This window comes from Olsenella phocaeensis (assembly GCF_048189965.1).
Classification (GTDB): domain Bacteria; phylum Actinomycetota; class Coriobacteriia; order Coriobacteriales; family Atopobiaceae; genus Olsenella_I; species Olsenella_I phocaeensis.
In genome coordinates, this window is record NZ_DBEZHV010000004.1 from 1 (window position 1) to 204251 (window position 204251).

186 protein-coding genes, 2 tRNA genes, 2 pseudogenes and 2 riboswitches are annotated in these 204251 nt (G+C 66.3%); of the genes and pseudogenes, 51 read left to right on the plus strand and 139 right to left on the minus strand.

The window, feature by feature from the left end; genetic code table 11:
* The 15 genes from ACMPH2_RS00585 to ACMPH2_RS00655 all read right to left on the minus strand — a co-directional run.
* A partial coding sequence (locus ACMPH2_RS00585) for a response regulator transcription factor (RefSeq protein ID WP_417118337.1) occupies positions 1 to 787 on the minus strand: 787 nt, incomplete at its 3' end.
* A gap of 75 nt (positions 788 to 862) precedes the next feature.
* Positions 863 to 1840 (minus strand): DUF975 family protein, encoded by a 978-nt coding sequence (locus tag ACMPH2_RS00590; RefSeq protein ID WP_417118338.1) that lies wholly within the window; start codon positions 1838 to 1840, stop codon positions 863 to 865.
* Between the two features lie 157 nt (positions 1841 to 1997).
* Positions 1998 to 2912: an ROK family protein gene (locus tag ACMPH2_RS00595; protein ID WP_062531750.1), complete on the minus strand. Its 915-nt coding sequence runs from the start codon at positions 2910 to 2912 to the stop codon at positions 1998 to 2000.
* A gap of 2 nt (positions 2913 to 2914) precedes the next feature.
* Positions 2915 to 3370: a PTS sugar transporter subunit IIA gene (locus tag ACMPH2_RS00600; protein ID WP_417118339.1), complete on the minus strand. Its 456-nt coding sequence runs from the start codon at positions 3368 to 3370 to the stop codon at positions 2915 to 2917.
* Between the two features lie 79 nt (positions 3371 to 3449).
* Positions 3450 to 4352, minus strand: coding sequence for a ketose-bisphosphate aldolase (locus ACMPH2_RS00605; RefSeq protein WP_062531749.1), 903 nt, complete (start codon positions 4350 to 4352; stop codon positions 3450 to 3452).
* An 84-nt stretch (positions 4353 to 4436) separates the two neighbouring features.
* Positions 4437 to 5291, minus strand: a complete 855-nt coding sequence (locus ACMPH2_RS00610; protein WP_417118340.1) for a class II fructose-bisphosphate aldolase — start codon at positions 5289 to 5291, stop codon at positions 4437 to 4439.
* A gap of 84 nt (positions 5292 to 5375) precedes the next feature.
* The gene (locus ACMPH2_RS00615) at positions 5376 to 6497 is read right to left on the minus strand and encodes a PTS fructose transporter subunit IIC (protein WP_197414996.1); all 1122 of its coding nucleotides are present in this window, start codon (positions 6495 to 6497) and stop codon (positions 5376 to 5378) included.
* A gap of 63 nt (positions 6498 to 6560) precedes the next feature.
* Entirely contained in the window at positions 6561 to 6878 is a 318-nt protein-coding gene (locus ACMPH2_RS00620; protein WP_062531747.1) for a PTS fructose transporter subunit IIB, read from the minus strand.
* Positions 6879 to 7086: 208 nt separating this feature from the next.
* Positions 7087 to 7962, minus strand: coding sequence for a MurR/RpiR family transcriptional regulator (locus tag ACMPH2_RS00625; RefSeq protein WP_417118341.1), 876 nt, complete (start codon positions 7960 to 7962; stop codon positions 7087 to 7089).
* A 284-nt stretch (positions 7963 to 8246) separates the two neighbouring features.
* Positions 8247 to 9626 carry a 4-alpha-glucanotransferase gene (gene malQ / locus ACMPH2_RS00630; RefSeq protein WP_417118423.1) on the minus strand — a complete coding sequence of 460 codons (1380 nt, stop codon included), beginning with the start codon at positions 9624 to 9626 and terminating at the stop codon, positions 8247 to 8249.
* Positions 9627 to 9755, minus strand: coding sequence for a 4-alpha-glucanotransferase (locus ACMPH2_RS00635; RefSeq protein ID WP_303132529.1), 129 nt, complete (start codon positions 9753 to 9755; stop codon positions 9627 to 9629). It abuts the gene before it with no gap.
* A 137-nt stretch (positions 9756 to 9892) separates the two neighbouring features.
* Positions 9893 to 11092: an ABC transporter ATP-binding protein gene (locus ACMPH2_RS00640; protein ID WP_417118342.1), complete on the minus strand. Its 1200-nt coding sequence runs from the start codon at positions 11090 to 11092 to the stop codon at positions 9893 to 9895.
* 55 nt (positions 11093 to 11147) lie between these two features.
* Positions 11148 to 11987 carry a carbohydrate ABC transporter permease gene (locus ACMPH2_RS00645; RefSeq protein WP_009278589.1) on the minus strand — a complete coding sequence of 280 codons (840 nt, stop codon included), beginning with the start codon at positions 11985 to 11987 and terminating at the stop codon, positions 11148 to 11150.
* On the minus strand, positions 11987 to 12841 hold the full coding sequence (locus ACMPH2_RS00650; protein ID WP_072500234.1) for a carbohydrate ABC transporter permease: 855 nt from the start codon (positions 12839 to 12841) through the stop codon (positions 11987 to 11989). Before ACMPH2_RS00650 ends, ACMPH2_RS00645 begins: the two co-directional genes overlap by 1 nt.
* Before the next feature lie 86 nt (positions 12842 to 12927).
* On the minus strand, positions 12928 to 14247 hold the full coding sequence (locus ACMPH2_RS00655) for an ABC transporter substrate-binding protein (RefSeq protein ID WP_303132525.1): 1320 nt from the start codon (positions 14245 to 14247) through the stop codon (positions 12928 to 12930).
* Positions 14248 to 14593: 346 nt separating this feature from the next.
* Between ACMPH2_RS00655 and ACMPH2_RS00660 the strand changes: the two genes are divergently transcribed.
* Positions 14594 to 15313: a GntR family transcriptional regulator gene (locus ACMPH2_RS00660; RefSeq protein WP_009278586.1), complete on the plus strand. Its 720-nt coding sequence runs from the start codon at positions 14594 to 14596 to the stop codon at positions 15311 to 15313.
* A 259-nt stretch (positions 15314 to 15572) separates the two neighbouring features.
* On the opposite strand, the gene ACMPH2_RS00665 is transcribed toward ACMPH2_RS00660, so the two are convergent.
* Together ACMPH2_RS00665 and ACMPH2_RS00670 are read right to left on the minus strand one after the other, a co-directional pair.
* A complete protein-coding gene (locus ACMPH2_RS00665; protein ID WP_417118424.1) occupies positions 15573 to 16133 on the minus strand; it encodes a glucose PTS transporter subunit EIIB in 561 nt (186 codons plus the stop codon).
* 42 nt (positions 16134 to 16175) lie between these two features.
* Positions 16176 to 17149 (minus strand): annotated as a pseudogene (locus tag ACMPH2_RS00670) (PTS sugar transporter subunit IIC); the annotation flags it as partial.
* Positions 17150 to 17414: 265 nt separating this feature from the next.
* On the opposite strand from ACMPH2_RS00670, the gene ACMPH2_RS00675 reads away from it, so the two are divergent.
* Both ACMPH2_RS00675 and ACMPH2_RS00680 read left to right on the plus strand, forming a co-directional pair.
* Positions 17415 to 17489 (plus strand) — tRNA-Gln (locus ACMPH2_RS00675).
* Between the two features lie 148 nt (positions 17490 to 17637).
* Complete coding sequence (locus ACMPH2_RS00680; RefSeq protein ID WP_417118343.1) at positions 17638 to 18708, plus strand: threonine aldolase family protein; 1071 nt, start codon at positions 17638 to 17640, stop codon at positions 18706 to 18708.
* 449 nt (positions 18709 to 19157) lie between these two features.
* Here ACMPH2_RS00680 and ACMPH2_RS00685 read toward each other — a convergent pair whose 3' ends face one another.
* The 4 genes from ACMPH2_RS00685 to cysK all read right to left on the minus strand — a co-directional run bounded on the left by ACMPH2_RS00685 (position 19158) and on the right by cysK (position 22835).
* Positions 19158 to 19790: a DUF47 domain-containing protein gene (locus ACMPH2_RS00685; protein WP_417118344.1), complete on the minus strand. Its 633-nt coding sequence runs from the start codon at positions 19788 to 19790 to the stop codon at positions 19158 to 19160.
* 78 nt (positions 19791 to 19868) lie between these two features.
* The gene (locus ACMPH2_RS00690; protein WP_417118345.1) at positions 19869 to 20918 is read right to left on the minus strand and encodes an inorganic phosphate transporter; all 1050 of its coding nucleotides are present in this window, start codon (positions 20916 to 20918) and stop codon (positions 19869 to 19871) included.
* A gap of 171 nt (positions 20919 to 21089) precedes the next feature.
* Entirely contained in the window at positions 21090 to 21782 is a 693-nt protein-coding gene (cysE, locus tag ACMPH2_RS00695; protein ID WP_417118346.1) for a serine O-acetyltransferase, read from the minus strand.
* Between the two features lie 141 nt (positions 21783 to 21923).
* Positions 21924 to 22835, minus strand: a complete 912-nt coding sequence (gene cysK / locus ACMPH2_RS00700) for a cysteine synthase A (protein ID WP_417118347.1) — start codon at positions 22833 to 22835, stop codon at positions 21924 to 21926.
* 741 nt (positions 22836 to 23576) lie between these two features.
* On the opposite strand from cysK, the gene ACMPH2_RS00705 reads away from it, so the two are divergent.
* Both ACMPH2_RS00705 and ACMPH2_RS00710 read left to right on the plus strand, forming a co-directional pair.
* Positions 23577 to 24398: an HAD-IIB family hydrolase gene (locus tag ACMPH2_RS00705; RefSeq protein ID WP_303132506.1), complete on the plus strand. Its 822-nt coding sequence runs from the start codon at positions 23577 to 23579 to the stop codon at positions 24396 to 24398.
* Between the two features lie 211 nt (positions 24399 to 24609).
* Entirely contained in the window at positions 24610 to 25245 is a 636-nt protein-coding gene (locus tag ACMPH2_RS00710; protein WP_303132505.1) for a class I SAM-dependent methyltransferase, read from the plus strand.
* Positions 25246 to 25286: 41 nt separating this feature from the next.
* Here the strand turns inward: ACMPH2_RS00710 and ACMPH2_RS00715 are convergent, their stop codons facing one another.
* The 15 genes from ACMPH2_RS00715 to ACMPH2_RS00785 all read right to left on the minus strand — a co-directional run bounded on the left by ACMPH2_RS00715 (position 25287) and on the right by ACMPH2_RS00785 (position 42784).
* Positions 25287 to 27098, minus strand: a complete 1812-nt coding sequence (locus tag ACMPH2_RS00715; protein ID WP_314639052.1) for an ABC transporter ATP-binding protein — start codon at positions 27096 to 27098, stop codon at positions 25287 to 25289.
* Positions 27099 to 27512: 414 nt separating this feature from the next.
* Positions 27513 to 27588 (minus strand) — tRNA-Thr (locus tag ACMPH2_RS00720).
* Positions 27589 to 27724: 136 nt separating this feature from the next.
* Positions 27725 to 28948 (minus strand): purine-nucleoside phosphorylase, encoded by a 1224-nt coding sequence (locus tag ACMPH2_RS00725; RefSeq protein ID WP_417118348.1) that lies wholly within the window; start codon positions 28946 to 28948, stop codon positions 27725 to 27727.
* Between the two features lie 111 nt (positions 28949 to 29059).
* Positions 29060 to 30013, minus strand: coding sequence for a hypothetical protein (locus ACMPH2_RS00730; RefSeq protein WP_417118349.1), 954 nt, complete (start codon positions 30011 to 30013; stop codon positions 29060 to 29062).
* Between the two features lie 69 nt (positions 30014 to 30082).
* Entirely contained in the window at positions 30083 to 30664 is a 582-nt protein-coding gene (locus ACMPH2_RS00735) for a hypothetical protein (protein WP_009278564.1), read from the minus strand.
* A gap of 16 nt (positions 30665 to 30680) precedes the next feature.
* Entirely contained in the window at positions 30681 to 31457 is a 777-nt protein-coding gene (locus tag ACMPH2_RS00740) for an NYN domain-containing protein (RefSeq protein WP_303132497.1), read from the minus strand.
* Positions 31458 to 31664: 207 nt separating this feature from the next.
* Positions 31665 to 32705, minus strand: coding sequence for an NAD(P)-dependent oxidoreductase (locus ACMPH2_RS00745; RefSeq protein WP_303132495.1), 1041 nt, complete (start codon positions 32703 to 32705; stop codon positions 31665 to 31667).
* A 78-nt stretch (positions 32706 to 32783) separates the two neighbouring features.
* Positions 32784 to 33830: a DegV family protein gene (locus ACMPH2_RS00750; RefSeq protein ID WP_009278561.1), complete on the minus strand. Its 1047-nt coding sequence runs from the start codon at positions 33828 to 33830 to the stop codon at positions 32784 to 32786.
* 10 nt (positions 33831 to 33840) lie between these two features.
* Positions 33841 to 34428, minus strand: a complete 588-nt coding sequence (gene hpf, locus ACMPH2_RS00755; protein ID WP_072500250.1) for a ribosome hibernation-promoting factor, HPF/YfiA family — start codon at positions 34426 to 34428, stop codon at positions 33841 to 33843.
* Between the two features lie 141 nt (positions 34429 to 34569).
* Complete coding sequence (locus ACMPH2_RS00760) at positions 34570 to 35562, minus strand: substrate-binding periplasmic protein (RefSeq protein WP_303132494.1); 993 nt, start codon at positions 35560 to 35562, stop codon at positions 34570 to 34572.
* Between the two features lie 521 nt (positions 35563 to 36083).
* On the minus strand, positions 36084 to 36866 hold the full coding sequence (locus ACMPH2_RS00765; protein WP_303132493.1) for a ComF family protein: 783 nt from the start codon (positions 36864 to 36866) through the stop codon (positions 36084 to 36086).
* Positions 36867 to 36964: 98 nt separating this feature from the next.
* Positions 36965 to 37993 (minus strand): TatD family hydrolase, encoded by a 1029-nt coding sequence (locus ACMPH2_RS00770; RefSeq protein ID WP_303132491.1) that lies wholly within the window; start codon positions 37991 to 37993, stop codon positions 36965 to 36967.
* A gap of 218 nt (positions 37994 to 38211) precedes the next feature.
* Positions 38212 to 39273: a 16S rRNA (adenine(1518)-N(6)/adenine(1519)-N(6))-dimethyltransferase RsmA gene (gene rsmA / locus ACMPH2_RS00775; RefSeq protein WP_303132490.1), complete on the minus strand. Its 1062-nt coding sequence runs from the start codon at positions 39271 to 39273 to the stop codon at positions 38212 to 38214.
* A 9-nt stretch (positions 39274 to 39282) separates the two neighbouring features.
* Complete coding sequence (gene metG / locus ACMPH2_RS00780; RefSeq protein ID WP_072500255.1) at positions 39283 to 40887, minus strand: methionine--tRNA ligase; 1605 nt, start codon at positions 40885 to 40887, stop codon at positions 39283 to 39285.
* Between the two features lie 238 nt (positions 40888 to 41125).
* Positions 41126 to 42784, minus strand: coding sequence for a helicase HerA-like domain-containing protein (locus ACMPH2_RS00785; protein ID WP_303132489.1), 1659 nt, complete (start codon positions 42782 to 42784; stop codon positions 41126 to 41128).
* 433 nt (positions 42785 to 43217) lie between these two features.
* Between ACMPH2_RS00785 and ACMPH2_RS00790 the strand changes: the two genes are divergently transcribed.
* Positions 43218 to 44345 (plus strand): 5-methyltetrahydropteroyltriglutamate--homocysteine S-methyltransferase, encoded by a 1128-nt coding sequence (locus ACMPH2_RS00790; RefSeq protein WP_303132487.1) that lies wholly within the window; start codon positions 43218 to 43220, stop codon positions 44343 to 44345.
* Between the two features lie 61 nt (positions 44346 to 44406).
* Here the strand turns inward: ACMPH2_RS00790 and rsmI are convergent, their stop codons facing one another.
* Positions 44407 to 45405 carry a 16S rRNA (cytidine(1402)-2'-O)-methyltransferase gene (gene rsmI / locus ACMPH2_RS00795; RefSeq protein WP_303132486.1) on the minus strand — a complete coding sequence of 333 codons (999 nt, stop codon included), beginning with the start codon at positions 45403 to 45405 and terminating at the stop codon, positions 44407 to 44409.
* A complete protein-coding gene (locus tag ACMPH2_RS00800) occupies positions 45405 to 46448 on the minus strand; it encodes a glycoside hydrolase family 5 protein (RefSeq protein WP_009278551.1) in 1044 nt (347 codons plus the stop codon). The genes rsmI and ACMPH2_RS00800 overlap by 1 nt, the downstream gene beginning before the upstream one ends.
* A 518-nt stretch (positions 46449 to 46966) precedes the next feature.
* Here ACMPH2_RS00800 and ACMPH2_RS00805 point away from each other — a divergent pair.
* Positions 46967 to 48379: a glycoside hydrolase family 25 protein gene (locus ACMPH2_RS00805; RefSeq protein ID WP_417118350.1), complete on the plus strand. Its 1413-nt coding sequence runs from the start codon at positions 46967 to 46969 to the stop codon at positions 48377 to 48379.
* A 537-nt stretch (positions 48380 to 48916) separates the two neighbouring features.
* A complete protein-coding gene (locus ACMPH2_RS00810; protein WP_417118351.1) occupies positions 48917 to 50803 on the plus strand; it encodes a heavy metal translocating P-type ATPase in 1887 nt (628 codons plus the stop codon).
* Between the two features lie 469 nt (positions 50804 to 51272).
* On the opposite strand, the gene ACMPH2_RS00815 is transcribed toward ACMPH2_RS00810, so the two are convergent.
* The 10 genes and pseudogenes from ACMPH2_RS00815 to ACMPH2_RS00860 form a co-directional block, all read right to left on the minus strand.
* The gene (locus tag ACMPH2_RS00815) at positions 51273 to 52016 is read right to left on the minus strand and encodes a hypothetical protein (RefSeq protein WP_303132481.1); all 744 of its coding nucleotides are present in this window, start codon (positions 52014 to 52016) and stop codon (positions 51273 to 51275) included.
* On the minus strand, positions 52013 to 52945 hold the full coding sequence (gene srtB, locus ACMPH2_RS00820; RefSeq protein ID WP_303132479.1) for a class B sortase: 933 nt from the start codon (positions 52943 to 52945) through the stop codon (positions 52013 to 52015). Before srtB ends, ACMPH2_RS00815 begins: the two co-directional genes overlap by 4 nt.
* Entirely contained in the window at positions 52946 to 54043 is a 1098-nt protein-coding gene (locus ACMPH2_RS00825; protein WP_303132477.1) for a DUF7601 domain-containing protein, read from the minus strand.
* 61 nt (positions 54044 to 54104) lie between these two features.
* The gene (lepB, locus tag ACMPH2_RS00830) at positions 54105 to 54749 is read right to left on the minus strand and encodes a signal peptidase I (RefSeq protein WP_303132475.1); all 645 of its coding nucleotides are present in this window, start codon (positions 54747 to 54749) and stop codon (positions 54105 to 54107) included.
* A complete protein-coding gene (locus ACMPH2_RS00835; protein ID WP_417118425.1) occupies positions 54749 to 57364 on the minus strand; it encodes an InlB B-repeat-containing protein in 2616 nt (871 codons plus the stop codon). The genes lepB (ACMPH2_RS00830) and ACMPH2_RS00835 overlap by 1 nt, the downstream gene beginning before the upstream one ends.
* Positions 57365 to 57457: 93 nt before the next feature.
* Positions 57458 to 57640 (minus strand): annotated as a pseudogene (locus ACMPH2_RS00840) (InlB B-repeat-containing protein); the annotation flags it as partial.
* Positions 57641 to 57664: 24 nt separating this feature from the next.
* Positions 57665 to 58942: a hypothetical protein gene (locus tag ACMPH2_RS00845; protein ID WP_417118352.1), complete on the minus strand. Its 1278-nt coding sequence runs from the start codon at positions 58940 to 58942 to the stop codon at positions 57665 to 57667.
* 655 nt (positions 58943 to 59597) lie between these two features.
* Positions 59598 to 60335, minus strand: coding sequence for a copper homeostasis protein CutC (locus ACMPH2_RS00850; RefSeq protein ID WP_062531714.1), 738 nt, complete (start codon positions 60333 to 60335; stop codon positions 59598 to 59600).
* 21 nt (positions 60336 to 60356) lie between these two features.
* Complete coding sequence (gene ettA / locus ACMPH2_RS00855; protein WP_062531713.1) at positions 60357 to 62036, minus strand: energy-dependent translational throttle protein EttA; 1680 nt, start codon at positions 62034 to 62036, stop codon at positions 60357 to 60359.
* A gap of 309 nt (positions 62037 to 62345) precedes the next feature.
* Entirely contained in the window at positions 62346 to 63224 is an 879-nt protein-coding gene (locus tag ACMPH2_RS00860; protein ID WP_062531712.1) for a LysR family transcriptional regulator, read from the minus strand.
* Between the two features lie 140 nt (positions 63225 to 63364).
* Between ACMPH2_RS00860 and ACMPH2_RS00865 the strand changes: the two genes are divergently transcribed.
* The 4 genes from ACMPH2_RS00865 (at position 63365) to ACMPH2_RS00880 (ending at position 69965) form a co-directional block, all read left to right on the plus strand.
* Positions 63365 to 64369 carry a DMT family transporter gene (locus ACMPH2_RS00865; protein ID WP_062531711.1) on the plus strand — a complete coding sequence of 335 codons (1005 nt, stop codon included), beginning with the start codon at positions 63365 to 63367 and terminating at the stop codon, positions 64367 to 64369.
* A gap of 100 nt (positions 64370 to 64469) precedes the next feature.
* Complete coding sequence (locus ACMPH2_RS00870) at positions 64470 to 65576, plus strand: asparaginase (protein WP_303132469.1); 1107 nt, start codon at positions 64470 to 64472, stop codon at positions 65574 to 65576.
* Positions 65577 to 65825: 249 nt separating this feature from the next.
* Positions 65826 to 67991, plus strand: a complete 2166-nt coding sequence (locus ACMPH2_RS00875; RefSeq protein ID WP_303132467.1) for a phage tail family protein — start codon at positions 65826 to 65828, stop codon at positions 67989 to 67991.
* A gap of 312 nt (positions 67992 to 68303) precedes the next feature.
* The gene (locus tag ACMPH2_RS00880) at positions 68304 to 69965 is read left to right on the plus strand and encodes a putative manganese-dependent inorganic diphosphatase (protein WP_303132465.1); all 1662 of its coding nucleotides are present in this window, start codon (positions 68304 to 68306) and stop codon (positions 69963 to 69965) included.
* Between the two features lie 468 nt (positions 69966 to 70433).
* Here the strand turns inward: ACMPH2_RS00880 and yfbR are convergent, their stop codons facing one another.
* On the minus strand, positions 70434 to 71048 hold the full coding sequence (gene yfbR / locus ACMPH2_RS00885; RefSeq protein ID WP_009278535.1) for a 5'-deoxynucleotidase: 615 nt from the start codon (positions 71046 to 71048) through the stop codon (positions 70434 to 70436).
* Between the two features lie 347 nt (positions 71049 to 71395).
* Here yfbR and trmB point away from each other — a divergent pair, with 347 nt between their 5' ends.
* Positions 71396 to 72211 carry a tRNA (guanine(46)-N(7))-methyltransferase TrmB gene (trmB, locus tag ACMPH2_RS00890; protein ID WP_303132463.1) on the plus strand — a complete coding sequence of 272 codons (816 nt, stop codon included), beginning with the start codon at positions 71396 to 71398 and terminating at the stop codon, positions 72209 to 72211.
* A gap of 435 nt (positions 72212 to 72646) precedes the next feature.
* Positions 72647 to 73663, plus strand: coding sequence for an alpha/beta hydrolase (locus ACMPH2_RS00895; RefSeq protein WP_072499772.1), 1017 nt, complete (start codon positions 72647 to 72649; stop codon positions 73661 to 73663).
* 47 nt (positions 73664 to 73710) lie between these two features.
* Here the strand turns inward: ACMPH2_RS00895 and pfkB are convergent, their stop codons facing one another.
* Both pfkB and ACMPH2_RS00905 read right to left on the minus strand, forming a co-directional pair.
* Positions 73711 to 74643 carry a 1-phosphofructokinase gene (gene pfkB / locus ACMPH2_RS00900; RefSeq protein ID WP_303132460.1) on the minus strand — a complete coding sequence of 311 codons (933 nt, stop codon included), beginning with the start codon at positions 74641 to 74643 and terminating at the stop codon, positions 73711 to 73713.
* Positions 74644 to 74771: 128 nt separating this feature from the next.
* Positions 74772 to 76475: a RecQ family ATP-dependent DNA helicase gene (locus ACMPH2_RS00905; protein ID WP_303132458.1), complete on the minus strand. Its 1704-nt coding sequence runs from the start codon at positions 76473 to 76475 to the stop codon at positions 74772 to 74774.
* 342 nt (positions 76476 to 76817) lie between these two features.
* On the opposite strand from ACMPH2_RS00905, the gene ACMPH2_RS00910 reads away from it, so the two are divergent.
* Positions 76818 to 77141 (plus strand): DUF1292 domain-containing protein, encoded by a 324-nt coding sequence (locus tag ACMPH2_RS00910; protein ID WP_062531703.1) that lies wholly within the window; start codon positions 76818 to 76820, stop codon positions 77139 to 77141.
* Between the two features lie 289 nt (positions 77142 to 77430).
* Positions 77431 to 79659: a DUF3825 domain-containing protein gene (locus tag ACMPH2_RS00915; protein ID WP_417118353.1), complete on the plus strand. Its 2229-nt coding sequence runs from the start codon at positions 77431 to 77433 to the stop codon at positions 79657 to 79659.
* 136 nt (positions 79660 to 79795) lie between these two features.
* Here ACMPH2_RS00915 and ACMPH2_RS00920 read toward each other — a convergent pair whose 3' ends face one another.
* The 6 genes from ACMPH2_RS00920 to ACMPH2_RS00945 all read right to left on the minus strand — a co-directional run bounded on the left by ACMPH2_RS00920 (position 79796) and on the right by ACMPH2_RS00945 (position 84790).
* Positions 79796 to 80365 carry an ATP-binding protein gene (locus tag ACMPH2_RS00920; protein WP_417118354.1) on the minus strand — a complete coding sequence of 190 codons (570 nt, stop codon included), beginning with the start codon at positions 80363 to 80365 and terminating at the stop codon, positions 79796 to 79798.
* A gap of 69 nt (positions 80366 to 80434) precedes the next feature.
* Entirely contained in the window at positions 80435 to 80926 is a 492-nt protein-coding gene (locus ACMPH2_RS00925; protein ID WP_417118355.1) for a hypothetical protein, read from the minus strand.
* A 70-nt stretch (positions 80927 to 80996) separates the two neighbouring features.
* Positions 80997 to 81236, minus strand: coding sequence for an AlbA family DNA-binding domain-containing protein (locus ACMPH2_RS00930; protein WP_417118356.1), 240 nt, complete (start codon positions 81234 to 81236; stop codon positions 80997 to 80999).
* Between the two features lie 82 nt (positions 81237 to 81318).
* Positions 81319 to 82389: a pyridoxal phosphate-dependent aminotransferase gene (locus tag ACMPH2_RS00935; protein ID WP_417118357.1), complete on the minus strand. Its 1071-nt coding sequence runs from the start codon at positions 82387 to 82389 to the stop codon at positions 81319 to 81321.
* A 121-nt stretch (positions 82390 to 82510) separates the two neighbouring features.
* Positions 82511 to 83641 (minus strand): aminotransferase, encoded by a 1131-nt coding sequence (locus ACMPH2_RS00940; RefSeq protein WP_417118358.1) that lies wholly within the window; start codon positions 83639 to 83641, stop codon positions 82511 to 82513.
* 126 nt (positions 83642 to 83767) lie between these two features.
* Positions 83768 to 84790, minus strand: a complete 1023-nt coding sequence (locus ACMPH2_RS00945) for an ornithine cyclodeaminase family protein (protein WP_417118359.1) — start codon at positions 84788 to 84790, stop codon at positions 83768 to 83770.
* 213 nt (positions 84791 to 85003) lie between these two features.
* Between ACMPH2_RS00945 and ACMPH2_RS00950 the strand changes: the two genes are divergently transcribed.
* Complete coding sequence (locus ACMPH2_RS00950; protein ID WP_417118360.1) at positions 85004 to 86281, plus strand: PucR family transcriptional regulator; 1278 nt, start codon at positions 85004 to 85006, stop codon at positions 86279 to 86281.
* Between the two features lie 577 nt (positions 86282 to 86858).
* Positions 86859 to 88061, plus strand: coding sequence for an NADP-dependent isocitrate dehydrogenase (locus ACMPH2_RS00955; protein WP_417118361.1), 1203 nt, complete (start codon positions 86859 to 86861; stop codon positions 88059 to 88061).
* A gap of 69 nt (positions 88062 to 88130) precedes the next feature.
* Here ACMPH2_RS00955 and ACMPH2_RS00960 read toward each other — a convergent pair whose 3' ends face one another.
* From ACMPH2_RS00960 to ACMPH2_RS00975, 4 genes are all read right to left on the minus strand, one after another.
* A complete protein-coding gene (locus ACMPH2_RS00960) occupies positions 88131 to 89597 on the minus strand; it encodes an ATP-binding cassette domain-containing protein (RefSeq protein ID WP_417118362.1) in 1467 nt (488 codons plus the stop codon).
* Positions 89591 to 90421, minus strand: a complete 831-nt coding sequence (locus ACMPH2_RS00965) for a hypothetical protein (protein WP_417118363.1) — start codon at positions 90419 to 90421, stop codon at positions 89591 to 89593. Before ACMPH2_RS00965 ends, ACMPH2_RS00960 begins: the two co-directional genes overlap by 7 nt.
* Before the next feature lie 529 nt (positions 90422 to 90950).
* Positions 90951 to 92690, minus strand: a complete 1740-nt coding sequence (locus ACMPH2_RS00970; RefSeq protein ID WP_417118364.1) for an ABC transporter ATP-binding protein — start codon at positions 92688 to 92690, stop codon at positions 90951 to 90953.
* Between the two features lie 3 nt (positions 92691 to 92693).
* On the minus strand, positions 92694 to 94610 hold the full coding sequence (locus ACMPH2_RS00975; RefSeq protein WP_417118365.1) for an ABC transporter ATP-binding protein: 1917 nt from the start codon (positions 94608 to 94610) through the stop codon (positions 92694 to 92696).
* Between the two features lie 259 nt (positions 94611 to 94869).
* Between ACMPH2_RS00975 and ACMPH2_RS00980 the strand changes: the two genes are divergently transcribed.
* Positions 94870 to 95820, plus strand: coding sequence for a helix-turn-helix domain-containing protein (locus tag ACMPH2_RS00980; protein ID WP_417118366.1), 951 nt, complete (start codon positions 94870 to 94872; stop codon positions 95818 to 95820).
* A 161-nt stretch (positions 95821 to 95981) separates the two neighbouring features.
* On the opposite strand, the gene ACMPH2_RS00985 is transcribed toward ACMPH2_RS00980, so the two are convergent.
* Complete coding sequence (locus tag ACMPH2_RS00985) at positions 95982 to 96380, minus strand: DUF1304 domain-containing protein (protein WP_417118367.1); 399 nt, start codon at positions 96378 to 96380, stop codon at positions 95982 to 95984.
* Positions 96381 to 96582: 202 nt separating this feature from the next.
* Between ACMPH2_RS00985 and ACMPH2_RS00990 the strand changes: the two genes are divergently transcribed.
* Positions 96583 to 97521: a 3-hydroxyacyl-CoA dehydrogenase gene (locus tag ACMPH2_RS00990; protein ID WP_417118368.1), complete on the plus strand. Its 939-nt coding sequence runs from the start codon at positions 96583 to 96585 to the stop codon at positions 97519 to 97521.
* A gap of 195 nt (positions 97522 to 97716) precedes the next feature.
* Here ACMPH2_RS00990 and ACMPH2_RS00995 read toward each other — a convergent pair whose 3' ends face one another.
* Together ACMPH2_RS00995 and ACMPH2_RS01000 are read right to left on the minus strand one after the other, a co-directional pair.
* Complete coding sequence (locus tag ACMPH2_RS00995) at positions 97717 to 98016, minus strand: GNAT family N-acetyltransferase (RefSeq protein WP_062531689.1); 300 nt, start codon at positions 98014 to 98016, stop codon at positions 97717 to 97719.
* Between the two features lie 458 nt (positions 98017 to 98474).
* Positions 98475 to 98639 (minus strand): hypothetical protein, encoded by a 165-nt coding sequence (locus ACMPH2_RS01000; RefSeq protein ID WP_417118369.1) that lies wholly within the window; start codon positions 98637 to 98639, stop codon positions 98475 to 98477.
* 174 nt (positions 98640 to 98813) lie between these two features.
* On the opposite strand from ACMPH2_RS01000, the gene ACMPH2_RS01005 reads away from it, so the two are divergent.
* Together ACMPH2_RS01005 and ACMPH2_RS01010 are read left to right on the plus strand one after the other, a co-directional pair.
* Complete coding sequence (locus tag ACMPH2_RS01005) at positions 98814 to 99344, plus strand: HD domain-containing protein (RefSeq protein WP_009278510.1); 531 nt, start codon at positions 98814 to 98816, stop codon at positions 99342 to 99344.
* Positions 99345 to 99354: 10 nt separating this feature from the next.
* Positions 99355 to 100275 carry a putative ABC transporter permease gene (locus tag ACMPH2_RS01010; RefSeq protein WP_417118370.1) on the plus strand — a complete coding sequence of 307 codons (921 nt, stop codon included), beginning with the start codon at positions 99355 to 99357 and terminating at the stop codon, positions 100273 to 100275.
* A 90-nt stretch (positions 100276 to 100365) separates the two neighbouring features.
* Here ACMPH2_RS01010 and ACMPH2_RS01015 read toward each other — a convergent pair whose 3' ends face one another.
* A complete protein-coding gene (locus ACMPH2_RS01015) occupies positions 100366 to 101742 on the minus strand; it encodes a glutamate-5-semialdehyde dehydrogenase (protein WP_417118371.1) in 1377 nt (458 codons plus the stop codon).
* A gap of 177 nt (positions 101743 to 101919) precedes the next feature.
* Between ACMPH2_RS01015 and ACMPH2_RS01020 the strand changes: the two genes are divergently transcribed.
* From ACMPH2_RS01020 to ACMPH2_RS01045, 6 genes are all read left to right on the plus strand, one after another.
* Positions 101920 to 103071, plus strand: coding sequence for a hypothetical protein (locus ACMPH2_RS01020; protein ID WP_417118372.1), 1152 nt, complete (start codon positions 101920 to 101922; stop codon positions 103069 to 103071).
* 234 nt (positions 103072 to 103305) lie between these two features.
* Positions 103306 to 103860 (plus strand): UBA domain-containing protein, encoded by a 555-nt coding sequence (locus ACMPH2_RS01025; RefSeq protein ID WP_009278506.1) that lies wholly within the window; start codon positions 103306 to 103308, stop codon positions 103858 to 103860.
* Positions 103861 to 103923: 63 nt separating this feature from the next.
* Complete coding sequence (locus tag ACMPH2_RS01030) at positions 103924 to 104703, plus strand: response regulator transcription factor (protein ID WP_303132026.1); 780 nt, start codon at positions 103924 to 103926, stop codon at positions 104701 to 104703.
* 79 nt (positions 104704 to 104782) lie between these two features.
* Entirely contained in the window at positions 104783 to 106000 is a 1218-nt protein-coding gene (locus ACMPH2_RS01035; protein ID WP_417118373.1) for a sensor histidine kinase, read from the plus strand.
* A gap of 116 nt (positions 106001 to 106116) precedes the next feature.
* The gene (locus ACMPH2_RS01040; RefSeq protein WP_417118374.1) at positions 106117 to 107043 is read left to right on the plus strand and encodes a carbon-nitrogen hydrolase family protein; all 927 of its coding nucleotides are present in this window, start codon (positions 106117 to 106119) and stop codon (positions 107041 to 107043) included.
* A gap of 137 nt (positions 107044 to 107180) precedes the next feature.
* Positions 107181 to 108578: an MATE family efflux transporter gene (locus ACMPH2_RS01045; RefSeq protein WP_417118375.1), complete on the plus strand. Its 1398-nt coding sequence runs from the start codon at positions 107181 to 107183 to the stop codon at positions 108576 to 108578.
* Between the two features lie 49 nt (positions 108579 to 108627).
* Here ACMPH2_RS01045 and ACMPH2_RS01050 read toward each other — a convergent pair whose 3' ends face one another.
* Complete coding sequence (locus ACMPH2_RS01050; protein WP_417118376.1) at positions 108628 to 109935, minus strand: alpha/beta hydrolase-fold protein; 1308 nt, start codon at positions 109933 to 109935, stop codon at positions 108628 to 108630.
* 233 nt (positions 109936 to 110168) lie between these two features.
* Positions 110169 to 110801 carry a DUF1801 domain-containing protein gene (locus ACMPH2_RS01055; protein WP_417118377.1) on the minus strand — a complete coding sequence of 211 codons (633 nt, stop codon included), beginning with the start codon at positions 110799 to 110801 and terminating at the stop codon, positions 110169 to 110171.
* Between the two features lie 268 nt (positions 110802 to 111069).
* On the opposite strand from ACMPH2_RS01055, the gene ACMPH2_RS01060 reads away from it, so the two are divergent.
* On the plus strand, positions 111070 to 113892 hold the full coding sequence (locus ACMPH2_RS01060) for a Cna B-type domain-containing protein (RefSeq protein WP_417118378.1): 2823 nt from the start codon (positions 111070 to 111072) through the stop codon (positions 113890 to 113892).
* 143 nt (positions 113893 to 114035) lie between these two features.
* Here ACMPH2_RS01060 and pdxR read toward each other — a convergent pair whose 3' ends face one another.
* A complete protein-coding gene (pdxR, locus tag ACMPH2_RS01065; protein ID WP_417118379.1) occupies positions 114036 to 115484 on the minus strand; it encodes a MocR-like pyridoxine biosynthesis transcription factor PdxR in 1449 nt (482 codons plus the stop codon).
* Positions 115485 to 115631: 147 nt separating this feature from the next.
* Between pdxR and pdxS the strand changes: the two genes are divergently transcribed.
* Both pdxS and ACMPH2_RS01075 read left to right on the plus strand, forming a co-directional pair.
* Complete coding sequence (pdxS, locus tag ACMPH2_RS01070; RefSeq protein ID WP_417118380.1) at positions 115632 to 116522, plus strand: pyridoxal 5'-phosphate synthase lyase subunit PdxS; 891 nt, start codon at positions 115632 to 115634, stop codon at positions 116520 to 116522.
* A 288-nt stretch (positions 116523 to 116810) separates the two neighbouring features.
* A complete protein-coding gene (locus ACMPH2_RS01075; protein WP_072499755.1) occupies positions 116811 to 117131 on the plus strand; it encodes a type 1 glutamine amidotransferase family protein in 321 nt (106 codons plus the stop codon).
* 49 nt (positions 117132 to 117180) lie between these two features.
* Here ACMPH2_RS01075 and ACMPH2_RS01080 read toward each other — a convergent pair whose 3' ends face one another.
* On the minus strand, positions 117181 to 117975 hold the full coding sequence (locus tag ACMPH2_RS01080; RefSeq protein ID WP_417118381.1) for a protein-ADP-ribose hydrolase: 795 nt from the start codon (positions 117973 to 117975) through the stop codon (positions 117181 to 117183).
* 370 nt (positions 117976 to 118345) lie between these two features.
* Between ACMPH2_RS01080 and ACMPH2_RS01085 the strand changes: the two genes are divergently transcribed.
* Entirely contained in the window at positions 118346 to 119092 is a 747-nt protein-coding gene (locus ACMPH2_RS01085; protein WP_314639976.1) for a DeoR/GlpR family DNA-binding transcription regulator, read from the plus strand.
* Positions 119093 to 119195: 103 nt separating this feature from the next.
* Here the strand turns inward: ACMPH2_RS01085 and ACMPH2_RS01090 are convergent, their stop codons facing one another.
* On the minus strand, positions 119196 to 120104 hold the full coding sequence (locus ACMPH2_RS01090; protein WP_314639977.1) for a glycyl-radical enzyme activating protein: 909 nt from the start codon (positions 120102 to 120104) through the stop codon (positions 119196 to 119198).
* Between the two features lie 108 nt (positions 120105 to 120212).
* Here ACMPH2_RS01090 and ACMPH2_RS01095 point away from each other — a divergent pair, with 108 nt between their 5' ends.
* The gene (locus ACMPH2_RS01095; RefSeq protein ID WP_417118382.1) at positions 120213 to 122627 is read left to right on the plus strand and encodes a glycyl radical protein; all 2415 of its coding nucleotides are present in this window, start codon (positions 120213 to 120215) and stop codon (positions 122625 to 122627) included.
* Between the two features lie 45 nt (positions 122628 to 122672).
* Positions 122673 to 123344, plus strand: coding sequence for a transaldolase family protein (locus tag ACMPH2_RS01100; protein ID WP_062531671.1), 672 nt, complete (start codon positions 122673 to 122675; stop codon positions 123342 to 123344).
* A 182-nt stretch (positions 123345 to 123526) separates the two neighbouring features.
* Here the strand turns inward: ACMPH2_RS01100 and ACMPH2_RS01105 are convergent, their stop codons facing one another.
* The 3 genes from ACMPH2_RS01105 to ACMPH2_RS01115 form a co-directional block, all read right to left on the minus strand.
* Positions 123527 to 124006 carry a flavodoxin gene (locus tag ACMPH2_RS01105; RefSeq protein ID WP_062531670.1) on the minus strand — a complete coding sequence of 160 codons (480 nt, stop codon included), beginning with the start codon at positions 124004 to 124006 and terminating at the stop codon, positions 123527 to 123529.
* 314 nt (positions 124007 to 124320) lie between these two features.
* A complete protein-coding gene (locus ACMPH2_RS01110) occupies positions 124321 to 124896 on the minus strand; it encodes a hypothetical protein (protein WP_417118383.1) in 576 nt (191 codons plus the stop codon).
* Positions 124897 to 124907: 11 nt separating this feature from the next.
* Entirely contained in the window at positions 124908 to 125585 is a 678-nt protein-coding gene (locus ACMPH2_RS01115; protein WP_417118384.1) for a TetR/AcrR family transcriptional regulator, read from the minus strand.
* 207 nt (positions 125586 to 125792) lie between these two features.
* On the opposite strand from ACMPH2_RS01115, the gene ACMPH2_RS01120 reads away from it, so the two are divergent.
* The 3 genes from ACMPH2_RS01120 (at position 125793) to ACMPH2_RS01130 (ending at position 127609) form a co-directional block, all read left to right on the plus strand.
* Entirely contained in the window at positions 125793 to 126227 is a 435-nt protein-coding gene (locus tag ACMPH2_RS01120) for a cupin domain-containing protein (RefSeq protein WP_417118385.1), read from the plus strand.
* A 121-nt stretch (positions 126228 to 126348) separates the two neighbouring features.
* The gene (locus ACMPH2_RS01125) at positions 126349 to 127200 is read left to right on the plus strand and encodes an aldo/keto reductase (RefSeq protein ID WP_417118386.1); all 852 of its coding nucleotides are present in this window, start codon (positions 126349 to 126351) and stop codon (positions 127198 to 127200) included.
* 88 nt (positions 127201 to 127288) lie between these two features.
* Positions 127289 to 127609 (plus strand): carboxymuconolactone decarboxylase family protein, encoded by a 321-nt coding sequence (locus tag ACMPH2_RS01130; protein ID WP_009278484.1) that lies wholly within the window; start codon positions 127289 to 127291, stop codon positions 127607 to 127609.
* A gap of 375 nt (positions 127610 to 127984) precedes the next feature.
* Here the strand turns inward: ACMPH2_RS01130 and ACMPH2_RS01135 are convergent, their stop codons facing one another.
* Positions 127985 to 129187, minus strand: a complete 1203-nt coding sequence (locus tag ACMPH2_RS01135) for a branched-chain amino acid aminotransferase (RefSeq protein WP_314639991.1) — start codon at positions 129185 to 129187, stop codon at positions 127985 to 127987.
* Positions 129188 to 129695: 508 nt separating this feature from the next.
* A complete protein-coding gene (locus ACMPH2_RS01140; protein WP_417118387.1) occupies positions 129696 to 132500 on the minus strand; it encodes a magnesium-translocating P-type ATPase in 2805 nt (934 codons plus the stop codon).
* Between the two features lie 918 nt (positions 132501 to 133418).
* Here ACMPH2_RS01140 and glmU point away from each other — a divergent pair.
* Positions 133419 to 134816, plus strand: a complete 1398-nt coding sequence (gene glmU / locus ACMPH2_RS01145) for a bifunctional UDP-N-acetylglucosamine diphosphorylase/glucosamine-1-phosphate N-acetyltransferase GlmU (protein ID WP_009278481.1) — start codon at positions 133419 to 133421, stop codon at positions 134814 to 134816.
* Positions 134817 to 135812, plus strand: a complete 996-nt coding sequence (locus ACMPH2_RS01150; protein ID WP_417118388.1) for a ribose-phosphate diphosphokinase — start codon at positions 134817 to 134819, stop codon at positions 135810 to 135812. It abuts the gene before it with no gap.
* A gap of 196 nt (positions 135813 to 136008) precedes the next feature.
* Here the strand turns inward: ACMPH2_RS01150 and ACMPH2_RS01155 are convergent, their stop codons facing one another.
* Positions 136009 to 137016 (minus strand): serine hydrolase, encoded by a 1008-nt coding sequence (locus ACMPH2_RS01155; protein ID WP_417118389.1) that lies wholly within the window; start codon positions 137014 to 137016, stop codon positions 136009 to 136011.
* A gap of 127 nt (positions 137017 to 137143) precedes the next feature.
* On the opposite strand from ACMPH2_RS01155, the gene ACMPH2_RS01160 reads away from it, so the two are divergent.
* Positions 137144 to 138166 carry a zinc ribbon domain-containing protein gene (locus ACMPH2_RS01160; RefSeq protein WP_417118390.1) on the plus strand — a complete coding sequence of 341 codons (1023 nt, stop codon included), beginning with the start codon at positions 137144 to 137146 and terminating at the stop codon, positions 138164 to 138166.
* A 290-nt stretch (positions 138167 to 138456) separates the two neighbouring features.
* Here the strand turns inward: ACMPH2_RS01160 and pcp are convergent, their stop codons facing one another.
* Positions 138457 to 139068, minus strand: a complete 612-nt coding sequence (pcp, locus tag ACMPH2_RS01165) for a pyroglutamyl-peptidase I (protein ID WP_417118391.1) — start codon at positions 139066 to 139068, stop codon at positions 138457 to 138459.
* 118 nt (positions 139069 to 139186) lie between these two features.
* On the opposite strand from pcp, the gene pth reads away from it, so the two are divergent.
* From pth to gltA, 4 genes are all read left to right on the plus strand, one after another.
* On the plus strand, positions 139187 to 139771 hold the full coding sequence (gene pth, locus ACMPH2_RS01170; RefSeq protein WP_009278476.1) for an aminoacyl-tRNA hydrolase: 585 nt from the start codon (positions 139187 to 139189) through the stop codon (positions 139769 to 139771).
* Positions 139772 to 139858: 87 nt separating this feature from the next.
* Positions 139859 to 140233, plus strand: a complete 375-nt coding sequence (locus ACMPH2_RS01175) for a TMEM175 family protein (protein WP_417118392.1) — start codon at positions 139859 to 139861, stop codon at positions 140231 to 140233.
* Between the two features lie 184 nt (positions 140234 to 140417).
* Positions 140418 to 141260 carry a sulfide/dihydroorotate dehydrogenase-like FAD/NAD-binding protein gene (locus ACMPH2_RS01180; protein ID WP_417118393.1) on the plus strand — a complete coding sequence of 281 codons (843 nt, stop codon included), beginning with the start codon at positions 140418 to 140420 and terminating at the stop codon, positions 141258 to 141260.
* Positions 141248 to 142660, plus strand: a complete 1413-nt coding sequence (gene gltA / locus ACMPH2_RS01185) for an NADPH-dependent glutamate synthase (RefSeq protein ID WP_417118394.1) — start codon at positions 141248 to 141250, stop codon at positions 142658 to 142660. The genes ACMPH2_RS01180 and gltA overlap by 13 nt, the downstream gene beginning before the upstream one ends.
* 573 nt (positions 142661 to 143233) lie before the next feature.
* Here the strand turns inward: gltA and ACMPH2_RS01190 are convergent.
* The 29 genes from ACMPH2_RS01190 to ACMPH2_RS01330 form a co-directional block, all read right to left on the minus strand.
* Positions 143234 to 144217 (minus strand): C39 family peptidase, encoded by a 984-nt coding sequence (locus tag ACMPH2_RS01190; RefSeq protein WP_417118395.1) that lies wholly within the window; start codon positions 144215 to 144217, stop codon positions 143234 to 143236.
* Positions 144218 to 144370: 153 nt separating this feature from the next.
* Entirely contained in the window at positions 144371 to 145009 is a 639-nt protein-coding gene (gene pyrE, locus ACMPH2_RS01195) for an orotate phosphoribosyltransferase (protein WP_417118396.1), read from the minus strand.
* Between the two features lie 99 nt (positions 145010 to 145108).
* The gene (locus tag ACMPH2_RS01200) at positions 145109 to 146095 is read right to left on the minus strand and encodes a zinc ribbon domain-containing protein (RefSeq protein WP_417118397.1); all 987 of its coding nucleotides are present in this window, start codon (positions 146093 to 146095) and stop codon (positions 145109 to 145111) included.
* 133 nt (positions 146096 to 146228) lie between these two features.
* A complete protein-coding gene (locus ACMPH2_RS01205; protein ID WP_417118398.1) occupies positions 146229 to 147299 on the minus strand; it encodes a glycosyltransferase family 2 protein in 1071 nt (356 codons plus the stop codon).
* Between the two features lie 523 nt (positions 147300 to 147822).
* Positions 147823 to 148590 carry a hypothetical protein gene (locus tag ACMPH2_RS01210; RefSeq protein WP_040656718.1) on the minus strand — a complete coding sequence of 256 codons (768 nt, stop codon included), beginning with the start codon at positions 148588 to 148590 and terminating at the stop codon, positions 147823 to 147825.
* Positions 148591 to 148726: 136 nt separating this feature from the next.
* The gene (truA, locus tag ACMPH2_RS01215; RefSeq protein WP_417118399.1) at positions 148727 to 149584 is read right to left on the minus strand and encodes a tRNA pseudouridine(38-40) synthase TruA; all 858 of its coding nucleotides are present in this window, start codon (positions 149582 to 149584) and stop codon (positions 148727 to 148729) included.
* 37 nt (positions 149585 to 149621) lie between these two features.
* Positions 149622 to 150425 (minus strand): energy-coupling factor transporter transmembrane component T family protein, encoded by an 804-nt coding sequence (locus ACMPH2_RS01220; RefSeq protein WP_417118400.1) that lies wholly within the window; start codon positions 150423 to 150425, stop codon positions 149622 to 149624.
* Positions 150418 to 152094, minus strand: a complete 1677-nt coding sequence (locus ACMPH2_RS01225) for an ABC transporter ATP-binding protein (protein WP_417118401.1) — start codon at positions 152092 to 152094, stop codon at positions 150418 to 150420. Before ACMPH2_RS01225 ends, ACMPH2_RS01220 begins: the two co-directional genes overlap by 8 nt.
* Positions 152095 to 152170: 76 nt before the next feature.
* Positions 152171 to 152656 carry a 50S ribosomal protein L17 gene (gene rplQ / locus ACMPH2_RS01230; protein WP_072499738.1) on the minus strand — a complete coding sequence of 162 codons (486 nt, stop codon included), beginning with the start codon at positions 152654 to 152656 and terminating at the stop codon, positions 152171 to 152173.
* 28 nt (positions 152657 to 152684) lie between these two features.
* Complete coding sequence (locus ACMPH2_RS01235; RefSeq protein WP_072499737.1) at positions 152685 to 153626, minus strand: DNA-directed RNA polymerase subunit alpha; 942 nt, start codon at positions 153624 to 153626, stop codon at positions 152685 to 152687.
* Between the two features lie 23 nt (positions 153627 to 153649).
* Complete coding sequence (rpsD, locus tag ACMPH2_RS01240; RefSeq protein WP_062531652.1) at positions 153650 to 154243, minus strand: 30S ribosomal protein S4; 594 nt, start codon at positions 154241 to 154243, stop codon at positions 153650 to 153652.
* A gap of 18 nt (positions 154244 to 154261) precedes the next feature.
* Positions 154262 to 154663, minus strand: coding sequence for a 30S ribosomal protein S11 (rpsK, locus tag ACMPH2_RS01245; RefSeq protein WP_009278461.1), 402 nt, complete (start codon positions 154661 to 154663; stop codon positions 154262 to 154264).
* A 10-nt stretch (positions 154664 to 154673) separates the two neighbouring features.
* A complete protein-coding gene (gene rpsM / locus ACMPH2_RS01250; RefSeq protein WP_009278460.1) occupies positions 154674 to 155045 on the minus strand; it encodes a 30S ribosomal protein S13 in 372 nt (123 codons plus the stop codon).
* Positions 155046 to 155060: 15 nt separating this feature from the next.
* Positions 155061 to 155174 carry a 50S ribosomal protein L36 gene (gene rpmJ, locus ACMPH2_RS01255; protein ID WP_009278459.1) on the minus strand — a complete coding sequence of 38 codons (114 nt, stop codon included), beginning with the start codon at positions 155172 to 155174 and terminating at the stop codon, positions 155061 to 155063.
* Positions 155175 to 155291: 117 nt separating this feature from the next.
* Positions 155292 to 155510 carry a translation initiation factor IF-1 gene (gene infA / locus ACMPH2_RS01260; protein ID WP_009278458.1) on the minus strand — a complete coding sequence of 73 codons (219 nt, stop codon included), beginning with the start codon at positions 155508 to 155510 and terminating at the stop codon, positions 155292 to 155294.
* A gap of 176 nt (positions 155511 to 155686) precedes the next feature.
* The gene (map, locus tag ACMPH2_RS01265; protein ID WP_009278457.1) at positions 155687 to 156472 is read right to left on the minus strand and encodes a type I methionyl aminopeptidase; all 786 of its coding nucleotides are present in this window, start codon (positions 156470 to 156472) and stop codon (positions 155687 to 155689) included.
* The gene (locus tag ACMPH2_RS01270; protein ID WP_009278456.1) at positions 156469 to 157095 is read right to left on the minus strand and encodes an adenylate kinase; all 627 of its coding nucleotides are present in this window, start codon (positions 157093 to 157095) and stop codon (positions 156469 to 156471) included. Before ACMPH2_RS01270 ends, map begins: the two co-directional genes overlap by 4 nt.
* A gap of 215 nt (positions 157096 to 157310) precedes the next feature.
* Positions 157311 to 158591, minus strand: a complete 1281-nt coding sequence (gene secY / locus ACMPH2_RS01275; RefSeq protein WP_417118402.1) for a preprotein translocase subunit SecY — start codon at positions 158589 to 158591, stop codon at positions 157311 to 157313.
* Positions 158585 to 159034, minus strand: a complete 450-nt coding sequence (gene rplO / locus ACMPH2_RS01280) for a 50S ribosomal protein L15 (RefSeq protein ID WP_009278454.1) — start codon at positions 159032 to 159034, stop codon at positions 158585 to 158587. The genes secY and rplO overlap by 7 nt, the downstream gene beginning before the upstream one ends.
* A gap of 10 nt (positions 159035 to 159044) precedes the next feature.
* Complete coding sequence (gene rpmD, locus ACMPH2_RS01285; protein WP_009278453.1) at positions 159045 to 159233, minus strand: 50S ribosomal protein L30; 189 nt, start codon at positions 159231 to 159233, stop codon at positions 159045 to 159047.
* A 2-nt stretch (positions 159234 to 159235) separates the two neighbouring features.
* Complete coding sequence (gene rpsE / locus ACMPH2_RS01290) at positions 159236 to 159757, minus strand: 30S ribosomal protein S5 (protein WP_009278452.1); 522 nt, start codon at positions 159755 to 159757, stop codon at positions 159236 to 159238.
* An 11-nt stretch (positions 159758 to 159768) separates the two neighbouring features.
* The gene (gene rplR, locus ACMPH2_RS01295) at positions 159769 to 160137 is read right to left on the minus strand and encodes a 50S ribosomal protein L18 (protein ID WP_062531648.1); all 369 of its coding nucleotides are present in this window, start codon (positions 160135 to 160137) and stop codon (positions 159769 to 159771) included.
* Between the two features lie 64 nt (positions 160138 to 160201).
* Entirely contained in the window at positions 160202 to 160738 is a 537-nt protein-coding gene (gene rplF, locus ACMPH2_RS01300; protein ID WP_417118403.1) for a 50S ribosomal protein L6, read from the minus strand.
* A 29-nt stretch (positions 160739 to 160767) separates the two neighbouring features.
* Positions 160768 to 161166 (minus strand): 30S ribosomal protein S8, encoded by a 399-nt coding sequence (rpsH, locus tag ACMPH2_RS01305; RefSeq protein WP_009278449.1) that lies wholly within the window; start codon positions 161164 to 161166, stop codon positions 160768 to 160770.
* A gap of 87 nt (positions 161167 to 161253) precedes the next feature.
* Positions 161254 to 161439, minus strand: a complete 186-nt coding sequence (locus tag ACMPH2_RS01310; protein ID WP_009278448.1) for a type Z 30S ribosomal protein S14 — start codon at positions 161437 to 161439, stop codon at positions 161254 to 161256.
* 59 nt (positions 161440 to 161498) lie between these two features.
* Complete coding sequence (gene rplE, locus ACMPH2_RS01315; RefSeq protein ID WP_072499733.1) at positions 161499 to 162056, minus strand: 50S ribosomal protein L5; 558 nt, start codon at positions 162054 to 162056, stop codon at positions 161499 to 161501.
* 367 nt (positions 162057 to 162423) lie between these two features.
* Entirely contained in the window at positions 162424 to 162843 is a 420-nt protein-coding gene (locus ACMPH2_RS01320) for a peptide deformylase (protein WP_314639209.1), read from the minus strand.
* Between the two features lie 153 nt (positions 162844 to 162996).
* Positions 162997 to 164196, minus strand: a complete 1200-nt coding sequence (locus ACMPH2_RS01325) for a CobW family GTP-binding protein (RefSeq protein ID WP_231782282.1) — start codon at positions 164194 to 164196, stop codon at positions 162997 to 162999.
* A 59-nt stretch (positions 164197 to 164255) separates the two neighbouring features.
* Positions 164256 to 164975, minus strand: coding sequence for a metal-dependent hydrolase (locus ACMPH2_RS01330; protein WP_417118404.1), 720 nt, complete (start codon positions 164973 to 164975; stop codon positions 164256 to 164258).
* A gap of 162 nt (positions 164976 to 165137) precedes the next feature.
* A riboswitch (ZMP/ZTP riboswitch) is annotated at positions 165138 to 165223 on the plus strand.
* An 80-nt stretch (positions 165224 to 165303) separates the two neighbouring features.
* On the opposite strand from ACMPH2_RS01330, the gene ACMPH2_RS01335 reads away from it, so the two are divergent.
* Together ACMPH2_RS01335 and ACMPH2_RS01340 are read left to right on the plus strand one after the other, a co-directional pair.
* Complete coding sequence (locus tag ACMPH2_RS01335) at positions 165304 to 165948, plus strand: IMP cyclohydrolase (RefSeq protein ID WP_062531644.1); 645 nt, start codon at positions 165304 to 165306, stop codon at positions 165946 to 165948.
* Between the two features lie 102 nt (positions 165949 to 166050).
* Positions 166051 to 167229 carry a phosphoribosylaminoimidazolecarboxamide formyltransferase gene (locus ACMPH2_RS01340; protein WP_417118405.1) on the plus strand — a complete coding sequence of 393 codons (1179 nt, stop codon included), beginning with the start codon at positions 166051 to 166053 and terminating at the stop codon, positions 167227 to 167229.
* 157 nt (positions 167230 to 167386) lie between these two features.
* On the opposite strand, the gene ACMPH2_RS01345 is transcribed toward ACMPH2_RS01340, so the two are convergent.
* The 3 genes from ACMPH2_RS01345 to ACMPH2_RS01355 all read right to left on the minus strand — a co-directional run bounded on the left by ACMPH2_RS01345 (position 167387) and on the right by ACMPH2_RS01355 (position 169148).
* Positions 167387 to 168577 (minus strand): DUF389 domain-containing protein, encoded by a 1191-nt coding sequence (locus tag ACMPH2_RS01345; RefSeq protein WP_417118406.1) that lies wholly within the window; start codon positions 168575 to 168577, stop codon positions 167387 to 167389.
* Between the two features lie 161 nt (positions 168578 to 168738).
* The gene (locus ACMPH2_RS01350) at positions 168739 to 168924 is read right to left on the minus strand and encodes a hypothetical protein (protein ID WP_417118407.1); all 186 of its coding nucleotides are present in this window, start codon (positions 168922 to 168924) and stop codon (positions 168739 to 168741) included.
* Positions 168921 to 169148, minus strand: a complete 228-nt coding sequence (locus ACMPH2_RS01355; protein WP_471752463.1) for a hypothetical protein — start codon at positions 169146 to 169148, stop codon at positions 168921 to 168923. The genes ACMPH2_RS01350 and ACMPH2_RS01355 overlap by 4 nt, the downstream gene beginning before the upstream one ends.
* Between ACMPH2_RS01355 and ACMPH2_RS01360 the strand changes: the two genes are divergently transcribed.
* On the plus strand, positions 169125 to 169655 hold the full coding sequence (locus ACMPH2_RS01360) for a class I SAM-dependent methyltransferase (protein WP_417118426.1): 531 nt from the start codon (positions 169125 to 169127) through the stop codon (positions 169653 to 169655). The two genes, ACMPH2_RS01355 and ACMPH2_RS01360, sit on opposite strands and share 24 nt — an antisense overlap.
* Before the next feature lie 257 nt (positions 169656 to 169912).
* Here ACMPH2_RS01360 and feoB read toward each other — a convergent pair whose 3' ends face one another.
* From feoB to ACMPH2_RS01375, 3 genes are all read right to left on the minus strand, one after another.
* The gene (feoB, locus tag ACMPH2_RS01365; RefSeq protein WP_417118408.1) at positions 169913 to 171904 is read right to left on the minus strand and encodes a ferrous iron transport protein B; all 1992 of its coding nucleotides are present in this window, start codon (positions 171902 to 171904) and stop codon (positions 169913 to 169915) included.
* Entirely contained in the window at positions 171901 to 172128 is a 228-nt protein-coding gene (locus ACMPH2_RS01370) for a FeoA family protein (protein ID WP_417118409.1), read from the minus strand. The genes feoB and ACMPH2_RS01370 overlap by 4 nt, the downstream gene beginning before the upstream one ends.
* 622 nt (positions 172129 to 172750) lie before the next feature.
* Positions 172751 to 173659: an EamA family transporter gene (locus ACMPH2_RS01375; protein WP_417118410.1), complete on the minus strand. Its 909-nt coding sequence runs from the start codon at positions 173657 to 173659 to the stop codon at positions 172751 to 172753.
* 100 nt (positions 173660 to 173759) lie between these two features.
* Between ACMPH2_RS01375 and ACMPH2_RS01380 the strand changes: the two genes are divergently transcribed.
* On the plus strand, positions 173760 to 174386 hold the full coding sequence (locus tag ACMPH2_RS01380) for a uracil-DNA glycosylase family protein (RefSeq protein WP_417118411.1): 627 nt from the start codon (positions 173760 to 173762) through the stop codon (positions 174384 to 174386).
* A 41-nt stretch (positions 174387 to 174427) separates the two neighbouring features.
* Here the strand turns inward: ACMPH2_RS01380 and ACMPH2_RS01385 are convergent, their stop codons facing one another.
* From ACMPH2_RS01385 to ACMPH2_RS01420, 8 genes are all read right to left on the minus strand, one after another.
* Complete coding sequence (locus ACMPH2_RS01385; RefSeq protein ID WP_417118412.1) at positions 174428 to 174955, minus strand: GNAT family N-acetyltransferase; 528 nt, start codon at positions 174953 to 174955, stop codon at positions 174428 to 174430.
* A 215-nt stretch (positions 174956 to 175170) separates the two neighbouring features.
* Positions 175171 to 175365 carry a helix-turn-helix transcriptional regulator gene (locus ACMPH2_RS01390; RefSeq protein ID WP_062531635.1) on the minus strand — a complete coding sequence of 65 codons (195 nt, stop codon included), beginning with the start codon at positions 175363 to 175365 and terminating at the stop codon, positions 175171 to 175173.
* A complete protein-coding gene (locus ACMPH2_RS01395; RefSeq protein WP_417118413.1) occupies positions 175362 to 175877 on the minus strand; it encodes a hypothetical protein in 516 nt (171 codons plus the stop codon). Before ACMPH2_RS01395 ends, ACMPH2_RS01390 begins: the two co-directional genes overlap by 4 nt.
* A 141-nt stretch (positions 175878 to 176018) precedes the next feature.
* Positions 176019 to 177002, minus strand: coding sequence for an ABC transporter ATP-binding protein (locus ACMPH2_RS01400; RefSeq protein ID WP_062531633.1), 984 nt, complete (start codon positions 177000 to 177002; stop codon positions 176019 to 176021).
* Positions 176995 to 178101 carry an ABC transporter ATP-binding protein gene (locus ACMPH2_RS01405; RefSeq protein WP_062531632.1) on the minus strand — a complete coding sequence of 369 codons (1107 nt, stop codon included), beginning with the start codon at positions 178099 to 178101 and terminating at the stop codon, positions 176995 to 176997. The genes ACMPH2_RS01400 and ACMPH2_RS01405 overlap by 8 nt, the downstream gene beginning before the upstream one ends.
* Before the next feature lie 9 nt (positions 178102 to 178110).
* Positions 178111 to 179058 (minus strand): ABC transporter permease, encoded by a 948-nt coding sequence (locus ACMPH2_RS01410; protein ID WP_129583136.1) that lies wholly within the window; start codon positions 179056 to 179058, stop codon positions 178111 to 178113.
* A gap of 13 nt (positions 179059 to 179071) precedes the next feature.
* Positions 179072 to 179992: an ABC transporter permease gene (locus tag ACMPH2_RS01415; protein ID WP_009278426.1), complete on the minus strand. Its 921-nt coding sequence runs from the start codon at positions 179990 to 179992 to the stop codon at positions 179072 to 179074.
* A 108-nt stretch (positions 179993 to 180100) separates the two neighbouring features.
* Entirely contained in the window at positions 180101 to 181798 is a 1698-nt protein-coding gene (locus ACMPH2_RS01420) for an ABC transporter substrate-binding protein (protein ID WP_072499720.1), read from the minus strand.
* A 304-nt stretch (positions 181799 to 182102) separates the two neighbouring features.
* Between ACMPH2_RS01420 and ACMPH2_RS01425 the strand changes: the two genes are divergently transcribed.
* The 3 genes from ACMPH2_RS01425 to ACMPH2_RS01435 all read left to right on the plus strand — a co-directional run bounded on the left by ACMPH2_RS01425 (position 182103) and on the right by ACMPH2_RS01435 (position 187269).
* Positions 182103 to 183425 carry an alpha-L-fucosidase gene (locus tag ACMPH2_RS01425; RefSeq protein WP_417118414.1) on the plus strand — a complete coding sequence of 441 codons (1323 nt, stop codon included), beginning with the start codon at positions 182103 to 182105 and terminating at the stop codon, positions 183423 to 183425.
* Positions 183426 to 183536: 111 nt separating this feature from the next.
* Positions 183537 to 186389, plus strand: coding sequence for a transglutaminase domain-containing protein (locus ACMPH2_RS01430; RefSeq protein WP_417118415.1), 2853 nt, complete (start codon positions 183537 to 183539; stop codon positions 186387 to 186389).
* Between the two features lie 49 nt (positions 186390 to 186438).
* Complete coding sequence (locus ACMPH2_RS01435) at positions 186439 to 187269, plus strand: class I SAM-dependent methyltransferase (RefSeq protein WP_417118416.1); 831 nt, start codon at positions 186439 to 186441, stop codon at positions 187267 to 187269.
* Between the two features lie 342 nt (positions 187270 to 187611).
* Here the strand turns inward: ACMPH2_RS01435 and rplX are convergent, their stop codons facing one another.
* From rplX to ACMPH2_RS01530, 19 genes are all read right to left on the minus strand, one after another.
* Positions 187612 to 187929, minus strand: a complete 318-nt coding sequence (gene rplX, locus ACMPH2_RS01440; protein WP_399543647.1) for a 50S ribosomal protein L24 — start codon at positions 187927 to 187929, stop codon at positions 187612 to 187614.
* A gap of 14 nt (positions 187930 to 187943) precedes the next feature.
* Complete coding sequence (gene rplN, locus ACMPH2_RS01445) at positions 187944 to 188312, minus strand: 50S ribosomal protein L14 (protein WP_009278420.1); 369 nt, start codon at positions 188310 to 188312, stop codon at positions 187944 to 187946.
* 84 nt (positions 188313 to 188396) lie between these two features.
* The gene (gene rpsQ, locus ACMPH2_RS01450; protein WP_062531629.1) at positions 188397 to 188663 is read right to left on the minus strand and encodes a 30S ribosomal protein S17; all 267 of its coding nucleotides are present in this window, start codon (positions 188661 to 188663) and stop codon (positions 188397 to 188399) included.
* Positions 188664 to 188682: 19 nt separating this feature from the next.
* Entirely contained in the window at positions 188683 to 188898 is a 216-nt protein-coding gene (rpmC, locus tag ACMPH2_RS01455; protein ID WP_009278418.1) for a 50S ribosomal protein L29, read from the minus strand.
* Positions 188899 to 189327 (minus strand): 50S ribosomal protein L16, encoded by a 429-nt coding sequence (gene rplP, locus ACMPH2_RS01460; protein ID WP_062531628.1) that lies wholly within the window; start codon positions 189325 to 189327, stop codon positions 188899 to 188901.
* On the minus strand, positions 189327 to 190040 hold the full coding sequence (rpsC, locus tag ACMPH2_RS01465; protein WP_062531627.1) for a 30S ribosomal protein S3: 714 nt from the start codon (positions 190038 to 190040) through the stop codon (positions 189327 to 189329). The genes rplP and rpsC overlap by 1 nt, the downstream gene beginning before the upstream one ends.
* Positions 190041 to 190047: 7 nt before the next feature.
* Positions 190048 to 190410 (minus strand): 50S ribosomal protein L22, encoded by a 363-nt coding sequence (gene rplV, locus ACMPH2_RS01470; protein ID WP_303132138.1) that lies wholly within the window; start codon positions 190408 to 190410, stop codon positions 190048 to 190050.
* An 18-nt stretch (positions 190411 to 190428) separates the two neighbouring features.
* Positions 190429 to 190686 (minus strand): 30S ribosomal protein S19, encoded by a 258-nt coding sequence (gene rpsS / locus ACMPH2_RS01475; protein ID WP_009278414.1) that lies wholly within the window; start codon positions 190684 to 190686, stop codon positions 190429 to 190431.
* Between the two features lie 30 nt (positions 190687 to 190716).
* Positions 190717 to 191553, minus strand: a complete 837-nt coding sequence (rplB, locus tag ACMPH2_RS01480; protein ID WP_417118417.1) for a 50S ribosomal protein L2 — start codon at positions 191551 to 191553, stop codon at positions 190717 to 190719.
* A gap of 132 nt (positions 191554 to 191685) precedes the next feature.
* Positions 191686 to 191991: a 50S ribosomal protein L23 gene (gene rplW, locus ACMPH2_RS01485; RefSeq protein WP_009278412.1), complete on the minus strand. Its 306-nt coding sequence runs from the start codon at positions 191989 to 191991 to the stop codon at positions 191686 to 191688.
* Positions 191991 to 192614 carry a 50S ribosomal protein L4 gene (gene rplD, locus ACMPH2_RS01490; protein ID WP_417118418.1) on the minus strand — a complete coding sequence of 208 codons (624 nt, stop codon included), beginning with the start codon at positions 192612 to 192614 and terminating at the stop codon, positions 191991 to 191993. The genes rplW and rplD overlap by 1 nt, the downstream gene beginning before the upstream one ends.
* 43 nt (positions 192615 to 192657) lie before the next feature.
* The gene (gene rplC, locus ACMPH2_RS01495) at positions 192658 to 193278 is read right to left on the minus strand and encodes a 50S ribosomal protein L3 (RefSeq protein WP_417118419.1); all 621 of its coding nucleotides are present in this window, start codon (positions 193276 to 193278) and stop codon (positions 192658 to 192660) included.
* 379 nt (positions 193279 to 193657) lie between these two features.
* Positions 193658 to 198508 (minus strand): SpaA isopeptide-forming pilin-related protein, encoded by a 4851-nt coding sequence (locus ACMPH2_RS01500; RefSeq protein ID WP_417118420.1) that lies wholly within the window; start codon positions 198506 to 198508, stop codon positions 193658 to 193660.
* A gap of 61 nt (positions 198509 to 198569) precedes the next feature.
* On the minus strand, positions 198570 to 199073 hold the full coding sequence (locus ACMPH2_RS01505; RefSeq protein ID WP_417118421.1) for a hypothetical protein: 504 nt from the start codon (positions 199071 to 199073) through the stop codon (positions 198570 to 198572).
* An 82-nt stretch (positions 199074 to 199155) separates the two neighbouring features.
* Positions 199156 to 200160: a Cna B-type domain-containing protein gene (locus ACMPH2_RS01510; protein ID WP_062531622.1), complete on the minus strand. Its 1005-nt coding sequence runs from the start codon at positions 200158 to 200160 to the stop codon at positions 199156 to 199158.
* Positions 200157 to 201017, minus strand: a complete 861-nt coding sequence (locus tag ACMPH2_RS01515; RefSeq protein ID WP_062531621.1) for a class C sortase — start codon at positions 201015 to 201017, stop codon at positions 200157 to 200159. Before ACMPH2_RS01515 ends, ACMPH2_RS01510 begins: the two co-directional genes overlap by 4 nt.
* 113 nt (positions 201018 to 201130) lie before the next feature.
* Positions 201131 to 202660, minus strand: coding sequence for an isopeptide-forming domain-containing fimbrial protein (locus tag ACMPH2_RS01520; protein ID WP_417118422.1), 1530 nt, complete (start codon positions 202658 to 202660; stop codon positions 201131 to 201133).
* 204 nt (positions 202661 to 202864) lie between these two features.
* Positions 202865 to 203527, minus strand: a complete 663-nt coding sequence (gene lepB, locus ACMPH2_RS01525; RefSeq protein WP_314639245.1) for a signal peptidase I — start codon at positions 203525 to 203527, stop codon at positions 202865 to 202867.
* Positions 203524 to 203976, minus strand: coding sequence for a hypothetical protein (locus ACMPH2_RS01530; RefSeq protein ID WP_062531619.1), 453 nt, complete (start codon positions 203974 to 203976; stop codon positions 203524 to 203526). Before ACMPH2_RS01530 ends, lepB (ACMPH2_RS01525) begins: the two co-directional genes overlap by 4 nt.
* A gap of 200 nt (positions 203977 to 204176) precedes the next feature.
* Positions 204177 to 204250, minus strand: a riboswitch (cyclic di-GMP riboswitch).
* Position 204251: the final 1 nt, after the last annotated feature.

The following is a 204251-nucleotide window of genomic DNA, read 5'->3' on the forward strand; positions in this document are numbered from 1 at the left end:
CCCCCGCCCCCGCGACGCGCGTCACTCTCGCCTTGGACCATGGCGTCCCCGACCCCTCGAGCCTGTATCCCAGGCCGCGCACCGTGCTGATGTAGGCGCCCGGCTCGTCCGAGAGCTTGGCGCGCAGCTTGCTGATGCAGACCATCACGTTGTTCTCTGCCGCGAGGTAGCGCTCCTCCCACCCGGCCTCGTAAATCTGCCTCTTGGTGAAGACCCTGCCGGGGTGGGACATCATGAGCTCCATGATCCGGTACTCGACCGGTGTGAGCTCCACCGCCTCCCCCGCCCGGGTGAGACGGCAGGCGTCGAGATCCAGCTCCAGGTCGCGCACCACAAGCCTCGGCGAGACGGGCAGGGACGACGTCGTCCGCACGGCCCCTCCGCCCGAGGGCAGCGGTCGGGCGTCGATGTCGTACACGCGGCGCATGAGCGAGTTGACCCGCGCCACCGCTTCGAGCGGGCTGAAGGGCTTCACCAGGTAGTCGTCGGCACCCAGGTCGAGGCCGATGACCTTCTCGGCATCCTGGCCCTTGGCGGAGATGAGCACCACGGGCGTGGGTCGCTCCGCGCGCAGCTGCCTCAGCACCTCGTAGCCGTCGAGCTGCGGCATCATGATGTCCAGGAGGCAGATGTCGACGGGCTCCTCGCGTAGGAGGCGCAGGGCCTCCCTGCCGTCGGCCGCCTCGGCGACGCGGTAGCCCGCGTTCTGGAGGTAGAGGCGCAGCACCTCGCGTATCTCGTCCTCGTCGTCGGCGACGAGGACCGTGTGGAGTCCGTCCCCGGCCATCCCTGCTCCCTTCGCGCGCGCCGCCCGGACCTCGAGTCCGGGCGGCCTTGGACATTCGATGGTAGCGCTGGCAGGCTAGCCCTGCAGCCCCTCAGGCGCGACGGGTGAAGACTGGTCGGGTGCGACGGGCGCGGCCTCGTCGGACGCCACCGGCAGCACGCGGGAGTCGCTCCCGTAGCGCAGCGCCTCGTAGAGGGCGGCGTAGGTCATCTGCCTGTAGGGCGCCACATAGAAGACGTCCAGAATGCCCAGGGTCGCGAGCGAGAGCAGGTCCCAGCCCAAGAACGAGAGGTCGAGCACGAAGGCCTTCCACTTGTTGCCGTCCATGAGGGCCTTGCTCTGGGCGAAGGCCTCCTCGCGGGTCAGCTTGGGGTCGTCGGCGAGCAGGTACGGGATCATGCGGTACTCGTAGCTCTTGACGATGCCGGGGACCACGAGCAGGAGGCTCCACAGGAAGACGTAGAGCTCGCGGAAGAAGAGGGTCTTCACGTTCTCCGCGTAGTTGCGGTCGAAGCCCCGCCCGCACTCGCCCACCTCGGCGCGCTGGTTGAGGTTCCTCAGGAAGAAGCGAGACGTGCCCACCAGCAGGGGCTGAAGGACCAGGATGTCCAGGGCGATTATGGCCACGACCACCAGCAGCATGAAGAGGCAGAACAGGATCACCAGGGGCAGGAACACCGCCGCCATCTGCGCGGAGCCGAGCTCCTCGCCCGCGTCCTGGCGCTCTGCCACCGGGGTGGAGGAGGCGATGCCGGAGTCCCTTCCGGCGGACGCCGATGCGTCGTTCCTGCCCGCGGAGGAATCCGTGCCTTCCTCGTGTCCGTGCTCGGCCTCGGTGCTCTCCTCCAGCTCATAGTGCTGCTCCGAGGTCGAGGCGGCGGGCCCGAGCCCCATGAGGGCGGCCATGCCGCTCGCCGCCGAGCTGAACGCGCTGGCTCCCCCGGCGCCGCCGCCGATCACGAAGGTGACCACGAGCGCCACCAGGACGGTCTTCCAGTAGTTGGCCCTGAGGCTGGCCTTGCCCTTCTCCTTGAGCTCGCTGCGTTCCCACATGACGTCTCCTTAGACGGGGTCCTTCGGTTGCAAGCCCATGATGGGCCACGACCCTGAGGGAAACGTGAGCCAAACCATAACGTTGCCTTAAGACACGAGCCCCAAGCGACTACGTAGACGCTTGGGGCTCGCTGATGACACTTCAAGGCAGCCGCCACTACGATCGACAAAGTACCCTTCTGCCCAGTTCCAGACAACCAAGGATTCCCTGGTTGCCACCGCAGCCTGCCTCTATGATGTAGGACTCCATGCTTCCCAGGTCATTCGTCGAGATGTAACCGTTTAAGTTCTTGAGCGCTTTTGCACGGACCAGAGGGAAGAGCTGGGACTGCTTCATTACCCCACCACCCAGCACGATACGCTGGGGAGAGTAGCAAAGCACATAGTTGGCAATTGCTTGGGCAAGATAGTCACTCTCGAGCTCCCATACTTCAACTCTATCTGCAAGTGCGTTGGCGGGCTCCCCCCACCGCGCTTCGATGGCAGGACCAGATGCCAGCCCCTCCAGGCAACTCAAATGGTAGGGGCAGACACTTTGTAACTCATCTTCGGGCTGGCGCGCCACTAACATGTGACCAGCCTCGGGATGCAATAAACCATGCAGGAGCTTTCCGTCGACGAGCACTCCCGCGCCGATTCCCGTGCCAACTGTTATGTAGACCACATGGGTTAGTCCTTGGGCTGCTCCAAACCTAGCCTCACCCAAGCAGGCAACGTTCACGTCAGTATCATAGCCAATGGGAACGTCTAGGCCTTTCTTGAGCTCTCCGTAGAAGTCGTAGCCCTTCCAACCAGGCTTGGGGGTATCCAGCACGTAACCAAAGTCTGCCGCTTCAGGATTTACACGTGTTGGGCCAAAAGCGCCGACTCCCAGTGCATCCACTTTGCGCGCATGGAACCAACCGATCATATGCGGCACGCACTCCTCGGGAAGGGTCGTTGGAATCTCCGCCCTTTCCATGATTTCCCCGTCGGCAGTTCCCACGGCAAGAACCATTTTCGTGCCGCCCGCTTCAAGTGCCCCAATGCGAGGCGCGGAGGCAGACTCTATTCCGCTCTGGATGAGCGCCATATTTAGCCTTCCAATCCCTCATTGATGAGCATGGCAATTGCAGCGGGATCCGCAGGCCGCCTCACGGCCTCTCGGAACTCCTCCTTCATCAGTAGAACGGCAGTCTGGGAAAGAAGCTTGAGGTGTGTCGTTCCGGCCTCAATCTCGGGCACGTATAGAGCGATGCAAATATCAACAGGCTGATCATCAAAGGAGGGCCAGTCCATCGGTTCCTTGGTGCAAGCAACAACGACGCCGGCACTTTTGATGACCTTGTCCTTGGCATGGGGAATTGCAAAGCCGTTTGTAAGTCCGGTTGTACCCTCCTCCTCGCGGAACTTGAAGGCTGACAGAGTTTCCTTCACGGAATCCGCCAGACCCAGCTCAACAGCCTTGCGCGAGAGGAACTCAAGCATTTCCTCCCTGCTTTTTATATCCAAATCAAGGAAGACGTTTGCCGCGCTCATGAACTTACTCATGGTCACATCACTCGCTTTCTCTATATAAAAATGGAGCCCCGACGCGCAGGCGAGGAGGCCCCATCAAGCATATGGGAAGCTAGTTCAGCTTCTGCCTCCACTGAGCAATACCCGCCTCACGGTAGAGCGCAGCCTTACCCACGCTGTCAAAAAGCTCCATCTTGTGCTTGAGCACCTGCTTGCCCGCCTCAATGCACTCGGGGAAGAGGTTGTTGGGATCCCAACCTGAATTAGGCTGAGAAAGAATCTCACGCGCCTTGGCAAAGAACGCATGCTTGTAGTCAGAGGAGATGTTGACCTTCTGGATGCCTACGCGCACCGCCTCGGCAATCTCGGCGTCAGGGTTGCTGGAACCGCCATGCAGCACCAGAGGGATGTCAACTACCTCCTTGATCTGCTCGAGGACGTCGATGCGAATCTTTGGAGTAACCCCCTCGGGATAGATGCCATGGCAGGTGCCAATGGCAACAGCCAGTGTGTCGACGCCCGTCTCCGCGATAAAACGCTTCGCATCAGCGGGATCCGTGTATTGCACCTCGGTGACACCGCCCTCGATGGTCACGCCAGTGTTTCCGATGGTGCCCAGCTCACCCTCCACTGACACATCAACCATATGGCAGTAGCGAACTACCTCTGCGGTCTTCGTGATGTTCTCCTCGAGGGGAAGCAGAGAAGCATCAATCATCACGGAGCTGAAGCCCACATGAACAGCACGCATGATGCTCTCGATCGAGTCGCCGTGATCCATATGAATCACGAATGGCACAGGGCTGTTGGAGACGCGGGCGACCATGTACTTCACGAAGTCATCCTTGCAATAGGCAAGCTCCGTAGGATGCACCGCAATGATCGCCGGCGAATCATTCTCCTCGGCTGCCTCCACAACGGTACGGAAGAGGTTGGATTCGGAGACGTTATAGGCCCCCACCGCAAAGTGATTCTGCTTGGCAACCTCAAGCATTTGGCTCATATTCAACAGCATGTGCGTCTTCTTTCTCTTAATTATGTCTAACGTGCCGTCTTTGCGTTCCACAAGCAGGAGCGTCTATACATGACTTGCAACGGCCTAGGCCTTGTTGGCAGATCCCGCAAGCTCGATATATCGCTTGAGAACCTCCCCGCCCGCCTCTGCAGCTCGCGTAGCAAGGCTCGGATAGTCCAATTCGGGGTCTGCAGCAAGGGCTTGGCGTACGAACTCACGCTGGGCATTCATGTAGTCGGTACCGACGTTGATCTTGTTGATGCCCACCTCAAGCGAGCGCTTTATGTTCTCAGCACCAGCGCCAGAGCCGCCGTGCAGTACCAGCGGGCAACCCGTGGCCTCCTTAATCCTCTCCACTATGTCAAAGTGGAAGGTTGGCACATAACCCTCTGGATAGTTACCGTGCGTCGAACCATACGAGACGGCAAGCGCATCGACACCCGTCTCTTTGATAAAGCTGATGGCAGCTTCTGGTTCGGTATACATGTCCGCGTCGGTAAATCCAGAGCCCTCGCCCACTAAACCCATGTTGCCAACTTCTGCTTCGACGCTTGCCCCATAGGGCTCCGCGAAGCTCACCACATCACGCGTCACGCGGACGTTATCCTCAAAGGGAAGTGCCGAAGCGTCAACCATGACACTGGAAAACCCCTCGTGCACGCAACGCTTGAGATGCCGCACATCGCTTCCGTGATCAAGATTGAGGGCAACGGGAACAGGTGAATCCTGTGCCATACGGATGATGGGATTCGTGATGAGGTTGCAATCGACAATGCTCTTCAGATGATCTTGCAGCAGGTCAATGATGATGGGAGACCTCATTGCCTCTGCAGCCTGGATGATGCCATGAGTGCTCTCGATGTTGAAGGCGTTAATTGCCATCACCGCATATGAGCCTTCATTTGCCTTTCGGAGCATTTCGCGCATGGAAACGTACATGAATTTGATGTCCTCTCTATGCTCAATATGCGGACGGTCGGTCTAGTGAGGGCGTGAGGCCACTTACCTCACGCCCCATTGCCGCTACTCGAAGCTCAGGCTAGAAAGATCGACTTCCTCTTCCTCCACCAGCTTCTCCTTCTCGGGATCGACACGCTTCTTGAGGAGGATCAGGAGGACGGCGGTTACAGCAGAGCCTGCCGCCAGGGCAACCAGGGCCCAGCCGGGATTAGTCATTGCGGGCACCACGAACATGCCGCCGGAGGGAACGCGGGACTCCACTCCCATGGAGAAGGCAATGGCACCACACGTTGCATCACCAAGAGCGGTAGCAATAACGGTGCGAACCAGATCATTCATGGCGATGGGAATGACGCCTTCGGTAATCATGCAGATTCCCATGGGGAAGGCAACCTTGATGTTCTCTTCTTCCTCCTTGTAAAAGATGGGCTTCTTAATGGCCTTGGAGAGCACGAGCGCGAGTGCCACGCCAAAAGGAGGAACCATGGAGCCAAGGACCTTGACTGCCTCGGGGCCATAAATTCCATCTGCCATCATGCCGTCACAGATGAGGTTGGGAACCTTGGAAATTGCACCGCCGTAGTCAAGGTGCTGAATAAGGCCTAGAATGAAACCGTAGGCAAGCTTCTGGCTCTGGTCAAGCCCCTTGATGAAGGAGGTGAGAGCTGCAGTCAGGGCAGAAATGGGACCTCCCAGCAGGAAGATCATCAACAGGCCCGCGCAGATTGCCGTAAGGGTGGGAACGATCATCATGGGCATGAGTGCCTGGGCCCATTTGGGAGGCTTAATGTAGGTCTCACAGATGAGCGCAATATAACCGGCAAGGATGCCGCCAATCAAACCACCCAGGAAACCGGCGCCCAGAACATTGGCAACCATACCCATGATGAAGCCAGGGGCAATACCGGGGCGGTCCGCAATGGCAAAAGCGGTATAACCCGAGATGAAAGCGGGCAGCAGCCCCATGCCTAGGACGCCCATGGTGGTCAGTGCGCTAGGAACGGTCATCGCTGCCAAGAGGTCAGAGACCGTCTTGATGTTCTCGCCATCAATGGTGAGGTTCTGCCCACCCGCAAGGTTACCAATGGCGATGAGCAGGCCAGAAGCGACGACCAACGGAAGCAGGTATCCAATGGCAGTAAGTATTGCCGCCTTTATGTCGACTTTCTTCAATTCCGAAGCCATTACATATCCTTCCTCTATGTATGAGCAATGCCTGTGAACGACTTCTTTTACATGCGCAGACGTCTAAGCTTGCTTAGAGAGCTCCTCATGAAGCTTCTGGATAATCTGCTTTGGCGCCTTAATCGCGAGGTCCGTTGGAATCTTCATGACCTTCTTGCTGCTGAAGCGCTCCGTGCCCTCAACGTGCACGTCGACACACAGAAGCACGCAATCTGCCTCGGCAATTTGCTCCGCAGTCAGCTCGTTTTCAACGCCAATAGTGCCCTGGGTCTCCATGTGAATCTCGTCGCCAGCTGCCTGCGCGGCACTCACAATTGCCTCTCTCGCCATGTAGGTGTGTGCGATACCACTGCAGCACGCACAGATGCCAACGATCTTCATAATCGTCTCCTCTCCCCTGTACAAAATTACCCTCTGAAGCTGAGTGCACGTCGACTATGCAACCCCTGCAAATGGGTTTGTGAAACTGTGTTTCACTATATTTTATTTTTTGGAATATTGTACCATCACGAATATGGGAGATGTCAGCGGTCAACTTTTCCCGACGAGCGGTTTCCGTTGGCAACAGGAACTATGAGAGGCGTGCCAGCTAGCCAATGGTCACCGGCAAATCCTTGTCGAAACCTAAGCTCTTGTGCTCGATCTGCGTGCGTTCGGAGGCAAACTGTACGCTCGAAAGCGTCAGAGCAAAGATAGTCTCTGCAAGAAAGTCGAAGGGAACATGAGAGGAGAACTGAACGCCAGAGAGCATTTGATCCCCAGACACAGCCTGCAAAACAACGGTGCTTCGCTCCGCAAGCGACGAAGTGGGGTTCGAAGTGATGAAAATGACTGGAGCATTGGCATCCTCTGCATTGTCCACCATAACCTCCAGGCGCTTCGAATAGCCCGAGGAGGAGATTAGGATGAGCACGTCGTCATGCCTTAGTGCCATCGAAGAAAGAATCATCGACTCCGATGTAGCCCCACAGAAGGATCGAATGCCTATCTGCCCAAACTTGAAGGAGAGATTCTCACAGATGGGTATTGAATTTCCTACAGCCCCGAACACCACGTTGTTTGCGTTGAGAATGAGCTGAATTGCTCTCTTCATTTCATCCTCATTGATGGCTGCCACAGTCGAGCGAAGCTCTTGGACTTTTGTCGCAAGGATGAACTCCACCGACCCGCGAATGTCATCTGCGTCGACTTCCTTTGCGACATCTGCAGCAGGGGCCTCCGAAGCGCGAGATGCCTCCGCAGCAAGCGCAAGCCTGAGATCGGCAAAGCTATCGAAACCGAGGCTCTTGACAAAGCGTGACACTGTTGCAGGGGATGACATGCTCTCTCTTGCGATCTCTCGCACAGAGAGGTAAGTGGTCTCGACCAGATGTCGCACGATGTAATCGGCCACACGCTGCTCAGTCTCCGTTAGGGCGCCATACATTCCATAGATCTGATCGACGATACCCAGGTTTCTATTCATAAGAAGGCTTTCCCGCAGAGACTTCTGACGGGATAACCTTATCCCCTTGGCAATAAATTAGTTTGTACGAATAGGATACGCGGGTGGTTTCCTTGGTTGAATCGCAGTAATCCGACATACGGCATTAGGAATGAGCGTCAGACAACAGTAGCCGATTCCATGTCTGCCTTCGAAAGAGCAGTAACGTATTGAATTCGATGCGCCGTATGACACAACGTTGGTCACTCAGTCCGAACCTGTCAGTCGCTTTCCAATAATACTTGCACGCCGCCAGCCCAAGCGTCCTACTGCGGCAGGGGCGGGTCCCCCGCGCCGGGAACGCGACAGTAGGTCCGGGTGAGCTCGAGGAGCCGCTCCTCCAGCTCCCGCGTCAGGGCCCCCTCTCGCATGCGCCAGCTCCAGTTGCCGCCCAGGGTCGACGGCACGTTGATGCGTGCCTCGTTGCCCAGGTCGAGGAGGTCCTGCATGGAATAGATGCAGGTGTCGCTCACGGATGCGGCGATGCCGCGGTTCATCGCCGCAGACAGCGGCTCGCCGGGCGCCTGGTGCAGGTAGCGCCGCGCCTGGGCGAGCTGCTCGGCGCTGGCCGCGTCCCGTTCCCAGCCGCGCGCGGTCATGTTGTCATGCGTTCCCACGTAGGCGACGGTGTTGGGCAGGTAGTGGTGGGGCAGGTAGTACGAGTCGTTTCGGCCGTCGAAGCCAAACTGCAGGATCTTCATGCCCGGGTAGCCCGTCGCGTCGCGCAGGGCAAGGACCTCCGGGGTCATGAAGCCCAGGTCCTCGGCGATGATGGGAAGCTCGCCCAGCTCCTGCCTGACGCGCTCGAAGAGGCAGATGCCCGGCCCCTGGCGCCAGGACCCGGCGGCCGAGCTCGCCGCCCCGAAGGGCACGCCCCAGTACGACTCGAAGCCGCGGAAATGGTCGATCCTGACCAGGTCATAGAGCTCGAGGCTCGACCTCAGGCGCTCGACCCACCAAGAGTAGCCATCGGCCCCCATGCGCTTCCAGTCGTAGATGGGATTGCCCCAGTACTGGCCCGTGGCCGAGAACTGGTCGGGCGGCGTCCCCGCGACCAGCGCGGGCGCGCCCGTCTCGTCCGTCATGAAGAGCTCGGGGGCAGACCACATCTCGGCCGAGTCGCGCGGGACGTAGATGGGGATGTCGCCTATGACACGCACGCCGCGCCCGTTGGCGTAGCCCTTGAGGCGGGACCACTGGCCGAAGAAGAGGTACTGGGTCATCTGGTGGTAGAGGTAGCGCTCGCGCCGCTCTGCACAGAGGGCGTCGACCGCAGGGCCGGGGCGGCGGAACTCCTCCGGCCACTCCCAGAAGGGCCCGAGGCCGAACTCCTCCTTGCAGACCATGAACTGGCAGTAGGGCGCGAGCCAGGGGTCACTCGCGCGGACGAAGGCGTCCAGGTCCTCGGGCGGGGCGGCCAGGAAGCGGGGCAGCGCGCGCTCCAGCAAGATCCTGCGTCCGCGGAAGACGGCCCCGTAGTCGATGCGACAGGGGTCGTCCCCCAGCTCCGCCGATTCGAGCTCGCCCTCCTCGAGCCAGCCCTCGCGCACGAGCCCCTCGAGGTCGACGAGGTTGGGGTTTCCCGCATGCGCCGAGAACGACTGGTAGGGGGAGTCCCCGTAGCTCGTGGTGGTCAGGGGGAGCAGCTACCAGTAGCGCTGGCGGCTCCGGGCGAGAAAGTCCACGAACTCTCTCGCCGTGCGCCCGAAGCCGCCGATGCCCCCCGGCCCGGGCAGCGAGAACGCCGGCAGCAGGATTCCGCTCGCACGCTCCATGTCCCAGCTCCTCTCGCCGCCATGTCTCCCACGATAGCTTGGCGCGGGCGACGTCGTCGTGTCGTTTTCCCAGGCCGTGGCCCCGGCCCGAGCAGGCAGGCCGGGGTCCTTAAGCCGAGCCGCAGAGAGAGTCGCGGCTACGGCCTGACGAGGTTGTTGCCGCTCTGCTTGTCGAAGAGGTGGATGGCGTTCTGGTCGAACTTGAAGGAGATGCGCTCGCCGTCGGCGAAGCTGCCGCCCTCGCGTTCGAAGTCGACCGTGGGGATGACCAGGACGAGCTCGCTGCCCTCGACCGTCACATGCACGTGGACCGTGGAGCCCATGAGCTCGGACACCTCGACCGTGCCCCAGATGGCGTCCGGGTCGTCCGCGCGCGCGAGCGAGATCTGCTCGGGGCGCACGCCGGCGACGACCTCGGAGGTACCATCGACCCAAGACTCGGAGAGGCGGTTGCAGGTCTGGGGGGCGAGCGCTATGTCGTGGTCGCTCGTCTCGAGGTGGTACTCGTTGCCCACGTGCACCAGATGGGCGTCGAAGAAGTTCATCTGGGGCATGCCGATGAAGCCGGCCACAAAGAGGTTGGCGGGATGGTTGAAGACCTCCTGCGGAGTGCCGATCTGCTGGACGTAGCCGTCCTTCATGATCACGATGCGGTCGCCCAGGGTCATGGCCTCGGTCTGATCGTGCGTGACGTAGATGAAGGTCCCGCTCACCTTGTGGCGCAGCTTGATGAGCTCGGCACGCATCTGGTTGCGCAGCTTCGCGTCGAGGTTGGAGAGGGGCTCGTCCATGAGGAAGACCTTGGGGTCGCGCACGATGGCACGGCCGATGGCCACGCGCTGGCGCTGCCCGCCCGATAGCGCCTTGGGCTTGCGGTCGAGGTAGGGGGTGATGCCCAGGGTCTCGGCGGCGTCGCGGACCTTGCGGTCTATCTCGGCGGGGTCGACCTTCTTGAGCTTGAGGGTGAAGGCCATGTTCTCGTACACCGTCATGTTTGGGTACAGGGCGTAGCTCTGGAAGACCATGGCGATGTCGCGGTCCTTGGGGGCCACGTCGTTCACGCGACGGCCGTCGATGAGCAGGTCACCGGAGCTGATGTCCTCCAGGCCGGCGATCATGCGCAGGGTGGTGGACTTGCCGCAGCCCGAGGGCCCCACCAGCACCACGAACTCGCCGTCGCCCACCGTGAGATCGAAGTCCTGCACGGCCACGACGCCCTCGGAGGTGACCTCCAGGTTGCTCTTGCGCTCCTCCTCGCGGCGGCGTCCGAAGAGGCCACGGCGGCCCCGCTCGTTGGGATAGACCTTCTTGATGTTCTTGAGGACGATCTGTGCCATCTTCCTTGCCTTTCATGCCCTGCGCCCGGTGCGGGCGCCCGTGGTAGTTGCGAGACTAGCCCTTGACCGCGCCCGAGACCACGCCACTTATGATGTAGCGCTGGCAGACCAGGTACACCACGACGATGGGGACGATGACCATCATGATGCAGGCCATCATGGGCCCCAGCTCCACGTGGCCGTAGCCGCCGCGGAAGTACTGGATCAGGATGGGTATGGTCTTGTACTTGGTGCTGTCCAGGACCAGGTAGGGCAGGAGGTAGTCGTTCCACACCCACATGGTCTCGAGGATTCCGACCGAGATGTAGGTGGGCTTCATGATGGGGAGCACCACGTGAAAGAAGGTCTGCACGGGGTTGCAGCCGTCGATGGTGGCGGCCTCCTCTATCTCGAGCGGGATCGTCTTGACGAAGCCCGCGAACATGAAGACCGCCAGGCCCGCGCCGAAGCCCAGGTAGATGAAGCAGATGTTGAACGGCGTGTTGAGGCCCATGGAGTCGGCCACGTTGGAGAGGGTGAACATGAGCATCTGGAAGGGCACGACCATCGAAAAGACGAAGAGGTAGTACAGGCCCTTGCAGAGTCGGCTGTTCACGCGCACAACGTACCAGGCGCACATGGAGCAGCACACGAGTATCAGCGCGACCGAGGTCACGGTGATGACGAGCGAGTAGGCGAAGGCAGAGGCGAAGCCCTGCTTCGAGAGGGCGCTCACGTAGTTCGCAAGCCCCGCCGCGTTCTGGGGCCCCACCAGCTCGAAGGCCGTGCTGGTCCCGATGCTCGACTCGTCCTTGAGCGAGTTCATGAGGATCATGAACATGGGGTACACCCACGCCAGGCTCAGCACGGTGAAGAAGGCCGAGAGCACGCGGTTGATGGTTCTCTCCCTTTGCATTACTGCTGCACCTCCTTGGACTTGGTGAGCCTGAGCTGGACGAGCGAGATGGCGATGACCAGAAGGCAGAAGATGACGGCCTTGGCCTGCCCGATGCCCATCCACTTGGCTCCTGCCCTCGAGTAGAAGGTGCTGTAGATGTTCAGGGCGAGGAGCTCGCTCGAGTGGCTCGGCTCTCCGCCCGTGAGCGCGAGGTTCTGGTCGAAGAGCTTGAAGCCGTTGGTGATGGTGAGGAAGAGGCAGATGGTGATGGTGGGCATGAGGTTGGGGATCTTGACCTTCCACAGCGTCTGCCAGGCGTTGGCCCCATCCACCTTGGCCGCCTCGAGGTAGTCGCTGGGGATGGACTGCAGACCGGCGATGTAGATGATCATCATGTAGCCGATCTGCTGCCAGAGGGTGAGGACCACCAGGCCCCAGAAGCCCGCGTGGGTGTTGAGGGCCAGGAGCTGCTGGCCGACGTTAGCCAGGACGCAGTTGATGAGAATCTGCCAGATGTAGCCCAGCACGATGCCGCCGATGAGGTTGGGCATGAAGAAGACCGTGCGGAAGGCGTTGGTGCCCCAGAGACGGCTGCGAGTAAAGGCTAGCGCGATGGCCAGGGCTATGACGTTGACCAGCACAGTGACCGTCACGGTGAAGAGCGCCGTGAGCCAGAAGGCGTGCGCGAACTGCGGGTCAGAGAGAGCGGCCGCATAGTTGCTCAGGCCGACGAAGGTCGGGTTGGAGATGCTGATGAACTGGCAGAACGAGAGGTAGGCGCCCTCGGCGAACGGGATGACGAAGCCGAAGACGAACGAGAGCGCCGTGGGCAGCACGAAGAGCGGCCACCACTTCCTGAGTGACTTAACCATGCACGCGTTCCCTTCTCAGGTCGCAGGGGCGGGCGGCGCGCGAGCCGACCGCCCCGGGATGACGTCATCGCGGAGGAGGGATGCGCCTAGGCGGTCGCGGCCTTCTCCTTCGCCCAGCCGTCCACGAAGGCTGCCTGGACGCCGTCCCAGCCGGCGGTTCCGGCGGCATAGGCGGTCAGCGCGCTGGAGAGGCCCTTCTTCCATTCCTCGGAGGGAATGTGGACGAAGGCCCAGGTGACGGGCTCCTTGCCGTCCTCGACGGCCTTCTTGGCGATCTTGGCGAAGGGGTTGGCGGTCTCCTTGGCGGAATTGAAGGGGCAGGTGAAGCCCATGCCGTCGGCGAGGGCGGTGGTGCCCTTGTCGGAGGTGACGACCCAGTAGAGGAAGTCGAGGGTAGCCTGCTGGTCGTCGGCGGAGGCCTGGCTGTTCACGCACCAGTAGTTCTCGCCGCCGGAGCACATGCCCTGCTTCTCCTCGCCCGCAGCGCCGATGTAGAGGGGCAGCATGCCCAGCTTGTCGTCGCCCAGGGACTTGACGTCCTTGTAGGACCAGGTGCCGTTCTGGTAGAAGACGGCCTCGCCGTTCACGAACTCGTTGACCGCGTCGTCGCCGGTCTTGGAGGCGAGCTGAGCGGGGTCGACGGTGCTGTCGGTAATATAGAGGTCGAAGATGTCCTTGTAGTTGGGCAGGTAGGTGCCCTTGATGGCGTCGGTGTCCTCCTCGCCGTCGGCCTTGAGCTCGTAGTAGATGGGCATGTTGGCGAGGTGGGTTGTGTAGCGCCAGTTGGAGCTGGAGTCCATGCCCGCGCTGGTGAAGGCGCCCTTGACACCCAGCTCGTCCTTGCGGGCCTGGATGTCGTCGGCGACCTTCTTGAGGCTCGCGAAGCTGGTGATGTCAGACTCGGAGTAGCCCGCCTTCTGGAGCAGCTCCTTGTTGTAGATGATGCCGTAGTCCTCCTCGACGTAGTCGATGCCGTAGACCTTGCCGTCCGCCTTGAGCGCGAGGGCCGGGTTGCTCAGCTCGCCGTAGACCTGGCTGCCGCTGAGGTCGAGACAGTAGTCCTTCCAATTCTGCAGTCCCACGGGGCCGTTGACCTGGAAGAGGGTGGGGGCGGAGCTCTTGGACATCTCGCTCTGGAGCTTCTCCTCGTAGGTGTCGGACGCGGCGGTCACGACGGACACGGGAATGCCCGTCTCTTCCGTGTATGCCTTGGCCAGGGCCTGCCACTGCTCGTCCGCCTCGGGCTTGAAGTTGAGGTAGTAGACCGAGCCCTTCTTGGCGTCGCCACTGCCGGAGCTTGCGCTGCCGGCGTCGCCCGACTTGCCACAGCCCACGAGCGCGAGGCCAAGGAGCCCCGTCGCGCCCATGCCGATGAAGCCACGCCTGCTGATGTCGTTCGCCTTCATGTCTCTCTCCTCTTCAGCACCCGCACCGGCACGCCCTGGCACCGGCATCCGCACGTCCTGGGACGCCTTGCGTCCCTCTTGCCTAAGGACGCCTCGCGTCCCTCTTGACTGCAAATATAGCTAGCCTGTACTACTTGTTTGAACAACTTAGACCTGAACGGTCGATTCTGCCGATAAACGGACTAAACGAGCTTTAGTGGACGTCTAGCCTAGGCGGGGGCGGACCCTGTCGCGCTACCATCTTCTGCAGTTTTGGAAGCCCTGGGTTGGATGTGCGCGGCGTCCGTCGCCGCAGAGTTAGGCTAGGGTGCGCGACGCGGACGGCGAGACGAGCAGGGAGAGTGGCATGCCAAGGGCGATCTTCGAGGGGATCTACCGTGACCTCAAGGGCAAGATCCAGGAGGGGAGCTATGCCTACCAGGAGTTTCTTCCCCCCGAGAGCACCCTCACCGAGGAGTACGGCTGCTCCCGCAACGCCCTGAGGCGCGCCCTCTCGATGCTCGCGGACGACGCCTACGTGCAGCCCATGCACGGCCGTGGCGTGCGCGTCATCTGGCAGCGCAAGGACCACAGCACCCAGGGCGTGCTCGAGGGCGTGGAGTCCTTCGGCGAGTACGCACGACGCAACGGTCTCGAGCCCAGCACCTCGGTCAAGTCATTTGAACATGTTGTCTGCAGCGCGGGGCTCGCGCATCGCACGGGCTTCGCCGAAGGCACGGAGCTCCTGCGCGTCGTCCGCGTGAGGTCGCTCGACGGGGTGGCACGACAGGTGGACCACGACTACTTCCTGGCCTCCGCCGCCCCCGGCCTCACCGCAGAGGTGGCCGAGGAATCGGTCTACTCCTTCCTGGAGGAGCGACTGGGCATGCGCATCCTCACCAGCAGACGCAGCATCACGGTGCAGCTCGCCACGGACGAGGACTGCAGCTACCTCGAGCTCGGCCCCTACAACTGCGTGGCGGTGGTGGAGAGCCAGTCGTACAACTCCGACGGCGTGATGTTCGAGTACACGCAGGTCAGGCACCATCCGGACGCCTTCTGCTTCAACACGGTCTCGAGGCGCTAGGGGCAGGTCCGAGGGCGCGGGGGCGGAATCGGCGAAATCGGCGAAACTCCCCGCGCGGGAGGGTGGCGGCGTCCCCGCGAAACTTCCCGCGCGAGAGGACCGAAGTGGGTGGCTTGCGGAGGAGAGAAGCGCCCACAACGGGCTTGCGGCGGTTACTCTCACCCACATCGCCCCTGTGGCGGCAGGGAGGTCCACCCACATCGTGTCTCCCGCGGCATGGCACATGAGCGAGAGGCGCGCGCAACCCCCCGTATCGACGTCAGCCCTCGATGAGGTCGCAGAGGCGTTCGAGCACCGTTGCCACGGAGAGTCCCACCACGACCTGCAGGGCCTGTCCGCGGCGCATGACGCCGACGGCCCCGGCACACACGAACTCATCGTCCGCGGCGACGAGCGCAGGGTCTGCCACGCTCACGCGCAGGCGGGTGGCGCAGCAGCTCACGTCCTCCACGTTCTGCGGCCCTCCCAGGAGCTCGAGGAGGCGCGCCGCCAGCTCGTCTCGGTCGTCAGAGGGGACCGCCGGCTGCTCCATGCCGTGGAGCGAGCGGAAGGCGCCCTTGCTTCCAAGCTCGAACTCGGGCCCCACTCCCCTGCCGGGAGTCAGGAAGTCGAAGTGCAGGATGAGCGCACGGAACGTGACGAAGTACAGCAGGGCGAAGCAGACACCCACGCCAAGGGCCGCGAGGTAGGAGCCTCCGTGGGTGGCGGCGAGGGGGACGAAGTTGAAGGACGACATCTCTATCAGGCCACCCGAGAAGACTCCGACGACCCCCAACAGGTTGATCGCCATCGAGAGCAGGGCCGCGAGGGCGGCGTGCATCACGAAGAGCGGCGGGGCCACGAAGAGGAAGGTGAACTCGAGCGGCTCCTTCACGCCGCAGAGCACGGCCGTGAGCGTGGCAGGCACGAGGAGCGCCAGGAGGCGTCGGCGGTTCTGGGGCCGGGCGGTGACGTACATGGCGGCGGCGATGCCCGGCGTCCCGAAGAGCTTGGACCAGCCCGTGGCCGTGATGGCGGCCCAGGGCGCGAGCTCCTTGAGCGGGGCCGTGCTGGCCGCGAGCTGGGGAAGGGCGTTGGCCCAGGCGGCATAGATGCCCCCGCTCACCACTACGTTGTCGTAGTATGCCGGCGCATAGAGGAGATGGTGCAGCCCAAAGGGATGAGCACCCTCTCGAGGAAGACGAAGGCCCCCACCCCCAGCGTGCCCACGCCAACGATGGCCGCCTGCAGCAGGCACATTCCTGCCTGGATGCGCGGCCAGACGAGCACCGCCACGCCGGCCAGGGGCAGCATGGCGCAGAACGAGAGCATGTACACGAAGGTCGAGCCCGAGAAGACGCCCAGCCACTCCGGCAGACGGGTGTCGAAGAAGCGGTCGTGCAGGGCTATGACGATGCCCGAGACCACGAGGGCACCCACCATGCCCATGTCGAGGGTCTTGATTCCCGCCACGAGCGCGAGGCCGGAGGCGCCACCCGGCTCGGCGGCGAAGTCGACGCCGAGCTCCGGACCCTAGGCGCCTAGAATCGCACCGACGAAGTAGTTGAAGCTGAGGTAGCCGACGAGTGCCTCCATGCAGCAGCGACTCGCCTGCTTGCGGGCGAGCCCAATGGGCAGCGATGCCGCAAAGAGCAGGGGGAGCTGGTTGAAGACGGTCCAGCCGCCGGCGAGGACGACCCGCCAGAACTGTCCCCAGGCACTGGACTCCGCGGCGAGGGGACCCATGAGGCTGGACGTGGTGAAGAGCGTGCCAAGGCCTATGACCACCCCCGCGAAGGTGAAGAGCATCACGGGAACGAACATGGCGCCGCCGAAGCGCTGGATCGCCTTCATCATGAGCCGCCGGCCCCCTGCCCCTAGCGCGTCCGACCCCTGCGCCCGGACGTCCACACCTCGAACATAGCATGGGGAGAGGCCCGTCGGCACGAACTCGTGAATCGCAACGACGACGCGCGGCGAGCGGACCGGTCGGCACGTCCAGGCACGTCCTGGCAGGAGCGCCCATGCCCGTCTGGCGGACCGTCTGCCCAGCTGCTACAATCTGCCTGCTACACCTTGCTTGCGTGACTGGGGCGAAGCAAGCCCAGCGCGGCGAGCGCACTGGGGTATCGTCCAACGGTTAGGACACGGGTTTTTGGTGCCTGGAATGTGGGTTCGAATCCTACTACCCCAGCCAACGCGGCATCGGCGGCGGAGGGAAGGCCTCTCTCTCCGCCGCCTTTTTTGTTTCCTTTTGCCCCCCGCCCGTCCGCACGATGTGCCCCTGCCCGCACGCACGGTGCCACCATGGACGGGACGAAACGGCAAGGCGAGAGGAGCGCGGCATGCGCATGTTCAAGAACGACTACTCCGAGGGCGCGGCACCCCAGATCCTGGACGCCCTCGTTCGCAGCAACGACGAGCAGTGCGTGGGATACACCGAGGGAGACCCTCACTGCGAGCGGGCCCGCGAGCTCATTCGCGCCGAGGTGGGCCGCGACGACGTGAATGTGGAGTTCTGCATCGGCGGCACCTCGGCTAACGTTGTGGGCGTGACCGGCATGCTGCACGACTGGGAGGGCGTCATCTGCACCAAGGACGCCCACATCAACGTGCACGAAACCGGCGCCATCGCCGCCTGTGGACGCACCGTGCTACCCACCCAGGACGCAGACGGCTTCCTCTCGGTAGAGCAGGCCGAGCAGGTGTACGCGCGACAGACCCTCACCGGGCGGCACATGACCCTTCCCAAGTTGGTCTACATCACCAACTCGACCGAGTTCGGGGGCGTGTGGAGTCGCGAGCGCTTCGACGCCATCTGCGACTGGGCCCAGGGGCACGAGCTCAAGGTCTTCGTCGACGGGGCGCGGCTGGGCAGCGCCCTCACCAGCGAGGGCAACGACCTCAGCCTGACGCACATCGCCGAGCGCGCGAGTGCCTTCTACATCGGCGGAACCAAGAACGGCATGCTCTTCGGCGAGGCGATGGTCATCGCCGACCCCGAGCTCAAGCGGAGCTTCCCCTATCTGGTGAAGGAGAGGGGCGGCCTCATGGCCAAGGGGCGCCTCCTGGGCGTTCAGTTCGAGGCCGCCTTCGAGCGCGACGACGGCGAGGGGAACGGCGACCGCGACGGCGAGGCGCTCTATTGGAGGCTGGCGCGGCAGGCCAACGTCTGCGCCGCGCACCTGAGGGAGGGTATGGTGACCCTGGGCTTCAGGAGCTACCTGGACTCTCCTACCAACCAGCAGTTCTTCGTGGTGTCCCCGGAGCAGGCACGAGCCTTCGACGCGGCCGTCGGCTCCGAGACCTTCGCCGTCCTGCCCACGGGCGAAGAGGTCATCCGCTTCGTCTGCTCCTGGGCCACGCGACAGGAGAACGTGGACGAGCTGTTGGGGTTTGCTGCGACCCTGGCGTAGCTGTTGGGCGCAGCGGCCGCGAGGGCGTGCTCTTCTCCGCAGCGATGGCGTCTCGCACGTGCGAGGCTCGCAGCGATAGCGCCCGGCGCGCGTCTCTCCGCATCGAGAGCGTCCAACGCGCGCGATGGCGCTTCGGCAACGTCGAACACGCCCCTCCCCGCATCGAGAGCGCCAAGCGCGCCTCCGTTTGTGCCGAAAGCGTCCAACGCGCGCGGAGGCGGCGCGTCAACTGGGGCGATGCGAGGCAGCGAGACGTGTCGGACGCTTTCGAGTGAATCAGAGACGCATTGGACGCTTTCGAGTGGATCAGAGGCGCGTTCGGCGTAGTCGGGCAGGTGAGAGACGCGTCGGGGGCGTTTTCGAGTGAATCAGAGACGCATCGGGCGTTGTCGAGCGGGCGAGAGGCGCGTTTGGCGTAGTCGAACGCTAACGAGGGACCCGCCGGCCGGCTACGCGCTCTTCATGATGACGGCACGGACCACGCCGGCAGCGCTGTCGCAGGCGTCCAGGCAGCCCTCCATGCGGTCGAAGACGCGCATCCAGCCCACCACGTGGCCGCGACGCGCCTCGTCCAGGGTGTCGTCGTGGAAGAGGTTGCGCAGGCCCTGCTCGTAGACGTTGTCGCCCTCGTCCTCGATGTTGCCCACGGCGATGGCTTTCTCCATGACCACGTGGTCGCTCTTGTAGTCGGACAGGTGGTCGAACATCACGCAGAGCTCCTTGACGGCCTGCAGGGTGAGCTCGGCCATCTGCCGCGCCTCGACGCGGGTGCCGCTCATGTTGAAGAGGTCCAGGCCCGTGCAGACGCCCTCGATGTAGTCCACGATGTCATCCATCTTGAGGGCCAGGTCAGAGATGTCGTTGCGGTCGAAGGGGGTGATGAAGGAGGCATAGAGCTCCTTCATGATCTTGCGCACGTGCTCGTCCGAGCGCCCCTCGTGGAGCTTCATGGCGGGGATCATGGTGATGGAGTCGGGGTAGCCCTCGACGAACTTCACGTAGTCCTCGGCGGTGGCAAGGATCTCGGTCGAGAAGTCTCTCAGCAGGGTGTAGAACGGGTCTTCCTTCTTGATGCGAGCCATGTCCCTCTCTTTTCTGCGCGTGGTCCGTTGGTCGTTGGAGGCCCGGCTGCCGCTCGGGCCACCGGTCAATGCGTGCCCCTAGAAGAGCACGAGGAAGAGCCGGGCGAGGAGGTACCCGATGAGCCCGCAGCCCGGGAAGGTGAATACCCAGGTCAGGACCATGTCCTTGGCGATCGCCCAGTTGACGGAGCGGACGTTCTCGGCCGCTCCGGCACCCATGATGGCCGCCGTCTTGGTGTGCGTGGTCGAGACGGGAAGGCCTGTGAGCGTGGCGACGAGCAGTGACGCCGTGGCGCTGATGGACGCGGCGAAGCCCTGGTACTTGTCCAGCTGCACCATGCTCATGCCCACGGTCTTGATGATCTTCTTGCCACCCACGGCGGTGCCCAGGGCCATGACGCCGGCGCAGAGCACCTCGATCCACAGGGGGAAGCCGCCCACGTCCGAGACGCCCATGTTCGCGGCGAGCGCGATCGCCACCATGGCGGTGGACATGAACTTCTGGCCGTCCTGGGCACCGTGCATGAGGGCCACGCCCGCGGCGCCGACCACCTGCATGCGGCCGAAGAAGTCGTTGGCGCGACGGCGGTCGGCGTTCCTGCAGGCAGCGGGGATCAACTTGGCTATGCCCCAGCCTGCCAGGTAGCCCAGGACGGTGGAGAGGACCAGGCCATAGACGACCTTGACCCACTCTCCCATGTTGACGCCGCCCAGGCCGCCGTGCACGGCGAGCGCGGCGCCGGTGAGGCCGGCGATGAGGGCATGGCTCTCTGAGGTGGGGATGCCAAAGACCCAGGCCCCCACGCCCCAGGCCACGATCCCCACCGTGGCGGCGGCGAGCGCGATGAGGGCGGCGTGCGTGTCCCCGCCGAAGTCGACCATGCCGCTCATGGTGTCGGCCACGGCGGTGGAGATGAACGACATCGCCACCAGACCCACGAAGTTGCAGACGACGCTCATCGCGATGGCCTCGTTGACGCCGATGGAACGCGTGCCCACCGGCTCGGCGATGGCGTTTGCGGCGTCCGTCGACCCGTTGACGAAGATGGTGCCCAGGATGAGCACCATCACGACCGCCAGGAAGGGGTTCGAGGCGAGTATCTGCAGGAATTGGGGGAAGCTGATCATGGGTCACCCTTCTGTCGGGTCAGGCAGACGCAGGCGGCGCAAGGCGGCCAGCTCAACCGCCCTGGTGACCTGGAGGTGTAACCATGCCCCAGCGGCACCAGGTCAGATTATATAGCCTTGGGCGGGGCGTCGCGCCAAGGACCGCAAATGCAGGGACGTCCCCGAGGACGGCTAGAGTGAGCAGGACCAACGCAGGTTCTCGTCGTCCGCCTGGGCCACCACGTCGGGGACGAGCGAGAGGCGCCCGGCCTCCCAGCAGCGGTGCTCGCGCACGACGGAGGCGGGGACGCCGGCCACGGTCACGTCGTCGGGCACGTCGTGGAGCACCACGGCGCCGGCCCCGACCTTGGAGCCGTTGCCTATGCGAATGTCGCCCAGGATGGTGGCGCGCGCTCCGACCATGACGTTGTTGCCCAGGGTGGGATGCCGCTTGCCCGCATGCTTGCCCGTCATGCCCAGGGTGACGCCCTGGTAGAGCATCACGTCGTCGCCTATCACCGCCGTGGCGCCGATAACCACGCCCGTGCCGTGGTCTATGACGAAGCGACGGCCTATTGTCGCAGCGGGGTGGATCTCGACCCCGAGGCGACGGCGCGTGCGCTGCGAGAGGTAGGTGGCAAGCCTGCGCGCACCGTGCTCCCAGAGCCAGTGGTTGCGCCGGTACGACCACACAGCATGCAGGCCCGTGGCAAAGAGGACGACGTCGCGGGCGGAGGTCGCACTGGGGTCGCGGTCGAGCACCGCCTGGACGTCCTCGCGCAGACGCTCGCGCAGGGTCAGGCGCGGCCGGTCCTGCGCGGCGGCACCGGATGCCACGGACCCGCGGGTACCGGCGAGCTGGTGGCCTGCCTCTATAAGTTCCATGATGTCCCTCTCCCCCGACCTTGCCTTGCGCGCTCCCACGTGCCTCGGTCCCCGTCGCGCTGGGCCTCCCCCGAGGCCCGTTCACGTGCCTGGTAGGACGCCAGGCGCCGGAGTCGCAGGCGCGGCTCCGGCAACCACCCCCTAGAGCTCCATCGAGAGGTAGCGCTCGCCCGTGTCGGGCAGGATGGCGACGATGACCTTGCCCGCGTACTCGGCGCGACCGGCGAGCTCGACTGCCGCCGCGACCGCCGCGCCGGACGAGATGCCCACCAGGAGCCCCAGCTCGTCCGCAAGGCGCTTCTTTGTCTGGATGGCGTCCTCGGAGCTCACGGGAAGGACCTCGTCCACCACGGAGGCGTCGTAGTTCTTGGGGACGAAGCCCGCCCCGATCCCCTGGATGCGATGACCGCCGGCCGGCTTGCCCGCCAGGACCTGCGACTCCTCGGGCTCGACGGCGACGGCGCGGACGTCGGCCCTCCGCTCCTTCAGGTAGCGCGCGGTGCCCGAGATGGTCCCGCCGGTGCCCACGCCCGCGACGATGGCGTCCACCTTTCCGTCGGTGTCGGCCCAGACCTCGGGGCCGGTGGTCTGGTAGTGGGCACGGGGGTTTGCCGGATTCTCGAACTGACCGGCGATGATGGAGCCGGGGATGCTGGCGCGCAGCTCCTCGGCACGGGCGATGGCGCCCCTCATGCCCAGTTTGCCGGGGGTGAGCTCGATGCGCGCGCCGTAGCTCGCGGCGAGCTTACGGCGCTCGACGGACATGGTCTCGGGCATGACCAGGATCATGTGGTAGCCGCGCGCGGCGCTGAGCATGGCCAGGCCGACGCCGGTGTTGCCGCTGGTGGGCTCGATCACGGTGCCGCCGGGGCGCAGGCTGCCGTCGGCCTCGGCCGCGTCGAGCATGGCGCGGGCGACACGGTCCTTCACGGAGCCGCCGGGGTTGGTGGCCTCGTACTTGCCTAGGATGGTGGCCTTGCCGTCGGCGAGGGCCGACAGGTCGACGAGCGGGGTGCTGCCGATGAGGGCATCAATCTTCTCTGCGTAGTTCATGGTGGGTTCCTCTCGGATTGAAGGGGGTGCTTCTTGGGGTGGTTCCGGGGTTGTGGCGGGAATGGCGAGACAGGGGGTGACGCTTCCGCCCCCGCATACAAAAAGGCGGAGACGCACTGCGCCTCCGCCTCATGTCGTTCTGTCTTCTGCTGCCGGAGCTTGTCCGGCGCGGGGTCTTCCCGGCCTATGCGCGGGCGACCCGACATCGACGTCGAGGGAGGCGGGGGAAGGAGCGACAACAGGCGCAGGTAATGTTGCGAAGCTGCTGGCTCACGTCTTCTTCCTTCCCGCCCGTGTGGGCTCGTCGGAGCGACGCCATAGGAGCGACGCCCTAATTCCTAGCGTTACAGTAGGTATTAAAGGCCGCAGCCGGTCTTGCGTCAAGCGAGAACGGCGTTCCGGCATCCCGCGCAACGCATTCGTAACAGTCGGGGTGGGCACACGGCGGACGGGCGGCGGGCGCGTGGCAGGACGGGCGTCGAACACGCGGCGGGACCCTGGGCCCTGGGACGGGTGCGCGGCGCGGGCCTTCTCCCCGCGACCTCCCCCGATGGCCAGGTCCTCAGAATTTGAAATTCTGTTGACTGGATTTCTCCTACCAGAGGTTATGCAAAGCAGGTCAACAAGATTATATTTTCTGCTGACTTCATCCAACTTCGCTCGCATGCAAACGCCATCGCTCGAACCATCCGACCCATCCAGTAGACTCAGGCGAGAAGGGAAGCGACCTCGGGAGGGAAGATGCGCGCCAAGCCCCGGCTCCTCGCGCTCGACATGGACGGCACCCTGCTCGACTCGCGGAAGCAGGTCTCGCCCCGCACGCTCTCTGCCGTGCGAGAACTGACAGGCCGCGGCGTCGTGGTGGCGCTCTCGACCGGGCGCGGCCTTGCCGAGATCGCCGACTACTCCCGCGAGCTCGCCTTCCTCACCCACGCCTCGCTCGACAGCGGCGGCCTCGTGTACGACCTGCGCGCCCGACGCGCGATCCACCGCTCGTCCATCCCCCGGGAGGAGCTCGTGGCCTGCCTCGACGCCGCGGAGGCGGAGGGCGCCATGACGCATCTGGCCACCTGCAGCCTCTCCGTCGTTCAGCGCGGGCTCATCAGACGCTGCGCGGAGTTCAACGTGGGCGTGTACCGCTCCATGTTCGAACGAAACTACACGGAGGTCGACGACCTGCGCTCCTATGCGCTCGAGCACGCGGACGAGGTCGTGAAGGTGGACATCCACCACCACGATGCAGCTGGGCGCGACCGCAGCCGGAAGGCACTCGAGGCGAAGACGGAGCTCGTCCTTGCCGATGCCGAGGTCGGGTCCCTCGAGTGCACGCCGCAGGGCGTGAGCAAGGCGTCGGGCCTCCAGCGCCTCTGCGAGCTCCTGGACGTTCCCATCGAGCTCGCCGTCGCCGTGGGGGACGACGACAACGACCTGGCCGTGCTTCACGCCGCCGGGACGGCGGTCGCCATGGGCAATGCCAACGAGCGCGTGCGCGCCGCCTGCGACCTGGTCGTGGCAGACTGCGACCACGATGGAATCGTCGAGGTCATCGAGCGGCTCTTCTAGGTGCTCCCCATCATGCCCCGCAGGTGCTAAGGCGCGGGGCGATCGTCCGGGCGAGAGGGGCGAGCGACAGCATCCTGTGAGACTGTGAGAAATGCCGTCGAAGGAAGCCAACCACTACGAGCAACCACCAGCACCTCTCGCTTCCGCTAAAGTTATCCAAGACTTATCCATTGAGCGCCGCCCCTGGGAGGGCAATGAGGGGAGCCGAGGCATGGGCATCTTGAAGACAATCTTCAACAACACGGCTGAACCCCGGGGCTTCTGGGGACGGCTGATGGCGCGGGGGATGAACAGCGGCCACGCCAGGCAGGCCATCTGGGGCATTGGTCTCATGGACATCCCCGCAGGGGCTCGCATCCTCGACGTGGGCTGCGGCGGGGGCGGCAACATCGCGCGACTCCTCGAGCGCGATGCGAGCTGTCACGTCACGGGGCTCGACCACTCCTCCGTGAGCGTCGCGGAGTCCCGGGCGCTCAACGCAAACGCAGTCGAGTCCGGATCCTGCGACGTCGTCCAGGGTGGGGTCCAGGACCTGGCGAGCCTCTTCCCTCCCGCATCCTTTGACGTGGTCACGGCCTTCGAGACCATCTACTTCTGGCCCGACGTCCAGGGGTGCTTCCGCAGGGTCCATGACGTCCTCGCGCCGGGCGGAAGCCTCTACGTAGTGAACGAGGAGGCGGTGGACACCTCCTCCGCCCACAGGTGGGAGGGCCTGATCGACGGCATGAGCGTCTACGAGCCGGAAGACATCGTCCGGATGCTCAGGGACGCGGGCTTCGAGGACGTGAGCCGCACCGACGAGACCAGGCGCAACTGGCTCTGCGTCCGCGCGAGGAGGCTGCGCTAGCCCCTCCGGTCGAGGCTGCCGGGCGAGAGGGGCGTCCCCCCCTACTCCGCACCCTCCAGGAAGCCGCCGGTCTGGCGGTTCCAGAGGCCAGCGTACTCGCCGCCCGCCTCGACCAGTTCGTGGTGGGTGCCGTCCTCCACGATCCTGCCGTCCGAGAGCACGACGATGCGGTCCAGCGACGCCACGGTCGAGAGGCGATGCGCGACGACGATGGCGGTGCGTCCGCGCATCAGGTTCTCGAGCGCGCCCTGGACCAGCGCCTCCGACTCGGAGTCGAGCGCACTCGTCGCCTCGTCCAGGACCAGGATGGGCGCGTCCACCAAGATGGCGCGGGCTATGGCCACGCGCTGGCGCTGTCCGCCGCTGAGCTTGACGCCCCTCTCGCCCACCATGGTGTCCATGCCCTGTGGCAGGCGGTCTATGAACTCGAGGGCGTTCGCCTCGGCGGCCGCGGCGCGAATCTGCCCCTCGGTGGCGTCAGGCCGGCCGTAGGCGATGTTCTCCCTGATGCTGCGGTGGAAGAGCAGGGCCTCCTGGGGCACGTATGCGACCTGCTGGCGCAGGGACTGCTGGGTGCAGCGGCTCACGTCCTGGCCGTCCACGAGCACGCGGCCCTCCTGCACGTCGTCCAGGCGCAGGAGGAGCTTGGTCAGCGTGGTCTTGCCGGAGCCCGAGCGACCGACCAGCCCGACGCGCTGGCCCGCGGGGATGTGCAGGTTGAGGTCTCGGAAGACCTTGTCGTCCTCCTGGGCGTCGGCGTAGCGGAAGCCGATGTGCTCGAAGTCGATGCGGCCCTCCCCCACCCTGAGCGCCTCGGCGCCCTCGTCGTCGGCCACGAGCGTGGGCTCGTCCAGGACGCGCGTCATCTCGGCCGCGTCGCCTAGGGAGCGGTTGATGCGCTGCATCATGGAGTTGAAGTAGTTGAAGCGCATGGTCAGGTTGTAGGTGTAGGTGAACATCATGACCAGCGTGCCCGCGCTGATGCCGAACCAGGCGTTGCCGCCCGACACGAAGACCGAGACCACGAACATGATCGCCGTGATGAGCGCCGAGGTGGTGAAGCCGCGACGCATGGTGGCGCGCATGTTGGCGTTCTCGGCCGCCATGGCCTCGCGGTCGGCGGCGGTGAAGGTCTGGCGCTCGAAGTCCTCGCGCCCGTAGGTCTTGACGGCCAGGATGTTGGTCACGGCGTCCGAGAGCACGCCCGAGAGGCGGTTCTGGGCGGTCGACGCCTGCGCAGCGAGGGGAAGGATGCGCTTGTACATGCGGTAGGCCAGGACCACGTAGACCACGAGCATGACCATGAGGATGGCCACGAAGCTGGGGGCAACCGGCGCGAGCATGCCCACGGTGAGCACGATGGAGGCCAGCGTGGGGTACAGGCTGTAGGTGACCACGTCGACGAGGCCCGAGTAGCCCGAGACGAAGCGCGAGGTCTGGCTCACCAGGCTGCCGCCGAAGCGGCTGTTGTGGAAGGTCATCGACTGGTTGGAGAGCGTGTCGAAGCAGAGGCGCGAGAGCTGGTAGTTGCCGTTGATCTCGAGCTGGTAGACCGAGAGGTCCTGCAGCTTGGAGAGGGTCTGGCCCAGGGCGTTTACCAGGAGGAGGGCCAGGACGTAGGGGCCGAAGTCCGCGAGGACCTGGTCTGCGGCGACGGGCGAGGCCTGAACGCGGTCCACTATGAGGCCCATCACGTAGGTGTTCGCGAAGGTGAGAAGGGCGGTGTAGCCCACGGAGCTGACCACCGAGAGCGCGAAGGCCCCGGGCCGCTGGCGGGTGACCCACCAGAAGTAGTGGAGGGTGCGGCGGATGGTGTTGCGGTCGTTGGAGTTGGTGGTGCTGCGAAGGCTCATGTGCTGCTCCTGCTGGCATCGGTCGGGGAGGCTCGCGCGCGGGCCTCTTCGCAGGATGCCCGTTGGGGGCGGGCCTTAAGCAGGGATGCCAAAATGCATACGCGGAGGCGAGGAGGTCAGCGAGGCAGGGACGCCAGCTCGCGCACGCGGCCGTCCGCTGGAATTGTATGCGGTTTTCTCGCCTGAAAACTCGTTATCTTTGTGTACGGACTTGCATTTGCGCAGGTAAAAGGGTCGCACGGATTTTGTGTTGTATGCGAGAACCGCATACGACTTCGGGTCGAGCCCAAAACCGCATACAACTTCGGGCCGGACTCCGGATCCGGGGAACGCACCGGGGAACACGTCGGGAAACGGCCCGCAAAAGGAAAGCAGGTCGAAGAGGAAACGACCCCTCCGACCTGCGACTCTGCATGGAGCCAGCTATCAGACTCGAACTGATGACCCCCGCTTTACGAGAGCGGTGCTCTACCAACTGAGCTAAGCTGGCAACCCTATGGCTGCCTTGCAGCAGATAGATACTACACGGAACCCCTCGACCTTTTCAAGCGCGAATCCGGCATTCGCGAATCCGGCCGTGCGCTGGACGCGCGGCCCAACCCACACGCGCCTGCCTGGGCCGCGCCCTACAGCAGGTGCAGCACGCCACGCACCAGGCGCTCGAAGTCGTCGGCGTGCCTCTCCGCCGCCTCGAGCACGCTCTGGTGGGACATCTTGGGGTCGCCGCTCTCATTGGACGCAAGGGTCATGCCCAGGACGTTCATGCCGAGCGCATGGGCCAGGATCACCTCGAGCGCCGTGGAGAAGCCGGTGTACGAGACGCCCATCCCCCGCAGCATGGCCACCTCGGCCGGGGTCTCGAAGCAGGGTCCCATGACGCCGGCGAAGACGCCCTCCTCCACGGTGATGCCCAGGTCGTCCGCCACGCCGCGGGCGAGCGTGCGCAGGTAGGGGGTGTAGGCGTCGGTCATGCCCACGAAGGGGGTCTCGACGTCGCGCAGGTTGGAGCCCGCCAGGGGGTTCTGTCCCGTGAGATTGACCTGGTCGGTCAGGATACCCAGGCCCACGTGGGCGTTGCCGGGCACGGCCCCCGTCGCGCAGGCGAAGAAGACGTCGCGGCAGCCCAGGTGATGGGCGTGTCGCACCAGCGCGGTGACCTCCTCGGCGCTGTAGCCCTGGTACAGGTGGATGCGTCCGGGATACACGACCACGGGCACCCCGTCTATGGTGCCGATGGTGGCCTCGAAGCTGTGCCCCCTCACGGGCCGGGCGTCCCTGGGGAAGCCCTCGATGTCGTGGTAGTCGATCCTGCGCACGGGCTTCACCAGCGCGGCGAGGTGGCCCAGGCCGGTGCCCAGGACGATCGCGACGGGATGCTCCACGGAGGGCTTGCAGCTCTCCACAATGTCCTCGCTAACCACGCAGACTCCCTCCCTCCGGAGGAGACGGGCAAACACGCCGTCGCCCTCGACCAACGTATGGGTGTGGGTTCCATCGTAGATTACGCCGGAGCCGCAGGAGGGGCTCTTTGCCTTCAGGATGGCGAGCGGCGGCAAACCCCCGCAGGCGTCCGAGGCCTGCGACCCGGCCTCGCGCGCGGCGGCGAGGCTGGCGGCGGCCCCGCGCCCGAACTCCTCCGTCACGTCGGTGCCGTCCGAGAGGAGCACGCGCTCCCCCCTGCGCTCTGCGGGCGGGCGCGGCACGGGGAGCCCCGCCGCGAGCTCGGGGCACACGCCGACGGGCTCGACCCCCGGCTTGGCGCAGAGCTCGCACACGGCGGCGCAGGGCTTGGACCCTCCGTCGAAGCGGCAGCTCACGCCCCTCAGGCACTCGCTCACGACCACGCGCATGTGGGCCCCTCTCGCCTGGAAGGGACGGGCGGGACCCGAAGGCCCCGCCCGCCAGTGGAAGTCGATGTAGACCGCACGTCCCCCGCACCTGCGCCGGGCGTGCGTCCGTCCCTACGCGTTGAGCGCGGAGATGCTGATGGTCGCCTTGCTGAGCAGGCCGTTCACGAAGTCGGTCCACTGGGTGGCGGCCGCAGAGGCTGCGGTGGAGTACTTCTGGTAGGCCACGTAGTAGGCTGCCTGGGCGGCCTCGTAGGTGGCGGAGTCGTTGGTCACGGTGTAGTCGGCGAGCGCGGTGGCATAGTCACCGTCGGAGGACTTCCAGGCGTTTGCGGAGCTGTCCCACTCGTCGCCGGCGAGGCCGATGATGTACTGGGCGTAGGCCTCGGTGGCCTCGTCCTCCTTGCCCGACTCGGGCTTTTCGGGGGCGGTGGGCTGGGTGCCCGCATCGGTAGTCACGACCTGGCTGCGGAGCTTGGCGAGGGCAGCGGACTGCGAGACCATCTTCTTCACGGTGTCGGCGTCCATGCCGTAGCTCGACGCGACGCTGTCGTAGTCGGTGGTGCCGATGTACTGCGTGGCGAAGGCGTCGCGGTCCTCGTCGCTGACCTCGATGTTGCGGCTCTCTACCTCATCCTCGAGGATCTGCGAGCGCGCGGCAGCCAGGACCTTGTCGGCGGTGGGCAGCGCGTAGCTGCCGTCGTCCTTCTTGGAGGAGTCGAGCGAGGACTGCGACGTGATGACGTCACGGGCGCTCAGGCTGTGGCTCTTGCCGTTGTAGACGTACGTCGCGATGGTGGTGTCCAGCTCGGACTCCTGGAGGGTCGTCTTGCCCAGGGCGCTCCCCGAGCCCCCGCCCAGCAGGAACCTGCCCACCAGGATGCCCAGGACGGCGCAGACCACGGCGATGCCGATCCAGGCGGGCGCGCCGAGCCTCGCCAGCGCCGCGGCGGGACCTGCATGCCCCTCCGCGGCACCCGACGCGACCTTGGCGTCCTTGGCGTCCTTGGCGTCCTTGGCGTTCTTGCCCTGCGTCTCGACGTCCTTCTCCTCGTTCTTGTTCGCCATACGCGAACCTCCTTGAATCCTGCGGCCGCCCTCGGGGCTGCCGTCCGTTTGCACGTCGCCCGACGCCGCCTACCTGGCCAGCGCCGCCGCGATCTGCTCCGAGAAGCTCCTGATGTAGCCCCTGCCGTTCTCCGCGTCGAAGCCCACGCGGGCGGCGAGCGCGTGGCTGGTGGCCTCCGAGAGCTCGCCGTGCGCGAAGTCCAGGAGGCAGGCCAGCATGTCACGGTACTCGGGGTCGCCGTGGTAGCACTGCACCGCCTCGTCCAGGAGCGGCCACGCCTCGTCGGACATGCGCGCGCCGGTGGCCCCGAGGCGCGCGAGGAAGCGGAAGGCCGCAAGACGTACGGTAGCCGAACCCTCGTCGAAGAGGGACGACTCCGCCCCCTCGAAGGCGTCCGTCACCGCATTGGCATCTACCTGCACCATCTCTGAGAGTGCCGAGAGCACCTCCCAGCGCGTCTGCGCCTCGGGACGCCCAAGAGCCTCGATGAGCTTGCCCACATGGGGTGTCAGGCGCTCGGGGCTCACCCTGGCAATGGACTCGATGTCGTGGGCCGCGTCCTGTCGGCTGCGACGGCTCGCCGCCGACAGCTGGTCGACGAGAACCGCCAGGGCCGCCGCAGCCTTCTCTTCCTCAGTGGATTCGGACATGCGCACTTCCCTTCTGCTACTCGGCAAAGCCGTCCACCATGACGGTGCCGCTCTTCGTATCCTGGTGAATCTCGATGAACCCCAGCTTGGAGGCCTCGCGCAGGAGGTTGCTGAACGAACGGTAGCCGTAACTGCGCTCGCTGAACTGGGGGCGCTTGCGCTTCATGGTGTCCTTGAGGCGCGAGGCGAGGACAGCGCTGTCGCTCTCGCCCTGGAGGGCGTCGATGGTCTCGAAGAGGAGCTGGTAGGCCTCGTGCTTCTCCTTGGGGACCTTCTGCGAGTAGTCGGGGACGCCTCCCTGGCTCACGATGTCCTCGTAGAAGATGAACTCGTCGCAGACCTCGGCCAGGAGGCTGCTCGTGGACTCCTTCATGCCCACGCCGATCACCGTCTTGCCGAACTCCTTGAGCTTCGAGACCAGGGGCGAGAAGTCGGAGTCGCCCGAGAGGATGGCAAAGGTGTCGATGTGGTCCTTGGTGAGGCACATCTCGACCGCGTCCACGGCCAGACGGATGTCCGCCGAGTTCTTGCCGGTGTAGGCGCGGTCGGGGATCTCTATGAGCTCGATGCCCAGCTCGTGCAGGGGCGTGATGGCGTCGTCGAAGCGCTGCCAGTCGCAGTAGGCGCGCTTGGCCGTGATGCGGCCCTTGTCCACCAGGCGCTCGAGGATGCGCTTGACGTCGGGACGGGGGCCGGGATCCTGGTGGCCGTTGCGACGCCTCTTGCCCGTGCCAAGGGCAAGGTTCTCGTAGTCGATGAGGACCGCCATCGACCTCTGGGTCAGTTCGTTCATGTGGGGGACCTGTTCCTTTCTGCGCGATGCGGGCAGGTCTTGGGCCCGGCACGCGTGCGTGTTGGCACTAGGGGTGGGAATGCTACGCCGTCGAACGGCGCGACCCGGCCCCAACTGCCCTTTTATACCCAAAAGTCAGGCGAGAGTAACCCGGAGCGTGGCTGGCGCCCCGTCCCAGTCGCGGGCAGGGCCTTCTCCCGGACTCCCCTACTCGTGGTGATGGTGCCCGTGGCCGTCGCCGTGACCGCAGCCGCACTCCCCGTCGCCATGGTCGTGGCCGCAGGAGCACCCGACGTCCTCGCAGTCGCAGCCGTCCTCGTCGTGGGCGGGCTGCGCCCGGGACCAGTCGAGGCCCGCCGCCGCGCCCGCCTCCTCCTCGGCATAGAGGAGCGAGAGCGCCTGGGTGCCCAGACGCGAGCCGTCCACCTGGCAGAGGAGGTCGAAGAGGTTGAAGGCGGTGTCGGTCGAGGGAAGCGAGATGCCCATCTGCTCGGCCTCGTAGAGGGACAGCCTGAGGTCCTTGAGCAGGTGCTCGGCCATGAAGCCGGGCTTCCAGTCGCCCGCGAGGGCCTTGGGCGCCAGCATGTCCATGGCAACCGAGCCGCCCATGCCCGAGCCCACGGCCTCCAGCATGGTCCGCTCGTCCAGGCCTGCCGCCTCGGCGAGGGCCATGGCCTCGGCATAGCCCATCATGCAGGACGCGAGCGAGACCTGGTTGCAGTGCTTCGCCGTCTGGCCCATGCCGGCCCGGCCGAAGTAGAAGACCTTGTCAGAGAAGCACTGGAGGAGCGGCAGCACGGGAGCCGCGGTCCCCTCGTCCGCGCCCACGAAGAGCGTGAGCGTGCCGGCCTCGGCCCCCGCCTGGCCTCCCGTGACGGGGCAGTCGAAGGCGTGCTTGTCCTCGACCTCGGAGGCGTCGTGGATGTCGCGGGCGAGCTCGGCCGCGCTGGTGCTGAGGTCGATCAGGTAGGCGCCCTTCCTGCTGGCGCGGATGATGCCGTCGCTTGCCAGGTAGACGTCCTCCACGTCGGAGGGATAGCCCACCATGGTCAGGACCACGTCGGCGTCCCTTGCGGCCTCGGCGGGGCTCGAAGCCCAGTGGGCGCCCCTCTCAACCAGCGCCCTCGCCTTCTCGGGCGTGCGGTTGTGGACGGTGAGGTCAAAGCCCGCGTCCAGGACGTGCCCCGCGATGGGAGCCCCCATGATGCCGGTGCCGATGAGGGCGACCCTCTTGATCTTGTTCGTCATGCGTTCGTGCCTTTCTGGCATGGGCATGCCACCAGGCACCTCGGGCACCCGGTGGCATGCGAACCCTGCGATCGTGCGCTAGCCCTCCTCGGGGCCGCGCGCACCCTTCTTCACCTTGCGGGCGATGCGGTCGGTGAGGGAGATCTTTTCCCTCCGGTCCTTGCCCCAGAAGACCAGCGCCACCATGCCGGGCCCCACGTGCGCGCCCAAGATGGGCGACACCGTGCTGTGGATGATGGTCAGGTCCTCGCAGCCCTTCTCCTTGCGAATCTGGGCCTCGAGCCAGTCGGCGTCCTTCTGGGCGTCGGTCGACACGATGCCCACCGGGAGCGACGTGTCGTGGGCGTAGTTCTCCCTGAAGTCCTGGACTATGGCGCGCAGGGCCTTCTTGCGGCCGCGGCACATGCCGCGCAGGGAGAGGGCGCCGTTGAGGTCGTACGAGAGCTCCGGCTTGATGTCCAGCTTGCCACCCACGTTGGCCGCCGCGGGCGGGATGCGCCCACCTGCGGCAAGCGTGTCGAAGCTGTCCAGCGTGAAGTAGCCATGGATGAAGTAGCGCGCGTCCCGGGCCCACTCGTAGAGCTCCTCCGCCGTGAGGCCCAGGGACGCCTGGCGCACCACCTCGATGGCCAGAAGCTGGCCTGCCGCGGAGTCGCAGCGCCTGTCCAGCACGTAGAGCTCGAAGTCGGGATACCTCTCGCGGATCATCTGAGCCGCCTGGCGGGCGGAGTCGATGGAGCTCGAGAGCCCGGCCGGAAGCCCCATGTAGATGGTGGGCAGCCCCTCCTGTGCGGCGCGCTCGAAGACCTCGAAGTAGCGTCCCGGCGTGACCGCCGCAGTGTGGAAGCGCGCGTCCGGGTTCTTGCGCATGTGCTCGTAGAACTCGTGCGGGTCCTGCTCCTGCCAGCGGTCGTCCTGGTGCTCGACGCCGTCGGCGTCCACGTAGCTGAAGGGGATCACCTCGACGCCCAGCCGCTCGGCGACGCCGGTGGCGAAGTCCGCGGTGGAGTCCATGATGATCTTGACGTTGCGCTTCTGATGGTAGGCCCTGCCCACGTTCCTCACGTCGGCCGGCGCCTCCGCCGTCTTCCCGTCCTTGGGTGAGCTCTGATCGCCCTGGCTCATGCGAACCTCGCTATGCCTCGCCGTCTTCGGTCTCGATCTTCGGCTTGATGATGCCGTACCCACCATTATGGCGGTGGTAGATGACGTTCACGAGGCCGGTCGTGGCATTCTCGAAAACATAGAAGTCGTGGCCCAGGAGGTCAGTCTGGACGAGCGCCTCCTCCTCGGTCATGGGCGTGAGGTCGACGTACTTCTCGCGCACCAGCTGGTCGTCGAGCTCCTCCCCCTCGATGAGGTCGTCCAGGTCGCCCAGGGGCGCACCCTCGCGGATGGTCTGCTGCGAGCGCTGCTTGCGGTCGATGACGCGCGTCTTGTACTTGCGCAGCTGGCGGGTGACCTTGTCCGCCGCGTCGTCGATGGCGGCGTACATGTCCTGGTTGCTGGCCTCCACGCGCACCACGTTGTCACGGACGAACACCGTGATCTCGCAGGTGCGGCGGTCGGGGTTGGAGGGGTTCTTGTCGACGCGCAGGACCACGTCGCAGCTCATCGGCTGGATGTCAAACACCTTGAGGGACTCGCCCACCTTGTCAAGAACGTGGTCGCGCATGCCATCAGAAACGGAGACCTTGCGTCCCGAGATCTTGATGTCGACCATCAGTACCTCCTCGCTTCGCGTGACTTGCGTGGGCCCTCTCCGAGAGCCCACCGTGACTCATAGATACCCCAGGAGGGGGCTCTTTGGCAGTCGCTTTCGCCAAGCGGCGGGCGCAGGCCGCGACGCCTGCGGCATCCGTCCCTACACGCTGGCCGCGTTGGAGCCGGCCTCGGCGGGAGCGGCCTCCTCGGCCGGCTCCTCCTGGACGGGGGCGGGGACGTCCCTCACCTGGCTGGTGTCACCCAGCTGGGGCATGCCGCCCAGCCAGCGCGAGCGGATGCCGTCCTCGATGCCGTTGGACTGCAGCGTGTCGAGGGCGGACTTGATGCCGCCCTGCAGCTCCGTGTTGGTGGGGAGCACGCCGATCCCCTGTGTGACGGGCGCGTCCAGCGTGCCCGCGAAGGCGATGTCCTTGCAGCCCATGGAGAGGAAGGCTCCCGAATAGGCGTCGCAGAGCACGTAGTCGACGCCTCCCGCGTCGAGCGCGGCAAAGGCCTCGTTGAGGTTGGCGAAGGTCTTCTCCTCCATCACCAGGCCCGTCGAGCGGAGCGCCTTCTGCGACACGGAGCCGTTCTGCAGGCCCACCGTCTTGGACGAGAGGTCCTCGACCTTTGCCACGCCCGTCTGGCCCTTGTGGAAGAAGGCCGTGGCGGATTGCGCGTAACCGCCCACCGCGGCTGCGGAGCTCGAGTCGCCGGCACGGGTGTCCATGACCACGTCGCAGCTCTTGCCCAAGGCACCGCTCGCGCTGGGGACGCTCACGAAGCTCACCTTGAGACCGAGCTCGTCGGCTACGGCGGAGGCGAGGTCGACGTCAAGCCCGACGAACTCCCCGCCCTCGAGTTGCGCACAGAAGGGGATGCCCACCGACGAGGACTTGAGGCCCACGGTGAGGGTGCCGGGCGTCACGAGCGCCGCGTCCGAGACCTGGGGCGACTTGGTGGCCCGGGCGGCGAGCGCCTCCTCCACGCCGGTCTTCGCCAAGGGGTCGGGAATGCCCTGGGCGAGCCCCGCCAGGCGGTCGGGCACGGAGGCGAGCTGAGACACGTCAGGCGCGTCGCAGCCCCCCAGGGCAAGCGAGAGAAGCAGCCCGGCCATAATTGGAGCGACCACCTTTGACGTCTGGGACCTCATCTTGCACCTCTCGCCTTCTTCGAGCCCCTGCCTGAACTTGCCGACGCACGCTGCCGAGACCTCGTCCCTTGTCCCGGTCCTGGTGACGCAGCTCCGCCTTACCCAGCTGACCTGGTATTTGACCCCACACTCGCGCACTGGGGCTTTTGCCGTGACCGCCGCGGCGGCCCTGACTGGAGGCCCTCTCGCCCGCGAGGCCGTATGCCTCTGAGTATGACGGGCGGTGCGACTTACCTCTAGGACGAGCCATGCTCGCCCGGACGCGCACGCCCGGACTTACGTGGATCCCTTTGGCCTCGTCTGCCATGGACTAGGGCGCTGGCGCCCGCAACCACAGACCTGGGTAAGGCTTCGCACAGTATACCAGCATGTTTGCCCGCTTAAGGCCAGCTGGGCGACGGTTCAGCTGGCGGACGGGGATGCGCCGCCAGCGTGACGGGCGGGCGGGGCCTGACGGCCTTCCGCCCCATCGGGCGGCGCGTCGGGCGTCGCTACGTCGGACGCGACGGCGCTGACGCCCCTCACCAGACGCGGGCGACGGAGCAGGCGGTGACGCTCCTCGCGCCCCGCCCGAGGAGGGCCCGGGCGCACTCGCGCACGCTCGCCCCCGTGGTGATCACGTCGTCGGCGAGCAGGAACGAGAGGCCGTCCACCCTCTCCAGCACGTCAATGCTCCCCGCCAGGTTGGAGGCGCGCGCCTCTCGCCCGAGGCCTCTCTGGTCGCTTGACGAGCTGCGGCTGAGGACGTCAGCCAGCGGAAGCCCCAGCTGCGCCGCAAGCGAGCGCGACACCAGCTCCATGTGGTCGAAGCCGCGCCGGAGGTAGGCCTGCGGCGTGGCGGGGACGAAGCAGACGGCGTCCAGGTCGGCGCGGTCGAAGCGGGGACGTCCGTCCGCCGCGGGCCAGGACGCGGCCTCGTCGAGCGAGCAGAGCATGAGCGCCGCGAGCACGGGGGCAAGCCGCAGCTCGTGGGCGTCCTTGAGGCCCGTGATGAGACGAGAGGCGACGCCGCCAAAGGGCAGCGAGCTCACGCAGGCGCGGGTCTCCCACGCCTCGTCGCACTCGGTGCAGGTCATGAAGCCATGGGGCGCCCCGCAGTTGGGGCAGGCCCAGGCCTGATCGACCCAGGGAAGGGACGCCCGGCAGTCGGGACAGAGGAGCTCTCCGCCCAGGTCGCAGCCCAGGCAGCGGGTGGGCCAGAGGAGCTCCTGGGCGCCCTCCGCAAGGACGTGCGCGGCATAGGAGAGGAGCGGGCCATCGGCCCTGACGGTCGGGATGACGTGCGGGAGGCGGTCGATGCGCATGGCAAGCCTTACGCCGGGGCGCACGAGGGGTCGTTGGCTTGTGGGGCGATGGTAGCACGCCTGGGATGGGACGCGGGTGCGGAGGGTGCCGCCCTCCGTCAGGCGCGGTACCGCGCGGATGGCACGAGGAGCCCGAAGGCGTTGCGGAGCATCGCTTCGTAGCTGCGGGCGCGCGGGGCGACGCCGGCCTCCTCGCGCACGCGGGCCACGCAGTCGGCGCTGAAGGCGACCATCGCAGGTTCGCAGCGAAGGCCGCGCAGGGGGACCGGTGCCATGTAGGGGGCGTCCGTCTCGCTGAGCAGGAGCCCCTCGGGACAGGACGTCGCGGCGGTGCGGATGTCGTCCGAGCGGCCGAAGGTCACCGCCCCGCCGAAGGCGACGTGGCAGCCCAGCTCCACGAAGGGAGCCATGACCTCGGGACCCTGCGTGAAGCAGTGGAGGTCGCAGCCAGCGGCGGGAAGGCCGCGCTCGGCCAGGACGCGTGCGGCGAGCTCGTGGGCGAGCGTGTCCTGGGCACCGTCCCGGATGTGGAGCTCCACGGGCAGCTCGCGCTCGCGGGCAAGTTCGAGCTGGAGGCGGAAGGCGCGCTCCTGGACGTCGACGGGCAGCTCGTTGTAGGGACCAAGGTCGAGGCCGATCTCTCCCACGCCCACGGCACGCGGGCTCGCAAGGAGCTCGTCCAGGCGCGCGAGGGCCGCGCCGTCCAGCTCCGCCGCGCCATAGGGATGTGCCCCGGCGACGATGCGCAGGTTGTCGAGGAGGGACGGGAGCCCCTCGTAGCCCAAGGCGCCGGGCGGCAGGATGCCGCGCGCCGCGCAGGCGTCGAGCAGCTCGCGCGCCTCGTCCACCTGGGCGTCGATCCAGCCCAGCAGCTCGCCGGCACTCCCCCACCTGCGGGGGATCTCGTCCACCGGGTCGACGGGAACCACGAGCAGGCGCAGGCCCGCAAGCGCGGCCCGCACGAGGACGGCAGGCGCGTCATGGCCGAGGAAGCCGGTCAGGTGTCCGTGGCTGTCCGCGAGGGGCGCGGGCGCGGAGGGAAGTGCCACGGGACGGCCCTTCTTGTCGTGGAAGAGGGCCCCGTCCTCGTCGACGCCCAGCCTCTGGAGCAACTCGTCTACCGCCATGCGCGTGTCTCTCTCTTGTGGTCGTTCACGGTCGTTGCGGCCGTCCGCAAGGTGCTCGGCCACCTATGCGAAAGACAGCATTCTGTGCGAAATGCTGTCGAATTTGACGTTTTCCCAGTTGAGGTGAGAAAAAGTCAGCAAATCTCACAGAATGCCGTCTCGGCGTTGCCACCGCAGCATCGCCAGAGCCGTGGAGCCTGCCGCTGCGACCCCCAACGCTACCAGCCCAGCGCCTCCGCCAGGCGCACGAAGTCGGCGGTCGCAAGCCGCTCCGCGCGTGTGGTGGGGGCGGTGCCCGTGGCGGAGAAGGCGGCGTCCAGGCGCTCCCGGTCGAAGCCCGAGGCGCCCATGGAGTTGCGTATGGTCTTCCGACGCTGCGCGAAGGCGGCGTCAATCACGCCCGCGCACGCCGCGACGTGCTCGGGCGAGAGAGGCGTGCCGTCCGGCCCCAGGCAGGGACGGCGGTCGATGCGCACGACGGCGCTCTGGACGTGGGGCGGCGGCATGAAGTTGCCGGGACCCACCTCGAAGCGCCCCGTGACCTGGGCATAGAGTCCCAGCTTGGCCGTGTACGCCCCGTAGTCCCTGCCGCCCGGCGTGGCCGCGATGCGGTCGGCGACCTCGGCCTGGACCATCACGACCTCGCGGCGGACGCGGGGCATGTGCTCGAGCGTGCGCAGGATCACGGTGGCCGCGACCTGGTAAGGCAGGTTGCTCACCAGGAGGCGCGGCTCGGGGTCGATGCCCGCAAGGCCAAGCGCGGCGACGGCGGACGAGAGGCCCTCCGCGTCCACGCGCAGGGCGTCCCCCATCACCAGGGCGAAGCGCTCGGAGTCCCTCTCGCAGGTCTGGGCGAGCACGGGCTCGAGCGCGCGGTCGGCCTCGACCGAGACCACGGCCCCCGCCTGCCGCAGGAGCGCCACGGTGAGCGTCCCGATGCCGGGTCCGACCTCGAAGACGACGTCATCGGGACCCAGCTCGGCAAGCTCGAGGATCCTCGCGATGACCCCGTCGCTCACCAGGAAGTTCTGTCCCAGGCGATGCTTGGCGAAGAGGCCGAAGGCGTCCAGGACCTCGCGGGTCGAGCGGGGATTGGCCAGCCAGGAGCTGGGCGTGGGATCAGGCACGGCACCAGGCGTCGCGCGGCACGACCCGGCCGCCTGGCTCGAACAGGAACCGCTGTCGCACGGCACGACCGCCCGGCCCGCGTCGGGCGCGCCTCCGTCCGGCAAGGCGCCACCGGAAAGGCCGACGCCCCTCTCGCCTGGCTCGATGCCCACGTCGCCCCCCTACTTCTTCGCGGCGAGGCGCGGGAAGAGGGCGTCGCCCTTGGTTACCTCGACGCCACCGACGAGCCCTCCCCAGGCGCAGGCGGCCGCGAGGTCGTCGCAGGAGGCCTCGTCTCCCAGCGCCATGCGACGCAGGACCTCGGCCGAGGTCTGGGGCATGAAGGGCGCCAGCAGGTGGGCGCAGATTCGGATGGACTCGAGAAGGTTGGTGATGATGTCGGCGAGCTCCTGGGCGCGGGCGGGGTCCTTCGCAACCGTCCAGGGGGCGGAATCCTCGACGTAGTGGTTGGCGGCGTGGACGAGCTCCATCACGACGTCCTTGGCCCCCACGTAGTCCAGGCGGTCCATGCGCTCGGAGTAGCGCCCCTCGATGCCCAGGGCGATGTCGCGCAGGGGGTTCTGGCGCTCGGCCCAGCCGTCAGCGAGCTCCGGCGTCCTGCCGTCGAAGTACTTGGCACTCATGTTGAGCGCGCGGCTCACCAGGTTGCCCCAGCTGTTGGCCAGGTCGGCGTTGTAGACCTGCTCCATGCGGCTGAAGCTGATGGCGCCGTCCTCGCCGGGGTTCACGTCGGTCATGAAGTAGTAGCGGTAGCCCTCCACGCCCAGCATGTCGATGACGTCCTGGGGCGCGATGGCGTTACCGCGGCTCTTGGACATCTTCTCTCCCTTGCCGGTCTCCTCGTTGCGCACCATGAGGAAGCCGTGGGCGAAGACGTGCTCGGGCAGGGCCTCGCCGATGGCCATGAGCATGGCGGGCCAGATGACGCAGTGGAAGCGGATGATGTCCTTGCCCACCACGTGGAACTGGGCGGGCCAGCGACGCGCCAGCTCGGCGGCCGCCTCGTCACCACCCTGGCCGTAGCCCACGGCGGTCATGTAGTTGAGGAGGGCGTCGAACCACACGTAGGTGACGTGCCTCTCGTCGAAGGGCAGGCGGATGCCCCAGTCGAAGCTCGTGCGGCTCACGGAGAGGTCCTGGAGCCCGCCCTCGACGAAGGTCCTCACCTCGCGCATGCGGAAGTCGGGCTCGACGAAGTCGGGATGCTCGTCGTACAGCCTGAGCAGGCGGTCCTGGAAGGCACTGAGCTTGAAGAACCAGGACTCCTCCTGGACGCGCTGCAGGGGACGGCCGCAGTCGGGGCAGAGGTGCTGGCCCTCGGTGTGGTTGGCCTCGTCGGACTTGCTCACCTGGGTCTCGGTGAAGTAGGTCTCCTCCGGCACGCAGTACCAGCCGTCGTAGGAGCCCTTGTAGATGTAGCCAGACTCGCGCATGCGCTCCCACAGGTACTGCACGGCCTTGACCTGGCGCGGCTCGGTGGTGCGGATGAAGTCGTCGTTGGAGATCTCGAGGGTCTTCCACAGTCCCTCGAAGAGGGGGGCCTGGGAGTCGCACCACTCCTGGGGGCTCACGCCGTGCTCGGACGCCGCCTCCTCGACCTTCTGACCGTGCTCGTCCATGCCCGTGAGGAACTTCACGTCATAGCCCTTTGAGCGGCGATAGCGCGCCTGGACGTCGCAGAGGACAGTGGAGTATGCGGTGCCCAGGTGGGGAGCGGCGTTGACGTAGTAGATGGGCGTGGTGATGAAGAAGGACGGCTTGTCCATGCGATCTCTCCTGACGACGGTCCTGATGGCGGACGCCCATCTCGGTGGCGAATGCCAAAATGAGCAACTAGGCATTGTACATCAGGCGAGAGGGGCGCCCTTCGCGGCCGGGCGCGACGACCGGGTCGAGGCCCGGTGGCGGCCGGGACTAGGCGGCAGCAGCGGGACAACCGCGACAGCTGCCCCCCGACGGACAGGCGCGCGGCATACGGGCGCGACGGCCTCGCGGCCCACCTCCCTAGCGGCGCTTCAGCGAGTTGAAGAGACCGCGGGTGAGCTGACGCGTCGCCTCGCGGCCGAAGGTGCCCAGGATGGAGTTGGCGAAGCGACCCACCTGCTTGGCCATCTGCTCCTGCTTCCTCTGGGCCTCCCGCTCGGCGCGCGCCTGCTCCGCCACCTCGCGCTTTGCGGCGGCCTCCGCCTCGCGCTCGAGCTGCCTCTGCTGACGTTCCTGCTCCCTCTGTGCGGCCTGGGCGGCCTTCTCCTCCGCCTTCTGGCGCTCCCTCTCCGCCTTCTGCGCCTCCTTCTGTCGCTGGGCCTCGAACTCGGCCTTCTCCTTCTCGAAGGCGGCGCGCTCCGCGGCGAGCTTGGCATTGGCCTCTGCCTCCGCGTTCTGGCCCTCGATGGTCTCGTAGGCGCTCAGGCGGTCCACCGCGGTGCCGTACTTGTCCATCAGGTCGCCCTGACCGGCAAGGACGGACTGCATCACGTCGGCGTCCGCCGCGGCCATGCGGCACTGGGGGAAGAGCACCTTGGCGCGCTGCACCACGCTGGGCTTTCCCTCCTCGTCAAGGAGCGAGACCAGCGCCTCGCCGGTCCCCAGGTCCTGCAGGGCCTGGGCGGAGTCGAAGGCGGGGTTGGCGCGGAAGGAGTCCGCGGCGGCGCGCACGGCCTTCTGCTCCGCGGGGGTGTAGGCGCGCAGGCCGTGCTGGATGCGGTTGGAAAGCTGGGCCAGGACCTCGTCGGGAATGTCCGACGGGGACTGGGTGATGAAGTACACGCCCACGCCCTTGGAGCGGATGAGCTTCACGACCTGCACGATCTTGTCGCGCAGCCCCTTGGGCATGCCATCGAAGAGCAGGTGCGCCTCGTCGAAGAAGAAGACGAAGCGGGGCTTGTCGGGATCGCCCACCTCGGGCAGCCCCTCGAAGAGGGACGAGAGCATCCACAGCAGGAACATGGCATAGACCTGCGGACTTTGGATGAGGCGGGAGGCATTGAGCAGGTTGACGTAGCCGCGGCCGTCGGGCGCGCAGGCAAACCAGTCATCGAGCTCCAGGCTGGGCTCGCCGAAGAAGACGTCGCCTCCCTGGTCCTCGACGGCGATGAGCGAGCGCTGTATGGCGCCCACCGACTGGGCGGACACGTTGCCGTACGTCGACTGGTACTCCTTGGCGTGCTCCAGGACGTAGGCGAGCATCGCGCGCAGGTCCTTGAGGTCGATGAGGAGGAGGCCCTGGTCGTCGGCCACGCGGAAGACGATGTTGAGCACGCCCTCCTGCACGTCCGAGAGGCCCAGGAGGCGGCTGAGCAGGGTGGGGCCCATGTCAGAGACGGTGATGCGCACGGGGACGCCGTCGCCGCCGAGCATGTCCCAGACGCGCATGGGGCAGCCTTGGAAGGAGAACTCGTCCTCCTTGATGCCGAAGAAGTCCATGCGCTGGCGCAGGTTGTCAGAGATGGCACCGCCCTGGGCCATGCCCGTGACGTCACCCTTCACGTCTGCCATGAACACGGGGACGCCCGCGTTGGAGAAGCCCTCGGCCAGGACCTTGAGGGTCACCGTCTTGCCCGTGCCCGACGCGCCGGCGATGAGCCCGTGGCGGTTGGCCTGGTTGAGGAGCAGGCAGCAGGGCACGTCCCCCTGGGCGACCCAGATCTTGTCGTTCACGAGCATGGGCATCCTCCGATCGGTGCGGGCTGGTCATGGGCCAATTGTACGACGGGGGTGGGACGCGGGTCCGGCCGGGGTCGCTGGCGTAGCTGCGGCGGGTGGGATGGATGAGGCGTCTGGGCAGCCGCGACTCTCGCAAAAAACTTTGTTCGTGCGAGAAGAGCCCATCCCCAACTGGACAAACGTCGGCAATGCTCACATCTTTGCGGGGATGTGCGAACGGCGCGGCTGGGGGCACGGCTGGGGGGGGCACGAAACGGCCGCACCTCTCGCCTGGCCGCCCACCCGTCGCACCGAGTCGTTATTGCTCCAATCGATAACCAGGTGCCCCAAAAGCGACGTGCCACCATGTCTCTTGAGCTACCACAATGTGCAGTCGAGAAGAACCGTGCGCCTGCGCGGCAGGCCCGGGCGCAAAGACGAGGAGGCACGAGCGATGGCAATTCCGTATGACAAGAGGACCCCACACCGCTTCGACGTGGTGGGCAGCTTCCTGAGGCCGGCGGAGCTCCGCCAGGCACGTGCTGCCTTCGAGGAGGGCCACCTGGGGCAAGATGAGCTCACCCACATCGAGGACGCGGCGATCCGCGAGCTGGTGGCCAAGGAGCAGGCGGCGGGCCTCGGCACCATCACCGACGGGGAGTTCAGGCGCCTGACCTGGCACCTCGACTTCATGTGGGGCTTTGCGGGCATCGGCCACAGCAAGACCAAGGACGGCCTGCCCTTCCATGGCGAGGCAGCCAAGATCGACGACACCTACCTCACCGGCAGCCTCGCCTACAAGGGGCACCACCCCTTCGTGGACCACTTCCGCTTCGTGCAGGACCTGGAGGACGCCAACACGGTGTCCAAGCTCACCATCCCCGCGCCCGCCCAGTTCCTGGAGCAGCTGGCCATGCCCTTCGCGCTCCAGAACACCCGCCGCTACTACGCCGACGACCAGCGCCTCGAGGACGACCTCGTGGCCTGCTACCAGGCCTTCATCCAGGACGTATACGACGCCGGCTGCCGCAACCTCCAGTTCGACGACTGCTCGTGGGGCCTGTTGGTCGACCCCCACGCGGAGCAGTTCTTCGGCACCGACGCGACGGGAATCGAGCGCACCAAGGAGCGCTTCCTGCAGGTCAACAACCGCGTGCTGGACGCCCGCCCCGAGGGCCTCACCATCAACACCCATGTCTGCCGCGGCAACTTCCACTCCACCTGGGCCTGCGAGGGTGGTTACGACGACGTGGCGGGCACGCTCTTCGCCCGCGAGCACGTGGACAACTTCTTCCTGGAGTTCGACGACGACCGCTCCGGAGGCTTCGAGCCCCTGGCGCAGGTCGCAGATGGCAAGAAGGTCGTCCTGGGCCTCGTCACCACGAAGTCGGCGCAGCTCGAGGACCGCGGGCAGGTCGTGGCGCGCATCCACGAGGCGGAGCGCTACCTCTCGCTCGAAAGGCTCTGCCTGTCCCCGCAGTGCGGATTCGCCTCGTGCGAGATTGGCAACAAGCTGAGCGAGGAGCAGCAGTGGGCCAAGGTCGCCCTGGTGAGGAGCATCGCCGAGGAGGTCTGGGGCTAGGCGAGACCAACGACAGGGTCGCGCGGCACCTCGTCGACGCGGGCGAGAGAGGCGGGCTCCGCTATTGTTCGGCCGTCCTCAGCACCAGGTCGTAGACCTCGGAGCGGGGGCGACCGAACTCCTTGGCGAGCCGCTTGGCAAGGCCGCTCTTGGGCTCGTCGGCCGCAAGCGCCGCCGCGATGGCGTCCTCCAGCGTCGCCGACCCGGAGCCCGCCGCGTGAGCGCGCTCGAGGAGCTCGTCCTCGCTGGGGGCGCCTATGACCACCACGCACTCCCCCCTCAGGCCCTCGCGGTCGGCGACCTCCTCCGCGACCTGGGCAGCTGGCCCGCGCACGACCTCCTCGTGCAGCTTGGTGAGCTCGCGCACCAGCGCCACCTGCCGCGTCGGAAGGACCCGGGCCACCACGGCGAGCGTGGATGCAACGCGATGCGGCGACTCATACACCACGAGCGCGCCCGGCACCTGTGCCAAGGCCTCGAGACGCGCCGCCATGGCCCCCTCCCGCCGAGGCAGGAAGCCCTCGAAGAAGAAGTGCTCCATGGGAAGTCCCGAGGCCACCAGGGCACAGGTCACGGCAGAGGGACCGGGGATGACCTCGACGCGCAACCCACGGTCGAGCGCCGCGTCCACCAGCTGCTGGCCGGGGTCCGACACGCCGGGCATGCCCGCGTCGGACACGAAGGCCACGCGTTCGCCTCCCTCGACGCGCGTGAGGATGCCCTCGACGCGCTGGGCGAGGACGTTCTGGTCGGCCCTCTGCAGGGGGACGCGTATGCCAAAGTGGGCCAGGAGCTTGCTGGTCACGCGGGTGTCCTCGCAGAGCAGGAGGTCAGCCTCGGCCAGGGTGCGCACGACGCGCGGCGAGGCGTCCTCGAGGTTGCCGATGGGCATTCCCACGACGGAGAGAAGCCCCTCTCCCCCGCCCTCGCAGCCTGTCGTGCCCGCACTCGTGCCCGCACCTGCCCCCACGCCGGGACGCGCGCCCCTGGGCGATCGGTCAGTTGCCCGGTCGTTTGGTTGGCCACCCGACCGGCGGGACGGCCGCAAATCGAAATCCATCACACGAGCATCCTTCGCTCGAAGGTTGCCAGGGACACGCGGGCATCCCAGCCCGAGAGGCGACCCTCCGTCTTCCAGGTCTGGAAGAACCAGGCTGGGCAGCCCTTGAACGCCGCGATCTGCTCGGACACGAAGACGCGCTCTAGGGCGATTCGGCCTTCGGGCGTGGTAGCGGAGTCCGAGAAGGGCAGCGACCCCGACCACTTGCCCACCATGACGGGAAGCCCGCTCCTGCCCGCGAGCTCCAGCGCCTTCTGCGAGCTCAGGGCGAGCTTGCGGATGCCGGAGGGCCCGGCACTCTCCACCTTGTCGAAGTAGTGGTAGAGGTGGCAGTCGAGCCAGACGTTGTGGTAGCGGCGCGGGGCCATGAAGCGACTCCAGGCGCCGTGACGACCTGCGTCCGGCACGATCACGGCGACGTCGTCGCCCGCGTTCTGACGCACGGCCTCGTATGCCTCGCGGTAGTAGTTGCGCAGGGTGTGCAGGGGGACGCCGTCCGTGAGGCTGAGGCCATGGCGCTGCTGCGCCACCGGGTCGTCCGCCACCTCGATGCCGGCGAAGGCGACGCGCAGGGCATAGCGACGGGAGAGCGCGGCCACGACGCGCAGCATGTCGTCCTTGTAGCGCGAGAAGTCGCCCCGGTTGCGCAGCATGTCCGCCTCGGCGCTGGGCACGCCGGGAGAGATGGCCAGCGCGAGGACGATCTTGAGGTCAATCTCCTCCGCCCACTCGAAGGCCTTGTCCACGTAGTCGACGCACGAGACGAAGGGCCCCGGCTCGGGGCCGGCGTGCCCGAAGGCGTACCAGGGCACGGGCAGGCGCACGGCGTTGAAGCCGCGTGCGGCGATCTGGACGAAGTCGGCCTGCGACATGAAGCCCTCGCGGTGACGGAGCACCAGCTCCCGGTAGCGCTCGCGGCCGAGGGACGAGACGAGCCGCTCCTCCTCGAAGACACCAGAGTCGGCGAAGAGGGACGGCGTGACCCAGGGCTCGAGGACGAGCCAGCCGGTGAGGTTCACACCGTGTAGGGCACGCTCTGCCATGGGACGCTCCGATTCGCAGGTAAAGGGGGCAAAATCACTTGCTGGTCACTTGCTGGTTCGAGTATAGCCCGAGGATGGGACACATTTGCCAGCGTCGTAACCACCCACTTCTCGCCTGGCGCGCGAAAGGGGCGATGTGGGTCGTTGCAAGCGCCCCTCTCGCCCAAGGGCCACCCACTTCGGACGCCTCGTGACGTCATAACCGCCCACTTCTCGCCTGCCGCGCGCGAGGCGAGAAGTGGGCGTACCAGCCCTGCGGCGCAAGCAGCCCAGCACGCCAACCCCGCGGCGCAGCTTCGCCTGCGCGTCACATGGCGTGGTCGGACGAGAGATAACAGCTCTTCTCCACTCCCCGTCTTCGATTACATGGGATACTCTCCACATACGAAGCGGTGACGGTGGCATATGCCGGCCGACCCAAGAAACCACGCCAGCCAGGGGGGAGGGCGCATGACGCGGCACGGATGCACGCGTGGGTTCGTCCCGCGTCCAGGCTCCATGGGCGGGCAGGTGGCCCGATGAGCCCCCGCAGGCCCACCAGGCGCGATGGTGGCAGGTCCGGCTCCCGCCCGTCCAACTCCAAGCAGCCCGCCAGGCGCGGCGCGAGCGGGCGGGACGGTGGGTCTCGCCGCCGGGGTTCCGGCAGTCCTAGCTCCGCCAGCGGATCTCCGCGCCAGGTCCGCGGCACCACCTCGACGCGCCATGGCTCCGCCCGCACGGAGGCCGCCCGCACGGGACTTTCCTCCCGCCGCGGCGCCACGACCCGGACCGCAAGCTCGCGGGGCATCACCACCCGCACCGCAGGCAACCACGGACAGGTTGGCCGCGGGGGCACCAACGTCGGCCGCGGGGGCACCAGCCGAACCGACGGCCCTTCCATCACGCGCACCGGCTCCCCGCGTCGCGGCATGCCGCCCGTGGCACCGCCCACGCCCTCCGACCCGTCGGACTCCCGCCGAAGGATCAACAAGGCACGCCGGGACGCCCAGGCGAAGCGGCGCGAGGCGTCGGGGAAGAAGGAACGGCGCAAGCCGCCCAAGGAGAAGCTCATGACCGCCTCGGCCATCGTCGTGGTGGCCGCCGCGCTCGTGGCGTCAATCGCCTACTACGTGACGCACCCCACAAATTCGGCAAGCCCCACCGAGAGCTACGCCGAGCCCAAGGTCGAGGTCGTGAACCACGCGCCAAACGCCGTGGACACTTCCGCGGGAGACGCCTCGCTCGCGCGCGACAACAGCGTCTTCGACTGGTCAAGGCTCGACAGCTCCGACCCCAACCACTACGCCTACAAGTTGGACGGGACCACGGTGTCCAAGCTGGGCGTAGACGTATCCGAACACCAAGAGGAGATCGATTGGGAGAAGGTCAGGGCAGACGGGGTCTCGTTTGCCTACCTGCGCCTGGGCTATCGCGGGACCGTGGCGGGCAACATCGTGGTGGACTCTCTCTTCCGCAAGAACCTGCGCGGCGCAAAGGCCGCCGGGCTCAAGGTGGGAGCCTACTTCTACTCCCAGGCAACGACCGCCGCAGAGGCCGAGGAGGAGGCCGACTTCGTCCTCAAGCGGCTGGACGGCAACGAGCTGGACTATCCCGTGGCGTTTGACCTGGAGCCGTCCGACGTCATGGCCGGGCGCTCCTCTCAGCTGAGCGCCCAGGAGCTTGCCCAGGTTGCGCTGGCGTTCTGCAAGCGCATCGAGCAGGGCGGATACACGGCGATCGTCTATGGCAACCAGGTCGACCTAGGCTATTACGACCTGGAGGAGCTCGCGTCCTACGGCTACTGGTACGCGGAGTATGGCTCCACGCCCAGCATGAGGCTGCGCTTCGCGCTGTGGCAGTACAGCAACGCGGGCACCATCGACGGCATCGACGGGCCGGTGGACGTCGACCTGGACCTCACGTCACTGCTGCACGACGGGGCGGAGGGATAGGACCGGGCCGGCGCGCAACGGGCGGCCGCGGCGGGTCGAGGACGAGCGCCTCTCTCTCGCCTGGCACACGCACCGTCACGCATACGTCCGCTCACGCGCGTGCTCGCACTCGCCGCGCACGCTCCCGGTCGCCGCGCACGCCGTTGTGCGCGTGATATTCATCGCGCACGCCATTACGCACAAGACATTCATCGCGCACGCCGTTGCGCACAACGACGAGGCTTGCCAACTGGGCAAACGTCGAACGCCCTGTGCGTTATGACGTGCAAGGCGAGAGGGGCGTGCGTTCATGCGTGGAGGACGTGCCGCTCCGGACGGCAGCACGTCGGCCGTGCCCCAGTCGCCCCGCATCCCCATGCGCCCCAGCCGCCCGCAGCCGCCGCCATGCACCACCCATCCCGCAGCCGCACTCACCATGCGTTCCGGCCTCTCCATGCATCCGACGCAATTCACCCTTGACTCCCCTTTCCAAGCTCCCTACAATCCAACTCAAGTTATGAGTGATTGCTCATATACGCATCATCTAGGGGGCGCACCATGGAAGAGAAGGAAAACAGGGTCAAGCTCGCACGCATCCTGACGTCTGCGGGGCTCCTCGTGGCAGCGGCGATAGCCAGCCGCCTCGCGAGCCTCGGCCTCTGGCAGCAGCTGCTCCTATACCTGCCTGCCTACCTCGTGGCGGGCTACGACGTGGTGCTCGAGGCGCTGGAGTGCGTCGCGCACGGCGAGCCCTTCGACGAGGACCTGCTCATGACCATCGCCACCGTGGGCGCCCTCCTCATCGGCTTCCTCCCCAACGGAGAGCCCGAGTTCGCCGAGGCAGTCTTCGTGATGCTCTTCTTCCAGGTAGGCGAGCTCTTCGAAGACCTGGCCGAGGACCGTGCACGAGACTCCATCAGCGAGCTCATGGACATCCGACCCGACGTGGCAAACCTCGAGCGCGACGGCGAGCTCGTCTCGCTCGACCCCACGGAGGTGCACGTGGGCGACGTGGTGCTGGTTCGCCCGGGCGAGAAGGTCCCCCTGGACGGCATCGTCCTGGACGGCCGCTCGAGCCTCAACACCGTGGCCCTGACCGGCGAGAGCCTGCCCCGCGACGTGGCGCCCGGCGACGGCGTGGCCAGCGGCGTGGTCAACGTGAGCGGCGCCCTGCGCGTGCGCGTGAGCAAGGAGTTCGACGAGTCCACCGCCTCGCGGATCCTGGACCTGGTGCAGAACGCAAGCGAGGGCAAGTCACGGAGCGAGAGCTTCATCAGCCGTTTCGCCCGCGTGTACACCCCCATCGTGGTCTTTGCCGCCATCGCGCTGGCCATCGTCCCACCCCTACTGTCGGGCGACTTCGCGGCGAGCCTCTCGGTCTGGCTGCTGCGCGCGCTCACCTTCCTGGTGGTCTCGTGCCCCTGCGCGCTGGTGATCAGCATCCCGCTGACCTTCTTCGGCGGCATCGGCGGGGCGGGCCGGCGCGGCATCCTGATCAAGGGCTCCAACTACATGGAGGCGCTGGCCAAGGCCCAGGCCGTGGCGTTTGACAAGACAGGCACCCTGACCCAGGGCAGCTTCGAGGTGGAGGCCGTGCACCCCGACGCCATCGACGCCAACAGCCTGCTGCACCTCGCGGCCCACGTGGAGCGCTACTCCATGCATCCCGTCGCCGTGACGCTGCGCAACGCCTACCCCAACGAGCATGATGACTGCGACGTGAGCGACGTGGAGGAGGTTCCCGGCCAGGGCGTGCGTGCCATGGTGAACGGCAGGCAGGTCGTGGCGGGCAGCTCTCGCCTCATGGAGAGCGTCGGCGCCCAGTGGAGGCCCTGCGACCATAAGGGCGCCATCATCCACGTGGCCGTGGACGGCGTCTATGTGGGTCACATCGTGGTGGCCGACCAGGTCAAGGCAGGTGCGAGGGAGTCGTTGACCCGCATGAGGGCCGAGGGGGTCCAGCGCCTGGTGATGCTCACGGGGGATGGTGGCGAGGTGGCCGAGCAGATCGGCGGCTCGCTGGGCATCGACGACGTGAGGGCAAACCTCCTGCCAGGCGACAAGGTGGCCGCCGTCGAAGGGCTCATCGCAAGCAAGCCCGAGGGCACGACCGTGGCCTTCGTGGGCGACGGCATCAACGACGCACCGGTCCTGGCGCGCGCGGACGTGGGCATCGCCATGGGAGCCATGGGTTCCGACGCTGCCATCGAGGCTGCGGACGTGGTGCTCATGGACGACGGCCTGGACAAGATAGCCGAGGCCATTCGCATCGCCCGGAAGACCCTGGCGATCGCGCGGCAGAACATCGCCTTCGCCATCGGCGTGAAGCTAGCGATCCTGGTGCTGGCAGCGCTGGGGCTGGCCCCCATGTGGCTCGCGGTGTTTGGTGATGTGGGCGTCATGGTGCTGGCGGTACTCAACGCAAGTCGGACGCTTCGGATCTGAGGGGCGATGACGCACTCGCGCGTGAGTCCAACAGAAGGGGCCAACTGACAGGAACCGCAGGTGAACCGGATGGGTTGCCTGCGGTTTTCTCACTTATGCCGCGGCAGCCGCCCTCGCTTGTCTACCCTTGTCTGTCCCCGCTATCGTTCTCTATGCCGATTCCTGATTCCGGCATCGGTGACGACCATTCTCTATGCCATCTCCTGACCCTAGTCGCATTCTCTATGCATTTCCCTGAAGCCGTCCGACAAAAGCCCAGGTAGATTTCCGTCGGGTTCAGGAATCGGCATAGAGAAGAGGATGGAATCAGAGAGATGCATAGAGAACAAACGAACGGGGGGAGAAAGGGACGGGAGAACGCAAGGGGACGGGGGGCGCGGGGGGACGGGGGACGGGGGGCGCGGGGGGGGACGGGGGCGCGGGGGGATGACTCCGGAAAGGCGAGAGATGCCAGCGGAGAGAAGCCTCCCTACCGGCGCCTGTCGCGCCGTCCGCGCAAGCCCACGACCAGCGCGACCACGCCCACGACGCAGATGGCAGCGCTCAGCTTGATCATGCCCCAGCTGGCGTCGCCGGTCTTGGGCAGCCTGAGCCCCAGGACGGTCGGACCCTCGGGCTCCTTCTCCCCCGACCGGCCCGGCTGGCCTGGCTCCACCGCCCCCGCAAAGCTGTGACGATAGGCGATGGCGTCGGTCTTCTCTCCCTTGGAGTCCTTGACCTCGACCCAGCCGATGCGCAGACCCGAGGCGGAACCGGGGTCGCTCTGGACGCTCACGCGGATGTCGTACGTGCCATTGTCCACGCTCAGGCCCTCGGCGGGACTGGAACCGGCGACGCCCAGACAGCTCAGCCTGTAGGAGTACTCGCCCACGTGGTCGAAGGCAATCCTTCCCGGAGCGGCGGAGCCCGTGGCAGAAAGCGCGATCGACTGGGTCGCGTCGCCCGTGAGCGCGAAGCCGTACCTTCCGCCGTCCGCATCCGCGGGCAGGGGCGCGCCGTCGACGGCAGCCAGCTCGTACTCGAACGTCCCGTCGACGCCTTCGGGTACCCGTCCCGTCACCACGAAGCTCTGCGCCACGTCAATCGAAAGCGGCCCCTTGGCCAAGGCCACACGCACGGGCAGCAGGGAGACCACGAGCGCCAGCAGGCAGGAGGCAAGCGCAGGCATGGAGCGAGAGAGGCCCCGCGTCGGGTCCGTAGCGTTCTTCCTCACGAGCGATCACCCTTCCTTGCGCCTCGGCTCCCCTTGCGTCCCCGCGAGGGAGCGCCAACCACCCAGGCCAGCAGCAGGAACACCAAAAGTCCCAGGCCGATCTTCGCCCAGAGCGCGAGCCCCTTGCCCACCGTGCCCGCGAGCGTGCGGTCGACGGACTCCTCCGTGAAGTCGTTCTGGAAGGTCTGGTCGACGACCTTCGCCACCACGATGTGCCGGTCGTTGGTACCAGACCCGCAGGTGGAGAGGACGAGCATGTGGTCGTCCGGAGTCAGCGCCCCATCCACCCACTGACCCGCATGGGACTTGAGGTAGGCAAGGAACTCCTCCGTCGAGGGAGAGCTCCCCACCGATGTGCTGTACACGACCTCGTCGTACGCGTCTACGAGCAGGTAGGCGCATACCTCGACGCCGTGGTTGGCACCCCCGTAGTAGATGTTGCCACGGCGGTGCCGGTTGAAGTACTCGCCGTCCCCGAAGCGGTCCAGGTCGCCAAACATGAGGGAGTTCTCCATGTGGTGGCCAAAGACGATGGTGCTGGGCGCGGAGAAGTCCTTTGGGCTGCGATAGTCCAGGAAGAGCGAGCCTGAGAGGGCAAACTCCCCCATGGGGTTGACGTTGAGGTACTGGTCGTTGTCCTTGCCCTGCACCAGGGGGTAGTCGATCCCCGTGCCATAGAGCGTGAGCCAGCCCAGCACGTCGGGGTTCCTGGCTTCGAGCTCCTCGAAGCTGGAATCGTCGTTGGAGCTGGGGCGGTAGGACTCGAACTGCTCGCGGTCCGCCTGCTCGACCACGCGGTTGTTGTCGAGCACCGCGTAGGCCGTGAAGCAGACGATGAGCATCAGTACGGAGAGAACCACCCCGTCGACCAGCCAGTTTGTGAGTCGGATGGCACCAAGGGCCAGCCGACGGGGCAGTTGGCGATTCATCTAGCGCTCGAGCTTCCTCTTGGCTGCGCCATAGAGCACGACGCCGGCCACGGCCACGCCGCCCATCAGGACGAAGGGCAGGTTGTTGAGGACGATGCCCGTGGGGGTGACGGACTCCTTGTTGTTGGTGACGGTGGCGCCGTTGGCAGCGTCATCGGCAACAGCCTTCGCCTCTGCGAAGACGCCCGTGGTAGTGTAGCCGTCCTTGTTGGCCTCGGACTCCTCCACGCTGTACTTGGTGCCGATGACCACGTTGTCAAAGGTGACGGTCTGGCCATGCTTCAGCTTGAAGGTGACGGTGCCGTCGGCGTTCTGGATGCCCTCGACGCCACTGGCGGTGATCTGACCCACGCTCCAGCCGGCAGGAACGTTCGTGGGCGCGGTGAACTTGACCGTGAAGTTCCAATCCTTGTTGTGGTCGCCAGAGCCGCCCGTGACGTTCTTGGTGACCTTTACGGCATTCTTGGAAGGTTGGCCCGGAGTGTCTGGGGTGGTCTTCTCAGTGAAGGTGTTTTCGAACTTGACATCGCCCTGGACAACCTTCGTGCCAACCGCGCTGGTGGTGGGATTCTTCTCGAAGGTCACGCTCTTGACGGCGACACCAGAGCCCCCGTTCTCCACGTAGACGCGCATGAGGTACTTGTCGGTGCTGTCCACCATCGTGCCACTGGCGCCGTCGGTGTTGGTGATGTCTTCCGCCTTGGTGGCGTTCTCGCTGATCAGGTAGGCATAGACGCCAGCGTGGGTGTAAGTCGGAAGGGTGACGGCCTGCGCCTGGGACTTGTCTGCGCCATCACCAGTGGCCTCGAGCGTGATGTCGCCGATCGTGGGGATGAGCCCGTCGGTCGACTCCGAGCTGCCGCCGTTGCCCGTGTCCACCGTAACGCCCTCGACCTTGAAGGTGAACTTGGCCTTGACGTGCGACCCCTCGTTGGTCTTCAGCACCTTGGTGATAGAGACGTTCCCGCCGCTGATGACCTTGCCCGCCGCATCCCCGCCGACGCCATAGCCAGGCTCCGCCGCCAGCGCGGGCGTGATCCCTCCGAGCGCGAGAGCGGCCGTCAGGGCCACTGCCGCAAGCTTGCTCTGCATCCTCATGTTCAAATCCCTTCTGTTCGCGCCTGCTAGACGCATCCTACCCTTGCTATGTACGCGGCCGCTAGAAGTTCCTCCTCCTGACGACCGTCATTACCTCGCCCTCGGTGCCCGTGTCGATGTCCACCAGGCCGTAGATCCTGCTGTCCTTCGACTCGGGGCGGTTGTCTCCCATGACGAAGACCTGTCCCTCGCCCACCGTCACCGGGTACGTGATTCCGACCGAGAACGGCAGCGTCTGGGTGTAGATGCCGTCCTCCGCCTGGCGGTACCCGTTGAGGACCAGCCCGTCCTCAGAGAACTCGACCTTGTCACCAGCCACGGCTATGACACGGCGGACCTCCTTCTTGCCCTCGTCGTTGACCACTATGAGGTCGCCTGCGGAGTAGTCCTTCTGCAGGCGGTAGTACACGATCAGGTCGCCCTCCTTGAGGGCTGGGCTCATGCTCTGGTCCGGGGCCTGGAACAGGCCAAAGAGGAAGAGGAACACCATGGCCACGAAGCCCAGGACGAAGGCCAGCTTGAGCACCAGGAGGACGAGCTCTGCGATCAGGGGCGCCTGAGGCTCGGACCCGGCGTCGGACGTGGAGGCATCGGCATCTTCCGCAAGCTGCGCGGCAACAGTGGCAGCCGCGCCCTGCGTCGTGGGCTCGCGTCGCAGGTGCGCCTCCTCGCCTGGGAGGGGACTCTGTGCGTAGTGCCTCGGCATCACGCACCCCACCCGGCATTCCTGCGACGGGTGACGATCACTCCGGCAATGGCGATCGCCCCGCCAACGCCAAGTGCCAGGGGGAGAGAGGCCCGGCCCAGCGTCGCCGCAGCGATGCCGGTGACGGGAATCGGATTCTTGGTGTTGGTGAAAGTGACCTTCGAGGTAATTGTGTTATCCGAAGTGTTGTTCACCGTTACATTAGATTCCGTCAACTTGTAACTGCAGATTATTCCGTCTCCAGCAGTGACATCCTGGATAGTCCACCTAGCCGTATAGCCAGGCGCCTCCGCTTCCTTAACAGTCACCTCGTCTCCGTAATGGAGGTCATAGGTAAGCCCATTCGAATCAGCAAGCTTTGCGAACTTGCCGGCTTCGCCATTGCTCAGTTGTGCATTGGCAGAATATGTCTTGCCGTCGTGGGTAACGCTGACCACAAAGTCGAACTTCTTGGTGAGGTCAGCCTGCTTGCCCTCAATCTCCTTTTGAACAATTAACTCGACCGGCCTTGGCTCCCACACTGCATAGAGAACGTTGGCATCCTGCCCCGCGTCCCACGCCAGACCAGAGAGATTATCAGCGGCATAGCCCTTTTCGGATGCGAGCTTGGAATCGGACGCAACCGCGAAAGCAGTCGAATCGGCAGAGGCGCCCCAGCCTACGAAGTCGTAGCCCGTACGCGTCGGGGCGGCGGGGACGGTAATTCTGTCGTTGAGGTTGGTCACACCCTTGATTTTGGTTCCCTCGCTGAAGCTTCCGCCGTTGGCGTCAAAGATGGTCTTTACCGTCGAAGGACTGCCCTTGTCGCCGTACTCAGCACGCAGCTGCACGGTATAGGTGTAGCTGGGATGCTCTGGGGTGTTGTCATCGTTTTCAGTGACTCTCGCGTTGTCCTTGAGCACCGTGAACGTGTCGCCGGGGAACACCGTCTGCTTTGTGCCAGACACGTCCGTCACGTCGACATACCTACCCTGGCCCTCGTCCCACGTCTGGATGACCCAGTACATGAACAGCTTGCCGGCGGGTGCCGTCGACGCTGCACCGGCGACGGCCATGGAATTATCGAGGTAGAGCATGGTGTCGCTGGGAGCATTCTCGCCGCCGTTGCTGTCGTATGTGACCCCGATGCCGTTGGCGCCCGTCAAAGTCTTGCGCCACTTGGCATACAGGTCGAGCTTGCGCATGACCCAGGGACTGTCGACGTCCTCGTTGGTCGTCGCGCCATTGCCCCACTTGTCCATGGGGTCGGTCATGTCGACGTTCTTGTCGTAGGGGATGGTCACGGCATCGCTGAGCAACGTATCCGCACTGAACACCTGGGTGCAGCCGGGGTCCGTATACCAGCCCACGAAGTCGTAGCCCTCGCGGATGCCCGTAGGCAGCGACACCTTTTCACCGTATGTGATGAGCGAGGTCATGGGGACGTCAGAACCCCAGTCGAGCGTGTTGTCCGTTCCCGCGTTGGGATGAAGGAAGACACGATAGCGGTTCCTGACCCACTTGGCATAGACGGTAACGCCGTTCTCAGGCATCGTGCTGAAGGTGTAGGGGCGCGTGCACCGCTCGTCCAGGTACCACCCAGCAAACGAGTAGCCCGCATGGGCAGGAGTGGGCTGGTAATAGTTGCTTCCACCCGCGTTGTAGGAGCTGAGGTCGTCACCGTAAGACATGGAGTCCGTGACTCTCAGCAACGTGTGACTGATGTTCTCGAGCACGATGTTGTTACTATCCACGTACACGCCATCCATGTACTGGACGTTGTAGGTGTCACGGGAGTAGTAGAAGCGTATCGAGTAGCCGTTCGACACGTTGAGGGACACTTTATTGCTGCTGCCGAAGGACGGGTCGGACGTGAGTTGGGTGAATCCAGCAATGTCGTGGAAATCCTCCGACTTTGTGGAGCTCAAGGTCACTCGGCTCGCAATCTGCAGGTGCAGGTGCTGGTTGTACTGCTTGCCCCGATAGGTAACGTCGCCCGTCTCGCCGGGAGCCACCTCGGTGTAGTAGTACAGGTGATTCATGTGGCCCGCACCGTAGCCACGGAGCCTTAAGGTCGTGTTCTCGGCCGGCATGATTTCGAGCGAGTGAACGTCGCCCGTCGTGAACACCTGACTGTTCCGTGGCGTCCAAACGTATCCGTCATAGCTCGTCCCGTCATTCCCAACAATGGGGAAGTTCTGCGAGATGTCCTGCCCGTACAGGGCCGTGATGGTCTTGACCGTCTGGATGCTCTTCTGGCGGACATAGCGCTGGCCGGTGTAGCGGTAGGTGTTGCCACCTTCCGTGTATGTCCAGATATAGCCGTAGTAGGGGTAATAATCGTAGGTCAGAGGGACATAGCTGCCGTTCACATAGCCGTACTGCTCGCCGTAGGCGCCGAAGGTCGGACTGTAGGTGTCGACGGGAGCTTGGAACGACAGGGTGTACTCCGTGCGGTCGTAGTACACGTTGAGAACCGCGGTGCCCTCGGGCGTTATCCTGACGCCCTGGTCGAAGTGGTCCAAATGAAAGCCGGCATAGGTTTCGGGGTTGCCATCGATTGTCGCGTATGCCGCGTTGCCGCTACCCCTCTGCACGACTGTGTCGATGACACTGCCCACGCTTCCGTTGAGCATGACGTACTTACTGAAGTCATAGCCATTTCCCGCCACGTTCTGCTTCCACACGACCACGGTGTAGTCGGCCGTGTCGCTGTGGTCCCACTTGGCATAGATGGTCGTGTTGTCCTCGATGGAGCTACCGAAGTGGAACTCGTTTCCGGGAGTGCAGTCCTTGTCCGTGTACCAACCGGAAAAGGTGTAGCCGGCACGCTTGGGTGCGATGCCCGGTTCCTGGGTTGGCTCGCCGCTCTTCACGAACTGGGGTGCGTTGTAGGTGGCATCCTTGCCGTTCTCGTCAAAGACGAGCCAGTGACCTTAGGGGGCATTGACAGAGAACACCACATCGCCGGTCAACGTGAGCGGCGAACCGTTTGGATAGCAGGCACCCGGCGTATAGTCCGCGATGTACGTACTTCCGGAGCTCACGTCCCAGCCTTCGAAGTTCTGAGAGGAGCTTGCCGGCGTGTACGCCATGTTGACGGTATAAGAGAGGGAGTCCTCATTGCGGTCGAGGTAGGTCGTCGTGGAGCCAAGCGACACGTTGTGCTCGTCGAGGTACGAGACGCTGATGGACTTGAGGACGATGGGATACAAATCTAAGGTGTCACCGTCTTTGAAGGTCTCGCTCGCGAGTGCACTGGTCGCAAGCGAACGCACGTCAGCGATGGTCTGGGGCGCCGTGTCCTTCGTGTAGTTGGCATCCGTCGTCCAGCCGCGGAAGCTCTTGCCCTGCGGCACCGTGCCCGCGCCCGGATCGTACACGACGGAGTCCACGTCATCGGTCTTCTTGACCAGAATGGACGTGACGTCATCGGAATCCGCCTTATGGAACCTCACCTCGAGACGCGCGACGTCGCCCGTGTCCACAATCGCATAGATCGAGAAGTGGTTCGCCTCGAAGACCTGCTCGTCAGCGTCGGCCTTGATGGTCTTGACCTCCTCGACCTTTAGGGGTGCCTCGGCCGTGAGTCCAACAGTCGAACCCGTGGGAGCGGGATCCTCGGTGCTCTCGCGCTGCTGGCCCTCGCTCTGCGGACTCGCGGGCGCGGTACTCTCGCCTCGGTCATTTCCTTGGTCCGTGGCAGCCGTATCGGCTGCACTGGTCGCGTCAATCGCACCGGCCGAGGCTGTCGTGTCGTTCACATCTGTCGCGTCAATCGCATTGGCCGAACCGGCCGCGTCGGTCACGTGGTACACCAGGACGCCATCGTTCTGCATGCCAGTCTTCGAGAAGGTCACCTTCACGCTTCCGTTGGGCTGGACCTCGTTGCCATTGGAATCGCGCAGGGTGACGTCGATCGCCTTGATGGACGTGGCGCTGTTGCCGCCGTCCTGGAGCTTGCCGTTCACGGCGTCGATGACCTTCTGGTCGTCAACAAGCCGCGCCTCGACGGTGGTTCCCTGCGGCAGCACGTCTGCCTGGGCCTCGATGGTGACGACGGTCCCGTCGTCCATGGTGGTGCCAAGCGTGTGTGTGCCGGTCTCCTCCGCACTTGCGAGCGTCGAGACATGGCGGCCGAAGCCCAGCGCCGCCACGAGGCAGGCGATGATGACCGCGGCAAGAAGCCCGGGAGCCCTCTTGTTCGAAACCATATCCACCGTCCAAGCGTCTGCGTATATGCTGTGGCAGACGGTATACGATCATTACAATATGCTCTACGCGAACCCTTTAAGGGACTTTATAGACACTCCCATATTAGCCATACGAACCGCGGTTTTACTGCATTTTTTCTCAAACTCATAGTAAGAGTCACTTAAATAGTAGCATTTACACTGCTTACCTTTGACAAAATATTATAAGAATAATATTCATTGACTTCGCAACGCGAGTCAGGACTTGGCCGTATGACTGGCCCAGAAAGTCGTCTGCGCACCTGCGTCATGCGCAAACGACGCATGAACTGCACGCCACGTCACAAGAGGCCAGGTCAAGCGAGAGTGGCGCGCATGCCACGGATCGTTTGCGCGCCGCATGCCGGACCCGAACACGGCCCCGCGCCCCCGTCCCAGCAAGCGTTCTCTATGCCGATCCCTGACCCAGCGTCGTTGGCGGCCGTTCTCTATGCCTTCTCCTGAACCTGCCTGCGTTCTCTATGCCTTCTCCTGAACTCGGCAGAAATCTACCTGGGCTTTTGTCAGAAAAAGTCAGAGAAATGCATAGAGAACGCAGGGTGAGAGGGGTGAGGCAAAGAGGCAGAGGAGCGAAGCAGCGGAGAGGCGAGGAAGCCGACGTCGGAGCAATCTTCGGCTATGCCGTCTCGGTCGCGACCAGCGCCCGAACCAGCTCCTCGCTCACCTGGTAGCGACGTGCGACGTCGGCGCCCCCCTGCACGGCGAAGCTCACGTCGCGACCCGAGGCGGCGGCATCATCGACCAGCGCTCGGCAGGAGGAGTGTAGCTGCCCCACGCCCGTGAACTCCCTCAACTCCCGCGCGTTCCCCGCATTGACGCCGGACCCGGGCAGTATCTGCAGCTCGTCTCCCAGCTGCACCTGAAGCTCGCGAATCAGCTCGCGCCCCTCCCAGGCCGTGTGCCTCTGCCCGCTGGTGAGCAGGCGGTCCACGCCCAGCCCAACCAGCAGCCGGGCCGCGGCAAGTGGCTCGTCCACCAGGTCGAAGGCCCTGTGAAAGACTACCGTCGCCCCATACGAGTGCACCAGGGACACCATCTGCGCCGTTCTCGCCTCGTCAAGGTGACGCGGCGCGTCCAGCACCCCGAAAGCGATGCCGTCCGCCCCCTCCTCGAGCAGCATCGTGGCCTCGTCCAGGAGCTGCCGCCACTCAAGCCCCCCATAGCAGAAGCCCCCGCCTCGTGGCCGTGCCATCACCACGACCTCGAGGCCCGTGGACTCCCTCACCAGCCTCAGGCTGGCCACGCTGGGGGTGAGCCCGCCCAGCTCGAGGGCCGAGTTGAGCTCGATGCGCCGCGCGCCCCCGCGCCAGGCGGCAAGGGCGTCCGACGCGCTCCCGCAGCAGACCTCGATCATGGCAGCGACAGCCCCTCTCCCCTAGTCCCTCGTCAGCTTGCGATGGATGCGGTGCGGACGCGCCGCGTCCGGCCCCAGGCGTGCGATGCGGTCGCGCTGGTAGTCCTCGAAGTTGCCCTCGAACCAGGTCCAGGCGCCGGGGTTCTCGTCCGTGCCCTCCCAGGCCAGGATGTGCGTGGCGATGCGGTCCATGAACCAGCGGTCGTGGCTGGTGATCACCGCGCAGCCCGGGAACTCGAGCAGCGCCTCCTCCAGCGACTCCAGGGTCTCGGTGTCGAGGTCGTTGGTGGGCTCGTCAAGCAGGAGCAGGTTGCCGCCCTGGCGCAGCGTGAGGGCCAGGTTGAGGCGGTTCCTCTCACCGCCAGATAGCACTCCCGAGGGCTTCTGCTGGTCGGTGCCCTTGAAGCCGAAGGCGCTCACGTACGCGCGGCTGGGCACCTCAGTCGTGCCCACCTGGATGAAGTCGTTCCCGCCCGAGACGACCTCCCAGACGTTCTTGTCGGGGTCGAGCCCCTCGCGCCCCTGGTCGACGTACGAGAGCTGGACGGTCTCGCCCAGCTCGAGGGTGCCGGAGCTGGGCCGCTCCTGACCCACGATCATCTTGAAGAGCGTGGACTTGCCCACGCCGTTGGGGCCAATGACGCCCACGATGCCGTTGCGGGGCAGGCTGAAGCTGAGGTCGTCGATGAGCACTCGGTCGCCGAAGGCCTTGTGCAGATGCTCGACCTCCAGGACCTTGGAGCCCAGGCGCGGGCCCACGGGGATGTGGATGTCGGTGAAGTCGACCTTGGTGGCGCGGCGCGCCTCGGCCTCCATCTGCTCGTAGGCGGCGAGACGGGCCTTGCTCTTCGCCTGGCGGGCCTTCTGGGAGCTGCGCACCCACTCGAGCTCCGACTTCATCTTCTTGGCGCGGCGGGCGTTCTGCTTGGACTCCATCTCGAGGCGGGCGGCCTTGGTCTCGAGGTAGGTGGAGTAGTTGCCCTTGTAGGGATACAGCGTGCCGCGGTCCACCTCGCAGATCCACTCGGCCACGTTGTCAAGGAAGTAGCGGTCGTGGGTGATGGCCAGGACGGCGCCAGGGTAGCCCTTGAGGAACTGCTCGAGCCAGAGGACCGACTCGGCGTCGAGGTGGTTGGTGGGCTCGTCGAGGAGCAGCAGGTCGGGCGCCTCGAGGAGGAGCCTGCAGAGCGCGACGCGCCTGCGCTCGCCGCCCGAGAGGTGGCTCACGTCCTCGTCGGGGTCGGGGCACTGCAGGGCGTCCATGGCCTGGCTGAGCTGGCTGTCGAGGTCCCAGCCGTTGGCGGCGTCGATCTGGTTCTGGAGCTCTCCCATCTCGGCCATGAGGGCGTCGAAGTCCGCATCGGGGTCGGCCATCTCGTTACCGATCTGGTTGAAGCGGTCTACCTTGGCGATGATATCGCCGAAGGCCTCGCGAATGTTCTCCCCCACGGTCTTGGACTCGTCCAGCGGCGGCTCCTGCTGCAGGATGCCCACGCTGAAGCCAGGCGCCAGGCGTGCCTCTCCGTTGGAGATCTCTTCCATGCCGGCCATGATCTTGAGCAGCGTGGACTTGCCCATGCCATTGGGGCCCACGACGCCGATCTTCGCGCCGGGATAGAAGCCCATCGTGACGTCATCGAGGATGACCTTCTCGCCAAACGCCTTGCGGACCTTGTACATCTGGTAGACGAATTCTGCCATGGGGACTCCTTGGGTTGGGGGTGGGGACGCGGCCTGCCGGCGCGTGCGCGCGGGACGGCGCATATCTTTCTTGCGCGACCGCCTGCGGTCGACCGGTCGGTTGCTCGTTCACCATTCTATGTGAGGTCGGCCATCTGGGCGAGAGGGGCGCAGCGCACGGGGGCGCAATAGGCGCAGCGCACGGGGGCGCAATAGGCGCGGCGCACGGGGGCGCGAGGCCGGCACTGGACGGGCGCTGGAAACGGGCTACGGACGAGGTCGCGCGCCGCTCTCGTCTGCGGCCACTCGGGCCTGCGGAAGCCGCTCGCCTCAACCGCTGCGGTAGTCGAGGTAGCCGAGGAAGCGCTTCGCCGCCAGGGGCAGGCGGTCGAGGTCGCGATAGACCACGTTGATCGAGCGGTGCGCGACCGGGTCGAGCTGCCGCACCGCGACGTGGTAGGGGTTGCGACGCAGGATGAGCGCGGGAAGGATGGCCAGGCCCAGGCCGCTCTCGACCATGGACATGATCGCGTAGTCGTCGAAGGTGGTGAAGCGGACGCGCGGCGTGAGGCCTGCGCGCGCGAAGACGGAGCGCACCTCCTCGTCGCCCGACTGCTCCAACATGATGAAGGGCTCCTCGCAGAGGCGGGCGAGCGGCACGGGGGCGGAGGTCGTCGCGAGCTCGTGGCCCTCGGGAAGGACGGCTAAGAGCTCGTCATCCTCGAGCCAGCGCGCGCCCAGCGACGCGGGGGCGGGCGCGTAGGGCAGGAAGCCCAGGTCGACGCGGCCGTCCTCGCACCAGCGCTCGATTTCGGGGAAGTCGCCCAGGAGCATCTCGTACTCGATGTTGGGGAAGTCCCGCTGGAAGCGCTTGATGATGCGCGGCAGCCAGTGCGTGGCCACGCTCGAGAAGGTGCCGATGCGAACGGTGCCCGTCTCGAGGCCGTTGATGTCGTCCACCTGCATGCTCAGGCGGCGCGCGCCCTCGCAGACCTCCTCCACGAAGGGCAGGAGTCGCTCGCCCTCGGCGGTGAGGCGCACGCCACCATGGCCTCGCTCGAGCAGGCTCACGCCCCAGGCCCGCTCGAGGTCGGCGACCATGCGACTGACGCCCGACTGCGAGTAGTCGAGCGACCTGGCTGCCCGGGTGATGCTGCCCAGGCGGACGGTCTGGAGAAAGGCCTGGTACTTCTGGATGTTTGACTCCACGGCGACCCCGCTTCCGGCACTCGTCCATGCATCACAAACCTGCATGCCAAACATGATAAACATTCGCTTTTAATATGGTCCGACGCGTGCGAAAGTTTGATGGCTGATTTGTTCGCACGAGCTCGGAGGACCCTTCCACCATGTCGCGAGATTTTGGGAAGTACCTGGCATCGCTTCTGCTCTTTGGGTTCAACGGGATCATAGCCAGCCAGATAGACCTGCCCAGCGGACAGGTCGTCCTCCTGCGCACGCTGCTCGGCTCGCTCGCCCTGTGCGCGGCACTCGGCGCGAGCCTGTGGCGGCGGCGCTCCGGTGCAGATGGTGCCGCGAGCCAGGCCGTGGCACCTCTCGCCTGCCTGGAGCATCCCCGGCAGGCGGCGGCGCTCGCGCTCTCCGGGGCCGCGCTGGGAGTGGGCTGGATCTTCCTCTTTGCGGCATATCGCCTGGTGGGCGTGGGGGTGGCGTCGCTCGCGTACTACTGCGGGCCGGTCATCGTGATGCTGTTCTCCCCCCTCCTCTTTGGCGAGAGGCTCACTGGTCCCAAGCTCGCGGGCTTTGGCTGCGTGGTCTTGGGGGCCTTTCTCGTGGTCGCGCAGTGCGGCGGCAGCGCGCCCGACCCGCGCGGCCTCGCTCTGGGCGGGGCCTCCGCCCTCATGTACGCGGTGATGGTCGTGTTCTCGAAGCGGGCGCCCGAGGTGGGCGGCATGGAGGCGGCCTGCGTGCAGATGCTGGCGAGCTTCGCCGCGGTCGCCGCCTGGTCGATCCCGACGGGCGGACTCGTGACACCCGGCCAGGTCGCAGGTGCCAACCTGCCGGCCGTGCTCGTGCTGGGACTGGTCAACACCGGGCTGGGCTGCTACCTGTACTTCTCCTCGCTGGGCAGGCTGCCGGTCCAGCGCGTCGCCGTATGCGGATACCTCGAGCCCCTGAGCGCGGTGGCGCTGGGAGCGCTGCTCCTGAGAGAGTCCCTGACCCCCGGCCGCATGCTCGGGGCCGCGCTCGTGGTGGGCGGTGCCGCGGCGAGCGAGCTCGTGGGCGGCGCGGCGTTGGGCGGCGCCATCGATGCGATGCGCGACGCAGCTCGTCTGGCGGCGACGCGTGGCAGGCACGCACTCGTCCGCAGGAGGGCGGTGCTCGCGCGGTAGGCCCGTCGCTGGCAGGCGCCAACGACAGCGACGGCGCGTCCCTCTCGCCTTCCGCTACCATGACCCCGTCGGCTTGGCCCAAGACGGGAGCATGCGCGCCATGAAGAGGATCCTGATCGTCGCCACGGGAGGCACCATCGCCTCGCTGCCCCAGGGCGGCGGGCTCTCGCCCGCGCTCAGCGGAGAGGAGCTCGCGGCCTTCGTCCCGCAGCTCGACGACCTCTGCGAGCTCAGCATCGTCCAGCCGATGAACATCGACAGCACCAACATGCGGCCCATGGACTGGCTGCGCATCGCCTCCATGATCGAGGGCGCCTACGACGACTTCGACGGCTTCGTCGTCCTGCACGGCACGGACACCATGGCCTACACCTCTGCGGCGCTGAGCTACCTCGTGCGCGGAAGCAGGAAGCCCATCGTGCTCACGGGATCCCAGCAGCCCATGTCGAACCCCTTCACCGACGCCAAACTCAACCTGTACCAATCCGTCCTGTATGCCTGCGACGACGGGTCGCGGGACGTGAGCGTGGCGTTCAACGGCAGCGTCATAGCCGGAACGCGGGCGCACAAGCAGCGGACGCTGAGCTTCAACGCCTTCACCAGCGTGAATTACCCTCCCCTGGCCGTCATCAGGTCGGAGCGGATCATACGGCAGGGCGGTGGAGCGAGCGATTGCGCGGCAGTGGGCGGGGACAGGCGTGCGGCAGGCGACTGCCTGGCAGTGGGCAGGGGCGAGCGTGCGGCGGCCACGGACGGGAACGCGACGGCAGCGGGCGTGCCCGCACGCCGACCGGACTTCTACCACGAGCTGGACGAGAGGGTCATCGTCCTCAAGCTGACCCCCGAGCTCAGGCCCAGCATCTTCGACCTGCTGCGACGGGACTACGACGCCGTGGTACTGGAGACCTTTGGCATCGGCGGGATACCCGAGTACGACGGGAACGCCTACCGGCGGGCCATCTATGGCTGGGTCGCATCGGGCCGGACGCTGGTCATCACCACCCAGGTGCCCGAGGAGGGGCTCGACCTGGGGGTATACGAGGTCGGTCGAGCATACGCAGACCACCCGGGCATCCTGCGAGCAGATGACATGACCACCGAGGCCCTGGTGGCGAAGACCATGTGGGCCCTCGGCCAGACGCGCGACCAGGACGAGGTGGCGCGCCTCTTCTACGCGCCTGTGAACCACGACCGTACGCTGGGATAGGCGGGCGGACACACGACGGACACCCTGGCGGGCGACGCGAGGGCGATTGGGAGGCAGGACGGGAACCGTCCAGAGGGCTGCTGCACGAAAAGTGCGCACGATTCCTGGGATGCCCTTCGCGTAACTGGGCTTTTGTCGTTTCTCTCCACAATTCGGAGCTTCCATGCGCAGTTTTGCACCACAGCGCGCAATTCATCAAGTTTACTTGTGTAAACTTAGATGAGACACAACGCGACAGCTGGAGGAACCATGGCCAGGCGCTTCTCGAAGACCAACCACACCCACCCACGTCACCTGAGGGCCGCCGCGTTCTCGGCCGTCGCCGGCCTCTCGCTCGTGGCTGCGCTCGCGATGCCCGCAGCCGCCCTCGCGACAGGGGGTGCCGGCATCGACAAGAGCGAGACGGTCTACGTCTCTGCGGACAGCAACGGAAACGTACGCGAGACCACGGTGAGGGAGACCCTCAGCAACGACGGGAAGGCGGCAACCCTCCCCGACCGCAGCGACCTGAGCGACATCAAGCCCTCCGACGACAAACAGGGCTTCAGCACCAATGCGGACGGGAGCCTGAGCTGGACGGCAAACGGAAAGAAGGTCTCGTACAGCGGTCGCAGCGACAAGCCGCTGCCGCTGGCCATCAGCGTGAGCTACACGCTGGACGGCAGGCCCATCGAAGCCAGCGAGCTCGCCGGCAAGAGCGGCCACCTCGTCATGCGCTTCGACTACAAGAACGAGTCCTCGGCAACTCGCTCCGTGCAGGGCAGCCAGCGGGAGCTCTTCACGCCCTTCGCTGCCATCACCACCGTCGACCTCGACGAGGACGTGTTCCACGACGTGAAACTCACCAATGGGCGACTGGTTTCGGGCGACACGCCCATGGCGGTAGGCTACGCGCTGCCGGGACTCCAGAGGAGCCTCGACCTAAGCCGAGACCAGATCGAGCTCCCCGAGTACTTCGAGCTCGAGGCTGACGTGACGAACTTCAGCCTGGGCTCCGTGACCACCATCGTCACCCCCAGCCTGCTCTCGGACCTCGACACCAGCAAGATTGACGCGGAAGACAACGGCGAGACCGTCGACCTGCTACGGAGCTCCATGAGCCAGCTGATGAGCGGCTCGGACGAGCTTGCCAGCGCCCTGCAGAAGATCTCGGACGGCAACACCGCGCTCTCGAGAGGCGTCGACGTCTTCCGCGCCGAGGCGGGGCTCCTGCCGCAGGCGACGGGACAGCTCGCCGACGGCGCCAGCAGCCTTGCGCAGGGCGTGGGCCAGGCGCGCGACGGTGCGGAGTCCCTGGCGGCAGGCGGACAGGCGTTGTCGGAAGGCCTGGGCAGGCTCAATGGGGGCGTCACCGGCCTGCAGGGCGCCTCCGCCGCACTGGGCGCCTCCCTTGGCGACGTGCGAGACGTGCTCACGCGCGCCCAGAGGCAGGCAGCCTCGGCGAAGGACGCCGCCTCCGAGGCCGCCGACATGGCGACCCAGGTAGGTCAGTCGGCCGACGACGCGCAGGTGGCGGCCACGGCCGCTGGTGACGCGGCCGAGAGGCTCGGCAGCTCGGCAGACGCCCTCAAGGCCTACGCGAGTGCGCAGGAGGGCGTGCGCAACCAGGTCGCCGAGGCGCGAGAGGCGCTCATGGGCATCGACCAGACCGGCATGACCGACGCGCAGAGGCAGGCCGTTGCCTCCGCACTCGAAAAGCTCAACGATGCCGCGGGCACCGCGAGCACCGTCCCCCAGCCCGAGGACGTCTCGGCACAGGTCACGAAACTCGAGGAGAAGGCCACGTCCCTCTCCTCCGCCGCGACGTCGGCACAGTCGATTGCACAGAGGTCCGGCGCCGCCTCCGCGGCAGCAGACGCATGCGGCGACCTCGTGGCCGCGGCACGTGGGAGCGAGGAGCAGGCCACGGGGCTGGCGGGCGTCGCCGCCCTGGCACACCAGCTCGACCAGGGCATCGTGAGCATCCATGGAGCGCTGGGGAGCGCGGAGGACGCGGGCAGCCTCCTGGGTGGCGCCGCCGCAAGCAGCGCCGGGGCACAACAGCTAGCCCAGGCCCTGGGCCAAGCCGCCAGCGGTGCGGGCGAGCTCGCGACGGGAGCGCGCCGGATCGACCAGGGCGCCGGACAACTCGTGGGTGGCATCGAACAGCTGCAGGACGGCGCCTCGGCGCTTGCGACGGGCTCGTCCGCTGCCGCGGTGGGCTCCGACCAACTGACGGATGGCCTGAGGGCCTTCGACGAGAAGGCCGTCTCCAAGATGGTCGAGGCACTCGACGGCTCCTCGATGAGGAAGCTCGTCGCACGCCTCGACGCCGTCAGCGAGCTCGCCGACGAGTACGAGAGCTTCGCCGGCATCGCCGAGGGACAGCATGGCACGACGAAGTTCGTCATCCGCCTGGACGCGATTGGGGACTGACGACGTCGGGACGCGCCGCGCGAGATGCCGTTGCCAAAAACTGCGCATTGGATTTTGCGAGGCGATGGCTCAATGCTGGGCCTTTGCCTCACCGTCTCCACAATTGGACGCTACCGTGCGCAGTCTTTTGACGCGCTCCCGGGGGGGCAAAAACCGGCGTCCGGTGACGTGCGTGCCCCGCACGACCGGCACACGGGCCCCGCACGCCCGTCACGCCAAGCCCACGCGCCCCAAGACGCCTGCGTAGTGGCACAATTCAGGGTGAACGTTCCGACTCCCGCGCCCACGAGCGCAAGTTCCAAGGAGAAGTCCATGCCCGAGACCATCCGCAAGGTCAACGTCATCGGCCACCTGCATCCCGACACAGACAGCATCTGCTCGGCCATCAGCATGGCCTACCTCAAGAACCAGACCGAGGACGTGCAGTACGAGGCGCGCCGCGCCGGCACCATCAACCGCGAGACCGCCTTCGTCCTGAGGCACTTCGGCTTCGAGGAGCCCCAGCTCATCACCAGCGTGCGCCCCCAAATCAAGGACATCATGATCCAGCGCACCGACGGCATCGACCGCGAGATGAGCCTCTTCGCCGCCTGGAACCTCATGGGCTCCAGCAAGGCCGACACCCTCTGCATCACCAACGAAAAGGGCGACCTCGAGGGCCTCATCGCCGTGAAGGACATCGCCAACGCCAACATGGACATCTTCGACACGCGCGTCATCGCAGAGGCGAAGACCAAGTACTCCAACATCATCCAGACCCTGAAGGGCAGCATGGTCCTGGGCGACCCCGAGGCCCGCGTCGAGACGGGCAAGGTCGTCGTGGGCACCACACCCGAGATGATGGAGGGCGCGATCGAGCACAACGACACCGTGCTCGTCACCAACCGCTACGAGACTCAGCGCTTCGCCGTCGAGTCCGGCGCCGGGCTGCTCATCGTGTGCAACGGCGCCCAGCTCTCCAACGTCGTCGTGGACGCGGCCCGCGCCAACGGCTGCACCGTGATCACCACGCCCTACGACACCTACGCCGCCGCCCGCCTGATCAGCATGTCCATCCCCGTGCGCGCCAAGATGCTCGACGCCCAGGACGTGCTGCGCTTCAGCGTTAACACCACCGTGGACGACGCGCGCAAGACCATCACCCAGTCGCGCCACCGCTTCTTCCCCGTGCTGGACGAGGACGGCCACTACTGCGGCCTCGTGAGCACGCCCAACCTGCTCAACGTGACGCGCAAGCACGTGGTCCTCGTCGACCACAACGAGCGCTCCCAGGCGGTCGACGGCCTCGAGCAGGCCGTGATCATGGAGATCGTCGACCACCACCGCATCGGCAGCATCGAGACCTCCGCTCCCGTGCGCTTCCGCAACGAGCCGGTGGGCTGCACCTGCACCATCCTCTACAGCATGTACCAGGAGCAGGGCGTCGAGATTCCCAAGAACATCGCCGGCCTCATGATGAGCGCCATCCTCTCTGACACCCTGGCGTTCCGCTCCCCCACCTGCACCCCCCGCGACAAGTATGCCGGCGAGCAGCTCGCGAAGATCTGCGGCGAGGATATCGACGAGTACGCCGACGCGATGTTCGACGCCGGCGCGGAGCTCACGGGACGCACGGCCGAGGAGGTCTTCCACCAGGACTTCAAGGTCTTCTCGCGCGGCAACGCCCGCTTCGGCGTGGGCCAGGGCAGCTTCATGACCAAGAACAGCCGCAAGGCGGCCGAGGCGCTGGTGGGGCCCTACCTCAAGGAGGGCGCCGCCGCTGACGAGCTGCCGCTGGTCTTCTACATGTTCACCGACGTGAAGAGCCAGACCACCGAGATGCTGTACTACGGCGCCGGCGCGGAAGAGATCGTCGCGCGTGCCTTCGGCGTGGAGCCCGTCGACGGCATCGCCACCCTGCCAGGCGTCGTGAGCCGCAAGAAGCAGGTCATCCCCGCGCTCATGACCACCCTGCAGGACACCCAGGAGGACTAGCTCCCAAGCGAGAGTGGCGCGCATACCCGGCAGCGGCAGGGCCCCGCGGCAGACGACGCCGCGGGGTCCCTTTCGTGGCTGCGGTTTGAGTGGCCGCCCACAGCCCGACTGCTCGGCACGAGCTTTTCGGGCATGGGGCAGCCAGACGCAAGGCGGCGCGCCATGGGAGACTGGAAGTCGCGACGCGAGGCGGCACCATGGGGACGCTCACGTCCGAGGAGGGCAGCCTATCTGCATGCGGTTCAAAGATTTTGTATGCGGTTTTTTCTCTCCTTGTTGGCGTATTACAAAGTTAGAATCCATATAACAGCAGGTAGATGAAGCGCATGGAAATCACGTTGTGTGCGGAATCCGCATACAAGTGCGGGAGTCCACGCAAGAGCCTAGCGGCAGGGCCCGCGGCGAAGCTGACTCTCCCCCACCCCGTGTACCTGGACACCCTGGCTGCAGTACCTCTGACGACCGTACCTAGAGGAGCTGGTCCAGGGTGTGTCCGTAGGAGGGCAGGAACTCGTCCATGAAGTCCCGGAGCTCGGGGAGACCCTCGGCCATCCGCTCGAGCGAGGCGCGCGTCGAGGCCTCCGCCGTCACGAACTCGGAGTTGCCGGCAGAGCGCTCCTCCAGGCACTTGATCAGTGCCGAGAGCTTGTCCGCCGCCTTCACGAGCTGTCGCAGATGCGCCTCGCCCTCACGCTCGACCGCATCCGGCTCGCCCTCCCCTGCCAGGCCGAACGCCGACCGAAAGCTACCCTGCAGGTCGGCGGGCAGGGTGGAGAGGAGCGTCTCCTCCGCTGCGGACTCGACGCCCTTGTAGGCGTCGCGAATCTGGGGGTTGAAGTATTTCACCGGCGTGGGGAGGTCTCCCGTGATGATCTCTGACGCGTCGTGGTACATGCCCATGAGCGCGGCACGGCCTTCGTCGAGCGAGCGGCCGTAGCGCACGTTGGCGATCACGCAGAGCAAGTGGGCAATCATGGCGACCTCGAGCGAGTGCTCGCTGAGGTTCTCTGGCCGGGAGCTGCGCATGAGGGCCCAGCGCTCGATGTACTTGAGCCGCGCCATGATCGCCGTGAACTGAGACATGCTGCCTCCCTCGTCGAAACCTACGAGGACCATCGTAGCCAAGGGACGGGACGGATTGCCCGACTCCGGGGATGTGGGCCGGGCACGCAAGTGGCGGAATGCCACTGTTGGCGCAAAAAAGTGCGCACGGAATTCCGGGCCGGGGAGGCAATCCTGGGCAAACGCCGAACGTCTCCACAATTCGGAGCTACCGTGCGCAGTTTTTCCGCACAACCAGCCCGATACCGCGGCGGTGCGATAATGCCAAGCGCCCTATGAGGCCGTCTAGGCGCGTCACCACACACAGCAGCACGCGGCGCCCCCCCGACGACCAGACCGGCCCCCGACCACCAGCACGAAGAGGTCTCATGCACGGACTGCACGCACGTCTCCCCAAGAACTTCGTCCTCGAGGAGCGCCTCGAGCGCTACGCCGACGCCATCGAGCTCGAGCCGCGCCGCCTGGCCGGGCGCTGGCTCGAGGCCTGCAGTCCCGTGGGCGGCCCTCGACTCCGCGAGCTGCGGCTTGACCTGGGCTGCGGCAAGGGCGGCTTCGCGGCCGAGTCCGCCGCGCGCGAGCCCGACGTGCTCTTCGTGGGCATCGACTCCGAGCCCGTCTGCATCGCCTACGCCGCGCAGAAGGCCGTCGAGGACGGCCTTGCCAACCTGGTCCTGGTACCCGCCCTGGGACGCGACGTCGCCGAGCTCTTCGCCCCGGGCGAGGTGGGCCGCATCATCCTCAACTTCCCCACGCCCTTCCCCAAGAAGAAGGAGGCGGCGCGGAGACTCACCCACCTTGACCAGCTGCTCCTGTACCGCCAGGTCCTGGCCCCAGGCGGAAGCGTCGTCTTCAAGACCGACAGCCAACCCCTCTTCGCGTTCTCGCTCACGCAGTTCGAGCTCGCGGGATTCGAGCTGACGTGGAAGAGCGAGGACACCCGTGCCGACAGGCCCGACGACCCCGTGAGCTGGTACGAGGAGCGCCTGGGTAGGCAAGGTGCCACCGTGTTCGGCCTGGAGGCGACGCCAGGCCCGCTGACGGGCCAGGTGGAGCAGACCGCCGAGCTGAGCCTGGCGGAGTACCTGCCCGAGGACCTGGCCCAGCTCTCCTACGTGCCCCACGGGATGCAGGGCACGGTCACCAACCTGCGGAACCTGCGCGCCAAGCAGGGCGCGCGCCACTAGGCGCCACCCCCTAGGGCGGGAGTGGCGCGCCGCCTCGGCCCGGACCGGGTCGCTGCGGGCACTCGGTCGCTCGTTTGCCTGCGGGCACGTGGTCGCGCGTTTGCCTGCGGTTCAATAATTTGTGTGCGGTTTTTTCTCTCCCTATTGGCGTATTACAAAGTTAGAAATCACATAGCAGCAGGTAAAAGCATCGGACGAGAATCGTGTTGTGTGTGGAATCCGCATACAACTCTGGGATGAGAGGCGGGGACGGCACCGGAGCGAATGCGGCCCCACGGGCGAGGCGCGTGTCGGCGTCGCCATGTCGGCACGTCGGCGCCGCCTTGTGTAGACCTGCCGTCCGCAGACGGGCCGACATGTCTCATGCACGCTTCTGGGTAAACTGGAGAGCATGCCTCACGCAGATGAATCGTTGTCCCAGGTAGGAGGTTCCCCATGAAGGACTCGCATAGGAACGCGCTCATGGCCGCCGGCATCGCAGCGGGAACGGCGGCTGCGGCAGCCGGCTTCTCCGCCTTCTCCAAAATCAGGTACGGCCGCAGCGCCCAGGCGTCCGTGCTCGCCGGCGCCCTCAGGGCCTTCGCCGGAAGGGGCGTCCTCCTGGGCAAGGACCTCGGCCGCTTCGAGGACTTCGTCGAGGCCTGTCGCCAGGAGAACGAGGTCGAGTACCACATCCCCAGCTGGCTGCGCCTCAGGTCCCTGGTCTTCGAGGAGACCTGCGACGGTATGAAGACCTTCCACCTGGGCACCACGGGCAAGAACGCCCGTGCCGTGCTCTACCTGCACGGTGGCGCGTACGTGAAGCAGATCAGCTGGGTCCACTGGCTCTTCCTGGACGACCTCTGCCAGCGCACCGGAGCGGAGGTCTTCGTCCCCATCTATCCCCTGGCGCCCGCCCACGACCACGACGAGGCCTACTCGCTGCTCACCGACCTCTACGAGGGCATGCTGCGCCGCTACGAGGCCAAGGACGTCACCCTGATGGGGGACTCCGCGGGCGGCGGCCTGGCGGCGGGCCTGGCCGAGAGCTTCTCCCACTACGACCTGGAGCAGCCAGGGCAGCTGGTGCTGCTCTCTCCCCAGCTTGACATCACCATGCGCAACCCCCAGATCCACGACTACTTCGACGTGGACCCGGCGTTGGCACCCTGGGGCCTGGCGCAGCTCGGCGACCTCTGGGCCGATGGCGACGACGTGACCGATTACCGCCTCAGCCCCATCAACGGGGACGTTCGGCCGCTGCGCAACGTGACCACCTTCGTCGCCACGCGCGAGATCTTCTATCCCGACTGCGTGGCCTTCGACGCCAAGCTGGGCGAGAACGGCGTGAGCCACGAGCTGGTGGTGGGCACGGGGCAGGCCCACATTTGGCCCCTGTATCCCACACCCGAGGGTCGTAAGGCACGTCGCCTCATCGAGCAGCTGGTGACCAAGGAGGTCCCGCGAGGCTAGGCGACGCGGCGTCCTGACGCTTCGCGTTGGCGCCTGGCCAGCGAGCGCTAGATCCTCCTGACCTCGACCTCTCCCAAGAGCGACTCCACGAGCTCCCGCGGGGCGGCCTGGGTCCCTGACTGCATGACGTTGGCGGCACCGGTGGCCATGGCCAGCCGAAGCGCGTCCTCCAGGCCAAGCCCGCGCTCCTCGGCGAGGGCGAGCGCCGCGACCACGGAGTCTCCCGCGCCGACGGTCGACCCCACGGGCACCTTGGGCGAGCTCGCGCGCCACGCCCCGTCGCCGCCGAGGTAGATGGCACCGTCACCACCCAAGGACACCATGACCCGCGCCACGCCGCGGCCTTGCAGCTCGCGAGCGGCGTCCAGGACGGCATCCTCGTCAGGCAGCGCGCGGCCCACGAGCTCGGCAAGCTCCGCGTCGTTGGGCTTCACGAAGTCGGGGCCGGCCTCGATGCCGCGGGCCAGGCGCTCCCCGTCCGCATCCAGGAAGACCGTGGCGCCGGCCGACTTGCAGGCGCGCACCCACCCCGCGTAGCAGCCCGTCGCGACCCCGCGCGGGAGGGACCCCGCAAGCACCACGACGTCACCTGGCCGCACGCCGTCCACGAAGTGCTCGAGCATGTGGGAGAGGAGCCCCTCCTCCGGCAGGGGGCCGGGCTCGTTGACGTCGGTGTGCGTGCCCGCCGTGGGATCTATGAGCTTGAGGTTGCTGCGGGTCTCTCCCCCCTTGGACCAGAAGGCGTCGACCTCGATGCCCTGGTCGCGAAGCAAGCCCTCGAGCGCGCGGCCCGCCGACCCGGCGAGCAGGACGCAGGCCACGCTCGTTCCGCCCAGGGCCCGCACGACCTTGGACACGTTGACGCCCTTGCCGCCGGGGTCGACGCGCAGCCCGCTGATGCGGTTGACGGCGTCCAGTGTGAGCCCGGGCGCCGTGGCGGTCTTGTCCAGGGCGGGGTTGAGCGTGACGGTACGAATCATGGGGCCTCCTTCTACGTGGGGTCGGGGAGCGCCTGGGTGGCGTGGCGCGGGCGTCAGCGGCAGACGGGCGGGGCGGGACCGCTGCGTCGCGAGCGGCAGGCGTACGCGGACGCGCCTCGTCGATTGCCCTACTCCACCCGACCCGCGATGACGTCGAGGAACTGCTCCCCGTAGCGCCTGAGCTTGGTCTGTCCCACACCCGAGACCTGCAGGAGCTCGTCCTCCCCCTGGGGCCGCAGGCGAACCATGCCCCTGAGGGTAGCATCCGAGAAGACCACGTAGGGCGGCACGCCGGCATCGTCGGCGAGTTGCTTGCGCAGGGCGCGGAGACGCTGGAAGAGGCGCTCGTCCTCGTCGGTCACCTCGCGCTCGCTAGGAAGCTCGCGCGTGCGCGCGCCTCGGCCGAAGGAGCCTGGCGCGCGTCGGGTGCGCAGGTAGCGCTCGGGCGTGCGGCCGCAGCAGACGGAGCAGGAGCCGCAGCCCTCCCGCCCCTGGAAGGCGGCAGAGGCGCCGACGCCGCTCTCGCCTGGGCGTGCCGCATCGACGCGCGTCCCCGAGCCCTGGCCGAAGTAGCCCAGGATGCGGGCGCGCAGACAGGAGTCGCTCATCGCGTAGCCGATCATCTGGCCCAGGAGGCGCTCGCGGCTCTGGGTGAGCGCAGCGCGCTCGGCCTCGTCCAGCTCGGGCGGGAAGTCTCCGGAGTCGATGAGGTAGTGGCAGGTGCGGATGTCACCCCGGCTCCAGAGCAGGTAGCACTCGGCGGGCTCCCCGTCGCGGCCGGCGCGACCCGCCTCCTGGTAGTACTCCTCGAGCGAGAGCGGCAGCCCGCAGTTGATCACGTAGCGGACGTCGGACTTGTCGATGCCCATGCCGAAGGCGTTGGTGGCCACCATGACGCGGGCGTCGTCGCGCACGAAGCGCGCCTGGGCCTCGCGGCGCAGGTCGTTGTCGTAGCCGGCGTGGTAGGCGACGGCGGGGACCCCGGCCTCGCGCAGGGCCTGGGCCAGCGAGTCGACGCGCTTGCGGCTGGTGGCATAAACGATCCCGCTCTGCTCGGCGTGGTCGCGAATGTAGCCCAGCACCCAGCGCTCGCGCTCCTTGGGCGTGAGCTCGAAGCTGTGCAGGAAGAGGTTGGGCCGGTCGAAGCCGTTGACCTGCACGAGCGGGTCGCGAAGTCCCAGGAGGCCCACGACGTCGGAGCGCACGCGGCTGGTCGCCGTCGCGGTGAGCGCGGCCACGACGGGGCGCTGCGGCAGGCGTCCCACGAAGTCGGCGATGCCCCGGTAGGCGGGGCGGAAGTCCTGTCCCCACTGGCTCACGCAGTGGGCCTCGTCCACGGCGAGGAGCGGGACCCGGGCACGGGTCGCGAAGTCGAGGAAGCGCGGGTCCTGCAGACGCTCGGGGGCGACGTACATGAGGTCGTACCAGCCGGCCAGGGCGCGCGCCATGACGACCTCCTGCTGGCGCGGGTTGAGGCTGGAGTTGAGGTAGGAGCCGCGAATGCCGGCGGCCTTGAGCGAGCGGACCTGGTCGCCCATGAGCGAGATGAGCGGCGACACCACGAGCGTGAGGCCGCCCAGCAGCATGGAGGGAACCTGGTAGCAGACGGACTTGCCGGCGCCGGTGGGCATGACGGCGAGTGCGTCCCGACCCTGGAGGATGGCCTCGACGACCTCGCCCTGGCCAGGCCGGAAGCCCTCGTAGCCAAAGTAGTGGCGCAGGGCCTCGCGGGCGCCGTCCATGGTGGGCGGGAAGGATGGGCCCGGCGCGGGTGGGATGGGGGCATGGCGGGAGGGGATGGACGACCTGCGGGAGGGGGTGGCGTCTGTCATGTTGCGTTGCTCCTCTCCCCCGGTCATGCCGGACACGAGTGGCCCGTAAGTGGGTCTAACCGCGCCGTCTGTCGCGCTGGCCGCGCGGAACGAGCGCAAGTCAGCAGAATTTCAAATTCTGCTGACCGGATTTTATCTACCTGCAGTTTTGCCAATGAAGTCAGCATTATCTCAAATTTTGCCGACTTGGCGCCTTGATCACAGCACGACGTGCGGCCATGCCCTCCCCAATGGCAGGGCAATTGGGGACGCTTGCCGTTGACGCGCCACCTTCCGCGCGCGGCCTGCTACAGTCCCACTTACGTACGCGCACGGGCGCGCACACCACCCAGGGAGGTACCCATGAGCGAGCACGAGCACGACGAGGAAGAGGTCGACTTCATCGAGATCGACTTCGACGACGGCAGCACGGTGCGCTGCGAGGTCCAGGGCATCTTCGAGCTGGACGGCGACGAGTACATCGCCCTCCTTCCCGATGACGACAGCGACGAGGTCTACCTCTACGGCTACAAGGAGTATCCCGAGGAGGGGACCTACGAGCTGGTGGACATCGAGTCCGACGAGCTGTTCCAACGCGTCTCGGACCGCTACGACGAGGCGGCAGCCGAGGAGGAGCTCGAACTCGCCGAGGCCGAGGGCGACGCCGAGGAGGAAGACGCGGAGTAGCGTCCCCTTGAGGCACGGCGGCATGCAGGCTCTGGCCCGGCAGCGGCTCGTTCCGCTGTCGGGCCTCCTCATGCCGCGCGCGGTGGCACGCCCCTCTCACACAAAACTGTATTCGTGCGAGAGGAAATCGCGTCGTCCCAGTTGCCGCCTTGCTTCGCTCGCACGCCAGGCCGATCGTGCGAACGCCGCATGGCACCCGCGAGCGCGTGGACGCCGGGAGCGGAACCCTCGGGTAGTAAGCTAGGACGGAACACGAACGCCCCGCCGGCGCCCACATAGGAGTCCAAACATGCCAAAAATGACCGCAGGCAACCGCCTGTACTTCTACCAGCTGCTCTCCACCAGAATCGGCACCCTCAGGCAGGTCCCGCTCGCACAAGTCGAGGAGCTCTTCGAAGCGGAGGACCTGCGGCCCGAGGACGTGGGCGCTCCCGACATCCAAGGCGTGATGGAGCTCCTCCACGACTTCGTCCGCCTCACCGTATTCAAAAAGGGTCGCGTCTACGTGACGGTCCAGCCCCAGGAGGATTGGGACGCCGTCCTGGCACGGGCGGCAGGGCAGGTCGCGGGCGAGAAGGCCGCGCCGGTGGCGGGCGCGAGGTCTTGGAAGCACAAGAAGAGCAACAAGGACCCCAAGCCAGCGAAGCCGCGGCACCAGCGCGCCAAGAAGAAGTCCACGGCAGGGCCGGAGCCGGAGGTCGCGGCGGAGCCGGCAACCGTGGCGCTACCGACAACCGCGACGGAGCCGGAGGTCGCGGCAGCTGAAGGGCCCACGAACGAAAGCATGCCCGCAGCCATGGCAAAACCCGAAGTCACGGTGGCCACAGAGCCCGAAGACGTGACCACGGCAGCACCAGAGGCGGCGACAGAGCCCATGGATGCGGCGGAAGTCGCAGACAAGGACGAGACGCGCCTCTCCGTCGCGGACCCAGGGGCAGGCGAGAGGCCCGTCGCCCCCTCGCCCGAGCCCACCATCAGGCTCACCATCACCTATGACCCCTACGACGGCCTGGAGGAGGAACTTGCCCGGACCGCCGACGCTGCGGAAGGACAGGTCGAAACGGAGCGGGAAGGCACCACGATGGCGGCCGAGTCGCAGCCCGACCCCACTGCCGTAGCAAAGGCCGAGCCAGTTGCGTCGCGAAGAGGACACCCGGCCGAGCCCTCAGCTGTGCCCGCACGGCCTGCCGCCGGCGCTTCCGCAGTCACACAGCCTGCAACACCCGCGCCTGCGCCCAGCCACTCCGTCGCCGCCAAGCCCATCGTCGTACCCCGACCGACGCCCGCGGCGGTCACAAGCCCTGCCCCCGTCCAGCCCGTACCCGCACACCCCGCGCCGACACCAAGCGAGCCCGCAGGTCCCGTCCGCGTCAACCCGCTGCCTCCCGTCCAGCTGCAGGCAGACCTCCCACGGGACTTCCAGGCCGAGGTGAGCTGCAAGCTCGAGGCCCTCGAGCGGCTCTATGCCTTGCTTCCCACCGACGTGGACGTGCTCGCGACGCTCGACGAGGACTGGCGCGTGGCCCGCTCCACCGGAAGCGTCCACGGCAGCCGCAGCCAGCTGTGCTTCCCCCTGCGCTACCTGCGCGCCGACGGCTCGGCACCACTTGAGATGACCCTGCGTCGCAACACCCGCACGCCCTCGGGCAAGCGTTGGAGCATGACGGGGGTAGACGACGGCAGCTCCCAGGAAGGACTTCCCGACGTCGGCCTCGAGGGCCTCTCCCCCGCTGAAGAGGGTGCCTGGCAGCTGCTTGACTTCGCAGCCGCCACCAGCGCGAACGTGAGTCCCGAGCGCGAACTCGCCCAGTTTGCCGTCATCGGACCTTGGAAGCCCCTGCTCGCCCAGCTTGCGGCAGCGGCTGAAGACGAGCCCTGGAGCCTCGCCGGCAAGGAGGACCTCGGCGTCCTGCGCGAGTACCTCTGCCTGACCTTCTGGCGCGCCAGGCATGCCGGCCTCGTCGTCGTGGCAGACGACGGGAGCCTCGCCGGCTTCAACACGGGCCTCCTCACCGCATGCGGGCAGTACCTCTGCATGAGCTTCGTGCCACACGAGGGAGACATCCCCTGGCAGTTCGCCGGCTGGGTCGTCGATGGAGACGAGCGTCTCTCCGCACTCGAGCCGGCGGACGCGACGGGTGAGAAGCACGCGCTGCCCCTGCCGGAGCCACTCAGCCTGCCCCAGACGCTCCCCACGCTCGCAACCCTGGACCTTACCCCCGGGCTCGGTGCGAGGCTGGCGGAATCGGACGACGACCTGCTTGAGCGCTCGCTCAGACGGATGAGGCAGAGCCCGTGCCAGCTTGCAGCGGCATACGACCCTCGCCGTGACGGAATCGCGCTGTTGCTGCCACTCTGGCCCGCGAGCGGGTCTACGCCCGAATCGGCGCTCGCCCTGGCACCTGAGGGTGACGGCCGCTGGCGTGGCTGCGCGATCCTCTCGCTTGCGAACGCATACACCTGCGCTCGCAGCCTGAGCCGTGACATGCCCTCCTGGCTGGCAGGCGCACTGGGATAGAAGAATTCGGCCATCGACGAGGCCTGTTCGCCGATGGCCGAATTGACCTTGTGCCTTGGTGGCTGTACACAGCAAATAAAGGGGAGACACGTGGCATCTTCAACCCATATAACTCCCCTTACTCCGTTCTACTCCGTTATTTTGGGAGGGAATAGAACTGAGATGGGTCGTTTTTGCTATTGCCATGCCACTCAAGGATTCCTTTTGCGGCAAGTCCCCTCAGAGTTTTTGAGCTAAGAGTAAGGCCCTTGCCAATAAGTGATGACAGCTCGCGAGTAGTGATTTTTCCCTTCCCGTATATCCATTGCACAGCAGCCAACTCATACTCGCCCAGCGAACCATACGCGTCCCCGACCCTATCTTGCATGGATTCGCTCCGCCTAAGCACGTGTGATGTAATGCTGTTTTCGAGCACCATCCTCACTGCGGCAGAGTTTGGCTCAGAGAACTTAGGATCGTTCAAAAATAACGCCTGCATTTCACTATAGATACGTTTGACGCCTTCATTGAGCTCCCTAACCCAGCCAAATTCCACCAGGGTTCGCGCAATCCTGGGATTGCGCGAATAACGAGTGGAACGCATGTTATCGAGCGTCACGATGTTGGGAAGTCGTCCAGGGCTCTGGATTTCAAGCCTGTCGTCATACATGGAGACACGAACGTAGTCTCCCGAAAACGCATAATCCCTATGCGTTACCGCGTTCACCAGACCTTCGAACCAAGCAAACTCTGGATACTCCGGTATCACCCTAAAGCGTCCGTCGGAACCCAGGTACTAAAACTCTCGAAGCATGCTCCCGATAAGAGCCGAGGCGCCATCAACGGTCTTGGGTATCGGTCCGTCGAATGTGACATCCTTCACCACGTTTAATCTCTGCCCCGTGGCCATTTCCGTGCCTTCATATCTAAGGACGCGGACGCGAGCCTGAGGCATAAATCGTGAAGGATTTTCTGAAAATAAGAGGATGCCCGCATTCGTCAGGTAGCCGCCTATCAGAAAGCCTCGACTCTTTAGGACCTGTTCACCCGATGCATCGGTTCCCAGGGCCTGTCTATAACGATTGACCACCTCTTGGTCAACATCTTGAATCGTAGCCTGCCGCGACACCCCATCCTCAAAGAGACGCTGGTTCTTGTCATACTCAAGCGCACGAATCTCACGATCGCCCAGCCGGAGACTCTTGTCCCCCTGCCGCAGGAAGACTGCATCATCGCCCTTGCGCCTTATTACAGAATCCGTCGATGGGGAAATGTCCAGGACGAGCACAACGTCATCTTCACCCTGGATATTCTTGATATCAATCCGCTCACAGCTAACAACCGGTGCCGGAATGCACTCAAAGATGACCAGCTTGCTCGAACTCTTCCATCGAGCCCGCGCCGACGCACTTGAAGCCAGTTACAGCACCATCGTCCTCAATTCCCACAACAAGCTTGCCTCCTGCCGCGTTGGCGAAGGCGATGACGGTCTTTGCAAGGTCTCGGACTTTGATGCGAGCGCTCTTGCGATCAAAGTAATGATTCTCGTTCGAGCTGCATAGAACGTCAATGTTGTTTGATGAAACTGGAGTCTGCATGCAAATCCATTCGGTGTCGTAGCGCTCAGTACACGCATGGTGAGTTTACATGCCCCTGAGCCACATTGGCGCCAATTGTCGCCTACAGCCCCAGTTCGGCCAGGACCCCGTCCGTCGCCGCGAGGAAGGCGTCCATCTCGTCCCGCGTACCGATGGTCACGCGCAGCCAGTCGCGCGTGCGCGGTGCGTCGAAGTGGCGGGCCAGGACCCCGCGCTCGCGCAGGCCGGCGTTCCATGCCTTGGCGTCCAAGCCGTCCCTGCGCGCAAAGACGAAGTTGGTGTGCGAGTCGGTGAGCTCGAAGTCGCGCGCACGAAGCCCGTCCGTCACGCGCTCGCGCTCCGCGATGACGCGGTCGCAGCACTCCTGCAGGTAGTCGGTGTCCCCCATCGCCGCCACGCCAATCGCCATCGTCGGCGCGCTCAGGTTGAAGGGGTCGAAGCTGAACTTGACGTCGTTGAGGTCGCTCACGACCTCGGCGCTCGCCAGCGCGTAGCCCACGTGCGCGCCCGCGAGGTTGCGGGACTTGGACATCGTCTGCACCACGACGAGGTTGGGGCACTCCCCCAAAAGGCAGGCGCAGCTCCGGTTGCCGTAGTCGACGTAGGCCTCGTCCACCACGACAAGCCGGCCGGGCTGAGCCTGCGCGATGCGTCGGACGTCGTCCACGCCCACGCAGAGGCCGGTGGGGGCGTTGGGGTTGGCGATGACCACGTTCTCCTCTGCCTCGGCGAAGGCGTCCACGTCCAGCGTGAAGTCATCACGCAGGGGAATCTCTCGATACCCCACCCCGAAGGTCGAACAGTAGTCGCGGTAGAAGCCGTAGGTGACGTCCGGGAAGCACACGCGCGCGTCCCCTCCGAAGAAGGCCAGGAAGACGAAGCCCAGTACCTCGTCGCTGCCGTTGCCGGCGAACACGCGGTCGGGCGTGAGGCCGAAGTGCCTGGCCACCGCCTCGCGCAGCGGCATGCAGTGGGAATCCGCGTAGCGACCCAGGCCGTTCACCAGAGCATCGCTCAGGGCCGCGCGCACGGCTGGCGAGGGAGGGAGGCTCGTCTCGTTTGCGTTGAGCTTCACGTAGGCGCGGTCGTGTGGCTGCTCCCCCGGGACATAGGGATGCATCCCCGCGTAGCGCGCGTTGAGAAACGAGCTCATGACAGGCCTTCCTCCCAAAGACGGGAATCGATGCTAGAGCAGGACCATCGCGGCGGTCAGCACCACGGCGAGCGCGTCCTGGAGCGAACGGGCCTCGGTAATGTAGCCAGGCATCTCTCGCCTACTCCAGCGTGCGCAGGTAGGCGCTGATCGCGGCGAGGCCCTCACGCAGGTCGTCCACGTTGTCGCTGTAGGCGTAGCCGATGCGCATGCTCCTGGGCTCCTCGAAGCAGTCGCCCGGAGTCACGAGGGCACCCGTCTCCTTGATCATGCCGATGCAGAAGTCGTATGAGTCGACGTCGTAGTCGTAGTAGACCAGCGCCGTGGTGCCCGCCTCGGGCCTCACGACGGAGAGGTGCGGCTCAGACTCCACCCACTCCATCAGCGCGGAGAGGTTCTGGCGCACGATCTTGCGGCTGCGCTCCAGGATCTTGTCCGCGTGCTCGAGCGCGTAGGCGGCCACGGCCTCGTCGAACATGCCGCAACTGATCAGGTTGTAGTCGCGATGGCTCAGGAGGGCGCGCCTGAGCTCGGGGCTCTTGGTGACACACCAGCCCAGGCGCAGGCCCGCCAGCGACCAGACCTTGGACATGGAGCTCGTCACGACGCCCTTGTCGTAGAGGTCGACGACTGACTCCTGGTAGGAGCCGTCCTGCGTGAGCAGGCGGTAGACCTCGTCGCAGACCAACCACGCATCGTGCGTGCGGGCCACGGCCACAATCTCTTCGAGCTTCTCCTTCGAGAGCAGGGCACCCGTGGGGTTGTCGGGGTTGTTGATGCAGATGACCTTGACGTCGTCACCACAGAGCTCGTCGAGGCGCTCGACGTTGACGTGGTAACCCTCGTCCTTCTCGAGGTGCAGGATGTCCACCTTGGCGCCGCACATCTCGGGGATGGAATAGAGCTGCTGGTAGGTGGGCATGATCGAGACCACGTGGTCGCCCGGCCCCACCAGGGTGGAGAGCACGAGCGCGTTGGCGCCGGCGGCACCGTGCGTGGGGACGACGTGCTCGGACGCGACGGTCTTGTACAACCCGCAGATGCCTTCGAGGAACCTGGGCTGGCCCTCGATGTCGCCGTAGGTCAGGCGGCGGGAGGCGAACTCGTCCATGAACTTCCTGCGGTCACCCCCGCAAATCTCGAAGAGCTGGTCCAGGGTGACCGAGTAGGTGCAAGTCTCGGCCACGTTGTACCTGCACTTGGTCTCCCACTCGTTCATCCACTGCTCGACGGCGAAGTCCTTGATCTCCATGTCGGTTCCTTCCTTCTGCTCGTGCCCCGCCCTGCTTGGACCGTGGCACCACTGCCCCTGCGTTCGTGCGAAGGCGAGAGGAGCGTCCCCTCTCGCCCGTCGAGCTTGCGTACCGCCGCGCCGCCCCTAGAGCTCGACGGTCGTGCCCAGGCCGAGCTCCACCGCGCGGTCGTAGGCCATCTTCGACGCGGCAAGGTCCTGTGCGGCGATGCCCGAGGTGTCGAAGAGGGTGACCTCGTCGTCGGAGGTGCGGCCCTGGGCCCTGCCGACGATGACCTCCCCCAGCTCTGCGACGATGTCTGCCGACGCGATCACGCCCTCCTTGCAGGGGACCTCGAGCTCGCCGGAGGCGACAGACTGCGCGCGGTCGTCGCAGAAGAGGCGGGCGCGAGCCGCGAGCGCGCTCTGGACCTCCTGCTTGCCCTCCATGTCGGCCCCCACGCACGAGAGGTGCGTGCCCGGGCGCACCCAGTCCGCCTGGACGAAGGGCGTCGTCGCCGGCGTGATGGTGACGATGGCGTCTGCCACGCGCACGGCCGCCTCGCCGTCGGCCACGGCCTCGATGGTGGCGTCGCTCGTCAGGCCTGCCGCGGCGAGGAGCGCCTTGGCCTCACGCACCACCTGCGCCACGCGGGCGACGGGAGCCTCTGTGCTGGTGGGGTCCCACATCTGGACGCAGCCGATCTGGGGGCAGGCGGCGAGCGCCGCGGCGACCTGGAAGCTGCTCTGGTGGCCACAGCCGCAGACCAGGAGCCGACGCGCGTCCTTGCGGGCGAGGTGCTTGACGCCCAGGGCACCAGCGGCACCCGTGCGCAGGCCGGTCACCGCGCTGGCGTTGACCAGCGCCAGGGGACGCCCGTCGCGGTCGTCGCAGAGGAGGGTCGTCCCATAGATCTCTGGCTGCCCCTGGGAGGAATTGCCGCTGAACCACGCGGTGAGCTTGAGACCGAAGAGCCCCGCGCCCTTGAGCTCCCCCGAGCGGATGTCCATGTCCGACTCGCCGGGAACGAATTGCTCGTAGACCATGGGCCAGGCGCTTGCCTCGCCCGTGGCCTTCTGCCCGTACGCGTCCTCGACCGCATCGAGCGCGTCCTTGATGGTCAGGACCTTCCTGACGTCCTCCGCCGAGAGCACCAACAGCCGTGACATCCGCAACCTCCCCTTCCGGGATTCTCACTCGTATGCCCCAGAGCTTAGCGAGGCGTCAGAGGCAGCTCCAAGGGCACTTGTTGTGAAAACCTACAACCACTTGAGGAAGGCATTCTCACCACTTATCTCTTTTGGACCTTTCCATCTTGTCTTTCTGTACGTTTTTCCATCTATAGTTGAGAAAAACTGTTGCTTTTAACAAGATTGGTGGCCATGCTCTACACGGTTTCCGACTTCCAGCACCTCTATGCGGACTCGCTGCGGCTCGTGGCGGGACAAGGCGGGCTCGCACGCACCATCGACGAGGTGGGGATCCTCGACTACGAGCTCATGCCCGGGCTGCGCGACAAGTACCAGCGCAAGAACCTCACGCTTCGCCAGCTCGTGCTCTCGACCTTCCTCTATGCCAAGGACGACCCCTACCTCATCGGCGAGGCAGTGCGCACGCTGGTCGCCGAGGGCGCGAGCGCGCTGGTCATAAAGAACGCGCTGCACCTGCCCCTGCCGGAGTCAGCCCTGCGCTACGCCAACGCGCGCAACCTCCCCCTCTTCGTCGTCCAGTCGGACGGCTTCTTCTTCGACCAAGTGATCGTGGAAGTGACCGGTCGCATACGCGACCTCGGGTCGGCGTCGTTCGCCGCAAACCAGATCGACCTCGCCCTGCGGGAGGACGCGAGCCCGCGTGAGGTGAGGGAGTGCGCGCTGGCGATCAACCCCTCCTTCGAGGAACGCGTCGCCTGCCTGTACCTGCGCCTCGACGAGGAGCCTGACCCCCAGGAACTGAGCCGGATCGAGGCCGCCTTCCTTCGCAGCTCGCTCGCAGGGGTGGGCAGCGCCCTGGTCTGCTACCACAGGGGAATCCTCGCAATCGTGACGACGGACCCGGAGGAGAGGATCGACCTCGCCGGTTGCATGGAAGTGCTTCGCTCCGAGGTCCTGGCCGGTGCGGGAGCGTCCGCTGGCGGGCGGCCGCAGCCACTGGGGGTGACGGCAGGCGGGTCGCTGCCGTCAGAAGCGACGCCCGGCAACGGGCGGCCGCAGCCGCTGGGGACGAGCTCCGTCCACCTGGGACTCGAGGACTTTGCCCAGGCGCTCCACGAGGCACTGTGGGCGAGCGCCTTCGCAGGACAGGACGACATGCACGCGGGCAGGAGCCTCCGCTTCGACGCGCTTGGAGTTGAGAAGGCCCTGCTTCCCTTTGTGGGAAGCAGCCAGATGACGGGTTACTCTCACTCGCTGATGGAGCCCCTGAAGGAGTTTGACGCCGCCCACGAGGGGCAGCTCATGGCCACGCTCGCCTGCTTCCTGAGGGAGGGGCAGAGCGTGGGCCGTTGCGCTCAGGAGCTGGGACAGCACCAGAACACGATACGCTATCGACTCGACCGGATTGCCCAGGTGACGGGGCTCTCGCCCCGGAAGTCGGAGCAGATGGAGCAGCTCGCGCTCGCCTGGCGCGTCATGCGCTGCCGAGAGGTGCTGGGCCTGGACTGAGGATGCGGCGCCTCTCGCCCGCCGAACCGTTGCCAGCCACCCACTTCGCGGTCCTTGCGCGGGAAGCTTGGTGTGGGTTGGAGATGTACCGCGGGAAGCGCGATGTGGGTTGGAGATGCGTCGCCGCAAGCGAGATGTGGGTCGTTTCTCACCTGCAAGACCACCGTGAACCACCCACTTCGGCACTCCCGCGCGAAAAGGTCGAAGTGGGTGGACAAGCTGCCATGGCAGGCGAGAAATGAGTGAATTCTCACCCGCACGCACCTCGTGAACCACCCACTTTGCGGTCCTCGCGCGGGAGGGGCGAAGTGGGTGAGAGGAACCGCCGCCGCAATCCCGAAGTGGACGATTGAACCGGCACCGCGGGCGAGTAGCGAGCGGATTCTCGCTCGACTCCACCGCAGCCGACCCCTCATCCCATTGCTACCATCGCGCAACGTCACCGCCGCACGCGGCGCCCCTCTCCCCCGCTGCGGCTACACTGGGAAGCAGCCCGCACGCGAGGGCGCTCGCAACCCCTGCCCCGCCCCTCGCCCGGAACCATCACAGCCCACGCGCGAAGCCCCCGGAGGCAGACATGTCCAAGATCCGCATGACCACCCCCCTCGTAGAGATGGACGGCGACGAGATGACCCGCATCATCTGGCAGATGATCAAGGACGACCTGATCCTGCCCTTCGTGGACCTCAAGACCGAGTACTTTGACCTCGGCCTCAGGAACCGCGACCTCACGGACGACCAGGTGACCATCGACTCCGCCGAGGCCACCAAGCGCCTGGGCGTGGCCGTGAAGTGCGCCACCATCACCCCCAACGCCCAGCGCGTCGAGGAATACGGCCTCAAGAGGATGTGGAAGAGCCCCAACGGCACCATCCGCGCCATGCTGGACGGCACCGTGTTCCGCGCGCCCATCGTGGTGCGCGGCATCGAGCCAGTCGTCCGCAGCTGGAAGCGCCCCATCACCATCGCCCGCCATGCCTACGGTGACGTCTACAAGAACGCCGAGGTCCGCGTGCCCGGGGCCGGCCGCGCCGAGCTCGTCTTCACCGCCGCCGACGGCAGCCAGACCCGCGAGCTCATCCACGAGTTCGAGGGGCCCGGCGTGATCCAGGGCATGCACAACCTGGACTCCTCCATCACGAGCTTCGCCCGCAGTTGCTTCGAGTACGCGCTGAGCACCAAACAGGACCTGTGGTTCGCCACCAAGGACACCATCAGCAAGACCTACGACCACCGCTTCAAGGACGTCTTCGCCGAGCTCTATGAGGACGAGTACCGCACGCGCTTCGAGGCGGCGGGCATCGAGTACTTCTACACCCTGATCGACGACGCCGTCGCACGAGTCATGAAGGCCGAGGGCGGCTTCATCTGGGCCTGCAAGAACTACGACGGGGACGTGATGAGCGACATGCTCTCCAGTGCCTTCGGAAGCCTTGCCATGATGACGTCCGTGCTGGTCAGCCCCCACGGCTACTACGAGTACGAGGCCGCCCACGGCACCGTGCAGCGCCACTACTACAAGCATCTGGCAGGCGAGAGGACCTCGACCAACTCGGTCGCGACGATCTTCGCCTGGAGCGGGGCGCTGCGCAAGCGCGGCGAGCTGGACGGGCTGGACGGGCTCTGTGGCTTTGCCGACCGCCTGGAGGCGGCCACCATCGAGACCATCGAGGCAGGCCAGATGACGGGCGACCTCGCACGCATCACGAGCCTGCCCGAGCCCGTCACGATGGACACCGAGGAGTTCATCCTCGCCGTGGCCGAGAGGCTGCGGGGGTAGGGAGTCCGCCAGCCGGCCCATTGCGCAACCACAAGCAAACTGGTGGCAGACGCCTGCCGCGGTGACGACCTAAGCTGAGACCAAGCGTTTTTCCCGAATCCACAATGCCACGCGCTGGGCCTCGCCACCAGACAACCTTCCTGCCCTCTTGCGCTGATAGAGCGGGAGCCCCACGCGCTCCAGCAGGAGCCCCGCCTCCTCCACGGCATGGCTGGCATGAGACAGTCCGAGCAGCACGTTGTCCAGCACGCTGCGGTCGGTCAGAAGACGCGGAACCTGGGTGACGTAGCCAATGGTGCCCTGGCGTATCCGCACCAGCTCCCTGACGCTCTTCGGCAGCAAGATGCCATCAAGGCGGTACTCGCCATCGTAATCGGCGTCTAGGCCAGCCAACATGCGCAACAGCGTGGTCTTCCCCGCACCGCTGCGCCCGCGGATAACCACGCTCGAGCCAAGGTGCCACAGGGCCGCATCTCGCCTCTCCCTTTGCGACGAGAGCTGCCACGAGACCACCGTCGCAAGCCCCAGGAGCACTGCCGCGAGGAGTGCCAGCGTGCAGACGACCAGGGACACGTTTGACAGCACGAGGTTTCTAATGAGCCTGAACTGGATGAGGTACTCCGGTGTGCCAAGCAACGCATAGCTCGTGAGGCCCGTCCTCTGGCCGATGAGCGCAAGCTCGTTGGCTACGGAATCGGGCGAAGAGCCCTCGTCCAGGGCGATGTCACCCGATACCATGGCAAAAGCGAGTGCTCTGTTGAAGTCCTCGGGGTCGCCCACTCCCCTTTTTACCGAGTCGAGTCTGAGGGGATAGGGGATGACCACCATCTCGTCCAACGAGTAATTGAAGTCTCCCTTGTAGAAGACGGCCGAGCGCTCCTCGAGGAAGCCGACGACCTCAAAGGTGAGAGGCCTCGTATAGAACCGGGCATCGATCCTATCGCCCACCTTATACAGACGAGAGTACCCAGAGCCCAGCACCACCGGCTGGCACGTATCGGCCTCGTAGGTCACGGTGGCCCAATCGACCTTGCCAGAACCGTCCGCAAGGCGAAGGCCATAGAAGTCCCACGCGTTCTTGTCCAGTTGGACTGCAGGGACGTCGTAGGCCAGCCCGCCAAGGATCTTGTCCTCGTACGGACAGGGATCCCAGCTCCACCCAAACGCAACCACGGCAAAATCGCGAATCGGCTCCGAATGCCTGACGGCGATGGGCTGCCCGAATATGGACAGATACGTGCCGCCCGACAGGTCATGGGACAGGGCGTTGTAGAAGTCTTGCACGTGTCCGATCCCGTCGAGGTCACCCTTGTAGCCCTGGAACTCGACCATCCCGAGCGTGTCCGTTATCGACACGAACTCATGCTCGGCACCATCCCGCAAGCTCGTCTTGAACAACCCGACGGCAGAGGCGGAGAACGACGCGAGGCAATAGGTGACCGCCAAGAGGGTGCCAAGAAGGACGCTCCTCGCCATGCGCAGGAACAATCCCAGACGCAGGTCATAGAGCAGCTCGCACACGAAGGCTCTCACCATGGCAGAGCCGCTTTAGACGAGACGCAGAAGGAGGCTGCAAAGACCATGCAGACGGCGAGGGCGGGAGCCAGTGCGGCTACGTCCCTCCCCGAGACGCGCATCACAGGCAGCAAGACGACCGCCAAGGCTGCGAGGCAACACATGAGCAAGGTCCCCACGACCTGGAGAAGAACCCTCCGCCAAGATACGCCCAAGACGATGCACGAACGCACCCATGGCGCTACGAAGCGCGCCATAGGTGCGCCCGCCACGGCGGAGCCAAGGAACTCTCCCACGACGCCAAGCCGAATCAGAACCGGCGAGATGACGTCGACGTTCGTGCGGTCGGAGGCTCCGGCCGCCATGGGTGCGACCCTCACATCCGGAGCAATCTCCCTCAGTCGCCTTACCACCCTCGCCCCATCGATGACAACCGTCCCGCCGACGCCGCTCCTTGCGAAGACCTCCTCGTCGGCAATGAGGACGGAGCGGTCAAGGAGCGACTCGCTTCCCATGCCGAGCCGTCCCACCAGGGGAAACCGCTCAGATCCAAAGAGGACGAACTGGCTCCCGCCAATCGTCGTGGCGCCCACCCTGTTTCCCGCCACTGCGGAATGGGCTGCCAGTGGCTTCGTCTGGCTGCCGAGCGGATGCGGGTAGTCAAAGGATTCGGGATGCGCGGCGACGAACGCACGCACGATGCCGAAGTCGTCCAGGTCGACGAATGCACGCGCGTCTCCGCCAATCTCGTGCACGAGCCGGACGGCGGTTGCGGGAGTGACATCGACCCGCAGGGCAGACGTGGAGCAGAGGTTTCTTCCCTCGAGGCTCAGCTGCCGCTGCACGACTCAATAGACATAGAGAGAGGTCGAACCCAGCATGAGCAGGGACAGCACGAACGCGAGCAAGGCGACGCGCGGTTTGGTCAGCGGCATATGTGTCACCCGACAAGAACGGGCCCGCCTTTCATGGGCGAGCCAGCTTCAATAAAGCTGCTTTTCATAATAAGTTGATTCACGTATATACAATCTACCTAATTTTAAAGATATTTTCAATTTTCTACTTAAGCAAATGGGTTTTCAAGCTGTACGTGGCCAATCGTTCGTCGGTATATTTCTTGGGAGGAAGTACCGACAAACCGAATGCCGAAGCCGAATTTGTATCACGACAGGCAGATTGTCGGCACTTCTGCCTTGGCAAAGCACCGACAAATCGGCCCGGGAGAAGGACTCCCCCTCCCGGGCCGACGCGTCGCTACCAATTCGCACTAGCCTTCCGCTCAGGCAAGCCGTCGCCCAGGCAAGCCGTCGAGCATGGCACCTATCAGACCGGCAGGCCGGACGCCCGCCACGACGCCCGGCCCGTCCCTCTCGCCTAGATGGCCCAGCCCTCGCTCTGCCGCTGCAGGCTCACCATGTGGGCGAACGTGCCACCCGCCGCCAGCAGATCCTGGGGCCTCCCCTGCTCGCTCACGCGGCCGCCCTCCAGCACCACGACCTTGTCCGCGTTGGACACGGTGCGCATGCGGTGCGCGATCACCAGCGTGGTCTTGCCCCTGAGCAGGGTCGAGAGCGCCCTCTGGACCTTGGTCTCGTTCTCCACGTCGAGCGACGCCGTCGCCTCGTCCAAAAGCACGATCGGCGCACCCTTGAGCATGGCGCGGGCGATGGAGATGCGCTGGCGCTCGCCGCCGGAGAGACGGCTGCCGTTCTCGCCGATCATCGTGCCGTACCCCTGCGGCAGCCTGTCCACGAACTCGTCGCAGTTGGCCGCGCGCGCCGCAGAGAGGACCTCCTCGTCGGTGGCCCCGCGGCGTCCCAGGCGGATGTTCTCCATCACCGTGTCGTCGAAGAGCATGACGTCCTGGAACACGACGGAGCAGTGCCCGTAGAGCGTCTCGGGGTCGACCGTGGACACGTCGACGCCGCCCACCCTCACGGCACCGGAGTCGGCGTCCCACAGGCGGGCAACCAGGCGCGCGCAGGTGGACTTGCCGGAGCCCGAGGGCCCGACCAGCGCCGTGACCTCGCCCTCGCGCGCGATGAAGCTCACGTCGTCCAGCACGCTCTCCGCGCCGTCGCCGTAGCGGAACGCCACGTGGTCGAACTCGATGTCGTGCCCTGCGGGCGAGAAGTCCTCGCTGCCCGTGGCGAGCGGCTCGTCAAAGAAGCGGCGGAGCCTGTCGGACGAGACCTTTGAGGCGAGCAGCTCGTACACCAGCGCGAGCGACTGGTCGAACGGCGCATAGATGCGCGAGATCGCCAGGAGGAACATGAAGAGGGTCAGGAAGTCGGTGACGCCCGAGGCGATCAGCATGGCGCCCACGAGGATCGTGGTGGCGATTCCCAGGCGCAGGGTGATCGAGCACCCGTTCACGAAGACGCCGCCCACGAGCTCGGACCTGAGGTTCGCCGCCTCGGACTCGTCGACCTTCCGGTTGACGGAGCGGAGGTAGCCGTCCACCTGGTTGGTGGCGTGGACCTCGCGCACGCTGTCGAGCATCTCCTGGATGGCGTCGGAGACCTCGACCCCCTTCTGGCGACCGACCACCTGCAGGGGGCGCACCCAGCGCTGCGAGGCGAAGAGCAACCAGAACGCGACGGGCACGGTCCAGAGCGCCGCGATGGCCAGCTGCCAGTTGAAGGCGAGGAGGCCCACCGCGACGATCGCCGTCGAGACGAACGAGCCATAGAGGTAGCCCAGCACGTGCGACCACACGTGCTCCAGCTTGTCCACGTCGCCCATGACCGTCTCGGTCAGGTCCGCCAGGTCATGGCTGCCGAAGAACGAGAGCGGCAGCTTGCGCAGGCGCTCGGCGAGCGAGATGCGGATCTTGGACACCTCGTCGTACACGGTGCCGTAGGTGTTGTTGTACTGCTGCATGTGCGTGACGAACGAGAGCACGAAGAAGGCGAGGCAGCCCACGAGGTAGGGAATGGCCGACGGAAGGCCCGCCTGGCCCTGGTAGGCCGCCATGAGGTCGCGCATGAGGAAGTAGAGCAGGCTCATGCTGGACATGACCACGAGGTTCACGACCACGGTCCAGAAGATCCCCTTTTTCACGTTTGCCGCCCCCTGCTCGGAGAGGCCGTGGCGCTTCTGAAGGTCGAACATCTCCTACGCCTCCCTTCCGGTGGCTGCGGCGTCCGCGCCTGCGGCCGCCCCTCTCGCTGACGGCGCGGCCCCGGAGGACCCGCCCCGCGACCCCGCTATCTTCCAGTCGACGGCCGTCTGGTAGTCGGCCCACATGCGCGCGTACAGGCCGCCTGCGGCCACCAGCTGATCGTGCGTGCCCCTCTCCACCACATGACCTGCGTCGAGCACCACGATCTGGTCGGCGCCCCTCACCGTCGAGAGGCGATGCGCCACCATGAGCACCGTGCGACCCTTGGCGAGACGCGCCAGCGCGCGCTGGATGAGAGCCTCGTTCTCGGGGTCGGCGAAGGCGGTCGCCTCGTCCAGGACCACGATGGGAGAGTCCTTGAGGATCGCGCGGGCGAGCGCGATGCGCTGGACCTCTCCGCCGGAGAGGTACGTACCGCCCGTGCCTATGAACTCGTCGACCCCGTGGGGCATCTTGGCGACGATGTCGGAGCACTGGGCCGCCTCGAGCGCGGCGAGCGCCTGCTCGCGCGTCGCGTCCGGCCGCGCGGCGCGGACGTTGTCCAGGATGGTCCCCTTGAACAGGCGGTCGTTCTGGAACACGAACGCGACCTGGTCCATGAGCTCGTGCTGGGCGATCTGCCGAACGTCGACGTCGCCCACGCGCACCGCGCCGGAGCCAACGTCCCAGAAGCGGGGGACCAGGCTCGCGGCCGTGGTCTTGCCGCCGCCAGAGGGGCCGACGAGCGCCACGGTGGAGCCGGAGGGAACCTCGAGGCTCACGTGGTCGAGGGCGGGCGTGGCCGCACCCTCGTAGGAGAAGGACACGTCGTCGAAGGCTATGGAGGCGTCCGCCGGGTGGCGGGGCTCGGCGGGCTCCGCGAGCGTCGGTGCCGCGAGGACGCCGGAGATGCGGCTCATGGCGTTGCCCGCCTGCTGCGTGTAGGCGGCGACGAACATCAGCCGCTGCAACGCGGTGGATATGACGGCCGAGAAGATCGCATAGAACGCGTAGTCGGTGAGGAACTTCGCCCAGTCGGTGACGCCGGGGGCGATGAGCAGCACCGCCGGAACCAGCAGGACGACCACGCCGTCCACGAAGGTGAGGTTGAGCGACTGCGGGACGCGGCAGAGCGTCACGGAGTACTCGTGCGCCATGTCCCCGTAGTCCTTGATTGCGTCGTGGAACGCCTTGAAGGAGTAGACGGTCTGCTGGAACACCTTGACCACGGGTATGCCGCGCACGTACTCCGTCCCGGCCTTGTTCATGCGGTCCATGGCGGCCTGGTACTTGTTCATGTAGTCCATGCGATCGCCGCTCATCATGCTCATGAGGCAGCCGACCGAGATGACGGCGGCGAGCAGGCAGGCGAGGCCCATGCGCCAGTCGAACACGAAGAGCATCACGAGCATGCCCACGACCATGGCCACGGTGCCGCCCATGTCGGGCAACTGGTGGGCGAGGAGGGTCTCGGTCAGGCCCACTGAGCCGTCGATGATGCGGCGTATCTCGCCGGACGCGTGAGTGTCGAAGTAGCCCAGCGGCACGCGCATGAGGTGCTCGGCGCAGGCCTTGCGCATGTTGTTCGCGGTGCGGAACGCGGCAATGTGCGTGCACATGAGGGCGCCGAAGTAGACCAGGATGCCCACCATCGCCGTGACGAAGGCGACCCATCCGTAGGTCGAGAGGCTGGTCGCGGCCGACCAGTCGGGAGCGACCGCGATGAGGTCGCGGACGACCAGCCAGATGCAGACGTAGGGCACGAAGCCCAGCAGCATCGACACCGCCGAGAGCACGATGCCCAGGTAGGTGAAGCGCCTGTGCCCTCCCGCGAAGCTCAGGATCTGGGACAGTCCGCCGCCCTGCCGCGACGTGCCGCCCCTCTCCCGTGCCTGGGGGGACTTGCCCCCCTCGGCCTTCCTTTCTGTCATGAGAACCTCCTTGCTCGCCCGGGCGGGCCCCTGTGGCACCGCGCGCCAGGCAAAGGGCACCAGGCGTCGGACGCCGGACGCGGTCGCGCCGGCTCCCCGGAACACGAATAGTTAGTTTGAGTAAACTATATTTCGCAGGCGCGGGGGAGGTCGTCCGCCACGTGCGGAAGAAATCGAAAGTGCGGGGTACAGGACGGGTTCGACGGGCGCGCTGGGGCAGGCACGGCCGGCAAGAATGAGACGCGGGAGAAAGGCGAGAATGAACCAGAGCCTGAGGCAGCTCTTCGAGCCACAGCTGGCCCAGATGCACGCGCGGGCCTTCCGGCATCGCTCCGACGGCCTGGTGGCCGAGGCATACGACGGCTGGAGCCGCGGGCGGATGGCAAACGTGTCCCCCACCGAGGGCTGCCTGGTGAACTTCCTCGACCTCGTCGTGAGCGAGGACTACGTGCTCAGGGAGTACCCCATCGAGTCGATCTGCCTCTGCGTGGGGTCGCGCGACTCGGCGGCGTACTCGCCCGTCCCCATCACCAACCTCCGCGCATCGGGAAACGTGGCGGCGTTCTCGCAGGACCCGGGCGAGACCAAGTCGTTCCTCGGCAGGGGCGAGCGGATCCGCTCCACGAGCCTCTGCCTCACGCCCGACTTCTTCAGGCGCAACGCCGCCATCTACGGGCGCGACTTCTCGTCGGTGAAGGACGAGCTGTCGCTTCTCGACCCCAATGACGTGAACGAGGAGCTGAGGGGACTCTTGGCGCGCATGGGCACGTGGAGGCTGGGCCGCACCGACCAGCGACCGACCTTCGAACGAGACGTCCATGAGGAGGTCGGAAGGTTTCTGAGCTGGGCGGACGAGACGGTCTCTGCCCAGTCCGGAGGGCTCTCGTGGGAGGACCTCTCCCTCGTCCGGGAGGCCCGACGCATCATAGACGCTGCACCCTCCGGGCCGCCCTCCGTGGAGCAGATCGCCCGTGCCACCCACTGTGGCCACACCCGCCTCTGTGCCGTGTTCAAGCACATCACAGGACAGACGCTGGGCAACTATGCGCGCGGCTCGAGGATGCGCCGGGCGCGCAGCCTCCTTGCCGAGGGCCGCATGCCCGTGGCGGAGGTCGCCCGCGCGGTGGGCTACTCCACCCCGGCAGCGTTCTCAAGCGCGTTCAGGAGGGAGACGGGCCTCTCCCCCACCGCCTGGCGCGCACGGGCATGACCTCGCGGTGCCGCTCACCGCGCTGGCGGTCGACCCCACCGCCTGGCGCGCACGTGCATGACGCCAATTCGTCTCCAGTGGAGGCGAGGCCTGCGCCCGCCGCCTGGCATGCACGGGCCCGAACGCGAAACTCTGCCGCAACGGCAGCTCGCCCCTCTCCCCTAGAGCAGGGCCAGGGTCACGAGGGCGACCATCGCCAGGCCGCCCTGCTTCCAGATGATGGAGCGGCTGCTGGTCATGCCGCCATAGATGGCCACGAGGACCACCAGGACCAGGAGCATGCCCACAACCTCGCGGGGGCTTCCGCTGAGGAAGGTGCCCCAGAGGATGGCCAGGCCGATGAGGCCGTTGTAGACGCCCTGGTTCTTGAAGAGGGTGCTCACGGTCTTGCCCTCGAGCTCGCCCACTGGGATCGAGAATACGCGACTCGTGGACTCCGATGCCGTGGCGAAGGTCTCGAGGTACATGATGTAGAGAAACTCCAGGCCCACGAGGGTGGCCAGGGTGGTGGTGACGATGCTCATGACGAACCCCAAACGATTCGTGACCGCAGGAGGCATCCCGGACCTTCTGCAATACCTTCGTACCTTGGCCTTGTACCCAACGACCACCCGCCACGGACCAAAAAAATAAATTCGTATTGTGTGGCATTTCGGCGTGTTAGTGGGAATACTGCGCCTAACGGTAGCGCCCCAGGCGCGCCAACCCCTGCCGCAGCCAATGGCGCTGCGCGCAACAAGACACTCCGAAGGGAGAACCATCATGAACTTTAAGAAGGTCGTAGTCGCCGGTGGCGGCGTCCTTGGCAGCCAGATCGCCTTCCAGACCGCATTCCGCGGCTTCGACGTCACCGTGTGGCTGAGGAGCGATGCCTCCATCGAGCGCGCCAAGCCCAAGTTCGAGCGCCTGCGCGACATCTACCTGCAGACCCTCGAAGCATCCAAGACCAACCCCGCCGCGTGGGCCCGCGGCTTCGCGGCAGAGAAGCCCGACGACGCGGGCATCGACGCCCTCAAGGAGCAGGTCACCAAGGCATACGAGGGCCTTAAGCTCACCACCAGCTATGCCGAGGCGGCCGAGGACGCCGACCTCGTCATTGAGTCCATCGCCGAAGATCCCGCGCAGAAGACCGCCTTCTACCAGGAGCTGGCCAAGCACCTGCCCGAGAAGACCGTCATCGCCACCAACTCCTCGACCATGCTGCCCAGCAGCTTCGCCGAGGCAACCGGCCGTCCCGCCAAGTACCTGGCCCTGCACTTCGCCAACGAGATCTGGCGCAACAACACCGGCGAGGTCATGGGCCATGCCGGCACCGAGCAGGAGTACTACGACATGGTCGTCGAGTTCGCCGAGGCCATAGGCATGGTGCCCCTGCAGCTCCACAAGGAGCAGCCCGGCTACATCCTGAACTCGATGCTCGTACCCTTCCTCAACGCCTCGCAGGCGCTGTGGGCAAACGACGTGGCCGACCCCGAGACCATCGACAAGACCTGGCAGCTGGGCACCGGCGCGCCCGCCGGCCCCTTCCGCATCCTGGACATCGTGGGCCTGACCACCGCGTACAACATTGCGGTCATGGACCCGCGCGCCAAGGACCCCTCGACCATCCAGGGCAAGATCGCCGCCAAGCTCAAGGAGAAGATCGACGCAGGCGAGACGGGCGTCAACGCCGGCAAGGGCTTCTACGATTACCGCAAGTAGAGCTCGATAGTAGGTATCGCGGGGCAGGTCGTGGCTGATGGACGACAGGAGCCTGCCCGGAAACGCGGCGCGCCCGCAGCTGGGTTCGGCTGCGGGCGCGCTTCTTCGTGCGCATGCGGCTGGGCTGATGCGAGAAGGCGGGTTCCTCCCGCCTGCCCTGACGCGGTGCAGGTCCCTCACCTGCTGGGAGCGAGACTACTTTGCCGGCTCGGCCGCAGGAGGCTCCACGAGGATGTCGGCATATTCCGGGTGCTTCTGGAACCAGCGGATGGCGTAGGAGCAGGTCGCACGGGCCTTCTTGCCCGCGAAGCGCACGTGGCGGACGGCCTGGCCCATGAGGCGGCCTGCCATGCCGCTGCCGCGCTCGCTGGGCGCGACGTAGGTATGGTTGAAGTTCAGGATGCCGTCCTCGTCCTCGGGGAACGAGACCTCGCCTAGCACGTCGCCGTAGTCTCCCACGAAGCTGAGCTTGTCGTCATCGGTCTGCATGTTCATGCCAGACTCCCTTCTGCTGGTGGCCTGCGCCGCTACCCACACCGCATGGAGCGGAGGGGCGGGCGGTTCGAGTTATGTAAAGCTATGTACCCAATGGCGCGACATGGGAGCCGTTGGGATTCGGCGAGCGTGCACGCCGTGCGAGCACGCGCCTCTCGCCTGCATGCCGCTGCACGCGTCCCTCTCGCCTGCACGCCGCTGCACGCGTCCCTCTCACCTGCACGCCGCTGTGCACATCTAGCGATGCACACGCCTATCTCCTACGCGAAAGCGTCCAATGCGTCTATCTCCTGTACGAAAACGTCCGACGCGTCTGGCTCCCGCGCGAAAGCGTCCAACGCGTCTAGAGACAAAAACTGACCTGGGGTTTTGCTGTCGATTAGACGCGTTGGACGTTCTCGACGATTCGGTGGACGCGTTTGGCGCTATCGATGACGCGGCAGACGCATTGGGCGTTGTCAGTAGATGCCGCAGCCGTCGCGCACGCCGTTGCGCACAATTGGCTCGGCGAACACGCTGTTGCGCACATGCACGGCTCCCAGCATCTGGACAAATGCAATCACACGTGTGCGTTCGCGCGTGTTGGATGACACCAGCGTGCGTTCGCGCGTGTTGGATGACACTAGCGTGCACTTGCGCCTGTTGGGCGCCGACGGCACGCGTTCGCTCGCGCTGGGGCCGTCGCCCCGCCACTTGCGCATTCGGCGGAATCGGGTCGAAGGCGCCGCCACGACACCGCGGCGGGCAGATAATGGCACCCGTCATATGCAGACAACGCCAGCAGCAAGGACCATCGCATGCCCTCCAGCGTCCCACGAAAGCCTATCAGCCCCAGCTCGCGGAGCATGGATCTCGTCCGCCGACACTGCCAGGACATCCTCGACTCCGAGGGCATGCGCATCGAGCGGCGCTGCATCCAGCACGGCACCACCACCGTCTTCGCCCACTCGCTCTCCGTCACCCGGCAGTGCGTGCGCCTCGCGCGCAGCTGGCGAATCCCCGTGGACGAGCGCGCCCTCCTGCGCGGCGCCCTCCTCCACGACTACTTCCTCTACGACTGGCACGACCCCGACCCCAGCCACAGGCTCCACGGCTTCAGGCACCCTGGCTTTGCCTGCGCCAACGCCATCCGCGACTTTGGCATCGGCCCCATCGAGCAGAACATGGTCCGCAGGCACATGTTCCCCCTCACACCCATGCCGCCCAGCTGCCGCGAGGCAGCGCTTCTCTGCCTTGCAGACAAGATGGTCGCCACGTCCGAGACCCTCGACGGCTTCTGGCTGCGCCTGCGCGCGGGCCTCGGCGCCTCCGTCCGCGACGACGCCTAGGAGGCACGCCTTGCCACATGCCATCCATCAGCTCATGGTTGCCTGGACCTACTTCTTCTTCTACTGCGTCGGAGGTTGGGTGGTGGAGAGCACCTACTGCTCCGTCGCAGAGCGCCACTTCATCAACCGTGGCTTCCTCAATGGACCCTACCTGCCCATCTACGGCTGCGGCGGCATCGCCTCCGCCCTGCTGCTCTCGCGGATTGGCAGTCCGCTCGGAGTGTTTCTCACGGGCGGCGCGCTCAGCTGCCTCCTCGAGTACATCACCTCGTACGTGATGGAGAGGATGTACCACGCCCGCTGGTGGGACTACTCGGACAAGCCGCTCAACCTGCAGGGGCGCATCTGGGCGGGCGGATTCCTGCAGTTCGGCTGCTGCTGCCTGCTGGTCACCTACGTCACGCAGCCGCCCCTCGCGGCGGCGGTCGCCTCGCTCAGGGACACGCAGCTCGTGGCGGTCTCGTGCTCGAGCGCCACGCTCATGCTCGCCGACCTCGTCGTGACGCACGTGGGCATAGCAAGCCTGCGCGCGAAGATGGACTCCCTCAAGCAGGAGACTGCCGCGCGCCTGGATTCCGTGCGAGAGCTGCTCCCCTCCCGCCCCGAGCTCGCCCGCGTGAAGGACTGGAGCCAGGTCATGGAGGCCTCGCTCAGACGTCGTCTCGCCGGGGCGCGCGACAGGCTGCGCGAGGCAACGCCGGAGCTTCGCGGCATGCCCAACCTGCCACAGGTACCCTCACTCGACGAGCTCGCCTCGAGCTTCTCCTCTCGCCTGACCGACCAGGAGCTTCGACTCCTCAGGGCCTTCCCGTCGCTCAGGCCCAGCGACTACCGGCGCGTCTTCGACGAGTACTACCAGAAGGTGCAGGGCATGGCACGAGCGACCGCCGAACGCGTCCACGACGCCGTGGAGGAGCGCCGGGGAGAGTAGCCCCCGCACTCGGCTACGGCCGGCAGCCAGCGCGGCGACCGCTGACCGGCATAGGCCTAGCCGTCGACGACGCGCGCGGGACCCTTTCCCCTAGAGCCTCAGGTCGCGGAAGCGGAAGCGGCTCCTGCCCTCGGCGTAGTCCGCGACCACCTGACCGGAGCCACGCAGCCGATACTTGTAGGTGACCAGACCGTCCAGACCCACCGGGCCGCGCGCGTGCAGCTTCCCGGTCGAGATGCCCACCTCGGCACCGAAGCCATAGCGGAAGCCGTCGGCAAAGCGGGTCGAGGCGTTCTGGTACACGCCGGCCGAATCCACCAACTGCATGAAGCGCTCTGCCACGGCATCGTCCTCGGTCACGATGGCGTCGGTGTGGTGGGAGCCGTGTCGGTTGATGTGGTCGATCGCCTCGTCCACGCCGCCCACCAGCTTGACGGATATGACGAGCGAGAGGTACTCGCGGTCCCAGTCCGCGTCCGTCGCAGGCACGCAGCCCACGATGGCCCGGACCTCGTCTGTGCCCCTGAGCTCGACCCCGGCGGCACGATAGGCGTCGGCGAGCAGGGGGAGGAAGTCTCCCGCAACGTCGCGGTGCACGAGCAGGGTCTCGGCCGCGTTGCAAGCGGCAGCATACTGGACCTTGGCATCAACGCAGATGCGCACGGCCTTCCGGAGGTCCGCCGCGGCGTCCACGTAGACGTGGCAGATGCCGTCAGCGTGACCCATCACGGGAATCCTCGTGTTGTCCATTATGTGGCGGACGAAAGCGTTCGAGCCGCGGGGGATGAGCAGGTCGACGTCGCGGTCGCAGGCCAAAAGCTCGTCGACCTGGCTGTGCGCCTCGACCTGGAAGAGGCAGCCCTCGGGCAGCCCGGCCTCCAGCGCGGCGCCGTGGATGAGGGCGAAGAGGGCACGATTGGTGCGCGCGGTCTCGGACCCACCCTTGAGGATGGCGCAGTTGCCACTCTTTATGCACAGCGCCGAGATCTGGACCAGGGCGTCCGGACGCGCCTCGAAGATGACGCCGACGACCCCGATGGGGCAGGTGACACGCTCGAGCAGCAGTCCGTCGTCCAGCTCGCGGCGCAGCGTCATGCGACCGACGGGGTCCGGAAGGCCCACGAGGCCGTCGATGCCGGCGCAGACGTCGTCGAGCTTGTGCTGGTCGAAGCGCAAGCGCTTGACGACCGCGGGAGAGACCCCCGCCTCCTCGGCCGCGCGCACGTCCTCCTCGTTGGCAGCGAAAACGCTGCTGGCGCTGGCGACGAGCGCCTCCCTGATGCCCGCGAGGGCGGCGTTCCTCCGCTCGACAGATGTTGCCGCCAGCTCCGGGCTCTGCAGCTTCATGCGCGCGGCGACCTCCGCGATGCCGGTCCCGACCGCCGCACCGTTCGTGCTGACCATGTCGCCCATCCCGGTCGCGCCGCCCGTCCCCGCCACGTCGACCCTGCCGATGCCGTCAGACATGCTTCCTCCCCCGCCGTCCGTATTCGGACCAGTATACGGGCCTGCCAGCCCACCCGGACGTCAGGCGGCGCAGACGGAAACGCTTTGGTATATTCGCTCCAAGAGCCGTCTACGCTCCAGGAGCCGTCCGAGCCCGTCGCCATCGTCACCCACCCCGCACGTCGTCGAGGAGGTCCCATGAAGGAGAGAAGGTCCCTTGCAATCGTCGTGGTCGCAGCGTGCGCGATCGTCGTCGCCGCCATCGCCGCCCCGCTCGCGTGGAAAGCCACTCACACTCCCAGCGACGACGAAAGGCAGATCGCTCCCCGTCGCGCCGACGAGGCCGGCGTGACGCTCGTCGCCGCGGACACGCTGCCGGTCCAAGGCAACGCCGCCTGGTGCGCCCCGCTCCAGCTGTGCTGGGACGAGCTTCTCGCCTACCACAACGACGGGAATCCTCTCGAGCCGACCGCCGGACCGAACGAGCTGGTGGACGCCCTGAACGGGAGCCCCTTCGAGGCGGGCATGGTCTCGGACGACCACTATTACAGCTACGCCGGCCCCATGACCAAAGATGCCCGCAGCACCATGGAGGAGGCCATCGACCAGCGTTTCGGCCAGCGAAGCGACCTCCTCGACCTGCTGGACTGGGAGAGCGCGGAGCCAGACACCACGCTGTTCTACGCCATGCTCTATCGCCGGTTCTCGTTCGAGCGCCCGTTCGCGCTCCTACCCTACGACGGCACCTTCGGCCCCAGCCACACGGAGGGAGTCAGGTACTTCGGGACAGCAGAGACCGACGGGGCGGAGCGGAGCGACCTTCTCGCCCAGGTCACCCCCCTCTACTACGACGACCACGCGCACTGCGCCTGCAGGGTCTCGACCAAGGAGGGCGACGAGCTCGTCCTGGTGAAGTCGCCCGAGGGCCAGAGCTTCTCGGACATGTGGGACAACGCGACGTCGAGGACCGAGTCGGCGGGGGCGCAGAGGGCGCTCGGGGACGACGACGAGTTCGAGTGCCCCCTGCTGAGCACCGACGTGTTCAAGGAGTACGACGAGCTCGAGGGCCTGGAGTTCGCGCTTCCCAACGGAGGTGGTCTCCGCATCGCCCAGGCGGTGCAGACCCTCAAGTTCGACCTGGACAACGAGGGTGGCAGGGTCAAGAGCGAGGCAGCCATCACCGCCGTTACATCAGCTGCGCCTCCACTCGACATCAGCCAGCCGCGCCACTTCGTGTTCGACGACAGGTTCGCGCTCTTCCTGGTGGACGGGAACGCCCCCGAGGGCTCGCGCCCCTACCTCGCGGTGCTCGTGGACGACGTCCGCGCGTTCCAAGGTCAGGACGCCTAGCGACGAGTGATGGACGCCCGGCGGTGACCGCATGGGACGAGGCGGGCGAGAGGACCAGGCGGTGCGGGCGTGCCCGGGCGTCGCCCCTCGCGTGCCACATAGCACTCCGGTGCGGCCCAATCATCATCCGAACGTAATCTATGCCTAAGGGTCGGTTAATCTTGGCCTGTCACCATGCAATCATCGGATGGCAGCGGTTGCCACCCACGCGACACCCGCAAGAGGAAGGGACGCATGGTCATGGACGACCTCGAGAAGGTAGAGCTCATTCGCGAGAAGACGGGCGTGGGCTACGCCGATGCCAAGCTGGCGCTCGACGCAAGCGGCGGCAACGTGCTGGATGCCATCGTCTACCTGGAAAACGAAGGCAAGGCGAGGCCCCAGACGGCAAGCTACTCCACCGCCGGCAGCGAGCAGGGTGGCATATCTCCCGAGATGGCGGAGGCCCAGGACGCCTACCGGCAGGCAAGCGAGGGAGGCAGGTTCGAGAGGGGCTTCGAGCGCTTCTGCGACGGCTGCCGCCGCGTGCTGAGGAAGGGCATCGATGTCACCTTCGTGGTGGATCGACACGGGCGGCGTATCCTGGCCGTGCCCGTCCTGGTCCTGGTGCTCGCCCTGTTCGCCTGGGCGATCACGCTGCCCGTGCTCGTCGTGGGCCTGTTCCTCGAGTGCCACTACCACTTCGAGGGGGTGGGCAGGGTGACCGTCGACGTCAACGAGGCCATGGACAAGGCGGCCTCGGGCGCGGAGTCCCTCAAGCGCGACGTCATGGGACACGAGAAAAGATAGGATTCGCGGTCGGGCCCGTGCGTTCGGGCCCGACCGCAAGACACGTCCGAACGGAAGCGGTGCATGAGCAGGATTCTTGTGGTCGAGGACGAGGCGAAGATCGCCCGCTTCGTGGAGCTCGAGCTGACACACGAGGGGTACGAGGTGGACAAGGCCGCCGACGGCAGGTCGGGGGTGGACGCCGCCCTCTCGGGTGACTACGACCTCGTCCTCCTCGACCTGCTCCTTCCTCAGCTGAACGGCCTCGAGGTGCTGCGCCGCATCCGCAGGGAGCGTGACGTCCCCGTCATCGTGCTCACCGCGCGAGACTCCGTGATGGACAAGGTCGCGGGGCTCGACGCAGGGGCCGACGACTACGTGACGAAGCCCTTCGCCATCGAGGAGCTGCTCGCTCGCATCCGCGTGGCGCTCAAGCGCCGGGAGGCGACCGCAGGCACCGCCTCGGCGGCCGACGCACCTGTCGCGGCTGCTACCGCAACGACGAGAGACGAGACCGGTCCCGCCGGGGACGACACCGACGGCAGCCCCAGGGATCCCGCGCGCCACGTGCTCAGCTCCAACGGCGTGATCCTGGACGTGGAGAGGCACGAGGTCACCGTCGCGGGCGAGGAGGTCCAGCTCACGAACCGCGAGTTCGAAGTCCTGCGCGCCCTCATGGAGAACGAGGGCATCGTCATGACGCGCGATCGGCTCCTGCAGCTGGCGTGTGGCTACGAGTACGCGGGCGAGACGAACGCCATCGACGTCTACGTGCGTCACATCCGCTCCAAGATCGACGACCGCTTTGGCATGAGGCTCGTGACGACCGTCCGCGGGGTGGGGTATGTCATCCGGGAGGGGTAGCGCCAGGGCGGTCAGGCAGGGCATGCCCTCCACCGCCCGTTCGATCAGCTGGAGCTTCTGGTGGAGAAGGCTGGCCGGGATGATTGCCTTCGACCTGTTCGTCTGCGTGGCGCTCGTGGCAAGCTTCGCAGTGCAGTGCGCCAGCAAGCTCCCCGAGGGGGCCCTGCGGGCCGGCTCCCCCAATGCCATTGCCTCCCTCGAGCTCGCCACGGACGGCGACAGGCCAGAGGCCCTGAGCCTGGACGTGTTGCTCGGCGACGGAACGAGGACGAGCTTCCCCATGGGAGACCTCTTCCGCCTCATGGGACCCGTCGCCGTCGCCGCCGGCTCATGGCAGCTCGTCTCGCTCCTCAGCCTGCCGGAAGACACCAGGCGCGTGCGGCGCAAGCTCCTTCCGCTGAACCAGCTGGCGTTGGACGCCGAGGCGATGGGCAGCGGCGCCGGCGGGATCGAGGCGGACAAGATGGAGAGCCTTGAGCAGGCCATCTCGCGCGCGACGGTCGACTCGCCGCGCGTCACCACCGGCGACCAGGACCTACAACCCATCGAGGTCGCGCTCAACGGACTTCTCAACCAGATGCAGAAGTCCCGGCAGCAGCAGACGAGGTTCGTCTCGGACGCCTCGCACGAGCTGCGCACGCCCATCGCCGTGATCAAGGGCTACGTGGACATGCTCGACAGATGGGGCAAGACGGACGAGGCCGTGCTCGAGGAGTCGATCGAGTCCCTGAAGGCCGAGACGGACCACATGCAGGAGCTCGTCGAGCAGCTGCTCTTCCTGGCCCGCGGGGACTCGGGCCGCAACGCGCTCCAGATGGCCCCCCTCAACTTGGCCGAGGTCACGGCAGACGTGTGGGAGGAGTCGTGCATGATCGATGACGCCCACCGCTACGCGCTCGAGAACCCCGAGGGGGCGGAGGGAGACCCCCGCTACCAGATGACGGGCGATCTGGCGATGGTCAAGCAGTCGATAAGGGTCATCGTCCAAAACGCGGCGAAGTACTCCCCGACCGGGTCGACCATCACCCTCGGTGCCAGAGCCAGGGACGGCCGCGTCTCGTACCAGGTGCAGGACGAGGGGATGGGCATGGGCGAGAGTGATGTGGCACACGCGTTCGAGAGGTTCTGGCGCGCGGACGAGGCGCGCGGCGGCGAGGTCGGCGGCACCGGGCTGGGACTCTCCATCGCCAAGTGGATCGTGGACGCGCACCAGGGGACGATCGACGTCGTCTCGCGCGAGGGCGTGGGCACGCGCTTCTCCGTGAGCTTTCCCGTCTCTGCGGATGGACGCGCCTGACGGGGGACGCCCCGTGCTTCTCCCCCGTAAAATGTCATGGCCCCACGGCGGCCGCCCGCCGTGGGGTGGCTATTCTCCCCTTTGCACGACTCGCAAGCCCGCAGAAGGAGCAGCGCATGAGGGAACTCGCCGACACCTGCCGCATCGCCGTGGTGCAGATGCAGCCCACGATCTTCGACCGCGACACCTGCGCCTCTCGGATGGTGGAGACGATCGATCACGTCTCGCGCGAGCGCCCCAGCGACCTCATCGTCTTCCCCGAGCTGGCGATTCCCGGTTACCCGCATGGCCTGACCTTCGGCTTCGTCACCGGTGCGCGCAAGCCAGCCGGCCAGCTCGACTGGAAGCGCTACTACGACGGCTCCGTCCTGGTCGACGGACCGGAGGTGGGGGCCATCGCCGAGGCGGCGCGCCGGGCCAGCAGCTGGGTGAGCGTGGGCATATCGGAGCGCGACGCCACGAGCGGCACGCTCTACAACAGCAACGTGGTCATCGACCCCGAAGGAAGGGTCGACGCCGTGCACCGCAAGCTCAAGCCCACGGGCCTCGAGCGCGTGGTGTGGGGAGACGCCCAGGACCACTACTTCCCCACCTCCGACACGCCCTGGGGGCCGATGGGCACCCTCATCTGCTGGGAGAGCTACATGCCCCTGGCGCGCGTCGCGCTGTACCAGAGGGGCGTGACCATCTACCTCGCCCCCAACACCAACTGCAACCCCGAGTGGCAGGCCACGCTGCGGCACATCGCCCTGGAGGGGCGCTGCTTCGTGGTCAACTGCGCGCCCTACGTCGAGCGAGCGGACTACCCGGCCGACCTGGCGGAGCCGGAGGAGGTCGAGGCGCTGGACGAGGTGGTGTACACGGGCGGGAGCTGCGTGGTCGACCCCTACGGACACTACGCCGCCGGCCCCCTGTGGGACGAGCCGGGCGTCATCTATGCCGAGCTCGACCTGCAGCAGGTGGCGGCGAGCAAGTGGGAGTTCGACCCCGTGGGCCACTATGCCCGGCCCGACGTGCTCGAGCTGCGCGTGAGCGACCGGTAGGACCTCGTTCGGCCGGTTCGTCCCTCCCGCACGTAACGATTCCGTGAGGATGTGAGCACCGGCTCAGCATCCCGACGGGCCACGCCGGGCTTCGGTGCATCATGCCTCTCATGCGAAGCGACGCAGACGACACAGACGTGACCGCACGGACGGACGCGGCCGAAGCCCACCACAGGGGCAGGCAGACCCCCGAGGAGAAGTTCCGGCAGATGACCGAGGAGCCCATCCGGCCCCTGATACTCTCGCTCGCCATGCCCTCGATCCTCTCCAACCTGGTCACCAGCATCTACAACCTGTCCGACACCTTCTTCGTGAGCAGCCTGGGCACCTCCGCGTCGGGTGCCATCGGCATCTCGTTCGTCGCGATGACCGCGATCCAGGCCATAGGCTTCTACTTCGGGCAGGGCACGGGCAATGCCATCTCGCGCCACCTTGGGGCGAGGGAGAGGGACGAGGCCTGCGTGCTTGCCACCACGGGCCTCGCCTGCACGCTGACGCTGGGGCTGGTCGTCGCCGTGCTGGGCAACGTCTTCATCGACCCCATCTGCCTCCTGGCCGGGTCGACCCCCACTATCCTCCCCTACGCGCGGCGCTTCGTGGGCATCATCCTCATGGGCGCGCCGTTCATGTGCAGCTCGCTCATGCTCAACATGCAGCTGCGCTTCGAGGGGGAGGCCTTCTACTCGATGGCGGCCATCATGACGGGCGCCGTGCTCAACATGGCGCTGACGCCGTTCTTGATCTACGTCTGCGGCATGGGGATCGCGGGCAGCGCGACCTCCACCGTCATCTGCGAGTTCATAAGCTTCTGTCTCCTGGTCTTCCAGATGCAGAGAGCGGGCATCACGCCGCTGGGCCTACGGTGGCTGCGGCATCCCACGAGGGAGATGGCGCTCAAGATCAACAACGGCGGCGTGCCGTCCTTCGTACGACAGATCATGCTGGGCGTGGCGACGACGCTGCTCAACGACGCCGCGCGGCCGTTTGGCGACGCGGCCATCGCGGGACTGGCCATCGTCCAGCGCATCTGCGGCTTCGGCAACTACGTGCAGATTGGCATCGGACAGGGCTTCCAGCCCCTCGTGGGATACAACTACGGGGCACGGCGCTTCGGGCGCATCCGGGAGGGCTATGCGTTCGCGGTGCGCGCGGCGCTGGTCGCGGTGTTCTCTGTGGGCGTGTTCACCTGCGCCTTCGCGCCGCAGCTGGTTGCCTTCTTCAACGACGACCCCGAGGTGGTGCGCATAGCCACGCTCACCCTGCGCGTCGAGAGCTTCACCATGTCCATCACGGGCATGGCCATGATCACCAACTTCCTGCTCCAGACCACGGGGCGCATGTGGCGCGCCACCATCCTGGGTGCCTGCAGGCTGGGCCTGGTGCTCGGCCCGGTCGTGACCGTGCTGCCGCACTTCATGGGGCTCCTGGGCGTGCAGCTGGCCCAGCCCCTGACCGACGTGATCACGGGCCTGGTGGCGCTGCCCATGGCGGCGAGCATCCTCGGCGAGCTTGGGCGCGAGGAGCGGGCGGCCTAACGAGCGCGACTCGATTCAGCTGCGGATCGATCCGCGGCTGCAGTGTGGTCTAGCTGCGCTTTGACTTGGACCGGCTGGCCTTGCCAGACTTGAGCCGGCGGGCCTCGTCCCTCTCCGCGTCGACCTCCGCCTGCACCTCGGCGAGCGCGGCGGCAAGGCGCTCCGCCTCCCCCTGGGCTGCAGCCACGGCCTCCTTGGCGGAGGCGAGACGGGCCGTGGCGTCCGCCTGGGCTTGGGACGCCCGCTCGACGGCAGCCTCGGCCTCGCCCGCGATCCAGCGCGCGGAGCCCAGGCGCTCGGCGGCCGCGTCTGCGGCCGACTGCGCCGCACCCGCCGCCTTCGTGGCCTCGGCCAGCAGCAGGGCGATGCGGTCCCTCTCGGCCCAGGCCTCGGCGGCGGCGACGCTGAGCTCCTCGTCCTCCTGCGCTGCCGCCTCGACGGACTCTGCCTCGTCGCGGGTGCGCTTGCGAGCGGCCCTGAGCTCGGACTTCGCCTGCTTCAGGGCCTCGGACGCCTCCCTGAGCTCGACCGCCGCGGCCTCGCTCTGGTCGGCGGCATGCTCCGCCTCGGTGCGTGCGGACGCGAGACGGGCGACCAGCTTGCGGTCGATGAGGCCGTTGGGCGCCAGGAGGCAGGGCAGCAACTGGCGTGCCTCCTCCTGCCACCAGAACCAGCTGGGCACGACGTCCCAGCCCCAGTACTCGAAGCTTGCCTCGAGCCCCAGCTCGCAGCAGAGTGCGTCGAGGCCACGCTGGGAGCCCAGGCCGAGCTCGTCGGAGGAGCGACCACAGACGAAGGCAAGCTGCTTGCCAGCAAGGGCCTTCATGCCCTTCGCGTCATTGGCAAGCGTTCGCACGATGTCGACGGGAGAGACGTCAAGCCACGCCTGGTCGGGGTCGGCTCCCGCAAACGCGCGCGCGTCATAGCTGCCCGACATCGCGAGGAGCCCGCCCAGCCTCTTGGGCTGTCGCAGCATGAGTGCCGTGGCGTTGAGCGCGCCGATGCTGGCACCGGCAACGAGCGGCAGCTCCTTGCTGGCGGAGTGCCGTGCCGCATAGGGAAGGAGCTCCTTCTCCACGTAGCCTTGCCATTGCTCAAGGTTGCGCAGGCGGTAGTCGTCCACGGCGCCGCGGGCGAGCCAGGTCTGCGCGTCCATGGACTCGGTGCAGAAGAGCTGCAGCTCTCCAGCCTCGATGCGCTCGCGAAGCGCCTCGACCATGCCGCCGTTCTCCCAGCTGGTGCTGCAGCCGTCCTCTGACGGGAAGGCGATGACCGCGCGTCCGGCATCGCCATAGACTGACACGTCGAACGACCTCTGCGCCAGCTTGCTTTGGATGCTGATGTCTGCCTGCTTCATGGGAGACCTCCGGTCTGGCTCGTCGGCGGCGCATCGCCCAGCGATGCCCTGGTATCCAGGCTTAATTGTACGCGCTCGAAGGACGGCCGAAGCGCCAGCGGGCCGCTCGCAGGCCACGCCTGGCGAGGGCGCACCGAAAAAATGCGCATTGGATTACGTTCAGGCGAGGGCATCCTGGGCAAACGCGGCGCGTCTCCACAATTCGACACTACCGTGCGCAGTTTTTTGGCGCACTAGTCCGATTCCCCAGCCAACCAGAGACAGATGCGCGTGACGAGTCCCCTTGGGAGCGGCTCGTCATACTCCAGGCGCAGCGTCCCCTTCGAGCTGCGGCGCGAGCCAAGCTCTTGGGCGAAGTGGTCGAGAGCGGCCGCTCCCGGGTAGATTCCGACATGGCTCGCGTAGCCCGCGAAGTGCAGAAGCAGCTTCCCGTCCAGCCGATAGCTGGGCATCTGCCACGAGATGGTCTCCTCGGCCCCTGGGAGAGCGTCAACGACAGTCGCCCTGAGCTCGTCCAGCAGGAGGCGACGCTCCGCAGGCTGGGCCTCTAGGTACTCGTCCGCCGTGCGAGGTCCCGCGACGACGTCAGGGGCCTCGGGGCCGCCCACCTCCGCACCGCCCGACGACGTCGCATCCTTCTCCTTGCGGGACGGACGGTGCTCCATGCCCATGTACACGCCACCGCGCGCAAGCTCGTCCAACATCTGGGCGATACGCCGCTCGCGCGTGGCCGGAAGCTTGGCGCGGTCAATCCAACCCAGGTAGTCGTTTCGTTGGTAGGCGGGGCGCTGGTCGTAGTCCACCCTCAGCCCGCGAGACTCGAGCAGCTCAAGGACGTCCTGCGGCATGGGGTTCCTCGCGCGCATACCATCCTCCCTTGGTTATTTAAACGAGAGACGCAGCCAAGTTAAACGAGAGACGCAGTCAAAGACGGCACCGGGCTTCATGCTGAGCAGATATCGACAGGCGACAAACACTGTATTTTTGGAAAATCATACATAAACGGAACCAGATATTACCTGCTAGATGCAGAAAAAATGCAGGAATTCGGTTACCATGGCACAGATACGATGGAATTTGACAAAGACGCCCTTCTGGAGAAGACAGACCAAACACACGAGAGGAAGGCCCGCCATGAAGAACAGGCTCTTTGCCCTTTTGGGCATGGTGCTGGCATTCTGCATCTGCCTACCCCTAGGCATGCGGACAGCCCTTGCCGAGAGTGACCACCCCATCTATGTGAACGGCTCCACCGGGTCTGACAGCAACCCCGGCACGGAGGATGCGCCGGTGAAGACCTTCGCCAAGGTCAAGGAGCTGCTGCCCGGCTCGGGCTTCGACTTCGCCTACGTGAGCGGGGCGCTCAAGCCCTCTGGCGACGAGACCTGGGACCTCGGCGGCAAGATGCTCCAGCGGGCGTCTGGTTACTACGGCGAGCTCATCCATGTCGGGGGAGGCGCGAAGCTGACGCTCGCCAACATCGTCGTAGATGGCGGCATTGACAACGGCAGCTGGGCAGAGTGCACGGGCGGCTCAGGCGAAGGCGGATCCATCGTTGGCGTGTTCGACGGCGGTGCGCTGACGATCGCCGAGGGCGCCACGTTGCAGAACAACTACATCCGCAGCGAGGGGCATTGGTACCCCGAGGCAGGAGGCGGGGTCTTCGCGAAGGATGCGGGCACCACGGTGAACGTCGAAGGCGGCACCATCCGCAACAACTCCGCCGTCCGCGGCGGCGGCATCTACGGCTGCGATAATGCCGTCATCAACATGTCAAGCGGCACCATCACGGGCAACCACGCCGTCGATGGCACAAACAGCAACCCCGATCTTGATCAACGCTATGGCGGTTCCGGCGGCGGCATCTGCGTGTTCGATGGTGCCGACATCAACCTCTCGGGCGGCACCATATCCGGCAACGATGCCTTCGAGCGGGGCGGCGGCATCTCGGTAGGCACGTTCTTCGGTCCGAGCAGCCGCTGCGAGCTCATGATAACCGGCGGCACGATCGACGGCAACAGCGCCGGGAGCGGTGGCGGCGGCATCTTCGTGCAGTACGGCGACGATTCCGCCTATAGCATCGCGACCATCACCGGCGGCAGCATCACCAACAACGCCATGACGGGCGAAGGCGATGAAAACGGCATGTTCGGCGGCGGCGGCATCTACGTCAACGGCATCGGTGACGGATATACCGGCTGGCACGACGCCGAGCTCTACCTCTCGAACGTCGAGGTGGCTAACAACTCGACGAAGGTCTACGGCGGCGGCTATGCTGCCTGCCCCGCCTCCGTCACCGAGATCAACCTGACTAACGGCTCGGTCTTCTACAACAACAAGGCCGACGAGGGCGCCAACGAGCTCTACATCCTCGCCGCGACCTGGCTCGGCACCCACAGCGGCAACCCTCCCTACGAGATCTCGCCCTCCATGCTCGGCGGTGGCGCCTACAGGTGGACCTACGACGACGGCAGCGAGGTTCCCCTCGACGACCTCAAGGGCGTGCTGGATGCCTGGTCCGGTCAGGAGCTCTCGCTCGGTAACGCGCTGACCAAGGACGATCCGGGCGTGCAAAAGGCACTCGGTTTGGCGAAGGTTCACATCACGGGCAACAGCTCCGCCACACGCGGTGGCGGTATCGGCTCCAACGGCACCGTGTTCATCGGCAAGTCCGTCGAGACCACCGAGATCAAGGTCACCAAGACCTGGAACGACGGCTCCGAGCAGAACGCCACCCATCCGGGCTCGGTGCTGGTCAACCTCTATCGCGACGGCCAGTACGTGGGCTTCCAGAAGGTCACCCCCGACTCCGACGGCAACTGGACGGCGACCTTCCAGAACCTCCCCAAGAACGACCCCAGCGGCCACGTGTACGACTACACCGTCGAAGAGCGCAAGGTCGAGGGCTACGTCCCCGAGGTCAGCGGCAGTGCCGCAGAGGGCTTCGCCATCACCAACACCCCCGCCACCTCCGTCCAGGTGAAGAAGAGCTGGGTCGGTCCCGTCGCAGGACCCGTGACGGTAAAGCTCCTGGCAGACGGCCACGACACGGACAGGGAGCTCGCACTCAACGAAGGGAGCGGCTGGAAGGGCAGCTTCGACGACCTGCCCAAGTATGCCGAGGACGGTCACGCGATCGCATACTCCGTGCGGGAGTCCGACGTACCCGACGGCTACGAGGCCAGCAATCCGGCGGGTGACGCAGCGACCGGCTTCACCATCACGAACACCAACGTCGAGAAGGTCCACGTCCAGGGAAGCAAGACCTGGGACGACGACAACGACCGCGACGGCCTGCGACCCGCGAGCATCACGGTGCGGCTCCTCGCCGGCCAGACGGAGGTCGCAAGCAAGGAGGTCACGGCAGAGCAGGGCTGGAGCTGGGACTTTGGCGAGCTGCCGAAGTACGACGGCAACGGCAGTCCCATCAGCTACCGGATCGTCGAGGACAAGGTCGAGGGCTATGCGAGCACGACGTCCGAAACCGGCTTCGACGTCACCAACACGCACTCCCCCAGCGTCACCTTCGTCAAGGTGGAGAAGGTCTGGGACGACGCGGGCAACGCCTCCGGCAAGCGTCCCGCCTCGGTGCGCGTGCAGCTGATGGCCAACGGCAAGGCCACGGGCGACGCGGTTGAGCTCTCCGCCGCCAACGGCTGGAAGCACAGCTGGGACAAGCTGCCCGTCAACGAGACCGGCAAGAAGGTCACCTACGCGGTCCAGGAGGTCGAGGTCCCCGACGGCTACGCCTCCGAGGTCACGGGGAACGCTGGTGAGGGCTTCACGATCACCAACAAGCTGACCACCACCCCTCCCGACAAGACCCCCAAGAAGCCGAAGCCCGCGACGCCCAAGACCGGGGATGACAGCGCCTCGCCCATCGCTCCCCTGCTCGCGTCGGCATGCGCCCTGAGTGCGGGACTCGCCCTGCGACGCGGCGCGCGTCGCGAGGACTAGCACCAGGCAAGAGTACCCACGACACCGATTGACGGTCCAGGCGGCCAGCGGAGTCAACTCCGTTGGCCGCCTTCTCGTTGGCATGACGGACGGAACGGATACGCCACCCGCGTTGCCAGCACACCAATGTTTGGCGCGAACCCCTAGCGTGCGTTCCTGACGAGAGCGGCCAGACGCGCGGCAACGGACGCGACGTCACTCTCACCAAGACTTGAGTAGCTCATCACGAAGGCGTGCCGGTCGGCCTCGGGCGCCTCGCCCCCGGCGTAGAAGCCGCTCATCGCCCGCAAGGGCACGCCCGCCTCGCGGCACGCGCGCTCGAGCCCCTGGTCGCTCGTGCCGGAAGGCAGCTCCAACCGTAGGACGAAATGCAGCCCCGCGTCCTTTGACCTCACGTCCGCGAGACGCACCCCAAGCTCCCCCTCGAGCGCGAGGAGAAGCTGGTCCCGCAGGTGGCGACAGCGCGTGCGCGTTCGGTTCACGTGCCGCTCGAAGCTGCCGGACTCTATGACGCGCGCCAGGACGAGCTGGTCGACGGTGCCCACGGTGCCCGACGCGAACGAGAGCTCGTCTCGCCAGCGCCGCGCCAGGGCCTCGGGCAGCACGGCGTACGCCACACGGAAGGCCGGGCCAAGGCTCTTGGTGAAGGTGTTGGTGTATATCACACGGCCCGCGACGTCGACGGACTGCAGCGTAGGCGCCGGCAGGCCCGAAAGGCGGAACTCGCAGTCGTAGTCGTCCTCGACCACGTAGCGCCGGGGACGCTCCGCCGCCCAGGCCAGGAGCTCGTAGCGGCGGCCAACCGGCATGACGACACCCGTGGGGAACTGGTGGGACGGCGTGACGTGCGCGACGTCGGCGCCGTTCGACCTGAGGCCGTCCACGACGAGGCCCGCCACGTCCATTCCCACGGGGACGACACGCACGCCGCTGGCCTGGTAGAGGCGGCGCAGCTGGGGATATCCGGGGTCCTCCACCGCAAAGCAGAGGTCCCGGCCCAGGAGCTGCGCCAGCATGGCGTCGAGCAGCTTGGAGCCGGCGCCCACCACGACCTGGTCCGGCGTGGCCGCGAGCCCGCGCGTCTGGGCCAGATGGCGACAGATGGCGGCGCGCAGGCAGGGTGACCCCAGGGGATCGGTCTGCCCGAGCAGGGAGCGCTCGTCCTCCTCGGCAAGCACCTCGCGTGTGATGCGCGCCCAGTTGCGAAGGGAGAAGAGGCCCGCTGAGCCCAGCTCCGCCTCCTCGTCGGGGAGGGTGGGAACGAATCGTTGCGCCCCGGACCCATGGGCTGGCTCCGACGCCGAGGCGTGGCTCGGAACGAGGGGCCGCGCGACTCTCGCCCGCCCGGAGATGCCCCGTGCCACGAAGTAGCCCCGGCGCTCGGCAGACTCGACGTAGCCTTCGGCCAGGAGCTGGCGATACGCCGCCTCCACCGTGATCACGCTCACGCCCAGGTGCTCCGCCAGGCGACGCTTGGAGGGCAGCCGGTCGCCCGCCATGAGCCGCGCCGACTCTATGTCTGCCCGCAGGCACTTGTAGAGGTGCGCGTACAGCGTGTCGCTGCCACGCCGTCCCATGTCGTAGGTAAGCATTTCTGACCCTGTTCTGGACTGGTACTGACCTTGTTGATTAATCATCTATTGGATATAGCGACAATATCAGACTCAATCTAGCCTTTGGTTCGTGACACCAGACGGCCTGCGCAGACGGGCGGGGGCACACGACCAAGGGAGAATGGCATGGCAACGGAGCAGACAGGCAAGGACCAGGCGGTGGCCAACCGCGAGTTCGCTCGGTCACTGGCGGGCGGCGTCATCATGGACGTCACCACGCCCGAGCAGGCGCGCGTCGCGGAGGAGGCGGGCGCGGTCGCGGTCATGGCCCTGGAGCGCATACCGGCAGACATCCGCGCGGCAGGTGGCGTGTCCCGCATGAGCGACCCCAAGATGATCAGGGGAATCCAGGAGGCGGTGGGCATCCCCGTCATGGCGAAGTGCCGCATCGGGCACTTCGCCGAGGCGCAGGTCCTCCAGGCGATCGGCATCGACTTCATCGACGAGAGCGAGGTACTCTCGCCCGCGGACGACCTGAACCACATCGACAAGACCGGCTTCGCGGCGCCCTTCGTCTGCGGCGCGCGCGACCTGGGCGAGGCGCTGCGTCGCATCGCCGAGGGGGCGGCGATGATCCGCACCAAGGGCGAGGCCGGCACGGGTGACGTGGTGCAAGCCGTAAGCCACATGCGCAAGATGAACGCGCAGATCCGGCAGGTCCAGAGCCTGCGTGGCGACGAGCTCTTCGAGTTCGCCAAGGAGCTGCAGGTGCCCCTGGGGCTGCTGAGGCGCGTTCATGACGAGGGCAGGCTACCCGTGGTCAACTTCGCCGCCGGTGGCGTGGCGACCCCGGCGGACGCGGCGCTCATGATGCAGCTGGGCTCTGAGGGCGTCTTCGTCGGGTCGGGCATCTTCAAGAGCGGCAACCCCGCCAAGAGGGCTGCGGCCATCGTCGAGGCCGTGCGCCACTACGAGGACGCCGAGCTCGTCGCCCGCGTGAGCGAGGACCTGGGCGAGGCCATGGTTGGCCTCAACGAGGACGAGGTAACGCTGCTCATGGCCAAGCGCGGGAGGTAGGGGCCGCAGGCGCGCCCGGACAGGCCGGAACGGAAGGCTCAGCCGCCAGGCCGTTGGGCGCGACCTGCACGACCTACATTTCAGGCGCAACGGGCGCGGCGCGGTCACCCAGTTCGGTGGTCGCACCGCGTCTTGCGCGCCGATACTCGGAGGGGTGCCAAGAAACTGTACATTGGATTTCTTTCAGGCGACAAAATCCTGGGTAAACGTCCCTCGCCTCCACAACTCTGAGGAATCATGCGCAGTTTTTCCCACGAAGTCTGATAGGCCGCGCGCGATAAGAATTGGATGTCGGGTATCAGGATAAAGAGCGCAGGCGAGGCCGCCGTCCCAGGAACGACCACCCACCCATTCCGCGCGCCCGATGGCTCCTACCTGGTTGAGGGCAAGCGCGTCAGCGGCTTCACCAACATGGAGGAGAAGCTCAACCGCACGGCGAAGGCCATGCCCTTCTCACCCGAGGACGAAATCGGCAAGCGCGGCGGCAGGTTCACCAAGAGGCCGCCGTTCAGCACGTTCGCCGTCGCTGACGGGCGCCTGATTAGCGGCCAGAACCCCATGTCGGCCGCCAAGACCGCCACGCTGCTCGTCGAGGCCCTGCAGGCGTAGGCGGCAGGGCCCACGGCCGGGGCGGGCAGGGCCCCCGCGTCCTTGCCCGCTACCCTAGCAGTCCCCGGTAGATCTGCTCATCCCGGGCGAGGAACACGTCAAAGACCACCTGGTCGACCGCACCGGGATGCTCGTCGAGCCAGTTGCGGACGGAGCCCACAGCGATGCGCGCCGCTTCCTCCTGAGGGAAGCCGAAGAGCCCCGTGCTGATACAGCAGAAGGCGACGCTACGGTCGCCCGTCTCGCTCGCGGCGTCGAGGCAGCTCGCATAGCAGTCTGCCAGCTGGCGTCGGTGCAGGTTCGTGGGCGCGCCTCCCGCAATGGGCCCCACGGTGTGGACGACGTGGCGCGCCGGCAGGTTGTACGCCGACGTCAGCTTGGCCTGGCCCGTCGGCTCCTCGTGGCGCTGCGCCGCCATGAGCCGCGCACACTCCTCGCGCAGCTGCACCCCCGCGTAGCTGTGGATCGCGTTGTCTATGCAGTGGTGTCCAGGCACCCAGCAGCCCAGGAGCTGGCTGTTGGCGGCGTTGACGATGGAATCGACCTCGATTGCGGTGATGTCGCCGCGCCAGACGGAGAGGCGCCCGTCGACGTCACTGCGCGGCAGCTCCGTGGCACGCACGATGCCCTTCTCCTGGGCAAGCTCGCGCAGAAGCCGGTCCTGGCGCACATAGAACTCGTCGCTCGTCCGACGCGGCTCACGCAGGTTCATCAGCGCCCTGAGGTAGGGCCAGAGCTGGCCCGGCTCCGTGGCCGAGGCGCGGCTGGCCGAGCCGCGCTCCTCCTCGAGGTGGTCGATGAGCCACCTGAGCTCTGACTCCCTCTTGTCCCCAATGGCACCCATGGCACCTATGCCCCCTCGGCGAGCTTCGCCCTCAGCCCAGAGATCACCTTCGCCGCGTCGTCGCGAATCAGGATCGCGCGATCCGCCAGCACGGCGGGGACCAGCGACTCCATGGCGTTGACCTGCGCGTACGTCGCCTGCTCTTCCCATTGGCATCGCGACCCCCCCGTTTCCGCAAGCATTTCCGTCCATTCTTACCCAAGCGAGAGGGGCTCTGGCGCATGATGCCCTCGCTTCTTCTTGCCTGTATTTTTCTTCCTTTTTGCTAGAATATGCTTTCGTACGTAAGAAACATGCCACTGCCATGGCTTCGCGTCGATGCGCTGCCACGCAGTCGCCCTCTTGGTGCAAGCCAGACAGAAGGTCCCACATGTCCAAGCGCGACGCCAAGATCCTCGAGCTGCTCACAGTCGAGAAGAAGATGGAGGTCACGCGCCTGTCGGAGCGGCTCGGCGTCTCCAACGTCACCATGCGCAAGGACCTCGACTCGCTCCAGGACCGCGGCCTCGTGCTGCGCGAGCACGGCTTTGCCCTCCTTGCCAACCCCAACGACGTGAGCGGGCGCCTGGCGTACCACTACGAGGAGAAGCGTCGCATCGCCCAGCGCGCGGCCGAGCTCGTGCCCGACGGCTCCACCATCATGATCGAGAGCGGCAGCTGCTGTGCCATCCTCGCACGCGAGCTCGCCGTCCAGAAGCAGGGCGTGACCGTGGTCACCAATAGCGTCTTCATAGCCAACTACCTGCGTGACTTCCCGAGCGTCGAGGCAATCCTGCTGGGCGGGATCATGCAGCGCGACTCCCAGGTCACCGTGGGTCCGCTCCTGCGCACCTGTGCCCGCGAGTTTGCGGTCGACCACCTCTTCGTGGGAGCGGACGGCTGGATCGACGGCGTGGGCTTCACCAACGGCGACCAGATGCGCGCCGAGGCGGACCGCACGATGGCAGAGTCGGCCGGACACGTGGTCGTGCTCACGGAGTCCGAGAAGTTCCGCCAGCACGGCGCCATCCCCCTGCGCTTCGGGGACAAGCCGCTGAGCGTCGTGACCGACCCCGGCCTGGGCTATGAGACCCTCCGGAGGCTGGAGCAGATGGGAATCGAGACCCTGATCGCGTGACGAGGCCACGACGTGCCGACGGCGCGGCGCAAGGGCCGGGCGAGAGACCCGTGCCTGCCTTGCGGCGGGCGGTACCCCTCCACGCCCTCCCAGCCACCCCCAGCTAGAAGAACGCGCGCACGCCCTCGTCCGCGTAGGCGCGCGCGTACTCCACGAGATTCTCCTCGTGCAGGTTCGTCTTGCCCGCAAGGGCATAGGGCCGCTCGAGAAGCGCGTACTTCGACTCCCCGAGGTTGTGGAAGGGAAGAAGCTGCACCTGGTCCAGGCCCAGGCCGCGCAGCAGCCGCGCCATCTGGCGCGCGTCCTCGATGTCGGCGTTGAAGCCCGGCACCACCGGCGTGCGCACCAGCACGTCCCGGCCAGCCCCCACGGCCCAGCTCAGGTTGGCGAGCGGCAGCTCGTTGCCGTCGCCCGTCCTCGCGCGATGCGCCGCCGCGTCCCAGTGCTTCATGTCCACGAGCAGGTGGTCCACCAGCGGTGCCACACGGGCGAAGACCTCCTGGGGCACGTAGGCCTCGGTCTCGAGGCAGCTGTCTATGCCCTCCTTGCGCAGGCGACCCAGGAACTCGACGCAGAAGTCGGGCCAGAGCAGCGCCTCCCCTCCCGAGAGCGTCACCCCGCCGCCGGAGTCCTCGTAGAAGGGTTTGTCCTGCAGGCAGAGTGCCAGCAGCCCCTCGACGTCGCGCGTCCTCCCCACCACGCTGAGCGCATGGCCGGGGCACTCTGCCACCGCACGCGCGGCGGCCTCCGAGCACGCGTCGACACCATGCAGGTCCACGTGCCGCCTGCCGCCCGTCACGCGCTCGCCCGCCCCAGCGCAGAGATTGACGCAATGCCCGCAGCCCACGCAGGAGGCGCGCACCCACTCCAGCTCTGGCTCGCGCCGCTGGCTCTCTGGGTTGGCGCACCACTGGCAGCGCAGGGGGCAGCCCTTCAGGAAGACGACGGTACGAATACCCGGGCCGTCGTTCAGGCTGAACTTCTGGACGTTGAAGACGGTCGCCGTCTGCATACTGCCTCCGCGGGGACGTTTTTCTCGCCTTGACTTCTCTTCCGTGTCACCTATCATTATATTTACGTTCGTAAGTATATATTATTTCTTACGTAATTAGGAGAACGGATGGAGAACGCACGGCACTTTGGGTCTCTCACCCCGCGCATGCAGGCGTATCGCGAGGAGGTCCTGGACGAGAAGCCCTTCGTCGACGCCGAGCGCGCCGTCCTCTGCACCGAGTCCTACCGCCAGACCGGTAGCCAACCCCCCGTCCTGAGGCGCGCGCTCTCGTTCGCGCACATCCTGGACAACATGAGCATCTACATCGAGGACAAGACCCTCCTCGCAGGCAGCCAGGCCACCAAGAACTGCAACGCGCCCGTCTTCCCCGAGTACACGCTGGGCTTCGTCCTGGACGAGCTCGACGAGTTCGACAAGCGCGACGGTGACGTCTTCCACGTGACCGACGAGGACAAGGCGCGCATCCGTTCCATCGCCCCCTTCTGGGAAGGCAACACCCTGCGCGAGCGCGGCCTGGCGCTCCTGCCCGACGAGGTCTCGGTCTTCATGGAGACGGGCGTCTTTGGCATGGAGGGCAAGCTCAACGCGGGCGACGCGCACCTGGCCATCAACCACGCGCGCCTGCTGCGCGAGGGACTGCGTGGCTACGAGGAGCGCACGCGTGCGGCGATGGGCGCGCTCGACCTCACCGACCCCGAGTCCGTCGACAGGCTGGCGTTCTACCGCGCCGTCCTGACGGTCATCCCCGCCGTCCGCCGCTGGGCCCGGCGCTACGCTGGCCTCGCGCGCGAGCTCGCGGCCCGACAGGACGACCCCGCGCGCAGGGCCGAGCTCGAGCGCATGGCCGCCACCTGCGAGCGCGTGCCCTACGAGCCCGCCCGGAGCTTCCGCGAGGCCGTGCAGGCGGTGTGGTTCTCGCAGGTCCTGCTGCAGATCGAGTCAAACGGCCACTCGCTCTCGTACGGCCGCCTCGACCAGTACCTGCTCCCCTACTACCAGGCGGACGTCGAGGGCGGCGCCATCACCCGCGACGAGGCGCTCGAGCTGCTCTGCAACCTCTGGATCAAGTCGCTCACGGTGCAGAAGGTCCGGAGCCAGTCGCACACGCTCTCGTCGGCCGGCAGCCCCATGTACCAGAACGTCACCATCGGCGGACAGACCACGGCCCGCGAGGACGCCGTCAACGAGCTTTCGTACCTCGTCCTGCAGTCCGTGGCGCAGACCCGCCTGACCCAGCCCAACCTCACCGTGCGCTACCACGCGGGCATCGACAAGCGCTTCTTGGACGAGTGCGTCGAGGTCATGAAGCTCGGGTTTGGCATGCCCGCCCTTAACAACGACGAGGTCATCATCCCCTCGTTCGTCAAGTGGGGCGTCGCCGAGGAGGACGCGTACGACTACTCTGCCATCGGCTGCGTCGAGACCGCCGTCCCGGGCAAGTGGGGCTATCGTTGCACCGGCATGAGCTACCTCAACTTCCCCCGACTGCTCCTCTGCTGCATGAACGGCGGCGTCGACCTCACCACCGGCAGGCGCTTCACCAAGGACTACGGCCACTTCACGCAGATGAGCAGCTACGACGAGCTGCTTGCCGCCTGGGACAAGACCATCCGCGAGATGACTCGCTACTCCGTCATCGTCGAGAACTTCATCGACAAGGCCTCCGAGCGTGACGTGCCCGACGTCCTCTGCTCCGCCCTCACCGACGACTGCATCGCCCGCGGCAAGACCATCAAGGAGGGTGGCGCCGTCTACGACTTCATCAGCGGTCTGCAGGTGGGCATCGCCAACATGGCCGACAGCCTCGCCGCCATCAAGAAGCTCGTGTTCGAGGAGGGCAGGATCGGGCGGCAGGAGCTCTGGGACGCGCTGCTCGACGACTTCCAGTCCCCCCAGGGCAAGCGCGTCCAGGAGCTCCTCGTGAACGATGCCCCCAAGTACGGCAACGACATCGACTACGTCGACGACCTGGTGGTCGAGGCCTACGACTCCTACATCGACGAGATCGCGAAGTACCCTTCTACGCGCCACGACCGCGGCCCAATCGGCGGCATTCGCTACGCAGGCACGAGCTCCATCAGCGCCAACGTGGGGCAGGGCATGGGCACCATGGCGACGCCCGACGGTCGCCACGCCCACGAGCCGCTTGCCGAGGGCTGCAGCCCCGCGCACAACTGCGACAGGCAGGGCCCCACGGCCGTGTTCAAGTCCATCACCAAGCTTCCCACCGAGAAGATCACCGGCGGCGTGCTGCTCAACCAGAAGCTGACCCCCACCATGCTCTCGCGCGACGAGAACAAGCAGAAGCTCGAACTCATGCTCCAGACCTACTTCAACCGCCTGCACGGCTACCACGTCCAGTTCAACGTGGTCTCGCGCGAGACGCTGATCGACGCGCAGAAGCACCCCGAGGACCACAAGGACCTCATCGTGCGCGTCGCGGGCTACAGCGCCTTCTTCAACGCGCTCAGCAAGTCCACGCAGGACGACATCATCGGGCGCACCGAGCAGACGCTCTAGAATCAGGAAGCAACAGGGCAGGAAGGACCAGGGGAGAGGAACGACATGGAGTTCTTCATCGACACCGCGGACATCGAGGCAATCAGGGAGCTGTGCTCCTTTCTCCCCATCGATGGCGTGACCACAAACCCCACCATCATCACCAAGTCCGGCAAGGCGCCCGAGCAGGTGTTCGCCGAGCTCGAGGAGGTCCTGGACGAGGACCAGAAGATCATCGCCCAGGTGGTGGCGACCGACTACGAGGGCATCCTGGCGGAGTCGCGCAAGATCGCCTCGCTGCGCGGTGGCAAGAACGTCGTCGTCAAGATTCCCGTATCGCGGGAGGGACTGCGCGCCATCCCCGCCGTCAAGTCTGAGGGGACCTGCGTCCTGGCCACCGGCATCTACAGCCCCGACCAGGCCTTCTGGGCGGCGAAGGCCGAAGCCGACTACCTGGCGCCCTACGTCAACCGCATGTGCAACTACGGCGACGGCGTGAGCCAGGTAATCGAGCTCGTCGACACCCTGGCCACCTACGGCTTCGACGCAAAGGTCTGCGCCGCGTCGTTCAAGAACGTCGACCAAGTGCACCAGCTGCTCGCGGCGGGCACGCCCGCGATAACCGTGGCGCCCGACGTGATCCGCGCGATGGTTGACCACCCCGGCACCGCCATCGCCGTGGACGAGTTCACGAGCAACTGGCGGAAGACCTACGGAAGGTCCACGCTCGAGGCGTAGGGTCTGAGGCCGGAGGCAATGGATGCCGCTCGAGAGGTGGAAAGGACAGCATTTCGCGTGAAATGCTGTCCTTTTTCTCGCTCAACTGGGCAAACGCAAAATTTGACAGCATTCTACGCAGAATGCTGTCTTGGAGGGCCTTCGCCAAAGCAAGGTCGACTGCGGCTACCCCAGGCCCAGGCTCACAGTCCGAGCTCGCGCACCCAGGACGCGAGCTCGGCCGCAGAGGCGCCGGCGCTCAACCTGCGACCACCGCGCACCGTGGCGTCGGGCACGAGCTGCTGCATGCGCTCCGGAGCCTTGCCCAGACCACTTCCGCCGCTGGTGGCAAAGGGCACGACGGTCTTCCCGGAAAAGTCGTGAGCCTCCAGGAAGCTGTCTACGATGCGCGGCTCGACGTACCACCACACGGGGAACCCCACGAAGACGACGTCGTAGCCAGAAAGGTCGACGTCGTCGCCCGCAAGCTCGGGACGGCAGGACTCGTCCCGCATCTCGACGCTGCTGCGCGACGCCCTGTCGTTCCAGTTGAGGTCGGCGCTGCTGTAGGGTCGCGCCGGCGCGACCTCGTGCAGGTCGGCCCCCGCGGCGTCTGCCAGCGTCTTTGCCACGCGCGCAGTGGTTCCCGTGGCCGAGAAGTATGCGACCAGAACCTTTGCCATGATCCTCTCCCCCTCCATGGACGCCGGCGGACGCACCATGCGGCCAATCGGCGCCCCGCTCGTTGGGATAATCATGCGCCGACGTGGAGCCATCGTTCAATGCCCAGAATCGTCGCGCGTGGAGTCGTCCGGCATCCTTCCCAACTCGGCAAAAATTGAAATTTTGCCGAGTTGCATGTGAGCTAGCTGGGGCCTTGCAAAACGAGTCAGCAAAATTTCGAATTCTGCGGACTTCGCCGGCGCGGCACGGCAACCTCACGCGAGAGCCTGCGTACCCGGACGGCACGCGACGGCGGCACGCGGCAGTCCGGCCGCTACTCCTCCACGAGCAGGGGCTCTCCGGCCCTCTCCAGGCGACGAAGCCTGGCAAGGAGCAGCGCCGCAGCCACGACGAAGCCCACGCCGCCCAGGATGCCCGTGGGCGCCGAACCCACGAGGGGATTGCCTGCCGTCCGCGCGAAGGCATAGCTCAGGCCCGCCGTCCCGTCGAGCGAGCCGTGCGCGAGCGTCGCCGGGATGCAACTGCCCGACCTCAGCGTGAGGTAGCTCAGGAACACCCCCACCGCGGTGCAGTAGGCACAGCAGGCGACGACCGCCGCGAGCACGACGGGCCCAAGGTATCCCGCAAGCCAATAGCGCCAGGTCTTGTCGAAGCCCGCCGAAGTGAGGTGGGATGTGCCCTGGAACCCCTCTCCCGTGACGGCCCTCGTCACGATGACGGCGATCGAGGGCGCGAGCATGATCGCCCCCGTGACCAGCTTGGTGGCCATGGGCAGGTAGCTTGCCAGCGCGCTCCTGCTCATGGGGTACACCGCAAGGAACGCATACGCCCACGCGATCCCAAAAGTCACGAGCAGGAAGATGAGGATCCGCCTTCTGGTGTCACTCATTCGGGAACCAGTCACCTGCCACTCTCGCCTGGCTGCGGCTGCCGTGCCGAGGCCCGCTGGGCTGGCGGCTGCCGTGCCGAGGCCTGCTGGGCTGTGGCCTGACGGGCCGCCGGTTCGCCACCGACGTCACGCACGCTACGGACGCCGTCCTCGATCAGGCCGCCCAGGAGCTCGGCAAGCCGTTCGGGCGAGACGAGCCTTCCCCCTTCCACCCAACGGCGGAACATCACATGCGAGGCACCGCTGGCATAAGAGTTGACGAGGTCCTTCTCCTCGGGCGGAAACGACGCGAAGGGGTCGAAGCCCTCCCGGTTGCTCCGCAGGGATTGTGCCGACACGGCCTGGAAGAGGTCCGCCCAGCGCGGGTCGCAGATGAGCCGCTCGGCAAAGACGTCACGCGTGTAGAAGTCGACGAAGACCCGCGTGAGCCTCTTGTAGTCGTAGGGCACGGGCAGCTTGGAAACCTCGTCGGCGTATTGCTGGCACACCTCTGCGACCATGTCCTCATACAGCGCCTCGATGCAGCTGTAGTGCAGGTAGAAGGTCTTGCGATGTATGCCCGCGCGCTCCGACACGGATGTGACGGTCACTGCGTCGGGGCTGCCCTCCACCACAATCTGGCGAAATGCCTCCCTGATCGCGTCGCGCGTACGCCGCGAGCGCTGGCTCCTCTCGACCGCCTGATCCATGGCCCACACCCCCTCCCGGCCCATGCGACGTCCGTCATGCCACGCAAGGCACCACCTTGGGCACAAGTGGCCATTGAAGATGGGCGTGGCTGTGGCTAGCGTCTGGAACATACAGTATATCCACGTGAGCAGCGCGCCGGCACGTGGCCCGGGCCGGGAGTGGCCCCGAGCTGGCTCCCAGGAGGCACGCAGATAGGGGGACGCGACATGAAGTACCTCGACGGGGAAGAGTTCCAGAAGGCGGACGCCTTTGGCGTGGGAGAGCCCAACGACGCGTACGCGGCGTACTTCGTGGGCAACTCCTACCTCAAGCTGCTGACGGACCCGAGCAAGGTCTCGCTCGCGGTGGCAAACGTGAGCTTCGAGCCGGGCTGCCGCAACAACTGGCACGTCCACCACGCCAGCGAGGGCGGTGGGCAGATCCTCATCTGCACGGCCGGAGAGGGCTGGTACCAGGAGTGGGGCAAGGAGCCCGTGGAGCTGACGGCGGGCAGCGTGGTCTCGATCCCGCCCGAGGTGAAGCACTGGCACGGCGCCAAGAGGGACAGCTGGTTCTCTCACCTTTCCATCGGCGTGCCCGGCAAGGACGCGTCCAACGAGTGGCTCGAGCCCGTGAGCGACGAGGACTACCTGGCGCTGTAGTTGCGCCGGAGGCAGTCCGCGTCACGACATGCGATGACGCCGCAGCGGGCGATGCGGCGGCGGGGTGGGACGGTCTGCGACAAACGGCACGAACGAGTCTTTATGGCGAGAGGAGCCAACGATGGTCCTTGAAGAGAGCTTCGTCCTGAGCAACGGCGTCAGCATTCCCAAGCTGGGGCTGGGAACCTGGTTCATCGACGACGGCAAGGCACCCGAGGCGGTGCGGCAGGCCGTGCGCCTTGGGTACCGGCACTTCGACACCGCCCAGGCCTACGGCAACGAGCGGGGCGTGGGCGAGGGCGTGCGCACGGCAGGCGTCGCGCGCGAGGAGCTTTTCGTGACCACCAAGCTGGCGGCCGAGGCGAAGGACCGCGCCACTGCGGCGGCTGCCATCGACGAATCACTGCGAAAGGCAGGCCTCGACGACTTCGACCTCATGCTCATCCACAGCCCCCAGCCCTGGGCGAACTGGCGCGAGGGCAGCTACGCCGAAGGCAACCGCGAGGCCTGGGAGGCGCTGGAGGATGCGTACCGCGCGGGCAAGCTCCGTGCCATCGGCGTCGCCAACTTCGAGGAGGCGGACCTCCAGAACCTGGAGGCCGAGGACGTGCGGCCGATGGTCAACCAGCTCCTGGTCCACGTGGGCAACACCCCGGAGCAGCTCATCCGGCACTGCCGGGACAAGGGCATCCTGGTCGAGGCGTACTCTCCCGTCGCTCACGGCGCAATCCTGGACGACCCGAGGGTCGCCGGAATGGCCGAGCGCTACGGCGTGAGCGTGGCCCAGCTCTGCATCCGCTACGACCTGCAGCTGGAAACCCTCCCCCTGCCCAAGACGGCGAACCCCGACCACATGCGCCAGAACAGTGAGCTGGACTTCGAGATCTCTGACGAGGACATGGACACGCTGCGCGGCTACGACGCGGTCGACTACGGCAGCTATGCGGCGTTCCCCGTGTTCAGCGGAAAGTAGGGCGTCTGGAGCAGGGACGCGACGGGCACGCAGACGGGCGTTCGGCCCAGACGAATCGAGAAAAGGCATCAGGCGAGAGGGGCCAGGCATGGCAGTGAGACAGACGGCAGGACGCGACCAGTTGGGCGAGTTTGCCCCCAAGTTCGCGGAGCTCAACGACGACGTGCTGTTCGGCGAGGTGTGGAGCCGGGAGGAGGAGCTCTCGCTGCGCGACCGCTCGCTGGTCACCGTGGTCGCGCTCATGGCGCAGGGGCTCGTCGACTCGTCGTTCAAGTACCACCTGATGACGGCGAAGAAGAACGGCATCACCAAGGAGGAGATCGCCGAGGTCATCACCCACGCCGCCTTCTATGCCGGCTGGCCCAAGGCCTGGGCCGCCTTCAACATGGCCAAGGAGGTCTGGGAGTAGGATACGGCCGTGCCGGGCTGGGTGTGGCTGGACCGAGCCGGAAGGCGCAGCGCCGCCCAATCTTGCGATCGTGGACTGAATTGGCCCCGCACGGCGGCAAAACTGTCCACACTGGCAAGACTAAGCCTTACAGCATGAGGCTTCGGGCGAGAGTGACGCGCGTACGATGCCGGCCGTACTGTCTCACCAACGACCCACATTCACGCTCGTACCGCACGTCACGCGCCACGCCGCGCTCGTTCCCTATGCACGTAGAGCTTGCACCCGGACACATCACGCACGTCGACGCAACGCGCCCCGGGGCCGAAGCCCCGGGGCGCGGCATGTCTCACGCGACGAAGAGCATCACGGCAGCAACGCCGGCGCGCCTCTCGCCTACTCGACGTCGATCTTGTGGACCCAGTTGAACTTGTCCTCGACCTCGCCGGACTGGATGCCGGTCAGGGTCTCGCGCAGCTTCCTCATGACGGGTCCGACCTCGTCCATGCCGTAGACGACCTCACCATCGGGGCCCACGACCTTGCCCACCGGCGAGATGACGGCCGCGGTGCCGCACATGCCGCACTCGACGAACTCGCCGATCTCGTCGAAGCGCACGGGACGCTGCTCGACGGTCATGCCCAGCATGTTCTGGGCCACGTCCACCAGCGAGCGGCGCGTGATGGAGGGCAGGATCGAGTCGGTCGCAGACTGGGGAACCACCAGCGTGCCGTCCTTCTTGACGAAGAGGAAGTTGGCGCCGCCGGACTCCTCTACGAAGGTGCGGGTCTCGGGGTCGAGGAACATGTTGTCGGCGTAGCCCTCGGCATGCGCCTCGACGCTGGGATACAGCGACATGGCGTAGTTGAGGCCGGCCTTGATGTTGCCGGTACCATGGGGAGCTGCGCGGTCGTACTCCGAGACCTTGACCGCGACAGGCCTGACGCCGCCGGAGTAGTACGGGCCAACGGGGGTCACGAGGATGCGGAACTGGTACTCGTCGGCGGGCTTGACGCCGATGACGTCACCGGTGGCGATCATGAGCGGGCGCACGTACAGCGTGGCGCCAGAGCCGTAGGGCGGCACCCATGCGGCGTTGGCGCGTACGACCTTCTCGACGGCGTCGACGAAGCGGTCCTCGGGGAAGGGCGGCATCACGATGCGCCTGGCGGAACCGGCCATGCGGGCGGCGTTCTGGTCGGGACGGAAGCAGACCACGTCGCCGTTCTTGGTGGTGTACGCCTTGAGGCCCTCGAAGACCTCCTGGCAGTAATGGAAGATGCCCGCGCACTCGGAGAGCGTGATGCTGTGGTCGGTGGTAAGCGCGCCCTCGTCCCAGGCACCGTCCTTGTAGTTCGAGACGTAGCTGTAGTCCGTGGGCATGTAGCTGAAGCTGAGGTGCTCCCAGTCCAGGTCCTTCTTCTGCATGTGGCCCTCCTTGCCTTGTTTGTGGTTCGCGCGGGTGCGGCCCGGGAGCGTCCCAGGCGTCACCTCCGCCGCGATGCACAGTGTACTCTCGCCCTTGCGGGCGCCCTGAGTAGGTGACGCTCCCGAAACATGGGAGGGGCTTCTCCTCGCGTTCATCATCTGGTCAAGCATCTTGCGGACGGGTGCCGCCGGACGTCAGGACGCGGGTGGCAGGAGGCTCGGTGCGGGCTGGGCTCACCTTGGCTGTGGGGCGCGTGGCGCGGGCTGCGCTCACTTCGGCTGTGGGAGGCGCGGGCTGCGCTCACTTCGGCTGTGGGAGGCGCAGGCGGCACATCACCGGCACAGGAGGCCCGAAGTGGGTGATTTCCGTCCCCTTGAAGGCGAGAAAACCACCCACTTCGAGCGCGCGACAGCAACTCACTCACCCATTTCTCGCCTCTCGCGCGCTAACGCCGAAGTGAGTGGTTACGCCCTTCTCGCCCGCGAGAGAACCACCCACTTCGGACGTGGCGTGACGACTCGCCCGCCCACTTCGAGCATGGCACGGCAGCTCGCCCACCCACTTCGAGCCCGCCATGGTCGTCCACCAACCCACTTCGAATCCGGCGCGCGGAAGGCCCGAAGTGGGTCGCGGACCAGCAAGTAGGTCGTGGGTCAGCAGGCGAGCCGAGGCCAGTCGCTAGCCACGGGCACTCCCCCGCACGCCCCGCACGAGGACGAGGCGGTTCGCCACCATTGCCGCAAGCGCGTACGCCACGCAGACGACGGCCACGACCCCCAGCCCCCACGCGGGAAGCGCGACGAAGTCCAGCGGCTCGGCCAGAGGCGAGAGGGGCAGCCATGCACCCAGGAGCCCCACCGCGACGGCGACCAGGGTCACGCGCCAGGAGGCGCGGCTCTGGACGAAGGGCAGCCTGCGCGTGCGCATGACCTGCACGGCCAGGAGCTGCGTGACCAGGCTCTCCGTGAACCAGGCGCCCTGGAAGACCGCCACGAAGAGGGCGCGCCGTGCCGCCATCCCCGCGCCGGCCGCCGCGAGCTCCGCCCAACTGCCACCCGCGACGGCAGGGCAGACCCAGAAGAAGAGCAGGCCAAAGGTGAGAAGGTCGAACGCCGAGCTCACGGGCCCGATCCGCCTCATGTAGCCGCCCAGCGAGCCCACGTCCCAGCCGTTGGGCGCGGCCACGGACTCCTCGTCCACGTTGTCCCAGGGAATCGCCGTGCAGGCGATGTCGGAGAGCAGGTTGAGCAGGAGCATCTGGGTGGCACGCATGGGCAGGAAGGGCAGGAACAACGACGCGGCGAGCACGCTGAAGACGTTCCCGAAGTTCGAGCTAGCAGCGATGCGCACATACTTCTCCATGTTTGCGAAGGTGTGACGACCGGCCATGATGCCCCTCTCCAGCACCATGAGGTCCTTCTCGAGGAGGATAATGTCCGCCGTCTCGCGCGCGACGTCGGTCGCCCCCTCCACGCTGATGCCACAGTCGCTCTGGCGCATGGCGGGGGCGTCGTTCACGCCATCCCCCATGTAGCCCACCACGTGTCCGTTGGCACGCAGCGCGGCCACCACACGAGCCTTCTGGTCGGGCGCGAGCTTGGCGAACACGGTGACGTCCTCGGCCGCCTGCGCGAGCCGGGCGTCGTCCATGGCCTCCACGTCTGACCCCTCCAGCACGCCGCCCACGTCCAGGCCGATGGCACGGCACACGTGGACGGCGACTCGGGCGGAGTCCCCCGTGAGCACCTTGGTCCCCACGCCGTGCGAGGCCAGGGCGGCGATGGCGGTCTTGCTCGACTCCTTGGGCGGGTCGAGGAAGGCGAGGAAGCCGATGAAGCGCATGTCGCGCTCGTCCTTGGTGCTCAGGACGCGCACGCCCGCAGGCTCGGCCTTGCGCGCCACGCCGAGGACGCGCATGCCCTCGCTCGCCATGGCCGCCGCCCGCTCCATGACCTGCGTGCGCAGGTCGTCACCCAGCGCGCACGCCTCCCCGCCCAGGTCGACCTCGCTGCAGGCCGCGAGCACTTCCTCGACCGCGCCCTTGGTGATCATGTGGGTCCTGCCCCGCTCGTCCCCCACCACGACGCTCACCAGGCGACGCTCGAAGTCGAAGGGAAGCTCGTCCACCAGCGTGTAGCGCTCGGCGAGCTCGTCGGCGCTGGGCAGGTCGCGCGCACCCCACGTCATGGCGACGCCAGTCGCGACCGCGCCGGCGCCGACCTCGTCGCTCTCGCCCGCGTCCCTCGCCGCCGCGCTCAGCTCCTGAGTGCGGCGGATGATGGCGGAGTCGACGAGGTTGCGCAGGCCGGTCTCGAAGAAGCTGTTCAGGAAGGCCTCGAAGAGCACGCGGTCGTCCTCCCGGCCCAGGGCGTCGAGGTGGCGTTCCAGGACGACGCGGTTCTCGGTGAGGGTGCCCGTCTTGTCGGTGCAGAGGACGTCGATCGAACCCAGGTTCTGCACGGCGTCGAGGCGCTTCACGATGGCCTTGCCGCGGCTCAGGTCCTGAGCGCCCTTGGCCAGGCAGGCGGTCACGATCATGGGCAGCATCTCGGGCGTGAGCCCCACGGCGACGCTCGAGGCGAAGAGCAGGGCGGCGAGCCAGTCCCCCTTGGTGAGGCCGTTCGCAAGCAGAACCAGAGGGGCGATGACCAGGGTCATCCTCATGAAGAGCGCGCCAACCTCGTCAAGGCTGCGCTGGTAGGCACCCTTGGGACGCACCTCTCCAAGCGAGCTGGCAACGCGTCCGAAGGCGGTCCCCTCTCCCACGGCGACCACGACGCAGCTAGCCCCGCCCGAGATGACGGTGGACCCCATGAGGGCGACGTTGGGCAGGTCGGTGACCTCCCGGCTGGCGGCAGCGCACTCGTCCAGCGCGGCGGCGCAGCGCTCGACGGGAGCGCTCTCGCCCGTGAGGGAGGCCTGGCTGACGAAGAGGTCGCGCGCGTGGGTGAGGCGCACGTCGGCGGGGACGATGTCGCCCGCGCGCAGGTGGATGACGTCGCCCACCACGACCTGGTCGAGCGGGAGCTCGGCGCGTCCGGCGTCCGCGCGCTCGACGCAGCAGGTGGTCTGGATCGAGCGCGCCAGCGCCTCCGCGGCGTTTGCGCTGCGGCGCTCCTGCACCTCGCGCATGAGGACCGAGATGCCCACCATGACCAGGATGATGAGGGTGGTGGATGGGTCGCGCTGGCCAGGCTGGGCAAATGCGACGTCAGTCACGAACGAGACGATGGCCAGCACGACGAGGATGTCAGTGAAGGGGTCCGAGAACACGGACAGCAGACGAGAGAAGACGGACGGCCGGTCGGGCGCGCCCACCACGTTGGCGCCCCACTCGGCGCGGGACTCCTCGACCTCCTCGGGCCCGAGGCCCGCCTCATGGCTCTTGAGCTCGTCGAACGCCTGGTCGATGGACAGGGTTGCGAGGTGGCGCAGCCAGGAGAGCCTCAGCTCCCCAGCAGTGCCGACGTTGATCAGGGACATGCTATGGCCCCCTCCCTCCAGCTGGTCCCGCCTGCGTGGCGGAAACCAGGGTCAGGGGGCGCAGGCGCTCGGGCTTGCTAGCTCAGACGCGACGCGGCAAAGGCGCGAGCAGGCGCCCCCTCTCGGAAATTGCATGATCGACTGTGACCAAGACCGACGTCCATGGGGCACCTCCTTGGGGTCGGGGACTCCCGTCCCTCTCGCCTTGCCTGAAAGCCTGCCGGGCCATCCCTGGCGCAACGGCGTGTGCGGCACGCGGGTTCGCTGCGTGCCCATGCCTCGACGCATGTATACCCGAGCACGGACCATCTTGAACCCCTTCACCACCAAAGGCAAGCCCGACGGTCCATCTCGATCCGGCAGAAGGCTCGCTTTGGGCTGGCGAGAGGCACCCGCCACGAGCTTCCCGCGCAAGGACGGCGGCGCGAGCGGATGAGGTGCCACCAGAACGGCGATGTGGGTGGGCAAGATGCCACCACAAGCGGGAAGTGGGTGGTTCTCTCGCCTGGCGGAGCCTTGCAACAACCCACCTCGGCCGCGACGCGCCGGAACGGCGATGTGGGTGGGCAGACGGCCGCGCCGAGGTCGAAGTGGGTGATTCTTGCGCAGCCGAGAGGGGCGGAACCACTCACTTCGGGGCTCGCACGCCACACGGGGCTCGCACGCCATCGCGGGATGCGGAAGACATGCGAGCCCCCCGATGCCGGCGCGGCATTACGCACACGAGCCTCGGATGGTCGGCACGACGCCTCACCCCGTACCCCACGGCACCCGCGCGTTCCCATGTGTTCATCGTCTGAGCAATCCGCCACCCGCAAACCGGCGTTTCTCCCCGACAACGCGAGCGCGTTATGATGAGACTGCCGTGTCCTGCCGCGACGCGGCAAAACCGAGACCGTTCATCGTTGGAGGCCCTACATGCCCGTAACCGCGATCATCCTCGCCGCCGGCGAGGGAACGCGCATGAAGTCTCGCCATCCCAAGGTAATGCACAAGATGCTCGACCACCCCATGATCTGGTGGGCCGCCGACTCCGCCCGCAAGGCGGGGGTCGAGCGCATCGTCGTGGTCGTGGGCAACGGCGCCGACGAGGTGCGCGACTACTTCGCCCATGACGAGCTGGGCGCAAGCGTCGAGTTCGTCGAGCAGGCCGAGCGCCTGGGCACCGGCCATGCCGTCCGCGTGGCGCGCGACGCCCTCGGCGCCTTCGAGGGACCCACCGTGGTGATGTACGGCGACACCCCGCTGGTACGCCCCCAGACCATCAGGTCGCTCATCGACCAGGCGAGAGACACGCACGCCGCGTGCACCGTGCTCACCATGACGCCGGACGACCCCACGGGCTACGGCCGCATCCTGAGCGAGGACGGCCAGGTCAAGGCCATCATCGAGCACAAGGACTGCACCCCCGGGCAGCGCGAGGCCCTCAGGGAGTGCAACTCTGGCCTCTACTGCTTCTGCGGACGGCGCCTGACCCAGAACCTAGACAAGATCGGCAACGACAACGTCCAGGGCGAGTACTACATCACCGACATGGTGGGCATCTACGCCCAGATGGGCGAGCCCGTGAGCGCCGTGCACTGCGAGGACGCCGGCGAGCTCCTGGGCGTCAACAGCCGATCGCAGCTCGCCGCCGTGACCAAGATCATGCAGCGCCGCATCAACGAGGGCCTCATGGCCGCCGGCGTCACCATGATGGACCCCGAGCAGGTCTGGGTGGGACCCGAGGCGACCGTCGGCCAGGACACCGAGCTCCTGCCCCAGACCTTCGTGTGGGGAAGGAGCCACGTGGGCTCCGACTGCGTCGTGGGCCCCAACAGCCGGCTCGTCAACGCGAGCGTGGGCGACGGCTGCCTGGTGGACGAGACGATCATCGTGGACTCCGCGATCGACGACGAGGTCAAGTGTGGCCCGCGCGCCTACCTGCGCGGCGGCGCCCACTTCCACAAGGGTGCCAAGGCAGGCACCCACGTCGAGATAAAGGGCTCCGAGGTGGGCGAGAACTCGAAGGTGCCGCACCTCTCCTACATCGGTGACGCGACCCTAGGCCGCGACGTCAACATCGGCGGCGGCTCCATCACCTGCAACTACGACGGGAAGCACAAGAGCCACACCCAGATCGGAGACCACGTCTTCGTGGGCTCCGACACCATGATGGTGGCCCCCGTGACCATTGGCGACAACGCGCTCATCGGCGCGAGTTCGTGCATCACCAGAGACGTGCCGGCGGGAGCCCTCTCGCTGGAGCGCTCGAGGCAGTACGTCCAGGAGGGCTGGGCGGATCAGTACTGGGAGAGACTTGGGAAAGAGGAGTAGATGTACGAGAACCTGTGCAAGCCGCTCAACGTCGAGAAGGAGATAAAGCTCTTCTCCGGCACCGGTAACCCGGAGCTGTCGAAGCGGGTCGCCGAGATCCTGCACCTCGAACTGCAGGGCCTGCACCTGGAGAAGTTCGCAAACGGCGAGACCTACGCGCGCTTCGTGGAGTCCGTCCGCGGCGACGAGGTCTTCTTCATCCAGACCCTGGCCGGCCCCAACGTCAACGACCTGCTCATGGAGACGCTAATCGTGGCAGACGCGGCCACGCGCGCCTCCGCGGACAACTTCACCGTGGTCATCCCCCACTACGGCTACGCGCGCCAGGACCGCAAGGCCGCGCCGCGCGAGCCCATCACCGCCCGCCTGGTGGCCAACCTGCTCGAGGCCGCCGGCGTGGACCGCGTGATCACGCTTGACCTGCACTCCAACCAAATCCAGGGCTTCTTCGACATCCCCGTGACCCACCTCACCGCCCTCTACCTCTTTGGCGACTACTTCAAGGAGAAGGACTTCGACTGGGAGAACACCGTCGTGGTCTCTCCCGACATGGGCCGCGCGAAGGTCGCCAAGAAGCTCAGCGACTACCTGGGCTGCGAGGTCGCCATCGCCCACAAGAGCCGTCCCAAGCACAACGCCGCCGAGGTCATGGGCATCATCGGCAACATCAAGGGCAAGACCTGCATCATCAACGACGACATGATCGACACCGCGGGCACCCTGGTGGGCTCCATCAACAAGCTCAAGGAGATGGGCGCGGGCGACATCTACATCAGCGCCACCCACGGCATCTTCTCGGGCCAGGCCATCGAGCGCATCGAGGGCGCACCCATCGTGGAGTGCGTTGTGTCCGACGCCATCCCCTGCGCCGTGGCCAACCAGCCCGGCTCCAAGATCAAGACCGTGTCCGTCGCGCAGGAGCTGGCCGACGCGATCTACGCCGTGTACGTGAACACCCCCGTGTCCGGCGTGTTTGGCGGCAACTCCGAGATGTAGCGCTGCCAGAAGCGCAAACCACCGGCAGCGAGCATGGGCAACATGCGCCCTGTAGCTTGCTTCGGTTCCTGAGCTCGACCCCTTGGGCGCCCCGGCTTCGGCCGGAGCGCCCTTCTTCTCTGGGAAGTGGGGCGAGGGCGCGCGGCGATGGGCTGCGGCGTGCAGGCGAGAGCGGCCTGCGTCCGCGCCCGTGGGGCTAAGGCTCCTGCACCGCCTCCCAGACGGCGGTCGAGACGCGCGCCATGAGGGCGTCCGCCTGGCCCTGGTCCATCCCCGTGGTCATGACGACGAGCACGTAGGGGTGGTCTCCCGGGACGATGCCGCCGTCGTGGCGCACGCCGTCCAAGCTCCCCGTCTTGTGCGCGAACGCGACCCCATCCGGCAGTCCCTGCGCCAGGCCTCGCGTGTCCGCCTGGTCCTCGAGCCAGCCCAAGGCACGCTCGGAGGCCTCGGGGCTCACGAGCTCCCCGCGCGCCACCATGAGCAGCAGCCTCGCCTGGTCGCTCGCGCTCGTGTAGTTCTCGCGCCCGGAGGCGGCCGCAACCGTGTCCATCATCTTGCGGCAGAGGCTCGTGTCGGCAAGCCCAAGCCGCTGGCACTCCTCGTTCACCGCATCCATGCCCAGGGCGTCGATGAGCAGGTTGGTGGCCATGTTGTCGCTCTGTCCGACCATGTATGCCGCAAGCTGCCCATAGCTGAGCCAGGTGCCCGCGCGCATGCCCTGCACCACGCCCGAGCCTGCCACGCGGTCCTGACCGCGCAGGATGGTGCCGTCCGCAAGCGAGATGCGGCCGTCCTGGGCCTCCTGCAAGAGCGTCGCCATCACCACAGTCTTGATCATGCTGGCCGAGGGGACGCGCTCCTCTCCCCCAAGGGAGAATCCCGTGGTGCTGCCATCCACCGACTCGTAGGCGACGTAGGCGCTTCCGGAGTGGCCGGCGAGCGCCGCCTCGACCGCCGCCTGGATGGGGGCTGAGTCCCGCGGCCACGTGTCCGACGAGGAGTCGCCCGGGGACGCGTCGCTCACCGTGGGCCACGCCGTCTTCTGCCCCGCCGTGGCCTGGTCCGACGCGCCAGGCTGGCTTGCCTGGCCTTCCGCCGCGCCCGGGCCACTCACGACCCGAGGCGAGCAGGCGCCCAGGAGGCAGGGGGCGACTGCCGCGAGGGTGGCGAGGGCGACAAGGGCTATTCTGGAATGGAGCATGTTCACGCCTCACGTACGCAGGTCTTTGACGTTCGGGCGCCTCGAGGCGCGGACGGGTCGGACGATAGCCCAGCCAACTATGGTACCTGCCATGAAGCCTTGCCCACGCGAGCTCACGGAGGAAGCGATGGCCGGAAACAACTTTTGCGTCAACTGCGGGGCTCCCCTCCAGGAGGGCGCCCGCTTCTGCACCAACTGCGGAGCGCCCGTGCAGGCCCTCGTCGACGGCGGCGCGACCGAGCCCACGAGTGACGCTTCGGCAACGGAGCCCCAGCCCGACCAGACGCAGCGGCTCGCGGCACCCGGGGAGGCCGCTCCCATGCAGCCTGCGGGAGCCCAGCCCTACGTGCCCGTGAGGCCCGGCAGTCCCCATCCCCAGGCTGCGTTTGCGCAGGCTCCCTATGCACGGGCGACCTCCGCCGTCGCAGGCGGCGACAACCGCCACAGGACCATCGCCGTCGTCGTGGCGGCGCTGGCGGCCCTCGCCCTCGTGGCCGCACTCGCCCACGCGTGGCTGTCGGGCACGGGCACGGGCGGCAACGATGGGCAACCCCAGCAGGGCCAGCAACAGGGTGACTCCGATGGCGAGGCAAACGGCGACGCCTCGAGGAAGCAGGAGGACGACAAGGCGGGGGCCGAGGCAGAGGCCAAGAAGAAGGAAGAGGAGGCCGAGGCCCAGGAGGAGAAGGCCAAGAAGGAGTCCCTCGACCAGCAGGACAGCGCCTTCCACGACTCCCTGGTCTCGTACTACAACGTGCTCTCCGACTACGACGCGCGCGTGCGTGACGCGGCCTCGAACTTCAACGCGTCGTTCCTCTCCAAGGACATGGACCTCAGGCGCAGCCTTGCCAGCAGCTGCTCCAGCCTCAAGGTCGAGCTCCAAGGCAAGGTGGACTCCCTGGGCAAGATGACGGCACCGGAGGGGTCCGCGTGGACCACGCAGCTCTCGCAGATCCGCCAGTGCTACCAGGACCACCTGAGCCGTGTCACGGTGATGGACTCCGCCTGGCAGGTTGACCTGCGCTACCCGGACCCGGAGCCCCACCAGTCAGAGATCTTGGGACCGATCTCTGCCGGGAACCTGGACGGCTCCAACAAGAACGCAGCGCTGGACGACTACGAGAAGCTGTACCCACAGATCACGCTGTAGGAGCGTAGGCGCAGGCGATGGCGCTGGACCCGGGCGCGCATGGTTCGACGTTCACGCCGTTACGCACGAGATTGCCAGCGAGCACGCTCTTGCGCACATGAGCCAGTCCCATCAACTGGGCAAACGCGATGCGGCATGTGCGTTTGAGCGTGAGCGACGAGGCGTGCGTGCGTTCGAGCGTGCCCGGCGGCCGGGTGTGTGCGTTCGAGCGTGAGCGATGAGCCGTACGCGGGCAATGGCGCGCGTGACGCATGGCGTGCACGGCAAACGTCAGGCGAGAGAGGCGCGCCTCACGCCTCGAGGCAGGCCCCCAGCATGAGCTCAAGCCCACGCGTGGCAACGTCCAGCGACATGCTGGGCACGTCCGACCCAAGCGCCACAGCCTGCTGGGGCAGGTAGGGCAAGTGGACGAAGCCGCCCCTCACGCCCGGCCTCCCGCCGCGCAGGCAGTCCAACAGGCAGAAGAGAAGCTCGTTGCACACGTAGGTCCCGGCCGTGTACGAGACCGCCGCAGGCACGCCGCCGTCAGCGGCCGCGCGCGCCATGCCCGCCACAGGCAGGGTGGAGAAAAGCGCGTCCGGGGCACCCTCGAGGATGCGCTCGCCAAGGGGCTGCCTGCCGGCGTTGTCCGGAATGCGTGCGTCACGCCAGTTGATGCCCACGAACTCCGGCATGACCTTGGAGCGCCCGCCCGCCTGGCCCACGCAGAGCACCAGTTCGGCGTCACAGGCCTCCAGCTCCTCGCGCAGCCTCGCGAAGGCGCCGCCGAACTCCACGGGAAGCACGACGCGCACGAGCTCCCTGCCCAGGATGGTATCCGGAAGCGATCGGACCGCCTCCCAGGACGGGTTGGTCGCCTCTCCCCCAAAGGGCTCGAAGCCCGTGACAAGAACCTTGCCCATGGTACCGCCTTCCGACGCTCTCCTGCGTCCGCATGATACGACAGCGCAGGTCCTGGACGAGGTGTCTCTCCCCTGCGCTATGCTCTTTGCAACGAACGGCTACGCAAGAGAGGCTGGCATGAAGGCGGCACCCAAGGCACCCAAGCAGATTTCCCTCATCTGCGGGCTGGGAAACCCCGGTCCCGAATACGCCGAGACCCGACACAACGCGGGCTTCGCGACCGTCGACCTGCTGGCCGAGCGCGCGGGTGTGCGCTACTGGAAGAGCCAAGCGGGCTGCGACGTCGCGCGCATCGGCTGGACGTCGGCGGGAGAGGCGCGCGAGGTCGTCCTCGCAAAGCCGCAGAGCTACATGAACACCAGCGGCGGCCCGCTCTCGAAGCTCATGAGGGAGCTGCGCGTGGGACCGCAGGAGGTCCTGGTGGTCCACGACGAGGTGGACCTCCCGCAGGGCCAGGTGCGAGCCAAGTTTGGCGGTGGCCTCAACGCGCACAACGGACTCCGCTCCGTCGCGGACAAGCTGGGCACGCGCGACTTCGCCAGGCTGCGCTTCGGCGTGGGCAGGCCCCCGGGAAAGATGAGCGTGGCAGACTACGCCCTCCGCCAGCTCAAGGGCGGCTTCCTGGACGAGTTCAGGCTCACCGCACAGGACGCGGCGGACCTGGCCGAGCGCTGCCTCGACGGGAACGTGAGCTGGGACTAGACGACGCGTACGACTGGCACGTCCAAACGGACAACGCTGGAACGGCCGGGCGTCTTCGCGCGACCGCATTCCGGGGGAGGGCAACGCATGGAAACCGACAAGCTCGAGGCGTTCTCGGATGGCTGCATCGCCATATTCATCACCATCATCCTCCTGACCTTCCACGCCCCCAACGGCGGGACCTACCGCGACCTCCTCGCCTTCGTCCTCAGCCTCCTCTGCTACCTGATGAGCTTCATCGTCATCGCCATCTACTGGGGCAACCACCATCACCTCCTCCACGTCATCAAGAACGTGAACGGCAAGGTGATGTGGGCGAACCACGCCCTGCTCTATGCCTCGGGTGCCATCGTGTCGCTCTGGCTCCCGTGGGTCGCCCTCGCCATGTACTTCATCGTCAACGTCATCTGGTTCGTCCCCGACCGTCGCATCAGCAGGGCGCTGGACGCCCGTCCGGAGTAGGACCGGAACTCCCCTGCGGTAACGGCCGCGACGCCCCTCTCACCAGAGCTGAATAAATCGGCTAAAGGCGAAGTTGCGTACGCAAGCGGACCCTTTGAGCATAAAATGGACGAGGCTGCCGCAATTGGGGGACGCGGCTCGCCAGTCCGCTGTACGAATGATGCTTCAGGAGAGGAGCCATTTGATGTACAAGATCCTCGAGAAGACTCAGTTCTCGGAGAAGGTGTTCAAGTTCCGCATCGAGGCGCCCGAGATGGCCAAGCACGCGCATGCCGGCCAGTTCCTCATGGTGCGCGCCAACGAGAAGGGCGAGCGCGTGCCGTTCACCTTCGCGGACTGGAACGCCGAGGAGGGCTGGGTCGAGTTCATCTTCATGGTGATCGGCAAGACCACCCAGATGCTCTCTGGCTACGAGGCGGGCGACGAGCTGCAGGACGTCACCGGACCGCTGGGCCAGCCCACCGAGATGGGCCCCGGCAAGTGGGCCGTCATCGGCGGCGGCGTGGGCCTTGCGATTGCCTTCCCCGTCGCGCGCCAGCTCGCGGCCACCGGCCACGAGGTGCACGCCATCATGGGCGCCCGCACCAAGGACCTGCTGCTGCTCGAGGAGCAGTTCCGCTCCATCCTGCCCGAGGACCACATCCATATCACCACGGACGACGGCTCCTATGGCGAGAAGGGCGTCGTCACCGCACCCCTGGAGCGCCTGCTCCAGGACAAGGCCGTCGACCAGGTCTTCTGCGTCGGCCCCGTGCCCATGATGAAGTTCTCCACCCTCACTGCCGAGAAGTACGGCACCCCCATCATCGCGTCGCTCAACCCCATCATGGTGGACGGCACGGGCATGTGCGGCTGCTGCCGCGTCGAGGTGGACGGCCAGACCAAGTTCGCCTGCGTCGACGGCCCCGACTTCGACGCAACCAAGGTCGACTGGAACGACCTGCGCGCCCGTCAGGCCGCGTACCGCACCGAGGAGGGCCAGGCCCTCAAGGCCTATGAGGAGGCGAACTGCGCATGCCAGAGGTAAACGGCCGTTGGGTTGCCGACATGAAGTCGCCCCGCACCGCAGACAACGAGGAGCCCGCCGCCGAGCGCGCCCTTGACTTCCGTCCCGTAGACAAGGGCTTCACCGAAGAGATGGCCGTGGCTGAGGCCGCGCGCTGCATGAGGTGCAAGAAGCCCCTCTGCGTGCAGGGATGCCCCGTCAACATCAACATCCCCGCCTTCATCGAGGCCATCTACGACAAGGAGTACGGCAAGGGCCTCGACGTCATCCGCGAGCAGTCCATGCTCCCCGCCATCTGCGGCCGCGTCTGCCCGCAGGAGAGCCAGTGCGAGGGCATGTGCATTCGCGGCAAGAAGGGCGATCCCGTGGCCATCGGCCAGCTTGAGCGCTTCCTGGGCGACCAGCCCGAGCTTGCCAGCGCACCCCAGATGGCACCCAAGAACGGCATGAAGGTCGCCGTCATCGGCTCCGGCCCCTCCGGCATCACCTGCGCCGGCGAGCTGGCCCGCAACGGCTTCGACGTCACCGTCTTCGAGGCCTTCTTCACCGGCGGCGGCGTGCTGGTCTACGGCATTCCCGAGTTCCGCCTTCCCAAGGCCGTCGTCAAGCGCGAGATCGACGGGCTCAAGGAGATGGGCGTCAAGTTCGAGTTCAACTCCGTCATGGGCCGCCTGGCCGACGCGGAGGAGCTCCTGGGCGAGAAGGGCTTCGACGCCATCTACGTGGCCACCGGCGCCGGACTGCCCAAGTTCCTCAACATCCCCGGCGAGAACCTGCCCAACGTGTTCTTCGCCAACGAGTACCTCACCCGCGTCAACCTGATGAAGGCCAACGGCTTCCCCGAGTACGACACCCCCACCAAGCACGGCAAGAACGTCGTCGTCTTTGGCGGCGGCAATGTGGCCATGGACGCCGTGCGCACCGCGAAGCGCCTGGGTGCCGAGCGCGCGGTCATCGCCTACCGACGCACCGAGGACGAGATGCCCGCCCGTAAGGCCGAGCTGCACCACGCCAAGGCCGAGGGCGTCGAGGTCATGCCCCTGGTCTCGCCGCTGGAGTTCGTCGCCGGCGAGGACGGCAACGTCTGTGCCGTGCGCGTGCAGAAGATGGAGCTCGGCGAGCCCGACGACTCTGGCCGCCGCCGCCCCGTGCCCATCGAGGGCGCAATCGAGGAGATTCCCTGCGACGTGGCCATCTCTGCCATCGGCACCAACGCGAACCCCTTCGCCAAGCTGATCGGCGGCATGGAGCTCAACAAGTGGGGCTACATCGAGGCCGACGAGAACGGCCAGACGAGCAACCCCAAGATCTGGGCCGGCGGAGACATCGTCACCGGTGCCGCCACCGTCATCCTGGCCATGGGCGCCGGCAAGAAGGCCGCTGCGGCCATGACCGCCGCGCTCACCGGCAAGGGCGAGTAGCGGGCGAGACACGCGGCGCGGCAGGCACGCAGCGCACTCGGCTTCGTGCAGGCAAGAGGAGCCCACGAGGTTGGATTGAGGCTCGGACCCCGACGGAGGGTTTTCTCTCCGCCGGGGTCTTCTTGTATGCGGACGACAGGCGACAGGGCGCGAGTGCGTCGAACGCGCGCACTTGAGCAGCAAGTACGTCGAACGCGCACAATCTGGCCGCGGCTACGTCGAACGCGCGCGCAAAACTCCCGAGTACGTCGAACGCGTCTCTCGCCTCGCAAACCCGCAGGTAAAATTTCGCGCTCAGACGCGTTGGACGTAGTCGCGAAGCCAATCGACGCATCGGACGCTGTGGGAGGGGGTCGGAGCACCGTCGTGCATCAAGCACGCTCCAACGCACGTCTCCACGTGTCGCGCACGCCCCAACGCACAGCTAATTCATCCCGCACGCCCCAACGCACATGTCGAAAAATTTGACCTGCACTTTTACGACGACACCTGTGCGCAACTGCGTGCTCGATGACAATGGCGTGCGTTGGCGCGTGTTCGGCGCAAGCGAGTGGCACGCACGCCCAGCCCCCACTACAGCTTGAAGCTATGCAGGCGCATCGTCTGGCCGACCAAGCGCTCCGGGTCCCAGGCCTGTCCCGACCTCACCGACGAGTACGGGTCGCAGATGGACACGCTCCCGTCCGCGTTCCAAACCGTGAGCACGATGAAGTGGCCCGCCGTGGTGAAGTCGCCCGGTCCCACGTTGGCAATGAGCACGTGCCCGCTTTGTAGCTCAGCCTTGATCACCTCGACCGACCTGCCCACCTCCCGGCACTCGAGCCCGTAGCGCTCCGCCGCCGTGGGGATGAAGTCGCCGTAGGTGCCCGCGTCGTCGTCCACCATGTCGAGCTCCTGCGCCAGCTCGCCCGCAACGCCAGGCGTAACGTCGGTCTTCCCTGTCACGGCCATGTACACCATCGAGAACGACGTCGGACAGCAGCCCGTGGTGCCAAAGTCTCGGCCGCAGTACTCCGTGTAGCCCCAACGCTTGTCCCACTGGTACAGCCGGGGCACGACGCCCTTGGTCACGCCGGACGCATACTCCTCGGGCCTGGCCCGTGGATAGCTCTCTGGCAGGTCCGCGACGAAGTCGATGGCAGCGGGGTCGTCCGCCGCCAGCTTGAGCAGCTTCTGCTGTTCGTACGCGCCACCGTTGCCCACCTTCGCGTAGGCGTCAAGATTGTCCAGCGCCTTTGCGACGCGAACATCCTCGCGCCCCAGCTCCTGCAGGCGAGAGGAGAGCTGCGCGACGAAGCTCGCAGGCAACTGCCAGCTCCGGACATCGGCCACCTCGCCCGCGGACCCCGCGTCGGACGTCGCCCGCCCGCTGCCGCCTGCGCCACCGGCCACGCATCCATGCACGCAGGAGCCCAGACCCAGCAAGGCTAGCACCAGCAACAACGCTCCCAAGGCCATCACGCCGTACGAGAGCGGCCTGGCATCGATGAGCCAGAGCAGAGACCTTCTGAGCCAGCGATGCAGGCGACGGGCCATGCGCTGCGGCCGGGGAGGCATCCTCCTCACGGCAGCGGCGAGCGGACGTCGCACGGCAGAGCGCGCGACCGCCCTCCTGGAGCGGACGCGGCCATGGCGGGAGCCTCTCTCCCCTTGCCCCCTATGCCTTCCCTCACGTCTCAAGTCATGGACTCCAAAGCGCGGCGCGCCGGACTACCCCCTCATCCAGCTCTGGTCGGAGGGGTCGTCACGGAAGGCGAGCAGGCGAGCCTTGTCGCCAGGCTCGATGTAGCCCTCCTCCACGGCCACCTCGACCAGCGCGTCCAGGTCGCAGAGGCTGGTGTTGGTGACGTTTGCCGCAGCCAGGCGGTCAAGCCCGCGCCGCATACCATAGGTGAAGATGCTCACGACGCCCAGGACGTCCGCGCCCGCCTCCCGCAGGGGGTTAACGCAGTCCAGGACGCTTCCGCCGGTCGAGATGAGGTCCTCGATCACCACGACCTTCTGACCGAGCTCGAGGCGACCCTCGATCTGGTTCTGGCGCCCGTGGTCCTTGGCGGAGCCACGAACGTAGCCCATGGGGATGCCCAGGCGGTCCGCCGCGATGGCGGCGTGCGCGATTCCGGCGGTGGAGGTGCCCATGAGCATCTGGACCTCGGGATACAGCTCCTTGGCGGTGGCGGCGAGCGCCTCGTCCACCAGGGTGCGGACCTTGGGATAGCTCAGGGTCAGGCGATTGTCGCAATAGATGGGGCTCTTGATGCCGGAAGCCCAGGTGAAGGGCTCGTTGGGCCTCAGGAACACGGCCCTGATGGAAAGGAGCGCCTTAGCGATGTCCTGCTTGCTGGTCATGGGAGCCTCCAAGTGCTCGTGGTTTCCTGCCGTACCGTTGCGTTCGGGCGGGCCCTCGACCGCATGGGGGCCGCTGGCCGATGGAACCGATGGAACTAACTAGCTCGCGAACCCCAGACGACGTGACAGCTGGGGCCAGAAGGCCGTGAGAAGGGATGCGATGCCCGCGACCCAGGGCCAGGACGTGAGCTCGAGAGGCTTCGCCAGGGCCAGCGCCTGGCCCACCTGGCTGCCGCCCACACCTACCGCGAGGGACTCGATCTGCCCGTTGGCGAAGATCACGCAGGCGCACCACAGAAGCGAGAGCGCCCCCACGCCGACCATCAGGACCTTCTGGAGGTCGACGGCGCCCTCGAGCGCCCGCAGCCTGTCGTTGCCGGCCACCTTGAGGAAGGGTCCGACGATGCAGAAGCACAGGGCGACGAGCATGAGCGTCCAGACGACGAAGGCGACGGTGACGACCGCATTGAGCGTGCCAATCTTCGAGAGCACGCCCGCGGTGGTGAGGTCGACGTCACCAGCGCCCGCCATGAGGCCGGCGAGGCGGTTGAGCTGGCTCACGGTGCCACGCAGCTCGGGCATGTTCCAGCTGCCCCTGAAGAGCGAGAGCATCCTCAGGGCGTCGGGCGACGCCCCGCCCATGAGGTACGCGATGGGGCTGGACGACGAGCCCATGGCCGAGGCGGTGAGCTTAATCAGGGGTGACGTGACGCAGGGCATTATGAGCGAGAGAAGCGCCACGGCCTTGCCTGCGAGGGTGACGATGTCGCCGGTCCCATATGCGTGGCGCGCGCCGGGAGCGGTCGCGCCGGCGGCAGGCTCGGCTGCGGCCACATAGGGGTCGGCGGCGACTTGGGCGGGAACGGGATTCGCTGCCTGCGCGGGCGCCGGCTGCGCAGGCTGAGCGGGCTCCGTCGCAGGCTGCGCCGGTCGTTCGACGGCCTCCGGATGGACCGTCACCGCGTCCTGGGCCGTCACCTCGGGCCGAACGGAAACGGGCCTCTCCCCTGCCTCCAGCCTGAACCCGCAGTTGCCACAGAAGGCCTGGCCGGGCTGGACCTCGTTGCCACAGTTGGGACAGAACAAGACGGGCTCCCCTCGTCGCATGCGCCGTAGGGCCGCACGGCGGCCTCGTCCTACTGTATCGCAGTCGAGAGGCGCCGATGGCCTGCACTGCGGCCAACAAGGCCTCCGACGCGGGGCGCCAGCGGATGGCTGGCTAGCGGTTCGCCTTCAGCGTGGCGAAGATCCGCGTGTTGTGGCGCTTCACGAAGCTGATGAAGCGACCCTCCCGGTATGCCATGGCGGCGTTCTTCTCCCGTATGGGAAGGAGCATGAGGGCCATCATCTTGGTGCGGGGACGCGCGACGGCAACCGCCAGCTGGGCGCGCTCGCTCGTGATCATGCGCTCGATCTGGGCGAGCTTCTCCTTCGCGTCCAGGGAGCACTGGGGATTGCAGACGTTCTCTATGCAGCCCACGAGACGCTCGATGTAGCGCCTCTGCACGACCTCCATGCTGGCGGCGTCGCCCTCGAGCCCCCAGTGGCGATAGAGCTCCAGCATCCAGCCGTGCTCCTCCTCGCGCTTGTCGTACATGTCGGGGCGCCAGCGGGCGGTCTCGGACTCGCTGCGCTGCCTGATGAAGTGGTAGTACGGCGTCTCCATGACGCCCACCCGCTCCACGTCGCGCACGAAGTCGAGCACGTAGGGGAAGTCGTCCCAGAAGGTGGGACGAAAGCGCAGGCCCAGCTCCTCGATGCGGGAGCGCAGGAAGATCTTGTTCCATGGGGCATAGAGCTGGTTGGCGTCGAAGAGCTCCCAGGCGGAGGTCCTGAACTCGCGCTGCGTGCCGTACACGCGGGTGGGGCAGCTCTTGAGCTCGGTGGTGTGCTGCCCGTCGTCACCGTAGTAGGTGTCGATGTAGAAGCCGGCAACGGCAAGCTCGAGCTGGCCGGCCTCGGCAAACTCGTACATCTCTTCCAGCATGCGGGGTTCGGCCCAGTCGTCCGCGTCGAAGAACATGACGTACTTGCCGCGGGCGCGGTCGAGGGCGAAGTTGCGGGCCGCGGGGGCGCCGCCGTTCTCTTGGTGGAAGGCAGTGACGCGGATGTCGCGGTCGGCGATGGAATCCAGGATCTGGCCCGTGCGATCGGTGGAGCCGTCGTCCACCGCCAGGAGCTCGAAGTCCGCGAAGGTCTGGTGCTGGATGCTTTCGACGGCACGGCGAACATATCTGTCGACGTTGTACGCCGGCATGATGATCGAGATCTTGGGTGCCTTGGGCGTCATTCCAAGCGTCTCCAGACAACGTCGTCAGCTCGTCCACGGGCGAGGCTTCGTGTCAGGTTGCCCGTGCTCACAAGCTGAATTATGGCCCAGCAGGTGGCAAACGTTGTGACGAGGGGGTGAAGGGCGCAGATTACAGACTAAGCACAGAAGCGAGAGGGACGGCGGCGATTTCGTCGAGCATGCCGTTGCGCTCACGTTTGGCTGTCACGCGCGTTTGGCTTCGACGTGCACGCCGTTGCGCACGCCTCGTTCCATTGCCCACGCCGTTGCGCACGACCAATTCATCGAGCACGCTGTTGCGCACAGGCGGGCCCACAAAAGCGCAGATAGATTTTCTCGCCTTGTGCGTTCGAGCGTGATTGATGGCAAGCACGTGCGTTCAAGCGTGCTTGGTGCCGGCAACGCTCGCGTCCTGAAGCGCGACCTGGTGGCAGGCGCGTGCGTTGGAGCGTGCTCGACGGCGGATGCGTGCGTTTGAGCGTGCCCGATGCAACAGTAGCGCAGCGCCAGCCCGACACACCACCTACGACGTGGGGCGAAGCGTGCCCACGAGCAACCCGAGCTCCGTCTGGCGGATGCGAGACCAGCTCCCGCCGTCGCCGTCGTCCTCCGCGTCCGCCGGCGCATCCTTTAGGTCGAGGTTCTCGACGCCGATGGACTGCACGAGCTCGACCACATCGAGCAGCTGCGACGTGCTCATGTCGGTGGAGATGTTGGAGAAGAGCCCGGATGCGCTATCCAGCAGCGCCGATACGCCAGAGTTGCGCAGCCCCCTCACCTGGTCCCAGAGCTCGTCCGTCGCCACCAGGACATGGGTCGCCCTGATGTTGCATGCTGCGGCAAGCGGGGCGATGCAGCTCTGGGCGCCCTTCGCGGCAAAGAGCTCCTGCAGCGTGCTCGCGCCAGACGCGTCCTCGACGCGCACGTCGAGGGGAATCTCGACCAGATAGCCCTTGCGCTTGGTTGCGTCGAGCGAGAGGAGCTGCGCCCTCTGCAACGTGGGCGCGCTCTTCCTGACGTCATCCACCGTAAGCACCAGGATGTGGGTGAACACGTCGTCCGACGCCTCGTAGCCCTCGTCGGGGTCCAGCGTCTCCGCCTGCGTGCTGATGCCGCTGCCAAGGCCTGCGTCACCCACGCGGCCGTCAGCGTTCGCGCACCTCCAGAGCTGCGTCAGGAGTGCCGCGAGCCCTGCCGCCAAGACGAGCAGAACGGCCAGCGCGACGAGGTTGCGATGCGCGGACTCGCGCGGAACGTCACTGCGCTCGAAGCGCTCGCGCCTGTGCGGCATGGGGCCTCCCCTCGCAGTGGCGGCGCAACGTTGTTCTCCCCTGCACTATAGGGCATGAGGGCTGGGTGGCGCAGGGGTCGTGGGCTGATGGCAACCCGGCAACCCAGACGCGAAGGCCCGGCCAAGGGCGCCGAGGCTACTCCCAGGGAACGAGTGCCCCCTCATCGTAGCGCACCGCCTCGAGGCAGAGGCCCTGCGCGGGAGCCGTGGGTCCAGCCGCCGACCTCTGGCGGGCCTCGAGGGCCCGAGAGAGCCACGAGGGGTCCCTGTGGCCGCGCCCCACCTCGACCAGGCTGCCCACCATGATGCGGACCATGTTATGGAGGAAGGCGTTGCCCTCAACGTCCACCACCACCAGTCGCTCTCCCGCCTCGACGACCTCGCCCGCCTCGACCCGCGTGAGGCGGCGGCAGGTGGAGCGGCCATCCGCCTCGAGCAGCTGGGCCGAGGCCGCCTTGCAGAAGCTCTTGAAGTCGTGCTCCCCCAGCAGGGCGGAGGCCGCCTCGTTCATGGCGGCGACGTCAAGCGCGGGGACCCCGCGCAGCCACCAGCTGTGATCCCAGGCGAGGACCGGGCGCGCAGGGCCAGGGCAGATTCGGTAGCGGTAGCTCCGCCCCCGCGCGTCGAAGCGGGCGGAGAAGCCCGCCTCCGCGCGATAGATGCCGGCGATGGATATGTCGTCCGGCGTGAGCGCCACGAGGGAGGCATGGAGCCTGCGGCCCTCCAGGAGCTCCTCACCCGGCTCGAGCGGAAGGCTCAGGAACTGCGCGAGGGCGCTCACGCCCGCGTCCGTGCGACCGGCGCACTCGAGCTCCACGGGACGGCGAAGGACGGTCTGCAGGGCGCGCCTCAGCTCGCCTGCCACCGTGCGCTGTCCCGGCTGCTCGGCAAAGCCGGCGAAGCCCGCCCCACGATAGCCCAGCCTGAGGACGAGAGTGCCCGCGGACGCCCGCATGACGCCGTCGCCTGCGGAGGTCGTCTGGTCTGCCTGCATGTGAGCTCCTTCTGGAAAAGTCGTCAGGCGGTCGAGCCTAGAATAGCGCCGGCAGCACGATCGCCGCCGCGAGCAAGGCGAGGGACGTGGCGAGCGAGAGGCGCTCCCTTGCCCCCCAGGTCTCGCCCCGCTGCCACGGCTGCCCCGAGCCCGAGGCGTAGCAGCGGTCGCGCAGGGCCTGGGCGAGTTCGTCGGAACGTCGGAAGAGGGCCACCACCAGAGGGATCATGACGGCCGCGTAGGCCCTGAGCCTGCGCACGGGACCCCCCTGGTCGAAGCGCACGCCACGTGCGCGCTGGGCACGCACGATGAGTGCGAACTCCTCCTCGACCTCCGGGATGAACCTCAGGGCGACCACCACGACCATGGCCACGTCCCCCACGGGAAGCCCCAGCCTCCCCAAGGGCGAGAGACCCCGCACCAGGGAGCGGCTGAGGCTGCTGGTGCTCGTCGTGGACGTCATCACGAGCACCAGCCCCACCATGAGCACGATGCGGCACACGGCCATTCCGGCACGCGCGAGCCCTGCCCAGCGAAGGCCCACGCCCCCCATGAGGCCAAGGTCGAAGCTCCCGTCCACCACGAGGCCATTGGCAAGCAGCGAGAGCGCCAGCAGCACGGTCGCAGGCCTCAGGGCGAGGAGCAGCCTGCCCAGCGAAAGGCGGCACGACGCCAGGAGCGCGAGCAGCGCCACCCCCAGGAGCGCGAGCCCCTCCCAGCCCGGGGCAGCCATGGCCGCAAGCGAGAGGAGCAGGAGGCAGGCGACCTTCGCGCCCGCCGCCAGCCCGTCGAGCCATGACCCTGCGGCGGCGTACCCGCCGAGCACGCGCGTCCTAGGCATGCAGGGCCTCCCTCAGGCGCAGGTACAGTGGCAGTCCCAGACCCGACGCCCCCAGCGTGCCAGGCTGACGCTCGAGCTCCGCGGCGCGGCCCTGCCAAACCACGCGACCCGCGCGAAGCAGGCAGACGTCGTCCGCCAGGGGCAGCCACTCGTCCAGGTCGTGCGAGACCACCACGACCGCGGCCCCCTTGCCCACGAGCTCGCCCACCAGCCCCTCGAGGCGCACGCGCGCCGCACCGTCCAGACCCGCCGTGGGTTCGTCGAAGACGTAGGCGCTCCTTCGCATGGCGATGACTCCCGCCAGGGCCGTGCGGCGCCTCTCCCCTCCCGAGCCTTCCAGGGGCGAGAGGGGCCAAGCCTCCTCGCCGACCCCCATGCGGCGCAGCGCATCCTCCGCCGCCCTGCGCGCGTCCGACGCGCTCGCCCCCAGGTTCCTGGGCCCCAGGCTCACGTCCTCGAGCACCGTCGCGCAGAAGAGCTGGTCCTCGGGCCTCTGGAAGGCCAGCCCCACGTCCGGGGGCCTGACGGGCCTTCCCAGAAGAGTCACCTTGCCCCCGTCGGGCTCGAGCACCCCCGCAGCGACGAGGCTTGCCGTGGTCTTGCCCGACCCCGACTCGCCCGCCAGAAGCGTGAGCCTGCCACCCCGAGCAACCAGGGAGACGTGGCTGAGCGCGGGCGCCCCCGCCTCGTAGCTGACGCTCACGTCATCGAGCACGAGCTCGACCCCGGTCGGAGGGCGCAAGGCCTCGCCGCCGCATCGCCTGCCCGTGGGTTTGCCCCCCAAGGACACGGCCCCCCAACCTACAGGGCCAGAGGCGTCTCGTCGCAAGGCCCCGGGCTGCACACACGCGCCGCCGGCTCTCCCTTCGACAAGCCCGCGCAAGGTCGTGGCGTCGGCCGCAAGAGCCTCCCGTGGCTCGACGCCCCGACGAGCCAGGGCATTGAGGGCGTCAGCCGAGTCCCCCAAGACCCCCGCGCGCGCAAGGAGCGCCGCATCGGAGAAGAGCTCGAGCGGGCTCCCCTCCCAGCAGATGCGGCCCGCCTCCATTACTAGGACGCGATCGGCGGACGCGATGTCCTCCGGCAGGTGGGACGCCAGCAACATCCCCACGCCCCGTCCCGCGAGCACGGCGAGCGATGACCTGATCCCCTGGCGGGCGCGCGGGTCGAGCTGGGCGCAGGGCTCGTCCAGCATCAGGTACGACGGGCCCATCGCAAGGACAGCCGCTAGGGCGACGCGCTGCATCTGCCCGCCCGAGAGCCCCATCGTGCGACTGTGGGCGAGGTCCTCGACGCCACAGAGCCGCAGCGCCTCACGCACGCGACGTCCAAGCTCCTCTCCCTCGATTCCGAGGTTCTGGGGGCCGAAGGCGAGCTCCTCCTCCACGAGCGAGCTCACAAGCTGACCGCGGGGGTCCTGGCGGAGGATGCCGACGCCCTCTTGGAGGAGACGGTCCCCGCCCCTGCCGGCGGACACCCCATCGACCAGAATCTCGCCAGAGCTTGGGCTCACCCCTCCCTTGCAAAGCGAGAGAAGCGTGGACTTCCCCGAGCCGTTGCGTCCCACCAGGGCGACGCGCTCGCCCCTCTCCACGCGAAGGGAGAAGTCCCTTACCGCATCGCGACGGGCACCCGCGTAGCGATAGCTCACTGACCTCAGCTCGAGCATGTCACCCCCTAGAGAAGAAGGGAGGCCCGCTTTCGCAGGCCTCCCTGGCATTGTGTCCGTTGCAGGAAGGACGGAGCTACTCCGCGCTCTCCTCGGCAGCCTCGGGCTCGCTGACCTCGGGCTCGACCTCGGCCTCAGGAGCGGCCTCGGCGACCTTCTCGACCTTCTTGACGGTCGTGGCGGCCTTCTTGGGCTGGACGGGCTCGGTGACGAGCTCGATGATGACGACCTCGGCGGCGTCACCCTTGCGGGGACCAAGCTTCATGATGCGGGTGTAGCCACCGTTGCGGCCCTCCCACATGCCCTGGGCGGCCTTCTCGAAGACCTCGCGCACGATCTCCTTGTCGCCGACCTTGGCGATGGCGAGGCGACGAGAGGCAAGGTCGCCCTTCTTGGCCCAGGTGATGACCCTGTCCACGTCGGGACGGATGGCCTTGGCGCGGGGCTCGAGGGTCTTGATGCGGTCGTTGGCAAGGAGCGCGGCAACGAGGCTCTTCTTCATTGCCTTGGTATGGGCGGCATCGGTGCCGAGCTTCATACCCCTCTTCTTGTTGTGTCTCATGGTCTAGCTTCTCCTCTAAATGCTGTGTCTAGTCCTTGAGGCCCAGGCCCATGGCCTCGAGCTTGTCCTTGACTTCCTCGATGGACTTGACGCCAAAGTTGCGAATGTTGAGCAGGTCGTTCTCGGAGAACTCGACCAGCTGGCGGACGCTGTGGATGCCCGCACGCTTGAGGCAGTTGTAGGAGCGGACGGAGAGGTCCAGGTCCTCGATCTGCTTGTCAAGCTCGGTGCTGTCCTCCTCGATGCCGTTCGAGAAGATGGAGACGTCCTCGACGGGCTCCTCGTCGTCGGCCAAGCCCATGAAGGCACTCATGTGCTGGTTGACGATGTTGGCGGCCTCGACGACGGCGTCGCGGGGCGAGAGGGAGCCATCGGTCTCGACCTCGAGCACGAGGCGGTCGTAGTCCGTGTGCTGCCCGACGCGGCAGGGCTCGACGGCCTTGGCGCAGCGGCGCACGGGGGAATACAGGGCGTCGACGTGGATGAGGCCGATGGGATCGCCCTCGCGCTCGTTCTCGTCACCGGACACGTAGCCGCGGCCCATGCCGATGCGCATCTGCATCGAGAGGTGGGCGCCCTCGCCCAGGGTGCAGATCACGTGGTCCTTGTTGACGAGCTCGAACTCGGCGGGAACCTTGAAGTCGCCGCCGCACACGGTGCAGGGACCATCGACCGAGATGGTGGCCGTGGCCTCGTCGCCCGTGCCCATGGGACGGAACACCAGGCCCTTGACGTTGAGCACGATGTCGGTGACGTCCTCGTAGACGCCCTCGACGGTGGTGAACTCGTGCTGGACGCCGTCGATCTGGATGGCCTCGACTGCCGCACCCTCGAGGGAGGAGAGCAGCACGCGACGAAGGGAGTTACCGAGGGTGTTGCCGTAGCCACGCTCCAGCGGCTCAGCGCTGACGCGGGCGACGTTCTCGGAAATCTCCTCGACAGACACCTGCGGTCGGATGAATTCTGACATGAATACCTCCTACCGGTGTGGGCTTACTTGGAGTAGAGCTCGACGATGAGCTGGGCGTCGATGTCCAGGTCGATCTGGTCGCGGACGGGAGTCTGCAGGACGGTGCCGCGCAGCTTCTCGATGTCGACCTCGAGCCAGGCGGGAACGGCCATGTGCTCGGAGGAGACGATGGCCTCCTTGATGGGGAGAAGGTCCTTGGCCTTGGGGGCCACGGCGACGACGTCGCCAGCCTTCACCTGGTAGGAGGGGATGTCCACGCGGTGGCCGTTCACGGTGATGTGGCCGTGATCGACGGTCTGGCGGGCCTCCTTGCGGGTGCGGGCGAAGCCGAGGCGGAAGACGACGTTGTCGAGACGGCTCTCGAGCAGGCTCATCAGGTTGTCGCCGGTGACGCCCTCGCCCTTTATGGCCTTCTCGTAGTAGCCGCGGAACTGCTTCTCCAGGACGCCATAGATGAACTTGGCCTTCTGCTTCTCGCGCAGCTGCTCGCCGTACTCGCTCTTCTGGCGACGGGTGCGCCTGGGCTGGCGGTTGGACTTCTTGTTGATGCCCATGACGATGGGGTCGATTTCAAGCTGGCGGCACCGCTTGAGGACAGGGGTCCTATCAATTGCCATTGCTACTGTCCTTCCTTACTACACGCGACGGCGCTTGCACGGACGGCAGCCGTTGTGCGGGATGGGGGTCTTGTCCTGGATGCCCGAAACCTCGAGGCCGGCGGCCTGGAGGGAACGGATTGCGGTCTCGCGGCCGGAGCCGGGACCCTTCACGAACACAGCCACCCTGTGCAGGCCGTGCTCCATGGCCGCCTTCGCGCAGGCCTCGGCCGCGACCTGGGCCGCGAACGGGGTGCTTTTGCGGGAGCCCTTGAAGCCGACGGTGCCACCGGACTGCCAGGCGATGACGTTGCCCTGGGGGTCGGTGATCGAGATGATCGTGTTGTTGAACGTGCTCTTGATGTGGGCCTGGCCCACGGCGATGTTCTTGCGCTCGGCGCGGCGGATGTGCTGCGTGCGCTGGTTCTTCTTCTGCGGCATTGTCTCTCCCCTACGCCTTCTTCTTTGCACCGATCTGGCGACGCTTGCCCTTGCGGGTGCGCGCGTTGGTGTGGGTGCGCTGGCCATGGACAGGGAGGCCCTTGCGGTGACGGAGGCCGCGGTAGCAGCCGATCTCCATCAGGCGGGCGGTGTTCTGCCTGACGGCGCGGCGCAGGTCGCCCTCGATGGTGAAGTTCGCGTCGATGTAGTCGCGGATCTTGGTCACCTCGTCCTCGGTGAGATCCTTGACGCGCGTGGAGGGGTCGACGCCGGTCTCGGCGCAGATCTTCTTCGCGCTGGTGGCGCCGATGCCGTACAGATACGTAAGACCGACCTCAGTGCGCTTCTCGCGCGGGAGGTCGACACCGTTGATACGTGCCAACTTCGAGCTCCTCTCTTAGCCCTGACGCTGCTTGTGGCGAGGGTTCTCGCAGATCACGTAAACCTTGCCATGGCGACGGACGATCTTGCACTTGTCGCACATCTTCTTGACCGAAGGACGCACCTTCATAGTCTCTTCCTTCCGGTAGTGCTTGTACGAACTGGTACTGCCGAGGCAAGTCAGGTGGAAGCTGGCCTGCCCTATCTCCTCGCCCAGCCGCAGGCGTGAATATCTGGAGTCTTGGGGTTACTTGTAGCGGTAGGTGATGCGACCCCTGGTGAGGTCGTACGGGGAAATCTCGACCACCACGCGGTCACCGGGAAGGATGCGGATGTAGTTCATCCTGATCTTGCCCGAGATGGTGCAGAGGATGGTCTTGCCGTTTTCGAGCTCCACGTTGAACATGGCGTTGGGAAGTGGCTCCACTACCTTGCCCTCAAGCTCGATGCCGTCCTGTTTGCTCACCGTGCCTACTTTCTCCCTGTGAATCACAGCGACTGATAATCATACGGAATGCAGGGAAATCGGTCAAATTCGCACGCCCTTCGCACACGCCAGGACCACAGTCGGCAAAAAGGGGCCGATCGCGGCTGCGACCGGCCCCGAAGGCCTCTCCCACAAGGCAGGTGCGAGGCGTTTGCCTACTCGCCGCCCTGCATGCTGCACCAGGGCCCGACCTCGTCCTGGGTCAGGATGACGGGACCGTCCTCGGTAATCGCCACGGTGTTCTCGTAGTGGGCAGCCTGCAGGCCGTCGTCGGTCACCACGGTCCAGCCGTTCGAGAGGGTGTGGTTCTCGTAGGTTCCCAGGGTGATCATGGGCTCGATGGCGATGACCATGCCCGCCTGCAGCCTCACGCCGCGGCCCTTCTTGCCATAGTTGGGCACGTTGGGGTCCTCGTGCATGACGCGACCCACGCCGTGGCCCACGTACTCGCGCACGACCCCGTAGCCGTTCTTCTCGGCCAGGCTCTGCACGGCATAGCCGATGTCACCCAGATGGTTGCCGGGGACCGCCTGCTCGATGCCCGCCTTGAGACAGTCGCGAGTCACCTCGCAGAGGCCCTTGACGGCGTCGGAGGGGGTACCCACGTAGAAGGTCCAGGCGTTGTCTCCCACCCAGCCGCCGAAGGTTGCCCCCGTGTCGACGGAGATGATGTCGCCGTCGTTGAGGAATACCTCGGGCGAGGGGATGCCATGGACGATCTGCTCGTTGACGGAGGCGCAGATGCTCCCGGGGAAGCCGCCATAGCCCTTGAAGGTGGGGATGGCGGAGTGCAGGCGGATGAAGCCCTCGACCGCGCTGTCTATCTCCTTGGTCGAGACGCCGGGCCTGACCATGCTGCCCGCGAGGCGAAGGGCCTGCTTGGAGAGCGAGCCCGCCATCTTCATCTGCTCGATGTCCGCTTCAGACTTGATCTTGATCATAGGCTCAGGAGGGCCTTGACGTCGGCATACACCTCGTCCACAGGCCTGTCTCCATCGACCTCCTTCAGGATTCCGTGGCCGCCGTAGTACTCGATGAGCGGGGCGGTCTGCTGTTGGTAGGTGTCGAGGCGCTTCTTGATCGTCTCTGGCTTGTCGTCGTCACGCTGGTACATCTCGCCACCGCAGCGTGGGCAGACGTCCACGCCGGCGGGCGCGGTGTAGCCGCAGGAGCGGCAGGTGCGCCTCTGGCTCAGGCGCTCCACGATGACCTCGGGCTTGACGTCCACGAGGAGCGCCGCGTCGAGGTCGACTCCCATCTCCTTGAGCTCGGAGTCGAGGACGACGGCTTGCTGGGTGTTGCGGGGGAACCCGTCCAGGATGAAGCCCCTCTTGGCGTCGTCCTCCTGGAGGCGTTCCTTGACCAGGTCGACGACGAGCTGGTCCGGCACGAGCTGCCCCGCGTCCATGTAGCCCTTGGCCTCGATACCAAGCTTGCTCTGGGCCTTGACCGCGGCACGCAGGAGGTCTCCGGTGGAGATGTGCGCCACGCCGTAGTCGGCGACGAGCCTCTGGGCCTGGGTGCCCTTGCCCGCGCCGGGCGCGCCGAGCAGAACGATGTTCATGCGGGTTCCCTTCTTCCTCTGGGTGAGCGATGGAAGCGCGACTTCGCGGCGGGCGCGTTCGCCGCCACATGACAATCCACAGTTTACCCACCTAGGGGCATGTGGTCTCATGCGATCCAAAAGACCATCCACCGCCATCCGTGCCCGCCGCCGCACACGGAAGAGGGGCGGCCACCGGAGTGACCGCCCCTCGCCTGAAGCTGCCCACGAATGGCCTACTTGAAGAAGCCCTCGTAGTTGTGCATCTTGAGCTGCGACTCCAGCTGCGAGATGGTGTCCATCGCCACGCCGACCATGATTAGCACCGAGGTGCCGCCGAAGGCCTGCATGAGGGTGTTGCCCGTCACGGCGAAGAGGATCGACGGCACCACCGCCAGGGCGGCCATGAAGAGGGCGCCAGGAAGCGTGATGTGGTCGAGCACGCTCTTGATGTACGCGGCGGTGGCGCTTCCGGGACGGACGCCCGGGATGAAGCCACCCGCCTTGCGGAGCTGGTCTGCCGTCTCGTCCGGGTTGAACACCATGGCGGTGTAGAAGTACGCAAAGAAGACGATCAGCACCACGGAGAGGACCCAGTTGACGACGCCGGAGCTCAGCATGTTGGCGAAGCCCTGGATCCAGCCCACATTGGGGAAGAACACGGCAAGCTGCGCCGGGAGGTACAGGAGCGCGGAGGCGAAGATGATGGGCACGACGCCTGCGGTGTTCACCTTGATGGGCAGGTAGGTTGCCTGTCCGCCCATGACCCTGCGCCCCACGACGCGCTTGGCGTACTGCACCGGGATGCGGCGCTGGCCGCGCTCGATGTAGACAATCACGGGAATGATCGCGATGATCACCAGCAAGGTGACCACCGTTGCGATGATGCCCGTGGTGGAGGTGCTCACCGAGGCGGTGAGCGAGTGGGGCAGGCCTGCCATGATGTTGGCGAAGATGATCAGGGACATGCCGTTGCCGATGCCCCTCTGGGTGATGACCTCGCCGAGCCACATGATGATGATGGCACCGGTGAGGAGCACGCCCACGATGATCAGGTTCTCGATCATCTCGGGGAAGCCCATGGCCGAGAAGTCGATGCCGTAGCTCTTGAAGAGGAAGAGGTAACCGACGGCATTGATAAGGGCCAGGACGATGGTGAGGTAGCGGGTGTACTGGGTGATCTTGCGCTGTCCGCTCTCGCCTTCCTTAGCGAGCTCCCCAAGGGAGGGAATCACCGCCTGGAACATCTGGAGGATGATCTGGGCGGTGATGTAAGGCATGATGCCGAGGCTGAACACGGAGACGCGCGAGAGCGCGCCTCCGGAGAACAGGTTCAGCACGGCAATGGCACCGCTGCTGGACGCGGCCGCCTGGAAGGCGGCAAGCATGCTGGCAAAGGGCACGCCGGGGGCCGGCAGGTAGGCGCCAAACCTATACAGGAGAAGGATCCCGGCCGTGACCAGGATCTTCTTCCTGAGCTCAGGAATGCGGAACGCGTTTGCAATTCCGTTTAGCACGCCTGCTCAACCTTTCCGCCAGCCGCCTCGATCTTGGACTGAGCAGAGGCGGAAACCTTGTCGACCTTGACGGTGAGCTTCTTGGTGAGCTCTCCGTCGCCGAGGACCTTGACGGGGATGTAGTCGTGCTTGATGACGCCCTTGGCGACGAGGGCCTCGCCGTCGACGGTCTCGCCATCGGCGAAGAGGGCTTCGAGGCGCGCGACGTTGACGGGGGCGTACTCGACGCGGTTGCGGTTGGTGAAGCCGGGGAGCTTGGGCAGGCGCATGGCCAGGGGCTGCTGGCCGCCCTCGAAGCCGGCGCCCTTGCCGCCGCCAGAGCGGGACAGCTGGCCGTTCATGCCGCGGCCAGAGAAGGTGCCGTGCCCGGAGGAGTTGCCGCGGCCGACGCGCTTGCGCGCCTTCTTTGCACCCTCAGCGGGACGAAGATCATTGAGCTGCATTGGATGACTCCTAGTTCTCTTCAACCTCAACAAGGTGCTTGACCTTGAAGATCATTCCACGAACGCTCGGGTTGTCGGGAAGCACCGAGGTGTCGCCGATCTTGCGAAGGCCCATGGCGCGGCAGGTGAGCGTCTGGTCCTTCTTAACGGAGGCGACCGCGCTGCGAACGAGCCTGACGGTGACGGTCTTGTCTGCCATGGTTACTCCTCCTTGCCGGCGAACAGCTCCTTGACCGTGAGGCCGCGACGAGACGCCGCCTCCTCGGGGCTGGAGAGGTTCATGAGGCCGTCGGCTGCGGCCTTGATGATGTTCAGGGCGTTGTCGGTGCCAAGGGACTTGGCGGTGACGTTGGTGATGCCGGCGAGCTCGAAGAGCGGACGCACGGGACCACCGGCGATGACACCGGTGCCCTCGACAGCAGGCTTGATCAGGACGCGGCCGGCGCCGAAGTGGCCCTCGATCGCGTGGGGGACCGAGCCGCCCTTGGTGACGGGGACCTTGAACATGTTCTTCTTGGCGTTGTCGACGCCCTTCTGGATGGCCAGGGGCACCTCGGTGGAGCGACCCATGCCGAGGCCGACGTTGCCCTTGCCGTCGCCAACGACCACGAGGGCGACGAGGGTCATGCGGTGACCGCCCTTGGTGGTCTTTGAGACACGGTGGATGTAGACTACGCGCTCCTGAAGATCGGAGTCATTCTGGCGCTTACGATCACGTGGCATCTAAATTCCTCCTAGAACTTCAGGCCCGCGGAACGGGCTCCGTCGGCCAGGGCCTTGACGCGGCCGTGGTAGATGTGGCCGCCGCGGTCGAACTTGACCTCGGTGACGCCCTTCTCGGCGGCACGCTCGGCGACGAGCTTGCCCACGAACTCGGCAGCCTCCTTGTTGGAGCCCAGCTTGCCGGTGGCCCTGAACTCCTCGCTCAGGGTAGAGGCGGAGCAGATGGTCCTGCCGTCGACGTCGTCGACGACCTGGGCGTAGATGTTCGCGTTGGTGCGGTGAACGGTCAGGCGCGGACGCTCGGCAGTTCCGAAGATCTTGGAGCGGACGCGGCGCTGGCGGCGCTTGAGGCCCGCACGCTTTGCCTGGTTCTTGTTCATTCCTTCTCCTTAGGCACGCCACCACCTGACGGGGTGGTGGTCTTTCTATATCGCCAGCAGGGCCTTACTTGGCAGCCTTGCCGAGCTTCCTGCGGATGTGCTCGCCCTCGTAGTGAATGCCCTTGCCCTTGTAGGGCTCGGGGGGACGCTTGGCGCGAATCTCGGCGGTAACCTGGCCGACCTGCTCCTTGGAGATGCCCTTGACCACGATGTGGGTGTTGTCGGGCACCTCGAAGCTGATGTTCTCGGGAGCGGCGTACACCACGGGGTGGGAGTAGCCGAGCGAGAGGTCGAGGTCCTTGCCCTTGAGCGCGGCACGGTAGCCGACGCCAGTGAGCTCGAGCTTCTTCTCGAAGCCGGCGGAGACGCCGACGACCATGTTGTTGATGAGGGTACGGACCAGGCCCTGCTGGGCGTTGGACTCGGTGGAGTCGTCGTTGCGGGTGACGAGGACCTCCTCGCCCTCCTGCGTGATGGTCACGAGCTCGGAGAAGTGGCGGTCGAGCTCGCCCTTGCTGCCCTTGACCGCAACGTGCGTGCCGTCGATGGTCACAGTAACCCCAGCGGGAACCTCGACAGGCTTCTTACCAATACGAGACATAGTCTCCTCCTATCTATTCCTGTCGCGGGTTACCAGATGTAGGCGATGACCTCGCCGCCGATGCCCATCTTGCGGGCGTCGCGGTCGCACATCATGCCCCTGGAGGTCGAGATGACGGCCGTGCCGAGGCCGCCGCGGACGCGGGGCAGGTCGGCAGCGGTGGAGTAGATGCGAAGGCCCAGCTTGGAGATGCGGCGGATGCCCTGGATGACGCGGGCGCGCTTGGGGCCGTACTTGAGGGTGATGTGCAGGGTCTTCTGAGGGGTGGTGTCCTCCACCTCATAGGACTCGATGTAGCCCTCCTCGCAGATGACGCGGGCGATCTCGGCCAGGACCTTGCTCGAGGGCATGGACACCTCGGACTTGCCGGCGGAGTTCGCGTTGCGGATGCGCGTCAGCATGTCCGCAATGGGATCAGTAACCTTCATTGATTCCTTCTCCTTCGTTAGTGATGAAACTGCGCATGCGGTTCATTTGGGCCCGTGGCCCGCACGCCTGCATGCCAGAGCCCTGACCTACCAGCTAGCCTTGCGGACGCCAGGAAGCTCGCCCTTGCTCGCCAGCTCGCGGAAGCAGACGCGGCACAGCCCGAACTTGCGATAGACGGAGTGGGGGCGCCCACAGCGCTGGCAACGGTTCTGGGTGCGCGTCGAGAACTTCGGCTCGCGGTTCGCCTTGACGATCATCGAAGTCTTAGCCACAAATCCTCCTTCAGGAAGAGGCCCCGGGACCCTTCCCGGGGCAACTTACAAGCGATTAGTTAGTCCCTCTTGAACGGGAAGTGGAAGGCGTCGAGAAGCGCCTTGCCCTCCTCGTTGGTGGGGGCGGTGGTGACGATGGTGATGTCCATGCCACGGGTGTGGTCGATCTTGTCGTAGTCGACCTCGGGGAAGATCAGCTGCTCGGTGACGCCCATGGAGAAGTTGCCGTGGCCATCGAAGCTCTTGGCGCTGATGCCGCGGAAGTCGCGGATGCGGGGGATGGCGATGGCGATCAGGCGGTCGAGGAACTCGTACATGCGGTCGCCGCGCAGGGTCACCTTGGCGCCGATGGGCATGCCCGCGCGCAGGCGGAAGGTGGCGATGGACTTGCGGGCGCGGGTCACCATGGGCTGCTGGCCGGTGATGGCGCGCAGGTCGGCGACGGCACCGTCGATGGCCTTGCTGTCGGTAGCGGCCTCGCCGACGCCCATGTTGACGACAATCTTCTCGATCTTGGGGATCTGGTTGACGTTCTTGTACTCGAACTGCTTCTGCAGCTGGTCGCGGACCTCGGAGTAGTAGTGCTCCTTGAGGCGGGGAACGTACTTGTCTGCCATGTGCTCTCCTAACTCATGGGGTTTTACGTGCGGGGATGGGCCTCGCACCTCCCGGATGGCACCCGGGAGCCGTCTGCGTCGCAGGCCGTAGGGGCAGAACTCTCCCTAGCAAGAGACGCAAAAGAAGATGATACGAGTTCGCAGGTCCTAATGCCACCGACGGCATCGCTTGCGGTCCCCGACAGCGAAATTTCACATTTGGACGCGCGCGGCAGGCGGCGCGGACGGGTCACCGCGCCGTTCTCTATGCCGTTTCCTGACCGGCGCTGCGTTCTCTATGCCGTTCTCTGAAATTTAGGCCCTCTAGACCCCCCAAAATTCATGAGAAGGCATAGAGAACGACGGGGGGTGTGACGAACGTGCGGAACTAGACCAGCTTGCCTGCGCAGTGGTCGGCGATGTGCTGGATCATCTGGGCCTCCCAGCCCACGAAGTCGCGCTTGCGGCTCTTGAGCTCGCCGTCCACCAGCTCGTCGTAGCTGAGCTTGATCTTGGCGTAGCGGGTGACCTTGGAGGGCTCGTCGCGCGTGAGACAGCCCTCCTCGACGCGGGCGGCACCCAGGCCGAAGATGACCTTGGGGTTGTACAGCACGTGGGCCTTCCGCTCGTCATCCAGGTAGGCACCCACGGCCACGGCCTGGCCTATCTGGTTCGCCGCCAGGCAGGCCGCGTCTTCGAGGGAGGCCAGGGTGTCCACGACATCCTGGGCGATGGCAGCATCCTCGGCCGTGGCGATGGCGCAGCGCTTGGAGAGGACGGCTTCGTCCTTGACGAGTTCCTTGATCATGCTCTTCCCTTCCTGGTGGGGCCTTCTCGCCCCGCGTCCTTCCCGTCCGCGCCCATGCGAGTCGCGTCGTGCAAGAGAGTATAGGCGAAGGCCGCCGCACGGCTGGCCTCGTGCAGCCCAGCGCGGAGGGCCCCTCTCCCCCGCCCGTCCCGGCTAGAAGTCGTTGCCATCCCAGTCGACCAGGCAGGCGTCCAGCCCCGCCTCGATGTCGTCGCGGTCCATGTGCCGTCCGATGACCACGATGCGGGTCATGCGGTCACCCAGCTCCTCGTCCCAGTCCTGCAGCATCTCGGGGTTCTGGGCCAGGATGCGCTCGCGCTCCTCGTCGGGCGCCGTGGCCAGGAAGAGACCGTTCTCGCCCAGGCTCACCTGGTGGCCCGCCTGCTCGAAGAGGTAGCGCATGGCGGGGTCCTGCGCCACCCACACGCTACCCTTGGCGCGGATGACGCTCTGGGGCCAGCTGCGCACGTAGTCCGAGAGCGCCTCGACGTCGAAGGGGCGACGACGCTGGTAGAGGAAGGTCTGGATGCCGTACTCGAGCACCTCGGGGTCCTCGTGCTCCTCGGGGTGCTCCATGGCGTCCACCCAGGCGGCGGAGCGGTAGGCCTCCTCGAAGCTGAAGCGTCCGGTGTCGAGCAGCTCGGAGACGGGCAGCCCCCCGTTCACCGCCTCGACGACCACGGCGTCGTGCTGGAGGCTGCGCACCACGGCGCGCAGCTCGTCCAGCTGCTCGCGGCTCACCAGGTCTGCCTTGTTGAGCACGAGGGTGCTGCAGAACTCGACCTGCTGGACCAGCAGCGCCTCGATGTCGTCCTCGTCGATGTCGTCGGCGACGAGGCTGCGGCCGCCGTCGAACTCGTCGAGCATGCGGGCGCTGTCGACCACCGCGACGATGTTGTCGAGCTCCATGGGGGCGTGGCCGCCGTTCCTGCTCTGGTCGCAGAAGGCGCTGATGGTGTAGGCGATGGGGATGGGCTCGCAGATGCCCGACGCCTCGATGATCACGTAGTCGAACTTGCCGGAGTCGGCGATGGAGCCGAGCTGGCGGGCGAGGTCGTCCGAGAGCGTGCAGCAGATGCAGCCGTTGGTGAGGGGGATGAGGTCGTCCGCCTCGCTGAGGCCGCCGTCACGGACGAGGCTGGCGTCCACGTTGACCGACCCGATGTCGTTGACGATGACCGCCGCGCGGATGCCCTCCCCGTTGGCGAGGATGTGGTTGAGCAGGGTGGTCTTCCCCGCGCCCAGGTAGCCGGTGAGAAGGACGATCCTCACGGGCTTGCGGGCGGTGGCGCTGGGGTCGACGGGGCTTGCGACGGTGACGTCGGAGCCGGCGCTGGCGTTTGCTGCTTGCATGTTGCTTGCCTTCCTGCCTGCCGCAGGCGCTGCCGCGGCGGTGGCCTTTCTCCGCGCCATTATGACCAAGTCGGCAGCCCGGGCGGCCACGGGAGGGCGATTCCCAGCACGCCACGGGCAAAGGAGCACAGAAGGGCGAGAAGCGCCAGCCCCAGCACGAGACCGTCCGCCATGCCAGCAGACCTGAGCAACCCCAGGCAGACACCGCGACGCAGGGGCCAGAGGAGCCTGAGCGGCGTCTTGTTGAGCAGGTCGAGGGCAAGGTGAGAGGCGTATCCCAGCGCCAGGGGGACGGAAAGCGAGGGAAGGGCGAGGCGCGTCGCGGCGTACGCGGCCACCAGCGCCACGAGCGAGTGGGAGAAGCCCCGGTGCCCCGACGCGCGGCCCGCGGCGCAGACGGCGACGAGCGTCATGCACCCCGCGAGCTGGTCGGGACCCAGCCGTCCCGCGAGCCACCGGAGCGCCACGAACGGGTCTTGGCCGGCGGGCGTCACGCCTGCCGTGTAGAGCGCGAGGGACAGGGCGATAAGCGCCACCAGCACCGCCCAGGCCCGCCTGAGCTCGCGCGATGCCTCGCTGGTGGCGACGTCCGTGTCGGGCAGCATGCCGCCCGCGGCGCCTGCTGCGGCGAGGGAGAGGAACGCCGCGGGAGAGAGACTCGCGTCACCCATGGATGCCAGCGAGGCCGACGCGGCCGCCGGGTCGGCGAGCCGCGCTGCCGCAAGCCCCGCGGTGACGGCGACCGCCGCGCCAACCGCCATGTGCGTTCGTCCCGTCACGAGGCTCCTCTCGCCCTGATGCCCTGCGTCCCTCTCGCCGCCTTGCTGTGTCGCCGACTTGCCTTCTTGCCAGCCGTGCCGCTGTCCCCCCGCACGTTGACGTCTTGTGTCGCATCCCATTCTGGCCCCAGCCGTCGCGCCGCGCATGCTACATTTCTGCCAGATACGCGCCGTTACTGACGGATAGACGTGGGTCACCACGGTGGAGCGGCGCGCAAGCCATAGTGCCGACCGTCTGGGCAAGCAGCCTTCGCCGAGGGCCGCTTGCCCTTTGCCTTTGGGCGCGGGGCCATTCGGGGGACGAGGTCCCAGACGGAAGGACGTGCGCATGCAGGAACTCGTGGAGCTGCTTCGGGCAAACCCGTATCCCGGTCGCGGCATCGTGGTGGGCAGGGACTGCGTCTACTACTGGATCATGGGGCGCAGCTCCAACAGCCGAAACCGCGTCTTCTCCCTCACCGAGGACGGAATCCGCACCGAGGCGCATGACCCGGCCCTGCTCGAGGACCCGAGCCTGATCATCTACCACCCCGTGCGCCGGATGGGCGAGAACCTCGTGGTGACCAACGGCGACCAGACCGACACCATCGTGGAGAGGCGCGACTTCCGCACTGGCTGCATGGCTCGCGAGTTCGAGCCAGACGCGCCCAACTTCACGCCCCGCATCAGCGCCGTCGTGCGTCCCGACGGGAGCTTCGAGATGTCGATCCTCAAGCGCCAGACGGGCGATTCAGGCCGCTGCTTGCGCCAGTTCTTCTGCTACGAGGGGGCCGACGAGGGGGTGGGCTACCTCGTCAGCACCTACCAGGGGGACGGCAGCCCGCTGCCCAGCTTTTCCGGCGAGCCCGTCGAGGTCGCGCTGCCCGCGACGGCGCGGGAGGTCTGGGACGCGCTGGACGATGACAACAAGGTCTCCCTCTATGCCCGCATCGGCGCGAAGGTGACCCTCTTCAACAAGAACCTCGGCGACTAGCGGCGCCTGTCGCGCTGGCAGCGATAGCGCGCTGGTAGCAATGCCTCGCTGCGACGTGCGCGCGACACTCTCGCCTGGAAGATGACCCATGGAAGGAAGAACATGAACGAGCTCGAGCTCAAGTACGGCTGCAACCCCAACCAGAAGCCCGCCCGCATCTTCATGAAGGACGGCTCGAACTTGCCCGTCACCGTGCTCTGCGGCAAGCCGGGATACATCAACTTCCTGGACGCCCTGAACTCCTGGCAGCTCGTGCACGAGCTGGCCGAGGCCACGGACATGCCGGCGGCCGCGTCGTTCAAGCACGTCTCGCCCGCCGGCGCCGCCGTGGGCAAGCCGCTGAGCGAGGTGGAGCGGCAGATCTACTTCGTCGAGGACGAGGGCGAGCCCTCCCCCATCGCCTGCGCCTACATCCGCGCGCGCGGCGCCGACCGCATGAGCTCCTACGGCGACTGGGCCGCGCTGAGCGAGACCTGCGACGCCGACGTGGCACGCTACCTCAAGCGCGAGGTGTCCGACGGCATCATCGCGCCCGGCTACACCGAGGAGGCCCTGCAGATCCTGGGCGCCAAGAAGGGCGGACGCTACAACGTGGTGCAGGTCGACCCCAGCTACCGTCCCGCCCCCACCGAGGTCAAGGACGTCTTCGGCATCAGCTTCGAGCAGGGGCACAACGACTTCAGGATCGATCGCGAGCTCCTGGGCAACGTGGTGACGCGGAACCGCGACGTTCCCGAGGCGGCGCAGATCGACATGATCGTGAGCCTGATTACGCTGAAGTACACGCAGTCCAACTCGGTCTGCTACGTGAAGGACGGGCAGGCCATCGGCGTGGGCGCCGGACAGCAGAGCCGCGTCCACTGCACCAGGCTAGCGGGTGGCAAGGCCGACACCTGGTTCCTGCGCCAGCACCCCAAGGTCCTGGGGCTGCGCTTCGTCGAGGGGATCCGCCGCGCCAACCGCGACAACGCGATCGACGTGTACATCTCGGACGAGCACGACGACGTCCTGGCCGAGGGCGAGTGGCAGAAGTGGTTCGCGGAGAGGCCCGAGGCGCTGACCCGCGAGGAGAAGGCGGCGTGGATTGCGACGCAGACCGGCGTCACGCTGGGGTCGGATGCCTTCTTCCCCTTCGGCGACAACGTCGAGCGCGCCCACAAGAGCGGCGTCAGCTACATCGTCGAGCCCGGCGGCTCGATCCGCGACGACAACGTGATCGAGACGGCCGACAAGTACGGCATCGCCATGTGCTTCACGGGAATGCGGCTGTTCCACCACTAGGAACACAAGGGGCGGAGCCGCACCCTCGTGTGCGCGCTGCTGTGAGGGCCCCGCCCCCGTGCGCGCCACGCTTGCCTCTCTCCACGCACCCATCTTGTCTTTCGCTACAGAAATGCCTCGAAATGGCGAGAAAAGCGTGGCAAACGACAAGATGGGGCTATCGAGATGACGCGTTCGACGTAGTCGCGGCAGCAGGTGCCGAGCCGTCATCGGATGGCGCAGGCGAGCCATTCTCGCTCGCTGTCGCGTCACCGTCGGCGTCGGCGCCCGTACTCGACAACTCGAAGCTCACCTCGTCGAGGTCCTTCACATGCACCCTGAGCAGCGCCTCGAGCTCCGACTTGCGCGCGTCGTCCAGCGGCGCCGTCGTCACGACCGTCGCCACCACCCTCTGCGAGAGCGAGCCCGTCTCGGGATCGTACGAGTCGAGCGCCCCCACGCGGTACGACGCGAAGCCGGGGCACACCGCCTCGAGCTCCTGCGTGGTGGCGCGCACGTCGTAGCCGTCCTGGATGGTGAAGGTCTCGCCGTCGTTCTTCGCCATGGTGTCCTGCACCAGCCGCGCGGTCATCACCGTGCAGGGAATCGCGAAGACCAGCGTGCCCACCAGCAGCCTACGGCGAAGGCGGCGGCTCCTCTCCAGCGCCTCCTCGTCCTCCTGCACCGTGACCACGCCGTCCCCGTCGACGTCGCGCTTGAGGGGCGTGCGCAGCAGGACCAGCACGAACTCGGCGGCAAATGCGATGAACACCACATTGAGCGAGAACTCGTAGAAGGCCCCCGCAAAGTACGCGAGGTCGCTCTGGGCCACGCCGTAGCCCGCCGCGCAGAGCGGCGGCATGAGCGCGGTCGCCACGGCGACGCCCGAGAGCAGCGTGGCGGGCTCCTGGTTGCGCGAGATGCCAATGCCACCGGCGAATCCTCCGGCCAAGGCGATGAGCACGTCCCACACCGTCGGGCTTGAGTTGGTGAGCAGCTCGGAGGTCTCGCTCGAGATGGGCGAGACCACGAAGTAGAGGGTCGAGGTGACCAGGCAAATCGCGACCTGGACCACGAGGCCAATCAGCACCTCGCGCAGGAGGCGCAGGTCGGCGGTGGCGATTGCGTAGGCGAGCGCCATGACCGACCCCATGAGCGGGCAGATGAGCATCGCGCCGACCACCGCCTCGGTGGAGTCGACGTTGAGGCCGACCGACGCGATGAGCATGGCGACGATGAGGATGCAGAGGTGGGTGCCATCTATGCGCGTGCCGGCAAGGATACGGCGGCGGATGGTCTGGTGGCTCGCCCGGCCGTCGCGCACGTTTGCCAGCCGTCGTACCACGCGCAGCAGGTCCTCCTTGGCCATGCCGTCGCCCCTCCCCTTGCCCCGCCCGTCGCGGACGCCTTGGATTGTAGGCCGAGGAAGGGGCGGCAGGCGAGAGGGACGCGAGCTCGACGCCGCGCGCCGGACGTATCCGGAGGCACGTGGGGCGGCAGGCGAGAGAGGCAGACCCCGCAGCCCGTCGGTCAGTCCCTCTCCTCCAGTGCGAGCGCGACGTTTCCTCCCAGGAGGAGGACGATGCCCGCCCACGTGAGCGCGGACGTCGCGGCGGGTCCCAGCAGCTCGCCGGGAAGGTACAGCCCGCCCATGATCAGGAACAGGCTCAGCATGACGCAGAAGAGCGCCAGCATCTTGCGCGCGGTCTCGCTCATCGGCCGACCCCCGTCCTGCCCGCCTCCAGCAGGCGCACGTACGCCCCGTCCCTGGCGAGGAGCTCCTCGTGGGTGCCCTGCTCGACAATGCGGCCGGACTCGAGCACCACAATCTTGTCAGCGTCACGCACGGTGTTCAGCCTGTGCGCTATGACCAGCGTCGTCTTGTCGCGGCAGAGCTCGCTCATCGCGAGCTGGATGTGACGCTCGTTGTCCGCGTCCACGCTTGCCGTCGCCTCATCCAGGATGGCTATGGGCGCGTCCTTCAGGATGGCGCGGGCGATGGAGACGCGCTGCGCCTCCCCACCCCTGACCGTCCAGTCGTCCGTGCGCGCGGACAGCGACCACAGGGCCCGGTACTCCTCGCACGAGGAGGGTTCGTGGTGGGAGACTGCAAGCGCACCCCTCTTGACGCGGAGTCCTTCGACGTCGTCATCTGCTCCATGAGCTTCCACCACTACCCCACGCCGCAGGACTTCTTCGACAGCGTGTTCCGCGTGCTGCGCCCGGGTGGCAGGCTCGTGCTCAACGACAGCACGGGAAACGCGCTCCTGCTGTGGGTGACGAACCACATCGAGCTGCCCCTCGCGAACCTCACCCACAAGGGCGACGTGCGCATCTACTCGCGCAAGGAGCTCGAGTCGATGTGCTCGAAGGCCGGCCTCGGCATCGAGACCTTCGTGAACGACAAGGTCTGGCACCTGCACATGGTGGCCCGCAAGCCGAGATAGGAAGTTTGCGAGGGCGCCGGCTCGCCCAAGGGGGCGCCGCCTCGCCCGATCTTGTGGTGCGGGACGCCAGCTCGCCCGATCTTGCAACTGTGGACAGAATTGCCCCCGAACGGCGAGAAATGCGTCCACGTCTGCAAGATCGGGCGCCGGGGCCCGTCGCGGGCCCCGTTGTGGCGCCGAAACCCCGTCGCGGCGCGAGGCCATGGCGCCAATCGCGAAGCGCCGGGGCCTCGTCGTGGGGCCCCGGCGTGGCAACGTCACACGAACAGCACCGCCACGTGATACACCACGAACGCGATGGCGAGCGCCAGCGCGAAGTAGGTCGCCCCGATGATCGCGGTCCACTTCGCGGAGTGGGTCTCGGAGTACGTGGTGGAGAGCGCCATGGCGCACGGGACGTTGAAGGTAACCGCGAACATGTAGGCGAGCGCCTCCGCCGGCTGGATTCCCGCCGCGAGGCCCGACGCGCTGACGGCGCCCGACGCCTTGGCCGCCGACGCGGCGGCATACAGGCTGCCCGCAGAATCGGCCTGACACAGCGCCGAGAGGACGCCCAGCGAAGCCTCCTTGGCGAACATCGATGCCAGGAACGAGACGAAGGTCTTCCATCCCATCCCGAACACGCGGGTCACGGGCTCTATAGCGTGGCCCATGGCATAGAGCGCCGAGCCCGACACGTCTCCCGTAGGCGACCACGACAGGACCCAGAACAGGGTGGACGAGAGGAACACGATCGTGAGCGCGCGCCTGAACACCCCGACGCCGTGCCTGAGCGACGAGACCAGCAGGGCGCCGATCTTGGGGCGGTGATACGGAGGCAGCTCCATGACCAGGCCGGAGCGCTCGCCCTCGGGGTTGAGGCGATGTCCGTAGGCCTTCGATATGACCAGCATCACCAGCATCATGACGACGAAGATGCCCACCATGACGAGGGCCATGCCCCCCGGCCCGAAGAAGACCATGGCGATGGTGGGGATGATGGAGAAGGTCGCGCCGCAGGGAACGGCCCAGGTGAGCATGGTCGCCAAGAGGCGTTGGCCCCAGGAGTCGACCACGCGGGTGCCCGTGACCCCCGCCATGGTGCAGCCCAGGCTCATCATGAAGGGCATGATGACCTTGCCCTGCAGCCCGAGGGCTCCCATCCAGTCGTCGAAGGCGTAGCTCACCCGGGCAACAACGCCCGCCTCCTCCAGGAGGCCGAAGGCGAAGGTCGCCCCAAAGCAGAAGCCCGCCATGGCGATGGAGTAGCCGACGGAGGTTATGAGCCCCTGGGACACGTAGGCGGCTATGAACTCGTTGGCGCCGACGGAGGTGAGGCCGACGTAGGCCGGGAGCTCCAGCGAGCTGACGACGGCCATGCCCGCCAGCATGATGGGCGAGGAGACCAACATGGCGCCCACGAGGCCCAGGAGGATGATTCCCGTAGAGACGAGCTTGCCCCACCGGCGCGAGAGGAGCGCCGCGTCGAGGCGGGCAAGGCGCTTTGCGGGAACACCGTCCGATGACTGCACGCCCTCCAGCATCGCATCGACCCAGGCGTAGCGCGCCGTGGCGCACGACACGGCACCGGACTCATCCGCGGAGGCGTCGCGGGCGGCGAGCCACACGGGGCCGAAGCCCAGGGGCTCGCGCGAGCCGGACACGCGGTCCTCTCCCCCGTCTGATGTCACGTCCCGGAACGCACGGACCCACTCGGGGGAGTGCCGCCTGTAGAGGTCCTCCAGGGCGGAGGCGTCAAGGACCAGGCAGTCCCTGTCCGCGCGGTCGATGGCGTTAATGAGGTCGTCATGGCCTTCCCCGCCGTTGGCCACAAGGGGGACGACGGGTATGCCGAGCCTGTCCTGGAGCAGGGACGCGTCGACCCGCTTTCCCTGGGCGCGGGCCACGTCCATCATGTTGAGCGCCAGCACGCAGGGCAGCGTGGTGCCCACGACGTCCGCCAGCATGTAGAGGCTGCGCGAGAGCTGCGACGCGTCGGCCATGACCACGATGACGTCCGCCGCGGCGGACTCTATGTAGTCCTGGGTCACGCGCTCCTCGTCCGACTGGGCCGAAAGGCTATAGCTGCCAGGAAGGTCGCAGACCTCATAGCTGCGGCCCTTGCGCTCGAAGCTGCCCAGCTTCTTCTCGACCGTCTTGCCCGGCCAGTTGCCCACGTGCTGGTGCGATCCCGTCAGGCGGTTGAAGAGGGTCGACTTGCCCGAGTTGGGCTGCCCGAGCAGCGCCAGGCGCAGCCTGCGGGCGCTCATGCGGACACCTCCTCGACCTGGATGTCATCGCAGCCGCTGCGTCCCAGGGCAAGCGTGGTGTCACGGCAGAACACCAGGAGGGGCCTGCGCCGGTCGTTCCTGCGAACCTGCAGGACGCTCCCCGGTATGACGCCCACCGACGCGAGCCTGCTCAGCTGCCGCATGTCGCCGCCCAGCCTCGTAACGCGAACCTGCGAGCCCGCCGTCGCCTTCGATAGATTCATGCTTCCCCCTTTGGTGACCCTGACCGCCCGTAATTGGTGGCGGTCGAGTTCACGTTAGCTTACTTATCGGACGAGAGAAGCTCCATGCGGACGCGGCGGGCGCACGTCTCCGCCGCCGTCGGCGCATGGTCTTGCACCGCCCTCCAACGGTTGGCTCCGTACGCCTCTCCGGCAGTTCGGCCCGGGCGCGCCTCTCCGCCGATTCGGCCGGCCCCGCAGCTCTCTCTGCCGGCCGCCTGGCCTCGGACGCCTCTCCGGTGACGCACCTCTCCGGCGGCTGCTGCGGGCCCAATCTTGTGGTCGTGGACAGAACCACCCCCTGTCGGCGTGAAAAGTGTCCACGTCTGCAAGATCGGACAGCAGGGACCCGGCCACGTGGAGTCAAGCGAGCGTGGCGCCCCTGTGGCGCAGCCGAGAGCAACCGCGCTTCGTGTAGTTGTGGACAGAATTGCCTCCGAAAGGCGAGAAAAGCGTCCACGTCTGCAAGATTGGGCGCCGTGGCGACGGGCTACTGCGATTCCGGCGGCAGGCAGGCGTGCGGCGAATGGGCGTGCGGCAGGCGGCCGCAAGTCAGACAGCCGCAGACCAGGCGAGAGTGGCTTCCGTGTGGCGCGGGTCTCGGCTACGCCAGCAGCGTCATGGCTACGGTGCCGGCGACCATGAGCGCCAAGCCCAGCGCCGCGCGGCGCGTGAGCGTCTCTCTCAGCACCAGCCACGCGAAGGCGACGGAGACCAGGATGGACAGCTTGTCGATCTGCACCACCACGCTCACCACGCCGGTTTGGATCGCACGGTAGTAGCAGAGCCACGAGGCCCCGGTGGCTACTCCCGAGAGCAGAAGGAAGCCGAGCTCGCGGCGGTCGACCGACCGAAGCTCGCCCAGCTTGCCGCGGAGGAGAACGATGGCCCAGGACATCGGCAGCACCACGCAGGTGCGCAGCGCGGTGCCGAGGTTCGACTCCACGCCCTCGATCCCGACGCGGCCCAGGATGGAGGTCAGCGCGGCGAAGACGGCCGCCAGGATGGCGTAGGGGAGCCACCCCAGGCCGCGGCGCCCCTCTCGCCCGCCGTCCGCCGCGTCCTCGCGGCGCTCGATCATGAGCAGCGTGCCCAGGAGGATGACCGCCGTGCAGACGAGCTTCGCCGCGAGGTGGGCGGTCTCTCCCAGAAGGGCGATGGCCAGAAGCGTCGCGAGCACGGCACTGCTCTTGTCGATGGGCACCACTCGGTTGACGTCACCCAGCGAGAGCGCTCGGAAGTAGCAGATCCATGACGCGCCCGTCGCCAGGCCCGAGAGCCCCAGGAAGACCCATGAGCGCGGGGTGAGCGCGGACATCGTCGGAGCCGAGCCCACGACGGCCACCACCAACCAGGCGAAGGCCAGCACGACCGTGGTGCGAATGGCCGTCGCAACGTCGGAGTCCGTCCGCTGGATGCCGAGCTTCGCCAGGACGGACACCACGCCCGCAAAGAACGCCGAAAGCACCGCCGCAGCAACCCAACCCATGACACGACCCCTCCCCTTGAGCATGCGCGTCGCGCGCTCCCACCGTAGCGCTTCGCGGGCGCCTCGGCGGGTAAAAGGAGTCCTGACGCGTTTTTCGACCCGCTCGGACGAGGGAGGTGGAGCGATGGTCCACACTCGCGAAGGCGAGAGGGACGCTGCGGACACGGCCCGCAAGGTCGAGCTCATCCGTCAGGAGATCCGCGACGACCCCCAGAACGCGGACTACACGAGACGTGGGATCGACCCGCTCTTCGTCGTCGGGGCCGACGCGCGCATCGTGATCGTGGGGCAGGCGCCCGGCGTGCGCGCGCAGGACAGCGGCATGCCATGGAACGACCGCAGCGGGCAGCGCCTGCGCTCCTGGATGGGCGTCGACGACGAGACCTTCTACGACTCCGGCAAGATCGCCATCATGAACATGGACTTCTACTTCCCGGGGACGGGGCGCTCGGGAGACCTGCCGCCTCGCGCCGGCTTCGCCCAGAAGTGGCACCCTCGCCTGCTCGAGTTCATGCCACGCGCGGAGCTCATGCTGCTGGTGGGAGGCTACGCGATGCGCAGGTACCTGGGACTCCCCTCGTCCGCCCGGCTGGGCGACGTGGTACGGGACTTCCGCCGCTATGCGCCGGGGCTGTTCCCGCTGGTGCACCCGTCGCCGCGCAACCAGCTGTGGATGGGCAGGAACCCATGGTTCGAGGAGGACGTCGTCCCGGCGCTGCGCAGGCGCGTGGCGGAGGCCTTGCGGGATTAGCGCGCCGTCAGCCCCCGCTCCTGCCGCGCCGAGCGCGAAGGCTACCCCTCGTGCGCGGCGGCGAACTTCTCCATGTAGACCATGTCATACCAACGGTCGAACTTGCGTGCGCACTTGTTGAAGCGCCCCACAAGACGGTACCCCATGCGCTCGTGGAAGCGCACGCTCGCCTGGGTGAGGTATTCGTCCTCGGGTTCCACGTAGGCGATGCAGGCGTAGAGGTTGGTGATGCCGCGCGCGGCGCAGGCGACCTCGAGGTCCTGGTAGAGCCTGCGGCCCACGCCTTTGCCACGCTGGTCGCGCCTCAGGTAGATGGCCGTCTCGACGCTGCAGGCGTAGGCCTCGCGCGCGTGGAACTCGCCCACGTAGGCATACCCCACGGGCTCGCCGCCGGCCTCGGCCACCAGATAGGGATAGCGCGCGCCGATGGCCTCGATGCGTCGGCGGAACTCGTCCAGGCTGGGTGGCTCGAGCTCGAAGGTGATGGCCGTGTCGCTGACGTAGGGGGCATAGATGGCGAGAAGGGCCTCCGCGTCGTCTGGTACCGCGCTGCGAATCGTGATGTCCATGCGCCTCTCCCCCAGACGATTGCGTGCGCCCGGCACGTCTGGCGCACCGGATTAGTGTACACAAACTCAGCATTTTGCCAGGATAAGCTCGATATGGGTGGTTTTTGAAGCTCTCCGACGAGTCCATGTACACTAATTTGCCGTGAGGGGCATGCGAACGCCGCCATGCAACCGGGGGCGAGGCCGTCGCTCGGGGTCCCTTCACCCAGGTCCCGTCACTCTGGCCAGAACAGCTCGTCCAGGCTCCGGCCCAGCCTCTTGCATATTGCGACGCAGAGCCTGATGGTGGGGTTGTAGTCTCCCCTCTCCACCGCGTTGATGGTCTGACGCGACACTCCCACGGCATCGGCAAGCTCCTGCTGCGACAGCCCCGCCTCGGCGCGCGCCCGCTTCATGGGGAGGTTGTTCATGCCTCCCTGGCCTCCCGGCGCCCCTCTTCCCGCAGGCGCCAGACGCGCGCCAACGCGACCAGGGACTCGAGCACCCAGCACACGTTGATCAGCAGCGTGCCGTCGCCAAAATCGAGCCTGGCTCCGGCGGCGAGCTTGGACATGAGGCCCGGTAGCCCGAGCGCCAGGGCGATGACGCCCAGAACGAGCAGGAGCACGACCCCCGGCAGGTAGTTCCTGCGCATCCCAAAGTAGGCGTCGTGCCAGATCGCATAGGTGGCAAACGCACAGAGGTCCACGCACAGTACCAGCACCATGAGGAAGCCGGAATCGAAGGGGGCGTCCTTCCAGGACTCGGCCACGAACGCCGCAAGGAGGAGGAGCACGGAGTTGAGGATGAAGCCGACCTTGTATGCCTTCCCCATAACCGCGGTCTGGCGCTCGTCATAGCTCCTATCGCCCTTCTCGTTGGCGACGCACAGCATGACCGCGACCATCGAAACCACAAGAAGGATCATTCCCAGGACGAGCATGTGAGCCTCCCTACCTCAGGTGGGAAAAATGTCGTATATATTTGACTCAATTGTACGACAGCAAGCACATTTGTCAAATAAACACGACACACCCGAGAAGGGCGAAGCATCCTTCATGGCAGCTCGGCATGGCCCCGTACCCTACGCCGGAAGCTGGAGCCCGTCGTAATGGCAGCGCAGCTTGTGGCCCGGCGAAACCTCGCGCATCTTGGGGAACTCCTTGACGCAGCGCTCCGTGCAGTGCGGGCAGCGGGTGTGGAAGGGGCAGCCCGTTGGCGGGTTCATGGGGCTGGGCAGGTCTCCCTCGATGAGCACGTGGCGGCGCTTGGACTTGGGGTCGGGCACCGGCACGGCCGAGAGCAGTGCCTGCGTGTAGGGGTGGCACGGCCTCGCGTACAGCTCCTCGTTGGGCGCCATCTCCATGATGGTCCCCAGGTACATGACGGCGATGCGGTCCGAGATCATCTCGACCACCGACAGGTCATGCGAGATGAAGAGGTAGGTGAGCTCGTAGCGCTCCTGCAGGTCGCGCAGGAGGTTGAGCACCTGGGCCTGGATGGACACGTCGAGCGCCGAGACGGGCTCGTCGGCGATGATCAGCTTGGGCTGCACCGAGAGGGCGCGGGCGATGCCGATGCGCTGGCGCTGGCCGCCGCTGAACTCATGCGGGTAGCGCTCGCCATGGGCGGGCGAGAGGCCCACCGTGCCAAGGAGCTCGTGCACCCTCTTGAGCCGCTCGCCTGCGGACATCCTGGTGTGCACCAAGAGTGGCTCGCCGATGATGTCCTGCACCTTCATGCGGGGGTTGAGCGAGCCGTAGGGGTCCTGGAAGACCATCTGCATCTTGGCGCGCAGGGGGCGCATCTGGCGCTCGCTCAGCGCCGTTACCTCGTCGCCGTCGAAGAATATCCGCCCCTCGTCGGGCGTGATCAGGTGGTCTATCAGGCGGCTCGTGGTGGACTTGCCGCAACCGGACTCGCCCACGAGCGAGAAGGTCTCGCCCGGCATGACGTCGAACGAGACGTCGTTCACGGCATGGACGTAGCCGGTTGGGCGGCCGAGGAGGCTCTTGCCCACCGGGAAGCGCTTCGAGACGTCCTGCACGGAAAGCAGCGGCTCACTCATGCGTGGGAACCCCCTTCGCGTCTTGTGCCGACACATCACCGGCGACCACCGACGCAGCGACAGTGGCATCGGCCGCGCCGGCGCCGTCAGCCAGACCGCCGATCCCGGCCGCGTACTCCACGCTGGCACCGGCCGCGGCGTATGGGCAGGCGCAGCGATGGCCCTCCCCCACCTGCACGAGCGCGGGCACCTTGGCCTCGCAGGCCGGGCGCGCCATGGGGCAGCGCGGGGCGAAGCGACAGCCCGCGGGCATGGCCGCGAGGTCGGGAACGCTGCCGGGAATGGACGGCAGGCGGTGCACGCGTCGGCCAAGCCGGGGCACGGAAGCGATGAGCCCCTTGGTGTAGGGGTGGCGCGGACGCTCGAAGAGCTCCTCGACCGGTGCCTCCTCGACGATACCGCCGGCGTACATCACGATGACGCGGCTGCAGGTCTCGGCCACGACACCCAGGTCGTGGGTGATCAAGAGGATGCCGGTGTTGCGCTCGGCGCGGATGCGCTCCATCAGCGCCAGAATCTGGGCCTGGATGGTCACGTCGAGCGCCGTGGTGGGCTCGTCGGCGATGAGCAGCTTGGGCTCGCAGGACATGGCCATGGCTATCATGACGCGCTGGCACATGCCGCCCGAGAGCTCGTGCGGATAGTTGCGTAGCGTCACTTCGGGCTCGGGAATGCCCACCAACCGCAACGCCTCGACCGAACGCGCGTGGATCTCCTCGCGGCTCAGGTCGTTGTGCAGCCGCAGGGCCTCGGCGAGCTGCTCGCCTATGCGCATGATGGGGTTGAGCGAGCTCATGGGCTCCTGGAAGATCATCGAGAAGTCGTTGCCGCGTGCGTCTCGCATCTCCCGGTCGCTCAGCTCGAGGATGCTGCGGCCGTCCATGACCACCGAACCCGAGGTGCGGCTGGTGTCCTTGCTCAGGAGGCGCATCACGGCCAGCGAGGTGACCGACTTGCCGCAGCCGGACTCCCCCACCAGGCCCACGATCTCTCCGGCGTGGATGGAGAACGACACGCCGCTCACGGCGGTGATCCATGACTTTCGGTCGCGCTTGAACTCGACCTTGAGGTCCCTGACCTCAAGCAGGGCGTCTTGCATCTGCGCCTCCTAGTTGAGCTTGGGATCGAGGGTGTCGCGCAGGCCATCGCCGAAGAGGTTGAACGCGAGCACGGTGAGGAAGATCAGGAGACCTGGGAACAGCACCAGGTGAGGTGCCGTGGCCAGGTAGTTGCGGCTCTGCGAGAGCATGGCGCCCCACTCGGGCTGGGTCACGCTGGCGCCGAAGCCAAGGAACGACAGACTCGAGGCCGAGAGGATCGCGCCGCCCACGTTCATTGTGAAGTTGACGATGAGCGCCTGCATGGTGCCGGGCAGGATGTGGACGAACATGATCCGTCTGGACGAGCAGCCCACCGAGCGCGCCGCCTCGACGTAGAGCTCGCTCCTGACCTCGAGCACGGCGCCGCGGATGATGCGTGCGAACGACGGCACGGTGAACACGGCCACGCCAATCATCACGTTGGTGAGGCCGGGACCGATGATCGCGACGACAGCGATGGCCAGCAGGATGCCGGGAAAGGCGAACATCACGTCGCAGACGCGCATGATGAACGCGTCCACGAGCCCACCGCAGAAGCCCGCGATGAGGCCGAAGACCACGCCTGCGGCAGTGCCGATCACCGACGCCGTGAGGGCCGTCCCCAGCGAGAGCTGGGTGCCCGCGACGAGGCGGCTGAACACGTCGCGCCCAAACTCGTCCGTGCCCCAAATGTGGGCGGCCGTGGGGCCCGAGAGCAGGGCCGAGTAGTCGTACTGGTTGGGGTCGTAGGGCACCACGGAGGGGCCGATGACGGCTATGACCAACATGAGCACGATGAAGACGAACCCCGCCACGGCGGTCTTGCGACGCAGGAACTTCTTGAGGAACTGCCTGGCCGGACTCTGCGCGCGGGGGAGCTCCTCACCGCGGGCGAACTCCGAAGCGCCCGCCCCTGCGGTCGCGGCGGTCGCGTCCCCTTCGCCCGGGGCCCCCTTCAGCTTGGTCTTTTCTGCCATGTCGCACGTCCTCCTAGTCGAAGCGGACGCGGGGGTTGATGACCCCGTACAGCACGTCCGCCAAGAGGTTGATGACCATGTACTCGAGCGAGAAGAACATGATGAGCGCCTGCACCACCTGGTAGTCGCGGTAGTTGATCGAGTCGACCAGGAGGCGTCCCATCCCCGGGATCGAGAAGACGGTCTCGATGACCACGGAGCCCGCGATGAGGGCGCCGATCTGCAGGGCGGCCACCGTGACCACGTCGATGGAGGAGTTCTTGAAGGCATGGCGCATGATGACCTTGGACTCGGGCAGGCCCTTGGCGCGGGCGGTGCGGATGTAGTCCTTGCCCAGGTTCTCGATCATCGAGGAGCGGGTGACGCGCGCCAGGATGGCCATGATGCCGGCGCCCATTGCCAGCGACGGCATGATGTAGCCGCGCCAGTCGTCCACGCCGCCTGTGGGAAGCCACCCCAGGGCGACGGAGAAGAGCTGCATGAGCTCGAGGCCCAGCCAGAAGCTGGGGATGGAGAGGCCCGAGATGGCCACGACCATGCCCACGAGGTCCAGGGCCTTGCCACGATTGATGGCAGACACGACGCCCAGGAAGATGCCGATGAGCGCCGACCAGGTGATCGAGCAGATGGTGAGGTAGATGGTTATGGGGAAGCGCGGGACGAGCAGCGACCAGACGGTCTGGCTGTTCTTGTACGACATCCCCAGGTTTCCGGTGAAGAGGCCACCCATGTAGTCCAGGTACTGCCGGAGCAGGGGCTTGTCCAGGCCGAGCTGCTGGCGGATGAGCTCTATATCCCCGCCCGTCGCGTTCTTGCCGGCGATCATGCGTGCCGCGTCACCCGGGATCAGGTGGATGAACAGGAACACGACGATCGAGATGACGAAGAACAGGGGGATCATCGAAAGCATGCGCTTCAGGAAGTAGCGCCCCATCTTCCGCCTCCTCATTTGCTCCAAAAGGGCTTGCCGGCCTTCGGGGGCCGGCAAGCCCGATCCGTTTCCTGACGTGTGAGCCGGGACGCGCCCGGCCCCGCGCCCGCGCTAGCGCTCGAGCGTCGCGTGGGTGGCGTCGATGCCCATGGGGATCATGCGGACGCCCTTGAGGTACTCCTTGTACGAGAAGAGCGAGTCGTCCGTGGCGAGGAAGAGCCAGGGGCAGTTCTCCCAGGCGATCTTCTGGCACTCGCGGTAGTACTTGTCCTGCTCGTCCTGGGTCGGTGCGGCGTTGCCCTTCTCCAGGTTGGCGTCGAACTCGTCGTCCTTCCAGAAGGCGGTGTTGTAGCCCGTGGGGGGCACCATGCCGCTGGAGAGCAGCGAGCGCAGGAAGCCGTCGGCGTCGTTCTGGGACCAGTTGACGTACCACATCTGGAGCTCGGTCTCGTCGGCGGGGAGGGCCGTCTTGTCGGCCACGGTGGCGGGCTCCATGGGCTGGACGTCCACGGTGATGCCAATCTGGGCCATCTGCTGCATGACGAAGGTCATGCCCTTGGTCTCCTGCGTGGAGTTGTCGCCCCAGAGGGTGAGCTTGAAGCCGTCGGGGTAGCCGGCCTCCTTGAGGAGGGACTTGGCCTTGTCGAGGTCCACGTCGTAGGGCGTCTGCGCCTCGTAGGAGTGGAGCTTCTCGGGCAGGACGGAGGTCGCGGGGTCCGCGAAGCCGGAATAGAGGACCTCGGCGTACGCCTTCTGGTCGAAGGCGTAGTTCATGGCCTGGCGCACGCGCACGTCAGAGAGCTCCTTCACGTTGGTGTTGAGCGTGACGTAGCGCATGGTGGTGGACTTCTGTGCTTTGAGGTTGATGTCGCCGGCGGACTTGATGGTGGCGATCTGGTCGGACGGGGTGGGGTATACGAAGTCGGCCTCGCCGGTCTGGAGCATGGCGATGCGCGCGCCGGCCTCGGGCACCTCGCGGAAGGTCACGGAGTCGACCGAGGGCCTCTCTCCCCAGTACGTGGGATTGGGCACCACGGTGGTGTGGTCGCCGTTGACCCACTCCTTGAGCGTGAAGGCACCGGTGCCGGCAGACTGTGCCAGGTAGTTGTAGTTGGGGTCCACGGCAGCGGTGGGGTTGATGAGGTAGAACTGCGAGATGCTGTTCATGAAGGGCGAGTACGGGGCGGCAAGGGTGAAGACCACCGTGTTGGCGTCGGGCGCCTCGACCTTGGACACGCGGTAGTTCTCGCTCCCGTCGTCCAGGGTCTGCACGAAGGTGCGGCGGCGACGCCAGCCGTTCTCCTTCTTCACCGCCTCATTGTAGTTGGTGACGACCACCGAGGAGTCGAAGGGCGTGCCGTCGCTGAAAGTGACGCCGCTGCGCAGGTGGAAGGTGTAGGTGAGGGCGTCGTCCGAGACGTCCCAGCTCTCGGCCAGCATGGGAACGAAGTTGTAGTCCTCGTCGTGGGCGACCATGGTCTCGTACATGTAGTAGCAGACGTTGCCCGAGTTGCCGTCCGACCAGTTCATGGGGTGGAGGTTCTGGATGGTGCCCTCGATGGCGATCACGAGGTCGTTGTCCGCGGACTTGCCGTCGGTCTTGGTGGCCTTGACGACGAAGCCGTCAGCGTCGACCTCCGCGGCGGCAGTATCGGAGCCGGACTCGACGGGCGTGGTGGCATCGCTCCCCTTCTTGCCGCAGCCGGCAAGGGAAGCGCCCAGCAGGCCGGCGCCGATGGCGCCATAGCCCAGGAACGAACGACGGCTCATTCCCTTCTCCGAAGCGGAAACCTCGTGATTCTGAAGCATGCGACTTCCTCCTTGTGGACGACGCGCCCGGCCCACCCCGACGGGACGGGCCCCTCCTGACCTGTCCCCGTCCGCGGTCGCGAAGCGGGGCCGTGCAAGATGACCGAGGGGAGACGAACCTCTGCGCGCTCTCCGGGAACTTTCGCCTTCTGGGCGACGGACCCATGCGGCACTGCCCCCTCATGACTCATATAGATTCATACTCGGAACCGGCTTCGCTTGGCAACAGTTCGCCCAACGGCAACCCGCCGGAGGGGAGAGGTTTTCGCCAAGCGTGATGATGCACGTGACGAGGGGAGCACGGTTGTACGAGTTCGACAGGGAGCGCTACGACAGGCGCATGGCATGGTGGCTCCACGACCGCTTCGGCATGTTCATACACTGGGGCCTCTACGCCATCCCCGCGCGCGGCGAGTGGGTGCGCAGCACGGAGGAGATGGACGACGCCTCCTACCTGCCCTACTTCGACGAGTTTGACCCTCGCGAGCTCGACGCGCGCGCCTGGGCCCGCGCCGCGCGCGAGGCGGGCATGCGCTACGTGGTCATGACCGCAAAACACCACGACGGCTTCTGCCTCTTCGACACGGCACAGACCGACTACAGCTCCGTGCACGCACCGCTCGGCCGCGACGTCGTGGCCGAGTTCGTCGAGGCCGTGCGCGCCGAGGGCCTGAGGGTGGGGCTGTACTTCTCGCTCATAGACTGGCACCACCCGGACTTCCCGCAGTACGGCGACCGCCAGGCACCGCTGCGCAACCATCCCGAATGCGGCAACGAGGGTCGCGACTGGGGGCGCTACCTGCGCTTCATGCACGCCCAGGTGAGGGAGCTCTGCAGCAACTACGGCAGGCTCGACCTGCTGTGGTTCGACTTCGCGTACGACGACATGCGCGGCGAGCGCTGGGGCGCCACCGAGCTCATGCGCATGGTGCGCGAGCTCCAGCCCGACGTGATCGTGAACAACCGCCTCGAGGTGAGCGGCGAGGGCATGGGCTCCCTTGCCGAATGCGCGCCCACCCCCTACCACGGCGACTTCGTGACGCCGGAGCGCATCATCCCGCCCTGGCGGCTCACGGACGCCGAGGGTCGCCCCCTGGCCTGGGAGTCCTGCCTGACCATGAACGACAGCTGGGGCTACACCGCCCGCGACGACAACTGGAAGTCACCGCGCACGCTGGTGCGCTCGCTCGTGGAGTGTGTGTCGAAGGGCGGCAACCTCATACTCAACGTGGGTCCCGACGCGCGCGGACGCATCCCCCGCGCGTCGATGGAGCGTCTGCGCGAGCTGGGCCGCTGGATGGGAGAGAACGGCGCGAGCGTCTATGGCTGCGGCAGCGCCGAAGGAGGTGGCGTCGACCTTGCTCGCTTCGACCAGGGACGCGTGACGCGCAGGGGCAACCATTACTACCTGCACCTGCACGAGCCCCATGTGGGCCCCGTGCCGCTTTTGGGCGTGCCCAAGGGACGCATCCGCTCCCTGAGGATGCTCGCCGACGGCAGCGAGGTGCCGCTCTCGTCCAGCTGGACCCACAGCGACTACGCCGACGTGGCGTTTGCTGACCTCGGGGATGCCACGGAGCTCTCCGACCCCCTGGACACCGTGCTGGAGCTCGTTTTGGACGAGTAGCCTGCCCGTCACGTCGCGGGAGCCGGCCGCGACGCCGGCCCGTCCGATCCGCAACCCAAGCCACGAACCACCCACACACAACCACCCACACACCCAGGCGAGAGGAGCCTCATGCTCGGCAAGGAACTCCAGGACTACGCGCGCGACCGCTTCGAGGGGCGTCTCGCCCTGCTCGACGACGTCACCCGCGCCCGTGCCACCGCGACCGTGGACGCCAGCGCCGACGAGGACGAGGTCTGCCTCCTGCGCTACCTCTTCGGCACGCTGCCCCTCTCCGACGTCCTCGACGTCGAGCCGGGAGTCCTCGTCTCCTACGTGCGTCACTCCCTCATGCTGCGGCGCAGCCTGGGCTGGACCCGCGAGCTGCCCGAGCCCCTCTTCGTGCACTTCGTGCTCTGTCCCCGCGTCAACAACGAGCCCCTCACCGACTGCCGCCCCCCGCTCTGGAGTGAGCTGCACGAGCGCGTCACGGGGCTCAACGAGCGTGAGGCCGTGCTCGAGATCAACTACTGGTGTGCCCAGATGGCCACCTACCAGGCGTCGGACGGCCGTACCCTGGGGCCGCTCGCCGTGCTGGCAAGCGGGGACGGCCGCTGCGGGGAGGAGTCGACCTTCCTGGTGAGCGCCCTGCGCAGCGTGGGCATCCCCGCGCGCCAGATCTACACCCCCTGGTGGGCGCACTGTGACGACAACCATGCATGGGTCGAGGCCTACGCCGACGGCGGTTGGCACTACCTGGGCGCCTGCGAGCCCGAGGAGGTGCTCGACCGCGGGTGGTTCACCAACGCGGCGGGACGCGCCCTCATGATGGGCACGACGGTCTATTCCGACTTCGCCCTCGACCAGCTGGGCGGGGAGGACGCCGGACGCAACGGCTGCACCCACCTGATCGGCGTGACGCCCTCCTACACGAGGACGGTGCGACTCGCGGTGCACGTCGCGGACGAGGGCGGCAATCCGGTTGAGGGGGCGACCGTCTGCCTCGAGATCCTGAACTCCGCACAGTGGGCCCCCGCGACCTGCCTGGTGACCGATGCCGCAGGACAGGCGGGAGTGAGCGTGGGCCTGGGCTGCCTGCGCGTGCGCGTGAGCTCGGGCGGCCGCATGGCCTGGCGCACCGTCGACACGGCGGAGCTCTCCGAGCTCGACTTCGTCCTGGGCGAGAGGGGCGCCGGCGCCGGCACAGATGCCGCGGGCGGATCTGACGGCAGCTACCGGCCCGAGCCTGGCAGCTGGCAGTGGCCCTGCGCCGTGACCAGCGGCGATGCCCTGAGCTGGTGCGACGTGGACGTGCGCGCCCCGGAGGACCATCCCGCCCCCTCCCGCCACCCCACGGCCGAGCAGCTCGAGCGCGGGCGCGCACGCAAGGCCCAGATGGACGAGCTGCGCCGCAAGCGCGTGGCGGGCTTCCTCGCCGAGGGCGCGCGGCTGGCGGAGGACCTGACGGCGCGTGCGTCGCAGGAGGACCGCGAGCTCGTCGAGCGTTTCATGCGCCTTGCCTTCGGCAACGCGGGCGAGGTCGCGCGCTTCCTCGCGGGCGACTCGGCAAGCGGCGGCGCCACGGGAGGTGGAGCACGCAGTGCCGCGGGCACGCTCGAGGCCGACCGCATCGCGCTTCTCTCCACCCTGTCTGACAAGGACTTCCGCGACCTCAGGGCCGATGTCCTCGAGGAGCAGCTCCAGGGAGCCCGCGTCGTCCGCGAGCGCACACTGGCATATCTGGCGGCACAGGGCATGGGACCTGACGAGGCGCAGGGGATCTACGAGCGCGACGTGCTCTGTCCCCGCGTGAGCCTGGAGCACCTGACGCCCTGGAGGGCTCCCCTGCAGGCCTGGCTCCGAGACGAGCTCGACCTGAGCGAGCTTGCGTCCATGCAGGACGACCCGCGCGCCGTCTGGGACTGGCTCACGCGCAACGTCGGCTTCGACGAGCACCAGGACCTGGCAAAGCTCGCGGGAGGTCCCGTCGGCGCGCTGCGCGGCCGCCACGCCTCCCCCGTCACGCGCGCCACGCTCTTCGTGGCGCTCTGCCGCTGCCTGGGCCTCCCCGCCCGCGTGAACCCCGAGTCGCTGGCTCCGGAGCTCTTCGAGGGCGGTCGCTTCGTGCCTGTGCAGGAGCCCCCTCGTCCCAGCTCCCGCAAGGTGCGCCTGCTTGCCTCGGAAGGCACCAAGTCCTGCTTCGTCGACTGGACCCTAGGCAGGCTCCAGCCCTACACCGAGCGCGGAGGCCAGAAGTCCGTGGGCTTCCCCTCCCTCGAGCTCTGGGGCTCCAATGCTGACGAGGGCGGACTGGAGCTCGAGCTTCCGCTGGGAACCTGGCGCCTCGTGAGCACCACCCGCCTTCCCAACGGGAGCCAGCAGGCCTCCGAGGCGATATTCCGCCTCGGAGAAGGCGAGGGCGAACTCGAGCTGCCGCTGCGCACGCGCGTGCCCGAGGCCTCCGATATGCTGCAGGACATTCCCCTGCCCGAGCTCGAGCTGCATGCCGCGGACGGATCTGCCGCCTGCGCCAGCGACGCACTGCGGCGCACCGGCGCAGGCAAGGCGGGCATCGTCGCCTTCCTGGGGGAGGCGGAGGAGCCCACCGAGCATCTGCTCAACGAGCTGCGCGAGCAGGCCGACCAGGTTCGGGAGGCCGGACTGGGCCTGCTCTTCGTGTGCCGGAGCCCCAAGGACTACGACGACCCCACGCTCATGCGCACGCTGGAGTCGCTGGGCTCCGCGCTCGTGCTCTTCGACGACTTCGACGAACTGCCGGAGCGCCTTGCCCGCCGCATGTACGCCAACCCAGAGAAGCTACCCCTCATGCTCCTGGTGAAGCTGTGCGACGAGGAGGCTGCGGGTGGAGAGATGAGCGCCAACCGAGCCAGCAGCACGGGCGCCGCCTTCCGCGGGCTCTATGCGGTGGGGGGCTACAACGTGGGCAGCGTGGCCCTCGCCCTGCGTCTGGCGCAGCTGGCCTAGCTGTTCCGCCAAGCCGGTCCGCACGTCTGTGCAAGAAGGGAGGTCGACGATGCCACGGGATACGCGACGGGCGGCAGACGAGAGCCGCAGGCAGTCCTGTGCATCGCCGGCCGCGCCACTGGCACCCGCCCCTCCCGTCCACTACGCAGGCGAGGCCCAGCGGGCTGCGGCGAAGGAGGTCTCCTCTCGCCTGGGGTCGGAGCTCCGCGCTGGCGTGCCCGATGACTCGAGCCAGGGCATCTGCCTGCTCATGGACGAGGGCGGGCTCTGGCTCTGTGGGGACGGGCTCAGGACGCAGGGCGACTTCACCCGGCTCATCCTACGTCTCAGGCCTCATGCCCTGTCGCGGGAGCTGCTCGTCAAGGCGGCGCGCGTCAAGGGTGTCGAACGCCCGCGCGCCATCGACGCCACCGCCGGCCTGGGAGAGGACTCCCTGCTCCTGGCTACCGCAGGGTTCGAGGTCGACCTCTACGAGCGCGACCCGGTGATCTGCGAGCTGCTGCGGGACGCGCTGCGCAGGGCGTCAGGGCACCCCGAGCTCGCGCCGGTCGTCGCCCGCATGCGCCTGCACTGCGGGGACAGCACGCAGGCGCTCCTCTCGCTCGCGGAGGAGAGGACACGTCCGGACGTGGTGTTCCTCGACCCGATGTTCCCTGCACGGCAGAAGAGCGCCCTGGTAAAGAAGAAGTTCCAGCTCATCCACCGGCTCGAGGCACCCGCCATGGACGAGGATGAACTGCTGGAGGCGGCGCTTGGCGCACGTCCCCGGAAGGTCGTCATCAAGCGACCGCCCAAGGGTCCACAGCTCGCGGAAAAGAAGCCCAGCTACAGCATCACCGGCAAGGCAGTCCGCTACGACGTGATCGTGCCCCCGCAGTAGGCCTGGGCTATCGAGCCCCTACCCTCGGCCTTGCCGTCGGGCCAACGTTTGTCGGTACTTCTCATCCGCCAAACTACCGACAATCGCTCGCTTCCAGGCGAGAATGACTTCACGGACCCAGTTTGTCGGTACTTCTCACCAGCAAAACTACCGACAATCGCTCGCTTCCAGACGAGAATGACTTCACAGGCTCAGCTTGTCGGTACTTCTCAGCTGTTCGACTACCGACAAACGCAAGCCCTGCTCGGCCAAGACACACAAAGGCACCCCCGGCCACCAGGGTCGAGGGTGCCACTTAACTAGCTCGGTGCCACTGCGACGAAGCGCAGCAGGTCCGTTGCCTTAGAGCTCGGCGCCGGACTTCTTGGCGAAGCGGACCTTCTTGCCGTCCTCGTTGAAGCGATAGCCAACGCGGGTGGGCTTGTCGGTCTGGGGGTCGACGATCGCGACGTTGGAGACGTCGATGGCCGCCTCCCTCTCCACGATGCCGCCCTGCTGGCCCTGCTGGGTCGGACGCTGGGCCTTCTTGACCATGGCGACACCACGGACGACGACCTTGCCCTCGGCAGGCATGGCCTTGATGACCTCGCCGCGCTTGCCCTTGTCCTTGCCGGACAGGACCTCGACCTGGTCGCCCTTCTTGATCTTCATCTTTGCCATCTGCTACTCACTCCCTACAGCGTCTCAGGCGCGAGCGAGACGATCTTCATGTACTTGTGGTCGCGCAGCTCGCGGGCGACGGGCCCGAAGATGCGGGTGCCCTTGGGCTCGCCGTCCTTGTTGACTAGGACGCAGGCATTCTGGTCAAACTTGATGTAGCTGCCGTCCTTGCGGCGGGTCTCCTTGACCGTGCGCACGACGACGCAGCGGACGACGTCGCCCTTCTTGACGGATCCGCCAGGGGTGGCCTCCTGGACGGCGCACATGATGACGTCTGCAAGGCCGGCGTAACGACGCTTGGAGCCACCAAGTACCTTGATGCACTTCACACGCTTGGCGCCGCTGTTGTCAGCGACGTTGAGCATGGTCTCCATCTGAATCATTGCTTGTTCCTCCGAACGCTCACCCCTGCCAGAGGTGCGGCCTCGCGTGCGCCGCACATGGCTGGGAATGGGTTGTATAGGTCGTTACTTGGCGCGCTCGACGATCTGGGTCACGCGCCAGCGCTTGGTCTTGGACATGGGACGGGTCTCCATGACAGTGACGGTGTCGCCCAGGCCACACTCGTTCTTCTCGTCGTGGGCGTGGAGCTTCTTGTGGATCGTCATCATCTTGCCGTACTTGGGGTGGTGCTTGCGGTACGTGACCTGAACGGTGACGGTCTTGTCGCCGGAGATCGAGATGACCTCACCGGTGCGGACCTTGCGCGCGTTCCTGCTTTCGGTATCTGCCATTTCCTGTTTCTCCTGCGATCTAGTTCTGCGCAGCGGCGTTTTCCGCTGCGATCTGGCGTGCGCGAATCTCGGTCTGGACGCGAGCGATGTCGCGCTTGACCGTGGTAACGCGGGCGGTGTTGTCCAGCTGGCTGGTCGCCATCTGGAAGCGGAGGTTGAAGAGCTCGGCCCTGCCGTCCTCGAGCTTCTGGGCAAGCTCCTCGTCGCTGAGCTCACGGATGTCCTTGTACTTCATTTACTTAGCCTCCCCGTCCTGGTCGGCGCGGGCGATGATCTTGGTCTTGATGGGGAGCTTGTGCTGGGCGAGGCGCAGGGCCTCCTTGGCGACGGACTCCTCGACGCCGGCGATCTCGAACATGATGCGTCCGGGCTTGACGACGGCCACCCACTCCTCGGGGTTGCCCTTGCCAGAGCCCATGCGGGTCTCGGCGGGCTTCTTGGTGATGGGCTTGTCGGGGAAGATGGTGATCCAGACCTTGCCACCACGCTTCATCTGGCGCGTCATGGCGATACGAGCGGCCTCGATCTGACGGTTGGTGATCCAGTGGGCCTCGAGGGCCTGCAGGCCCCACTCGCCAAAGTAGAGCTTGGTGTTGCCCTTGGCCTGGCCCTTCATGGAGCCACGCTGGACCTTGCGGTGAAGGACGCGCTTAGGTGCGAGCATTAACGGCCCCTCCTCTCGTTACGGGAACGGCGAGGACGGCTGCTGCCCTCGAGTGCGGGGTTGAGCGCAGGCTGGCCGGGAAGCTGCTCGCCGAGGTAGATCCAAACCTTCACGCCACAGGCGCCCATGGTGGTGCGGGCGGTAGCCTCGCCGAAGGCGATCTTGGCGCGCAGGGTGTGCAGGGGCACGCGACCCTCGCGGTACCACTCGCGACGGCCCATCTCGGCGCCGTTGAGGCGGCCGGAGCACTGGATGCGGATGCCCTTGGCGCCGGCCTTGCGGGCGGACTGGACCGCCTTGCGCATGGCACGACGGAAGGCGATGCGGCCCTCGAGCTGCTCGGCGATGGACTGGGCAACCAGCTGGGCGTCGAGCTCGGGACGCTTGATCTCGATGACGTCGACGTTGATGTTGCCCTTGGTCACGCCGGCGATCTTCTCGAGCTCGCCGCGGAGGGCGTCAATCTCGGCGCCCTTCTTGCCGATGACGATGCCGGGGCGTGCGGAGTAGATGATGACCTTCACCTTGTCGCCGGCGCGCTCGATGTCGACGCGGGCGAGGGCGGCGGAGGCAAGACGCTTCTCGAGGAACTTGCGAATCTCGAGGTCGTTGCCAAGGCTCTTGGCGTAGTCCTTCTTATCGGCGTACCAACGGGAACGCCACTCCTCGGTGATGCCGAGGCGGAAGCCGGTAGGCTGAACCTTCTGTCCCATGCTTTCCCTACGCCTCCTTTCCAGGTGCGACGACGACGGTGATGTGGCTCGTGCGCTTGTTGATGCGGGATGCGGAGCCCTTGGCGCGAGGACGGATACGCTTGAGCGTGGGACCCTCGTCGACGTAGGCGTACTTGACCACGAGGCCGTCAGCGCGCATGCCGTTGTTGTTCTCGGCGTTGGCGACGGCGGAGCGCAGGACCTTGGCGACCGGCTCGGCGGCGGCGCGGGTGCTGAACTGGAGGGTCTCGAGGGCCTTCTCCACGGACTTGCCGCGCACCTGGTCGACGATCATGCGGACCTTGCGAGGGGCCATGCGGACGTACTTCGCAGTAGCCGAGACCTCGTTTGCAGCGTTGTTCTTAGCCATTGTTCTTCATGCCCCCTGTTAAGCCTTGTGGCCGCGGAAGGTGCGGGTGGGCGAGAACTCGCCCAGCTTGTGACCAACCATGGACTCGGTGATGTACACGGGGACGTGCTTGCGGCCGTCGTGGACAGCAATCGTGTGCCCGACCATCTCGGGGAAGATGGTGGAGGAGCGCGACCAGGTCTTCACGACCTCCTTCTTGCCAGCCTCGTTCATAGCGGTGACACGCGCAAGGAGGCGAGTCTCCACAAACGGGCCCTTCTTGAGACTTCTGCTCATTCTTGGGATCTCCTAATACTCGTGTTCCGACTACTTCGAGCGACGACGACGGATGATGAGGCGGTTCGACGCCTTCTTCGGGTCGCGCGTCTTCTTGCCCTTGGTCGGCTTGCCCCAGGGGGTGACGGAGGGACGTCCGGAGGTGTGGTTCTTGCCCTCGCCGCCGCCGTGCGGGTGGTCGACGGGGTTCATGACCGTGCCGCGGACGGTGGGACGGACGCCACGCCAGCGCTGGCGGCCGGCCTTGCCAATGACGATGTTGCCGTGCTCGGCGTTGCCCACCTCGCCGATGGTGGCACGGCAGGTGAGGAGCACGCGACGGAGCTCGGAGGAGGGCATGCGAAGGACGGCGTAGCCGTTGTCCTTGCCCATCAGCTGCACGGAGGTGCCGGCGGCACGAGCCATCGCGGCGCCCTTGCCGGGCTGGAACTCGACGGCGTGGACCAGGGTGCCGACGGGGATCTGCGAGAGCGGCATGCAGTTACCGGGCTTGATGTCGACGTCCTTCTCGCCAGAGAGGACCACGTCGCCCACGTGAAGACCCTCGGGAGCCAGGATGTAGGCCTTGGCGCCGTTCACGTAGTGGAGCAGGGCGATGCGAGAGGAGCGGTTGGGGTCGTACTCGATCGTGGCGACCTTGGCCGGCACGTCGTCCATGCGACGCTTGAAGTCGATCCTGCGGTACTGGCGCTTTGCGCCGCCACCCTGGTGACGGGTGGTGATGCGGCCGTTGTTGTTGCGGCCCGCCTTCTTGGGCAGGGGCTCGAGAAGCGACTTCTCGGGCTTGGTGGCGGTGATCTCCTTGAAGTCAGAGATCGTCTGCCAGCGCCTGCCTGCGCTCGTGGGCTTGAGGTGCTTGACTGCCATTGCTTTCCCTTTCTGTCCGTTGGCCGACCCTCTCGGGAATAAGGGGGCGACACCGGATTACCACGGTACCGCGCGTATCCATCCTGCGCGGCATGACAGCCCGGCCTCCCGGAGGAGGCGCGGGCGGATTACCTACTCCTCGGCAGCGGCCTGCTGGTTGGAGAAGATCTCGATCTGCTCACCATCGGCGATGGTGACGACAGCCTTCTTCCAGGTGCGGGTCTTGCCGGTGACGTAGCGGACGCGCTTGTTCTTGGGACGGACCCAAAGCGTGTTCACCTTGAGGACGTGAACGCCGAACAGCTTCTCGACGGCGGCCCTGATCTCCTCCTTGGGAGCGTTGCGGGCAACCTCGAAGGTGTACTTGTTGTTCGACATCAGGTCGAAGGAACGCTCGGAGACGACCGGGCGGATGATGACCTCGTAGGCAGAGTTCATTACGCGAGCACCTCCTCGAGCTGCTTGGCAACCGCAGTAGACATCACGAGGGCCGCGTTGTCTAGCAGGTTGCGGGTGTTGGCCTCGCAGGAGGCGATGATGGTGACCTTGGGCAGGTTGCGGAAGGCCAGGTAGGTGTTGACGTCATCGTCGGGAACGACGATGGTGACGCGCTTGCCCTCGAGGCCCAGGGCGACGAGGACGGCCTTGGCCTGCTTGGTCTTGGGCTCAAGGGAGAGCTCGTCGATCACGAACAGCTCGGAGTCGGCGAGCTTGCTGGAGAGCGCGGAGCGCATGGCAAGCTTCTTCTCCTTGTTGTTCGCACGCAGGGCGTGGGAGTGGGGGTTGGGCCCGAAGACGACGCCGCCGCCGGTGAACTGCGGGGCGCGGATGGTGCCCTGACGGGCGCGGCCGGTGCCCTTCTGGCGGAAGGGCTTGACGCCGCCGCCGGAGACGGCGGAGCGGTTCTTGGTGGAGTGGGTGCCCTGGCGCAGGGACGCCTCGTAGGCCACCACGACCTGGTGCATCACGGGGACGTTCGGCTCGATGCCGAACACGTTGTCGGAGAGCTCGACCGTGCCGGCCGCCTTCCCCTCAACGTTCTTGACTTCAATGCTGGACATTTGTCCTCCTTGTTAGCCTTAGGGCTCTTCTTACCTCGGCCCTTTAGGCCATGCGGACCTGGACGAGACCGTTCTTGCCGCCAGGGACGGCGCCCTTGACCAGCAGGAGGTTCTGCTCGGCGTCAACGCGGACGAGCTTGAGGTTCTTGACGGTCACGCGCTCGTTGCCCATGTGGCCAGCCATGTGCAGGCCCTTGCGGACGCGCGCGGGATAGGCGCACTGGCCGATGGAGCCGGGCTTGCGCTGGTTGCGCGAGCCGTGGGCCATGGGACCACGGGAGAAGTTCCAACGCTTGATGGTGCCCTGGAAACCCTTGCCCTTGGAGGTGCCGATGACGTCGACCGCCTTGACGTCGGCGAAGTCCGCGACGGTGACCTGGTCGCCGCAGCTGTGCTCCTCGCCGTTCTCGACGCGGACCTCGCGCAGGTAGCGCATGGGCTCCACGCCATGGGCCTTGAAGTGGCCGGCCATGGGCTTGTTGACGTGCTTGGGCGTGATGTCTCCGAAGCCAATCTGGACGGCATCGTAGCCGTCGGTCGCCTTCGTCTTCACCTGCGAGACGGTGCAGGGGCCTGCCAGGATGACGGTGACGGGGACGACGTTGTCGTCTTCATCCCACACCTGAGTCATCCCGATCTTGCGGCCAAGGATCGTACTGACCATGCTCTTTCCTTACCCTCGGTGGTCATGGGACCTGTGGGGGCAAGCCCCCTCATGGCGCATCCGGCGCCACTTCCCCAGCGGACCACAGCTGTCGTCTGCCACCTCAACTGCGGCTTTGCCCTGTGCGCTATGGACAGAACTTCCCCACAAAATCGGCAGCTTGACCAGTTTACATGCACGGGACGCCTTTCACAATCTCTTCGCAGAAGTTTTTGAAGCTCCTAGCTGGTGCTTCGTCACCCACTGTGTCGGGCGTATCTATGCCAAGGCGAACCTTAGAGGTGCGGGCGAGAAGATGGAGGACGTCTTTCGGACCGCGGCTCCGTTGGCCAAGGACATCCAACGGAGCCGCGCGCAAAGCCTTCGATGGAAGGCGCAGCTATCTGGCAACCTGCTTTCGACGGGTGCCAACAAGGGCAAGCCCGGCGAGCGCAAGGACTGCCGCGGACGCACCGACGAGCCTCACGGCCACCGTCCCCACCCCGCCAGTCTTGGGAAGAACGAAGCCAGACGAGGAGTTCGTCACCGTGATGGTGCCAGTCTTGATGCCACCGTTATTGGAGTACGAGACAGTGTAGCCGTTGGGCGCACCAACCTCCTCAATGGTGTAGTAGTAGGCATGGCCCGTGGAGTCGCCTGGCTCGAGGCCATCCCAGTCGTGGGTCCACTGGTTGTTGGCGTTGAGGGTAACGGGGTCCCCCACCGCCTCTTTGTTGGTGAGGGTGTTGTTGGGCTTCGTGTAATCGGCTATCTTCGCCACGGGATTGTTCTCGTCATGCGTATTCTGGACCACCACCTCGGTGTCACTCGTGATGTTATCAATCACAATGGGCGGGCTAATATGGCCGTTTGGATCAACGGTCACGGACCTTGCGAGCGCACCGTTGACGTACACGTCAAGGGTCATGCCGTTGTAGACATTCCCCATACCAAGCGTGACAGAAGTGCCCTTCTTGACGGTCTCCTGGAGGTGCGTCTCCGGCTTATAGCCCGGATTCGTCTCGTTGCCCTTACTTACGATGTTGATCGTGCAGCTGTCGCTAGGATCTGCAGTCTGTATCTGCCGATAGAGCTGGACCTGCACGCTCGCACCCTCCGGCGCGCTTACCGGTGCACCACTCGCGTTTGCCCACACCTTTTTGGCAGTGACACGTGTGTAGGTGTTGGGGATGTACATGATGCCGCCAACGTTCCTGAAGATCGTCACCTGACTCTGCTGCACGTTAGCACTGGCCGCGCCGGAAGCATTGTACGAGGAGTTGGCGTTATTGCCGTTGTCCATCCAGATGAAGTAGTGGGGCGTGGTGTCGAGCTTGTAACCGGGCAGCGCCTTTGTCTCCGAAAGGCGATAGAGCGTGTTGGTCGTGAGTGGCGGCTGCGCAACCGCGAGGTCCCACCTGATCTTGCCATCCTGATCGACTGTCAGGGTTTCGTCCTTGGTTACCCAGCCCCCATTCTGCCAGTACTCCAGCTTGAACTCAGTGCCTGATAGAACCTTCTTATAGTTGTCGCTGTCGACCTTGTAGATGCTTATTGCCTTCTTCACGGCCGTGGCAGAGGAGCTGGACTCTTTCAGCACCGTATTCTGCTCGGCCGACCACTTGCCGTTGAGCGACGCTTTGTTGTCGACCTTCGTGTTGCCGCCAAAGGTCTGATCGAGGGTGTACTCATACGTGAGCACGCAGGCGAGGCTGTCGGGGACAGACACCGTTATCTTGCTGGTGGCAACGTCGTACTGCAGGGTATAGCGGCTGCTGTCAATCTCTGCCCCCAGATGGTGCTCTGCCGAGCTGTCGTACGCATAGAGCCTGACCTTCGAGATGTCCAGCACGGGGTTGTAGCTTCCGGCGTTGCTCAGCTGGTCGGTGAGCTCCAGCGTGTCAGAGCTGGGGTCAAGGTCATCCGCCTTGGGATTGATGTCAACGTAGTACCTGATGGTGCCCGAAGGTGCGACCGTTGGGTTGCCGGCAGCATCGGTCTTGACGGGATTGCCGTCCTTGTCCAGCTGCTCGCCCGTCTTGCTGATGTTCTTCACATCGTGCGTGACCTTGGTGTTGGTCGTGGAGGAGTGCCCATTCCAGTCTGCCGTGTTGGTGTAGGTCTTGCTGGCGTTCTTGGGATCTTTCCACGTTGGGTCGTCAGCAAGGGAGACCTTGTAGGTCACCGCTATCAGCGTCCTGGAGTTGAAGTACTTGTAGTTGGGAATCTTTATCTGGAGGTGGGTGGTGCCATCGGCGTTTGTCGACGTCGTGTATGAAAGCTTCTGGTTGCCGTTGAGGTCGCTCTTCTGGTCACCCCATCCGCCGTTATCCGAGTATTCGCCACCACCGTCGGCACTGTCCCTGAACACCGCCGTGATGGAGCTCTCGTCAAGCGTCTGGCCAGACGGCAGGTCATCGTCGATGACGATGTTCCCCTCGTCCGCCTTGGTGGTGTTGAGCAGGAGCCGGTAAGTGAGGATGCCGTTTACGTCATCGTAGTCCACGGTCGCGTCCCCGCTGGAGTACGCGTCGGTCCCGCTCGCCGTCTTGTGCCCCGTGTAGACCTGCTTGTCAAACTTCTTCGGCGTCTTGTGCTCGTGCGTGGCCTCCGAGACCTTGCCCTGGCACTCACCCTTGTTCTTGATGACCCAGGTGGTGCCCTCAGCGGCGCTCGAGGCGTCGGTGTAGGTGACGTAGCTGTCGATCTTGAGGTTTTGGGCCGTGATGCTCTGCCCGGCGGCGGGCGTGACCGTCACCTTGAAGCTCTTGACGTGCGTCGTGGTGTCGGTGGCGGGGACCTCGTTGCCGTTCGCGTCGTAGTAGGTGACGGAGATCTTCAGCTTGTCGGTGTATTCGCGCTCGCTCTCGTAGTAGGAGTTCCAGTAGGTCTTCTGGCCGGCGCCCTTGTACAGGTAGGAGTTGTAGCCGTCCACGTTCAGGGAGAGGTGGTCCACCAGACTCGCCTCCAGGTCGGCGGCAAGGGCGTAGTGGCTGTCAGGCCCCAGGTCGCTGCCATCGCCGTCCTGGGCGTTCTCGATGGTGTCCACGTACTCGAACGTCGAAAGGCTCCCCTCGGGAACCGTCACGTTGGTGCTCCACGTGTTGCGGTAGAGGCCGCCGTCCTTCTCGGTCTCGCCCCCAAAGGACTTGCTCACGTCCCAGGTGCGATGTTGCACGTCCACAGTACCCGTATCGCTCTGATTGTTGCCATCGGGCGGGTACAGGTATGCCGTGTTGCTTATCTGGCCGTTGGTGGAGGGAACCTCCGCCCAGAAGTCGATGTAATAGCTTGCCGTCTTCTGCGCGTCGGTCAGGTTGGACGGGAAGGTGAAGTCGATGTATGTGCCTCCGGCCCCTCCGCCCTCGGCCGTGTAGTCGCTCTCGTCGCTCCAAACCATAAATCCGCCCGTCATAGGATACGGAAGGCTGTCGACAACACGCCATCCCGAAATGTCCTTGTGGTTGGGGTTCACCTTGATGCGCCACTGTACCTTGCCAGTATTCTTGTCGTACGTGGTGGCGTATTTTCTGATGTCCTTGGTCCACTCAATGCTGTGCCAGTCCCAAGAGTTGTGTGGGCCGCTCGTGGAGCCCGCGGAGTTGGCGACCTTTCCCGCCTCGCTCGTGGCACCGCCGATGTCGGTCGCATAGGTGATGACGTACTTCTCGCCGGCGCCCAGTGCCGGCAGGTTGGAGACCGTGAACTGTGGGTCGCTCCCGCCAGTCCACGACACGTTGTAGTTGTAGGGGTTCCAGGAGCCCTGGATCAGCGTCGTCTCCCCGCCGTTCGCACTGACCTTCACGACCTTGAGCGAGCTCTGGTCGTACGAGTAGGTGACGCCGGACGTACTGTTCCACTTGTCCCACTTGTCCGTGACGGAGACGGGCTCACCTGTGCCCTTGTTGGTGGTGACGGTGACCGTGTAACTCGCCTTGGTGCGGTCGTTATTGGCGAAGGAGCCCGTCTTCTTGGTGGTGATGTCGTGGGAGTCCTGCGCGGGCGTGACGACGGTGATGGGGCTGCTGTCACCGCCGAAGTCGATGGTGCCGGAGGATCCCCCGCTCGTGTTGGAGACCGTCCCGTGGAAGTTGAGGGTGCCCTGAACGGCGCCACCGCCCTGAGCAAAGGCCTGGTCGTACGTGATGGTCACCTTGCCGTTGGTGTCGATGGTGTAGTCACCGACCTCCTTGCCGCCAGAGGTGACGCGGCCGCTCTGGACGGAGTCGGGCTTCAGCCCATTGGGCAGCTGGTAGCTGATCGTTCGGTTCGCCTCGGTCACCACGCCGGCCGGGATGTTGTAGCTCAGCGCCACCCTCACGCTGTCACCGTCACTGAACTGGGTGGCGGGCGTCCAGGTGCCGTTCACGAGCTTCTCGACCCTCGTGTCCCCCGTGATGTACGGGGTGAGGTCCGTGCCGAGGCCGTTGCCGGAGTCTCGGCGGGGTGCCTTGGTCACGCGGCTGGGCGCCGATGTCGCGGAATCGGAGTCGCCACCAATCCCGTTGTCTGCAACTGAGGGCGCGACGTCACTTGCAGCCCCCGCCCCTACCACCTGGTCGAGCTGCGTGGTGGGGACAGATGCCTTCTTGACGTCAAGAGAGACGACGTCGTTGAGCCGCACGTGCGCAAGTCCGTCCGCATCTGTCCTGAGCGCGCTGAAGCCAAAGTCGAGGTCCACGAAGGCACCCAGCCTCGCTGCGGTAACAGCAGCCTCCGCATCGGTCGCGTCCCTTCCGACGTTCTTGGTGACACTCGCGGCGTCGAACTCTATCGTCAGAACGCCGTCTTTCACGTTTGCAGAGCCGATGACAACCGCATCCGTCTCGTCCCCCTTCGAGACGGTATCCGCTGCATAGACGGGAATCTTGTCATATGCCGCAGAACTCGTATCAAGCGACACGTCGTCGGGCAGCTTGTACTGGAGCGCGGCACCATCCTTGAGGGCGCCCTCCGGCAACTCGAAAGCAAGGCGCAGCCTGAGGTCGGAGTTCCCGTCCAGCGCATCCGACCCGTCCGTCTTGGCCCACGCGTCCTCCCCTCCGCCGACGGCCCTGTAGAAGAGCGCCGAGTCCCTGGTAATGGCTGACGAGAGGGTCGTGCCGCCCGTCAGGGCCATCGCGGGGTTCATCAGGACAAAGCAGGAAACGGCAACGACAACGGACGCCATCACCCCGACGACCCAGCGCCATGCACGACGCCCACGATTGTCCCTTAGCATGGTCGTCACGTTGTCTAGTAGCGTGCTCATAGTCAGCTCCAACCCATCCAACTGGCTCCACCGCGTGGATTTCTCCGAGACTTCTCCCTCGCTAAGAGGTCTCGGAGCAACCCACCCAATGCCTCTCGCCAAACGCACCCTCGTAGTACATGAGCAAGTCGAAGTCGTCGTCAAAGTCAGACTTCGTCGTGCCCGAGCTTGCCACCTCGTACGTCCTAACAAGACCATCTACCCCGGTAAAGGTAACCGCATCACCATCGCCGAGACCACCTATTCGCCCAATGCCACCTTGATAGGAGGACCCGCAAACGACCAGCTCTCCATCACGACTGCCGACCTGGCATGGCACGAGACTCGCGTCGCTTCCCACCGCACCCACTGGCACGTCAAGCCCTACAGCCCTCGCAGACAGTCGCCCGATGACATCCATTCCCAGCAACTCCCGGGCGGGCAGCTCGTGGTCCTGATCCTTTCCCGTGACTATCCCGGATGCGTCACCCCCACCTGGCTTTTCAAGCTCACTCAGGATGCCAGAGCATAGTTCTGCGCTCTTCCGTGCCCCGGCCTGCCTTGCCATGAACGACGCGGCTAGCACGGCTCCTGCCAGGGCCAGCAAAGTGACCCCAACGCGCGTCCAGGGAATGTGGCGGCCGCCAGTCCTCCGAACAGGCGCCATATTAGGAACCATCCCCATCACGCCTCTTGTACACACCCACAACGATGCAGGTCAGGCCAACGAGCAGAATCCCCCCGACCAAGGGGAGGTTGAGCGGGTCTCCCGTCTTGGGAAGCTTGCCCGGACCCTTGGGCGTGGTTGGCGTGTGGCTGTTAGTGACCATGAAGGTCGACGTTCTGACGGACCCATCATCACTGCGTGATACCGTTGCCGAGGAGCTGATGGAGCAGGTGTACCCGCCAAGCGTATCGGTGACCTCGCGAACGGACCAATCGCCCTTGCCCTCCCAGGCGTAGGACCAGTCGTTGCTGGAATTGAGCTCCACGGTGTTATAGAGACGTGTTCCATCGAAGATTTGGACAGTGACTGATGACGGACGCGTTCCGCGGGAGTCTCCCTTCCACAGCTTTATTACCTTATTCTCGAAGTGCTCAACTGACACCTTGTCCACCTTGTCAGCTCTGACGGTGCGCGCGTATGCATAAGTGCCATCCGCTTTCATTGCCGGAACGCTTATCAGGTACGGTTTCGAGATATACGTCGTTCCGTCAACTGTCGTGGTGTCAGCAATGATGAGATACATGCCCGGCTTCAGGCCGGTCAAGCTGGCACTGCCGGACGCCGCTACCGCACTTGCGCTCTCGAAGCCAGATGCGCCAGCGACAACATAGCCGCTATATGTCTGGGCAATGGCCTCCAGAGTTGCTGCGCTTGTCTCGTCCGTGAGGTCTGCGGGGTCATAACCTGATGCAGAGACTGCCTCTGCCAATGCGGGAACCGCAGAAAGCTTGCCGTCGGCACCCATGGACGCCACGCGATACGCCGTGAACCTCTGTCCTTCCGCCTTGCAATCGCTCAGCGTGATGGTGCATGACGCATCGGTATCGACCACCCCAGCCGCATATGTCCGCGCAGGCAGCAAGAGCCCCACGACACAGGCCAAAAATAGAAGGGCAAGCGCACGAAGCCCACGCACCTCGTGCCTGCGCATGATGTCGTCCTTCAACTTTCTGCCCTTCCTTTCCTATCTGCCCGCCCCGCGCTCCGAGTACCCCGCGCAAGCGACCGGTTCCGTACGAGGCCCACGACCGAGACCACCCCGATCACCGCTACCGAAAATACCGTGGCGACGAGCAGCGGGTCAATGCGCTCTGCGTCAGCGGTGACGTCCGTGACCGACTCATTGGGCACCCTATGCCCACGTACGAGCAGCCGATGGGTGTTGACCCCATAGGGAGTGCATGTAACGAGCGTGCAGTAGTCCTGTCCATCATCAATTGCAAGGTCTTCCAACTGGTCGGGTAGGACAGTCCTGATCTGGTCCACCTGGTAGGTCAGCGTCTGATCCACCACGTGCAACGTGAACAGGTCACCCTCCTCGAGTTGGTCTATGTCTGTAAACAAACGCGCCGACGGAAGTCCACGGTGGCCGGAGATCACGGTGTGCGTGCCCTCCCCACCAACAGGAAGCGAGGAGCCCGGAATGTGTCCGATGGCAACTTGCAGGATGGTGTCATCGGTACCGTGGTAGATGGGCAGGTTCACTCCTATCCTGGGAATCTTGATATAGCCCATGATTCCCGTGCCCGTGACGTCGAGGAGGCCCTCGTACTCGGCGCGCTCCTCGTCGCTGAGGCGGAACCGGTCCTTCCCGTGCGAGAGCCCCTCGTTATAGGAGACGGCGGCATCCCACAGCTCCTGGTTCCTCTCTGCGGAGTTGCCCCTCACGGCCTCCTCGTACGTCGCGATGGCCTGCGACTGGTGCATGCCGTTCCACCAGTCGCCCACGCTGGGATAGAGCAGCAGGCCGACGCCGACCACGAGGACAAGCGCGAGGAGTGTCTCTGGAATCCTCTTCTTCATGTGCGTCTGACCGACCTGCCCGCTCCGCCTTGCCCGAACACCTTGCCAAGAAGCCCCTCGCGCGGGGTGGGGGGTACCCCACCCCGCCGAAGTCATGGGGGGACGCGCCCCGCCTATCCCTCGAGCCCGTTGTTGCGACGGCGGACGGCAAAGCCGACGCCGGCGGCGACCACGAGCACGATGCCCGCCACATAGAGGACGGTGGTGCCCATCCCGCCCGTGGAGGGCAGCGTGGAGCCGGACTTGTTCACCACGGTGGTGGTGATGGAGCCAGCGTCCTTGTCGACGGTCGCCTTCTGGGTGCCAAGATCGACCTGGCCCGTAGTGGCAACGCCGTTGATGCTGGTCAGCGTCTTGCCCGCGTCATCCTTGACGGAGGTGACGCTGAACTCGACGTCCGCGAGCTTGTTGTAGCCAGACGGGACGGTGGTCTCCTCGAGCTTGTAGTCGCCATCATCCAGGCCCTTGAACTCGAAGGTCGTGCCAGCGCCCGCGACGATCTCCTTGACCTTGTTGTAGGCGCCCTGGGCGTCCTTCTTGTACAGGGTGAAGCCGGCGCCGGCAAGCGGCTGGCTGGCCTCGTTGACCTTGTTCACGACGACCTTGTACGTGAACACGATGACGGTGTCCTCGGGCGTCTTGCCGTGATGCTGATCGTTGTTGGAGTCGTTGGAGAACTCGATGTTGCTGGAGTTGACGTTGCCCGCAGAGCCGATGTTGGCACCGGTGAGCAGCTCGGAGGTGTACTCGACCGTCACCGTGGAGCCGGCGTGGGCAGCGGTCTGCTTGAGGTCGCTGAAGACGACGTCGAAGCCGGTGGGGGTGACGTTGACGGAGTACGCGCTGGAGTCGACCTCAGTGCCGTCGATCTTCACGACGACGCTCTGGGGGTCGCCCAGCTGGCTCTTGTTGTACGTGTCGTGGAACGCGAAGTAGTACGGCTGCGTGTAGCTGGCGTAGTCGGAGGCGACGGTGCCGGTCAGCTTGAACGGCACGGCATCGCCGATGTCGTAGTCAGCCGTGTTCTGCCACTCGGAGGTCGTCCCGGTGGTGTCGTTCGTGTCCTTGACCTCCTTCTTGGAGGTCGTGGTGGTGTCCTTGGCGGTCACTGCCGTGTCGCCCACCACCTGCAGCATGTACTTGGAGTACGTGTCGCTGGTCAGCGACTCGGTGACGTCCTTGATGAAATAGTAGCCGTCGCCGACGACGTCAATGCTGCCATTGTCGGAGGCGAACTTTGTCGTGGACAGGTTGGCCGCGATGACCTTTGCCAGCGCCTCGGCGTCGGTGGACTTGTCGGTGATGCCGCTCATGGCCGCCGCCGCGGTCACGGCGTCGGTTGCGTCGGCGAACTTGGAGCCGATGACGGGGTCGGCCTTCAGGGCGGCGAGCAGGGCGTCGCCGTTCACGCCGGAGCCCCACGTGATGTTCTGCAGCTGCTTGCTCGCACTGTCATACGTACCCGTGAACACCTGGTAGGCCTCGTAGGAGTGCGTGTCGACCTGGCCGCTGGGCTCGCTCACCGTGACGGTGTGGGGAGTCGTCGCGTCAGCGAACGCGGAGGCAGGGACCAACGCGAGCGCCATCACGACCGCGGCGACCGCGACGAAGACCCCCGCGAGCCTCTTTCTCAGTTTTCTCATTCGTACCTTCCTTCTCTCTTTCCACTTGCCGCATGCGCTCGGCATGCCCCGAACCTTGGTGGGCTCCCAGGGACCCGGTCGCGTACCTTGTCAAGCTAAGGCCCATGACCCCGTGCACCCCTCATCCGACTCCACCTCCCATGCCTCTTCCATGGCCTCTTCCATCCAGCCGCCGGTCGCGGTCCACCCCCGTTCGGGCCCTCGTCACAGGGACCCGAGCCCCGAGGGGGGCCACACGCGCAGGGCCAACCTGCCCTCCACCTGGTCGGCGGAGATGCAGCCCACCTGGGACGTGCGGGAGTCCACCGACACGCTGCGGTGGTCGCCCATGACGAAGTACCTCCCCTCGGGCACCTGGTAGGGAAGCGCGATGTCGCACTGGCCCTTGCTCTTGGCGCCCGCCTGGAGGTAGGGCTCGTCCATGGGCTGGCCGTTGACGCTCACGTTGCCGGCCTCGTCGATGTCAACCCAGTCTCCGGGACCTGCGATCACCCGCTTGACCAAGGACTTGTTGTTGTAGCTGAAGGCGACGAGGTCCCCCGTCCCGATGTCACCGCCCTTGGTGGCCAGCACGACGTCGCCCTCGGAGAGCGTCGGCACCATCGAGTCGCCGTAAATCCTGAAGAGGGGGAACACGAGCAGCGATCCCAGGACAGATGCGGCGAACACGATGCCCAGGACCGCGACGGCGTTCTTGGCCGCGCGGCCCCTGCCGTGCTGGCGCCGCACGCGCTCGTACTCCCGCCTGACCTGGTCCGTCGTCGGCAGGACGGCTACGGCGGGCGTCTCGCGCAGGTGCGCGGCGCGCCTCGGGGACGCGGACGGGCCTTTGGGGACGCCGGAGGCGCCGTCCCGACTCGTCGTCATCGCCGCACCTCCGTCCCCGCCTCACCCGACCGGGGCTCCACGCCGCCGGTGGCGCCTTCCCCGGAAAGGGGCATCCCGATGCTGCGCTTGTAGATGTCTATGGCACGCTGGGCGTCCTCGAACATGCCCGCCAGCCTCAGCGACGCCTCGGCCAGGGACTCCGAGTCGGCAGCCGTGACGCTGCACTCCCTGACCCTCCGCTGCGCCTCGTCGAGCTGGCCGCGCAGGCGCTCGTTCTCCTCCATGGCGTCCTCGAGCAGCTGGAGCAGCTGCAGGCGGCTGAGGCCCCTGAGGTCGACCCCCTGGGGCTCGGTGCGCGAGGCTTCGGGGGCGGACATGCCCACGAACCTGCCAAGGCGTCCGCCGAGCGGCCAGCGGGAGGGCGAGCCGGCGCGTCCATGCGCCGACCGCTCCGCCTCGCCGTTCCTCTGGAACCTGTTGCCGCCCATGCCCCGACACCCCTCACGACTGGAGCTTGCGTGTGTCACCTCTGCGGGCCGGGCCCCGCAGGTGGCCTTGTCTCGCACGCCAGGAAAGCCGCCACGCCAGACGCGCCCCTGCTGGCGCGACACCCCGGCGCGACATCATGAATTCGCTTGGTTTCTTCGCTAATAGGAAACAGCCAGACACCTCCCCTCTGCGCGAGAACGGATGCAGCTGGCTGCCATTTAAGGCCCTGTAGCTTTGCGTCGCTACCTTTCGATAGCTTTGCCACGCATAGAAT

What these genes read in the sequence shown, in the direction of transcription:
- ACMPH2_RS00590 (WP_417118338.1), bottom strand. Translation starts at nt 1,840, where the DNA reads ATGTGGGAACGCAGCGAGCTCAAGGAGAAGGGCAAGGCCAGCCTCAGG.
- ACMPH2_RS00595 (WP_062531750.1), bottom strand. Translation starts at nt 2,912, where the DNA reads ATGGCGCTCATCCAGAGCGGAATAGAGTCTGCCTCCGCGCCTCGCATT.
- ACMPH2_RS00600 (WP_417118339.1), bottom strand. Translation starts at nt 3,370, where the DNA reads ATGAGTAAGTTCATGAGCGCGGCAAACGTCTTCCTTGATTTGGATATA.
- ACMPH2_RS00605 (WP_062531749.1), bottom strand. Translation starts at nt 4,352, where the DNA reads ATGCTGTTGAATATGAGCCAAATGCTTGAGGTTGCCAAGCAGAATCAC.
- ACMPH2_RS00610 (WP_417118340.1), bottom strand. Translation starts at nt 5,291, where the DNA reads ATGTACGTTTCCATGCGCGAAATGCTCCGAAAGGCAAATGAAGGCTCA.
- ACMPH2_RS00615 (WP_197414996.1), bottom strand. Translation starts at nt 6,497, where the DNA reads ATGGCTTCGGAATTGAAGAAAGTCGACATAAAGGCGGCAATACTTACT.
- ACMPH2_RS00620 (WP_062531747.1), bottom strand. Translation starts at nt 6,878, where the DNA reads ATGAAGATCGTTGGCATCTGTGCGTGCTGCAGTGGTATCGCACACACC.
- ACMPH2_RS00625 (WP_417118341.1), bottom strand. Translation starts at nt 7,962, where the DNA reads ATGAATAGAAACCTGGGTATCGTCGATCAGATCTATGGAATGTATGGC.
- ACMPH2_RS00635 (WP_303132529.1), bottom strand. Translation starts at nt 9,755, where the DNA reads ATGGAGCGTGCGAGCGGAATCCTGCTGCCGGCGTTCTCGCTGCCCGGG.
- ACMPH2_RS00640 (WP_417118342.1), bottom strand. Translation starts at nt 11,092, where the DNA reads ATGGCACAGATCGTCCTCAAGAACATCAAGAAGGTCTATCCCAACGAG.
- ACMPH2_RS00645 (WP_009278589.1), bottom strand. Translation starts at nt 11,987, where the DNA reads ATGCAAAGGGAGAGAACCATCAACCGCGTGCTCTCGGCCTTCTTCACC.
- ACMPH2_RS00650 (WP_072500234.1), bottom strand. Translation starts at nt 12,841, where the DNA reads ATGGTTAAGTCACTCAGGAAGTGGTGGCCGCTCTTCGTGCTGCCCACG.
- ACMPH2_RS00655 (WP_303132525.1), bottom strand. Translation starts at nt 14,247, where the DNA reads ATGAAGGCGAACGACATCAGCAGGCGTGGCTTCATCGGCATGGGCGCG.
- ACMPH2_RS00660 (WP_009278586.1), top strand. Translation starts at nt 14,594, where the DNA reads ATGCCAAGGGCGATCTTCGAGGGGATCTACCGTGACCTCAAGGGCAAG.
- ACMPH2_RS00665 (WP_417118424.1), bottom strand. Translation starts at nt 16,133, where the DNA reads ATGCACGCCGCCCTCGCGGCCCTGCTCTCGATGGCGATCAACCTGTTG.
- ACMPH2_RS00680 (WP_417118343.1), top strand. Translation starts at nt 17,638, where the DNA reads ATGCGCATGTTCAAGAACGACTACTCCGAGGGCGCGGCACCCCAGATC.
- ACMPH2_RS00685 (WP_417118344.1), bottom strand. Translation starts at nt 19,790, where the DNA reads ATGGCTCGCATCAAGAAGGAAGACCCGTTCTACACCCTGCTGAGAGAC.
- ACMPH2_RS00690 (WP_417118345.1), bottom strand. Translation starts at nt 20,918, where the DNA reads ATGATCAGCTTCCCCCAATTCCTGCAGATACTCGCCTCGAACCCCTTC.
- cysE (WP_417118346.1), bottom strand. Translation starts at nt 21,782, where the DNA reads ATGGAACTTATAGAGGCAGGCCACCAGCTCGCCGGTACCCGCGGGTCC.
- cysK (WP_417118347.1), bottom strand. Translation starts at nt 22,835, where the DNA reads ATGAACTACGCAGAGAAGATTGATGCCCTCATCGGCAGCACCCCGCTC.
- ACMPH2_RS00705 (WP_303132506.1), top strand. Translation starts at nt 23,577, where the DNA reads ATGCGCGCCAAGCCCCGGCTCCTCGCGCTCGACATGGACGGCACCCTG.
- ACMPH2_RS00710 (WP_303132505.1), top strand. Translation starts at nt 24,610, where the DNA reads ATGGGCATCTTGAAGACAATCTTCAACAACACGGCTGAACCCCGGGGC.
- ACMPH2_RS00715 (WP_314639052.1), bottom strand. Translation starts at nt 27,098, where the DNA reads ATGAGCCTTCGCAGCACCACCAACTCCAACGACCGCAACACCATCCGC.
- ACMPH2_RS00725 (WP_417118348.1), bottom strand. Translation starts at nt 28,948, where the DNA reads ATGCGCGTGGTCGTGAGCGAGTGCCTGAGGGGCGTGAGCTGCCGCTTC.
- ACMPH2_RS00730 (WP_417118349.1), bottom strand. Translation starts at nt 30,013, where the DNA reads ATGGCGAACAAGAACGAGGAGAAGGACGTCGAGACGCAGGGCAAGAAC.
- ACMPH2_RS00735 (WP_009278564.1), bottom strand. Translation starts at nt 30,664, where the DNA reads ATGTCCGAATCCACTGAGGAAGAGAAGGCTGCGGCGGCCCTGGCGGTT.
- ACMPH2_RS00740 (WP_303132497.1), bottom strand. Translation starts at nt 31,457, where the DNA reads ATGAACGAACTGACCCAGAGGTCGATGGCGGTCCTCATCGACTACGAG.
- ACMPH2_RS00745 (WP_303132495.1), bottom strand. Translation starts at nt 32,705, where the DNA reads ATGACGAACAAGATCAAGAGGGTCGCCCTCATCGGCACCGGCATCATG.
- ACMPH2_RS00750 (WP_009278561.1), bottom strand. Translation starts at nt 33,830, where the DNA reads ATGAGCCAGGGCGATCAGAGCTCACCCAAGGACGGGAAGACGGCGGAG.
- hpf (WP_072500250.1), bottom strand. Translation starts at nt 34,428, where the DNA reads ATGGTCGACATCAAGATCTCGGGACGCAAGGTCTCCGTTTCTGATGGC.
- ACMPH2_RS00760 (WP_303132494.1), bottom strand. Translation starts at nt 35,562, where the DNA reads ATGAGGTCCCAGACGTCAAAGGTGGTCGCTCCAATTATGGCCGGGCTG.
- ACMPH2_RS00765 (WP_303132493.1), bottom strand. Translation starts at nt 36,866, where the DNA reads ATGCGCATCGACCGCCTCCCGCACGTCATCCCGACCGTCAGGGCCGAT.
- ACMPH2_RS00770 (WP_303132491.1), bottom strand. Translation starts at nt 37,993, where the DNA reads ATGGCGGTAGACGAGTTGCTCCAGAGGCTGGGCGTCGACGAGGACGGG.
- metG (WP_072500255.1), bottom strand. Translation starts at nt 40,887, where the DNA reads ATGGACAAGCCGTCCTTCTTCATCACCACGCCCATCTACTACGTCAAC.
- ACMPH2_RS00785 (WP_303132489.1), bottom strand. Translation starts at nt 42,784, where the DNA reads ATGCTCGTGAACGACAAGATCTGGGTCGCCCAGGGGGACGTGCCCTGC.
- ACMPH2_RS00790 (WP_303132487.1), top strand. Translation starts at nt 43,218, where the DNA reads ATGGCAATTCCGTATGACAAGAGGACCCCACACCGCTTCGACGTGGTG.
- rsmI (WP_303132486.1), bottom strand. Translation starts at nt 45,405, where the DNA reads ATGGATTTCGATTTGCGGCCGTCCCGCCGGTCGGGTGGCCAACCAAAC.
- ACMPH2_RS00800 (WP_009278551.1), bottom strand. Translation starts at nt 46,448, where the DNA reads ATGGCAGAGCGTGCCCTACACGGTGTGAACCTCACCGGCTGGCTCGTC.
- ACMPH2_RS00805 (WP_417118350.1), top strand. Translation starts at nt 46,967, where the DNA reads ATGAGCCCCCGCAGGCCCACCAGGCGCGATGGTGGCAGGTCCGGCTCC.
- ACMPH2_RS00810 (WP_417118351.1), top strand. Translation starts at nt 48,917, where the DNA reads ATGGAAGAGAAGGAAAACAGGGTCAAGCTCGCACGCATCCTGACGTCT.
- srtB (WP_303132479.1), bottom strand. Translation starts at nt 52,945, where the DNA reads ATGAATCGCCAACTGCCCCGTCGGCTGGCCCTTGGTGCCATCCGACTC.
- ACMPH2_RS00825 (WP_303132477.1), bottom strand. Translation starts at nt 54,043, where the DNA reads ATGAGGATGCAGAGCAAGCTTGCGGCAGTGGCCCTGACGGCCGCTCTC.
- lepB (WP_303132475.1), bottom strand. Translation starts at nt 54,749, where the DNA reads ATGCCGAGGCACTACGCACAGAGTCCCCTCCCAGGCGAGGAGGCGCAC.
- ACMPH2_RS00835 (WP_417118425.1), bottom strand. Translation starts at nt 57,364, where the DNA reads ATGCTCAACGGAAGCGTGGGCAGTGTCATCGACACAGTCGTGCAGAGG.
- ACMPH2_RS00845 (WP_417118352.1), bottom strand. Translation starts at nt 58,942, where the DNA reads ATGGTTTCGAACAAGAGGGCTCCCGGGCTTCTTGCCGCGGTCATCATC.
- ACMPH2_RS00850 (WP_062531714.1), bottom strand. Translation starts at nt 60,335, where the DNA reads ATGATCGAGGTCTGCTGCGGGAGCGCGTCGGACGCCCTTGCCGCCTGG.
- ettA (WP_062531713.1), bottom strand. Translation starts at nt 62,036, where the DNA reads ATGGCAGAATTCGTCTACCAGATGTACAAGGTCCGCAAGGCGTTTGGC.
- ACMPH2_RS00865 (WP_062531711.1), top strand. Translation starts at nt 63,365, where the DNA reads ATGTCGCGAGATTTTGGGAAGTACCTGGCATCGCTTCTGCTCTTTGGG.
- ACMPH2_RS00870 (WP_303132469.1), top strand. Translation starts at nt 64,470, where the DNA reads ATGAAGAGGATCCTGATCGTCGCCACGGGAGGCACCATCGCCTCGCTG.
- ACMPH2_RS00875 (WP_303132467.1), top strand. Translation starts at nt 65,826, where the DNA reads ATGGCCAGGCGCTTCTCGAAGACCAACCACACCCACCCACGTCACCTG.
- ACMPH2_RS00880 (WP_303132465.1), top strand. Translation starts at nt 68,304, where the DNA reads ATGCCCGAGACCATCCGCAAGGTCAACGTCATCGGCCACCTGCATCCC.
- yfbR (WP_009278535.1), bottom strand. Translation starts at nt 71,048, where the DNA reads ATGTCTCAGTTCACGGCGATCATGGCGCGGCTCAAGTACATCGAGCGC.
- trmB (WP_303132463.1), top strand. Translation starts at nt 71,396, where the DNA reads ATGCACGGACTGCACGCACGTCTCCCCAAGAACTTCGTCCTCGAGGAG.
- ACMPH2_RS00895 (WP_072499772.1), top strand. Translation starts at nt 72,647, where the DNA reads ATGAAGGACTCGCATAGGAACGCGCTCATGGCCGCCGGCATCGCAGCG.
- pfkB (WP_303132460.1), bottom strand. Translation starts at nt 74,643, where the DNA reads ATGATTCGTACCGTCACGCTCAACCCCGCCCTGGACAAGACCGCCACG.
- ACMPH2_RS00905 (WP_303132458.1), bottom strand. Translation starts at nt 76,475, where the DNA reads ATGACAGACGCCACCCCCTCCCGCAGGTCGTCCATCCCCTCCCGCCAT.
- ACMPH2_RS00910 (WP_062531703.1), top strand. Translation starts at nt 76,818, where the DNA reads ATGAGCGAGCACGAGCACGACGAGGAAGAGGTCGACTTCATCGAGATC.
- ACMPH2_RS00915 (WP_417118353.1), top strand. Translation starts at nt 77,431, where the DNA reads ATGCCAAAAATGACCGCAGGCAACCGCCTGTACTTCTACCAGCTGCTC.
- ACMPH2_RS00930 (WP_417118356.1), bottom strand. Translation starts at nt 81,236, where the DNA reads ATGCAGACTCCAGTTTCATCAAACAACATTGACGTTCTATGCAGCTCG.
- ACMPH2_RS00935 (WP_417118357.1), bottom strand. Translation starts at nt 82,389, where the DNA reads ATGAGCTCGTTTCTCAACGCGCGCTACGCGGGGATGCATCCCTATGTC.
- ACMPH2_RS00940 (WP_417118358.1), bottom strand. Translation starts at nt 83,641, where the DNA reads ATGGAGATCAAGGACTTCGCCGTCGAGCAGTGGATGAACGAGTGGGAG.
- ACMPH2_RS00945 (WP_417118359.1), bottom strand. Translation starts at nt 84,790, where the DNA reads ATGTCACGGCTGTTGGTGCTCTCGGCGGAGGACGTCAGGAAGGTCCTG.
- ACMPH2_RS00950 (WP_417118360.1), top strand. Translation starts at nt 85,004, where the DNA reads ATGCTCTACACGGTTTCCGACTTCCAGCACCTCTATGCGGACTCGCTG.
- ACMPH2_RS00955 (WP_417118361.1), top strand. Translation starts at nt 86,859, where the DNA reads ATGTCCAAGATCCGCATGACCACCCCCCTCGTAGAGATGGACGGCGAC.
- ACMPH2_RS00960 (WP_417118362.1), bottom strand. Translation starts at nt 89,597, where the DNA reads ATGGTGAGAGCCTTCGTGTGCGAGCTGCTCTATGACCTGCGTCTGGGA.
- ACMPH2_RS00970 (WP_417118364.1), bottom strand. Translation starts at nt 92,690, where the DNA reads ATGTTCGACCTTCAGAAGCGCCACGGCCTCTCCGAGCAGGGGGCGGCA.
- ACMPH2_RS00975 (WP_417118365.1), bottom strand. Translation starts at nt 94,610, where the DNA reads ATGACAGAAAGGAAGGCCGAGGGGGGCAAGTCCCCCCAGGCACGGGAG.
- ACMPH2_RS00980 (WP_417118366.1), top strand. Translation starts at nt 94,870, where the DNA reads ATGAACCAGAGCCTGAGGCAGCTCTTCGAGCCACAGCTGGCCCAGATG.
- ACMPH2_RS00985 (WP_417118367.1), bottom strand. Translation starts at nt 96,380, where the DNA reads ATGCCTCCTGCGGTCACGAATCGTTTGGGGTTCGTCATGAGCATCGTC.
- ACMPH2_RS00990 (WP_417118368.1), top strand. Translation starts at nt 96,583, where the DNA reads ATGAACTTTAAGAAGGTCGTAGTCGCCGGTGGCGGCGTCCTTGGCAGC.
- ACMPH2_RS00995 (WP_062531689.1), bottom strand. Translation starts at nt 98,016, where the DNA reads ATGAACATGCAGACCGATGACGACAAGCTCAGCTTCGTGGGAGACTAC.
- ACMPH2_RS01005 (WP_009278510.1), top strand. Translation starts at nt 98,814, where the DNA reads ATGCCCTCCAGCGTCCCACGAAAGCCTATCAGCCCCAGCTCGCGGAGC.
- ACMPH2_RS01015 (WP_417118371.1), bottom strand. Translation starts at nt 101,742, where the DNA reads ATGTCTGACGGCATCGGCAGGGTCGACGTGGCGGGGACGGGCGGCGCG.
- ACMPH2_RS01020 (WP_417118372.1), top strand. Translation starts at nt 101,920, where the DNA reads ATGAAGGAGAGAAGGTCCCTTGCAATCGTCGTGGTCGCAGCGTGCGCG.
- ACMPH2_RS01025 (WP_009278506.1), top strand. Translation starts at nt 103,306, where the DNA reads ATGGTCATGGACGACCTCGAGAAGGTAGAGCTCATTCGCGAGAAGACG.
- ACMPH2_RS01030 (WP_303132026.1), top strand. Translation starts at nt 103,924, where the DNA reads ATGAGCAGGATTCTTGTGGTCGAGGACGAGGCGAAGATCGCCCGCTTC.
- ACMPH2_RS01035 (WP_417118373.1), top strand. Translation starts at nt 104,783, where the DNA reads ATGATTGCCTTCGACCTGTTCGTCTGCGTGGCGCTCGTGGCAAGCTTC.
- ACMPH2_RS01040 (WP_417118374.1), top strand. Translation starts at nt 106,117, where the DNA reads ATGAGGGAACTCGCCGACACCTGCCGCATCGCCGTGGTGCAGATGCAG.
- ACMPH2_RS01050 (WP_417118376.1), bottom strand. Translation starts at nt 109,935, where the DNA reads ATGAAGCAGGCAGACATCAGCATCCAAAGCAAGCTGGCGCAGAGGTCG.
- ACMPH2_RS01055 (WP_417118377.1), bottom strand. Translation starts at nt 110,801, where the DNA reads ATGCGCGCGAGGAACCCCATGCCGCAGGACGTCCTTGAGCTGCTCGAG.
- ACMPH2_RS01060 (WP_417118378.1), top strand. Translation starts at nt 111,070, where the DNA reads ATGAAGAACAGGCTCTTTGCCCTTTTGGGCATGGTGCTGGCATTCTGC.
- pdxR (WP_417118379.1), bottom strand. Translation starts at nt 115,484, where the DNA reads ATGCTTACCTACGACATGGGACGGCGTGGCAGCGACACGCTGTACGCG.
- pdxS (WP_417118380.1), top strand. Translation starts at nt 115,632, where the DNA reads ATGGCAACGGAGCAGACAGGCAAGGACCAGGCGGTGGCCAACCGCGAG.
- ACMPH2_RS01075 (WP_072499755.1), top strand. Translation starts at nt 116,811, where the DNA reads ATGTCGGGTATCAGGATAAAGAGCGCAGGCGAGGCCGCCGTCCCAGGA.
- ACMPH2_RS01080 (WP_417118381.1), bottom strand. Translation starts at nt 117,975, where the DNA reads ATGGGTGCCATTGGGGACAAGAGGGAGTCAGAGCTCAGGTGGCTCATC.
- ACMPH2_RS01085 (WP_314639976.1), top strand. Translation starts at nt 118,346, where the DNA reads ATGTCCAAGCGCGACGCCAAGATCCTCGAGCTGCTCACAGTCGAGAAG.
- ACMPH2_RS01090 (WP_314639977.1), bottom strand. Translation starts at nt 120,104, where the DNA reads ATGCAGACGGCGACCGTCTTCAACGTCCAGAAGTTCAGCCTGAACGAC.
- ACMPH2_RS01095 (WP_417118382.1), top strand. Translation starts at nt 120,213, where the DNA reads ATGGAGAACGCACGGCACTTTGGGTCTCTCACCCCGCGCATGCAGGCG.
- ACMPH2_RS01100 (WP_062531671.1), top strand. Translation starts at nt 122,673, where the DNA reads ATGGAGTTCTTCATCGACACCGCGGACATCGAGGCAATCAGGGAGCTG.
- ACMPH2_RS01105 (WP_062531670.1), bottom strand. Translation starts at nt 124,006, where the DNA reads ATGGCAAAGGTTCTGGTCGCATACTTCTCGGCCACGGGAACCACTGCG.
- ACMPH2_RS01110 (WP_417118383.1), bottom strand. Translation starts at nt 124,896, where the DNA reads ATGAGTGACACCAGAAGGCGGATCCTCATCTTCCTGCTCGTGACTTTT.
- ACMPH2_RS01115 (WP_417118384.1), bottom strand. Translation starts at nt 125,585, where the DNA reads ATGGATCAGGCGGTCGAGAGGAGCCAGCGCTCGCGGCGTACGCGCGAC.
- ACMPH2_RS01120 (WP_417118385.1), top strand. Translation starts at nt 125,793, where the DNA reads ATGAAGTACCTCGACGGGGAAGAGTTCCAGAAGGCGGACGCCTTTGGC.
- ACMPH2_RS01125 (WP_417118386.1), top strand. Translation starts at nt 126,349, where the DNA reads ATGGTCCTTGAAGAGAGCTTCGTCCTGAGCAACGGCGTCAGCATTCCC.
- ACMPH2_RS01130 (WP_009278484.1), top strand. Translation starts at nt 127,289, where the DNA reads ATGGCAGTGAGACAGACGGCAGGACGCGACCAGTTGGGCGAGTTTGCC.
- ACMPH2_RS01135 (WP_314639991.1), bottom strand. Translation starts at nt 129,187, where the DNA reads ATGCTTGACCAGATGATGAACGCGAGGAGAAGCCCCTCCCATGTTTCG.
- ACMPH2_RS01140 (WP_417118387.1), bottom strand. Translation starts at nt 132,500, where the DNA reads ATGTCCCTGATCAACGTCGGCACTGCTGGGGAGCTGAGGCTCTCCTGG.
- glmU (WP_009278481.1), top strand. Translation starts at nt 133,419, where the DNA reads ATGCCCGTAACCGCGATCATCCTCGCCGCCGGCGAGGGAACGCGCATG.
- ACMPH2_RS01150 (WP_417118388.1), top strand. Translation starts at nt 134,817, where the DNA reads ATGTACGAGAACCTGTGCAAGCCGCTCAACGTCGAGAAGGAGATAAAG.
- ACMPH2_RS01155 (WP_417118389.1), bottom strand. Translation starts at nt 137,016, where the DNA reads ATGCTCCATTCCAGAATAGCCCTTGTCGCCCTCGCCACCCTCGCGGCA.
- ACMPH2_RS01160 (WP_417118390.1), top strand. Translation starts at nt 137,144, where the DNA reads ATGGCCGGAAACAACTTTTGCGTCAACTGCGGGGCTCCCCTCCAGGAG.
- pcp (WP_417118391.1), bottom strand. Translation starts at nt 139,068, where the DNA reads ATGGGCAAGGTTCTTGTCACGGGCTTCGAGCCCTTTGGGGGAGAGGCG.
- pth (WP_009278476.1), top strand. Translation starts at nt 139,187, where the DNA reads ATGAAGGCGGCACCCAAGGCACCCAAGCAGATTTCCCTCATCTGCGGG.
- ACMPH2_RS01175 (WP_417118392.1), top strand. Translation starts at nt 139,859, where the DNA reads ATGGAAACCGACAAGCTCGAGGCGTTCTCGGATGGCTGCATCGCCATA.
- ACMPH2_RS01180 (WP_417118393.1), top strand. Translation starts at nt 140,418, where the DNA reads ATGTACAAGATCCTCGAGAAGACTCAGTTCTCGGAGAAGGTGTTCAAG.
- gltA (WP_417118394.1), top strand. Translation starts at nt 141,248, where the DNA reads ATGCCAGAGGTAAACGGCCGTTGGGTTGCCGACATGAAGTCGCCCCGC.
- ACMPH2_RS01190 (WP_417118395.1), bottom strand. Translation starts at nt 144,217, where the DNA reads ATGCCTCCCCGGCCGCAGCGCATGGCCCGTCGCCTGCATCGCTGGCTC.
- pyrE (WP_417118396.1), bottom strand. Translation starts at nt 145,009, where the DNA reads ATGACCAGCAAGCAGGACATCGCTAAGGCGCTCCTTTCCATCAGGGCC.
- ACMPH2_RS01205 (WP_417118398.1), bottom strand. Translation starts at nt 147,299, where the DNA reads ATGACGCCCAAGGCACCCAAGATCTCGATCATCATGCCGGCGTACAAC.
- ACMPH2_RS01210 (WP_040656718.1), bottom strand. Translation starts at nt 148,590, where the DNA reads ATGCCGCACAGGCGCGAGCGCTTCGAGCGCAGTGACGTTCCGCGCGAG.
- truA (WP_417118399.1), bottom strand. Translation starts at nt 149,584, where the DNA reads ATGCAGGCAGACCAGACGACCTCCGCAGGCGACGGCGTCATGCGGGCG.
- ACMPH2_RS01220 (WP_417118400.1), bottom strand. Translation starts at nt 150,425, where the DNA reads ATGCCTAGGACGCGCGTGCTCGGCGGGTACGCCGCCGCAGGGTCATGG.
- ACMPH2_RS01225 (WP_417118401.1), bottom strand. Translation starts at nt 152,094, where the DNA reads ATGCTCGAGCTGAGGTCAGTGAGCTATCGCTACGCGGGTGCCCGTCGC.
- rplQ (WP_072499738.1), bottom strand. Translation starts at nt 152,656, where the DNA reads ATGAGACACAACAAGAAGAGGGGTATGAAGCTCGGCACCGATGCCGCC.
- ACMPH2_RS01235 (WP_072499737.1), bottom strand. Translation starts at nt 153,626, where the DNA reads ATGTCAGAATTCATCCGACCGCAGGTGTCTGTCGAGGAGATTTCCGAG.
- rpsD (WP_062531652.1), bottom strand. Translation starts at nt 154,243, where the DNA reads ATGGCAATTGATAGGACCCCTGTCCTCAAGCGGTGCCGCCAGCTTGAA.
- rpsK (WP_009278461.1), bottom strand. Translation starts at nt 154,663, where the DNA reads ATGCCGCAGAAGAAGAACCAGCGCACGCAGCACATCCGCCGCGCCGAG.
- rpmJ (WP_009278459.1), bottom strand. Translation starts at nt 155,174, where the DNA reads ATGAAGGTGCGTCCTTCGGTCAAGAAGATGTGCGACAAGTGCAAGATC.
- map (WP_009278457.1), bottom strand. Translation starts at nt 156,472, where the DNA reads ATGATCAAGATCAAGTCTGAAGCGGACATCGAGCAGATGAAGATGGCG.
- ACMPH2_RS01270 (WP_009278456.1), bottom strand. Translation starts at nt 157,095, where the DNA reads ATGAACATCGTTCTGCTCGGCGCGCCCGGCGCGGGCAAGGGCACCCAG.
- rplO (WP_009278454.1), bottom strand. Translation starts at nt 159,034, where the DNA reads ATGCAGCTCAATGATCTTCGTCCCGCTGAGGGTGCAAAGAAGGCGCGC.
- rpmD (WP_009278453.1), bottom strand. Translation starts at nt 159,233, where the DNA reads ATGGCAGACAAGACCGTCACCGTCAGGCTCGTTCGCAGCGCGGTCGCC.
- rpsE (WP_009278452.1), bottom strand. Translation starts at nt 159,757, where the DNA reads ATGCCACGTGATCGTAAGCGCCAGAATGACTCCGATCTTCAGGAGCGC.
- rplR (WP_062531648.1), bottom strand. Translation starts at nt 160,137, where the DNA reads ATGAACAAGAACCAGGCAAAGCGTGCGGGCCTCAAGCGCCGCCAGCGC.
- rplF (WP_417118403.1), bottom strand. Translation starts at nt 160,738, where the DNA reads ATGTCTCGTATTGGTAAGAAGCCTGTCGAGGTTCCCGCTGGGGTTACT.
- rpsH (WP_009278449.1), bottom strand. Translation starts at nt 161,166, where the DNA reads ATGAAGGTTACTGATCCCATTGCGGACATGCTGACGCGCATCCGCAAC.
- rplE (WP_072499733.1), bottom strand. Translation starts at nt 162,056, where the DNA reads ATGGCAGACAAGTACGTTCCCCGCCTCAAGGAGCACTACTACTCCGAG.
- ACMPH2_RS01320 (WP_314639209.1), bottom strand. Translation starts at nt 162,843, where the DNA reads ATGATCAAGGAACTCGTCAAGGACGAAGCCGTCCTCTCCAAGCGCTGC.
- ACMPH2_RS01325 (WP_231782282.1), bottom strand. Translation starts at nt 164,196, where the DNA reads ATGCAAGCAGCAAACGCCAGCGCCGGCTCCGACGTCACCGTCGCAAGC.
- ACMPH2_RS01335 (WP_062531644.1), top strand. Translation starts at nt 165,304, where the DNA reads ATGCAGGAACTCGTGGAGCTGCTTCGGGCAAACCCGTATCCCGGTCGC.
- ACMPH2_RS01340 (WP_417118405.1), top strand. Translation starts at nt 166,051, where the DNA reads ATGAACGAGCTCGAGCTCAAGTACGGCTGCAACCCCAACCAGAAGCCC.
- ACMPH2_RS01345 (WP_417118406.1), bottom strand. Translation starts at nt 168,577, where the DNA reads ATGGCCAAGGAGGACCTGCTGCGCGTGGTACGACGGCTGGCAAACGTG.
- ACMPH2_RS01350 (WP_417118407.1), bottom strand. Translation starts at nt 168,924, where the DNA reads ATGAGCGAGACCGCGCGCAAGATGCTGGCGCTCTTCTGCGTCATGCTG.
- feoB (WP_417118408.1), bottom strand. Translation starts at nt 171,904, where the DNA reads ATGAGCGCCCGCAGGCTGCGCCTGGCGCTGCTCGGGCAGCCCAACTCG.
- ACMPH2_RS01370 (WP_417118409.1), bottom strand. Translation starts at nt 172,128, where the DNA reads ATGAATCTATCGAAGGCGACGGCGGGCTCGCAGGTTCGCGTTACGAGG.
- ACMPH2_RS01375 (WP_417118410.1), bottom strand. Translation starts at nt 173,659, where the DNA reads ATGCTCAAGGGGAGGGGTCGTGTCATGGGTTGGGTTGCTGCGGCGGTG.
- ACMPH2_RS01380 (WP_417118411.1), top strand. Translation starts at nt 173,760, where the DNA reads ATGGTCCACACTCGCGAAGGCGAGAGGGACGCTGCGGACACGGCCCGC.
- ACMPH2_RS01385 (WP_417118412.1), bottom strand. Translation starts at nt 174,955, where the DNA reads ATGGACATCACGATTCGCAGCGCGGTACCAGACGACGCGGAGGCCCTT.
- ACMPH2_RS01390 (WP_062531635.1), bottom strand. Translation starts at nt 175,365, where the DNA reads ATGAACAACCTCCCCATGAAGCGGGCGCGCGCCGAGGCGGGGCTGTCG.
- ACMPH2_RS01395 (WP_417118413.1), bottom strand. Translation starts at nt 175,877, where the DNA reads ATGCTCGTCCTGGGAATGATCCTTCTTGTGGTTTCGATGGTCGCGGTC.
- ACMPH2_RS01400 (WP_062531633.1), bottom strand. Translation starts at nt 177,002, where the DNA reads ATGAGTGAGCCGCTGCTTTCCGTGCAGGACGTCTCGAAGCGCTTCCCG.
- ACMPH2_RS01405 (WP_062531632.1), bottom strand. Translation starts at nt 178,101, where the DNA reads ATGCAAGACGCCCTGCTTGAGGTCAGGGACCTCAAGGTCGAGTTCAAG.
- ACMPH2_RS01410 (WP_129583136.1), bottom strand. Translation starts at nt 179,058, where the DNA reads ATGGCAGAAAAGACCAAGCTGAAGGGGGCCCCGGGCGAAGGGGACGCG.
- ACMPH2_RS01415 (WP_009278426.1), bottom strand. Translation starts at nt 179,992, where the DNA reads ATGGGGCGCTACTTCCTGAAGCGCATGCTTTCGATGATCCCCCTGTTC.
- ACMPH2_RS01420 (WP_072499720.1), bottom strand. Translation starts at nt 181,798, where the DNA reads ATGCTTCAGAATCACGAGGTTTCCGCTTCGGAGAAGGGAATGAGCCGT.
- ACMPH2_RS01430 (WP_417118415.1), top strand. Translation starts at nt 183,537, where the DNA reads ATGCTCGGCAAGGAACTCCAGGACTACGCGCGCGACCGCTTCGAGGGG.
- ACMPH2_RS01435 (WP_417118416.1), top strand. Translation starts at nt 186,439, where the DNA reads ATGCCACGGGATACGCGACGGGCGGCAGACGAGAGCCGCAGGCAGTCC.
- rplX (WP_399543647.1), bottom strand. Translation starts at nt 187,929, where the DNA reads ATGGCAAAGATGAAGATCAAGAAGGGCGACCAGGTCGAGGTCCTGTCC.
- rplN (WP_009278420.1), bottom strand. Translation starts at nt 188,312, where the DNA reads ATGATTCAGATGGAGACCATGCTCAACGTCGCTGACAACAGCGGCGCC.
- rpsQ (WP_062531629.1), bottom strand. Translation starts at nt 188,663, where the DNA reads ATGGCAGATACCGAAAGCAGGAACGCGCGCAAGGTCCGCACCGGTGAG.
- rpmC (WP_009278418.1), bottom strand. Translation starts at nt 188,898, where the DNA reads ATGAAGTACAAGGACATCCGTGAGCTCAGCGACGAGGAGCTTGCCCAG.
- rplP (WP_062531628.1), bottom strand. Translation starts at nt 189,327, where the DNA reads ATGCTCGCACCTAAGCGCGTCCTTCACCGCAAGGTCCAGCGTGGCTCC.
- rpsC (WP_062531627.1), bottom strand. Translation starts at nt 190,040, where the DNA reads ATGGGACAGAAGGTTCAGCCTACCGGCTTCCGCCTCGGCATCACCGAG.
- rplV (WP_303132138.1), bottom strand. Translation starts at nt 190,410, where the DNA reads ATGGCTAAGAACAACGCTGCAAACGAGGTCTCGGCTACTGCGAAGTAC.
- rpsS (WP_009278414.1), bottom strand. Translation starts at nt 190,686, where the DNA reads ATGAGCAGAAGTCTCAAGAAGGGCCCGTTTGTGGAGACTCGCCTCCTT.
- rplB (WP_417118417.1), bottom strand. Translation starts at nt 191,553, where the DNA reads ATGGCAGTCAAGCACCTCAAGCCCACGAGCGCAGGCAGGCGCTGGCAG.
- rplW (WP_009278412.1), bottom strand. Translation starts at nt 191,991, where the DNA reads ATGAACTCTGCCTACGAGGTCATCATCCGCCCGGTCGTCTCCGAGCGT.
- rplD (WP_417118418.1), bottom strand. Translation starts at nt 192,614, where the DNA reads ATGTCCAGCATTGAAGTCAAGAACGTTGAGGGGAAGGCGGCCGGCACG.
- rplC (WP_417118419.1), bottom strand. Translation starts at nt 193,278, where the DNA reads ATGGTCAGTACGATCCTTGGCCGCAAGATCGGGATGACTCAGGTGTGG.
- ACMPH2_RS01500 (WP_417118420.1), bottom strand. Translation starts at nt 198,508, where the DNA reads ATGAGCACGCTACTAGACAACGTGACGACCATGCTAAGGGACAATCGT.
- ACMPH2_RS01515 (WP_062531621.1), bottom strand. Translation starts at nt 201,017, where the DNA reads ATGAAGAAGAGGATTCCAGAGACACTCCTCGCGCTTGTCCTCGTGGTC.
- ACMPH2_RS01520 (WP_417118422.1), bottom strand. Translation starts at nt 202,660, where the DNA reads ATGAGAAAACTGAGAAAGAGGCTCGCGGGGGTCTTCGTCGCGGTCGCC.
- lepB (WP_314639245.1), bottom strand. Translation starts at nt 203,527, where the DNA reads ATGACGACGAGTCGGGACGGCGCCTCCGGCGTCCCCAAAGGCCCGTCC.
- ACMPH2_RS01530 (WP_062531619.1), bottom strand. Translation starts at nt 203,976, where the DNA reads ATGGGCGGCAACAGGTTCCAGAGGAACGGCGAGGCGGAGCGGTCGGCG.